Raw genomic sequence first — 230686 nt, forward strand, 5'->3', positions numbered from 1 at the left:
GCATCACCGTGATGGTGGTTTCGGAAATGTTCGCCTCCATTGAAGGCCTGGGCTTCTACATCCTGAATTCCTCGGCCACCTTCAAGGTTCCGGAGACATGGGCCGGCGCACTGCTGGTCGGTGTCATCGGCTACATCATCTCGATCCTCTTCGTGCTCGTCGAAAAACGGATCCTGCGCTGGTACCACGCCTCCGGCGCCCAGTAGCCTCCGTTTCCGTCCGACCTTCCATCTTCTGACCAAGGAGAATCCCATGACCACCCAAGCACCCGTTGAAACGACCATGGAAACCAAACCATTGCTCATGAAGGTTCGCGGCATGTCCATGAGCTATGGCGCCGGCCCGGCCGAAAACAAGATCCTGGAGAATTTGGATCTGGACGTGGAGTATGGCCAGTTCATCTCGATAGTCGGCCCTTCGGGCGTCGGCAAGACCACCTTGCTGCGATGCCTTTCCGGCTTGCTGAAGCCAAAAGCCGGAACCATCGAGGTTTCCGGCACGAAGATCAACGGCCCGCACCCCGATCTCGCCGTGGTCTTCCAGGACTACTCGCGTTCGCTGATGCCGTGGATGACCACCCGCGAAAACGTGGCCTTCCCGCTGCAGGGCAAGGGCATCGGCAAGGCCGAGCGCAACAAGCTGGCCGATGAGCATCTGGCTGCCGTGGGCCTTGAAGGCCAAGGCGGCAAGTTCCCCTGGGAAATGTCAGGAGGCATGCAGCAGCGCGTGGCCATTGCCCGCGCCTTGGCCTACAACGCGAAGGTGCTGCTCATGGATGAGCCCTTCGCCTCGGTTGATGCGCAGACCCGCTTCGACCTCGAAGACCTCGTGCTGGACTTGCAGCACAAGCTGGGTGTGACGATCCTGCTAGTCACCCACGACATCGACGAGGCGCTGTACCTGGCCGACAAGGTGGTCGTGATCGCGGAGAAGCCGGCCACCGTAGTCGACGAGATCGTCACCGGTTTCGGCGAGACCCGCGACCAGCTGGCCACCAAGGCTGACCCGCGCTTCACCGAGGCCCGTGCACGGATCCTCGTGCGCCTGCGCAAGGACTGATCCCCATGGCACTCAGCGCACGGGCAGCACTGGCAAGGCACGGCGATGGCAGCTTCAGCATTGAGGACATCCACGTTGATGCTCCGCTGGGCGCGGAATTGCTGATCGAAGTCAAAGCAGTTGGACTGTGCCAGTCCAATGCCCACCTGGCGGGCATGGATCTGGGCCTTCCCGCCCCGCTGCTGCTGGGCCATGAAGTCGCCGGGGTGGTGCTCAGCACCGGCAACCAAGCCTGCGGTTTCACTGCGGGCGACCACGTGCTGGCCGCCTTGATCCAGTACTGCGCGCAGTGTGCGCTGTGCCTTTCGGGCCAGGAATACCGTTGCGCCAACCGCCCCAGCACGCTGCGCACGGCCGGCCAAGCACCGCGCGCCAGCTGCAAGGATCAGCCGGTGATGCAGATGTTCGGCACCGGCGGATTTTCCCAGTACACCTTGGTGCATGCCAACCAGGCAGTAAGGATTCCCGAGGAGTTGCCCTTCGCCCAAGCCGCGGTGATGGCCTGCTCCACGCTGACCGGTGCCGGGGCAGTGTTCAACTCCGCCCAGGTGGCCCAGGGGCAATCCGTCGCAGTCATTGGCGCTGGAGGCATCGGGTTGAACGCGATCAATGCCGCCCAGATCGCCGGCGCTTCGAAGATCATCGCAGTGGATCTGAGCGATGAGAAGCTGGAACTGGCCCGCGAATTCGGGGCAACGCACACGATCAATGGCGGCAGTGGAGACGCTGTCGCCAAGGTCCAGGAAATCACCGGCGGCGGGGTGGATCATTCCTTCGAGATGATCAGCCTGCAGGCCACCAGCTTGCAGGCGGTGCGCATGACCCGTGTAGGCGGGGATGCCTATCTGGTCGGGTTGCATAAGCCCGGCGCGCAACTGCCGCTGGATGCCATGTCCGACATCATTGGGCCGCAGCGCAGCCTGCACGGGATCTATATGGGCTCTTCCAGCCCGCAACGTGATGTCCCCAAATACACCGAGCACTATCTTGCCGGGCGCCTCAAGCTCGACGCGCTCGTTGCCCGGGAACTTCATATCTCGCAGATCAACGAGGGCTTCGCAGCGATGAAGGCCGGGCAGGGCGTTGCCCGTTCGGTCATCACAGATTTCAGCTGATTGCCTGCCACTTCATATTCCCTTCAAGCACGACGAGGCCATCTTGAGAACTCCATCTTCCGCGCGCCGGGCCCTGCCCCTGTCCGCGGTCCTGCTCGTTTCCACCATGGCCTTGGCCTCTTGCGGCAACGCTGGGCAAGGCGCCGAAACACCGGGCGGCTTGATCCCGCTGAAGGTCTCGGTGGCCGGCATCCAGTTCGAGCCGGCTTACCTCGCCGAATCCCAAGGCTTCTTCGAAGAGCATGGCTTGGACGTTGAAATCATCAATGGCGCAGACCCCGCCGCCCAGATTGCTTCTGCTATCTCCGGCGAGGTGGACATCGCCACCGGTTCCTGGGTCAACGTCGCCACCTCCGTGGCAAAGGGCCTGCCGATCGAAGCGCTGGCTTCGAATGGCGTGGTCGACCCGGACGTCGATAACTCCGGAGTACTCGTCGCCAAGGACTCTGGGATTGCGAGGCTTGCCGATCTCAAGGGCAAGACCATCGGTGTCATCGGCGTGAAGACCGGCAGCGATCTGCCGGTCTTCCAAGCCCTGGAAGACGCAGGGGTGGGCGCCGACGAGTTCAGCGAAGCGGGCATGCCCTACGCCGGGATGCAGGCCGCGGTGGAGACCGGGACCGTTGACGCGGTCGTCCCCAGCGATGTCTTCTACCACCAGATGATTGCGGCCGGCTTCCCCTCCTTGGGCAACCCGGTCCGCGAGTACCAGGGGAATCAGCCGGGCACTTTGTGGCTAAGCACTTCCCAGTGGGCCGGTGCGAATCCAGATACTGCCAAGGCCTTCGTATCGGCCATGAAAGAGGCAGTGGAGTTCTACTCCGATGCAGCAAACCTCGAGGAAGTGCAGAAGATACACGCCGAGGTCAACCAGATTCCGGTGGAAAAAGCTCCAACGCGGTTCGCCTTGGCAGGCACCGCGTTCGATGCAGAGGCTTCCCAGTCAGGCCTGGATGCAATGGCACGCTTCGAGCTCATTGACAAGCCCGTAACAGTGGATGAAGTGCTCTGGGAGCACGCGTCTCGCAAATAACCAGCACCGGCAAATCCTTGGACAGCGACTGGCGCGATGCTAGGCTCACGGGAGCACGTTCTGCCCACGGAAGGTTCACCATGAGTTCGGCAATCAGTTACCTCACCGGAGGATTTCTGGTGTCTCTGCTTGTCACCCTGAACATGACCTGGAACCAGCACCTGCCCGGCATCACCGGGTCCGTGGCGGTTGCGCTCAGCTTCATCGGGTTGCTGGGCTGCGTCTTGTACGCCACGCGCATACAGCGCCGCGCGCAGACCGGAGAGTAGCAGCACCCCCAGAACATGAAACAAGGCCAGCAGATCAGTGAACTGCTGGCCTTGCTTCGTTCAGCGACCGGCGTCGATAAATCTAGAAGGTAATCACGCTTCGGGCTACCGCACCGCCGCGCAGCTGCTCGTATCCCTTGTCGATTTCATCCAAGCTGATATGCGCTGACACCAGTTCGTCGAGCTTGAAACGGCCCTGCAGATACAACTCGGCGTACATGGGGATGTCCACCTGGATATTGCTCGACCCCATGGCCACGCCACGGATGCCCTTCTGGCGTCCCATCAGGTCTCCAAATGGGGTGATGCTGATCTGCGCGCCGGGCTTGTGAACGCCAATCAGGTACGCGGTGCCGCCGATTTCCAGCATGGCCACCGCCTGCTCGCTGGTGGCTTGCAGGCCGATGACCTCGAAGGCATGCGTCACTCCCCCGCCAGCAATCCGCTTGACGGTTTCCACCGCATCGCCCTCCCCGCCGTTGATGACGTCGGTGGCACCGAAGACCTTGGCCAGCTCCAGCTTGGCCGGCTGCAGGTCGATAGCGATGATGCGGGTCGCGCCAGCCAGTTTCGCGCCCTGGATGACGTTCAGCCCGACACCACCGGCGCCGATCACGGCAACGGTATCGCCTGGACGGATGCGCGCGGTATTAATAGCCGCGCCAGCACCCGTGACCACTCCACAGCCAAGCAGCGCCGCGCGGTCGAACGGGATAGCGTCCGGAACCCTTACGACGGTGTTCTCATGCACCAGCACCTGTTCCGCGAAGCCGCCAACACCGATGAACTGGGTGAGCCGCTGCCCACCCAGGGACAATCGCGGATTCTGCTGCGCGGTGCGGTCGGTGTGCGAGGGCACGCGGCACTGGTAGGGTTTGCCGGTGCGGCATCCCTTGCAGACCCCGCAGCTGTGCACTGGAGAAGTCACCACGCGGTCCCCCACCGAGAGCGAGGTGACAGCCGAACCGACGCCCACGACCAGACCCGAGACTTCGTGGCCGAGCACCGCTGGCATGGGGAAGCCGATGTCCGACGTCGCCACGTGCAAATCCGAGTGGCACAGGCCGCTGGCCTTCACGTCAATGAGGACTTCATGGGCTTCAGGGTTGTCAATGCTGATGTCCAGGACATCAAAAGAGCCGGCAACTTCAGAAACGACTGCTGCTTTCATGCTTCCTCCAGAAAATAGTCGCGCAAAGGGGGTGACGCAGAACACTAATGAAAATATACTATTAGAAATAATGCATTTTTAGAAGAAGAATCTAACGAAGGATCTGCAATGCGCGCAGCGGTCATCAACTCCATCGGCGAAGGTTTCAGCATCGAGGAACTCGAAGTCGACGAGCCGCGGGGGCAAGAAGTTCTGGTGAAGGTCGAAGCCGCAGGCCTGTGCCACTCGGATCACATAGTTGCCACCGTAGACCGCGGGCGCCCCTTGCCGATGGTGGTCGGCCACGAAATGGCCGGCACCGTCATCGCGCTAGGCCCCGAAGCCACCGACTTCGAAGTGGGAGACCATGTCATCGCCACGGAAATCAGCTTCTGCGGGAGCTGCGAAGAATGCGTCAACGGAGCGACCTACCGCTGCTTGAATCCCCAGCATGCGCTGCGCGGACCGGATACCCCGGCACGCTTGACGCGCAACGGCGAGCGCGTAGAAGGCTTCGGCGTGGCCGGTTTCGCCGAGTACACGGTCCTGCACCAGAACAAGCTGGTCAGGGTGCCCAAGGAAATCCCATTCGCGCAGGCTGCTGTGCTTGGCTGCGCGACAGCCACCGGCGTGGGCGCGGTGCTCAACGCCGCCAAGGTTTCTCCCGGGGAAACCGTCGCGGTCATCGGCTTGGGCGGCATCGGCCTGAATGTCATCCAGGGAGCCAAGCTGGCCGGCGCCAAGACCATCATCGGCATTGACCTGCAGCCAGAGAAGCTGGAGCTGGCCAAGAAATTCGGAGCCACCCATGTCATCAACGGCGGCACCGAAGACGTGGTCAGCGCCATCCGCGCCATCACCGGCCGCGGAGTCCACCATTCCTTCGAAGCCATCGGCATTGCCCCCACGCAGCGCCAGGCCCTGGAAGTCGCCAAAACCGGCGGACACGTGTATTTCATCGGCATTCCCCAGGGCAAGCCGCTGGAAATGAATATCATGCTGGACCTGCTGATCCCGCAGCGCAATCTCCACGGCATCTACATGGGCTCCTCCACGGTCCGCAATGACATTCCCTACTACGCCGAGCTCTATCTGCAGGGCCGGTTGAATCTCGATGACCTGGTGGCGCAGGAGATCCAGCTCGACGAGATCAACGAAGCCTATGCAAAGCAGGAAACCGGGTCCATCGCCCGCAGCGTGATCCGCTTCTGATCCGCATGAGCAACAAGCTGCAGGCCGCGAACCAGTTTCCTGGTTCGCGGCCTGCAGCCCAGCTAGTGGCGGCCAGCCTCTATTTGCCTTCCTTGGCGGCCCGCTCCTTCTCGATGGCTTGGACCTGGGCAACCATGTCCGGAGCAAAGGCATAGAGCTTGCCCTCTGACTGATGGACCCAGAAGCGCCCGCACAGATCAGTCGTCTCGCTTTGGCCATCGGCTGGCCACCAGTCGGCATCCAAGGTGCGGGTAGCTGAGATCTCGTCAGGCTCGAGGTTCTTGGTGCGCGGGTCAGAAGCGTAGGCCTTGGCCAGTTCGGCTTCGGTCGGATTCCCAACGGTTTCCAGCGCCTTGCACTGTTCGCTGTCCAGCTTGCCGTCGTAGTTCAGCACGAAGATGCGTTCAGCGCCGGTATTGCGCTGGACCAGCTGAACGTCGGTGCCGCCGGACGGAACCCAGTCGGGCAGCACGCCATCGGCCACGGCCTTCTCTGAAGTTTTGGCAGTTCGAGTGGTGGATTCATCGTACTTGTCGACGAAGAGATCAGAACCGCTGCAGCCGGTGAGCAGGAGAGCGAAGGGAAGGGCGAGCGCGCCAGTGGCGAGGTACTTTTTCTTGAGCATGATTCCATCGTAGAAATTTCCGCGGCCCGGGGAATCAGCGATGCGAGGTAACTATCCCGTGCCCGGCTCATACCCTCGGCTGATAGTTTCCACTTCTGGGATCAACCCTGAAACTCCATCTCACCCAGTAAAAGCACTCGCTAATATCCGCACATCGCCACTGCTTATTGGTAGATTGCCTACGAACCAAACGCTACTTAGGAGCCATCACCGTTGACGACTATTGACCCTGCGGCACTTGAATCGGAACTGCGCATCGCAGAAGAACGGCGCCTTTCGGCCATGCTCGCCCGTGACCTCGAAACCTTGGGGAACCTGCTTGAGCCGGATTTGCAGTACACCCACTCCACCGGTCGTGTCGATGACCGCGACTCATTGCTGGAACTGCTCGGTTCCGGGGCCGTCGAATATTTGGCGCTCAGCCACGACTTCGAGTCCGTTACCCAGGAGGGCAACGTGGTGGTCGTCGAAGGCAGTATGAAAATGCATCTGATTTCCGGAGGCGTCGAAAAGCATCTGGCAACTGCCAACCGCACGGTGTGGGCCAAGACCGGCGGCCAGTGGAAGCTGCGCCTCTTTGTCGGGGCCACAGCGCAATAGGCCCGCACTTCGACGCTTTAAAAGCCACGGCGGCAGGCTGGATCTTCCAACCTGCCGCCTTTCCACAGTGGCTATCGCCTCAATGCCTAAACCTGGCCGCCATGGCGGGCCACTGCTTCACGAGCCAGCGCCTTGCCGAACTCGGTGTGCGCGGCAAGCGCTGCCTGGGCCGCTGGCGCGTCACCGGCAGCCAGCGCTTCGGTCAATTCTGCAACGTGGCGGTGGTCCAGCTGGCGCGACCACTGCTCTGCGGTCAGCGCTTGGCGCCAGACGGTGCCAATTCCCAAACGGCGGAAGGAATCCACCAGCTGGCTGGAGCCGGCAACGCCAACCAGAGCATCGTGGTAGGCGACATTCAGGGCCAAGAACTCTTCCAGGTCCGATTCCGAAGTCTCACGCAGGTCAGCCAGCTTCGCGGTGATCTCGCGCAGGCTGGAAATGGTCTCTTCGGAAATCTTGCCCAGGTGCGAGGCGATCACCCCGGACTCGATGGTGGCGCGCGAGTCGTAGGCCGAATCGGTCAATTCTGCGGTAATCGGCTTTGGCTGGTATTTTCCGGTTTCGGTGCGGAAGACCAGGTGCTCGCTTTCCAGCTTCACCAGCGCGTTGGCTACATGATCAGCGTCGGCCCGGGAAGCCGCGGCGATGGCATCCACGTCGAGGTCTTCGCCCAGTGGACTGGTGCGCAGCAGCACCCAGGTGCGGGTGGCCTGGTAGGCAGCCAACTCCTTGGTGGGCTCGAGGCGGCCCATGGTTCCGCGGTAGTAGGCCAGCGGTTCGCGGTCATGGGCTTCAGCGTGGCTGACCAGTCCCAGGAAAACGGTGTGGGTACCGCCGGTCGGGGTTTCGGCCACATGGCATACGATCGTGGCCAATGCGCCGTCAATCAGCGGGATGCCCTCCGCGGAGAGGGTATGCGGCACGGTAGCGAACTTGTCCTCGCCCTTGCGGCCGAAGTGGAAGGCCAGCGCGCCCTGGTCCTCGGCCAGGATGTTGATGCCGAAGACGCCTGCTTCAACTACCCGGTCATGGGTGGAGCTGGAGCGGTTCAGGCAAGCGAGCATCATTGGCGGTTCCATCGACAGGGAGGACACTGCCGAAGCGGTGGTGCCGTAGAGCTGGCCGTCCACGGCCGTGGTGATCACCGTGACACCGGAGGCGAAGTGGCCGACGACGTTGCGGAAGGTGTTCATGTCTACTGGGGCGACCGATTCAAGGTTGGTGATGCTCATGGGAGTTGCTCCTGGTAATTCGGGGTGAAGTTTCTAGCGGGGTCCAGCGCCGCCATCAGATCAGTCAGATCCGGTGCGCTGGCGAGGTGTTCGAGCTGGTGCTGCAACGCGTCCTTGCGTGCTGCCAGTTCTGGATGCGAGAACTCGAGATTCTTCGAGAACTTCTCAACTACCTGGTCATGCTCCAGGGGTGTGCGCAAGATGTTTCCGTCCGGGTGCTCCACGCGCACGTGGCGCACCTCGCCGCTGCGCAGCCGTGCAGTGATCTCCGCCGTCAGCCGCTGGCTGTTAGGCAGGGTGCCGGCTAGCTCGATGCGCCCGAGCATCTGCGCCAGCTCCGGGTCCGCCAGCGCGCTGGCGGTCAGGTGCTCGGGGCGAACCGTTCCGTGGATCAAGGCGATCGCCGCGGTGGCGTGCACCGAGAACAGGGCTGCCACGGTGCGGGTGTCCCCCGCCTCGAAGCGCGCCCCGACGAATCCGTTCAGGGTCCGCTCGCTCAGGTGGACGGTGAGGCATTCGATGTCCTTGTAGCCCACCGTGCCGTCGGCCACCAGTTCCGCGCAGGCCTGCAGCGAAGGCTGCGCGGCCCGGCAACTGGCAAAGGGCTTGATCGTGCAGTCCCCATGGAAGCTCACGCCAAGATCCGCCACCGCCAGTTCCGGCTGCGCGTCGATGCCGAACAGCTGGAAGTAGCCGTGCTTGCCGGTCAGCGGATCATCCGCCGCCTTCATGCCGGCTTTGGCCAGCTGCGCGGCGGAAATTCCGGCGCGGGCGGCGAAGGCCATGGGCAGCTTGAAGCCGTTGGCCCCATCGAAGATCGCCGCCACATTGCCCGAAGCCTGGTTGACCGCAATGCCGATGGCATGGCGTGCCTGCGCCTTGTCCAGGCCCAGCATCCGGCTGGCGATTCCAGCGGCGGCCAGGGCATTCAAGGTGCCGGTATTATCCTGCCCCGAGTACACGTCGAAGCCGCCGGCGATGGCCAGGCGGGCTGCCAGGTCATCGCCCAGCGCCAGAGCGGCCAGTGCTTCTTCTCCGGTGGCGCCGGTGGCTTCGGCCAGGGCCAGCACGACGGCCACGGTGGTTCCGGAGATGTGGGCGGCGACCTGCTTGCCGGCCGGGCCTTCGGCTTCCACCGGTTCGAAGTCGAAGGAGCGGATCAGGGCCGCGTTGACGAAGGCCGCGGAGGTGGCCGGAAGCTTGATTCCGGTACCCAGCACGGTTGCTTCATCGCCGTGGCCCCAGGCCTGCGCCGCTTCGATGAGTCCGGCAATGTCGTCGGCGCGGTGCCCTGCTAGCCCAACGCCCACCGAATCCAGCAGGCGCTGGTTCACGCGCTGGATCGTGGCCGTCGGCAGCTGGCCGTACTGGGTTTCCAGCAGGTGCTCGAGCAGCGCATCGAGCACATCGGGCGTCGGGTTAGCCATGATTTTCCTGCTTCCCTAGGCGCGCGTTGCCGCGGCGTCCAGGTCCAGTGCGGCCTGCTCGGCGATCACCGGGCTGATGCCCACCTCGGCGAACATCGCCTCGAAGGCACCGGTCTCGCCCTTCATCTGCGCCTTGCGGTGATCCAGCCCGCGGGCACGGCTGACCGACCCCAGGTAGAAGCGCTCGTACAGTTCGATGCGGCTGCCCAGGGCGGATCCGGCGAAGTCCCAAGCGGTGCGGAAGATCTTGGCGCGTTCCTCCGGCGCGATGCCGTTGGCTCCCGGCAGGTACTTCTTGAGCAGTGGGCCCAGGCGCGGGTCCTCGAAGGAGGCCGCGGTCGGGGTGGCCAGCAGGTTGTGGCTGCCCATGGACTTGATGATGTCGTTCACGCGGGCCATCCAGATGGGCATCATGGTGCGCAGCGCGGAGATGTCGTCGTGGCAGAAGAACGCCCCGCCGCCCCATTCGGACGCGTTGACCTCGGCCGAGTGGATCACGGCGCGGGCGATGCGCAGGTAGGAATAGATCTCGCCGAGCATCGATGCGGTGTCCGGCTTGTTGTCGGTGGCGGTGACCTTGGCCATCTGCACGCACAGGTCGTAGGCGAACTCCAGCTTCACCGAGGCGCGGATGGCGGTCTGCTGTTGGGTGTTGCCGGTGGCGGTGCCGGCGTTCAGGGAATTGTAGACATCGAGCTGGCCGTCGATGAACACGCGATCCCAAGGGACCAGCACGTCGTCGAAGATGATGACCGCATCCTGCTCGTCGAAGCGCGAGGAGAACGGCTTGTCCACTACCGGCTGGTCCACGCCGTAGTGGTCGCGGCAGACCGAGACCACGCCGCTGGTGGCGACCGGGATCGCGAAGGACAGCGCGTATTCCTCGTAGCCCTTCTGGATGGGCACCGCCGGGTAGACATAGAGCTCGTCGGCGATCGGGCCCAGGGTGGCGAGCATCTTCGCGCCGCGCACGATCAGGCCTTCAGCGGTGCGGTCCACCACGCGCAAGGTCAGCTCTTCATTGATGCCCTGCAGTTCGCCAACCGACTTGTCGATGGCCGCGTGCACGATGGTGTGGGTCAGCGCCAGGTCGTTTTCCTGCACATGGCGCCAGTAGTTCTCCAGACGCTCGTAGTAGACCGGGTCGCCGGACTTGGCGAAGATGTCCGGGCGCGAGGCGTGGCCGGCGAGCACCACGTTGACGTAGTCGGGGGTGCGGCCGAGCATGCCATTGGAGTAGCGGGCCAGGCGGTCGAACGCGCGGTGGCGGCGGGCGATGTCTTCTGCGTTCTTGGGACGCAGCAGGGAGACGTTGTGCTGTTCGCCAGTCTGTTCGTCGTTCATCAGGCAGTCATCGGCGTACTTGTGCTGGTAGTCGAAGTAGGCGGCCATGCCGTTGATCGAGCCGGCAAATGCCGGGTGCTCGGTAACGTCAATGCGCTGATCGCCCAGCCAGACCTCGCGGGAATCCTTGAGCCCTGCCAGGTACTGCTCTCCAGTGCGTGCACTCATCTTCGCTGCTCCTTATCGGGCGTCCCGCTGAGCGGGTTCAAAAATATATTCTGTGCATCAGTTTATATAACTCATGTGACCCAGATCAAGCTCTGGGCCGAAGAATTTTTCCAAACCCGCAAGATTACGCGGTTTTCAAGGGCCAAAGAAAATATTATCCGTCTTAAAATACGTAAAAAGTGGACAAGGTTAGTGAAATGAGCCACTATGGCTTAAGTCACATCAGCGATCAGGAAGGGTTCTCGACGTGTCCGACTCGCAACAGAACCAGCCAGTGCCGGCAATGGAGCCAAGCGACTCCCTCAACACCAAGGATTTGCGCCGCATTCTCGGATCCAGCTTCTTGGGCAGCGTCATCGAGTACTACGACTTCATCTTGTACGCCACTGCGGCGTCGCTGATTTTCGACAAGGTCTTCTTCGGCAACCTGAGCCCGGGCTTGGCACTCTTCGCCTCCTTCGGCACCTTGGCCGTCGGGTACATTGCCCGCCCGCTGGGCGGCATCGTCTTCGGCCACTTCGGCGACCGCCTTGGCCGCAAGAAGATGCTGGTGCTTTCCATGATGATGATGGGCGTAGCCACCGTTGCCATTGGCCTATTGCCGACTACCGCAACCATTGGCGCAGCTGCCCCGGTCATCCTGGTCTTGCTCCGCGTGGTCCAGGGAGTCGCAGTTGGCGGCGAATGGGGCGGCGCCACCCTGATGGCCTTGGAACATGCACCCGCTTCCAAGCGCGGTTTCGCAGCTTCCTTCGCTAACGCCGGAGCACCGGCCGGTGGCCTGCTGGCCACCTTCCTGGTTTCCTTCATCTCCTTCTCCACCGGTGATGCGTTCCTGGAATGGGGCTGGCGCATTCCGTTCATCTTCTCGGCAGTCCTGATCATCATCGGCATGGTGATCCGCCTGAAGGTCGCAGAAACTCCGGTCTTCCAGGAGCTGGATGCCAAGGCCTCCGAGCGCAAGCAGGAGCGCAAGACTCCTATCTCGCTGGTGCTGAAGAACCATTCGCGCACCGTGATCATCACCCTGATCGCTTCCCTTGGCTTCTACACCTGCCAGGGCGTGCTGACTTCGTGGGGCGTTTCCGAAGCCGCGGCCCAGGGCGTGGACCGCTCCTTTGTGCTGAACACCAAGGGCTACGCGGCAATGGTCACCATCGTGGTCTGCCTGCTGGCCGCCAAGCTCTCGGACAAGTACGGCCGGAAGATGATCCTGACCATCGGCGGCACCGCCGGCATCCTCTGGGCTTTCCCGGCAGTCTTCCTGATGAGCAACGGCACCGGCTGGGGCTTCGCAGTTGCAGTCATCGTCGGCAACGGCGTCATCCAGGGCATCCTGGCCGGACCGATCGGCGCCTACATCTCCGAGCTGTTCCCAGCTGATGTCCGCTACACCGGCGCTTCGCTGGCCTACCAGGGCTCCTCGACCCTTGGGGCCGGCTTCACCCCGATGATCTGCACCGCGCTGGCCGTCAGCTTCGGCATCACCGCCGTAGGCATCTTCTGGGTGGCAATCCTTATCGTCGGGCTGGTCGCCATCCGCATCAGCCCGGAAGGCGCCGCCCTGCCTCCCAAGGCAGCCGCGTCAGCGCCGTCCAACGCAAAGCTGAACGCCTGAACCCCGGCACTGGTCCGCGTATCAGTTGATACGCGGACCAGCTTTTAACACCTAACATCAATTTTTCTGAACCCTATGGCGCAAAAGTTCTCCATTTACGACTTTAGAGACTCTTGAAACCATGGACTCAGTGCTTCCCGTCACATCCGCAGGAAAGGATGAGTTTCAATGACTCCCAAGAACCCCCAGCACATGGTGCTCACGACCTTCATGCTCCCCGCTGGTTACCACAAGGACTCGTGGCGCATGGACGGCTCGCGCTCCGAAGAGCTGGCCAACCTGGAATTCGTCTACGACCTGACCAAGATGGCTGAAGACGCCAAGCTGGACGCCATCTTCTTCGGCGACATCGTCCATGCCAACACCGTGATGCGCGGCGATATCAAGATGAACGGCTTCTACGAGCCGATCTCGGTACTTTCCGCACTGGCAGCACGCACCAAGAACATTGGCCTGATCGGAACCGTTTCCACTTCCTTCTCGGAGCCTTACAACCTGGCCCGCCAGATGGCCGGACTGGACCACATGTCAGGTGGCCGCGCCGGGTGGAACATCGTGACCAGCTCCGATGGTTTCCAGAACTTCGGCATGGACTGCGCGCCGGATCCGGCCACCCGCTACCGCCGCGCCACCGAGTTCGTCGAGGTAGCCAACCAGTTGTGGGATTCGTGGGAAGACGACGCCGTCACCAACGACAAGGAGTCGGCATGGTACGTGGACACCGACAAGATCCACCCGATCAACCATGAGGGCGAATTCTTCAAGGTGCAGGGCCCGATCAACATGCCGCGCAGCCCGCAAGGCCGCCCGGTGCTGGTGCAGGCCGGCTCCTCGGGACCAGGCATGGAACTGGGCTCCTCGGTGGCCGATGGCATCTACACCGCGCAGCCGCTGAAGGAACCATCGGTGGAGTTTTACGCCAAGTTCAAGGCGATGGCGGCTGCCAAGGGCCGCAACCCCAACGACATCAAGATCATCCCGGGTATCCTGCCGATCCTCGGCGACACCCAGGCCGAAGCAGATGAGCTGGCCGAGGAACTGGCCAACCACATCCACTTGGAAAACGGCCGCGTGCAGGTGGGTGCCGATCTGAAGATGGATCTGTCCTCGCTGGACTTCAACGAGAAGATTCCCGCCGAGTGGTTCTCCGATGACCCCGCCCTGGGTTCGCGCTACCAGATCTACCGCCGCAAGTCGGTGGACCAGGGCATGACCCTGCGCGAGCTGATCGTTGACCTGGCCCGCTCCACCGGACACCAGTGGATGGCCGGCACCGCCTCGGCAGTGGCAGACCGCATGATCGACTGGTTCGATTCCAAGGCCTGCGACGGCTTCAACCTGAACGCCCCGTTCAACCCAGGCGGCTTCAAGCTCATCTGCGACAAGCTGATCCCTGAATTGCAGAATCGCGGCTACTTCCGCACCGAATACGAGGGCACCACCCTGCGGGATAACTTCGGATTGTCCTACCCGTCCTCGATCCGCACGCGCGTCTAGCCGCTAGCTGCGCCGGCCCGCATTCTCGAAGAGTTCCGCGGCGACTTCCACCCAGGCTTGGGCACGGGAGTTCAGCCGCGAACTGCGGGGCCAAGCCACCGAAACCGGAACCACGGCGATATTTTCGTCATCGAGTTTCAGCGGCTTGAGCACCACGTTCAGCTCTTCATAGGGTGCTTCCAGGGCCGGCTGCTGGAACAGCACAGCCACCCCGCGGCCGGTACTGACCAGCGAGCGCACGGTCGCATAGGAACGCGAGCGGTGCCGGATCATCGGTTCCAGCCCGCTGCCCTGGTACAGGCCGAGGATGCGCTGGGTGATCGGCTCGGATTCGAAGAGGACCAACGGCTCGTTCGCGATTTCACGCAATGACACCGAGGGGCTGGCCGTCAGCGGATGCCCGGAAGGCAGCAGTATCTGGGCCTCGGCCATCGCCACGGTGGCCGAACGCAAGGCTGGTGAGATCTCCGATCCGTAGAGGAAGGCGACATCGATGGAACCATCGAGCAGCGCATGCTGCATTTCCTGGTGGAACCCCTCCAGGAAATCGACCTCCACCTTCGGGCATTGCTGGGCAAAGGCACTGAGCATGGGCGGAATGATGATCGGGCCCAGGGGCATGAAGCAGCCAACGGTTAACGGGCCGGCAAGCTCTTCGCGGGTTCCCTGGCCCATGGTTTCCAGATCATGGGCCCGCTCCAGCAGTTCCCGGGCCTGGAGCAGCACGGTCTTGCCGGTCGCGGTCAACGTCAGCCCCTTGGCCCGGCGCTTGATCGCCAGCTCGGCACCGACGATGCGTTCGAGTTCCGCGATGGACATGGAAATTGACGAAGGCGCCAGATGCAGCCGGCGGGCAGCTTCGGCCATGGTTCCGGCCTCGGCCGCGACAACGAAGTGCCAAAGCTGGCGCAAGGTCAGTTGCGGGTGGGACACAAGATTCATGTCATCAAGCATGTTGATGACGGCATGAAACAAAGCAAGTTTTTTAGATTAAGACAGTGGGGCCGCGGCGTTCGCCGATGGCCAGTGGAAGGGTGAATCATGGATCGTCGTGAAGAATTTCTTGAGGCAGCCAAGGAAATCGTTGGCGCAGAAAACGTTGTTTCCTTGGGAGATTCCGAGGGCTACTTGGATCCCTACCCGCTGAACCCGGGCCGTACCCCTTGGCCCGGCATCCGCCCGGCCAGCACCGAGGAAGTGCAGGCCATCGTCAAGCTGGCCACCGAGCACGAGGTACCGTTGTGGACCTTCTCCTGCGGCAAGAACCTGGGCTATGGCGGCCCCGAACCACGCGATACCGGGATGGTGGCGCTGGATTTGAGCCGCATGAACCGCATCATCGCGGTCGATGACCGGCTGTGCTACGCCGTGGTGGAGCCCGGCGTCACCTTCTTCGATCTCTTCGAATACATCAAGGAACGCGGCCTGAAGGTCTGGATGTCGGTTCCGGCCTTGGGCTGGGGCTCGGTCATGGGCAATATGCTCGACCGCGGCTACGGCATGACCCCGCTGGGCGACCACGTGAAGTCCTTGTGCGGCATGGAAGTGGTCATGCCCGACGGCGATCTGGTCCGCACCGGCATGGGCGCGATGGACGGCACCGAGCTGGGCCCGATCTTCCAGGGCGGCTTCGGCCCGACCTTGGACGGACTGTTCACCCAGTCCAACTACGGCGTGGTTACCCAGGTCGGACTGTGGCTGATGCCGGCACCGCACACCTACGTCAATGGCGATATTTTCGTCGACGACGAGGCGCACCTGCCGCAACTGATCGACATCCTCACCACCTTGCGCCGCGAGGAAATCATCCAGAACAATGCCCTCTGCGGCAATGTGGTGCGCGCGGCAACCATGCGCGGATCGCGCGCCGACTTCTGGGATGGCGAAGGTTCCATTCCCGACTGGCGCCTGGAAGAAATGCGCCAGGAATTCGGCATTGGCCAGTGGAACTGCAAGTTCGCCTTCTACGGCGACCGCGAACTGTGCGAACGCCGCCTGCAAATCGTCAAGGACAGGATCAGCGTGATCCCCGGTGCCCGCGTTGACGCCCGGTTCTACTCGGGAGAAGAAGGCTTGGCCTTGCAGCATGAGGACATCGCCGCCCAGGACCGCACCCAGATGGCCGGCGTCCCGACCTTGAAGCCGCTGTCCACCGTGGGCTGGGCCGCTGAAAACGGCGGACACATCGACGCGGCGCCGATCATCCCGGCCCGCGGCGAACTCGTGGCCGAGTTCTACCAGGAAGCCAAGAAGCTCTACGCGAAGCACGGCTTCGACCTGTACATCGGGTACCACCTGTACCCCCGGCATATGGTTCACGTGACCATGATCTTCTTCGAGCGCGGCAACCAGGAGATGCTCGCCCGTGCGCGCGCCCTGTACTCCGAGCTGCTCGATGCGGCCCGCGCCCGCGGCTACGCACCGTACCGCAGCCACGTGGACTACATGGACCGCATTGCCGACGGCTTCGACTTCAACGACAACGCAGCACGCCGCCTGCAGGAGAAGATCAAGGATGCACTGGATCCGGCGGGGATCCTGGCCCCTGGCAAACAGGGCGTCTGGCCTGCGCGCTTCCGCGATCAGCACTCCAGCGTCTAGCCTCAAGCCCGTGCCTTGAGCCACGCATGATCCCCTCACCGCAATAGGCAGTGGGGGGATTTTCATATGGCTCTTCCCCGGAATTAGCATCGGCAGAGAATTGGGCATACGCCCCCGCCAGCTCGGAAGATGCTAGGAAAGTACAGCACATTCCATTTTTTACATGCGTTGATTTAATGAACCATTGATATAAAGTGGAGAAGATCGGGCACAACGCGCAATCGTGATCACACTGGTATTGAGCATATGCAAACCGACGAATCCCGCATGAGCGCCAGAGGAGCAGTTAAGTGTAAGACTTCTTCCAGTCCCTGTCCAAGCGTGCATTTGCGATCCTCATCGCTATCGTGGTTCTGATTCTGATCGCAGTGCCAACAGCTCTGATGTCAGGACTTCTGAGCAGTATCTTTGATTCACCGGCAGAAGGCATCCGAGTATTTTTCATCATGGTCGGCGCTGGCGCAGTTCTCCTTGTATGCGAGCTATTCATCGAAGAAGCACGCGAACGACGCCAACTGAAAAAACGAGCTCTGGCGTCGGGCAACAAGAAATAATCTCCTGCTGGTGCAACTTACGCTCCCGCCGCAATAGCTATTCCTCGGCGTGCCCCAGCGCCGTCTTGCGCGGATTATCGGATACCCCCGGGGTCCAGAGGTGGAATTAAGCCCCCAACCAGCCGTCAGCATAACTAATCCGGCCAAGCATCGCCAGGAAACTTCCGGCCAACGCTAATGCAATGATTTTCAACAACCAGATTCACGTGGCTAACCACGGGCATCGATTGCCTGAGCTGCATTCCGCCCTGCCTCGGCACCGGCAATTGCAGGATTGGTACTCCTGGCAGCCATCGAAACGCTTAATCAGCGATCTGGCATTGACCACGCCGATGCATGGTGAAAAGTGCGGTACGCGCCGAGACTCCGGCTGGGAGATTCTCCATCGGGCAATCTCTTCGCCGCCACTATGCTTGAAAAGTTAACTGCTGCGGAGACCAGGCGCTAAAGACGCCTCGTCGTAAGCCATGCCAGCGGGATCCGCCCCTGGTTCGGACCGCGACGCAGGTCCTGATCGGCAAAAGTTCACCAGACGGAACTGCGGGCGATTCGGCAGAAGAAGCAGTGGAGGCTCCGATGATCAACGACTCAACGCCGCGCGTTCAGAGTTGCTCCTAGGCCTTAGTGAATTCCTGCCCCCTGCGCATCGGCACAGAAAATCTGGCACTACGCCTCTCACAGCTCCATTTCGGCGACGAATGCTCCAAGGAAGTCGCGTCATAGGCACTGACGCGCCTTCGCCGCGAAGATCCGGTCTACTTGAGCAGCTTGACGTGCGGCAAGCAGGCCAAGCCCACCTCGCCGCCATTTTTCACCGCGCTGAGCGTGGTTTCGTAGTGGGCGCGCAACAGCTGCCCCGCCAAGTCGGCATCGCGATCCAATGCGGCGTTCAGGATGTCGCGGTGCTCCTTATCCAGATCGCGCTTGGCGTCGCGAGTTGCCGGGCCGGCCCAGCGTCCATAGAGCTGGATCAGGTCAGACAGGGTGCGAGTCACCTCGGTCAGCAGCGGAACACCACAGGCCTCAACGAGCTTGTCATGGAAGTTCTGATGCGCGTGATTCCATGCCGGGGTGTGGTTATCCGGGTCTTCGTCCGAACGGCGCGGCGTGCGCTCCAGGGTGTGGTGCGCTGCCATCAGCTCGCTCTCCCACTCCAATGGCGCACGTTCGAAGCCCAGCGAAATTGCCAGCTGCTCGTTGACGCAGCGCATCTCCACGATGTCGCTCAAGTCGGCCAACGACAGCTCCGGGACAAAGAAGCCCTTGTTGGGGCGAAGGGTGACGAGCTTGTCCCCCACCAGCCGGGTCAACGCTTCGCGAATGACCGTACTGGAGGTTTCGTAATGCTCAGAAAGATGCGTGAGCTGCAGCCGGGCACCTGGTTCCCAGCGCCCATCCAGGATATCGGTGCGCAGGGTGTCGCGGATGTGCTTTGACATCGTCTCTGAATCGGTGCGTTTCGCCATGACACAAATCATACCAAAGTCGGCAAAGAATACATTTTTAGTTGACTTATGCATAACCAAGAGGTGACACTGGTTACATCACGCGCCTGCCAGACCCTGTCGCGCACGGCCCGAAAAGACTTGCTAGGAGTAACCAATGAGCGAATCACTGATCGAGACCGCCGCCACCAAACAGGTAGATGACCTGTACTGGCGCGCAAACTACTCTGCTATCACCGAAAGCGACGAGCAGCTGCGCAAGATCGTTGCAAGCACCGACCTGCCGCCACTGATGGTGGCCCTGGCCGCGGCAACCGGCGATTACTCGATCCTTCGTGATGAGCTGCGTCCACCGCAGCCGCCGGTTGACACCGTGGGCCAGCCGCACGGTGGCATGGACGCCGCAGCTCAGGAAGCGGCCCGCGAATTGGCCTTCCAAGCACTGCGCCGGATCCGCGATGAAAAAATCACCTCGGTGGAGACCCTGGACGACGAGCAGGCCACCACGATCCTGGACTGGATCACCAACCAGGCCACCACCGATTACCACCAGATGCTCAAGCACGACATGGCATTGGTTCCCGAAGTGAGCGGCGCACCGGCCTTCACCAAGGAACAGGTTGCTCCCACCCGCGACTTCACCGTGGCAGTCATCGGCTCGGGCGTGGCCGGCATGGCCGCCGCTTACCGGCTGAAGCAGGCCGGCCTGGACTACACCGTCTTCGAGAAGGGCCACGAAGTCGGCGGTACCTGGTGGAAGAACACCTACCCGGGCGTGCGCCTCGATACCCCCAACTACGCCTAATTCATTTTCCTTCGCGCAGCGCGATGACTGGCCCCAGCAGTTCTCCGAAGGCCCCGAGATCCACAAGTACACCCGCGACGTCGCAGAACGCGGCGGCATCACGCAGAACATCCAGATGGGCACCGAGGTGCTTTCGGCCACCTGGGATGAAGAAGACGGACGCTGGGTACTGTCCATGATCGTGGACGGCGGCGAAGTCCAGGAACGCCGCTTCAATGCCGTCCTGACCGCCGTCGGCCAGCTGGACCGCCCGAAGTTCCCCGATACCCCGGGCCACGACACGTTCGCCGGCATCCACGTGCACTCGGCCGAATGGAAGCCGGGCATCGATTTGAAGGGCAAGAAGGTTGCCGTCATCGGCACCGGCGCCAGCGCCTACCAGATCGTCCCAGCCATCGTGGACGAGGTCGAAGAGCTCAAGATCTTCCAGCGCTCCTCCCCTTGGATGCTGCCTACCCCGTTCTACTACGAGGACATGCCCGAATCGGTGACTTGGCTGGTCGAGCACCTGCCGCAGTACGGCCAGTGGCTGCGCTTCTGGCAGCACTGGCTGGGCGTCGAGGGCCGCCAGCACACCACCGCCGCGGATCCTAACTGGACCAAGGAAGGTTCAGTGTCCGCGGTCAACGAGCGCGTGCGCCAGCAGCTGACCGAGATGCTCAAGGAGCAGTACGCCGATCGCCCGGACCTGCTGGCCAAGGTCATCCCGGACTACATCGTGGGCGGCAAGCGCATGCTGCGCGATAACGGCGTGTGGGCCAAGAGCCTGAAGAAGCCGCAGACCACCCTGGTCACCTCGGGCATGAGCGAAATGACCGAGGCCGGGATCATCGATGGCGACGGCACCCTGCACGAGCTGGACGTCATCATCTACGCCACCGGCTTCCAGGCCTCCGAGTTCCTCGAGCCGCTGCGCATCACCGGCCGCGAGGGCAAGGACATCCACGAATACTGGGGCGGCAACGCCACCGCCTATGCCGGGGCCACAGTGCCCGGCTTCCCGAACCTGTTCATCGTTTCCGGACCGAATACCGGGCATGTGGTCAACGGCTCGCTGTTCTCGATGATCGAGTACGGCCTGACCTACATCCTGGACGCACTGAACATCGTGCTCGACAAGGACATCAAGGCACTGGACCTGAAGCAGGAGGTGCTCGATGCGTTCGTGGCGGATCTCGATGCCGCCAACGCGCAGAAGGCCTGGGGCCACCCCGAGGTGCACACCTGGTACAAGAACAAGTTCGGCCGCGTCTCGCAGATCTGGCCTTACCCGATCGTCGAGTACTGGAACATCACCCGCGCGGTCGACCAGTCGCAGTACACGGAAATCCGCTAGGCATGGGGGTTTACAGCTACGCGCAGCGCAGCGCCGGGCGCTTCGGCAAGCTCAGTGAAGCCACCGGGCTCGCCGCAGCGCAGCCGGCAATTTTCCCGCAGACCCCAGGTTCCCTGGATTGGTTGCTAGGTCCTGCACTGCAGGAACTGCCCCAGTCCGAGGACGCTTTCCAGGTTGCGGTGTTCGCACCCGCTGGTGCCGAAGGGCTTCCGGTGATGGTTTTCCTTCCCGGCGGCGGATTCGTTTCCGGCGCCGGCACCGTGCGCTGGTACGACGCGCAGAACTTTGCCGAGAAGCAGAACTGCGTTGTTGCCGTGGTCAACTACCGCATCGGATTGCTGGCCCACAACCAGCAGGTGGGCGGCGGGAATACGCCGCCCGAAGAACTGCTCTTGGCGCTCGCATGGGTACAGCGCAATATTGCTGAACTCGGTGGCAACCCGCAGGAAGTCACCCTGGCAGGCCAGTCCGCAGGTGCCTTCTGGGCCTTCGCATTGGCCCAGCTTGAGGCAGCCCGTGGACTGTTCAACAGGCTCTACGTTGGTTCGCTGTCCTTCCAGCCGCCGATGGGTGAAACCCAGGCGCAGGAACGCAATGCGGTGATGGCCCAAGCGCTTAATGGCACCGCCTTGGCCGAGGCAAGCACCGAGCAGCTATTGGCTGCCGGCACAGCACTGGCCCAGGCTTGGGCCGGGCGCGGCTTGGGCCTCTACCCGAGTGCCGATGAGTCCGTTCCGGCGGATCTTTTTGATACCGCGCGGGCAGTCGAACGCCTGCATGTGAAGCAGCTATTGCTGTCCTACACCGCCGATGAGGCAAGTGCCTTCATTGGCATGGCCCCCGAGCAGGCATTCACCCTCGATAGTGTGCGCGGGTTTATTGCAGGGAACTTCAATGAACCGCAAGAAGTCGTCGACGCACTGATTGCCGCAGAACCGCAAGCAACGGCCAAGTCACTCATGGTTAGGGCGATGAGCCTGCACCAGATTCAACTCTATGCCGTGGAATTGGCCGATGCGGCAGCCGCTGCCGGCATCCAGGTGCAGCTCCTGGGCTTCGAAGTTCGCTCCCCGTTGCCTCACGCTGGTTCGGCCCACTGCTTAGAGCTGCCGTTCCTCTTTGGCAACCGTGAGCGCTGGCAGGATGCCCCGATGCTCGATGGCGTGGCCGATGAGCTCTTCGAGCAAACGGCGAAGGTTCTGGGTGATGCCCTAGGGTCATTTATCCGCCTGGGAACCGCAGCTACCAGCAATAATAACGCTCTTGCGGTGCACCAGAAGGGTGCTCAATCGCTGACAGCACTGGATGAAACAGGCCTGATCAAGCGAGAAATTCAGCGTCCGTTCAGCACCAGGCGACCGGTTTTGGCCTAGTCTTTGCGCGCCTGTTCTTGCGGACCAGCAGGTCGGCTCGCGCAGGCGCGCGAGTCTTTTTCCGAAAGCACTAGACAATCTAACTTAATGCAAATAATCTAATTATCTAGGTCGCAATATTTTTATCGGCTACAGAAGGGATCCACCATGGCTTGGGGATTAATCAGGGAAATGGGCCACGTGTCCATCCAGACCAATGACATCGAAGGATCCATCTTCGACGCCACGCAGCTGCTCGGCCTGCGCGTCACCGAACGCACCGGCAACGAGGCCTACCTCGCAGCGAACTCAGTGCACCACGAGCTGACCTACGTCGAGTCCGAAGTCAACGGCATCCACTCCCTGGGCCTGATCGCGCAGAACGGCGACGCGCTGCGCGAGATCCGCAAGCGCGTAGCCAACGAGAACTTCAGAATCGTCTCCGAAACCCCGGTCTCCGCCGGCGTGCAGGACGGCTTCTCGTTCATCGGCCCCGAAGGCTGGATCTTCGAGGTCTACACCGGCATGCAGCACAACGACCGCGGCCTGCTTTCCTTCGGCCCGGACCGCTACGGCCACATCAACTTCCACCCGCGCGACGTGCGCGGCATGATGGAATTTTTGCGCCGGATCTTCGACTTCCGCCTCTCGGATGTCATCGGGGATGACTTCGCCTACTTCATGCGCTGCAACCCGGATCACCACGGCATCGCGCTGATCAAGGGCCAGGGCACCTTCCACCACCACGCCTGGCAGGTCCAGTCGATCGGCGACCTCGCCAAGCTGGGCGACCGCCTGGGCGCGGCCGGCCGCGAACTGATCTGGGGCCCGGTCCGCCACGGCGCCGGCCACAACATCGCCGCCTACTACGTGGAAACCTCCGGCGCGGTCGTGGAGCTCTACACCGATTTGGAGCAGATTTACGACGATGAGCGCGATCCCATTATCTGGGGCGAAGACGAGAACTGGTGGAACATGTGGTCCAACCGCCGCACCGAGGACTTCCGCACCTTCGGCATTCCCACTGTCACCGAACTGAAAACCTTCATCTAGAACACCCGAAAGGCACCACCATGCAGTACGTATCCTTCAAGGCAGCTGACGGCACCGAAACCTGGGGCGTGTCCATCGACGGCACCGTCTACGATCTGGGCCCCACCGGCAAGAACCTGGCCGCCAATACCCGCGACGCGATCGAAAAGGGCATCTTCGGCACCCAGCTGGACCTGTCCGGCGCGCCAACCATTGCCGAGGCCGAGATCGACTTCCTGCCCTCGGTGACCAACCCGGGCAAGATCATCTGCATCGGCGTGAACTACCTGGCCCACCAGGAAGAGTCGGGCAAGACCGGGCAGACCGCACCGACCGTCTTCACCCGCTTCGCCGACTCGCAGATGGGCCACCTGGCCCCTGCGGTCAAGCCGACTTCCACCACCAAGTTCGACTACGAGGGCGAAATGGCCCTGGTCATCTCCAAGGAAGCCTTCCACGTGGAGAAGGAAGACGCCTGGGACCACATCGCCGGCTACGCCTGCTACAACGACTTCTCGGTGCGCGACTGGCAGAAGGCCGCCAGCCAGTGGATCCCGGGCAAGAACTTCCCGGGCACCGGCAGCTTCGGACCGTACCTGGTTCCCGCAGCCAATCTGGGCGACATCACCACCGCTGTACTGGAAACCCGCGTAAACGGCGAAGTGCGCCAGAACGCCCCGGTATCCAACCTGGTCTTCGACATCCCGACCCTGATCAACTACGTCACCGGCTTCACCCAGCTGAACCCGGGCGACGTGATCGTCACCGGCACCCCGGGCGGAGTGGGCCTGTTCTACGGTCCAGAGGGCCTGATCAACCACGGCGACGTCGTCGAGGTCGAGATCACCGGCCTGGGCATCCTGCGCAACACCGTGGCCGACGAGGCTACGCTGCTGGCTGGCGCACAGGCCACCGCCGGCGCCACCGCCTGACGCGCAGCCGCGCACTGTTAATACACGAAGCACAAAGGAAGTAGCGGGCAGTGGCACAGTCTCATGAAATCGACGTCCTGGTCATCGGCTCGGGTCCCACCGGCCTGACCGCCGCCAACCTGCTGGCAGATGCCGGCCTGCAGGTTGCATTGATCGAAAAGAACCCGGGCAGTGGCGATGAGCCACGTGCCATCAGCGCCACCGATGAAACCCTGCGCGTCATGGCGCACCTGGGAATCATGGATGAGCTGGGACCGCAGATGCTCATGGACACCGGTGCCCGCTACTTCGGCCTGGGCGGCAAGGTCATTGCCGACGTTCGCCCCGGCAAACCCCGCCTAGGTCAGCCCGGCAAGAGCCAGTTCGACCAGCCAATCATGGAAGGCCTGCTCTACGAGGCCGCCACACTGCGCCAGAACCTGGGCCTGCACTACGCCACCGCGGCCACCAGGATCGAACAGCATGCCGACCACGTGATCGTGCACGCCACCCGCACCGGCGAAGCCACCACCGGATTCAACGGCTCCAAGGCAACAGACACCGGGCAGAACCCCTACGCAGTAGCAGAAGGCGAAGAAACCGCCCTCGAGTTCAAAGCCAAATGGGTACTTGCCTGCGACGGCGGTCGCTCCTTCACCCGACGCGAACTGGGCATCGGCCTGCAGGGTTCCACCCAAACCGAACGCTGGATCGTGGTGGATCTGCTGGATGTGCCGGGCAACCCCGAACCTTTCGCGTCCTTCCACTGCAACGGGCAGCGCCCGGCCGTAGTGGTCCCCGGGGTCGGTGGCCGCCGCCGCTATGAATTCATGCTCTTCGATCACGAAGATGGCGACGCGATGATCACCCCCGAATCCATCACCGCCCTGGTCGCACCATTCCAGGACACCAACGTGGTCTCCGTACGCCGCGCCGCGGTCTACACCGCACACCAGCGCATCGCCGACACCTACCGCAAGGGACGCATCCTGTTGGCCGGCGACGCCGCGCACCTGATGCCGCCCTTCGCAGGGCAGGGGCTGAACGCCGGCATCCGCGACGCCGTGGGTGCTGCTTGGCGCCTGGCCGCGGTCATCAAGGGTGACGCAAGCGAAGTGCTCATCGATGACTACGAAACCGAGCGTCGCCCGCATGCCGAGGAAATGGTCAAGCTTTCCAAGCGCATCGGCTGGGTAGTGATGAACACCAACCCCGTGATCACCCGCGTGCGCGATGCCGTGGTCACCAGCACCCGCATCATCCCACCGCTGAACCGCTGGCTAACCGGCATGCGCTTCCTCAAGCAGCCTCACTACACCACCGGCACCGTCGCCGCACCGGTTTCCGGGGTTCCGCACCTGGCCCAGAACTTTGCCGGTCGCATGCTTCCGCAGCCAAACCTTGAGGTCAATGGCGCCACTGTGATGCTCGACGAGCTGCTGTCGGCCGGCTGGAACACCATTGAGGTGGCTGCCGGATCCCAGCTGGTCTTCACCAATCAGGACGGCGATAGCGTGAGGGCCAAGGACATCAACCGGGTCTTCGATACCGCCACCGGTACCGTACTGCTGGTGCGTCCAGACTACTATGTAGCAGGCATTGCACCAGCACGCGAGGTCGACCAACTTCTGGAAGCGCTCAGCGCCAAGGCCACCGTGCTGCGCACCTTCGGTGCCGCCAAACAAGGAACTCGTGGCTAGGCCAGCAGAAGCTGCCCTGTCCGGCATCCGCGAAGCCATCCTTGATGGCGCGTGGATGCCCGGCGAGCGCCTTGCTCCCCCGCATCTGGCCCAGCGTTTTTCCACCAGCACCACCGTTATCCGCGAATCCCTCACCCGGCTTTCCGGTGAGGGTTTGGTGGCGGCGATCCCCAACCGCGGATTTTTCGTACCGGAGCTGAACCTGCAGCAGTTGCAGGATCAGACTGAGCTGCGCTGTGTCACCGAGGAATTGGCGGTCAATCTGGCCATCACCCGCGGGGATCTGGAGTGGGAGTCCGCGCTGATTGCCACGCATTACAGGCTGTCCAAGGCACCGCGCCGGCAACAAGATAACCCGGAGCAGTTCACCCCTGAATGGGGTAAGGCGCACCGCGATTTCCATCAGCTGCTGCTGGCTCCATGCGCCTGCCCGCCGATCCTTGAGCTGTCGGCCAACCTGGCCAATTCCACCTTGCTCTACCGGCGTTGGGCGGCCGCTTCGCAGGGTGCCACGCACCGAAATGTTGAGGCCGAGCATGAGGCCATGCTGCAGGCGGCACTTGATCGGGATGCACCTGCCTTGGCTGCGCGCTTGCGAACCCACTATGAGGCTTCGGCCAAGATTATTCTGGATGCCGGCCTGCTCAAGCTGGATATTTTCTAGCGCCTAGCGCAGGAAGGTTCGGGCCACGCTGAAAGCTGTGCGCTCGGCTAGCTCCATGGTGTCTGCTGAAAGTTCTGCCAGCGTGGCCGGACCTGGCGCAATCGAGTACGCGGCCAGGATTCCCGAGGCCTCCAGCTGCTCATCGGACAGCTGCACCGAACCGGCCACCACGATCACCTCGGCCTGTTCACCGGCAGCCTGCAACACCCCGGAAACTACCTTGCCGTCCAAGGATTGCGCATCCAGCCGGCCTTCACCGGTGATCACCAGGTCAGCGTCGGCCAGAATTTCATGGGCACCAAGTACCTTGGCCACCAAATCCCAGCCCGGCACCAGCTCCACCTCGAAGTAGGACCCTAGGCTCACCGCAATCCCGCCGGCAGCCCCCATGCCCGGCTGCTCACGCAGTGCCCGGCCGGTATTGGCTTCCAAAACATCGGCCAGTTGCGCCAACCCCTTATCCAGAATCTGGACATCATTTTCACTGGCGCCCTTTTGCGGACCGAAGATCGCAGCCGCACCCTTGGCGCCCAGTAGCGGGTTGGTGACATCGCAGGCGATTTGCCAGTTAACCTGCCCGGCCCGGGCATCCAGCTGCGAAACGTCGATCCGCGACAGCTGGTTCAGTGCCCCGCCCCCTGCGGGAAGCTGCTCCCCGTTGGCGTCCAAGAATTTTGCGCCCAGTGCGCTGAGCAAACCCGTTCCGCCATCGGTGGTTGCTGAACCGCCTAGGCACAGGATGATCCGGGCGACCCCTAGGTCCAGCGCGTGAGATACCAGTGTGCCCAACCCATAGGTAGTGGCATCCAGTGGTTGCCGTGGCACGTCGCTCACCTGCGGCAACCCGGCTGCTTCGGCCGCTTCCACCACCGCGATTTTCCCGTCGGCCGAAAGCCCCAGCCGGGAGGTGACCGGGCGCCCCAAGGCGTCGGTGGTCTCCAGTGCGATCGCCTCGGTCCCCCAGGTGTCGATCAACGCTTCAAGGGTTCCCTCGCCGCCGTCGGCGAAGGGCACCGCGGTAATCTCGACCGCCCGCGACCGGCTAGCCGCACCCTTGCTGAAGCCTCGTGCCAAGGCCGCAGCTACCCCGCTGGCGCGGGCACTTCCCTTGAAGGAGTCGGGCACAATGGCCACCTTGCAGGGCATCGAATGCTGGGTTGAAGTCATACCCATCAGCCTAGGCACTCTTGAGACCTGCACCTATGGTCTTTTGACTGTAGTTCGAGCGAAGTTCGGGGCCTGCTTATGTGCATTTGTCTGGCTCGCAGATGCTTTTCAAGTGCATCGCTAATAGCTAGCTCTGCCAAAGGAATGGCACAGAAAGCGGCATTAGAGTTTAAAACACCTCTTGTAGGTGCGAGTGATGATCGTAAGGATTCCCGTCGGATATTGCCCGGCGGGAATCTTTCTTTAACCAAGTTCGTGATTAGTCCCGCTGGGAGTCGCGGTACTCCTCGATGGAAGCGTTGAAGCGCTGCAGGTAGCCGGCGAACTGCTCAACGTCCTCAGCCTCCCACTCATTCAGGATTCGATCCAGGGCATGGAGGGTTACTTCGCGGGCATGCTCCAGCTTCGCCAACCCCAGGTCGGTCAGCGTGATCTTACGCGCAATATGGCCATCGGGATCTGCGATGCGTTCTAGGTAGCCATCGTCGATTCCATGGGTTACCTGGCGTTGCAGGGTGGAGTTGTCCAGCCTCAGCCCGTGGCTTAGTTCCGCGATACTCAGCGGACCCTGGGCCTGAATGCGACTCATCAGCAGGTACACGCTGCGATCGACACCACCGAACTGGCGCTGCTGCGCGATGGTGTAGCGGCTGAGCATGAGCTGCTCGTATTCGATCTGTTCCAGATGGCGCTTCATTCCGAACTTCTCCAATGTGTAAAATACATACAGTATGTAGCTTACACATTTATCCCGGAAGGCTCTTGTGCCCAACCCCACCCCCACCGGACATCCGAAATCCGGACTCGCCGTCGGCATCCTCGCCACGGCAGGCATCGCCTCATCGCTCACCCAGACGATGGTTGCCCCACTGATCCCCCAGCTGCCTGGAATCTTCAGCACCTCACCGGATAACACCGCATGGATCATCACCGCGACCCTGCTGGCAGCTGCCGTAGTGATGCCGATTTCCGGTCGTCTCGGTGATATGTTCGGCCAACGCCGAATGATCCTGATCCTGGCCATCCCGCTGATCCTCGGTGGAATCATCTGTGCCCTGGCACCAAATGTCACCGTCATGATCATCGGCCGGGCCTTGCAAGGCTTTGGTTCAGGCATGATCCCTCTGGGTATCGCAATGTTGCGCGACCTCGTGGATAAGGCGCATCTGCCGGCAGCCATCGCCACGGTTTCAGCCACCCTTGGTGTGGGCGGTGCGATCGGCCTGCCGCTCTCCGCAGCGCTGATCGAGTTCTCTTCCTGGCGCGTGCTGTTCTTCTTCGGTTCGGCGATTACCGTTGTGGTGGCCGCACTGATCTTGAAGTTCATTCCGGCAATTCCAACCATCGGCGCGAAAACCCGCTTCGATTGGCTTGGTGCCATCGGCCTGGCCATCGGCTTGATCGCCCTGATGCTCGGCGTTTCCAAGGGCTCCACCTGGGGCTGGGCTTCCCCGCTGGTACTGAGCCTGCTGATCGGCGCGGTCATCGTCTTCCTGCTGTGGGGAGTATGGGAACTACGCACCAGTGCACCGCTGGTGGACCTGCGCACCGCCGCAATACCCCGGGTGCTGTTGACCAATATCGCCTCGATCTTCGTGGGCTTCGGCATGTATTCCAGCTCGCTGGTGATGCCGCAGATCCTGCAGATGCCTACCGAGGCAGGCTACGGACTGGGGCAGGGCGTACTGGCCGCCGGCCTCTGGATGGCTCCAGCCGGCCTGATGATGCTCTTCCTCTCCCCTGTGGGCGGTCGACTGACCAGCGCCAAGGGCCCAAAGTTCACCCTGGTGCTGGGTATTTTCATCATGTCCGCAGGCTACGCGGTAGGCCAGATTGGCATGGGCAGCCTCTGGGGCCTGCTGATCACCAGCCTGGTCATCAACTCTGGCGTGGCCCTGGCCTACGGCGCAATGCCAGCCATCATCATGGGCGCAGTGCCACGCAGCGAAACCGGTGCCGCCAACGGCTTCAACACCCTGATGCGTTCGCTGGGTACCACCTCGGGTGCGGCAGTGATTGGCCTGGTTTTGGCCCAGATGACCACCGACTTCCACGGCACGGTGCTGCCCTCCGAAGCCGGGTTCCACATGACCCTGTGGCTCGGTGCGGGAATCTCCTTGCTGGCGGGGTTGATCGCCCTGTGCATCCCGGCACTGGCCAAGCCCGCCCCGGAGAAGATCTAGTTCACCTCCAGGGATCCATGGCCTACGCGCAGTGCATGCTTACCGCATCCACAGAATGCCAACTTAGAGTATTAAGTACCTCATGAAGGTGCGAGTGATGACGTAGAAACTGGCACTGTCGGTCTTGCGACAGTGCCAGTTTCTGTATCCAAAACCTTTTTGCTCGTGTCCAGCAGTCCGCCGGCCCTGCGGCCCGCCCTCATGGAGTTGAAGCAATTCCCCAAACCTGCAGTTGGCGCTCAGCGCCGGCATAGCCTTGCACCCTACAGTGGTAAATACCTCATGAAGGTGCGAGTGATGATCGAGTAACCCCGGCAAAGCAATTCGCCGGGGTTACGATTTTAACCGGCCGGCGGATAGTCGGGTAGTTGGGTGCCCACTTTAAGTGAGCTGCCCTACAGAGCCACTCGCCCTTTATTGAACAGATTGGATCAACGACCCGCCCTCTGGCCTCAATAGCGCCTTGCCCTTGTTCCACCTCGGAGGCACTACTTACCATGACGATACCCCACGTTCGGCAAACACTTGTTCCGGTCGATCGCAGCTCGCTCACCTGCAACTTTTGGCTCCGCTCACACACGCTTTCATGGATGGACATATCGAAAAGGGTATACATTTTGGCATTGAAAGTCGTTCGTGAATCTAACCCCGATTCGCCCCCCGGGGCTATCATGTCCTGAATTTCTCAATACTTTTATCCGCGGTCCTCGGCAACAGCCTGGTCCGTCCACAAGTCTTACGATCTAGGTGCCATCTGCGACCTGATTTAGTGACCCCGATGTGAATCGGTCGGCTGAGGGGCTAAGTCGAGCCTGTCCTATATGCGTTAACGTCGGGCTTAAAACATCCGGAGTGACTGAATTGTGACTATTAATTTCGCTTGACTCCTATATCGCAGCTCCGGCTGACGGTTATGGGCTCCTTGTAAGCAGAACCTTATGTCTAACCATCGAGAAATACGAAGGCGCGGCCCAAGATCTCGTAACCAACGGCATCGACCGTGCGAAGGAGAATTTGGGCATCATGATTACGGCATGGAAGGAGAGTTGCGATCAGGGCTACCAGGGGTATCAGAATGGCCAAAGTTCCTAATAACCGCACCCCGCGGCCGTGGAACCTAAATTCCATGTGCGGACTTGGACCAATGGTAGATTCTCGAAAATCGGTTACACTACTATCGATAATAAAAACGTCCCATTTATATCTAAATGTTTAATATTCAACTTAGACCATAATGATGAAATTTTCCTTTGTCGCATTACCCCTTGCATTGTCTTTGGTGACTGTATCGCCAGGGACGGCGCAAGCTGTTGAAACTCCGGTTGGCGAAACCTACACGTTGCAGCAGTCCTCGGAATACGCCCTTTCAACGAAAGATTTTTTCTCCGAAAAGACCTCTGCAGAATCCAACTACATTGAAGCGGCATCACCTGCCGAAGCAGTAGCCAAAATGAACATGATGGATGAACTGCGTCAAGCGGGATTCAACGTGGGGACCATGGCAAAGGTTAACTATGGGCCTTGCAAGATCGTGGCCGAAGGTTTTCACACCAGAAAATCCGGGAAGTACGAGACGGGTGGCTTCAAATCCACTACCTATTGCACCAAGAAAGTCACTGCGATCCACCATTCTTCCCAGGCACGTTTTAAGCGGCTTGCGTGGTGGGTCAAGGGTGGTCGCGCGATTGGCCAGCCAGCCCAAAAGATGAAAGCTGGTAAACATAATGGCACCTACTACCCGACTGTCTTCCAGCAGACAAATCACGCGCTGACATGTAAATCTGCAAAAACGACCACTTGGTCAGGTCGCACCCTCGGAACAATTGTCTACAATGGCAAGACTTACTATGCTGATGCTTATGCTCCTGTGCAGAAGGGGGTTCGATGCCGCCTCTAAGCAATATCCTGACAAAAATCAAGAATCGTCTTAGATCGAAATATTCAGAGGAACTGATGGTTTTCGTTGTCTACGGTAAACAACCCAGCCCGTTTCCAGATCTAGAACACATAGAGCCAATAATTGCGATCGTGGCCAGTGAGCGTGAATGCTATGAGATTCAGGAAAAGTACCCAGAAACTCAAGTCAGCTGGGAAGCTCGGAAGGTCCAGAATACTGAAGGCATGGAACTAACAGGGGGCGGCATTCTGTATCTCACGCATACTACTTTATTGCCGTACGACGAGGATGGCGATGGGAATCCAATCTTCGGAATCATGGAGTCCCCACAGCCTACAGGCCTATATTGCAGTCGGGACACCGCTGAGCAAGAAGCACCGGGTCAATATCTGCACAGAGTCAGCCTCGGTGAAATAAACCTTCGCGGTGTCGGCGAGCTTTTGTGATAAGCATCCAGTTCCTTACGCCAGTATGTGAAGTTGCCGAACGTGAAAAGGGGGCAAACCAGGCGTGGCTTCTCAGCGTGATGATGGCCGCACCAAAGGAGACAGGTTGACCCGTACCGAACATCGCTGAAATTTTCAGCATTGCTCATGCAACCGACTGTCAGACCAGCAGACGAGCCATCGAGCCTACAATTCAATATTGTGATTCAGACACTGCATTTGGCCTCCGGTCATGTGGCATGCCGATGGAGGCCATACGATCTGGTTCAGCAGTTAAATAAGTCGGCTGTGCCTACCGTGCGCTTCAATTTCTCCGACTTAGACCCACAGCAGGGTTGTGACGGCAGTTTTGATATTCACCCCTCACCGGCACCAAAGTAACGATTCGCAGGACCGCGCAGCACTGATGAAATCCGTGCGAATAAAGTACCGACCTTCCTCCATGTGGATTCGAGCATGCACCGCTCGTCACCACGAAACTTCGACAGCGGAATGGAAATCTCGTCGATAGGAACATTCAGTAGTCGTAACCACAACCCACCGTGGATTGATTGGCTCCGCAGCGTAATTTGGCAGGAAACGGTGCTTTCTCAGTAAAGACCTCGTGGAGAGTACCAGGCCTGGGCTCTGACTGTTGAGCAATCTGTTCATTCTCCCAACCGGCGAGCGCGTGCCTCCCGAATGACGGTCAGCGCCTGCGTCCGATCTGCAGCCCTGAGCCCAATCGGGCATAGGTGCGATAACGTAGACGGGTTCCCAATTTCCCTTCCCTGGGACATCTGACGAAACGGAGCCCCGGTGAGTACCGCGACCGCTGAACTGACGCCCCTGCAACGACAGTCGGTGCTGCGCACCCTGAAATCCCCGCGATTGCTCAAGACAGAGCTGCTCGCCGGCCTGGTAGTCTCCCTGGCACTGATCCCCGAGGTCATCGCCTTCACCGTGATCGCCGGAGTCGACCCGCGCGTGGGCATCTTCGCGTCCTTCACGATGTCGGTGGTCATCGCGATCACCGGCGGGCGCCCGGCGATGATTTCGGCAGCTGCCGGCGCGGTGGCTCTGGTGGTCGCACCGCTGGTTCGCACCCACGGGGTGGAATACCTCTTCGCCACGGTGGTCCTGGCCGGCATCATCCAGGTATCCCTGGCGCTGCTGGGCGTGGCCAAGCTGCTGCGCTTCATCCCGCGCCAGGTGATGATCGGCTTCGTCAACGGCCTGGCCATCTCGATTTTCTGGGCGCAGATGCCCGAGCTGCGCAATGTCCCGTGGATGGTCTACCCGCTGGTGATCCTGGGCGTGGCCATCGTGTGCTTCTTCCCGAAGATCACCAAGGCGGTTCCGGCTCCGCTGATCGCCATCGTGGTGCTCACCGCGATCACCATCTTTGCCAAGGTCGCCGTTCCGACCGTGGGCGGCAAGGGCGACCTGCCTGATTCGCTGCCGATCTTCCACCTGCCCGGGGTGCCGCTGGACCTGGAGACCCTGCAGATCATCGCGCCCTACGCGATCGCGGTGGCCTTCGTAGGGCTGCTCGAATCGCTGCTGACCGCCAAGCTGGTCGATGACATCACCGATACCCCGTCGAGCAAGACCCGCGAGTCCTGGGCACAGGGCACCGCGAATATCGTCACCGGCTTCTTCGGCGGCATCTGCGGCTGCGCGATGATCGGCCAGACCATGGTGGGCGTGAAGGTCTCCGGCGGGCGCACCCGCATCTCCACCGCCTTCGCCGGCATCTTCATGCTGCTGCTCGCGGTGCTGCTCGGCGACATTGTCGCGGAGATTCCGATGGCGGCCCTGGTGGCGGTGATGATCGTGGTTTCGGCGACCACCTTCGACTGGCATTCCATCCGACCGAGCACGCTGAAGATGATGCCCAAGAGCGAAACCTTCGTCATGGCCATCACCGTGTCGCTCACCGTGATCACCAGCAACCTGGCCATCGGCGTAGGGGCGGGCATCCTCTCGGCGATGGTGCTTTTCGCCAATCGCGTGGCGCATATGGTCACCGTGGATCGCAGCGCAACCCCGGATGCCGCCGTGTACAAGGTCAACGGCGAACTGTTCTTCGCCTCCTCGAACGACCTGTACACCCAGTTCGACTACGCGCAGGACCCCGAGAAGGTCATCATCGACATGTCCGATTCGCACCTGTGGGACGCCTCGACCATCGCCGCCCTGGACTCGATCCGCACCAAGTACCAGAACTACGGGAAAACCGTGGAAATCCGCGGCCTGAACGAGGCCAGCCAGAAGATGCAGGACCGCCTGGGCGGGAAGCTGAACTAGGGCACGGAGCTCAGCTTCCCTCCGCGCTCTTCCCGCGTTCGGCCGTCCGCAGGCGCTTGGAGGAGTACATGTCCCGGTCGGCACGGAGAATCATCGTGCTCAAGTTGTCATCCGTGCGGGCTTCTGCCGTTCCGAAACTCCACGCCAGCGGCGATGAACACTCGATGCGCTCCATCAGCACCTGAGCCTGGCCACGGGTCGTATTAGGGAAAACCAGCACGAATTCATCGCCGCCCAAGCGGCAGACCAGGTCCCCTGCCCGCGTGGCACTGCGCAGATGCCGTACCAGTTGCTTCAAGGCAAGATCCCCGGCTTCGTGGCCGCCCTGGTCGTTGATCTCCTTGAATCCGTCCAGGTCCAGCAGCGCCACAGCCAGGGGCCTGCGGTATTTCCGGGAGGAGAGCAAGGCGGCATCGCCGCGCACGGCCAGCCCGACGCGGTTCAAGGCCCCGGTCAATGCGTCGATCTGGGTTTGCTGGCGGAACCGGCGCTTGACGTAGAGGCCGACGAACATCCCGGCGACGGTGAAGAAGACCAAGCTCAGCACGTTCAACAGCCCGCTTTGGTGCTCGGTGCCCACAGCAGGGCCGGAGAACACCGAGTAGGGAATCGTGAAAGCCATGATCGGGTAGATGGTCCACCGGGTGACGGCCGGGGGAAAGAGCCACGACATGTACAGTGCGATGAGCGGAAATTCCTGGAGCCTGAAGACGATCTGCTCATGGTTGAGCGAAAAACCCACGAAGACCACGAAGGCCGAGAGTTCGGCCAAGGCCCCGAGATAGGCGATCCACAACGGAAAACGATCCAGCATCCACCACACGGCGATCACCAGCCCCAGCGCCCCGGCAACCCTGGCTACCGCCAGCTTCTGGAAGAGCGGAGAGCTGAAATCATTGCCCAGGTTGAGCACATAGAAAAGCAGCAGGAAAACTGCCACCATCCCTGTGACAGCCACTTCCAATCGCTTGATGCGGCGGAGCCTGGCTGGCAGGAACCGGCTCCACCAAATTCCGTCGTCGTTTGACCGCCGATCCATTGTCCTCGGCATGCCATCACCCGCTTTCTCTTAAATTCATCTTAACCGCGTGATCCCGGCCAGTGGCGCGGTAAGATCTCATTCGTAGCAACAGCCTAATCAGCAATCAAGTTGCCAGCCCACACCGCCAGGTTAGGTAGTCCATGAAGTTCGTATTCCAGCCACTGATCAACCTGCGTTCCACAACGCTGCTGGGTTTCGAGGCACTGGCGCGCTTCAGCGACGGGCGCAGCCCTGACGAGCATTTCTCCGCGGCCCGGGCCGAAGGCAACCTGGTTGAACTGGAGCTTCGCGCCCTGGAGCGCATCGTCGAATCCAGCCAAGGCCTGCCCGACGGGCTGCTGCTCACCATGAATGCTTCGGGTCCAGCGATCAGGGCGTTCGCGCACTCAGAGCCGGCACTCGATCCCCGGCTGCTCTGGGGCCTGGAACTGCACGAGCAGTCCGCGCCGGAAGTTTGCGATGCCGCCCGCATCCATGCAGATGAGCTCGGCTGCCTGCTGCTGGTTGACGATGCCGGCATCGGCTATGCAACGCGGGGGCGCATCCTCCGGCTGAAGCCGCACATTGTGAAGCTGGACCGTTCGCTTTTCATCCACTACCTGGCATCTACGCAGGCTCGCGAACACGTTGGCATCCTGCTGGCCGCTGCCCGCGAGATCGGTGCCAGAACTCTGGTCGAGGGGATCGAAACCGGTGAACATCTGGATCTGGCCCGGAAGCTGGACTTCGACTATGCGCAGGGCTTCTATTTCAGCCCGGGCATAGAGCTTGCGGGCTTGCCAGCTGCGATGCATGAGCTACACGGACGCCTCGGGATCGATATTCCGGGTTTCTGAGCGCCGTTCCCGTCCCCGCGAGCTGCGGATCCGGATCACCGGCAGCAGCTTGGCCAGTCCCAGAACCAGATAGAGCACGGTGTTGATCGCGACGAACGAAGCGAGCACCGCGAACCAATCACTGAGCAGAACGCTCTCGGGAAGAATGATTCCACGTGGAATCTGGACGAGGTGGTTCATCATGAGGTGCTTTCCTTACGTGCGGCGCCCGCGTGGTCGACGTGCTTCCAATCCGCGCTCCGGGCAAACGCGATATCCCCTACGCCCTTGAGGAACGCAAGGTCCAGGAAGGCGTCATAGACCAATTCCGGAATCACCAGCGCGGCAATGATCCTGGCTTTCCAGCCGCCGTGCCAGACCGTGACCACGCGCTCGACAGCGAAGAGCGCTCCAAGCAGCATCCAGAAGGGGAACCACACCCAGTTGTCCATGGAGACCAGCATGATGATCATCAGCGCGAAATAGCTGAACAGCGCGATCACGCCGTAGCCGATGCCGATCTGCTGGGCCCAGTACCGCGTGGTCTGCGGGGTGACTCCGTACGCGCCCAGGTTCTCCAAGGCTCCGCGCTGCCAGCGCAGCCGCTGCGCCCACAGCATCTTCCAGTTGGGCATCAGCTCGGTGACCACCGTGCAGTCCTGCGGCGATGTGGTCAGCGCACCGAGGGTTTTCAGCGCGATGGTCAGTTCGTTGTCTTCGGTCAGAGCCGCCGTGTCGTAGACCTCGCCGCAGGTGCCCGGCAGCATGCTCCCGCGCGCCGCAGCCACTTCGCGCAGGGCCGTCGCGCGGAATACCGAGGCCGTACCGGTCAGCACGAAGACCCGGCCGTCGCGACGGCCGATTTCGCGTTGGTAGCGGGTGTACTCATTGCGCTGGAACTGGCCGATCAGCCCATGGCCCTCTTCTCCGTGGAACAGCCCGCCCACGGACATCAGCGCGCGGTCCCAGGTGAAGCGGTCCCGGGCGGTTGCCAGGAAGTCCGCGCCGATCTGGCTGTCGGCATCCATCACCATGACGCAGTCGTTATCGCCCATCCCGGGCAGGATGGAGTGCAGCGCCTGGTTCAGCGCGCCGCCCTTCTTGTGCTTGTTCTCCACCGATTCGAACACCTCGACCCCGTGCTCGCGGGCAACTTGCACGGTCCGGTCGGTGCAGTTGTCGGCAACCACGATAATGCGCGAGGGGGCAAAGCTCTGCTCTTCCAGTGCTTTCAGGGTGTACGGCAGGGAGGCTTCTTCATTGTGCGCCGGGATCAGCACGGTCACGGTCACCGGCCCGGCGTAGATGCCCCGCGTCCGGGCCATCACCGCTTTGGGCGCCAGCGGCCGGCTCGATTTCTGGATCGGCGTCCGGCGATAGCGCCAGGTGACAAAGCGTTCGCCCAGGACCACCAGCAGCACCAGGAAGACTGCTGCGGCGACGGCGAAAGCGAGGATGGACAGATCCGGCAGCTCGGTGCTGTAGAAAGTAGTCCAGAGTTTTCCGATATGGACCTCGATCGGGTTCCACATCAGCGCAGGCTTCCCGCTCATGCTCAACGCCCAGGCCAAGAGCGAGGCCGCGAGAACGACGATCAAAATGACAGCGATGCCCACTAAGCGGCTGAAATGTTTCTGCAAGTACGCGCCCCATTCACGTTCGGATTCCTTGGCAACCCCTGGCCTGGACCTGATCTGGATCAGCGAATCATGCCAGGCTTGCCCAAGGCAAGCTACTTGGAAAACTAGCAGTCGGAAAAATCATCGACGCAGTATTTATGTCCAAGGTCACCTCCACCCAAAGCAACGCTGTGCCTTGCGCCCCTGCCTGGTGGCATTTGGCTACAGTTCGAGCACTTTCGCCGCATCCTCGCGCAGCTGGTTCTTGCGGATCTTCCCGGTGACGGTGGTCGGGAAATCCTGCAGGATCTGCACGTAGGCGGGGATCTTGTAATGCGCCAGATGCCCGGTGCAGTATTCGCCGATGGCCGCAACGTCCAGGGGTTCGCGGCCGTCCCTCATGCGGATGCAGGCGCAGACCGCCTCGCCGTACTTCTCATCGGGCACCCCGATCACCTGCACGTCCTCGATATCCGGATGCTTGTAGAGGAATTCCTCGATTTCCGCCGGGTAGATGTTCTCCCCGCCGCGGATCACCATGTCCTTGATGCGGCCCACGATGGTGCAGTACCCGTCCTCGCACATCACCGCCAAGTCGCCGGTGTGCATCCAGCCCTCGTCGTCGATGGCCGCCCGGGTCTTGTCTTCGTCGTTCCAGTAGCCGAGCATCACCGAGTAGCCGCGGGTGCAGTATTCGCCGGTTTCCCCGCGCTGCAGGGTTTCGCCGCTCACCGGGTCCACCACCTTGATTTCCACATGCGGGTGCACCCGGCCGATGGTGGAGGTGCGGCGCTCGATATCGTCGTCGCTGCGGGTCTGGCAGGAGACCGGCGAGGTCTCGGTCATGCCGTAGGCGATGGACACCCCGTCCATGCCCATCTCGTCGATGCAGCGGCGCATCACCTCGACCGGGCAGATGGATCCGGCCATGATGCCGGTGCGCAGCGACGAGAGGTCGTAGTCCTTGAAATTGGGCAGGTTCTGCATGGCGATGAACATCGTGGGCACCCCGTACAGGCCCGTGCACTTCTCCTCCGCCACTACCCTCAGCGTGGTGTCGGCATCGAAGCCCGGGGCCGGGATGACGATGGTCGCGCCCCGGGAGGTGCAGCCCAGGTTGCCCATCACCATGCCGAAGCAGTGGTAGAACGGCACCGGGATGCACAGCCGGTCGTGCTCGTCCAGGTCGATCATGCCGGTGACCTGGTAGCCGTTATTCAGGATATTGCGGTGGCTGAGCACCGCGCCCTTGGGGTAGCCGGTGGTGCCCGAGGTGTACTGGATGTTGATCGGGTCCCCGGGCTTGGTGGCCGCCAGATGCCCGGCCAGCTCCTCGTCGCTGACCTGCTCGCCCTCGGCCAGCAATTGCGCGAAGTCCCCGGTGTCCACGTAGACCACGCGTTCGAGGCTCGGGGTGTCGGCGCGGGTCGCCTCCACCATCGAACGGTAGTTGCTGGTCTTGAATTCGGAGACCGCCAGCAGCAGGCGCACCCCGGAGTGGTTGACCGCGTAGGCGTATTCGTGGGTGCGGTAGGCAGGGTTGACGTTGACCAGGATGACGCCGATCTTCGCGGTGGCGTATTGCGCGAATACCCATTCCGCGCAGTTAGGCGCCCAGATGCCCACCCGGTCTCCCGCCTCCAGGCCGGCGGCCAGCAGGCCCTTGGCCAGGGCGTTGATCTGCGCATCCAGGTCATTCCATGACCAACGCCGTCCGCTGGCCGCTTCGACCAGTGCTTCTGCCGGGCCGAAGCGGGCTGCGGTGCGTTCGAAGCTGGCTCCGATCGTCTCTTCGATCAGCTGCGGTCCGCTCTCGCCCTGGGCATAAGCCTTCATCTGCGTACCCCTTCATGGATCGCCTCGTCGGAATCTGCGCGGACACGAAACATGTGCCCAGCGTCACATTCACACCCTAGCCGCGAGCTGTCCCGCTGCCAAGCACCAGGAAGGAGCCGTGCTGGTGGCCAAGTGGCGACATGGGGCCGTGGCGGTCCATGGCAGTCCAGTGCCTCCCGGCGTGATTCCGGTCTGGAAATCAATCGTTGAATACAGTGCGACCCAAGAATTCATACTTGTAGACTCTCAATCGACCCAGAATAAGTATTTCACCCTCTTGGACTGCCGCGTTAGAGTTGCCAGCAAGCGTCTTCTGCGCATTCGACGCGCGGTCCGACGATCGGAGCACCATGGACACGAGACTACTTCGCTACTTTGTCGCCGTCGCCGAAGAACGCCATTTCGGCCGCGCAGCGGCGCGCCTGCATATCGCGCAGCCCCCGCTCTCCCAGCAGATCAAGCAGCTCGAAGAGACCCTGGATACCCAGCTGCTGATCCGCACCACGCGCAAGGTGGAACTGACCAACGCCGGCGAGCTGCTGCTGCTCCGCGGACGCATCCTGCTTGCAGAGCTCGACCAGCTCTCCCGCGATGTGCGCACCGTGGGCCAAGGCGCGCTGGGCGTGCTGCGACTGGGTTCCACCGGCAGCGCCACCTCGCGCATCATGCCCAAGCTCATCGAAGCCAGCTCCCAGCAGATGCCGGGCCTGCAGCTGAATGTGCAGGGCGAAATGCTCACCCCGCAGATGGTCGAGGGACTGGTCGAGGGACGCCTGGACCTGGCTATCCTGCGCCCGCCGGTGCGCGGCACCGAGGTGGACTACATGCTGCTGGACCGCGACCACCTGGCCGTGGCGCTGCCGCTGGGCCACCCGCTCGCCGCCCACGATGAGCTGGACCTGGAACAGCTGGCTGGCGAGAAGTTCATCTGCTACCCGCCATCCTCCGCGGTGAACAACATCATCATGGACTCCTGCCGCCGCGTGGGCTTCGCCCCGCAGATCGCGCAGGTGGCCAGCGAGACTTCCACCCTGCTCACCTTCGTCGCCGCGGGCCTGGGCATCGGGCTGCTGCCCACCACCCACTACCTGCCGCACAGCACCCGGATCACCTTCCGGCCGCTGCGCAACGCACCGGCCGTCGACCTGGCGATCGCCTGGAAGGCCGGCAACGAGTCTGCGCTGGTGCGCAACTTCCTGGAACTTTGCACATTGCTCAACCCCCTAGAAAGGCTGGACCCCGATGCGAATCCAGCGGATTGAAACAATCCCCTACGCCATCCCCTACAACCACCCGCTGCGCTTTGCCAGCGGCGAGGTGCACACCGCGGAGCACGTGCTCATCCGCGTGCACACCGACGAAGGCGTGATCGGCACCGCCGACGCCCCGCCGCGCCCGTACACCTACGGCGAGACGCAGAAGTCCATCGTCGCGATCGTGCAGGATGTCTTCGCCCCGCAGCTGATCGGCCTGGAGATCATGGACCGCGCCAAGATCCGCCAGGTGCTGGATAGGACCATCCACAACCAGGTGGCCAAGGGCGCGATCGACATCGCCATCTGGGACGCCCTCGGCCAGGCGCTGGGCACGCCGGTGCACAAGCTGCTTGGCGGCTTCACCGACTCGATGCGCGTGAGCCACATGCTCGGCTTCAAGCCCGCCCAGGCGCTGCTCGACGAGGCCCTGCGCTTCGGCGAGCAGTACAGCATCACCACCTTCAAGCTCAAGGTCGGCCGCCGCCCGCTCGCCCTGGACATCGAGGCCTGCCGCGTGCTGCGCGAAGGGCTGGGCGAGGACGTGGAGCTCTACCTGGACGCCAACCGCGGCTGGAGCGCGAACGAGTCCATGGAGGTGCTGCGCCAGACCGAGGGCCTGGGTCTGACCATGCTCGAAGAGCCGTGCGATGCCAAGGAAGCGATGAGCCGACGCCGCCTGGTCGAACGCTCCCCGATCCCGATCGTCGCCGACGAGTCCGCGCCCACCGCGGGCGATGCCTCGCGCGAGCTGCTCTCCGGCGGAGCGAACGCGATCTGCATCAAGACCGCCCGCTCGGGCTTCACCGAAGCCACCGAAATCCTGGGCCTGTGCACCGGGCTGGGCGTGGATGTCACCATGGGCAACCAGATCGACACCCAGGTCGGCTCGCTGGCCACGGTGACCTTCGGCGCGGCCTTCGAAGCCACCAGCCGCCGCGCCGGCGAACTGTCCAATTTCCTGGACATGGCCGATGACCTGCTCGCCGAGCCGCTGCAGATCGTCAACGGCCGCATTCCGGTGCGCACCGTGCCCGGCGTGGGCGCCGCCATCGACGAATCCAAGCTGGCGCGCTACCGCCAGGACCACGTGCTTTCCACCTCGAACTAAAGGAGATCCCCATGTTGTTCCTCGCCCGTATGGACGTTGTTTTCCCGGACCACCTGACCAATGAGCAAGTCGCTGACTTCCAGGCCCGGGAAAAGGAGTACTCCGCAAGCCTGCAGCGCAGCGGCAAGATGCAGGGCATCTGGCGCGTGGTCGGCGAGTACGCGAACCACTCGCTGTACAACGTCGAATCCAACGACGAACTGCACGAAATCCTCAGCGGCTTCCCGATGTACCCGTACATGAAGATCAAGGTCACCGCGCTGGCCAAGCATCCGAATTCGCTGGCCTAGGACTTTTCCGGACCGGCGGATTCCCTCCGTGTCCCAGCCCACAAGCATTGATATTCAAAACGTTCCAATGACCACCAAATGAGTATTTCACTTGGCATAGACGCTGCACTACATTGAATATCAATCACCCGGGATGATGGGGGTCACAGTATGGATCCGCATCCGCCACACCACATAATTTAGGGGAGTCACCATGACCACTGAAACTCCAGCAGACGCAACTGCAGCCAAGTCCGGCAACGCCGCCACCGACAGCTTCCGCAACTCCGGCAAGCTCGGCAGCATCGCGACCTCCACCGAGCGCGTGAACATGCTTGCTTCCAAGCTCGTCAAGGCCGCCAACGACATCATCCTCGAAGAACGCGTGAGCTACGACGAGTTCAATGCCCTGAAGGCATGGTTGATCAAGGTTGGCGACGACGGCGAATGGCCATTGTTCCTGGACGTGTGGCTGGAGCACTCGGTGGAAGAGGTCGCCACCGACCACCGCGAAGGCAACAAGGGCTCGATCGAAGGCCCTTACTACGTGCCCGAAGCGCCTTCGCAGAACACCCCTGCCACCATCTCGATGCGCGAGGACGAGAAGGGCACCAACCTGCTCTTCCAGGGACAGGTCCGCTCAACCGACGGCTCGGCGCTGAAGAACGCCAAGATCGAGCTGTGGCACGCAGACGAAGAGGGCTTCTACTCGCAGTTCGCTCCTGGCATCCCCGAGTGGAACCTGCGCGGCACCTTCATTGCTGACGAGGAAGGCAACTTCCAGATCAACACCATGCAGCCAGCCCCGTACCAGATCCCGACCGACGGTGCCTGCGGCCAGCTGATCGCCGCCGCCGGCTGGCACGCGTGGCGCCCAGCGCACCTGCACCTGAAGGTCTCCGCCGAGGGCCACGAGCTGCTCACCGCCCAGCTGTACTTCCCGGGCGATGCGCACAACGACGACGACATCGCCACCGCGGTGAAGCCGGAACTGATGCTCGACGTGCAGCCAGCAGCATCGGGCAACGGCAAGCAGGTCACCTACGACTTCGTGCTCGACCCTGTGAAGTAAGCCCCAGCGCGCCTCAACACGGCGGGGGACCAGTCCACATTGGCCGGACCCCCGCCGTTGCCGTACCCGGAACCTCGCCGAACGGGCCAACACCCGCCAATCCAATGGGAGTGCAGCATGAATGCTTCAACACTGAACGATCCAGCCGGGAAGTTCCAACCCCAATCCATCGCGCACCGAGCTGCCGATGCCAACGAACCCCAGAACCACTGGGCCTGGACCGGATGGATGCCAGAAGAGGAGCACGGCATCTCGATGCTTGCCGCCTAGGCTTCTGTTCCCAGCGCTACCGACGCGAAGTGGAAGGTCCCGACAGCAATGGCGCTGCCGGGACCTTCGGCGCACTTGAGGACGGACTCCAGGCAATGCGGCTGCCTGCAGCGGGCGCACTGTTCATCTTGCGGCCAGCTAGCTTGCTCGGGATCAGCCCGCGGCCTTCGTCACCAGTTCCCGGATCCTGTCTTCCGTTGCAGAATCCAGCGAGGTGATAGTCCATGCAACTGGATGCATGCGGGAGCCTTCCTCGTAGGCTGGATTCACGACTTCTCCAAAACCGAAACCTACGAAGTCCTTGTCAGGCTTGATGTAGCAGACGTCTTTGCCATCCCGGACGTAAAACGGAAGTCCCCAGCGGACGATCGGCTCCAGCGATGGTGCACTCTGCATGATTATGGCGTGAAGCCGTTCGGCAATCTCGCGATAGGGTGCTGGAGCTGTGCTGAGCTTGGCCAGAACTGCGGCGTCGCCTTTTTTGGTGAAGATCATCCCTAGTCTCCTTCTAACGGTTGGCGCTGCATTGCGGCGCTGGGTGATGTCGCTCGCGCGATCGCTTTGGGCTCCCGATCGGCCCATAATGCACCTTACCGACTAAGGGCATCTGATTCACGGATTCTTGCACTGGAATACAGGCAGCTGGCCTCAGGACAGCTTGATCGTGCAAGGACGTAGCATGGGCGCCCAACTCATACGCCTATTGATTTTACCGCTGAGTTGACTAGTGCACTGTTAGGCTACTGACATGCGTAAACTTCTAGCTATCTCCGGGTTCGCCATGATCATGGCTTACGCGGCTTACGGCTCACTGCTCATGAACAATTGGGCCGTGACCGCAGCAAGTGGACTCTCCCTCGATGAAACCATTTCCGAGATGGCCTCAATGGACCAGAATTACGACTCGCTTGGAGGGTGGGTCTTCGCAGCCATTGGAACCGCCCTCGCCATCTCTTGGCTCGTTACGGTAGTTTCCGCCGGACGCAAGCTGCCCGCCTGGGCGGCTATCGGAGCTTGGAGCCTGATCATTGCCTTAGGCGCACCAGCCTATTTCTTCGCTTCCTTCGCCAATATGAACTCGGTGGGCGACACCTTTGCCGATTGGAACGCCGATGCCGCCGCGGATCTAGCCGCACCCCTGTACATGGCCAGCGTCCTCGCCTTTGCCATACTCGCAGCCATGGCAGCCCTTGGCATCCGAACTGCCTTCACCCGTCCGCCGCGCCCCCTGCATCCAACTAGCAACTAGCACGGCACCCATTACTGCCTTCCCTGGTCCAGCGATTTTCGCGCCGGAATCACGCTTAATCGCATTCGTATAAACTTTCTAGAACTTATCCACAATTGGTTTCGAACCAGAAGATACTGTCGATAATCTGCGCGAACGTTAACTATGACTATTCCCGCATATCTAGACGATCACGACGATGAACATCGCCTTCCACTGCGCCCGCCGGGCACCCGCATGGAGTCGCACAGAGCGTCAGCGCTCGACGCCCATCGCGAGCATCAGTTGTTCTTCGGACCCATCAAGCAGGTTGCCGACGAACTATTCAATGCGGGCCCCGTGGATGGGCCCGGAGACGCATTGGAGCGCCTGAAGAAACTCCAACGCCTGATGAGCAGCGCTGAAGCCGCTATCTGCGTTTTGCTGGCAGACGGAGTCGAGCAGGTCAGCGCGTCTTTCAATGACCTGATTGCCACCGAGCATGCCCACACTCCAGACGAAGAAGCCGAAGCCAGCAAGAGTGCCGAATACTATGGCATAGACCGTGGCAGCGAGCAGGTCATCAACTCCAATTTCGTAGCTGAGTCAGCTGTCGCATTGCGCGAATCCGTCCGTAAAGCCAGCAAACGGATGTTCCATGCCAAGGGCTTGCGCCACGCCTGCAAAGCCACCCTTGCCGCGCTCGCTGCAGGTGAGATTACCGTTAAGGCCGCCCACGACATCGTCAAATACTCGCAAGACCTTTCCCCGGAGCAGGTCGGCCGCATGGAGGAAAATTTGCTGCCTCTGGCAAGAACAGCCTGCGACGAAACCGTCTACCAGCGGGCCCGTCGCTTTCACGACCGGATGAATCCCAATTCGGCAGAGAACCGGCAGAAGAACGCATTCGCAGCCCGTAATCTCAAGGTGTGGAATGAGGAGAATGGCATGGCTACCTTGCAGCTGCATCACCGAGCTGATGTCATCCATTCGATTCGCAACTCGATAAAGCAGGCAGCCGCCCAGATCACTGATTCCAAGGATCTGCGCACGCAAACGCAGGTTGAAGCCGATGTGCTTGCGGACGTGTATCTGCATGGCTGGCCCGGAACGGAAGGCATGCCGCTGAAGCCACGGGTTGCCATCACGATCCCAGCCATTGAAATGCTCGTGAATCCCGCTCGCGCCCTCGCTGATTTGGAAGGTTACGGGCCGATCCCAATCGGCGTAGCGTTGGAAATCGCCGCGGATGCTCCGTCGTTCCAGCGCGTTCTGACCGACCCGTGGACGGGAGCCGCAATTGATGTGGAGCCCAAGAAATATCGGCCTTCCCAGGGGTTGCGCGATTTGCTGCGTTACCGCGACCAGCATTGCGGTTTCCCTGGTTGCCGCCGCCTGCCCGATCGTTCGGAAATTGATCACATCGAAGCGTATGGACAGGGCGGCCACACTACCCGGCAGAACACCCATCTCTTGTGCAAGCAGCATCAGATGTACAAGCACGCGCTTGGCTGGAAGGTCTTCGCTTGCCCGGATGGCTCCAAGACGTGGGTATCTCCGCACGGGCTGCGGTCAATCACGGTTCCCGAGAGCGTGGACAACGTGGAGAAATTTGATCATGTCAACGATCATTGTCCTCAACGTCCCCAGGAGGCTGCGGCCTGCAAGGTGCAATTGACCCCCGAAGTGCGGCGAGTACTGGGGCTCGGCCAAGATGAGGGCCTGCCCGGAACCGGAACCAGTTAGAGCCAGTACCTGATTTGGGTTTCGAGTGACAAATTTTTTCAGTCACTAGCACCACCACACCACCCATACTTCGCAGGAGCAACGGCTTTGAGTCCGGTTGCATTGCTGGCCGCGGCCTGAATCAAGAATCCCGGCCGCGTTCGATTCAAGCGATTCGTGCTGAATGAAAAAAATCTACAGTCACAGGGCGCAGGTCAACTCGAACTCCGCATGGTTTCGCTGCCCTCGGGAATGAAAATTTTTCTCAGTCGAAAGGCACTATCCTTCAAGGTCGAAACGCGCCAGCGCAGCAAGCTCAGTACGGTTTGAGACCGCCAGCTTCGTGTAGATCTTGGTCAGGTGGTACTGCACTGTCTTGGTGCCTATATACAGCTCTTCAGCGACACGTCGATTGCTTGCACCTTCGCAAACCAGCTTGGCCACGGCTTGTTCCTGCGCCGTCAGCGTCGACCAGTCAGCACTCTCCCTGCGCAGCATCCCGGTTCCGCTTGCCTGGAGCTCACGAGTGCAGCGGTCGATGTACACGGATGCATCGAAGTGCGTGAAAATCGCCAGCGCGCGGGTCAACGGCGCAACGCATTCGGCTCGCTTGCCGGCTCGGCGCAGGCATTGCCCGTAGTAGAAATCAATTTTTGCCCGGTGGTAGACCGACCCGATGCCTTCCAAACGGCGGATGGCATCTTCAAAGGCCAAACGGGCTGCGTCGATATCACCGCGGGCTGCCAGCAAGGTGCCTTGCACGCTCAGGAATCGAGCGGCTCCGCTCTGGTGGCCTGAAGCGAGAGCACTCTCCAGCAACGGCTGTACGAATTTTTCTGCTTCATCCAGGCGTTCGCAACGGATTAGCGCCATGGCGTATGTATCCTGCCAGGTCCAGAAACCTGCTTGGTCGATGCCCTGCGTACGGTCCAGCCGAAGCAATGGTTCCAGCGTCCGCACAACCTCTTCATGGTTTGCCTGCGCCCGGGCAATCTCGGCCCGCGCCATCCGGTAAGGCATCTCCATAATGGCATAGCTGCCGGTGCGTGCCCACGACTTGCGTAGGTGCAGATCCGCCTGCTCCCAATTGCCGCGCAATGCGTGAATCTGCACCGCGGTCAGCTGGATCAGCGGACGCAGGATCTGGATTTCAGAACGCTCCTGCAGGGACTGCGCGGATCGAACCGTCTCCAGCGCTTGGTCCCAGTCGCCCATGAGGAATTCAGCGCGCGCCGACCAGGCTTTGGCCCACAGCGAGATGCGCAGGGAACCATCGCTGAAGTCCGTGGAGCTGGCTGCGGAGAGCTCGTGCCGGGCTAGCTCCACGCGATCGGTCGCGAGGTAGACCCAGCCCAGTGACATTTCCGCGCGCTGGCGCTGTGCTCCCGCCGGAAGGGTGGCCAGCAGGTCCATCAAGACCTGTTCCCCCTCATCAGCCCGGCCCATCATTGCCAGGCCGAGCCCTTGGATGGCTGCGTTCTCAATGGCCAGCGGGCTGCCCACCTGGGCAAGGCGCAGCGATTGCTCAGCCCAGTCAATGATCTTCTGCCCGTTCAAACGGCACAGCGAATCGAGGACTTGGCGTTGGGCGATCGCGGCCATCACATCGTTGTCCTGATGCTGGACCGCGTTCTGCCAGGCACTGGACAGCCAGCGCTGCGCGGTGTTGGCGCGGCCTTGCAGGATCGAGATGTATCCGGAAAGCACGTCCCGTTCCGGACTGCTTTCCAAGCTCGAAAGCTGATGCGCGAAGGTTTGCGCCCGCGGCAGCTCGCCGGCGGCGACAATCGCATCCACTGCGTTGAGCAGCAGGGAGTCGCGGCGCATCGGTTCCGGGGACAAGTGCATGGCCCTGAAGTACGCGGTAGCCGCCGAAGACCACTCGCCCCGCTTGCCTTGGGACCGCGCGTAGTCTTGCAGTTCCATCGACAAGCTGCCATCGGGCAGGATGCTCGCATCGGCCCGATGGCCCAGCTTGGCCCCCTGGTCCTCGACGATGTCCGCGGCGCAAGCATGCAACCGGATGCGGGTGCTCAGCGGGATCTGATGGTAGACAGCCATTTGGGTCAATGCGTTCTCGAACCCGAGCCGCACCTTCCCGCTATGGCCGTGGGTTTGCGCCAGCGAGGAGTCGAGAATCTGCTGGATCGGCAGCAGCGGATCATCCTCGCCCACCAGCTTGGCGATATTGTCGATCCGGGCCTGCGCGCCGAGCACCGCGGCCGCTTCCAGCAGCGCCCGCGCCCGCGGTTCCAACCCCTCCAATAGCTCGATGACGTGCAAGGACAGGGCGCGAGGGGCAGGCGGCCAGCGGTCGAACTGCTCCCAGCTGTGCTCCGGATTCTCCTGGGCCAGCTCGATGACCACCTGCAGGTTGCCCTCGGTGTAGTCCACCAGCTGCTCGACGGCCATGGGCGGCAGGTCGATCCCCGTCCTGGCGCAGATAATCTCGCGCGCATGCGTTGGATCGGGCACTTGAAGCTGCAGGATCTGCAATTGGCTGTCGGCCAGGAATTCACGGGTTTCCGGTGAAAGCCTGGCCAGGTTCTGGTCGCGCATCACCAGCACGATGAGTACCGGTTCATTGCGCAAGCGGCGCCAGGCGTAGTGCAGCGCCTGGAAGCTCAGGTCATCGACCCATTGTGCATTTTCCAGCACCAGCACACGGGGTTGCGGCGCCTCCCTGCGCAGGTATTCCAGCAAGGCCTCGCCCAGCGCCCCGGCCGAGCCTGCGTGGCTGCGTTGCAGCAACGGGCCCAAGGCGGCTCCGGGCTGCGCGGTTTCCCAGCGCGAAGCGGTCACCAGCTGCACCGATTGGCTGGCCAACCGGGTTAGCAGCGCCTTGATGATCGTGCTCTTGCCGCTGCCGCGCGGACCCTTCAGCACGGCCAGGGTACTGCCAGTTTGCTGGACTTCGCGGGAAAGGCCGATGAGCGCATCCTGGCCCTGCTGGGCACTGAGCATGGCGTTCACCAGCCTTCCTGCGTCGCCGCGTTGCGTTTCGATGTGCTGCTACTTCCCTGCTCCCGCGGCAGCCAGCTCTTCTTGCGCGCTGCGCTGCGCGGCCGAACGGGTCATCGGGACGCAGGTGGTGACCAGCGTTCCAACGATAGCAACTGCGGCGAAGACATAGAATGCGGTTCCCGGGGAAACTCCCGCCGAAAGCAGCACTCCGCCCAGCAGCGGGCCGAAGATCCCGCCCAGCCTGCCGAATCCGGCGCACCAGGCCACCCCGGCCCCGCGGGCGGCACTGTGGTAGTAGTTCGACACAAATCCGTAGATCAGCACCTGCGTGCCGATGGTTCCCACACCTGCCACTGCCACCAGGGACAGCAGCAAGCCCAGCGGGAGCTTGAGGGGCAGCAGCACCATTGCCAGCGCGGCCAGGAAGAAGGTCAGCGCCACGACCTGCTTGGGGCCGACGCGGTCGGCGGCCACCGAAGCCAGCAGCCCGCCGAAGACCGCGGCGAGGTTCAGCACCAGCAAGAAGAGCAGCGAATGGGACTTGCCGTAGCCTGCCTGCTGCATGATTTCCGGCATCCAGGTGTTCAGCCCATAGGTCAGCAGCAGTCCGGCGAAGCTCATCATGCCCAGCAGTGCGGTAGGCAGCGCGTAGCGCCTGGTGGCCAGCGCGGCGAAGCCGACACGTTCGGCCTTCAGCTGCCCGGCATCGGCGTCGCTGGGAAGTTCCAGCAGCATTCCGGTGCGCGCAGCCACCTCGCGGGCTTCGGCCACGCGGCCGCGGGAGAGCAGCCACTGCGGGGATTCGGGCAGCTTGAACCAGGCCATCGGCAGCAGGAACAGCAGCGGCAGCGCGCCGATGAGGAACAGCCCGCGCCAGCCGATCACGTCGCTGAGCACCATGGCCAGCAGCGAGGCGAGCACGCCTCCGGCCGGCACGCCCGAGTAGACGATCGCGTTGTAGTAGTTGCGGCGGTTCTTCGGGGCGAACTCGGCCACCACCGCGCCAGCGGTGGCCACGATCGCACCCACGCCCATGCCGGTGAGGAAGCGCAGGATGCCGAACCACAGGGTGTCGGGGGCCAGCGCGGTCAGGCCCATGCCGACGGAGAACCAGATGATGCCGGTGATCATCGCCTTGCGCCGGCCGATGTAGTCGCCGATCGCGCCGGTGGACAGCGCACCGACCATCACGCCGAGCAGCGCGTAGCTGCCCAGCAATCCGGCGGCGGCTTCATCGAGCTGGCCGAGCTGGCTGGGGTCCGCCAGCAGCGTGGAGACGATGGTTCCGAAAACCACCAGGTCGTAGCCGTCGAAGATCAGGGCGATGGCGGCGATCACCACCACCCAGCGCACGGCGCCATTGGCGGCGTTGCTGGATGTCATTGGGCTGGTATTCACGTGTTTTTCCGTTCGTTTGCGGTGACCGGGGAACCTCGTTGTTCCCCGGAAAATACGTGCCCGGCGCTGGAAGCACGGCCGGGATGGTGCTGGATGGAACAAACGGCCCGTGATCACGAGCCGTTTGTTCCATGGTGGTGCGTTTGCGGTGCCGGGACTGCCGCTAGCCGAGGTCTCCTCCGGCCACCGCGAGGGTGGAACCGGTGATGTAGGAGGCCTCATCCGAGGCCAGGAACACGATGGGCGCCGACTGCTCGTCCAAGGTGCCGTAGCGCTTGAGCAAGGTTGAGTCCACGGTCTGGTCCACGATGGCCTGGTACCAGGCTTTTTCCTGCTCGCCGGTGGGCGCCGGCCCGCGCTTGACTACCCGTTCAGGGGCTTCGGTGCCGCCCGGCGCGGTGGCGACCACGCGGATGCCCAACTCGGCGCCCTCCATGGCCAGCGCCGAGGTGATGGCCTTGACCCCGCCCTTGGCCGCCGCGTACGGGACGCGGTTCATGCCGCGGGTGGCGACCGAGGAGACGTTCACGATGGTTCCGGATCGGGCCTGGACCATTTCCTCGAAGACCGCACGGCACATCCACAAGGTCGGGAACAGCGATCGCCGGATTTCCTTTTCGATCTCCTCGGGCGCGTAGTGCTCGTAGGGCTTGGCCCAAATGGTTCCGCCCACGTTGTTGACCAGCACATCGATGCGTCCGAACTGGTCCTTCGCGGCGGTGACCGCAGCCAGCGCGCCCTCGTAGGTTTCCAGGTCGGCGGTCACGCTCAGCGCGGTGGCGCCGTCGGCGCGCAGGGCCCCGGCCACCTCGTGGATCAGCGCCGCGCGGTCCACGAGCACCATTTCCCCGCCCTCGGCGGCGATGCGCCGGGCCACGGACCAGCCGATGCCCTGGGCGGCGCCGGTGACCATGACGACCTTGCCGGCAAAGCGGCCCGGATGGAAGGACTCGGGCAGCCCGGCGCTCACTGGGCCGCTGCCTTGGAAGCGGCGGCCATGGTGGCCTTGGCGTGCTGGTTGTGCGCGGTGATCGCTGCGCGGGCAGCGGCGATGTCCTGCTTCTCGAAAGCGGCGACGATGCCCAGGTGGTCGGCGTCCACGGCCCCGTCGATCCAGTGCTCCTGGCGCAGCACGGCGGCCATCAGCGCCGGCACGTCCAGGCGGCGGTAGGCCTGCAGCAGGTGCTCGTTGCCCACGGCCTTGAACAGGAATTCGTGGAAGGCGTCATTGGTGACGGTGAATTCCTCGGCGTTGATGAACTTCTCGCCGTCCAGGGTCTTGCCGGCCAGTTCGGCCAGGACCTTGAATTCGCCCAGCTGGCCCTCGGCCAGCTTGCCCATGGTCAGCTCGACGACGGCCAGTTCCAAGGCCATGCGCGCATCGAACTGGGCCTCGAAGCTGGCGTGCTCCTCGCCGATTTCGTAGCCCTGGTCGGCGGCGGCTTGCGCGGCGGGCGCCTCGGCAGCCGGGGCGGCAGGCTCGGCGTCCGGAACGACGGCCAGCGCGAACTTCTCGTAGTAGAAATTCTGCGGCTTGAGGCCTTCGGCTTCCAGGTGGTGGCGCACGCCCTCCACCATCGGAGGCGGGCCGCACAGGTAGATGTCCACGTCGCCCTCGGCCAGGTGCTGCGGCTCGAAGTGGTTGGTGACGTAGCCCTTCTTCTGTGAAGCGCTGTCCGGGTCACCCACCACGGTGTCGAAGCTGAAGCCCGCGATGCGCTGGGTGTAGTCCTGCAGCACGTCGAGTTCGACCAGGTCGATGTCGGTGTTCACGCCGTAGATCAGGTGCACCGGGTGCGGGTTGTCCATGCCGGCCAGCTTCTCCAGGATGGCCAGCAGCGGGGCCAGGCCGGTGCCGCCGGCGAGCAGCAGCGATTGGCGCTTGGGTTCGCGCAGGAAGAAGCTGCCCATCGGACCGGTGAAGGTGATGCGGTCGCCCACCTGCGCGGTATCGCGCATGTAGGTGGACATCAGACCGCCGTCGGTGATGCGGATCAGGAAGGAGACGATGTCCACTTCCGGGCCCGAGCTGAAGGAGTAGGAACGGGTTTGCCCACCGGAGCCGGGGACCTCGATGTTCACGTACTGGCCCGGCAGGAAGGAGAGGTCTTCGCGCTTGTCCACCTCGAGGCTGAAGGCGTAGGTGGTTTCGGAGATGCGGCGGATCTCGCTCAGCGTGGATTCGAAGGAGGCGGCCGAGGTCTTGGCGACATCCGACGTGGTCGGGATCTGCAGCACGAGGTCGGATTCGGGGACCATCTGGCAGGGCAAGCAGTATCCGGCCTCTGCCTCGTCGTCGGTCAAGGCTTCTTCGATGTAGTCGCCGCCGTCGTACTTGCCCGACTCGCAGAAGGCCTTGCAGGTGCCGCAGGCGCCGTCGCGGCAGTCCAGCGGGATGTTGATGAGGGCTTTGTAGGAGGCATCGGCGACGGTTTCGTTCGCGCCGACCTTGATGAAGCGGGTGATTCCGTCTTCAAAGGCGAGGGCTACCTGGTGGGACATGGCATGCTCATTTCACAGGATTCGGGGATGGGCGATTCGGCGGGGCCTGCACTGGCCCCGCCGCCCAATGGGTGTCGCTTAAATGTGGTAGATGTCCACGACGTGGTGGATGTAGTCGTTCTTCAGGACGACCTTCTTCGCGGTGATCACCGGCGCAGTGCCGGAGTAGTCGATCGTGTAGAACGAGGTGCCGAAGTAGGTGTCCACGTTCTGGTAGCGGTAGTACAGGGTGAACCAGTTGAAGCGGATGTCCACCTTGTCGCCGTCCACTGCAACGATCTCCACGTTGGTGATGTTGTGCCCGGTGCGCGGCTCGGGCAGCGAGGTGGCCGAGGAGCGGTCGGTCTTGATGCGGAAGACGCGGTCTTCCAGGCCGCCGCGGTTAGCGTAGTAGATCAGCGAGATCTCGCGCTGCGGGTCTTCGGTCAGCTGCTCGTCATCGGCCCAGGCCGGCATCCAGAAGGTGGCTTCCGGGTGGTAGCAGTCCAGCCAGCGGTCGAAGTCCCGGTCATCGAGGAAGCGGGCTTCCTGGTAGAGGAACTGCGCGATATCCGCGGTGGTGACTGCGCCGTTGGAAGTCGGCGCCTCGGTCAGTGCGATGGTGCTCATCTGTCTTGTCCCTTCGACCTTAGTTCTGTGCTTCGCGTTCGTTATCCACGGCTTGGCGCATGGTCTGCAGCCAGTAGCCGTGCTGGATCGGGTACAAGCCCTCGTCCTCGGTGCGCGCTCCGGAGGAGATGGGCTTCAGGCCCACCTTGTCCGCGTTCTCATCCGGGCCGGTGATCTGGTGGGCCTGGCCGCGCGAGAGGTCATTCCACTGCGCCGAGGTGGCCAGGTAGGTCTTCTGGCAGGAGCGGAATTCTTCCAGGTCATCCGGGGTGGCCATGCCCGAGGCGTTGAAGAAGTCCTCGTACTGGCGGATGCGGGCCGCGCGCGCGGTGTCCGATTCGCCCACCGGGGCGAAGCAGTAGATGGTCACCTCGGTCTTGTCCACGGAGATCGGCCGGAAGACGCGGATCTGCGAGCCGAACTGGTCCATCAGGTACACGTTCGGGTACAGGCACAGGTTGCGCGAAATGCCGATCATCCAGTCGGCCTTGGCTTCGCCGAACTTGGCGACCAGCTCGTCGCGCTTCTCGGCCAGCGGGCGGTTGGCCGGGTCCAGCCATTCGGTCCACAGCAGCAGGTGGCCGTGCTCGAAGGAGTAGTAGCCGCCCTTCTGCTTGTCCCAGCCGCCGGCGTCCATGGTCTTGGTGTCGTTGGAGGATTCGCCGTTGGCGCGGCGGGCCTGGGTGGCGGCGTAGTTCCAGTGGGTGGCCGAGACGTGGTAGCCGTCGGCGCCGTTCTCCGCCTGCAGCTTCCAGTTGCCGTCATAGGTGTAGGTCGAGGCGCCGCGCAGCACTTCCAGGCCTTCTTCGGACTGGTCAACCATCATGTCGATGATCTTCGTGGCCTCGCCCAGGTGCTCTTCCAGCGGCAGGACATCGGCGTTCAGCGAGCCGAAGAGGAAACCGCGGTAGTTCTCGAAACGGGCGACCTTGGTCAAATCGTGGGAGCCGTCCTTGTTGAACTGCTCCGGGTAGCCAGCTCCCCGCGAATCCTTGACCTTGAGCAGCTTGCCGGAGTTGTTGAAGGTCCAGCCATGGAACGGGCAGGTGAAGGTGGTGCGGTTATCGGTCTTGCGCCGGCAGAGCATGGCTCCGCGGTGGCTGCAGGCGTTGATCAGCGCGTTGAGTTCGCCCTGCTTGTTGCGCGAGATGATGATGGGCTGGCGGCCGATGTTGGTGGTGTAGTAGTCGCCGATGTTCGGGATCTGGGACTCGTGGGCCAAGTACACCCAGTTGCCTTCCCAGATGTGCTTCATTTCCATCTCGAAAATCTCTTCGTCGGTGAAGATATTTCGGTTGGCGCGGAACTCTCCGGTTTCCGGGCTGTCAACCAGCGCGTTATCCAGCAGGCTGGATACCTCGTTCAGGGTCTCTGTCATGGCGTGGTGTGCTCCGTCCATTCAATGCTCGTTTAAAGGGGAAACCGCTGCAGCCGGTTTGCATGGATTCAACCTTGGCAGAAAGTGCGGGCGGTCACACTAGGGTTATGCCTAGGCTTGGGCTAGGCATCTGACTACTATGTTTTCGATCGTCTGAATTCACACCTGTTGCCTATCAATGCATCGGCGTATTCTTTTGCTACGACCACCAGCCACTTTTTCGAAGCAGGCTTGCCCATGCGCGATGAAGGACCCCCTGATCTCCCGCCGGCCCACGGCCAGAACCCCGAAGTTCCGCCGCAGGGCCAGCGCTCTTTCATGCACATCCTGGTCAACACCGCCGTCGCGAACCTCACCACCAGCTACCTGTGGTTCGCGCTGACCTTCTGGGTGTACCTGGAGACCGAGAACGTCATGGCCACCGGCATCATCGGCGGCGCATTCATGCTGCTGATCTCCGTGTTCTCCATGGTTTTCGGGACGATCGTGGACAACCACCGTAAGAAATCGGTCTTCGTCTTCTCCGCGATGATCACCGCTGTGGCCTTTTCCCTGGCTGGGCTGATCTACCTCTGGCTGCCCACGAAGGACATCCTGGATATCGGCGGATGGCAGTTCTGGATCTTCTGCCTGGTCATCCTGTTCGGCGCGATCGTGGAGCAGATGCGAGGCATCGCGCTGTCCACGACGGTCACCTTGCTGATCCCGGTCGAGCGCCATGCCAACGCCAACGGGCTGGTGGGCACGGTGCAGGGCATCGCCTTCATCATCACCAGCGTGTTCTCCGGGCTGTCCATCGGACTGCTGGGGATGGGATGGACGCTGGCCATTGCCATCGTGATGGTCGTGGTCACGATGCTGCACCTTTTGGGCATCTCCATCCCGGAGGAGGAACCGGAAAAGGAGGAAGGGCGGACCAAGACCAGCGACCTGCGCCTGGGCTTCACTACAGTGATGGCCATCCCTGGCCTATTCGCGCTGATCATCTTCTCGATGTTCAACAACTTCATCGGCGGCACCTACATGGCGCTGATGGATCCCTACGGGCTGACCATCATGCCGGTCGAAGCCTGGGGCATCACCTTCGGGCTGGCATCCACCGGCTTCATCATCGGCGGCTTGGCCATCGCCAAGTTCGGCCTGGGGGCCAACCCGATCCGCACCATGCTCCTGCTGGTTGCCGTCATGGGATTCCTCGGCGCGATCTTCACCATCCGCGAATGGACGTGGCTCTATGTGCTGGGCATCTGGCTCTACATGATGCTGATCCCGGCGGTGGAAGCCTCGGAGCAAACGGTGATCCAGAAGGTGGTCACCTTCCGCCGCCAGGGCCGGGTGTTCGGCTTCGCCCAGATGATGGAAGCCGCCGCGGCGCCGATTACCGCTTTCCTGATCGCGCCGATAGCCCAGTACCTGGTCATCCCCTTCATGCGCTCGCCAGCGGGCGACGACCGATTCGGCTGGCTGGTGGGGCAAGGCCAGGCGCGCGGCATCGCCTTGATATTCCTGGCCGGCGGGCTGATCATGATTGTGGTGGCGCTGCTGGCCATGGGCACCAGCCAGTACCGCAAGCTGTCGACAATTTTCCAGGCCGAATCACCTGGAGCACCCGAGGAGGCATCACTTGCCAACAAGTCAGAAGACCCTTCCAACTGAGGCCAGCGTGGAGGAATTCATTGAGGCGGCAACCCCGGCCAAGCGCCGGGTTGACGGCCACGAACTGGACCGCATCTTCCGCGAAGCCACCGGCGAGCAGCCGGTGATGTGGGGACCGAGCATGGTGGGCTACGGAAGCTACACCTACATCTCCCCTGCCAATGCGCGCACCACGGGCATCTGGCCTAAGACCGGTTTCTCGCCGCGCAAGGCCCAGCTCTCGCTCTACGGGCTGAAGGACCTTCCCGAGGGCGCCCAGCTCTTGCCGCAGCTGGGCAAATACACCGAGGGAGCCGGTTGCGTGTACGTGAAAAAGCTGGAGGACATCGACCTGGAGGTGCTGCGGAAACTGATCTCCATCGCTGCCTCGCGGCAGGACGACCAGGCTCGATAGCCTCCAGGGGCTTCGCTCCGCCGCCTAGTTCGCCACTGCGGCCAGCCGGGCCTTCCTGAAACGCCTGAAAATTGCCCGCCCGCCTGCAACTGCACCCAGCACAATTGCCACCGCACCCGAGAATAGCGAGACGGCCATGGGAAGCTGCGGGCTGGCGGAATCCGGGAAAGCGTCAAAGAGCAGTAGCGTCCAGAAAAGGCCGGGAATCACCCCGGCGGCCAGGGCGCTGAAGCTGAACACCAGAACGTGCAGCCAGCGCTCGGTTGCGCTTCCCAGCCATGCCATCACGCCGGCAACTGCCAGCCATGGAAGCAGCGGGAACGCCAAGGGCACCCACAGGTCGGGTTCGGACCACCATGGGGCATCCGCGATCAGCGGATCCACGATCAGCAGCAGCACCGCAAAGAGGATCCCGCTGGCTGCAGCCAGCCAGCTCATTGGCCAACTGATTTTCTTGCCCATTAGCGATTGCCTGCTTGCTACTAGCGAATATCTTCCTAGGTTGGATGATACCCGCAGACTGGTGCCTCTGCGGGTATCATCCCCTGCCTTATTCGGCTTCTTCGAAGAAGGCCTCGACCTCTGAGATGCCGGCGGAGATGACCGGAACCAGGCGCTCGTCGATGCTGTAGTGCTCGCCGTCCTTGGAAATCAGACCGTAGCCGACCAAGGAATCCATGGCGATGCGGGCTTCTGGAAGCACGGCATCGTAGATCTTCGGACCGCAGTTGCGGCGCAGGCCCTCCAAGTCCCCTTCGCGGCCGGTGGATGCGGTGACCAGCAGGTTACGCAGCACCAGGTAATGGGCTTCATCCCGCAAGGTGACATCGAAGGTCGGGTTCAGGTGCGCCTGGACGCAGCCGACAGCCATCTCGAAGAGCAGCTGCGCGCTGCCCGCTTCCTCGCCGGCAACCAGCAATTCGTAGGCGTCCGGATCCGTGCGCAACACCGATCCTTCCGACTCCACGACGGACATCCGGCCGGCGCTCCAGATGTAGTTGAAGGCTAGTGGCGCCGGGCCTTCCGGGTCGAAGGTTTCGGCATCCAGGCCAACGGCAGTCAATACCTTGGCGCGCGGCGCTTCGGCTGCTGCACTGAAGTCCTCCATGTCCACGCCTTCGGCCACTGCCTGGGCATAGGCCTTGACCTGGCTGAACAACCAGGTTTCGCGCAGCAATCCGCATAGCTCCGCGTCGCCCTCGGCAAAACCATTGAGCGTATCTTCCAGCATCTCGCGCAGGGCTTCGAGGTTCTCCGCAGGGCCCTGCCAGAGCATGCGCTGCTCGATGAAGCTGAAGTATTCCAGCCATGTGGTGAAGATCGGCTCCGGAGCCAAGGATTCCGGCAGGTTGCCCAGGTGCTCGGCCAGAGTCTCGCCGAAGACATCGATGTCCAGGTCGAACAGGTTCGAGCTGCGGGCGTTCTCGGCGTACTGGCCGGCGATCTGCCCGATGACGTCCAGCTGCATGCCCGCTGCCTGCGCCGCCTGTTCAGGCGAAAAGGCAGGAACCTGCTGCGCTACCCAAGTTGTGTAGTCCTGGCGAAGCGCATTGATCTGCTGTTCAGCCTGGATCAGGAACACGCTGCGGCCGCGCGCTGCCGCCTTGGCAGGATTTCCTACGCCCGAGTTCTTCTTGCCTTGACGCTTTTTGCTGGCCATGAGCCGTCCTTTGGTTCCGAAATTGGTCTCTGGTTAAAGCCTACGGTGCCCGCCCGAAGCCGGGCGAATAGCGCGATGTGGCTCACCTGCGTGGAAGCATGCCCGGATGACCCCGCCGGACCGTGGACCTTTGGTGTTCAAGGTGCTCACTTGCTGTTTTCTTGTCCACTTTCATTGACCAATGGCGCTGAATCCGACAAGATGAACAGCAAAGACAGACGTAGCCTGCGACACAATGCTTTCAGCTCTGCAGAAAATCTGCGCCGTGGCCTATTAATGAACTTGGATTTCCTAGTAGTTTCGGCGGGGGCCGCTTCAGTGGTCCGCGAAGCCCCGGATCATTGGTGATTTCCAGCCATCGGATGTCCTGGCAGATGCTACTGCGATAAGAGGGAGAAAATAATGAAGATCGCGGTTTTGATCAAAGAAGTCCCAGATACCGGAGAGGACCGCCTGCTGGATCTGGAGACCGGCCTGGCCGACCGTGCCGCTTCAGAAGTGGTGCTCGATGAAATCGGCGAGCGGACCCTGGAAGTTGCGCTGAAGCATGCTGATGCGAACCCTGGGACTGAAATCACCGTGCTGACCATGGGCCCGGATTCAGCTCAGGCCACCCTGCGCAAGGGCTTGGCCATGGGCGCTGCCAGCGCCGTGCATATCAGCGACGAGGAGCTTCTCGGCGCCGATCTGGTCCTCACCGCGCAGGTCCTGGCGGCGGCTTTGCGCCGAGGCAGCTACGATCTGGTCCTCACCGGCAACATGTCCACCGACGGCTCCGCGGGCATGCTCCCGGTCATGCTGGCCGAGCTGCTTGATCTTCCGGCGGCGACCTCGTTGTCCTCGGTAGAAATTGCCGACGGCGCGATCAGCGGATTGCGCGAGCTGGATGGCGCTGCCGCCCAGATCAGCGCTCCATTGCCAGCGGTCGCTTCGATCACCGAGGCATTGCCAGATGCCCGCTTCCCGAATTTCAAGGGCATCATGGCCGCGAAGAAGAAACCGGTCGAGTCCCTGTCCCTGGCCGATTTGGGCGTCGAGTCCCTGCCTGCGGATACTGCGCGTTCCATCATGGTTTCGGTGGCCCAGCGCCCGCCCCGCACCGCTGGAACTGTCATTGCCGATGACGGCGAGGCCGGTAACGCAGTGGCCGAATTCCTCATCAAGAACAACCTGGTGTGAGCGGAAAGAAAACCATGACTTCCTTTGCTTCTGATTCAATTCTTGTTTTCCTCGAGACCACGGCCACTGGAACGCTGGCCAAGAACCACGCGGAACTGCTCGGCGCCGCCTCTGCCGTGGGCACCCCGGTAGCGCTTCTCGCCGCTCCGGCCGGATCCCTTGATACCCTGGCGGCGCAAGCCAGCGAGTCTGGCGCCGCGCAGGTACTCACCGCCGCCGTCGATTCTCCGGTGCTGACCGCGCCGATGGCTGACGCGCTGCAGCAGGCCTTCGCGCAAATCCAGCCACAAGCCGTGCTGCTGGGGCATACCCTGGCTTCGCGCGAAGTGGCCGCACGCTTCGCGGTGCGCCGCCGCTTGGCGCTGAGCGTCGATGCGCTCGGTGTTTCGCGTGATGACCAGGGAATCATCGCAGCCCACTCGATCTACGGCGGCGCGTATTCGACCCACAGTGCCCCGACCTTCGGCGCGCCGGTGATCACCGTGCGCGTGGGCAGCATCGAAGAGCGTGCCCAGGCCCAACCGGCGAGCGCGATCCCGCTGGAGGTAGCCGCCAGCGGCAAGCCGGAGGTAGAGGTCAAGGAACTGAGAACGGCCGAAACGGCATCCACCCGTCCCGAGCTGCGTTCCGCGGCACGCGTGGTCTCCGGTGGCCGCGGGTTGGGCAGCGCGGAGCAGTTCGACCTGGTGCACCAGCTGGCCGATGCCTTGGGTGCTGCCGTGGGCGCGTCGCGTGCGGCGGTGGATGCCGGATACGTCGAGCATGCCGCCCAGGTGGGCCAGACCGGCGTGGCAGTCTCTCCCCAGCTGTACGTGGCACTGGGCATTTCCGGAGCCATCCAGCACAAGGCGGGCATGCAGACCGCCAAGACCATCGTCGCCATCAACAAGGATGCCGATGCGCCGATCTTCGAGATCGCCGACTTCGGCGTGGTGGGGGATGTCTTCAAGGTCGTGCCCCAGCTGATTTCCGCCTTGGAAGCACGCAAGGCCTGATCGCCATGAACGCACCAAACCAATCCATCCGCCAGGGGCTGCCGCGCGTGGCCGGCGGCGATCCCTGGCCGCCAGCCGAGCTGTTCGCTCCCGCTGCAGGCGCCGCGGTCCCGGCAGGGCCTAGCGCGGTCGAGGATGCTGCAGAACCAGTTCTCGACCAGCCCGTTGGCCCGTCGGTGCCTGCGGAACCAACGCCTGGCCAAGCATCTGCTAGTTCCGCAGCCAGCGCACCGGCCGCGGAACCTGTTGCAGATCAGGGCGCGGTTGCCGGGCTTCTTCGCCAGGGCCTGCCACGGGTTGCCGGCGGCGGGCCGTGGCCGCCTGCGGGAACGCCGGTCGCCGCGAACGCTCCAGCCGCATCGCAGAACGCTTCCGCTGCACCAGCACCCGAGCCGGTTGCCGAGCTAGTTGGCGAACCGGTTGCCGAACCGGTAGCTGAATCAGCGCCGGCGGCCCCCGAACCAGTTGCCACCGCGGGTACCGCCCCGGCCACAGCGGTTTCCAGTGCCGGGGCACCAGCAGTTCGCCGTGGCCTGCCGCGCACCGCCGGTGCAGAACCGTGGCCGCCAAGTTCATTCGTGGCAGCTCCCGTTGTTGCCGCAGCTCCAGCGGCTCCAGCGCCTGCGCTCCCGCCGGCACCGGTTGCGGAAGCTGCCCAGGCCCAGGCCGCACCGGCCATCCCGCCGAGGGCAGAGGCAGCACCCGCGGATCCGGTGGGCCAGGCATCCGGCGCCGCGCTGGTCTCGGAGCCTGCGGCCGCCGAGGTGCAGGCTGCTCCTGCCCGTACCCGCATGGGTGCGCAGGAACCTGCCGCGCCAGCAGCCGCGGCAAGTAACGCGCTGACCCCCGGGCGCGCGAGCAAGCCGGCACCCCAGGCAGCGGCGAAGAGCAAGAAAGAAGCGGCCAAGCATGGCCCGCTGACGACCAAGCAGTGGGTGCTGGCTGGAATCCTTGGCGCATTCTGCGCCTTGGGCATCGCCACTGCCGTGGTGCTCGTTGCCCGCGGCATTGCCGGCATCGATGCCGTGGAGTCATTCATGGAACGCTACCCGGGTGAGTACCACCTGCCGGACTCGGCACCTCTCGGGTTCCCTGGCTGGCTGGCATGGAACCACTTCTTCAACTTCTTCCTGATGGTCCTGATCATCCGTTCTGGCATGCTGGTCAGGCACCAGAAGAAGCCGCCTGCCTATTGGTCGTCGAAGCGCAGCCCGAAGGTGAGCATCAACCTCTGGCTGCATCAGGGTCTTGACCTGCTGTGGATCATCAATGGCCTGGTGTTCCTCGTGCTGCTGTTCGCCACAGGCCACTGGATGCGCATCGTCCCGACGTCTTGGGAGGTCTTCCCCAACGCGATTTCGGCGGCCTTGCAGTACCTGACGCTGGATTGGCCCACCGAAAACGGCTGGGTGAATTACAACTCGCTGCAGCAGCTGGCCTACTTCACCACCGTGTTCATCGCGGCCCCGGTCGCGGCGATCACCGGCTTCCGGCTCAGCGCCTTCTGGCCGAAGAACATGCCAGCACTGACCGCGAAGTACCCGATCGAGGTTGCCCGCGCGCTGCACTTCCCAACCATGCTGTACTTCGCTGTGTTCATCCTCGTGCACGTGATCCTGGTGTTCTCCACCGGGGCGCTGCGCAACCTGAACCACATGTACGCGGCCCAGGGTTCCACGGATCCAGCCGCGTACGCGGATAACTGGACCGGACTGCTCTTCTTCGCGCTCTCGCTGCTCGTAATCGCCGGCGCCTGGCTGGCCTGCCGGCCAATGATCCTCGCATCCATTGCCCGGCTCTTCGGCAAGGTCAGTGCAAGGTAGGAGCAGCGATTCTTGCCTCTGGCGCAAAACTGATCGCGCATGGGGTCGATCGTCAGTAGGGTCGATAACAACGGCCTTACTGACGAATGGGGAACAACGAAAATGAGCCAACACCACGAACACCACACCAAAGAACATGATGATGTCGCCTTCTGGGAGAACCACTACGGCCAGTCCGAGCGGGTCTGGTCAGGCAAGGTCAACCAGGTCATCGAGAACCTTGTCGCCCCGCTGGCCCCCGGCACGTCGCTGGATATCGGCTGCGGGGAGGGAGGCGATGCGCTGTGGCTGGCCACCCATGGCTGGAAGGCTACCGGGGTCGACATCTCGCCCACCGCGGTGAAGCGCGCGCAGGAAGAAGCGGCCAAGCACGGTCTGGACGCGGGGCAGACCCGCTTCATCGCCTCGGATCTGGCTGCGTGGAATACCGGGGAAACCTTCGACCTGGTGACCTTGAGCTTCTTCCAGGCACCCTTTGAATTCCCTCGCGCCAGCTTCCTGCGCAAGGCAGCGACCCTGGTCGCACCCGGCGGCCACCTGCTGGCCCTGTCCCATGCATCGATGCCGTCCTTCGCCAGCAAGCCCGATCACCAGATGCCCGTGTTCCCCAGCCCCGAAAAGGAACTGGAAGCTTTGGCTCTGGATCCGGCGCAGTGGGAGGTGCTGTGCGCCGAGGTCCGCGAACGCACCATCATCGGTCCCGATGGCAATCCGGCGACCCTGGAGGATGCCGTGGTATTCGTGCAGCGCAAGGTGTAAAAAGTTCGACCCTCCAGCCCCATCGGGCTGGAGGGTCAACGACGGCCTAGATATCCCACACGGATCTAGGCCAGCTTCAGGGCCTGCGACGGGGCGTAGGCGCCTAGCGGCACCGAGTCGCGCACCACGTCGCGCAGGTTCAATGCATCACCGCCCGCAGGCATAGCCGCTTGCAACTGCACGAGCACGTTGCCCAGGGCGGTGCATTCCACGGGTCCGGAAATGACCGGCACGCGCGCATGGTCTGCAGTGCGCTGGCACAGCAGCTGGCCTTGCGAGCCGCCTCCGACAATATGGATGTTCTCCAGCTCGAATCCACCCAACCGCGCGGCTTCTGCAGCTTGGCGGGCGAAACTCTGAGCCAGCGACTCGACGACCACCCTGATCACTTCGGCAGGTGAGCACGGGCGCTGCCCGCCGGCGGCTTCCACCGCATCGCAGATGCGCTGGGCCATCTGGCCAGGAGCCAGGAACCGCTCGCTTTGAGGATCGATCAGCACCTGCGGAACAGGCAATTCCGCGGCCTCGGCAAGGAGCTGCTCCAAGCTGGTTTCTTCCCTTCCGGCGGCTTCCGCGTCGTCGTTCCATTGGCGGATCGACTCGCTGAGCAGAAAGGTTCCGGCGACGTTCTTCAGGAACCGGACACTGGAATCCAGCCCCAGCTCGTTGGTGAATCCCGCTTGATGCGCTTGCTCGGTGAGTACCGGGCGGTCCAGCTCCACACCAACCAATCCCCACGTTCCGCAAGAGATATAGGCGGATTGCCCGCTGGAGAGCGGGGTCGCGACCACTGCGCTGGCCGTGTCATGGGAAGCGACCGCCACTACCTGGACTTCGTGGCTGGCTCCGAATTCCGCAGCCAGCTCGGGCAGCAGTGCGCCCACCGGCTGGCCAGGGTGCACTAGCTGCGCGAGCTTTCCCGAAAGCCCCAGTTCAGCAACCAGATCCTCGTCCCATGTACCGGTGCTGTGGTTCAGCAACCCGGTAGTGGAAGCGTTCGTCCACTCGCTGCGCCGATGCCCTGTGAGCATCCAGTTGAAATAGTCGGGAACCAGCAGCAGCGCCTCGGCGTCCGCCAACCGGTTTTCCAACTTCTCGGCTTGCAACTGGTACACGGTGTTGAACGGAAGGAATTGCAGCCCATTGCGTGCAAACAACTCGCGCCGGCTGAATTTCTGTTCCAGCGCAGCAACCGCGCGCTCATTGCGCGGATCCCGGTAATGCCGCACTTCTCCCAGGCGCTTGCCGTCCTTGAGCAACGCATAGTCCACCGCCCAGGAGTCCACCCCGATGCTGGCGATATCCCCGCGCTGCGCGAAAGCCAGCGAGAGGCCGTGGCGAATTTGCGCCCAGAGCTCATCGATATCCCAGGCCAGCGCTTCTTGCCGCGCCCCTGGTTCCAGGCTCGACAGCGGAACCGGTCCGTTGGCGAAACGGTGGACGGCAGTGAGCTGGAGCTTCCCGTCCACCATCTGGCCGATCATGACACGTCCGCTGGTGGCGCCGAGGTCGATAGCTGCGACCGGCGCGCTCTCTGCTTGCTTGCTCATCGCAGGAAGGCTGCCGCCACTCCGGAATCCACCGGAATGTGCAATCCGGTGGTCCGGGTCAGTTCCGGCCCGGTCAGCACGAACACGGCATCGGCAATGTTCTCCGGGATGACCTCGCGCTTCAGGATCGTGCGGTTTGCGTAGAACTGCCCCAGATCCTCCTCTGCCACGCCATAGGTCGCCGCACGCTGGGCACCCCAGCCGGAGGCGAAGATCCCGGAGCCGCGCACTACGCCATCGGGGTTGATGCCGTTCACGCGCACGCCATGCTCGCCCAATTCTACGGCCAGCAAGCGCACCTGATGCGCCTGGTCGGCCTTCGTGGCCGAGTAGGCAATATTGTTCGGACCTGCGAAGACCGAGTTCTTGGAGGAAATGTAGATGATATCGCCGCCGAGCTTCTGCTCGATCAGCACCTTGGCCGCGGCCTTGGAAACCAGGAACGATCCCTTGGCCATCACATCATGCTGCAGGTCCCAGTCGGCCTCGGTGGTTTCCAGCAAGGGCTTTGAAAGCGAGAGGCCCGCGTTGTTCACCACCAGGTCCAATCCGCCAAATGCCAGCACCGCCTCATCGATGGCACGTTGCACGGCGTGCGCATCGGCCACGTTGGCGGCGACGCCAACGGCCACATCTGCTGTACCCAGCTCCGCCGCGGCGGCCTGCGCCTTGTCCAGGTCCAGGTCTGCGATGACCACGCAGGCTCCCTCGGCTGCCAGCCGCTGCGCCACGGCCTTGCCGATGCCCGACGCGGCACCGGTGACCAGGGCGATGCGCCCGGCATGGGATTTGGGCTTGGGCATGCGCTGCAGCTTGGCTTCCTCCAGCGCCCAGTATTCAATGCGGAACTTCTCGGCATCGGAAATCGGCGTATAGCTGGAGACCGCTTCGGCGCCGCGCATGACGTTGATGGCATTGAGGTAGAACTCGCCAGCGACCCGTGCGGTCTGCTTATTCGCCCCATAGGAGAACATGCCGACGCCCGGGACCAGCACGATCAGCGGGTCGGCCCCGCGCATCGCCGGAGAGTCCAGGTCCTTGTGGGCCTCGTAGTAGGCCTGGTAGTCAGCACGGTACTGCGCATGCAGTTCTTCCAGGCGAGCGATCTGCTCCGATACGCCTGCGGTAGCGGGAAGATCCAGCACCATCGGCTTGATCTTGGTGCGCAGGAAGTGGTCCGGGCAGCTGGTGCCCAGGGCCGCCAGCTGCGCCAGCTTCTGGCGCGAGAGGAAATCCAGGACTCGCTGATCATCGCTGAAGTGCCCCACCATGGGCTTGTCGGTGCTGGCCAGGCCGCGGATGCTCGGGGCCAATGCGGCGGCGCGGGTCCGGCGCTCCTCCTCGTCCAGCGGCTCGAATCCGGGAACCACAGGACCGAAGGGCTCCGGTGCGCCGTGCTCGTCAAGGTAGGCAGCGGCGGTGTCGATGATCCACAGCGAGTTGGACTCGGATTCCTGGGAGGTATCTCCCCAGGCGGTGATGCCATGGCCGCCGAGGATGCAGCCCACGGCCTGCGGATTGGCGTCCTTGATCGCGGCAATATCCAGTCCCAGCTGGAATCCGGGGCGGCGCCAGTCAACCCAAGCCACCTTGTCGCCGAAGATCCTTGCGGTCAGCTCCCGGCCGTCCTTGGCAGTGGCAATGGCAATGCCGGAGTCCGGGTGCAAGTGGTCGACGTGGTTTGCGTTGACCAGCCCATGCATTGCGGTATCAATGGATGGCGCGGCGCCTCCCTTGCCGTGCAGGCAGTAATCGAAGGCCGCGACCATCTCGTCTTCGCGCTCCACGCCCGGGTAGGCGTCCACCAGCGAGCGCATGCGGTCCAGGCGCAGGGTCGACAGCCCCTTTTCGGTCAACGTGCCGAGGTCCCCGCCCGATCCCTTGACCCAGAGCAGCTCAATTTGCTCACCGGTGACCGGGTCTTTCGCGGTGCCCTTGGCCGAGGTGTTTCCACCGGCGTAGTTGGTGTTCTTCTTGTCTGCACCCAACCGGTTGGATCGTTGAATCAGTTCCTGTGCGGTGGTGCGTGTCGCGATGGTGTTGCTCATGGTGTTCTTGTCTTCCGACTCGTTAGTGTGCATGGGGGCAGTGGTTCTCAGGCGTCGACTTTGGTGGCCCTGGTTTCATATCCATAGCGCTCCAGTTCGATCTCTTCCAGCGACTTGCCGCGCGTTTCCGGCGCCCAAATGGTGCCGATCAGCAACGCGACGACCAGCAGGCCGATGATCAGCAGGCCAAGCTTTTCCAAGCCCAGGTTGGTGAGCAGTACCGGGAACACCAACGAGAGCAGGCCGACAAGCACCCGGGCAAGCATGAACAGCACGCCCTGTGCACTGGCGCGGTAGCGCGTGGCGAAGAGCTCCGCGGTCCATAGCCCGTAGAAAGCCTGCGCGCCGATACCCGCCGAGATGCCCCAGGCCACTGCGTAGAACAGCAGGGAGAAGGCACCTGGAGGAGCGAAGATCAGCACGGTCCAGGCCGCAACACCCAGCAGGGCGCCACCGAAGTAGAGCCAACGCCGCGAGACCTGGTCTCCGTATTTCATGAATCCGAAATAGGTTGCGGCGGCGGTCAGCACCCAGACCAGCACCTGGAGCAGGTTCTGCTGGGTAGCGGATTCAACGCCAGCGGCAGCATAGACGCGAGGCTGGAAAATGCCAGCCTGCCCTGCCACGGTATTCCATAGCCCATAGACGCCGAGCAGGAAGAAGAGCGCGCTCCAGTTGCGGCGGTCGGCCAGCAGCCCGCGCATGCCGGAGAAGAACGAGGCTTTCACGCCAGCAGCCGTTTCCGCGGCACGTTGCTCCTTCCACCTCCTGGACTCGGGCAATCCGCGGCGGACCCACCAAGTGACAGCGGCGATCAGGAAAAGATGGAAGAAGATTGCCCGGGAGCCGTTCACGCCCCAAGGCTCAACCAGGATCGCCAGCGCGAAACCGATGGCTGGGCCAATCGACCACGCCAGCTGAGCGGTGCCCACGTGCGCAGCACGCGATTCCTGCGGAGCCTCCTCGGCAATGTAGGTCCAGGAGGCTGGAACGCCTGCGCCCACGGCAATGCCCATGAGGACCACGCCGATGATCAGCAGGCTCGTACCGGAGGAGAAGGTGATCATCAGGGCGCCGACCATGAACACGATCAGGTCGTAGGTATAGATGAACTTGCGGCCCAGACGGTCGCAGAGCGGTCCGCCGATCAGTGCACCCAGGGCCGCGCCGAACGCGTTGGCCGACACGGCAGCGATGACACCGACCAGCGCGTCGTCGAATCCGAACGCGCCCTGCCACAGGCTGAGGCTGGTGGCCAGCGCAATGATGGCTCCGGCTTCTATGTAATTGCTCATGGCTACGGCAATGGTGGCTTTCCACCCGGAGATGCCGCGCTTCTTTGCTGCGGTGCTCATGATCAGGCTCCCCATCCTGCTTGCACGCCACCAGCGCGCGATGCTTCGATTCGGCTCTGGTAATCGGAGGCGCGGAAGGCCTGCATCGGATCGGCTGGCAGGCCGCGCGTTGCGCGCCATGCTTCCAGGTCGGCCCGCACGTCGGTGTAGAAGGCATCCATGAAGATCTCGTTGGCGGCCAGGACATCACCGGAAATCTGTGCTTCAGTCAGCGCTACGCGGTCGATCAGCAACGCCCGGGCCGTCATTTCCTGCACGTTCTGGACGCTTCTGATCTGGCCCAGGATCTTGTTCTCCACGTTGTGGCACTGATCGAGCATGAAGGCCACAGGCGTGTCCTGGTCCAGTCCGCCACCGCGGATCACCTCGGCCATGATGCGGAACAGCTGATACGGGTCTGCCGAGCCAACGATCAAGTCGTCATCCGCGTAGAAGCGGGAATTGAAGTCGAAGGATCCGAGCTTGCCAAGCCGCAGCAGCTGCATCACGATGAACTCGATATTGGTGCCTGGCGCATGGTGCCCGGTGTCCAGGCAAACCATGGCCCGATCCCCCAAGGCCGCAACCTGGGCATAGGACGTTCCCCAGTCGGGCACGTCGGTGTGGTAGAAGGACGGTTCGAAGAACTTGTACTCCAGCACCAGGCGCTGGTCTCCGGAAAGCCGCGCATATATTTCGGCCAGCGAATCGCCTAGCCGGTCCTGGCGCCCTCGCATATCCGCTTGGCCTGGATAGTTCGAGCCCTCTGCCAGCCAGATTTTCAGATCCTGGCTTCCGGTGGCATCCATTACGTCGATGCATTCGAGGTGGTGGTCGATTGCCTTGCGGCGGATCTTCGGATCCTCATGGGTCAAGGCGCCGAACTTGTAATCGTCATCCTGGAAGGTATTCGAATTGATGGTTCCGAGGCTGACGCCCAGGCCTTCTGCATGCTCGCGCAGCACGGTGAAGTCCTCGACCTTGTCCCACGGAATGTGCAGGGCCACCGAGGGAGCCAGTCCGGTCAATCGGTTGACTTCAGCCGCATCGGCGATTTTTTCGAAGGGATCGCGCGGGGTCCCGGGGGTCGAATAGACCTTGAAGCGGGTGCCCGAATTTCCATAGGCCCAGGAAGGGACTTCGATGGCAAGGCGGTCAAGGATTTGCAGGTGCTCAGGGCTCAGCTTCGAGCTCATGGAACTCTCCATTTCTAGTAATTCTGCGGGCTTCTACTGCTGGGATGCGGCAAGTGCGGCCAGCTGGTTTTCGAGATTGAAGACCTCGCGCAGACGCGGCGCTTGCTGATCTGGCCGGCCGCCCAGGCTGAGGAAGAATCGGCTCATTTCCGCTTCCCACGCTGCGGTGCGCGGGTCGGAGTCCAAGGCGGCCTGGGCAGCGCTGTCGTCATCGGTTTCGTAATAGCCGATCAGCAACCCGTCCTCGCGCAGAAAGAGTGAGTAGTTGCGACGCCCGGCTTCTTCGATGGCTTGGAGCATCTGCGGCCACACTTCCCGGTGGCGCGACACATACTCGTCGATCAGGTCGGGATTGACCTGCAATTGAAAGCAAACTCGCATCGTACTACTCTTCCGGACCGCTGGAACTGGGTGGGCAAAACTGTGCGATCCGATTCGTTTTGCACAAAAATGAATCGTTTCAATCACTTCGAAATCGAGTGTAGAGCAGGTCACACTTGAATTGCAAGCGGTCGGTCGAGCGAATGCCGCATTCTTTTGAATCCTTTCAAAAAGCTGTCGGGATTCCAGTTCCCATCCGTGCGCCAGTTATACTCGCAGAAGAACAACTCACCGAAGAACAGGAAAGCTCTGTGGCCGTCAGCGTCAAGGAAGTTGCCGCCGAGGCGGGCGTTTCCGTAGGCACCGTCTCCAACGTGCTCAACCGGCCCCAGGTTGTTTCCGAACACACCGTTTCCAAGGTCACCGCAGCCATCGAGAAGCTCGGCTTTGTCCGCAACCATGCGGCCAGGCAACTGCGTGCCGGCCGCAGCCGGAGCTTCGGGCTCGTCGTCCTCGATGCACGCAACCCGTTCTTCATGGACGTCACCCAGGGCGCCCAGCATCGTGCCCTGGACAACGGCTACACCGTGCTGATGGGAGCCAGCGACAATTCCCTGAGCACCGAACAGCAACTGCTGGATCTCTTCGAAGAGCAACGCGTCGCCGGAGTACTCATCTCCCCCTTGCACAGCGACTTGAGCCGGCTCTGGCGGATCCGCGAAGCGGGCACGCCAGTGGTGCTGGTGGACCGCGGAAGTGGCGACCGCAGCTTTTCATCGGTCTCCGTGGACGATGTGGAAGGCGGAAGAATTGCCGTACGGCACCTGCTGGACATTGGCAGAAAGCGGATCACCTTCGTCGGCGGACCGCAGAGCATCGAACAGGTCCAGCACCGCTTAACGGGAGCCCTATCGGTATTGGCGCAAGCCCCGGATGCCGTGCTGGAGCATATGCCTACCAAGAACCTGACTGTGCTGGAAGGACGGGCGGCCGGAGAGCGTATTCTTGCCATGGATCCTGCACAGCGCCCCGACGGGATCTTTGCGGCCAACGACCTGCTCGCGTTGGGCATCCTGCAGGCTCTGGTGATGTCCGGGGAACTCAGCGTTCCCGAAGATATTGCTCTGGTGGGATACGACAATATCGACTTCGCCGAGTCGGCCGTCATCCCGATTACCACCGTGCGCCAGCCAGCAGAAGAAATCGGGCGAACCGCTGTCGACGTCTTGCTGCGCGAAGCAGAAGCGGGCGATCAAGCGGTCCGCGAGCAATTCGTTTTCACTCCCAAGCTCGTTATCCGTGCATCGACTGTGGCCCCGAGCCAAGCGCGCTGACGATTACCTTAGGGGTTCCTGAAAAGCGGGTTCTGCAGCTTCTGATGCCCGCCGGTTCTTGCTAGGTTGGCATTCCAAGCAACGAGAGGGATGGATTTATGAGCGAGAACAACCCTGAAGCCCGACTGCACAAGGCAGAGGCCGAAGAGCCCGATACCATTTCCGACCCTGCTTTGAATGATGAAGTTGGCCAGGACTGGACCGATGAAGGCGGAGCGACACCGCATGGAGCCGCGCTAGACGACGACTAGGCCAGAGGGCCAACCAGCCGAAAACCAAAAATGCCGGTGGGTTGCCAAGCTTGAAGGCTTGGCAACCCACCGGCATTTTCACTGGCTTGAATCAGCCGCCTAGAACTCGAACTCCAGGTGGGCATTGACTTCGTCCTTGTTGAAATGCCCCGGATCGATCTCGTATTCCTCTTCGTAACCGAGGTTCGAAAGCCAGTCTTGCACTTCCTCGTATTCCGGGGCCGTCGGATCATCGAGAATATCCAGCTTGGCTTCCCAGCCACCGATCCCGCCGCTGTCCTCCATCGGAGCCATGCGCCGGCCGCCGGTGCATCGCGGCAGCTGGCCGCCATCGGCATCCAGGATCTTCTCGACGTCGATGCCCACTTCCCAGTTGTCCCCGAAGTCGTACAGGTAATCCAGGCGGTCTTTTTCCTTCTGCAGCAATGAGGAAACCAGGGTTTCCGCTTCGTTTTTCTGGTAGTCCATGTCGTCAATCTCTGGACCATATGAAGTGCCGCCGAAGCCACCCTCGTAGAAGCTGTGCAGATGCCCGTCGTACCAGTCGAAGCTCGCTTGGATGATGTCGTGCAGGTCGCCAAGGTTCAGGTCCATGGGCACCAGCACGCGACGCCAGATCGGCGGCTTGGCATCCTTGAGGGTCAGCTTCAGCTGCAGCACCTTGCCGGTATACGGTGTTTCGCGCTTCAGGCGTTTCGGCTCGTCATCGTCCGGCCCGAACATCGCGTCGAGATCGGTGTCGTCGAATTCATCCTCATCGAGCAGGTCCTGTTCAACGTCGGTAATCGCCAGGCGGACGATAGTGGGCACCGAGTACGCTTCGCCATCTTCGATAAGGCCAAGTACGCGCAGTTCATGCATGCGCACATGCGCGGTTTCCCATACCTTTGGCGACCATTGATCATCTCGCGGGTCAGCCACGCGATGCGGGTTGCCTTCGATTCCCTCGACGATCCAGAACGCTGCCAGCCCCCAGGCTTCAAGGCTGGCGTCATCGCCGCCTTCCGGCTTTTCCAGCAACGAGTCCAGGCAGGCCTGGATGAAGTAGAAGTTCGGCTCGAAGGAGTCGGCGTCTTCATGCTGCATGATGTCTTCGTACGTCACTCCGCGCTCCGGCTTGCCCTGTTCGGGCAGCTTGATGGCGTTGACCGATTCCAGTGCCGAGAGCACGACCGCAACCATCAGGCCCCTGCGCGATTCGTGGACTTCCGGAGGCAGCTGGTCGGCGAGCGCTATTGCGGCCGTTTCCATGAATTCAGGCGCCGGCAAGCTGGCCCACAGATTCTTGCCCTCGGTGAGGGTCCAAGACAAGGAGGCACGACCCAGCTTGCTGACCGGCATGGCGGCTATTTCTGCCAGGGCCGCTTGAGAGGCCTCGTCAGATGCCATGATCTCGTCAATTTCATCGTTTTCATCGATGCCGTCATCACCGGCGAATGGATCCTGGGCTTCCAGCGACTTCCGGAACCACTCCAGGCTTTCGGCCTCGCGCTCCCACAGACCGGCATCGCGCAAGAACTCGACGTAATCCGCCCAGGCCATATAGATCATGGTTCCCAGCCCATTATCGGCGGCATCGGGATTCTCGGCCTCTTCGAATTCAATCATCGAGCTGAGCACTGCCAGCAGTTTGGGCGGATCAAAATCGGTAACCTTGTCCAGGCCGACGACTTCGGCGTAGATGCCCAGGGTTTCGCGCACTGCGGCAAGGACCATCAGGGCCAGTTCTGGGTCATCGCGGTTCTCGGAGAACCAGCGTACGAACTGCGGCGTGAGCGCGTCCAGGCCGCGCCCCACCTTCACCCGGTCCAGGGAGACGACGCCCTCTTGCAGGCGTGCCGGATGCCCCTGCTTGGGCTTCTGCTTCTTCTTTTTCTTCGCCATCGGACTGCTTTCCTGGTCGTTTGCTTCTCCCCCTAGGCTACGTGGCTGCTGGTTCCTGAAGAAGCATGCCCGGCACGTGTTCTGCTGGACAGCTTCCTGCCGTCGCAGCCAGGCACCGCCAGGGCCCGCACGGCGCGGATATGAATCGAGTCGCTTTCGATATCTATGGCGTAACCCGTACTGCTGGAGCGCCCGCGTTGGTAGGGTGACTTCATGATCAATACTGCTCGTTTGCACTCGGACCTGTCACGACTCAACCGCGAAACCGCGATGATGTCGGCCACGATCGAAACCCTGTCCACCGAAGAAATGGCCGCCGCCTCGCTGTGCGAAGGCTGGAGCCGGGCGCAGGTCATTGCGCACTTGGCCTCCAACGGCCGGAGCCTGGTCAAGCTCATCGACTGGGCCACCAGCGGAGAACCGCAGGAGCTCTACGCCTCGCGCGAGGCCCGCGACGCGGAGATCGACGAGCTGGCGGCCCTGCCGCGCGAGGAACTGGTCAAGAAGTTCCAGGACGCCGCCACATACTTCGCCGAGCAGTGCGAACGGCTCAGCGGCGAACTGGCCGTGGAAGAGGTGGACCTTCACGGCAAGATCATTCCGGCGACCTCCATCGTGGCCCTGCGCATCTCAGAGGTGGTCATCCACCACCATGATCTGGATACCGCGTGGACCATCGAGGAAGCCGATCCGGATTCCCAGGAGAACGCCGTCGAGGCCGCCGTGCGGACCATGCGCGTGAAGAACGCTCCGGGCATGACGCTGGTGACCGAAGAGGGCGACGAATGGGTCATCGGCGATGGCGCGCTGAAGGTGCGCTCGGACCGCGAAGGCTTGATCGAATGGCTGGCCCGCGGCCAGGCCCGGCATATCGAGGCCGATGGCCCGATTCCGGTTTTGCCTTCCTGGTAACCATCTTCTGGCAGGCGTGTCAGCACGCGGCAACGGTTGGCCCTGCAAGGAGAATGGATTCGGCCCGCTTGTCGAAGTGAAAAGGAGCCGGCATTGATCCCTGTCATCGTGCTCACCGGATATCTGGGTGCAGGCAAGACCAGCCTACTCAACCGCTTGCTGACCCGCCCGGGTACCCGCGTCGGGGTCATCATCAACGACATCGGCAAGGTCAACGTGGATACCGGGCTGATCACCGGCCAGATCGATGCGGCCGAATCCATTGCCGGCGGCTGCGTTTGCTGCCTGTCCGATAGCAGCGGCCTGGACGAGCTGCTGGAGAAGCTGGGCCAGCCGAAGCTGCGCCTGGATGCCATCATCGTGGAGGCCAGCGGCGCGGCCGACCCGCTGAACGTGGATCGGCTGCTGCGTTTCGGCAAGGCCCACGGGGTACGCTTCGGCGGCATCATCGACGTGATCGATGCGGTGGAGCATGAGCACACCGTGGATACCGCGGCGATGGCCCCGGCCCGCTTCAGCGCCACCAGCATGGCGGTGGTCAACAAGCTGGACCGCATTGCCCCGGAACACCGCGACGCGGTCCTGGCCAGGATCAGCGGACGGATCCGCGAAATCAACCCGCACGTTGCCATCATCCCGGCGTCGCACGCCGCCATAGACCCCGAGCTGGTCTTCGACATCGCCCTGAACGAAGACCCGATCGACGAGTTGCCGTTGGCGGCTGCCTCCCGCCCGCACCACGACCACGAGCATGCTCCGCACGCCAACGCGGTGACGGTGCGCTGCCCCGAAGCGGCGGATCCGGGTGCCCTCTTGGACCTGCTGGAGCACCCGCCGGTTGCGGCCTACCGGCTCAAGGGGCATGTAAAACTGCGCACCGATCGCGGCACGCAGCGTTTCCTGGTCAATATGGTGGGCCGGCAGATCCATTTCGCGAAAGCAACGGCCCACAGCGATCCGGCCAATGACGCGCTGGTCGCCGTGGGAATGAACTTGGACGAGGAAGCGGTTGGCGCGGCATTAGCGGCCGCCTTGGAACCAGCACGACTTGATCCTTCGCCGGGAAATCTCACCCGTTTGGAACGGCGGTTGATTTTGAGCAGCGATGCAGCAGATGCTCCGGCCAAGGTTGACGCTGAAGAGTTCTAGCTGCTGCGGCACTGATGCCTGCGAGTTGGCAACGAGGGCATCCGCTGCCCCGTCTCGACCTGCAACATCGAGCTGCGTTCGCATCCAGTTCGCGCCCGGTGCATAGGGGCACGTCCCAAACAGGCCAAGCCTTCGGAAATAACTCAAGTACTGCCCGCGACTCCAGTGATGAGTCCCAATTCCAACCCGTCCAACGTTGGACGATTCCGTGCTCCCCGCGATTGCCGGGATGACGCCCGGTATTGCCGATGGTTTCGATGAGCGGTTCCAAGTGATCCTTGGATCTTCACGAAACAGCCCCGGGTCGCCAAAACCGAAGGCCGCATCCCGCGCGACCCTGCCGTCAGCCCACCATGTCCGAGCAAAAGAAACATCACTGGAACATGAAATGGACACGGTGCGCCGATGGCCGGCGGGTCAGCGCGGGGTGCGGCCCCGGCAGTCTCTGGAAATGAACGCTTACAACGCGATCTGGCGGTTCTGGTCCTTGTAGAGCAGGTACCGGAAGTTCTCCGGGCCGCCGGCGTAGCAAGCCTGCGGGCAGAAGGCGCGCAGTGACATGTAGTCCCCGGCTTCGACCTCGACCCAGTCGCCATTCATCCGGTACACGCCCTTGCCTTCAAGCACGTACAGGCCATGCTCCATGACGTGGGTTTCGGCGAACGGGATGGATGCGCCCGGTTCGAAGGTCACGATATTCACGCCGAAGTCGAAGGCCACGTCGTTGGGATCGAGCATGCGGGTGGTGCGCCACTTGCCATCGGTGCCCGGCATCGGGCCAGGTTCGATGTCGCGCTCATTGCCCACCACGGGAGCCGGTGCGGCGACGCCTTCAAGCACTTCGTAGCGCTTGCGCAGCCAGTGGAAGCTGGTGGTCTCGGTGCCGTCATTGCGGGCGGACCACGTAGCGCCGGCTGGCAGGTAGGCGAAGCCGCCGTCCACCAGCACATGTTCGGTGCCCTCGATGAGAAGGGTCAGCTGCCCGGTGAGCACGAAGATGAATCCCTGCACCTGGGCCTGCGGCTCCGGCTTGGTGGCGCCGCCGCCCGGGGCAACTTCCACGATGGCTTGGGAGAAGGTGGTGGCCCCGCCGGCGACCGGGCGGTTGAGCACCCAGGCACGGGTGTTGGTCCACTCGGGGAAGACGCTGGTGACGATGTCGCGCAGCACGCCCTTGGGGATCACGGTATAGGCCTCGGTGACGATGGCCCGGTCGGTGAGCAGATCGCTCTGCGGCGGGTGGCCGCCGAAGTCCGAGTAGTACGACGAGGAGTTCTGGATGGCTGGAACAGTCATGGTGTTGTCCTTAGGCGTGGGAGCGGTTCAAGGCGATCGCCTCGAGTTCGGGCAGGGTGATCTGGGCTAGTTCGGTGACCTCGTCGGCGCTGACCGCACCGCAGGCCACCCCGCGGTGGATGTAGCGGGCCAGGGCCCGTGCGGTGGCCGGCTCGTCCATGATGGCCGAGTTGATCTGGTGGACGTAGTTGCGCAACCGGGTTCCGGCTGCCTGCAGGCCTTCGCGGAAGAAGGCGAAGGTGGCCAGGTAGCGGGTGACCAGCTGATTCTCGTGCATGTCCCAGCCCTGGTAGATGCCGCGGGACAGGTGGCGGGAGACCAGGCGGGCGTGCAGTTCCCAGGCGGCCGCAATGTTCTCCGGGTCGCCAGCCGGGATGATGTTGGTGGAGCCGTCGGACAGTTCCACCCCGGTGCCGGCTACGGCCACCTGCATGACGTCCTTGGCGAAGTCCGCTACCGGGTGCTCCATGGACTGGTATCCGGCGGCCACGCCCAGCGACGCGGAGTAGTCGTAGGTTCCGTAGTGCAGCGAGGATACCCGGCCCTTGCCCGAGGCGATCAGCTGGGCCACCGGATGGGTTCCGTTGGCGGCCAGGATGACCTGCGGGGTTTCCACCTGCACTTCGAAGCGGATGCGTCCGGCTTCCAGCCCGTGGGCTTCTTCCAGCTTCTCGGCCAGGTAGACCATGGACTCGACCTGGGCCACGGTGGTCACCTTGGGCAGGGTCAGGCGCAGGCCCTCGGGCAGCGGACCGTTGGCCAGAAGCCGGGTGATGAACAGGTCCAGGGTGCGGATCCCGCGGGCCCGGGTGGGTGCTTCGAAGCATTTGAAGCGGATGCCGATGCAGGCCGGGGCTTTGCCGGCGGCCACCGCGGCGGATACCGAGTCGGCCGCGGCAAGCACTGCGGCGTCCTCCTCGGCATCCGTGCGGTTGCCGTAGCCGTCCTCGAAATCGAGGCGCAGATCTTCGATGGGTTCGCTTGCCAGCTTCGCGCCAACCAGTTCCGCCAAGCGCTCTGGTTCGGCCAGCTTGAGCTTGGCCGCCAAGGCGGATAGGCCAATCAGTCCTCCGGCAGTGGCTACTGCGTTGTGGCCCCAACGTTCTGGGAGGTCCACGGTGTACTTGTCCCCGGGGACGTACACGGTATGGATCGGCTGGCGGGCTCCGGTATCCCCCGGGTAGGAGGTTTCCAGCAGCCGGTCGGTGGCGGCCAGCTTTGCTTCTACGCTGGCAAGCGTGGACTCATCGAAGGTGTTGCTCATGGCTTGGTCACGTATTCCTTTTCCAAGAGTTCGTAGGCTGGGGTGGTGAGGAAGTCCGCGAAATCCTCGTCCTTGCCGCTCGTCAGTTTCGCGATCAGTTCCGCTGCCGGCTGGTAGTAGGCGTTGAAGTGCTCTTCATTGTCGACCTCCGCGCGCAGGCGTTCAACCTCTTCGGCGAGAATGCCAGCAACCAGTTCGGCGGTGATGGTGTTGCCGGTGTCGGCGGCGACCACCTGGTTGCGGATCTGCTGCCAGATCTGCGAGCGCGAGATCTCCGCGGTGGCGGCGTCTTCCATCAGGTTGTGGATGGCGACCGCGCCGTTGCCCGAGAGCCACACGGCCACGTAGTTCACGGCCACGTAGAGGTTGGCGCGCACGCCGGCCTCGGTGACATCGCCAGGAGCGCTGGCCACGTCCAGCAGCTGGGCCGCGGTGACCTCGACCTCCGGGCGCTGGCGGTCGATCTGGTTCGGCTTCTCGCCGAGCTTCGCGTCGAAAATCTCCTTGCACAGCTCAACCAGGTCCGGGTGGGCGACCCAGGAGCCGTCGAATCCGTCGTTGGCCTCACGGGACTTGTCCTCGCGGACCTTGTCGAAGGCGGCGGCGGTAACTTCTGGTTCGCGGCGGTTCGGGATGAACGCCGCCATGCCGCCCATGGCGAAAGCCCCGCGCTTGTGGCAGGTCTTGACCAGCAGCTCGGTGTAGGCGCGCATCATCGGCGCGGTCATCGATACGGCCGAGCGGTCGGGCATGATGAACGCTTCGCCGGCTTCGCGGAAGGTCTTGATGATGGAGAACAGGTAGTCCCAGCGGCCCGCGTTCAGGCCAGAGGCGTGCTCGCGCAGCTCGTAGAGGAATTCCTCCATCTGGAAGGCGGCCGGGATGGTCTCGATGAGCATGGTGGCGCGCACGGTTCCGTGGGCGATGCCCAGCTCGGCCTGGGCGAAGGTGAAGACCTCGTTCCACAGGCGCGATTCCAGGTAGTGCTCCATCTTCGGCAGGTAGTAGAACGGGCCCTGTCCCGATTCGGCGAGCACCTTGGCATTGTGGAAGAAGTGCAGGCCGAAGTCGACCAGTGCACCGACCGCCGGCTTGCCGTCGATGAGCACATTGTTCTCCGGCAGGTGCCAGCCGCGGGGGCGGACCACCACGACCGCGCGCGGGGCGTCGGTGCGCAGCGCGTAGGACTTGCCGGTTTTCGCATCGGTGAAGGCCAAGGTGCCCCGGGCGGCGGCCGAGAGGTTGGAGATCGCGTCGATGACATTGAACCAGCTCGGGGTGGAAGCATCTTCCAGGTCGGCCAGCCAGACCTTGGCGCCGGAGTTCAGCGCGTTGATGGCCATCTTGGCCGGGGAGGCCGGGCCGGTGATCTCCACGCGGCGGTCGCGCAGCGCCTCTGGGGCTTCGGCGACCTTCCAGTCGCCAGTGCGCACGGATTCGGTCTGCGGATCGAAGTCGATGGACTTGGCATCGGAGAACTGCTGGCGGCGCACGCCGCGTGCGGCCAGCAGCTGATCGCGGGTGCCAGCGAATTTCTGGTGCAGCTTCTCGATGAAGGCCAGCGCTTCGCCCGAGAGGATCTGCTGGGCATCGGCGGCGTCGGGGATGCTGGTGATTTCAATACTCATGGGTTGTTCCTTAACCTCTTGTGCTCTGTTCCAATGAAGGGTGCGTTGACATGCACCCTAAGGTCTTGCTGCGCAGCGCCTACTTGGCGGCGGCTGCGTCCTGCACTGCCATGGCCACATCGGAGGCGACCTGTGGGTCGAATACCGACGGGATGATGAATCCGGGGTTCAGCTCTGATTCGCTGACCCGCGCGGCAATAGCGTCCGCGGCGGCCAGGAGCATGGCGTCGGTGATCTCGGTGACGCCTGCATCCAGCAGCCCGCGGAAGAAACCTGGGAATGCCAGGACGTTGTTGATCTGGTTGGGGAAGTCGCTGCGTCCGGTGGCGACCACCGCCGCGTGGCGGCCGGCCAGTTCCGGGTCCACCTCGGGATCCGGGTTGGCCATGGCGAAGACGATGGCGCGCTCGTTCATGGCGGCGATATCGGCTTCGTCCAGCACGTTCGGGGCCGAGACGCCGATGAAGACATCGGCGCCGGCGATGGCTTCCTTCAGGGTGCCGGTGAAGTTCTGCGGATTGGTGTTTTCCGCCAGCCAGGTGCGGTGCGCATCGGCGTAGGCTTCGTTGCGGGTGATCGCGCCATTGCGTCCGCAGGCGATGATGTTCTGCGCGCCGCGGGCCATGAGCAGCTGGATGATCGCGTTGCCGGCCGCGCCGACCCCGGAGACCACGATGCGCAGGTCCTCGATCTTCTTGTCCACGACCTTCACCGCGTTGAGCAGCGCGGCCAGGGTGACAATTGCGGTGCCGTGCTGGTCGTCGTGGAAGACCGGGATGTCCAGTTCTTCGCGCAGCCGGGCCTCGATTTCGAAGCAGCGCGGGGCGGCGATGTCTTCGAGGTTCACCCCGCCGTAGACCGGTGCCAGCGCCTTGACGATCATGATGATCTCCTCGGTGTCCTGGGTGTCCAGGCAGACCGGCCAGGCATCGACATCGGCGAACTGCTTGAACAGCGCCGCCTTGCCTTCCATGACCGGCAGGGCTGCGGCCGGGCCGATATTGCCCAGCCCCAGCACGGCCGAGCCGTCGGTGACCACGGCGATGGTGTTGCGCTTGACCGTCAGGTTGCGCGCATCGGCAGGGTTCTCGGCGATGGCCATGCAGACGCGGGCGACACCCGGGGTGTAGGCGCGGGAGAGGTCATCGCGGTTGCGCAGGGCGACCTTGGGGGTCACCGAGAGCTTGCCGCCAAGGTGCATCAGGAAGGTGCGGTCCGAGACGTTGCGCACGCTTACGCCATCGAGGTTATCCAGCGCCGCGCGCACGGTCTCGCCGTGGGCCACGTCGGTGGTGTTGCAGGAAACGTCCACCACCATGTGGGTGTGGTTGGACTCGGTGACATCCAGGGCGGTGATGTGCGCGCCGGCCGAACCGACCGCGCCGGCCAGCTCGCTGGTAGCGGTAATCGACGCAGGTGTCTGGACGCGAAGCGTGAGTGAATATCCCGGGCTTGGTGCTGCCATCTGATCCTCCTGTAAAAGTTTCCGTATAGTGGATACTATTATCCTCAAAATGAAAATGCAAGAGTGTTTTGTGGCGCCCGGCACGATTTTTTGCCGAGTTAATATCGGATCGTGGAAGAAAAGCCTGATTCTGCGCTATTCTTGGGACTAGGATTTCGCATCGTAGAAGTAATGCGTAGCCCTCTTCCGAAACCAGTGCCTTTATTAGGAGCAAAGATGACGCAGACTTCCAGCAAGTCCACCACCGGCGGCGTCCAGTCCGTCGAACGTGCTTTCGAGCTCCTGGAAGTCATCGCCCGTGCCGGCGGAGAAGCCGCGCTCAGCGAGCTTGCCGCCGATACTCCCCTGCCATTGCCGACCATCCACCGCCTGCTGCGCACCCTGGTCGGAGTGGGCTACGTGCGCCAGCTGCCCAACCGCCGCTATTCACTGGGCCCGCGGCTGATCCGGCTGGGCGAGGTAGCCAACCGCCAGCTGGGCGCCTTGGCCTCCCCTGCGCTGAAGGATCTGGTCGCGAAGCTGGGCGAATCGGCGAATATCGCGGTGCTCGACGGAGACATGGTCACCTACATCGCCCAGGTGCAGTCAGCCCACTCGATGCGCATGATCACCGAAGTCGGACGCCGCGCCATGCTGCACAATTCCGGGGTCGGCAAGGCCGTGCTCTCGGTACTGGATGACGAGCGCGTGCAGCGTTTGGTCTCGCAGGCGGGCATGCCCCCGAAGACCGCGAACACCATCACCACCCTGGGCAAGCTGTTCACCGATGTCGAGGCCACCCGCGAACGCGGCTACGCCATCGACGAGGAAGAGCAGGAACTAGGGGTTCGCTGCATCGCCGTGCCAGTACCGGGCGCGCCAACGCCGATGGCCATCTCGGTTTCCGGGCCGGTGACCCGCGTTGACGAGGCCTTCATCGACAGCGCGGTGCCGGTATTGCAGGAGGCGGCCCGCGAGCTGGGACGCCAGCTGGTGGCCGCGGCGGACTAGCCGCGCTTGGCGATTCCGGCACGCAAGCAAAGATGCCCGCCTGGGCAGTCGATGGCATCGACCGCCCAGGCGGGCATCTCAGTTCGCGCTGGTGCCGGAACACCTATGGAGCCGGCGAACAGGCGTGCTACTGCGCGAACTGGGTTTCGTGCAGCTCGCTATAGCGTCCGCCAAAGGCCAGCAGCTCGCTGTGGGTTCCGCGCTCGACGATGTGCCCGCCCTCCACGACCAGGATCTGGTCCGCCGAGCGGATGGTCGACAGGCGGTGGGCAATGATCAGCGCCGTGCGGTCTGCCAGCGCCTCGCCCAGCGCCGCCTGCACCGCCGCTTCATTCGACGAGTCCAGGGCCGCCGTCGCCTCATCCAGGATGACTACCTGGGGTGCTGCCAGCAGCAGACGGGCAATGGTCATGCGCTGGCGTTCGCCACCGGAAAGCCGGTAGCCCCGCTCGCCCACCACGGTATCCAGGCCATCGGGCAAGGAAGCGATCACCGGCTTCAGCCGGGCACGCTCCAGCGCCTCCCAGATCTGCTCTTCGGTCGCTTCGGGCCGGGCCAGCGTCAGGTTGGAGCGGATGCTCTCGTGGAAGAGGTGCCCGTCCTGGGTCACCATGGACACCGTCGAACGCAGCGAATCGAGCTCAAGCTGACGGATATCCTCGCCGGCCAGTTCAACACTGCCCGAATCCACGTCGTACAGGCGCGCCAGCAGCGAGGCGATGGTGGACTTGCCCGCACCCGAGGAGCCGACCAGCGCGTAGGTTTGGCCCGCGGGGATCTCGAAGTCGATATCGTGCAGGACCTCTTCGCCGCCGCGGGTGTCCAGGATGGCGACTTCTTCCAGCGAAGCCAGCGAGACCTTGTCGGCGCTCGGGTAGGAGAAGCTCACGTGGTTGAATCTCACCGGCACCGCCCCGGCCTCGAGGCGGCGGGCGTTCGGGGCATCGGCAATCAGCGGCTCCAAGTCCAGCACCTCGAAGACCCGGTCGAAGCTGACCAGCGCGCTGGTGATTTCCACGCGCGCGTTGGCCAGTGCGGTCAGCGGCGTGTAGAGGCGGGTGAGCAGCATGCCCAGGACCACCACGTCGCCGGCGGCCAGATCGCCACGTACCGCGTACATGCCGCCCAGACCGTAGACCAGGGCGAGTGCCAGGGCCGCAACCAGGGTCAGTGCGGCGACGAAGTAGAACTGGCGCATGGCCATCTTGACGCCGATATCCCGCACCTTGCCGGCACGCAGCGCGAACTGCTCGGACTCGTCCTTGGGACGGCCGAAAAGCTTGATCAAGGTGGCGCCGGGGGCGGAGAAGCGCTCGGTCATCTGGTTGCCCATGGTCGCGTTCAGGTCCGCGGATTCACGGCGCAGCAGGGCCACGGACCTGCCGAAATGGCGGGCGGGCAAGAGGAAAATCGGCAGCAGCACCAGAGCGATCAGCGTGACCTGCCACGAGGTGGTGAACATGACCGCAGCGGTGAGCACCAGCGCCACGGTATTGGAGACCAGCCCGGAAAGGGTTCCGGCGAAGGCGGATTGCGCGCCGATGACATCGTTGTTCAAGCGGCTGACCAGCGCACCGGTCCTGGTGCGCGAGAAGAATGCCACCGGCATCTTCTGCACATGGTCGAAGACTGCGGTGCGCAGGTCATAGATGATGCCCTCGCCCAAGCGCGAGGAGAACCAGCGGACCACTACGGACACCACCGCATCCAGGATCGCGATCCCCGCCATGACCAGAGCCAAGTTGATGATCGTCCGCACCCCGGATTGCGCGACGACTTCGTCGACCACCCGTCCAGCGAGCACCGGGGTGATCACGGCCAGGACTGCGGCGAAGATGGAGAAGACGACGAAGACCAGCAGCCGGGACTTGTAGCTGGCTGCGAACTTCAGCACTCGCTTAGGCGTGGTTGGAGCGTAGGCCTTGCCCTTGTCTCCTGACAGCTTCCATAGCGAATGCCAGGCGGCGCTTTCCATGCTCATAAGTGAGTGCTCTCAATCCTGCTGGAAGTAATCGGTGGGTTCCACCTTTGTTCATGATCCCAGTAAGCCATCCGCGACTTCCAGGTAGGGTCAGCTTACGGCGGCCAGCCCGGGCGACACAGCCCGATTGCCCGACGCGCAATAAGCGGGATCCCTGCATCAAGAACAGCGGTACCCCCGGGTTCATTCCTCGCCGGCCCCGCGCGGCACAGCACGAGTCCCCGATGGCGCGTGACACGCCCAACGCTGCCGCCATCGGCACAGCGGTACTCGGAGCTAGATAAATGCCTATCAAACACGGATTAATTCCATAATCCAGAAGGAATCCATTCCGCATAACGAAATTATCTTTTTTCATTGCGGAATATTGTGACGTGCCTTACAGTTGACACCATCCAAGCCACGGGCACATACCTCGGAGCGAGTCCATCCTCAGGAGCAGCCATGAAAACCAAATCCGCAGACGACTTCCGGGTCGCTGAGCCAACCCCCAAGAAACCTTTCTACACTTCCCTGTTCTTCCAGCTTGGCGTCGCAATCGTCGCCGGCGTCTTGATCGGCCACTTCCTGCCGAAGGTCGGATCCGAGTTGCGCCCGCTGGGCGACGGATTCATCATGCTGATCAAGATGATCATCGCCCCGCTGATCTTCCTGGTGATTGTCACCGGCATTGCGGCGGTGGGCGATGTCAAGGCAGTGGGACGCGTTGGCGTCAAGGCATTGGTCTACTTCACCTGCGCCACACTCTTCGCCCTGGTCTTCGGCCTGATCATTGCCAACCTCTTCCAGCCAGGCGCCGGGTTGAACATCGACCCGTCATCCCTCGACGCCGGGGCCATCGAAGAGAAATCCGGAGAGGCCAAGGGGGCCGCCGACTTCATCCTGGGAATCATCCCGGTCAGCGTCATCGGCGCCTTCGCGGATAATAACTTGCTGCAGGTGTTGTTCTTCTCGGTCTTCTTCGGCGCAGCCATCGTGGTGGTCGGCCAGGAACGCTGCGCACCACTGCTCGCGGTGTTCGAGAACGTCCTGGAGCTGATCTTCAAGGTCATGAGCTGGGTCATGCGGGTCGCACCCCTGGGTGCCTTCGGCGCCATGGGCTTCATCATCGGCCAATACGGCATCGAGACACTGGGCACCTATGCGAAATTGATTCTCGCCTGCTACGCCGCGGCCCTGCTGTTCATCGGCATCCTCTTCCTGATCGCCTGGGGATTTGCCCGGGTTCCGCTGTGGCAATTCATCAAGTACACCCGCGAGGAATTCCTGCTGGCCCTGGGCACCGCATCAACCGAGTCGGTGATGCCTCGCATCATGACCAAGCTGACCAACGCCGGATGCTCCCGCGCCACCACCGGCTTGGTGGTCCCGACCGGATATTCCTTCAACCTCGACGGTGCGGCCATCTACTTGTCCATCTCGCTGCTGTTCCTGGCCCAGGCGTTCGGCCACAATCTCAGCTTTGGCCAGCAGCTTGCCGCCCTGGGCATCCTGCTGCTGACTTCCAAGGGCATGGCCGGCGTCCCTGGATCCTCGTTCTTGGCCCTATCGGCGACGGCAGCCGCCCTGGGCATCTTCCCGGTGGCCGGCGTGGCCCTGTTGCTGGGCGCGGACCGCATCATGGATTCGATGCGCGTTGCCGTGAACCTGCTGGGCAACTGCGTGGCCACCTTCGTGGTCGCCAAATGGGAAGGGCAGTTCGACCGCGAGGCAATGAAGCGCGCCTTCGCCGGGGAAATCACCAATGAGGACTCGGCCCGCATGCTCGGACGCGATGAGGAATGGGAAGCCATGGAGGCCGAACGCGTAGCCAACGGCGGCCAGCCTTCACCGAAGTTCGGCGGCGGCCCCACCCCGGAAGCCCTGCTCAAGTTCGACATGAGCCCGGCAACCGAAGCCGAAGCAGCTGCGGCCACGCAGAAAAGCTACCCCGATGAGGAACGCGCACAAGCGCGCAGCTGAGGTAGGCGGTTGCCTCAAAGGCAACTGCGGGGATCCTGAGCGCTGATCGGCCGGGGTGCGCTGGAAGACACCAGCTCACCCCGGCCGATCGCCGTTTCGCCTGCCAGCAGGGAAATTCGCCTCCAGCCGGGTCTGGCTAGATGGCGCTCCAGCCGGTATCCGAAGCCAGGACCACGCCGTTGATGTTGGTGCTGTCCTCGCTGAGCAGGAAGGTGATCGAGGCAGCGAGCTGGCTTGCGGTAGCCATGCCCGGGATGATGCCCATCAGCGGAGGGATCACCTGCTGGGCGAATTCGGAGGCCATTGGAGCCTCGATATTGGTCTGCACCGCACCCGGTGCCACTGCGTTGAAACGCAGCCCCTTCTTGCCATACATGACAGCCGAGTTCTTGGTCATGCCGATGACCGCGTGCTTCGAGGCGGTGTATGCGATGCCGGCGGCCGAGCCGCGCAGGCCAGCTTCCGAAGCCACATTGACCACGTTGCCCTGGCCGGCCTCGAGCATCAGCGGGACCACCGAACGGGTCAGCTTCAGAACGGAATTGACGTTCACATTCATGACCCGTTCCCAGGTCGAGTCCTCGATCTCGTGGATCGGCTCGAACTTGTCCATAATGCCGGCGACGTTGGCCAGCGCATCGATCCGCCCCTCGCCAGCTGCCACTACCTGGCCCACTACCTCTTGGTCGGTGATGTCGCCGGCCACGACGGCAAAGTCCAGGTCCGGGTTCTCGGCAACAAGCTCATCGAGCCGTCCGCGGCTGATGTCCGCGGCGATCACCTTGCCGCCTTCCTTGGCCACGCGCAGCGCGGTGGCCTTGCCGATGCCCGAACCAGCGCCGGTAACCACCACTGTCTTGCCGGCAAAACGTTCTGCGGTGACCTTTTCCTGCCATACGTTTTCCATGCCCATAACCGTTCCTTCTGGTTGCCGATGAATTGGTAGTTTCATGTTATGACACACTGTGTCTTAACTCAATGGGCCATAATTGGGATATGCCTGACACCCAAGATTCCGTTGCCACGCACCTGCCCGGGCGCCCGCAGTCCATTGATCCCGACTCCGTGGCCCGCACCGCCCTGGCGCTCTTCGCCAAGCATGGCTATGGCGAAGTCTCGATGGCGCAAATTGCCGAAGAAGCGGGAATCGGACGCAAGAGCCTCTATCGGTATTTCGCTTCCAAGGCGGATTTGGTGTGGGGCGGCCTGCTGGAAGCTTCGGCCATTTCAGACGGCGCCTTCGCCTCGGCGAAGCAGGAGGGCCACGACCTGGTGGGTGCCATGCACGCTGCTGCGGTGGCAGCTTTCGATTCGCTGCCGGATCCGGAGGTCACGCGAGGACGCTTGCGGCTTATCGCGGACCAGCCCGAGCTCCTGGCCCAGGCGTCGATGCGTATGGGCAAGGACAACGAGCGGGTGCTGCGGCACTTCTCAGAAGGCGGGGTCAGCGCGCAGGCGGCGCCCTATCTGGCGCTGGCCTTCGGCACGGTGACTTTTGCAGCATGGATCAGCTGGGCACAATCTGCTGATCCCACCCCGGAACCGTACTTGGCCGAGGCGATCAAGGTGCTGCGCTTGCCGTAGCCTGTAGCGGTTGCTAGCGCTTGTCCGCCCAGTTGTCATCGATCATGGCCGCGAAGTCGAAGGCTTCGTCGAGGATCTCGCGTAGCGTACTGCCCGCCGTCCCAACCCAACGGGCCAGTGCATGGTCGTAAAGGGCCAGACCCAGCAACGCGGCGGTTTCAGCCAGCCGCTGGTTCGCGCAGAACGGCGACAGCGCCTGGGCCAGCGCTACCTGCTGCTCACGCCGGGATTCCTGCCAGCTGGCCCGGAGCGCAGGGGTGCTCCTGACCAGCTCAATGCGGCCCTGCATCGCCACCGGATCCTGCTCAGCGAATACTACTGCCGATTCAAAGCTGCGGCGCAAAAGCTCCAGCAAGCTCTCGCCCGGATGCGAAGACATGGAGCTGGCCATGTCGGAGAAGTGCGCGGTCATGGAACGCAACGCAGTAACTACCGCGTCCTCTTTTGACGAGAAGTACCGGAAGAACGTGGCACGGGATATTCCAATTGCCCGGGCTGCCTGCTGGGCGGTGACGTTCTCCATGCCGCGTTCGGCGAACACGGCATAAACCTGTTCCGCCAACTCGACTTTCATCTTTTCGCGCACTCGATCGCGAACCACGCTTCCCATGGCAAGAATTTTACTCTGAGATTCAATGGCGGAAGTGAGACACAGTCTCTTTATACTGGTCATTACCACTTTTGCTACGGTGTGTCGTTTCGGTAGCAGTTCACGGAACTCAATAAACCACGGAACATGATGACCGCTGAATCCTGCTTCGCTAGGCTCAAGAAGAGAGAAACTGACTACTCGAAGGACCACCATGGCACAGCAGATCGCAAACAGCATCGACCTCGGCCAGGGGTTGGAAGCCACCTCGCAGGGTTTTGGCTGCATGTCCCTGAGCGGCCCCTACGGATCGGCCGACGATGCCGAATCCCTGCGCACCTTGAACCATGTTCTTGATCGCGGCGTCACGTTCCTGGATACCGCCAACATCTACGGCGAAGGGCACAACGAAACCCTGCTCTCGCAGGTGCTCAAAACCCGTCGCGGCGAAGTCACCCTGGCAACCAAGGCGGGCATCGTGCGTCCGAAGAATCCGGGAGACCCACGCGCTAATGGCGACCCGGACTTCATCAAGAAATGCATGGATGCGAGCCTGCAGCGGCTGGGCGTAGACCACGTTGACCTGTACTACTACCACCGGGTGGATTCCCGGGTGCCAATCGAGGAGACTGTCGGAGCCTACAAGGAGCTAGTCGAAGCAGGGAAGGCCCGGCACATCGGCTTGTCCGAAGTGACTTCCGAGGAGCTGCGCCGAGCCCACAAGGTGCATCCAATTTCCGCGATCCAGATGGAGTACTCGATTTTCAGCCGGGACATCGAAAGATGGCTCTTGCCAGCCGCCAGTGAACTCGGCGTGGGCCTGGTGACCTACGCGTCGCTGGGTCGCGGGTACTTCACCGGGGAAGTTGATTCCCTGCAGCAGCTTGAAGCCAACGACATCCGCCATAACTTCCCGCGCTTCGAAGCGGCCCGCATGCAGCACAACCATCCATTGCGGCAAGTCATCGCGGAGGTGGCCCAGCGCGAAGGTGTTTCAACCGCCCAGGTGTCACTGGCGTGGGTTTATGAAAAAGCACGCGCATTCAATGTGGCCGTCTCCCCGATTCCGGGGACCCGCTTCAGCGCGCACTTCGAGGATAATCTGGGGGCGCTGGATGTCCGCTTGTCCCTGGAATCAATGTCGCAGCTGGATGCCTTGGCTGCCCAGGTGGACGGTGAGCGCCAAAAGGACGTGATGTCGGTGTCCAAGGGCCGTGAAGAGGTGCAGATGGCCCGGATGTAGCTTCGCTGATCGCTACTGCGTAGAGTCGTGAAGGTAGCGCATAGCCAGCAGCTGGCAGCAGGAAAGGGCTATCCCATGAGAATCGCTTTGGCGCAGGTTCTGAGCACCGCTGATCCGCAGCGCAATCTGGTAACAGTGCGCGATCATGCGCGCCGGGCAAAGGAAGCAGGCGCCTCGCTGGTGGTCTTCCCCGAGGCCATGCAGGTTTCCTTCGGCCACGATCTCGCCAAGTACGCGCAACCCCTGGATGGGCCCTGGGCTACACTGATCCGCCAGCAGGCGCGGGATATAGGCATCACCATTGCCGTGGGCATGTTCACCCCCGGTGAAGGCGGCCGGGTACGCAACACCTTGCTGGTCGCCGGTGAAGGCGTAGATACCCACTATGACAAGATCCACCTCTACGATGCCTTCGGCTATGCCGAGTCGGATTCGGTGACGCCCGGAACTTCTCCGGTGCAGTTCGAGCATGAGGGAACGACGATCGGTTTGGCCACCTGCTACGACTTGCGGTTCCCGCGCTTGTTCACCCGCCATGCGAAGGCTGGTGCAGCGGTCAATATCGTCAGCGCTTCGTGGGGCCAGGGCGAGGGCAAGGCCGAGCAGTGGACCACCCTTGCGCAGGCCCGCGCCTTGGACGCGACGACGTTCGTGGTGGCAGTGGACCAGGCTGATCCTGAAAGCATTGGACGCAAGATCACCGGTACCGCGCCTTTGGGCGTCGGGCATTCGGTGGTGGTTGATCCGCTAGGACGCATTATTGCCCGGGCCGGTGCAGAACCCGAGCTGCTGGTAGTCGATCTGGATCTCAGCCAGGTCGAGTCCGCTCGCCAGCAGCTGCCGGTGCTGGCCAACGCGGTCGACCTGTAGCCAAGCGGTTGGCTCAGCAGTTGAGGCTTGCCAGCCAGCCCATCGCTGGCGCCGGCGGCGAGGATGGGATCCCGGATAGCACTGCGCGCTTCCAGCAGGACCCTTGAGGGGATGTGCTCGCCCAATCCGAGTTTCCGCCCGTGCGCTTTTCGATGCCAGGGATATCCCGCTGGATCGGGTCGCGAATTCAGCGAAGGCGCGATAGAAGCGCTGCGGTGTTGCGGTCGCCAGATGAATCGCCAGCACTACTCGCAGCCCGCCTGCCGGCCTGCCAACCGTGGCCCGGACGCTGCCCTTGGCGGTCACGAGGATGCACACTGATTAACCGAGGATGCCCTGGGGCCGCATACCGCTAACCCCAGATGCTGCTGATCGGTGAATAGTCGTTGGAATACTGCTCTTCCCCCGCCTAGCGCCTTCCACTAGTCTGATTAGGATCCACCATGAATTTTGCCTGCCATCGGAGCCTTCAGTGCCACTAGCCTTACCCGAATCCACGCTGCCCCATCCCTCCTCGGCTCCTGCGCTGAATTGGGGCATCCTCGGGCCGGGGTGGATCGCCTCGCAGTTTGCCGCATCGCTGAACGACTTGACCGCCAGCCGGCTCGCAGCAGTCGGCTCGCGCACCTTGGCCCGCTCCGAGCAGTTCGCACGCACCTACGGAGACGCCGGAACCCGGGCCTTCGGCTCCTATGCCGAGGTGCTCGGGGACCCTGGGGTGGACGTCGTCTACATCGCCGTCCCGCACAGCGGCCACGCAGAACTTGCGCTCGAGGCGATCGCCGCGGGCAAGCATGTCCTGGTGGAGAAGCCAATGAGCCTGGACGCCGGGCAAACTTCCCGGATCATCGAGGCGGCCAAGGCTGCCGGAGTTTTCGCCATGGAAGCCATGTGGTCACGATTCCTGCCCATCGGCAATGTGGTTTCACAGGTCGTCAAGTCCGGAATCCTGGGGCAGATCATCACCGTTCAGGCTGATTTCGGCGCCAAGTTCGAGGTCGACTACGACTCGCGCATCTACGACCCGGCGCTCGGCGGCGGGGCCCTGCTGGATGTCGGCGTCTACCCTATTGCCTTCAGCGCCATGGTCTCCCCTGCCAAGCAGCTCCTGCACGCTTCGGGACGCATGGCCAAGACCGGGGTTGACGCTACCTTCACCGCGGTACTCTCCAATGAAGACGGTTCCACGGCAACGGTCTTCAGCAGCATCGAAACCGATTCGCCGCAGGGCGCATGGATTGCCGGCACGCAGGGCACCTTGGAACTCCAGCGCCCGATGTGCTGCGGTTCCGGGCTGGTGCTGCGCAGCGCCGACGGCAAGATCGCCGACAGCCGCGAGTTCACGGAAACCTCGCCTACTGCCGGTTTGGGCTGGGAAGCGGCCCACGTGGCCCAGTGCATTGCCCTGGGCCTGGCCGAATCCCCGGTCATGCCGCTGGCTGAATCGCTGGCGATTGCGCAGACCATGGATCAGATCGCGGCCACGCTGCGCACCAGCTAGTTTCCCAGGCCGCTGCGCTTCAGCTTGGCGCAATCAGCCGCGCTGGGCCGAAGCCTTCCAGGCGCTGTGGACCATCTGCTGCAGGCTATGGCGCATCTGCCAATCAAGGTCGCGGGCGGCCAGCTTCCCGTCGGCGACAATGCGCGCCGGGTCGCCCGGGCGGCGCGCTTCTTCCACCGCGGTGAAACCGATGCCGGTGGCCTTCGCTACCGCATCCATGATCTGGCGCACCGAGACGCCATCGCCGGAGCCCAAATTGTAGACCGGCTCCAATACCTCGCCGGCTTCCAGTTTCCTGGCCGCCTCCACGTGCGCCAGCGCCAGGTCGGCGACGTGCACGTAGTCGCGCACGCAGGTGCCGTCCTCGGTGTCGTAGTCGGTGCCGAAGATCTTCGGCGTCTTTCCGGCATTCAGCGCCTGGAACACCAGCGGGAACAGGTTGTGCGGGCTGGCATCGTAGAGTTCTTCGCTGCCCGAGCCGACCACGTTGAAGTAGCGCAGCGAGGTGTGCTTCAGCCCGGTAGCCACCGCCTGGTCGCGGATCAGCCATTCCCCCACGAGCTTGCTCTGTCCGTACGGGGATTCGGGGAAGGTGCCGGTGGATTCGGTCACCACATCTTCGTCCGGGGTGCCGTAGACGGCTGCCGAGGAGGAGAAGACCATGTTGTGCACGCGGGAGGACGCCATGGCTTCGAGCAGGTGCGCGGTGCCGGTGACATTCTGCTCGAAGGCCAGCAGCGGGTGCTTCACCGATTCGCCGGCATACTTGTAGCCGGCCAAGTGGATGACCCCGGTGACCTCGTGGCGCTTCATGATTTCCACGAGCTTTTCGGTCTGCAGGATGTTCAGCTGGTAGAACGGCACCTGTTCGGGAACGAAGCCGTGCACCCCGCTGGACATCGAGTCCACGACGACCGGCTCAAGGCCTGCCGCGGACAGCGAACGCACCACGTGGGATCCGATATATCCGGCTCCGCCGGTCACTAGCCAACTCATGCCCGGCCTGCTCCTTCGTCTGCAATTACGGTGAAAATGGCCGGCTCGACATAGCCGGCCTGGTCAAAGGCTTCGCGGACGGCCTGGCTGACCGGTTCGATCTGCTCGCGCTTGACCAAGGCAATGGCGCTGCCGCCAAAACCGCCACCGGTCATCCGGGCTCCGATCGCCCCGGCCGCCATGGCCGCTTCCACGGCGGCGTCCAGTTCCTCGCTGGAAATCTCGTAGTCGTCGCGCATGGATTCGTGCGACTGGCAAAGCAGCTTGCCCACCGCGGGCAGGTCGCCTTCGCGCAGCGCCAGGACGGTATCAAGGACGCGGCGGTTCTCGGTCACGATGTGCTTGGCGCGGCGCTTGGCTACCGGGTCCCCGATGGCCTCCAGCTCTTCGATGCTGTGCACCTCGCGCAGCGATGCTACCTCCAGCACCGCGGCGGCCTGCTCGCAGCTAGTGCGGCGGGCGGCGTAGCCGCCATCCACGTGCGAATGCTCTACGCGGGTGTCCATGACCAGGACCACCGCGTCATGCTGCGCCAGCGGCAGCGGCACGGATTGGGATTCCATCGAACGGCAATCCAGGAACAGCGCATGCTGGGCATGGGACATCAGCGAGGCGCTCTGGTCCATGATCCCGGTCGGAGCGCCCACGAATTCGTTCTCGGCGCGCTGGGTCAGTTGGGCCATCTGCACCTTGGACAGGCCCAGGCCGTAGAGATCGTCCAGCGCCACGATGGTCGCCACTTCCAGGGCATGCGAGGAGGACAAGCCCGAGCCCACCGGGACATCGGAGTCCACCATCAGCTCCAGCCCGCCAATCTGCACGCCATCGAGCTGGCTCAGCGCCCACAGCACGGCGGCCGGGTAGGCGGCCCAGCCGGGCACCGCGCGGGGCACCAGCTCATCGAGGGTAATGGAGGTGACCGGCGGTTCGCCGCCCACCCCGTAGGTGGAGGCGAAATCCAGCACCTGGCTGCCCGGCTCCAGCTGCGACTTGCGGCGCACGGCCACCAGCGCGTTCTTGTCGATGGCGAAGGGCAGCACATAGCCCATGTTGTAGTCGGTGTGCTCGCCGATCAGGTTCACCCGTCCCGGGGCCCGCCAGATGCCTTCCGGGTGGTGGCCGTAGGCCTTGGTGAACTTCTCGCGCAGGGCGTTGACGCGCACCGCGGTTTCCTTCGTTCCGCTGCGGCTCATGGCATGACCTCGCGCAGCCGTGCAGCAGTCTGCTCGGCCGGGACGTCGTTGATGAAAGCGCCCATGGCAGCTTCCGATCCGGCCAGGAACTTCAATTTGTCAGCGGCCCGGCGCGGGCTGGTCAGCTGCAGGTGCAGCCGTGAGGCCTTGCGGGCCACGGGCTCCAGCGGAGCCTGGTGCCAGGCGGCGATGTACGGGGTGGGCGTCGGGTACAGCGCGTCGAATCCGCGCAGCAGGTCCCGGTACATCACGGCCAGCTCGGCTTTTTCGTCCGCATTGAGCGCGGCGAAGTCCGGCACGTGGCGGTGCGGCACCAGGTGCGCTTCCAGCGGCCAGCGGGCCGCGTAGGGCACGAACACGGAGAAGTGCTCGCCCTCGGCGACCATGCGCGTGCCCTCCTTGCGCTCGAAGTCCAGGATGTCGCCCATCAGGGTGCGCCCGGTCTTCTCCAGGTGCGCGATGCCCTGGCCGGCCATCTTGGCGGCGGTTGGCGCGAGGTACGGGTAGGCGTAGATCTGCCCATGCGGGTGGTGCAGGGTCACGCCGATATCCTGGCCGCGGTTCTCGAACACGAACACCTGCGCAATGCCCTCCATGGCGGACAGGGCGGCGGTGCGCTGCGCCCAGGCCTCGATGACGGTGCGCGCCCGGGCATCATCCAGCGATGCGAAGGAACCGGTGTGCTCGGGGGTGAACACCACGACCTCGCAGCGCCCGTAGGCCGGGGCCGGCTGCTGCACCGGTGCGGCCGCTGGAATCCGGCCCAGTGCCGGGCCCAGGGACGGGAAGCGGTTCTCGAAAACCACCACGTTGAAGTCCTCGGCAGGGATTTCGCTCTGCCGCCCGTGGACGCTGGGGCACAGCGGGCATTCTTCCTTGGGCGGGAGGTAGGTGCGCGACTGGCGGTGGGCCGCTACGGCCACCCAGTCCCCGGTCAGCCGGTCGTAGCGCAGTTCGCCAGGCTCCCCGCGCGGATCCAGCGGCCGGGTGTCGGCCACCGGTTCGGGCACGGCGGCATTGGCGTCGGCGAAGAAGATCGCCTCGCGGCCATCGGCCAGGTGATGGACCCGGTGGGTCGGTTCATGTGCTGCGGAGCCCTGCGGCATTGCAATCTCTCCAGTTGACTCGTGGTGGTTCCAAAGGTGGGTGGCGCCTGCGGTGCTAGCGCGGCTGGACCGGGCCGATCAGCCAGCTGGCTTCGTGGCTGGCGCCCGGTGCCAGGGCGATGACGTCCTGGCCGGAGTTGTAGCCGCCCGGCGGGCAGGTCATCGGCTCGATGGCCAGGCCGGTGCGGTCCAGGGCCGGATCATCGCGGTCGGCGGTGTGTATCTGGACCCACGGGCAGGCTTCGTCCCAGGTGATGTGCGATCCGACGCCCCCGGCGTCGGTGATCTCCGCGCGGAAAGAACCGTCCGCGCGGGCAGCCAGGCCAGTGTAGGCATGGTCGATGAAGAGATCCCCGATGGGCTTCGGGGTGCGGAAATCCAGCTCGGTGCCGGCGGCCTGAACCGTGTCGCGCGGCAGCAGGCGCGGGCCTTCGGTCAGCTGCACCTTGCCAGCTGGCAGGGTGAAGGTCCATTCATCCGCCTTCTTGCCCGGGGCGACCAGGTAGGCGTGCGAACCCCAGCCGAAGGGCGCGGTGCCCGTCCCGAGGTTGGTGGCGGCAGCGACGGTGCGCAGCCCGCCGGCCTCCAGCCGGTAGCCGATCACCAGCTGCACCTCGTACGGATAGCCGGCGCTCGGGGCGATGACGGTGCGCAGCTGGGCGAAGTCGGCACGGTGCTCGATGATCTCGAAGCCGGTATCGATCACCAGGCCGTGCAGGGCATGGCCGCGCTCCGGCTCGGTGACCGGCAGCTGCAGCTCTTGGCCTTCCCAGCTGTAGGCCCCGTCGATCACCCGGTTGGGCCACGGGGCCAGGATGGCGCCGGCGAAAACCGGGCGCGGCCCGTGCGGGTCGAAAGCGCGCACCAGCGGGCGGGAGCCGTACTGGAGGGAAACCAGGGTGGCGCCCACCGTGGCCACTTGCGCGGTGAAGCCATGGGCTTGCAGCGTCAGCACCGTTCCATTGGCGGTGTCCTTCAGGGGCAGTGCGAGGCGGTCCATGTCTTCTTCCTTCTTGCTGGGCCATCAAAAACGTCGGGCACGCATGGGCCCTCCCACAATCGCGTGCGGGAGGGCCCATGGCACCAGCGGCAGGCTAGTTGCCAGCGCCCGCGCGGCGCTTGTTGTAGATGTCGAAGGCGACTGCCAGAAGCAGCACAACGCCCTTGACGATCTGCTGGGTGGAGGCGCCCACGCCCATCAGCTGCATGCCGTTGGAGAGCACCGCCATCACCAGGCCGCCGACGATCGCGCCGGTCACCCGGCCCACGCCGCCGGTGGTCGAAGCGCCGCCGATGAAGCAGGCCGCGATGGCGTCCAGCTCGAACATGTTGCCGGCACCCGGCTGGGCGCCGTTGGAACGCGAGGAGAAGACCACGCCGGCCACGCCCGAAAGCAGGCCCATGTTGATGAAGATCCACATGTTGATCTTCTTCACGTTCACGCCCGAAAGCTTCGCGGCGGACAGGTTGCCGCCGATGGCGTAGACGTGGCGGCCGAAAACGGTCTTGGTGGTCAGCACGTGGTAGCCCAGGATCAGGGCAGCCAGGATGATCAGCACGATCGGCATGCCGCGGCTGGTGGCGATCTGCCAGAAGAACCAGAGGATGATGATGCCCGAGATGATGTTCTTGGCCAGGAACATGGCCATGGATTCAACGCTCTGGCCGTACTTGGCGCGTCCAGCGCGGTTGCGCCACTGCGAAACGAACAGTCCGGCCACGGCGATCACGCCGATGATGACGGTGAACAGGTCGAATCCGTTGCCGCCCAGCAGCCCGTTGAGGAAGCCGCCGGCGATCTGGCCGTATTCGCCGGGGAACGGCGAGAGCGACACGTTGCTCAGCACTTCGTAGGTCAGGCCGCGGAAGAGCAGCATGCCGGCCAGGGTCACGATGAACGCGGGAATGCCCACGTACGCCACCCAGAAGCCCTGCCACAGGCCGCACAGGGCGCCCACGGCGATGCCGGCGAGCATGCCGACCCACCAGGGCAGATCCCCCTTGATGACGATGACCGCGGAGACCGCACCGGTCAGCGCCACGAGGGAGCCGACCGACAGGTCGATGTGCCCGGCGACGATCACCAGGATCATGCCCAGGGCGAGGATCAGCACGTAGGAGTACTGCAAGATGATGTTGGTGATGTTGATCGGGCTGAGCAGCAGCCCGTTGGTCAGGATGGTGAACAGCACCACGATGAGCACGAAGGCAATGTAAATGCCCGAGGTGCGCAGGTTCTTGGTGAAGATATCCTTCAGCTCGCTTGTGATGGTCATCGGGTGCTTTCCTTCTCGATGGTCATGAGTTCCATGAGGCGTTCCTGGGTGGCTTCGCTGCTGGGCAGCTGGCCGGTCATTCGGCCGTAGGCCAGGGTGTAGATGCGGTCGCAGATGCCCAAGAGCTCTGGCAGTTCGGAGGAGATCACCAGCACGGCCTTGCCGGCAGCCGCCAGCTCGTTGATGATGGTGTAGATCTCGTATTTGGCGCCGACGTCGATGCCGCGGGTGGGCTCGTCGAGGATCAGCAGCTCGGGTGCGGTGTGCAGCCATTTGCCCAGCACGACCTTCTGCTGGTTGCCGCCCGAGAGGTTCCCGACCTTCGCCATCACGTTCGGGGTCTTGATGCGCATGGACTTGCGGTAGTGCTCGGCAATCTGGATCTCCTTGTTGCCGTCCACGAAGCCCTTGGAGGAGATCTTGTCCAGGCCGGCCGCGGTGGTGTTCACGCGGATGTCCTCGATCAGGTTCAGCCCGAACTTCTTGCGGTCCTCGGAAACGTAGGCGATGCCGGCCTTGATGGCCTTGCCCACGGTGGAGGTGTCCACCGGCTTGCCGTCCATCTTGACCGTGCCGGTGATGTTCCGGCCATAGCTGTGGCCGAAGATGCTCATCGCCAATTCGGTGCGCCCGGCGCCCATCAGTCCTGCAATGCCGACGATTTCGCCGGCGCGGACCTCCAGGTTGGCGCTTTCCACCACGGTGCGGTCCTGCTGGACCGGGTGCTGGACCGACCAGTCCTGGACCTCGAAGACCACGTCGCCGATCTGCGGTACGCGTTCCGGGTAGCGGGAGGACAGTTCGCGGCCCACCATGCCGCGGATGATGCGGTTCTGGTTGGACTCGGGATCGGCCATGTCCAGCGCCTCGATGGACTGGCCATCGCGGATGATCGTGGTGGTGTTGGCAATGTCCTCGATCTCGCCGAGCTTGTGCGAAATGATGATCGAGGTGATGCCCTGTTCGCGCAGTCCGCGCAGCAGGTTCAGCAGGTGCTCGGAGTCGTCGTCATTCAGCGCGGCGGTCGGTTCGTCCAGGATCAGCAGCTTGACGTTCTTGCTCAGCGCCTTGGCGATTTCCACCAGCTGCTGCTTGCCCACGCCCAGCTGGCCTACCGGGGTGACCGGCAGTTCGTCCAGGCCCACGCGGGCCAGCAGGTCCGCGGCGCGGTGGTTGGTCTCGTTCCAGTCGATGAAGCCGCCGCGCGCGGTTTCGTTGCCGAGGAAGATGTTCTCGGCCACCGACAGGTACGGCACCAGCGCCAGCTCCTGGTGGATGATCACGATGCCCTGGGCTTCGGAGTCCTTGATGTTCGAGGCCTTGAGCTCTTCGCCTTCGAAAATGATCTGGCCCTCGTAGCTGCCGTGCGGGTAGACCCCGGAGAGCACCTTCATGAGGGTGGATTTTCCGGCGCCGTTCTCTCCGCAGATAGCGTGGATCTCGCCCTTGCTAACCGAAAGGTTGACGCCGTCCAGCGCCTTGACTCCGGGAAAAGTCTTGGTGATGTCCTGCATGTGCAGGATCGTGGTGTCCATAGTGCAGACGTCCTTGGTGTGTGCTGTGAGCGGTGCATCCGGTGGGCGGGAGGGCGGCTTGCCCTCCCGCCCACCGGATTGCGGCCTGGGAGACTACTTGGTCTGGCCGGCCTTGACTTCCTCGGCCGTGTAGTACTCGGAGTCGACCAGCAGGGAGGTGATGTTGTCCTTGACGACGATGTCCGAATCCAGCAGGTAGGAAGGAACAACCTTCTTGCCGTTGTCGTAGGTTTCGGTGTCATTGGCTTCCGGCTCGCCGCCGCCTGCGTAGGACTTCACTGCCTCGACAGCCTGGGTAGCCAGCTTGCGGGTGTCCTTGAAGATGGTTGCGTACTGCACGCCATCGTCGATCAGCTTCACCGAAGCGATTTCTGCATCCTGGCCCGAGATGATCGGCAGGCCGGCCTCGATGGTCTTGCCGTAGCCGGCGTTGGACAGTGCGGTGATGATGCCGCGGGAGATGCCGTCGAATGGCGAGAGGATGCCGTCGATCTTGGTCTTGCCGCCCTGGTAGTGGGCGGTGATCAGGTCTTCCATGCGCGACTGGGCTTCTTCCTGGCTCCAGCGCAGGGTAGCTGCCTGCTCGATCTTGGTCTGCCCGGACTTGACCGTCAGGGTGCCGTCATCCAGGTAGGGCTTGAGGGTATCCATGGCGCCCTTCCAGAAGAAGTGCGCGTTGTTGTCGTCGATCGAACCGGCGAAGAGCTCGACGTTGAACTTGCCCTCCTTGCTGGTGCGCTTGCCTTCCTCATCGGCCAGGCCCATGCCGGTCAGCAGCGAGGTTGCCTGCTGGACGCCGACGTTGTAGTTGTCGAAGGTGACGTAGAAGTCGACGTTCTCGGTGCCGTTGATCAAGCGGTCGTAGGAGATGATCGGGATGTCCTGGTCCGCTGCGGCCTGCAGCTGGGTGGACAGCGCGGTGCCGTCGATGGAGGCGACTACCAGGATGTCGCTGCCCTTGGTGATCATCTGGTCGATCTGCTGCTGCTGGGTGGGGATGTCGTCATTCGCGAACTGCAGGTCGACTTCGAAGCCAGCGGCTTCCAGCTGGGACTTGACGGCTTCGCCGTCGGCAATCCAGCGCTCGGAAGTCTCGGTTGGCATTGCCACGCCCACCTGGATGTCCTCAGGTGCAGTCGACTCGCCTTCGCCGGCTCCTGCTCCGCCGCCAGCGCCACCGCCGCTGCACGCTGCCAATGCGCCGACCAGTGCCAGCGATCCCATGGTCGCCGCGGCCTTGCGGGTCCAATTATTCCATGCCATCTTTTCCTCCTTGAAAGGTTGCCATATCTGCGAGTGAGACTGGACTCACACTATGTTAGCGCTAACACAGTGATTTCAGCCACCCTCTATGTAAATAAATTAAGATTCCTTACTCATTGGTAATGCACGCCCCGCAACGGGGCGCGCATTACCTGGGCAGGTGTCCTTCGAACCGCTAGAAACCCTGCGCCAAGCGGTAGTAGCTCTGGTTCACGCGAATCTGCTGCGCGAAGTTCCGGCGGGTGGTTTCCTCATCGATAACCAGCAGCTCGGTGCCTGCGATTTCGGCGAAGATCTCGAAAGCCTCGATCCCCGCGGCCGTGGACATCACCGTGTGGTGCGCACCGCCGGCAGCCAGCCAGGACTCGGCGGAAATATTGAAGTCCGGCCGCGGGCTCCACACCGCGCGCGCCACCGGCAGGTTCGGCAGGTCCGCCGGCGGGGTGACCACATCCACCACATTGGCAGTCAGGCGGAAGCGCTCGCGCATATCGGCCATGGACACGACCACCGCACCTTCGGCAACGTCCGCGTTGAAGACCATGCGCACCGGATCCTCGCGGCCGCCGATGCCCAGCGGGTGGATTTCAACCCGCGGCTTGGAGGTGGTCAGCGACGGGCAGACCTCGAGCATGTGGGCGCCGAGGATCAGCTCCTTGCCGGGAGTCAGGTCGTAGGTGTAGTCCTCCATCAGCGAGGCGCCGCCCGGCAGGCCCTCGCCCATGACCTTGGCGGCACGCACCAGTACCGCGGTCTTCCAGTCGCCTTCGGCGCCGAAGCCGTAGCCCTTGCCCATCAGGCGCTGCACAGCCAGGCCCGGCAGCTGCTTGAGCCCGCCCAGGTCCTCGAAGTTGGTCGTGAACGCCATGGCGCCGGCCTTGGACAGGAAGGCTTCCAGCGCAATTTCCTGGGATGCGGCATAGCGCAGCGACTCGTGGCGGGCACCGCCGGCGCGCAGTTCGGGCACGACTTCGTATTCGCGCTCGTACTCGGCGACCAGCGCATCGATGTCGGCCTCGGCCACGGCCTGGACCGCTTCGACCAGGTCGTTGACGGCCCAGGTGTTCACCGAGACGCCGAAGCGGATCTCCGCCTCGGTCTTGTCCCCCTCGGTCACCGCGACGTTGCGCATGTTGTCGCCGAAGCGGACCAGGTTCAGGTTTTGCACGGCGTTGAAGCCGGCAGCGCCGCGGATCCAGGTGCCCACGCGGCGGGATACGGCCGGGTTGGAGGCATGGCCGACCACGGTGGTGCGGGCCGCGCCCAGGCGGGTGGCCAGGTAGGCGTACTCGCGGTCGCCGTGGGCGGCCTGGTTCAGGTTCATGAAGTCGAAGTCGATCGAATCCCAGGGCAGTTCGACATTGGCCTGGGTGTGAAGGTGCAGCAGCGGCTTCTGCAGGGCCTTCAGGCCGTTGATCCACATCTTGGCCGGGCTGAAGGTGTGCATCCAGGTGATGACGCCCAGCACCTTGTCATCCGAGTTTGCTTCCAGCATTGCGCGGCGGATGGATTCGGAGTCCTTCAGAACCGGCTTCCACACGATCCTTGCCGGAACGTCGGCGGACGCATCCAGCGCCTGCGCGACCTCGGTGGACTGCTGCGCCACCTGGCGCAGCGTCTCTTCGCCGTACAGGTCCTGGCTGCCGGTGAAGAACCAGATTTCTTGGGTGTTATATGCCTTGGCCATGATGTCCTTACTGTCCGTAGACGTTCTGGTAGCGCTCGTAGAGCGAGTCGATATGCTTCTGGTCGATCGCGACCGGGTTGCCCAGCTGGCGCGAGATGTGCACGGTTCGAGCCACTTCCTCGCACATCACCGCGGCTTTGACTGCGGCCTTGGCGTCCTTTCCGATAGTGAAAGGACCGTGGTTGCGCATCAGCACGGCCGGGCTGCGGGACTCGCTCAGCGTGGACACGATGCCGCGGCCAATCGAATCATCGCCAATGATGGCGAAGGGGCCTACCGGGATCGGGCCGCCGAATTCGTCGGCCATCATGGTCAGCACGCAGGGAATTTCCTCGCCGCGCGCCGCCCATGCGGTGGCGTAGGTGGAGTGGGTATGCACCACGCCGCCCACCTGCGGCATGTGCTCGTAGGTGTAGGCATGGGCCGCGGTGTCCGAGGACGGGGCGCGGGTGCCATCGAGCAGCTTGCCGTCCAAGGTGCAGACCACCATGGACTGCGCGGTCAGCTCGTCGTAGGCGACGCCCGATGGCTTGATCACGAACAGGTCCGCGGAGCCGTCGGCGATTTCCGGGTGGCGCACGCGCTGCGACACGTTGCCGGCAGTCCATACCACCAGCTCATAGCGCGGCAATTCGGCGTGCAGGTCGGCAACAATCTGGCGGACCGTGGCCACCTCGTCCTGCATTGACTGCGGGTAATCCGCCAGGATTCGTGGTTGATTCATCGGTTTCTCTTTTCGTCCGAAACTGTGTGCGATGCCTAGATGGCGGTAATGGCGGTGCGCTGAATGGCCAGGCCGGCTTCATAGGTTTCCAGGTAGGCCTCGAAGCCGGCACGGTCATCGGCCTGCGGCTCCGCGAGGCTCAAAGCGGCACCGGCGAAGACTTCGGAATCCAGGAATTCAGGCAGGGACTGCTGCAGGCCATCGAGGACTCGGCGCCGGTACGCTGCCAGGACGGCGATGCCCCATGCACCTCCGTGTCCGGCGCTGTCCCCGACAAGGACGGGAGTGTTGATCGCAGCGGCCAGCAGCCGTTGGGCCACCCCGGCGGTGCGGAAGATGCCGCCATGGGCAAACATCTGCTTGACCTCGACGCCTTCGGCGGCCAGCACGCGCAGTCCGAGGCTCAGCGTGGCGAACATGGCGTACACCTGAACACGCACGAAGTTGGGCAGGTTCAGCGTGGAGTCCGGGGTGCGCAGGATGGCCGGACGGCCTTCGGCAAGACCCGCTACCGGTTCGCCGGAAAGATTGTTGTAGGCCAGGAGCCCCGCACCATCGGCAGCACCCTGAAGGGCCGAACGCAGCAGGGTTTCGAAGACCGCGTTGTCGTCGGCGTCGCTGCCCAGCGCCCGGGCGAACTGCCCGAAGACCTGGGCCCAGGCGGCAAATTCGCTGGCGCCGTTATTGCAGTGGACCATGGCTACCGGATGCCCATCGGGCGTGGTGACCACGTCGATTTCGTGGTGCACTTCCTTGAGCGGCGCGTCGAGGACCACCATCGCGAAAATGGAGGTTCCGGCGGAGATGTTGCCGGTGCGCTGGGCTACCGAATTGGTGGCCACCATGCCGGTTCCGGCGTCTCCTTCCGGTGGGCACAGCGGGCTGCCAGGCTGGAGCTGGCCGGTGGGGTCCAGGAGCAAGGCCCCGGCTTCGCTAAGCGTGCCAGCATCTGCACCGGCGGGCAGTGCCGCGGGCAGCATTGAGGAAAGCCCTGCGGTCGCGCCATGCCGGGCAGCCACCGCGTCAAAGGCGGAAAGCATCCGTGCATCGTAGCTGCCGGTGGCTGAATCGATGGGGAACATTCCCGCGGCATCGCCCACGCCAAGCACAAAATTTCCGGTGAGAAGCTCATGCACGAATCCGGCCAGCGTGTTCAGGCGGGAAACTTTCGACACGTGCTCTTCGCCGTTGAGCAGCGCTTGGAAGTAGTGCGCTACGGACCAGCGCTGCGGGATATTGAAGTCCAGTTCCTCGCTGAGCATCGCCGCCGCTTTTGCCGTGGAGGTGTTGCGCCAGGTGCGGAAGGGAACCAGCAGTTCCCGGTCGGCGTCGAAGGCGAGGTAGCCATGCATCATCGCGGAGATTCCAACGGCTCCTAGCTGCGTTGGGCGTACTCCGTGGCGCTCTTGGGCATCTGCCAGCACCTGGGCCATAGAGTCCTGCAGGCCGGCGACGATGGCTTCGCGGGAGTAGGTCCAATTCCTGTTTTCGTACTGGTTCTCCCAGGCGTGGCTGCCGCTGGCAAGCTGCTGGTGGCCGGGGCCGATCAGGCTGGCTTTGATATTCGTTGAACCGAACTCGATGCCCAGCACGGCTTCGCCGTTGCTGATGATCTCGCGGGCGGTTGGCCCGTTGAGCTGTGTTGCCATGAAATCTCCGTTCGCACAGCTCGGTGAGCAGCGCCATAGCCATCGTTTCCTGCTCCACTCGCGAAAAATGCGCTGGAAGAACAAAACCTCGATCCAATGTTAGCGCTAACAATTTGTGATCCGCAATACCGGATCCCGGACTCGGGGAATGAAGCGCTTGGCTAGCGGGCGTTGGGCGGTGCTGTACTCGCCCGGATTACCAGCGTTGGCGCAATCACTTTCGGGACCCTGTCAGCCGTGGCGCCTTCCAGCAATTCCATCAGCGCAGCATGGCCGACATCGCGGAAAGGCTGGCGAACCGTGGTCAGCGAAGGGATCAGGAAATTGGAGATTTGCAGGTCGTCGAAACCGATAACCGAAACGTCATTGGGTACTTCCAGCCCGGCTTCCCAGAAAGCACGCAGAACACCGGTGGCAAGGTAATCATTCGCTGCGAATACTGCCGTAACTTCGCCGGCGCGTATCGGGTCAACCAGACGCTGGCCTGCCTCATAGCCGCTCTGGGCCTGCCAGGATTCAGCTGGCACCTCAACAATCGGGGCCTTGGCTTCCAGCATTTTTTCCCGCCAGCCGATCTGCCGTTCGGTGGCGTCGAACCAGCCGGTCGGCCCGGACACGTGGACGATCTTGCGGTGCCCCAGGGCCAGAAGATGACCAGTGGCCAAGCGCGCGCCTTCACGCTGGTCGATGTACACGTAATGCGCCGGATCCGCGTCGGGAACCTCGGTGCGAGCGGCCACGACCACCACTGGAATCGTCAGGGCAGCATCATCCAGGGCATCGATCACCTTTTCGAAGGGCGCAACCATCACCACGCCATCAACGCCCTGGTCCACCAGGTGGCTGAGGGCTTCGCTCGCGCTGTGCGCGTCATAGCGATCCAGTGCGGTAACGGTCACGAAATATCCCTGCGCACGGGCAGCGGCCTCGATGGCCAGCACGGTGGATTGCGGTCCGAAGAGTTCGCTGCCGATGGTCAGAATGCCGATAGTGCTCGAGTGCGATGTGGCCAGTGCCCGCGCGGCTCGGTTGCGGCGATAACCCAGCTGGCGGATGGCATCCAGCACCTGGTCGCGGGTTCCCGCCCTGACGTTTGGATGGTCGTTGAGCACGCGGGAAACCGTCTGATGGGACACCCCGGCCAAGGCCGCCACATCCGCCATCGACGGGGGCCGGTTTCCTGGGCGCCCTTCACCGGGCTGAGCAATGTTCACAACGGTCATTATTGCAAACACCTTCGAAACAGCCACTGTCGCGGGCGAATATCCAGTCAATCAGCGAGCCGGATTACTGCATTCCCTTGAAGGTATATAACGCACTTTCGCCTTGAACCATTGAAAAACTGGTGATGAACAGACGTATCCTGCACTCGCAGACCAGCCTAGCGGCGGCTCGGAAAAAATTCATGGAGAATATGCCCGAGCGTATTACTTTCCGGGGAGCAGTGGGCATATGATCTTGGAAGCACCTTTGTACTGACAACTGTACATTTCGTTTCCACGCATGCATTCCACACGCCAAGGAGGACCAATGGCAAAACTGTCCATGAATGTCACAACAAGTTTTTACGGGAATGTTGCCACCGATATTGCAACGGCACGGTCGGCCGGATTCGGAGGCATCGAGTTGCAAAGCCCGAAACTCTATCGCTATCTTGATGCCGGCTTTTCTGTGCACACGCTTCCAGAAATGCTCACGGGCCTTGAAGTGACAGGAATCGGCGCAGTCCTTGACCTTGAACGCCAAGGCACCGCACGTGATGACATGCTCCGGGAAGTCAGGCGGATGGCCGAAATCGCCACAGTGGTCGGCGCACCGATCCTGCAAATGTGCACCGGGCCAGTGGACTGGAATGTGGTCAAGGATTTCAAGTCCGGAAAACTCGCAGCATCTGATGATCGCTACCGCGGGACACTCGGTCTTTCGGAACCGGAGGCCATGGCCATTGCCGCCGATAATGTATCTGCTGCCGCCGGGATCGCCGCAGAGCACGGGCTGGAGATCTACTTGGAACCGCTGGCTTGGTCGAATATCAATCGGTGTCGACAAGCCCTGGAAATTATTGAGCGTTGCGGTCGCGAGAACGTCGGCATCGCCTTGGACACCTGGCATTTCTGGACCGTCGGGGACACCTTGGAAGAAGTGGCCGCGTTGCCCAAGGAACTGATCAAGGAGGCCCATATTTCCGACGGGTTGGATCTGGATCGGCGCCATGAGGTTCCGGCCCAGGACGTGCACCGCAATGTCGTCATCGGCGGTGGCGCCATCCCATTGCAGCAGTGGGTGGACGCGATCAAGTCCACCGGCTATGACGGCTGGTGGGTTTCCGAGATGTTCTCTGACCGCGCCAATGAGCACGACTTCCACAAGGTTGCCAGCACCATGCGCAATCTTCTGGACATCATGGTCTCCTGACTTCAACCAACTTCACGAGGTGCCTTCAATGCAAAGATTCGCCCTGATCGGCGCCGGCTTCATCGGCTCGGTGCATGCACACAACTTGGCCGCACACCCGGAGATCGACTTTAAACTGGTCTACGACATTGACCCTCAGCGAGCTGCTGCTCTGGCCTCGCGACATGGCGCCAAGGCAGCAGCAACGCTCGACCAGATTTTCGGCAATGACGGCCTGGACGCAGTGTTCATCGCGTCATCAACGGATTCCCACGCCCAGAACCTCCGCCTTGCAGCCGATGCGCGCCTGGCGGCTCTCGTCGAAAAGCCAATCGACCTCGACTTGGAAACGGCAAAGGCGACGGTAGCCTACGTTGAACGTTCAGGAATCAAGGCCATGGTCAATTTCAACCGGCGCTTCGATCGCGCTCACGCAGAGCTCAAGGAGCTCGTGCACTCCGGGCGAATCGGCGATCTGGCTTTGCTCCAGTTGACTTCGCGTGGCCCAGCATTGCCACCACTGGATTACCTGAAAAATTCTGGCGGCCAGTTCCTCGATCAGGCCGTGCACTTCTATGATTTGGCACGCTGGATATCAGGCCAGGATCCCCTGCAGGTGCACGCCTTCGGCTCGGCCCTGTCCGCCCCGGAGATTGCGGAATTTGGCGATGTGGACACTTCGATCAGTTCGCTGCAGTTCCCTAGTGGAGCGATGGCCCAAATAGATTGTGTGCGCCATACGAATTATGGCTATGACGAACGCATCGAAGCGCTGGGGTCTGAAGCCATGGCCGCATCTGAACGGCAACCCTCGGGGCACGTCAGCCTGTTCCAGGGGCAGCACGCGCAATCCCACGGGCTGCACGGCAACTGGTTCGACAGGGTCCAGCCAACCTATGCCGCCAGCTTGGGAGCCTTCGTTCAGGCACTGGACGAAGACCGGGAAGTACCTGTCACGTTGCGTGAGGGGCTCAAATCCCAGGCCATCGCCCAGGCCGCGGTGCGTTCCATCGCTACTGGCCATAGTGAAATGATTGACTACTCGCTCTAAGCACTGGGACAGCTAAGGCCTGGGCTTCTTCACCATCTCGAAGAAGCCCAGGCCTTAGCTGCGGTTGGGTCAGGCTGTTGCTTGAGAGTTCGCGCCCGCCTCTGCCTCTGCCAGCTCTTCATCATGTCCACCAAGCTGTTCAAGCTCATGAGCCAGTTCAGCGAGTTCAGCGCCACCGGCCATCTGGGCGGTCAGCTCTTCGACGGTGATTTCCGACTTCGAGTAGTACCCGATGGAGCGGCCGCGTTTCAGCAACAGGAACGAGTCCCCTACCGGATACGCGTGATGCGGGTTGTGCGTAATGAAGATGACACCCAACCCGCGGTCGCGCGCCTGGAGGATGTAGCGCAGCACCACGCCGGACTGCTTGACGCCCAAGGCCGCGGTGGGCTCATCGAGGATCAGGACCTTGGCTCCGAAATATACCGCGCGAGCGATGGCTACGCATTGGCGTTCACCGCCGGACAGCTGGCCGATCGGCTGCTCGACGTCACGCAGATCAATGCCCATGTCGGAGAGCTCCTGCTTGGTGATGTCCTTCATTTTCTGCACATCAAGCTTCTTGAACGGCCCAACCCCGGTGGTCAGTTCCGAGCCGAGGAAGAAGTTGCGCCAGATCGGCATCAAAGGAACGACCGCCAGGTCCTGGTACACCGCGGCGATGCCGGCATCCAGTGCGACGCGGGGACTCTTGAGCTTGATGGCCGAGCCATGCAAACTGAACTCTCCTTCATCGTGCTGGTGCAAGCCGGCGATGATCTTGATCAGCGTGGACTTGCCGGCGCCGTTATCCCCGAGAACGCAGGTGACCTTGCCCGGATCCACCACCATGTCGACACCGCGCAGGGCGATGATGCTTCCGTAGTGCTTGCCAACTCCCTTGAGGGTCAGCAGGTTGTCGCTGATCTTGGGCTCGAGCTTCTCGAGCAGGTCTTCGGTCTTCTTATTCTTGCGAGTCTTCATGATTTTTGTCCTTGGCTTCCTACTTGCTGGATTCCGCACGCTTTTTCACCACGATGTTGACCACCGTAGCCAAGAGCAGCATCAGGCCAAGGAAGAACTTGAACCAGTCCGGATTCCATTCCGCGTACACGATGCCCTTGTTCGCCATGCCGAAAATGAACGCCCCTATAGCGCCGCCAATGGCTGAACCGTAACCGCCGGTGAGCAGGCAGCCGCCGATGACCGCGGCAATGATGTAGAGGAATTCATTGCCGATGCCTTCGCCGGACTGCACCGAGTCAAAGGCGAAGAGGTTGTGCATGCCCAGCACCCAGCCGCAGAATCCAACGGCCATGAAGAGTCCGATCTTGGTGCGGACCACTGGAACGCCGACGGCGCGAGCGGCCTTCTCATCCCCGCCTACGGCGAAGATCCAGTTCCCGATCTTGGTTCGGAGCAAGATCCAGGAAGCGATGATCACCATGGCGATCCAGATGAACACGGTGATCTTGACGTCGATCCCGGCGATATTGACTGAAGAGGCAAAGACCGCCTTTGCGCTCTGGAATCCTTCAATATCCGCAATAGATGGAGAGGACACCGAGCCGCCAATGGCTCGCGTCAGGCCCAGATTCAGGCCGGTGAGCATCAAGAAACTGGCCAGCGTCACGATGAAGGATGGCAGCTTGGTCTTGATCAGGATGATTCCGTTGATGAAACCGATCAGCAGCGAGACGACCAGGGCCAAGGCAATGCCGACCCAGACGTTGAGACCGAAGTACCAGGAGATCATCGATGCACTGAGCGCCGAAGAAATGACGGCCACACCGGTGGATAGGTCGAACTCGCCACCGATCATCAGCAGTGACACGCCAACGGCCATGATGCCGATGGTCGAAGCCCCATAGAGGACGGTGGCCAAGGATGCGGGAGCCAGGAAGACCGGAGCGACGACGGCGAAGAATACGAAAAGGGCGATGGCGCCCACGAGAGCACCGATCTCCGGACGGCCCAGAAGGATAGACAATGCGCTTTTCTTGCCGACGCGCTCGTCCAGAGCCGGAGATTTTCTCTTTTGAGAGGGTGAAGCTGTTATAGATGACATGGGATTTCCTCCGTGTCCAGGCTGCGCGCCGGATCGCCGCTACCGGCAGATCAGGCGCGCGCCGAGGGGATGTGGCTAGCGGACGCCTTCTTGGGCGAAACTGGTAATTTGCTCAGCGACGGCTTTGTCTACAACAGCCGGGCCGGTCAACGTCGCCTGTCCACCGCCGATGGTGAAGCCGCCACGGTTGTTCTGCCACAGCGCATCAACTGCCATGTAGCCCTGCAACCAAGGCTGCTGGTCAACGGTGAACATCACATTGCCCTTGGTGATTTCTTCAACCAACTGCGAGTTCATGTCGAAGGAAGCTACCTCGACCTCGGACTTCGCCGTGGCTTTAGCCTTGAGCAGTGTCATCGTGATGGGTGCGCCCAGGCCGATGATCGCGTCGGCTTGCTTATCGGCTTGGAGCTTTGCGGTTGCCGTTGATTCAACCTGGGTCATGTCAGTGCCCTGCACGTAGAGTATTTCGGTGTCTGGGACGATTTTCTTCACGCCGGCGCAACGTGCTTCAAGCCCAACGTGCCCCTGTTCCTGGATGACGCATATCGGCTTCTTGATTCCCGCCTCCTTCAGCTTTTCGCCAGCGGCCTGGCCTGCAAGCTGCTCATTGGAACCGAAGTGGGCAAATGCTCCGAGATCCTTGAATCGGGCTTCACCGGCATTCAAGCTGACAATGGGGATCCCGGCATCGGCAGCCTTGCCTAGCGCTCCAGCCATGGCGTCGGGCTTGGCCAGGGTCACGGCGATGCCGTCGACGCCCTGGTCAATAGCCTGCTCGATCAGCTGGGACTGGCGTCCGCCATCAGGATCACTCAGATACTGGAGTTCTACGTTGTCCTTGGCCGAAGCTTCTTCAGCGCCCTTTCTAAGAATGTCCCAGAAGGTATCTCCTGGAGCCGCGTGGGTGATGACCGCGATTTTGATGCGGTCAGTAGCCGCCACCGCACCGCCACCGGCATTGCTTTCCGGTTCCGGTGCACGCCCGCCAGTGGACGAGCAAGCCGCCAGCCCCAATGCTGGAATGATGGCGAGCGTGATTGCGAGTTTGCGCCAAATTGGCTTTCCCATATTCGTTTCCCCTTCAGGAATCCCCGGCGCACCCCGATTGTCCCCTGGGGCGGGCCGCCTTAACAAGATGTTCCGTGACTTGAATCACAAGATGCCTAAAGTGTGCGTGACGAAAAGCAATCCGTCAAGACTTTGTTAAGACATAAGGATGTGAAGACGAGTAATTTGCCGACCTCGACAAGCACGGCGAAACGCCGCTTTCACAGGGTTCAACGGTGCAGCTGCGACGAGGAGCGCACGATAAGCCGCGGTGGAATCATCAACTGACGTGCAAATTTTCCTTCCGGATTCCGCATCAATTGGAGCAGCAGCCGCACGCTGCTGCGACCGAGATCTTCCGAATCCGAGCCGATGCTGGTCAGCGAAATTCTTCCCAGCGACGATAGGGAAATATTGTCGTAGCCAGTCACCGCCGCAGACACGCCAGCCTCATCCAGAGCCTGCAGCGCCCCAATGGCGGAAAGATCATTGAAACAAGCCAGCGATTCAGGCCGTGCCCCCGAGGCCAGCAGTCGCGCTACGGCTTCATGCCCGGCCTGAATCGTTGGCCCGGCTTCCACCACCTGTACGTGCTGGCGCAAGCCATGGCGCAGCATCGCCCGATGATAGGCGGCTTCGCGCATCGCAGAAACCGGACCAGCGCCACCGGCTATATGGGTAATCCACGCATTTCCGCAATCGACCAAGTGGTCAATCACCATGCCGAAGCCCTGCTCATCATCAACCGAAACCGCGCCAGCGCTTGATTGGGCCTGGCGCCCGCCGCCAACAAATACCGCGGGAGTCTCACCCAAGGCGGCTTCGAAACTGACGGCGTCATCGGCTGATCCAACGACGAGAATTCCACTGACCCGCAAATCGCGCAAGGTCTGCAATTCCGCGGGCCCAACGCCCTGCCCGTCATGAATCGCGGCCGCACTGAACAGCACGTCAAGCCCTGCTGCTTGCAACTGTTCGCGAACCACTTCCGCGACGCTCAGAACCCAGGGATTATGCAGTTCCCCCAAGACAACGCCAATGGCATGCCGGTTCTCGGCCGAAAGCGAGCGCGCTGCCAGGTTGGGCTGATAGCCCAACTCGCGGATGGAGTCCTCGACCAGCGAACGCCGCATCGAACTGACCTTGCTAGGATCCGAGAGCACCAGGGAGACCAAGGATTTTGAGACCCCGGCATGCTTGGCGACGTCCCGGATCGTGGGGCGGCGGCGCGACGAGTCAGGCATGGCGGTCAGTATTGCACACTCGCAGCGCGCACAGGCTCATCCAGCGCCTGCCACGTGCCGCTTGCGGCAGATGCTTCGGCCGCTTCGACCACTGCGGCTGCGGCCACCGCATCGGCGATGGTGGAGTTCGTTTTCTCTCCACCGGCGATAGCCAGCAGGAACTTCTTGGCCTCGATGGTCTTGAGGTCGTCAAAGCCCATCGCGTTCCCTGGGCCTGGCTGGAACCGGGAGTATTCGCCATGCTTTGGCGAGCCGATCACCGTCGTGAATCCCTGCTCTTCATTGTCTCGACCGAGCACGACTTCCAGTTCATTCATGCGTTCAAAATCCCACTTGACCGAACCTTCCGTGCCGTAGATTTCCAGTCGGTAACCGCACTGCGGTCCCACAGCCACCCGGGATGCCTCGATAGTTCCGATCGCGCGGTCCGCCACTCCTTCTGGGCTGAAACGCACCAACGCTGCGGCGTAGTCCTCATTCTCGACCTCACCTTGCTCACCGCCTTCGATCAGGTCGAAATGCGTGCCCTGGCCCATGGATAGTTTCGGCCGGGACGGGATCATGACATTGGTGGATGCGGAAATGCCCTGGATGGGGCCGACAACATGGCTGCATAGATCAGCTGCATGGCTGAACAGGTCAGCAAGCACCCCGCTGCCGGCCAGCTCCCGGTTGAAGCGCCATGATAAAGCGGCCCGGGGGTCTGCCGCATATCCGGCAAGGAAGCTGGCGCGGACATTCGTGATGGATCCCAGCCGGCCTTCTTGCACCAGCTGGCGGGCGCGTGCGATAGCTGGCGCATGCCGGTAGTTGAACCCGACCGAGGTGACCACGCCATTACGGATGGCGGCTTGCTCGATAGCCTGCGTTTCGGCCAGGCTTCGGCCGGCGGGCTTTTCGATCCAGAAGTGCTTGCCGGCCTCCGCTGCGGCGATCGCCATGTCGGCGTGCAGGAAGTTCGGAGCGCAAATCGAGACGACATCCACCTCGGGATCGGCTAGCACCTGGTGGTAGTCCAGTGTTCCGCGCTCGAAGCCCAGTGTTGAGATCGCGAAGTCGACTCGCGACTGCTCGGTGTCCGCGGCTATGACCAGTCTTGGCTTGATGCCCAGCTCTGGATAAGCATAGGGCACCGAACTGTAGGCGCGAGCGTGCAGCTTGCCCATCCATCCCACCGAGATCAGCCCCACGCCGATGCTGCGCTGTTCATTCATGATGTTCTCCTGTCTGCGGCGTTTAACGCCGTGATTCCCTGTGGCCGCCGCGGCTCGCCTCAAGTCTTGGACCGTTCCAAAAAACCATATGTGCCACTGGAATCCTCGGGCAATGGAATCTGCCGAGTTTCTTATCTGGACGATTGGACAATCCAAACTGTTGTCCAATTCCCCTTGTCGGACCTCATGTCTGACTCGAACCCCGCGGCTGGCAACGCCGCTGGGGATCACCAACTTGCGTGGAGAATGCTTTGGAATGATTGGATTTCCAGCCAAAGGATGCCCAAATCGTGAACTTTCATATATAGTTTGTCCTGTCAAAGCGACATATCATGACAAAGTCGCCGGCAAGGAGCAACTGTGAGCACACCACTGAGCATCAAGATCGACCGATCTTCGCCCATTCCCCTTTACCACCAGGTAGCGCAAGGCATCGAAGGCGCGATCCGCGACGGTTCGCTGGCCTCGGGCACTCGACTGGAAAATGAAATCGAGCTGGCCCAGCGGCTGCGGCTTTCACGGCCCACCATTCGCAAGGCCATGGATGACCTAGTCCAGTCCGGCCTGCTGGTGCGCAAGCGCGGTGTGGGAACGCAGGTTGTTTCCAGCCAGATCCGCCGGCATCTTGAGCTGTCCAGCCTGAATGACGACCTTGAGCGCGCCGGGAAGAAGCCTTCTACCACCCTGCTCAGCTTCGAGCACATTCCCGCTCCGCCGGAGATCCAGGATCTTCTCTCGTTGCCCAAGGACGTCTCTGTCTACCACTTCACCCGGCTGCGTTCTGCCGGAGGCAGCCCGCTGGCCCTCATGGAGAACTGGGTTCGCGACGACATTGTCGAGCTGGACGAAAAGTCCTTGCAGGCCCATGGCCTCTACGAGCTCCTGCGCGAAGCAGGGGTGAACTTCCGCCTGGCCCAGCAGCGCATCGGGGCCACGACCGCAGATGAAGCCCAGGCCAAGACCTTGGACGCAGCGGCCGGTTCGGCCCTGGTGACCATGCAGCGCACCGCGGTGGATGACACTGGGCGCAACGTGGAAACCGGCTCCCATGTTTATCGAGCAGACGCCTACAGTTTTGAAATGACCTTGGTGCAACGCTAGGCACCTGTCCCCCGCCGTCGAAAGGATCGACTGATGACCGATTGGATTTACCCTGCAGGTTCGGCCGCTAACGGAGAATGGAGCATCTCGCTCGGTGCCCATGACTCAGCCGTTTCCATAGACGGCTGGGCACACACCGGACTCAAGGTAGCTGAGCTGGCCCCTGGCCAAACAGTTGAACTGGAGGCCTGCGGCGAAGAACGGATCGTGGTCCCGCTCAGCGGCGAATCATTCACTGTCGCCATGGCAGGAACCGAACATGTTCTCAAGGGTCGCGAATCAGTCTTTGCTGGACCTGCTGATGTCCTCTACACCGGCATCAACACGGCGTTGTCCATCAGCTCCGCCAAAGGGGGCCGGGTCGCCGTCGCACTGGCCCCGGCCAAGCAGTCCTACCCGACCCGGCTGATCAGGGCAGAAGAGACCCCTGTGGAGCTGCGCGGCGCAGGCAACTGCTCCCGCCAGGTCCACAACTTCGGCACCCCGGCCGCCCTGGAAGCGGACCGATTCATCGTCTGCGAAGTCATCACTCCGGCGGGCAACTGGTCTTCCTACCCTCCGCATAAGCATGATCAGGAGAAGGAAGGCGAAACCAGCCTCGAGGAAATCTACTACTTCGAGACGCAGCTAGCCCAGGGCATGCCCGCCGAGGCGGCAAGCGATCCCATCGGCTACGCGCGCGTTTATGCCTCGGATGAACGCCCCATCGATGTAAATGCCGAGGTCCGCACCGGGGACGTTGTCCTGGTCCCCTACGGCTGGCATGGTCCGGCCATGGCCGGGCCGGGATACGACCTCTACTACCTGAACGTCATGGCCGGCCCGGGGCGGGTGCGCGATTGGCTGATCAGCGATGATCCCCACCACGGCTGGATCCGCCAGACTTGGGATTCGCAGAGCATGGATTCGCGCTTGCCTTTCGGCGCTGGCGCGTAGCTTCTCGGAACGCACGCCAAGTGGCGGCAGCAGGTTTTCCTGCTGCCGCCACTTGGCTTTAGACTCTCATTCCGATGCTCGGTGCATGATGGCTAGCGCGCCACGGGCTTGGACAGCGGTGAAAACGCCTGGGCAAAGGCCGCGATGGCTCCTTCGGAATCTGCGCTGGCGTAGGCCTCCATGCCGATCGGGCCAGAATAACCCAGCTCGGCCAGCACACGGGCGACGGCCAGATAGTTGATCTCCCCGGTGCCCGGCTCGCACCGTCCGGGTACGTCTGCGACCTGGATTTCCCCAATGTGCGGAAGCGCCGAGCGCACCAGTTCGATGAGGTTCCCCTCGCCAATTTGGGCGTGGTACAGGTCCAGCATCATCTTCACGTTCGGGTGCCCGACGGCCTTGACCAGGGACATCGTGTCCTTGGCGCGTCCCAGCGGGATACCAGGGTGATCCAGGATCGTGTTCAGGTTCTCCAGCATGAAGGTGACCTGGTGCTCTTCGCCGATGCGGCCCAGTGCTTCCAGCGTTCGCGCTGCGGTGAGCCACATCTCTCCGGTAGCCCGGAATTGCGGGCTGGCCGCCTGCCCGTCAACGAGCTGGGCCGGATGCACAACTAGCCGGTGGATGCCCAGCTGCTGGGCTGCCGGGATCAATTCCTTGGCGGTGCGAACAACTTCGCCCGCGCTGTCCGGATCGCAGAGGCTGCCTGCGCTGTAGCCTGTCATGGAGCCGAAACGGGCGCCGGTGGCCGCCAATGCCGGCAGGTCCTTGCCCCGGATATCCCAGAGTTCTATTTCAAAGCCGGCCTCGTCCAGGCGCTTCACCCGGTCGATCAGCGGAAGGTCCAGGAAGACCATTTCGGCACAGACCGCCAGTTGCCCGTTCACGGGTTCACCGCAAGGCGGGTGGCGGATTCCAACTTGACCGGCAGCCCGGATTCTGCGGATTCCAAGGCCGCCAGTGCGATGCGCAGGGCTGCGCGGGCGTCGGCGCCGGTGGGGACCGCCAGGGCCGCATCAGCCGTATCCTCGCGCAAGCCCCGGATCTTGCGGGCGAAGACCGAGAGCTGCTCGCGGTAGGCCTGGGCGAATAGCTCGATGTTCAACCGTTCGGTTGGCGCATGCGCTCCCTGGCTGTCGAAGCTGGCCGCGGCCAGCTGCACCGGATTGCCTGCCTGCACCATGCCCTTTGAACCGAAGACTTCTCCGCGCACGTCATAGCCGTAGCTGGCCGAGAAGTTCGCCTCGGCCACGGCGATTGCCCCATTGGAGTAGCGCAGGCTCACCACGGCGGTATCCAGCAAACCGGAGCCCCGGTGCTCAGGGGCCACCAGCGCATCGGACATGACGTGGACTTCCACTGCTTCGGCTCCCGGGTTCAACCAGTTCAGGGTGTCAAAATCGTGGATCAGGGTTTCAGTGAAAATGACGTGGGAACGGATCTTTGCCGCGTTGGGCAGCCCGCCGGCCACTTCTGGATCCCGGGTCAGCGAGCGCAGCAGTTGCGGGGTGCCAATAACTCCGGAATGCACCTGTTCCGCCACAACGGCGAAGTCCCGGGAGAAGCGCCGGTTGAAACCGATCTGCAGCAGCACCCCGGAAGCCTCTACGGCGTCAAGCGCGGCGTCCAAGTCCGACAACGCGTGCGCTGCCGGCTTTTCGCAGAAGATGTGCTTTCCGGCTGCGGCGGTTTGGGCGATCAAGCCGGCATGGAAGCTCGAAGGCGCCCCGATAACCACGGCGTCCACGCTGTCGTCGGCCAGCACGTCGGCGATGTCTTCGGTGTAGTTCGGGCAACCAAGCTCAGCGGCCAGTTCAGCGGCCCGGCCCGGCGCCGGGTCCGCTATGACATGCAATTGCGCATCCCGCAGATGCTGCGCCACAGTGCGGGCGTGGAATGCTCCGATCCACCCGGTACCGATAACGGCCAGGCGCAGCGGCTTTACTGAAGTTTCTGGCAGGGTCTGGTAAGCCATGAAGTCTCTCCTAGAACGTTCTAGATTTAGTGTTCAGGAAAATCATGGCACACTGGATAGCAACTGTCTATAACGTTCTAGAAGAAAGTTCCGCCCATGCCGACACCCCCTGCAAAACGCCCCACACTGGCCGACGTCGCCCGCGCCTCTGGGGTCTCGGTAGCGCTGGCCTCGATTGTCATGCGCGATGCCGAGGGTGCCAGCGAAGAATCCCGGTCCCGAGTCAAGCAGGCGGCCGCGGAGTTGGGCTACCGCCCGGATTCGCGCGCGCGGTCGCTGCGCAGCAGCCGCAGCCGGACCATCGGTCTGGCCCTGGCGCTGGGAGAACCGTTGCATGCAGAATTGGCCGATGCCCTGTACGAGCAGGCAGACCAGAACGGCTTCGAGATCATCCTGGGCGCTACCGGCAGGCACCGCGATGAACGCCGAGTGCTCAATACGCTGATCGATGCGGGAGTCGAAGCGGTGATTGGCCTGTTCCCGGAACTTCCGCCGGCTCAACTGGTCCACGCCTCCAAGCAGCTTCCCATAATCAGCCTGCTGCGCACGATTGACGGCATCCCATCCGTCATTACCAACGAAGCTGCCGGCGTTGAACAAGCCGTCAGCCATGTGACCCAGCTCGGCCACACACGGCTGCTGCATCTGGATGGCGGATCTGCCATCGCGGCGCAACAGCGGCGCGATGCCTTTGCCGAGTCCGCCGCCCGCGCCAACGCGCACGGCCAAGTGCTCCCAGCTGGCCCCGATGACGCCACCGCTTTCACGGTCCTGCGCGAATACCTGGAAGCAACTGCCCCAGCCGAACGCGCCACAGCGGTACTGGCCTTCAATGACCGTGCGGCGCTCGGCGCCCGCCAAGCAATCGACCTTGCCGGCCTGCATGTTCCCGAGCAGATCTGCCTGGTCGGCTATGACGACAGTGAATTCGCCAGGCTGGCGCACGCCGATCTGACCAGCGTTCGGCAAGATGTCGCGGCACTGGCCCAAGCCGCCATGCACGCGGCCCTGAACGCCCCGGGCGCTTCCAGCACCCATGCCCCGCAGCTGGTAGTGCGAGGCAGCACGGCAAGGCCCCGGGCATAGCAGCGAGCCCAGCCCCCTGCCACGTGGCGGGGGCTGGGCTTGCCAGCTCAGCGATGCGCCGCGATTCAGGCGTTGACCGCAGGCTTGACGTGGTAGATCGCTCCGGTGGAAACGTCCTCTTCCAGCGCTTCCAGCGAGCGTCCACGGGTTTCAGGCACCTGCGTGGCTACGAAGAACAGTGCCAGCACACCGATGCCAGCGAAGATGAAGAAGGATCCGGTAATCCCTATCCCGGAGACCAGCGATGGGAAGAACAGTGCCAGCACGCCGTTGGTCGTCCAGCCGAAGAACACCGAGATGCCAATGCCCAGTCCGCGCATATGCAGCGGGAAGATTTCAGCCAGCCATACCCAGACGGCCACGTTCAGGAATGTCTGCATGGACATCACGAAGGCAACCACCAGGATCAGGATCACCACTGGCCGGATCGGGCTGCCAACTGGCAGCAGCATGCCCGCGATAGCCACCAGCAGGTGGCAGGTGGTGGTCAGCGACAGGCCAATCAGGAACGTCTTGCGGCGGTCCATGCGGTCCATGTTGCGCAGGGCGATAATTCCGCCAATGACAGCAACCACGCCAAAGGCGATATTCGCCGGTACTGCCTGCTGCTCTGACATCCCGGATTCTTCCAGCACGCGCGTGCCGTAGTACATGATCGAGTTGATGCCCGTGAGCTGCTGAGTCATGGAAACGCCGATGCCGATGGCGATGATGCGCATCAGCCATTTGTTCTTCAGCACCGCTTTGATGCCCACCGGCTTGTTAGCCAGCTTTTCCTCGTCGGCGACAATCTCGATCTCGTGGACTTCGGCCAGTGCGCGTTCAGGCGAGCGCACGGTCTTGAGCACCCGCAACGCCTCGGCATAGCGGCGCTTTTCCACGAGCCAGCGAGGGGATTCAGGCATGCGCAGCATGCCGAAGAACAACGCCAATGCCGGCAAGGCGCAAATCGCGAACATGATACGCCAGATGCCATCCACGGTCCCGCCCAGAACGGTTCCAATGATCGCGTTCATGACGAAGGCGGCCAGCTGGCCCGAGACGATGGCCAACTCATTGCGGCCGGTGATCGAGCCGCGAATTTCATACGGTGCCAGTTCAGCCAGGTATACCGGTACGACCGTAGATGCGCCGCCGACGGCCAATCCGAGCATGATGCGTCCGGCAATCAGCACGCTGTAGCCAAAGGGCGAGAACGTTCCCAGTTCCGGTCCAGCAGGCGAAAAGACAACCAGCAGGCTTCCCGCGAAGAAGAGGACTGCCAGCATGATGATGGTTTTCCGCCGGCCCCACACGTCAGCGATCTGCCCACCGACCAGTGCGCCAATTGCGGCGGCGAAGACCAGCGAGCTGATCACCACGCCAATCTGCAGGAGATTCAGGCCCAGCTCGGCGGCCATCGGGCCTTCAGCACCGTTGGCAACACCTGTGTCATAGCCGAAAAGCAGACCGCCGAAACAGGCAACGATGGAGATTAAACCGAGACGTTTTGCATGGGGGCCCGGACTAAGGGGCGGCAGACTCGACTCTGCAGAAGCACTCTGCGCACTGGACATGGGGACTCCTTTGGATTGCCCGGGTGGAAGCGTGGCTGGCCTGCGGCCATCCATCGGATCAACTGCGATCCGGCTTCCTCCACTCGGTGCGGCGGGGGCCATTGAGCATTATTCCGGCCCCGTCGATAATTGAAAGTGATGGGCTTCACAGCCCTTATGTAAGGACAATACGTCATCAGTGTTTTCTGGGCAAGTATTCTTGGACATTTTGTCCTGGCGGATACTGCTTTTTGGACTGCCGCAGCCTCCCGGTCCGCCACTTCCCGGGACCATGCCCACAGATCATCACGGCATTTTGCGGCTCTTGCTGGATCCGCCTTCTGCGCAGGATGGCCCCTGGCAGGACGACGAAAGCCGAACCCTTGCGGATTCGGCTTTCGTCATGTTGCAATTCGGCTCGGGAAGCCGGTTTGGCTAGGCGCGCACGGCACGGGCAGCGTCAACGCGGCTGCGCATCTGCTCCAACTGGTACTTGGCGACTGCTACGGCGTTCTCGTTCTCGGCAAAAACGCAGGAGACCATCACGCTGTCCTGGCGGTCGGCAAATCCGTTGGCCACGAGGCCGGAGAAGAATTCGTCCCAGTTCACGTCGCCATCGCCAAGCTTCAGATGCTGGTGCACGCGCACCGCATTGCCCGGCGGGTTGGTGATGTAGCGCAACCCGTGCGAGGCATGATGGTTCATGGTGTCCGCCACGTGCACCACGCGCAGCCGCTCTCCCACTGCCTGCATGATATCCAGCGGCTTGTCCTTCATGTGGAAGGAATGCGAAGCAACGTAGACGAAGGACAGATTCGGCGAGTTCACCCCGCGGATCACCCGCCAAGCGGCCAGGCCTTCTTCGACAAAATCATCCGGATGCGGGTCAATGGCCACATTGATGCCCTCGCGCTCAATGATTGGCACGAGCTCTTCCATGGAGCGGTAGAACGCCGCCTCGGACTCCTCGGCGCGTTCCGGCCGCCCGGAGAATTCAGTGTTCATCTGGTTCACGCCGAGATCCACGGCAATCTGGATGGCGCGCTTCCAGTAGCGCACCGCGGCCTGGCGCAAATTCTCATCGGGCGAGGCCCAGCGCAGTACCGGCAGCACCGAAGCGATCTCCACCCCGGAAGCCCGGCAACGGGCCGCGAGCTGCGCGACCAGGTCATCGTCGGCCTTGGGGTGGGTGAAGAACGGAATCATGTCCGCATGCGGTGTCAGCTGGATGCTGTCATAGCCCAGCTCCGCTGCCAGTTCCGGGAACTGGAGCAGCGAATGGGTGGAATGGAACGGGGTCGGGTCCAGTGCGTATTTCATGATGCCCTTAGCTGTAGAGATCCGGCTTGCTGTTCAGCTTGACTGCCACCTTTTCGCCGGTGCGCTGGGCTTCGACTCCCGCCTCGCAGCAGGCCGCGGTGGCGTAGCCGTCCCAGGCGCTGGGCCCGCCCAATTCGCCTCGCAGCGCGGCGTCCACCCATGACTGGATTTCGGTATCGTAGGCGGCGCCGAAACGCTCCTCGAAGCCCGGGGTGACCTTGCCGCCCCACTGCCCGGCGGTACGCACATACGGTCCAGCGTCATTGCCGATGGACACGATGCCCTCCTCGAAGGAAGCCTGGGTCGCCACCTCGTAGCCGAACTTCGCGTTGACGTAGATCTCCACGTCGGCGAGCACTCCGGTCGAGGTTTCCAGCAGCACGTGCTGGGGGTCGTGCTGGCCGTTGGGAGCATTGCGGGTGGCCTTGCCCAAGCGCACCTGCACCGAGGTGATCTCGTCACCGGTGAAGTAGCGGATGGCGTCGAATTCGTGGACCACCGAGTCGTTGATCAGCATCTCATTGGTGAAGCCCTCCGGGGTGGAGGGATTGCGGTGCTGGTGGTGCAGCACCAGCAATTCGCCCAGGCTCTCGTCCTCGATCAGCTGGCGCAGCTGCCGGTACTCGGCGTCGAAACGCCGCATGAAGCCCACTTGGATGCGCTTGCGGCCCAGCTTGGCCTCGGCCTCGACGATCTCCCAGGAGGAAGCGGCATCGGGGGTCAGCGGCTTTTCGCACAGCACCGGAATATCGGCCTCGAGCACCGCCAGCAACGCATCGTGGTGAAGGAAGCCGGGGGTCGCCAGCAGTACCGCGTTGACCTCTCCGCCGGCGAGCGCCGCGGACAGGTCGGCGTAGCCCTTGGCACCCGGGATCCCGTCGATGGCCGCATCGACCCGGTCGGTGTCGATATCGATAACGGCCGCGACTTCGGCTCCGGAAATACGGTGGTGGATCCGCTGTATGTGGTCGGCGCCCATGCGCCCGGCTCCAACGACGGCGACGCGCAGGTTATCTGGCACGATATGTCCTTTCAAGAATTCTTGGCTAGGTGGGGATTGCTTAGACGCGGCTGCGCGAGCCGCAGCTGAGCAGGTAGTCGCGGGTGCGGGTGGCGATGGGCAGCGGCACCGAGAAGTCGGCCACCGGGTACATGTCCTGTTCGACAATTCCGAAAATCGGACGGCCCAGCTTCTCCACTTCCTTCAAGACCTCGTTGAGGTCAGGCAACCCGGAAGGCGGTTCGCACATCACCCCGGCCAAGTTGGCCGCGGCCCAGGTCATGTCCTGTGCGCGGACCGTGGCCAGGATGTCCGGGTTGATCTGCTTCAGGTGCAGGTACCCGATGCGCTCCGGGAAGCGGCGGATCAAATCCACGCTGGAAGCTCCACCGTATTCGGCATGTCCGGTATCCAGGCACAGGGTGGTGAATTGCGGGTCGGTGAGCTCAAGGAACTTCTCGATGTCGCCCTGGCCGCAGACATGGGAGTCGGCATGGGAATGGAACTGCTGCTTGAGGCCGAATTCCTCCTGCAGGATCCTTCCCAGCCGGTCATGGCCCTTGGCCAGCGAATCCCAGGCCGACCCGTCCAGGGTGCCCGATTCGATGGCCTGGCCGGTGACGTCGTCGCGCCACATGGCAGGGATCACCACAATATGCTCGCCTCCCATGGCGGCGGTCAGCTCGGCCACCTTGCGGGCTGGCTCCCAGGCTTCTTCCCAGGCGCTGGCGCTGCCGTCGATACCGCGGTGGAAGGCGGTGAAGACGGTGCCGGCGCAGACCTTCAGGTCGCGGGCGGCCAGCTCGTCGGCCAGCTGCGCGGGGTCGGTGGGCAGGTACCCGTAGGGACCCAGTTCGATGGTCTTGTAGCCGGCTTCAGCCACTTCGTCGAGGAAGCGCTGCCAGGGTGTCTGCTGGGGATCATCGGGAAACCAGACTCCCCAGGAGTCGGGGGCAGTCCCAATGGTGATGTTCTGTGCCATGGTGCGTACCTTATCTTCTGTTCAAGGTGCCTAGTTGGAGGGGAAGTTGAAGGTGGCGGCCGTGCCCTGGGCCGGCTCCGGCCAGCGCTGCGTGATGGCCTTGCCCCGGGTGTAGAAGCGCACGCCGTCCGGGCCGTAGATGTGGTGCTCGCCGAACAGCGAGTCCTTCCAGCCTCCGAAGGAGTGCCAGGCAACCGGCACCGGCAGCGGCACGTTGACCCCGACCATGCCTACCTGGATGCGGCGGGTGTAGGTGCGGGCGTGGGCGCCAGAGGAGGTGAAGATGGCCGTGCCGTTGCCGTAGGGGTTCGCGTTGACCACTTCGATGGCTTCTTCCAGGCTGTCTACGCGCAGCACCACCAGTACCGGGCCGAAGATCTCCTCGGTGTAGGCGCTCATCTCGCGGCTGACCTTGTCGATGATGGTCGGGCCGACAAAGAACCCGTTCTCGTGGTCCTTGACCACCAGGTCGCGTCCGTCGATGACCAGCGCGGCGCCAGCTTCCTGCGCCTCGCCAACGATCTTCTGCAGGCGGGACTTCGAGGCCGGGGTGATCACCGGTCCCATATCCGCCGTCTCATCGAAGCCGTTCGAGACGTTGACGTTGCGGGCATGCTCGGCGAGCTTGTCCACCAGGCCATCGGCGGCATCGCCCACGGCGACGGCCACGGAGATGGCCATGCAGCGCTGGCCCGCGGAGCCGAAAGCGGCGGCGTTGATGTGGTCGGCGGCCAAGTCCATATCGGCATCGGGCATGATCACCGCGTGGTTCTTCGCTCCGCCCAGGGCCTGCACGCGTTTGCCGTGCTTGGTGGCGGTTTCGTGCACGTACTTGGCGATCGGAGTGGAACCGACAAAGGAGATGCCATCCACATCCGGGTGGGTGAGCAGCCCGTCCACGGTTTCCTTGCCGCCGTGCAGCACCTGGAAAACGCCGTCGGGCAGGCCGGCTTCCTTGAACAGCTCGGCGATCAGCAAGGCGGCCGAAGGGTCGCGCTCGGAAGGCTTGAGGATGAAGGCGTTGCCGGTGGCAATGGCCACCGGTGCCATCCACAGCGGCACCATCACCGGGAAGTTGAACGGGGTGATGCCGGCGACCACGCCCAGCGGCTGGCGGAAGGAGAACACGTCGATGCCGGTGGAGACCTGGTCGGAGTATTCGCCCTTCAGCGACTGGGAGATGCCGCAGGCATACTCCACCACTTCGATGCCGCGGCTGATCTCGCCGGCGGCGTCGGAGAGGACCTTGCCGTGCTCGGAGGTGACGATGCGGGCCAGCTCGCCGGTGTGCTCGGTGAGCAGCTGCTGGAAGCGGAAGAGGATCTTGCTGCGCTTGGCGATCGATACTTCGCCCCAGGTTTCGGAGGCGGCCTTGGCCACGGCCACAGCCTGCTGCAGGTCCTCGCCGCTGGCCAGGTGCAGCTGGCCGGTGATTTCTCCGGTTGCCGGGTTGTAGACCGGCTGGGTGGCGGTGCCGGTGCCGGCGCTGGGCTTGCCGTTGATGTAGTGCAGGATTTCGGTGACTTCGGTAGCGGTAGCAGTCATGGGTTCACGTCTTTCGGTATTCGAGTTGGTCTGGTGCGGTGCGCCTAGCCCAGCAGGGGCTTCTGGCGGGATTTGTGCTCGGCGTAGGTCTTGCGGGCCTGGGTGGTGGAGTCCAGCTCGGCGACCTCGCTGACCGGCACATCCCACCAGGACTCGCTGGAGGGAGCATCGGCGTAGAGGTCGGATTCGATGTGGATCAGGATCGGCCCCGAACCCTCGGGCGCGGCCTTGGCCTGGGCGATGGCCGCCGAGAGCTCATCGATGGCTTGGGGCCCGGGCTCGATCCGGATGACCTTCACGCCCAGCGACTCGGCGTTGGCAGCCAGGTCCACTGGCAAGGTCGCACCATCATCGAAGCTGTGGCGCTGGGCATCGAGCGTGCGGTACTTGGTGCCGAAACGCTGGGAGCCCAGTGATTCGGACAGGGCTCCGATGGAGGCGTAGCCATGGTTCTGTATCAGCACGGTGATCAGCTTCAGGCCTTCGGCCACGGCGGTGACCAGCTCGGTGTGCATCATCAGGTAGGAGCCGTCACCCACCATCACCACGACGTCGCGGGGCTCTTCGGAGCCTCGCGCGGTTTCAGCAAGGGCGGCGCGCTTGATGCCCAGCCCGCCGGCGATCTCGTATCCCATGCAGGAGAAGCCGTATTCCACGTGGTAGCCGAACGGGTCGGAGACCCGCCACATCTTGTGCAGGTCCCCGGGCAGCGAGCCGGCGGCGCAGACCACCACATCGCGCGGATCCATGGCCTGGTTCACCGCTCCGATGATGGCGTTCTGGCTGACCAGCGGGCTCAGCCGCTCGGCGAAGGCCGCATCAACGGTCGCGTCCCAGCGCTGCTTCTCGGTGGCGGCCTGGACTTCCAGGGCTCCCTCGACCCGGTATCCGGTCAGCGCCTCGCGCAGCGCGATCAGCGCCTTGCGGGCATCGGCGACCACCGGCAGCACGGTGCCGTGCTTGTAGGCGTCCAGCGCGGCGACGTTGATGTTCACGAACTTCACGTCCGGGTTCTGGAATGCGGTGCGGCTGGCGGTGGTGAAGTCCTCATAGCGGGTGCCGATGCCGATGACCAGATCCGCCTGCTCGGCCAGCGCATTGGCCGCGGTGGTGCCGGTGGAGCCGATGGCGCCCAGGGAGTACTTGGAATCCCACGGCAGCACGCCCACCCCGGCCTGGGTATTGCCCACGGGGATGCCGGTGGCTTCGCAGAAGGCGGCCAGCTCCTCGGTGGCGTAGGCGTACAGCACGCCGCCGCCTGCGACGATCAATGGGCGCTTGGCTTCGCGGATCATGGCCGCGGCCGCCGCGATGTCCTCGGATTCCGGTGCCGGGCGGCGGATCTTCCACTCGCGCTCGGCAAAGAGCTCTTCCGGGAAGTCGAAGGCCTCGGCCTGCACGTCCTGCGGCAAGGAGATGGTCACCGCTCCGGTTTCGGCGGGGTCGGTGAGCACCCGCAACCCGTGGTGCAAGGCACTGGCCAGCTGCTCGGGTCGCGTGACCCGGTCGAAGTACTTGGACAGCGGGCGGAAGGCGTCGTTGACGGTGATGTCGTAGCCGTGCGGCATTTCCAGCTGCTGGAGCACCGGGTCCGCGGCGCGGGTGGCGAAGGTGTCCGAAGGCAGCAGCAGCACCGGCAGGCGGTTGGCGGTGGCCAGCGCCGCACCGGTGAGCAAGTTGGAGGACCCGGGGCCGATGGAGGTGGAGACCGCGTAGGTGGCGCGCCGGCGGGTGTGCCGCGCGTAGGCAACGGCCTGGTGCGACTGCGCCTGCTCATTGCGGCCCTGGTAGTACGGCATGAGGCTCGGGTCCTTGGCCTGCCACTGCTTCAGCGCCTGGCCCACCCCGGCAACATTCCCGTGGCCGAAAATCCCGAACATGCCCGGAATCAGCCGTTCGCGGTAGTGCGTGCCGCCGATGGTATCCACCGTGTACTGGCGGCCCAGGAATTCCACGACCGCCTGGGCAACGGTCATTGTGCGTGTAGTCATCGAGCTTCGTCCTTCTCAGCTGCGTACGGTTGCGGTGGTGTCCAGTAGCGATGCGGCGGTTGCCACGGCGGCGGCCACATCCCCGTCCTCGGGATACAGCAGGGTCCGGCCTACGGTCAGCCCCTGCACCGAAGGCAGGGCCAGCGCCGCCTGCCACGAGGCGAAGACCTCGTCGGGACTGCCCGATGGATCCCCGCCGAGCAGGACCGTGGGCAGGGTGGTCGCGGCCATGACCCGTTCCATCTCCTGGACCACGGGAATCTTCAGCCAGGTGTAGGCGCTGGTTTCGCCCAGTCCCGAGGCGATGCCCATGGACTTGATCACTGCCTCCGGGCGCAGGTCGTTGACTACCTTGCCCTCGGCCCGCTTGGAGATGAACGGCTCGACCATGGCCACCAGCTGGTGCCGGGCCAGATCCGACACGGCGTCGGCGGTAGCGGCCAGGGTTTTCACGGTGTCCGGATCCTCGTAGCTGATCCGGGTGAGCATCTTGCCGCCGTCGGCGCCCAGGGCAGCCAGGGCGGCCGCGCTGTGCCCGGTAAAGCGGTCGTCGATCTCGTTGACCAAGCCGGTGAGCCCGCCGCGGTTCATCGATCCGAAGACCAGCTTGCCTTCCAGCGCGCCCAGCAGCAGCAGGTCATCGAGGATATCGGGTGAGGCCAGCACCCCGTCGCAGGCGGGGTTCTGCAAGGCGATCTGCAGCCGGTCCAGCAGCTGGCGGCGATCGGCCATGGCCGTGGCGCGCTTGCCCACGGACAGGGCGCCGCGGGCCGGGTGGTCGGCGGCGATGATGAAGTTCTGCCGTCCCAGCACCGGGCCGGCGTGCTTCCGGCGCAGCGAAGCGGCGCGCTGCACCGAGGCCGGGTCTTCCAGCCGCTGGCGGGTGATGGATTCGTAGCGGCGCGGGTCTTCCCGGTCCACTGGCAGCTCTGATGCCTGTTTCATTTCTAGACCAGGTCTTTCTGGGAGTCGGGGACGGTGCGGCCGCGCTCGGCCAGCAGGGCATTGACTTCTTCCGGGTCCGGCATGGCGTCGGAGCAGGCAACCTTCGAGGCCACAATGGCTCCGGCGGCATTGGCGTAGTCAAGCACCTGTTCCAGCGGCCAGCCGGAGAGCAGTCCGTGGCAGAAGGCGCCGCCGAAGGAATCTCCGGCACCCAGTCCGTTAGCGGTCTGCACCGGGACCGGCGCGGAAACCACGCGCTCGGTGCGGGTTTTGGCCATGACCCCTTCGGGGCCGAGCTTGACCACGGCAATCTGCACTCCGGCCTCCAGCAGGCGGTCGGCCTGCTCATCCGGGGTGCCTTCGCCGACGGCTACCGAGCATTCGGTGTCGTTGCCGATGGCCACGGTGGCCGATGGCAGGGCACGCGCTACCTGTTCGCGGGCCTGTTCCACGGAGTCCCAGAACATCGGGCGGTAGTCCAAATCCAGAATGGTGAACTGACCCTGGGCCAGGGAATCTGCTGGGCGGGCGGCATAGGCCGCCAATTGCGCGGTGCGCGAAGGTTCGCGGCTCAAGCCGGTGACGGTGCTCCAGAAGATCCTGGAGTCCTTGACGGCTTGGAGGTCGATGTCGCTGCTGTCGATGTTCCAGTCCGGCGCCATCGGGAAGCGTCCGTAGAAGTACAGCGGGAAGTCGTCCGGCGGCATGATGGCGCAGAAGGTGACTGGCGTCTGCAACGTGGCGTCGCGGGCTACCTGGGTGCGGTCCACGCCGAAGCGGTCCAATTCGCGTTCCAGGAATGTGCCGAAGTCGTCGTCGCCGATTTTGGTGATCACACCGGCTGCTCGGCCGTGCCGGGCGGCCGCCACGGCGACGTTGGTGGCGGAGCCGCCGAGGTACTTGCTGAATGTGTTCACATCCGCGAGGGAAACGCCGATGTCATTCGGATACACGTCGACGCTGATGCGTCCGAGGGTGAGTACGTCGTAAGTCACGCAGATCGACGTCCTTTCGAGTCAGAAGTTCAGGGATCGGCCAACTGCCGAAGATGTGAACGGTGCCACAAGAAATACTTTGCACCATGAATTCGGCACTGTCAAAGGTTTGTACTGACATATTTACAACATGAGTAACATGGTGTGGACAAATCCGCGGAATTCCGGGGTATTCCATCTGTTTCGGACGTTGAAAATAAAAAAATTTCCACATGCCATGTCTTGGCTTCATGGCGTGGCCCGCGAAGTTCGACGAGCAGAATCCACCCCCTAACGGCCGTGCGCTCGAGCAAAACGCTAGGCTCTTAACGAGAACAACCGACACCCCCAGGAGGAACTGTGGCCGCAGCACGCCGTCGAGCGACCATCTACGACGTTGCCCAGGCCGCAGGTGTTTCCAAGTCGCTGGTGTCCCTGGTGCTGCGCGGCTCCCCCAGCGTCTCGGAAGCACGTCGCGCGGCAGTACTGGCCGCCATCAAGGAACTGGATTACCGCCCCAGCCAGGCCGCCACGGCACTTGCCGGCGGCACGAGCCAGACAGTCGGCGTAGTCATCGACGACTACACCAACGTCTGGTTCGTGGAACTTCTTCGCGGGCTCCAAGAAGGACTGGCAAGCGCAGGATTGCGCATCGCAGTTTCCGACCGGGCACTCAACACCCACGTCGAGTCGGACCCGCTCGATGGATTCCTCAGCACCCGGGTAGAGGCTTTGGTACTGGCCACCGAACCGACTCCTGCCATGCGCTTTTCAGCGCAGGTTCCGGTCATTGTGGCCGGCAATCGCGCCACCCAGGTTCGCGGCGCGGACATTTCTTCCAGTGACGACAGGCTCGGGGCACGCCAAGCCATCGAGTACCTGGTTTCGCTGGGCCACCGGAATATTGGCCACATCGCCGGTGGCGGCGGAGCCTCGATGCTGCGCCTGGCCGGGTACCAGGAGGCAATGAAGGCCGTGGGACTCGAAGAGCGCATAGTTTCGGTCAGCGAATTGACCACCGAAGACACCGGCTACCAGTGCGCACGGCAGCTTTTGGGCGAAGCCCCGGAAACAACGGCCATCTTGGCCGGCAACGACTCAATGGCCATGGGAGCCATGGCAGCCGCCCGGGAAGCCGGCCTGTCGACACCTGGGGATTTGTCAATCATCGGCTACGACAACTCGCCGCTCTCCGGCACCCACCTGCTGCGCCTGACAACCGTGGATAGCCGCAACCACGAGCTTGGATTGCACGCGGCCCAGCAGGTGCTCTCCCGGCTCGCCAATCCCGAACGCGAAGCCCAGCGCGTGCTGATGGAGCCGATGCTCATCGAGCGCGGCACCTGCGCGGCACCACGCCGGCCCTGATTCCTTCCGCTTCCAAACCTTCTCCTGCAGACCCCTTGACCGCGATCTGAAATAGGTTCTAGACTCTTTTGGAGCGCTCCAAAATATTCCATGAACAGCTTTCATCCAGGAGAATTCCATGACAAAAACCATCGGCATTGCCGTCATTGGCGCCGGCATGGCCGGGCTGTCCCACATCGCTGGGTACCGCACGGCACCCACCCTCTACAGCTCCGACTTGCCACCGCTTCGCTACGTTGCCGTGGCTGACGTGAACACCGAGCTCGCAGCCAAGGTCGCCAAGCGCTACGGCTACGAAAAGGCGCTCGGTTCCTGGCAAGAGGTGGCCGCAGATCCAGATATCGACGTGGTCTCGGTAGTTATTGCCAACCGTTTCCACCGTGAAGCAGTCGAGGGCCTGCTGGCTGCCGGCAAGCACGTTTTGTGCGAAAAGCCGCTGGCTGACACCCTTCAAGAAGCTGAAGCGATGGCCACCGCGGCCCGCAACGCCGACTCCGTGGCCCGCGTTGGCTTCACCTTCCGCCGCACCCCGGGCATCGCCACGATCCAGAACCTGATCGCCGATGGCACCCTGGGCAAGGTGCTGCATTTCTCCGGACGCTACTGGACCGACTACGGCCACAACCCGCAGGCACCGATGAGTTGGCGCTTCAAGGGCCAGCCAGGCTCGGGCGCACTGGCCGATGTGGGAAGCCACCTGGCCTACGTTGCCGAATTCCTGGCCGGCGAGATTCTTTCGGTCAGCGGCGGCCAGCTGAGCACCAGCATCACCGAACGCTTCCTGCCAGCCGGCGCCGTCACCGGCCACGATCTCGTGGAACTGAGCGACACGTCCGAGCCGGTAGAAAACGACGACTACGCGGCGTTCAACGTACAGTTCGCCGGGGCCGCAGGCAGCCTGGAAGTTTCCCGCGTGGCAGCCGGCCACCCCAATACGCTGACCTTCGAGGTCTTTTGCGAGAAGGGCGCCGCACGCTTCAGCCAGCTGCGTCCAGCGGAAATCGAAATCATGCTCACCGAGGGGCCTTCGGCAACCAATGGCTACCGCACGGTGAATCTCGGCTCGGAACACGCCTACCTCAGTGGCGGACTGCCCATGGATGCGCCAGGTGTCGGCTTCGGCCAGAATGATGCCTTCGGCTACCAGGCGCGCGCCTTCCTCGACGAGGTCTGCGGCCTGGGCACTGCACTTCCCATCAACGCAACATTCGACGAGGGCGTGCACAATATGCAGGTCCTCCAGGCGGTCGTGCAGTCCGCTGCCAATGACGGAAAGAAGGTTTCACTGTGAAACTCGGAGTCTACAACGCAATCCTCCACAACCGCCCGCTGGCCGAAGCCCTGGAGGTCATTGCCGCCCAGGGACTGACCGGCATCGAGTTGAATACCGGTGGCTTCTTGCCCCCAGTGCACGTGCCGAACATCGATGAAATCCTGGAATCGGACATCGCTCGCGATGCTTTCCTCGCCCAATTCGAAGGCACCGGCGTGGAAATCTATGGGCTGAACTGCAACGGCAACCCGTTGCACCCCAATCGCGAAATCGGCCAGAAGCACGCCGAGGACATTCGCCGCTCCATCAAGCTGGCCGCGCGCCTAGGCCAGACCCGCGTGGTCACCATGTCCGGCCTGCCCGATGGAGACCCCAAAGCTTCGACCCCGAATTGGGTAGTCAATGCCTGGAATTCGGCAGCTCTGGACCAGCTGGACTATCAATTCGGGATTGCCGCGGAATTCTGGAAAGAAATCGATGAGCTGGCTGTCGAACACGGAGTCAAGGTCGCTCTGGAGCTGCACCCGCAGAACTTGGTCTTCAACCCTGCAAGCTTTCGAGAGCTGTTGAAGCGGGCCGGTACCAGCAACATCGGAGTTGAACTGGATGCTTCGCACCTCTTCTGGCAGCAGATGGATCCGGTGGCCGTTGTCCGCGACCTGGGCCCATGGCTCTTCCACGCAGCAGCCAAGGATGTGCGCGTCAATCCGAATGCGGCCATCCAGGGCGTATTGGATAACAGCTTCCGCAAACTGGGCGAAGACGAACCACGCACCAACCTCGGCGGGGATGAATGGGCGAACGAGTGGCCGAAGAATTCAGCCTGGGACTTCGTGGCTTTGGGCAAGGGACATGGCACCGCATTCTGGACCGAGTTCTTGCGCGCATTGCACGAGGTGGATCCGGAAATGATGGTGAACATCGAACACGAGGACACCGAGCTAGGTGCCGTTGAGGGCCTGGAAGTCGCCGCCAAGGTACTCATTGAGGCCGACGCGGCCCTGCAAGCTTCATTGGCCGCAACCTCCTAGGATCCTCCCGCTGGCGTGCAGAAGCCCGGAATTCACCGTGTGAATTCCGGGCTTCTGGCGCATGCCGTTTTCGAAGTACTCGATGCACCTAGACGGTGCGGACAACTGCTTCGTAGTCGAAGCGTGCTTTTGGCGAGCCGATCTCGCTTGCGGCTGGCTGGCCGATATTCACGACCAGGAAGCTCTTCTGCTCGCCTTCCGGGAAGAACGATGCGTCGATGGCGGAGAAGTCTGCGCCGGTCATTGGACCTACCGCGAAGCCCAAGCTGCGCGCGGCGAGCATGAAGTAGCCTGCCTGCAGGTGTGCGTTGTTGTTGCCGGTGGATGCGGTGAAGTCCGCATCAGCATCGTACATGGCCTTGGGCGCGTTGTAGCCGGGCAGGAAGTTGTCCCACTGTTCGTGCCATGCCGTGTCATAGCTGAGGATCGCTACCAGCGGAGCTGCTGCGGTCTTGGCTTTGTTGCCGTTGGAGAGCGCGTCGACCAGGGTGGCGCGGGCTTCGTCCGACCGCACGTAGGTGACGCGCAGCGGCTGGGAATTGAACGCGGTTGGACCGAACTTGGCCAGTTCGTAGATTTCCTGGGCCTGCTCCTCGGTAACCTCTCCGGTGAACGCGTTAGCGGTGCGTGCCTCGCCAAAAATGGCGTTGAGCGTTGCTGTGTCGGCCTGGATTTCCTGGGATGCAACTGTCATTGATTGCCTTTCAGATCTGTCCGAGGCCACTGGTTCGGGCCATTGCCGGATACGGTTTTCCTCTATCAATGCCCAACGAGGATCGACTGCACCTCATTCCGGCAAACCACGTGTTCTCTGCCACACGCAGACCGGGGCCCACTGGAGCTCGGCTGTGTTGCCAGCAATGCCCGCCGCACGCAGGCCTAGGGTCCGGCAGGGATTCGCGAGTTTGCAGAATCGTCCCAGCGGCGATGAAGCCTGGCGCACCCGATTGCGCACAGTGCGATGATTGCGCCGAAGCAGGTCACTGCCATCGATTCGCCGCTGATCTGCCCTACCCAGCCCAGCCCCAGCGCCCCAAGTGCGGTCAGGGCGTAGCCCAGTACCCAGAAGGCGGAGCTGGCGCTGCCTCGATGCCGCAGCTCGATGCGCCGCAGTACGATGCCCAGTCCCACCGGGAACAGCGCACCATGGCTCAGTCCAGCAACCACCAGGCCAACCAGGTACACCGTGACCGCCAGGCCCCCGCCCAACCTCGGGGCAATAGCTATCAGCACCGCGCCCACCGCCAGCCCGGCATAGCCCAGCTGCACTTTTTCGCTGACCAGCTTCCCGCCCGCTTTCTGGCCCACGGTAGTAGCGCCGAAAATCAGCGAACCGATGAGCCCCAGCAGGCGCAGGTCGGTAATCCCAAAGGCGCGGACCACCAGGATGGACGTCATGGCTGTACAGCCGCCCATGACCGCAAAGCCCAGGGTCATCAGTCCGCCCACGCAGAAGTCCCGTCGTGCCAAACGCGGCACCAGCGGAAGGCTGAGTTTCCATCCGCCCCGGCGGTGCGCAACACTGTCGGGGATCATGGCCAGCAGCACGATGCATAGGCCCGAAAGCACCGCGTGCACGCTGAAGGCGATCATGGGGGTAGCCGGGAAGAAGAAAGTCAGAAATGCCGCCAAGGCCGGACCGCTGCCTAGTCCCGCCATATTCGCCAGGCTGGAAATGGCGGCACCGCGTCCGGAGCTGGAGACCAGATCCGCCAAATAGGCTGTGGCCGTTCCGGTGACCAGCCCGGCGCACACCCCGGACAGGGTCCGGGCAATGAACAGCATGGGCGCGTCGGTGGCCACGGCATAAAGCACCCCGCTGGCGGCCGAGGCGAGCAGCCCGAGAATCATGACGGGTTTGCGGCCAATGGCGTCAGAGAGGGAACCGAAGATGCACAGCACCGTGAGCACCACCAGGGCGTAGATCGCAAAAAGCTGGGTCGAGTCGGCGGTGCTCAGGCCGTATTCATCCTGGAGCATTGGATACAGCGCGGTCGGCATGGTGGTACCGCACATGGCGACCGCGTAGGTTCCCAAAACGACTGCTAGCGGCCAGCCACGGGTCTGCGGCGGCTTCTCTGGCAGGACCATGCCGGAACCTCGCTCTCGTGTTGAATAACAACCTGAGCCTAGATAAGACCTAATGTCCTGTCAATGTTTATTGCTGTTGATTGAACCTCGCCAAATCAGCAGCCCCGATCAGGCCTGCCACCGGACCCAATTCGGCTTGGCTGATCTTCGCAAAGGGACGGTAGCCCCTGCCGGAGAGGGTGCGGCGGTAAGTCTCCTCCGCGGTGGCCACCAGTTGCTTCGACGCCGCGCCCAAGCCGCCGCCGATAACGATGGTCCCCGGATCCAGAACCGAGACCAGATTCGAAATGCCCAACCCGAGCCATTCGCCCATATCCGCAATGAGGTCGGCGCACGCCGGGTCGCCCTCTGCGGCAAGTCGAGTTACCTCCGCCCCGGTAACGGCGTCCGGATCATCGCCCACGGCCTCGCGCAGGCGGAAGGCCACCGGTGATTTGCTGCGCACAAGTTCGGCTCCTTCCCGGCCCAGGGCATTGCCAGAGGCGTACTGCTCCCAGCAACCGCGGTTTCCGCAGGCGCACCGATGGCCGCCGGGAACGATCACCTGGTGCCCGAATTCGCCAGCAATCCCGGACTTGCCACGGTGGATTTGCCCTCCGAGGATGACCGCCCCGCCGATCCCCGTTCCGAGGGTCAGGCACACCATGTCGCTTTCGCCCCGGCCCGCGCCAAAACGATGCTCGGCCCAGCCGGCCGCATCAGCGTCGTTGACCAGAGTCACTTCATGTCCTACCAGCTGCATCAGACGGTCGCGCACCGGTTCATTGCGCCAAGACAGGTGGGGGCTGAACAGCACGTTCTGCCCCTTGCGGTCCATCCATCCCGCGGCTCCAATGCCCACCGGAAGACCTTCGTTGCCCTTCGAGAGCTCGCGGATCATCTCAGCCAGGGCACGTTCGGTCCCCGCCACGTCATGGTCAGGTGTCTCGCGGCGGATTTGCCCGAAGGCGTTCCCCTCTTGATCCACAAGGGCTGCAAGGATTTTGGTGCCACCGATGTCAACGCCGATGGAAAGATTTGCTGAACTCACAGTCATCTAGCTTAGACCCTCGCAAAACGCCGATGCTCCCGCTGCCGCACAGGAGCCCCTGACTGGTCCGGTGCCTGCACGGAACTTCCAACGCAGTCCAGCACTTGGGCCAGCCCTGCGCAAGGTGCCCGGAAAACTCGTCCGGCGGTGCTCCCTGGCTGTTCGCGCTGTGAAGTGCAACTGCTCGAACTCGCGCAAAATGCCCGCAAACCGGAGTTTGCGAGCATTTCGCGCTAGCTGCTACTTCTCGTCATCGTGCAATTCCTCGGCCTCGGGTTCGGATGGGGCCGATTCCTCAGTGCCCTGATGTCTCGGCAGGCCTGGGTACAGGCATCTGGATGGCTCCGGTCTGGATCTGCTCGAATTCATCGGGTGTGACCACCGGAATTTCGTAGCCTTCCTTGTCGATGAGCTTGCCGCCCACGTAGTGGTCGCCATCGAGCAATCCGCAGATCTCCTCGGTCTTGACCATGCGCGGCGGAGCCGCCGAGAAGACCGATGCATCCTTTGTATTCCCGAACTTGAGTTCGTTGAACAGCAGGTTCAGCAGCACGGCCATCACGGCCGCCGAGGAAATCCCGGAGTGGAAGATCGTCTCGAACCACGTGGGGAATCCAGCGTAGAAGTCCGGCTTCACAATCGGGATGCAGCCAAAGGCAATCGATGCCGCGACGATCACCAGGTTCATGCCGTCGTACTTCACCTTGGACAGGGTCCGGATCCCGGAAGCGGCGACGGTGCCGAAGAGCACGATGCCTGCGCCGCCGAGCACCGGAGTCGGGATGGCAGCGACCACTCGTCCGAGGATCGGCAGCAAGCCGAGCACGACGAGGATGCCGCCACCGGCCGCGACAACGAAGCGGCTGGTGATGCCCGTGATGGCCACCAGGCCGACATTCTGCGCAAAGGCCGACTGGGTGAAGGTATTGAAAATCGGCGCCACTGCGGAAGAGGCCATGTCGGCACGCAGGCCGTCGGCAATGCGCTTGGAATCCACCTTCGATCCGGCGATCTCGCCCACAGCGAGGATGTCTGCGGTGGTTTCGGTGAGGATCACCAGCACCACGATGGTCATCGAGATGATGCCGCCGATTTCGAAGACCGGCATGCCGAAGGCCAGTGGCTGCGGGAAGGCGAAGATCGCGCCGTGCCCGACCTGCGAGAAATCGGCCATGCCCAGCAGCGCTGCGGCGACGGTGCCCAGCACGATGGCCAGCAGGATCGACATGCGGGAAATCGCTGCATTGCCGACCTTGGACAGCAGCAGGACCACCAGCAGTGTTCCGGCGGCCAGGCCGATGTTGGCCAGCGACCCGTAGTCATCGGCCTTCGCGTCCCCGCCCATGGCCCAGTTGGCCGCGACCGGGGTCAGCGAGATGCCGATCATGGTAATGACCACGCCGGTGACCACCGGCGGGAAGTACCTGACAATGCGGGCGAAGAACGGCGCTATGAGGAAGCCGATCAGCGCTGCGACGAGCACGGCCCCGAAGACCGCCTGGATTCCGCCTCCCCCGTTGACGATGGCCACCATGGTAGCCACGGATGCGAAGGACGTGCCCTGGACCAGCGGCAGCTGCGCCCCGAAGAACGGGATGCCCACGGTTTGCAGGATGGTGGCCAGCCCGCCGACAAACAGGCAGCAGGCGACCAGCAGGCCCACCTCGTCCGGGGCCAAGCCGGCAGCGTTTCCGATGATCAGCGGCGGGGCGATAATGCCGCCGTACATCGTCAGGACATGCTGCAGGCCATAGGCAAAGGACTTCCCCAGAGGGAGCTTCGCGTCCTCGGGACGATTGCCTTTGATAGATTCATCTTGTGTAGCGCTCAAGGCTGACCTCCTACGTCAGTCGCTGCCAAAGGTGTGCCGGCGTGCCAGCGCCGGCCCACCTTCAACGCCGTTCAGTTAGATAAATGCCGGAATATTGGCCCAGATGGGGTGATTCGCCTCGGTGCCTTCGCGGGTGATCGTCGCTTCGATCAGGCCGTAGGGGCGATCCGCGGCGAAGAAGACCTCATTGGGGTTGTCTTGGCCGAAGACTTCCAGGTCAACCAGGAAGTGGTGCTTGTTCGGCAGGGACATCTTGATTTCGGCGATTTCCGGATGCGCTTCGAGCACTGCCTGCCCCATCTGGAACATGGTCTGCTGCAACGCGTACGAGTGGGTGTCGGCGAAGCGGGTCAGCAGCAGGTGGCGCACCGAGGTGTAGACCGCGTCGAAGTCGATGCCCTGGGCGATGGCCTGGCCGGTGTAGCGCCAGCGCGCAGTCACGTCGGTGGCCAGGATGCGGTCGGTGGTTTCCTTCAGGGTCGTGTACTTGTCCACCGGGAAACCGTGGAACTCGCTGCCCGTGGACTTCAGGACGGTGAGGTCCTCCAGGCCGGCAACGATGGACTTCTTGCCTTCGGCGTCGATTTCCAGCACGGCGGTGCGCACTTCGGACTTGTTCTGCGAGAAGGCGTGGTCATGGTCGTTGATGCGGTCCCAGAAGAACTGCTGGGCTGCCCAGCGGCCGCCGGTGATCCACTCGAATTCGCCAGTGAAGTGGTTTCCCAGCTGCACCAGGAACTCCTCGATGGCGCCCACGCCGTTGCGGGCCAGGCCATAGACGGTGTTCTTCTGGGTGTCAGTGGCGACGACGCGGCCGTTGTCGCCGTCCTGGTGCGCGGCGGTGAAGTCGCCGTGCAGCTGGCTGGTGACGTTCAGGTCCTGGATCTGGTGGCGCACGGTGTCGCGGGTGATCTTGACCAGGCGGACTTCGGCCTTGCCGTACTGGTTGGAGCCCAGCACGATCTTGGTATCTGCTGGGGCGGTGATTTCGGTAGTCATTGTTCTAACTCCCTCGGTACGTGGAATATGCAAACGGGCTGATAAGAAGAGGTACGTGGTAGTGCTCGTCGACGTCGTTGACGAAGAAATCGATGCTTACCGCGGGGAAGAAGCTTTCCGTTCCCTGCTTCCCGAAGTAGCCGCCGGTTTCAAAGGAAATCCGGTAGCGGCCGGCTTCAACCTGTATCGGTCCGAGGTTCTTGATGCGGCCATCGGCATCCGTGGAACCCGAGCCGATTTCTTGCCAGCCGGATGCCGTCTTGGCTTCCAGCGTGGCCTTGACACCGGAGGCAGGCCTCCCGGTCCCGGTGTCGAGTATGTGGGTGGTGATGTGGCTGCGTTCGCCATTTCCATCTGCCATGTTCATCTCCTGGCTGTCGGAGGGATTGGTATCGATAAATGCGCAGGGGTTCACCCCGGGCATGGGCTTAGTTGTCCACCGAGTTCTCCAGCCGCAGCAGCGCAATCTGGCGCAGCTGCTCGGCTACTTCAAGCAGTTCAGCCTGTTCTGCGTTGGCCAGCCGGCGTTCGCATTCGGCAAGGATTTCTTCGGTGCTGCGGCCGGCGGCGCGGATGAGGAATACCCTGTTGAAGCGCTGCTCATAGGCCCGGTTGGCTGCTGCCAGGCGGCCGGCGACATCGTCATCAAGGTCCAGGCCTGCCTGTTCGCCGCGGGAGAGGTCCGCTTCCTTGCTGCTTCCCTGCGCCTGTTCGCCAATGCGCGGATGGTGGGCCAGGGCGGCGGCAATTTCCTCGCGGCTGAAGGGAGCGACGTCCTGCAGCGCAAAGCTGGAAAGCGCATCGAAGCTGCTGAAAGGACGGGCGGAAACAAGGGCATCGATCCAGCGGTCGACATCGACGCAGGGGCGCAGGAAATCAGCGGCCTCGGCTGCGGGCAATTGGTTGAATACGTCTAAACGCATCGGGTGATCAGCTCTTTTCAAACGGTCGTTCTTTCCACGGACCTTGGCTGAACACCCTTACCACCGAAGGAGACTTCGGCTTCGACTCGATGCTGGTTTCGTGGAACCTTGTGTCACCACTGTAATCCACCTCACAGCGTCGCAGTCAAGCGAAAGCTGGAAAAACTTTAACAAGTGTGACTTTTTGCCGGTTTCCATATCGTGGATAGATAATTTTGCGCCCAGCTATTGCAAACGCTCCAACCTAGCCCACATAATGGTTTCACAACACAGAAGATAATTTCCATATTGTGGAAATGCGAAATCGTGAAGGAGGGTCGCAATGACCGCTATCAACCCAAGCAAGATCAACTGCACACCGGAGGACCAGCGCCTCATTGCCACCACCGACGCCTTGCGCACCGGACTGTTCCAGCCCATCGAGAACCTGGATCCGGATATTGCCCGCCAGCCGCGGATCACCCGCGAGGCTCCCTCGCTGTGGAGCCGCCTGTTCGGCCAGCACCCGGGACGCTAGGCGTCCACCCAAGACCACGCAGAGGCCAACCCCTGAGGCGTCGGGACCTGGCCTCTGCGTTTTTTTAATTCCAGCTGCAGCGCCTCGCGCCAGCCCGGCTAGTCCTCGCCGAATCCCATGAAGTCGGCCGCAGCGGTGCTTGGCGCCGCCAGCATGCCGACCATGGAATCGACCAGGAAGTAGCCCAGCGATTCCCAGTTGCCCTGCTGCTTGCCTTCATTGACCGTGCGCTCGTACTGCGCGCACAGCCCCAGGAACATCGGACCGAGAATCAGCGCACGCGACCTGACCACGACCTCCGGAATGCCCTCGAATTCCTTGCGAGCACGTCCTGGGCCCGCCACGCTCAGCACCTCGTTGCGCAGGCTGTCGCCCACAATCGCCGGCAGTCCTGGATGCAGCCGTGCCTGGTAGAGGAATTGCGCCCGCCAGGAGGGCCGCGGCAGCGCGTCAAAGGAATAGATCCAGGGAAGGGTCCGCACGGTGACCACCTCGCGCAGGCTCGCCTCCGGTCCGCCAGCAAGGGATGGCAGGCGGTTGCGGCAGCTGCGCATGTCGCCCAGTGCCCGCTGGAGCATGGCCTGCAACAGGTCCTCGCGGCTCCCGAAATGGTATTTGATCGCCGAATGGTTGGCAGTACCGGCATGCTCGGCAATTTTCCGATTCGATACGGCGTCTATGCCGTGGCTCGCGAAGAGCTCTTCTGCCGCATCGAGCAAGACCTCCCGCGCCTTATCGCCGTGTCGGCTCACCATTCCCGCCTTTCCTCGCATCATCTCGTCCCGGCGTCCAGGAAGTGAACCTCGGCACAGTTGCTGACAATTTTACGCCATGTGGCGTAAATTAGTTGTCAGTATTCAACTAAAGACCTTGGCGGGTTGCCTCGCACCCCGCTGCAGACCGAGAATCCAAGGAGCATGCGCAGTTGAGCAACGACGCCGCAGTCACTGAAAACCCGCCGCCCTCCCGCAGGGCCAAGCACGAGAAGCAGCCTCTTTCCGAGCAGGAAGCGGCCGCCAAACGCGCCAAGGCCGAAAAGATCGGCAGGACTGTCGCAGTGTTCATCATGCCATTGATGATCGTGGGCATGATGATCTGGGGCTACCTGGGGGCCATGCACCACCAGTCAGCCGCGAACATGCCGGTGGCCATTTCGGCCACCAGCAGCGCAGCGGCCGGTGACTTTGCCAGGGCGCTGGAGGACAGCAATGCTGAGGCCGTGGACCTGCGCATCGTGGACTCGGCCCGCGAAGCCCGCGAGCTGGTCTACGACCGCGAAGTCACCGCTGCGGTGGACCTCGATGGCGATACGGCCACGCTGTACACCGCCAGCGGCGCCGGCATGTCAGCTACCTCGGCCATCACGGCCGTGCTCACGCCGGTCATCATGGAGCAGTCGCTGGAACTGGCTTCCCAGGATCTGGTGCCGCTTCCGGAGAACGACTCCATGGGCATGGGCGCCATGCTGCTGGCCACCGCGATGATCACTGCCGGCTACATGCCTTGGTCGATGGCCTTCTCGAACTCCCCGGAACTGCTCAAGCGCCGCCGCGCGCTGCCGCTGCTGGGCGGATGGTCGATCCTGCTCTCCGGGCTGGGCATCCTCGTCGGCGGCCCGATCCTGGGCGTCATTCCTGCCGCGAGCATCCTGCCCGCGTGGTCGACCCTGGCCTTGGGCGTCTTCGCCGTGGGCGCCGGGCAGCTGCTGCTGACCCGCATATTCGGCGCCATGGCCGTCATCCCCGGAATGTTCCTGTTCATGGTTCTGGGCCAGCCGGCCTCCAATATGGGCATGTCGGTCTACACCCTGCCGAAGATCTTCCCGTTCCTGCACCAGTTCCTGCCGATGCCGGCCCTGGGCGAAGCCATGCGCTCGGTGCTGTACTTCAACGGCGACGGAGCGGCCCGGCATATCCTGATTCTCGCCGGCGGTGCCGTCGCGGCGCTGCTGCTGGTCGCCCTGCTCGATGCCCTGCGCATCGCCAAGGGCAAGAGCGATATCCCCACCCAGATCAATGTCGCTTCCCTGCATGGCGGCCCGCGCCCCAAGAACAAGGCGTGGCGCTACATCACCTTGGCCGCGCTGCCCTTCGGCATGATCGCCATCATGCTCAGCTCGATGCTCGGCGCCATGCAGACCCCGGTGCCACGCGACATGCCGGTAGCCGTCGTGGGCTCCTCCGTGGAGCAGGCCCAGCAGACCGTGGATTCGCTGAACGAATCCATGGAGGGCATGTTCGAGTTAACCGCCATGGACAATGCCGCTGACGCCCGGTACCTGGTCGAGTCCCAGGAGCTGACAGGGGCCTTCGTGCTGCCTTCGGAGCAGAGCCCGGAAGCTGCCGTCTATACCGCCCAGGCTTCCGGCAACGCCGCATCGCAGCTGGTGGTCCAGGTGTTCACGCAGATCGGCCAAGCGCAGCAGATGGACGTGGACCACCAGGAGCTGGCCCCGCTTCCGGAGCACGACAATATGGGCACCGTGGCCATGTACCTGGGCATGGGCTGGGTGATGGCAGGCTTCATGGTCATCATGGTCGGCGCCACCGCGGCACCGCACATGGCCCCGCTGCAGAAACTGGTCCCGCTGGTGGCCGTGTACTCGGCCTTCATGTCCGCCGTGCTCTGCCTGATCGCCGGCCCGTTCACCGGGGCAGTGGAGGGCCACTTCGGGCAGCTGTTCAGCGTCGGCATGCTCGCGATTTTCGCGGTGGCCATGCTCACCACGGTATTCAACCGCCTGCTGGGCATGGTCTGCCTGGTCCCGACCATGCTGATCGTGATGTTCCTGGGCGTCCCCGCCTCCAATGGCGGGCTGTCCATCTACATGGAACCGCGCATCTTCACCATCCTGCACGACATCCTGCCGATGCCGGCTGCCGTCGAAGCCATCCGCGCGATCGTCTACTTCGACGGGGTCGGGCTCGGCTCCCACCTGGTGGTCCTGGCCATTTGGGCCTTGGCCTGCCTGGCCGTGACCATGGTCATCGACCAGCTCAAGCCGGTGCAGACCTCCAGCCACCCGGTTTCCGCCGAGGAGCTCGCCGCGCTGCAAGGCCGGGCGCTTGAAGCCAAGGCGAGCGAAGCCGCGGCATCCGCCGACGCCATCGACGCTGAAGCCGGGGACTTGGCAGACGCCGAAGCCGCGGCCGGCGAAAGCGGCACTGGAGACCGGGAGAAGGACGCGGTCAGCGTCTAATCAGTCCTTCTCCCCTGCAGATGCGGGCCGGTTCATGGATGTGAACTGGCCCGCATTTTGGTGTCCCCTAGCGATCGATCTTGGCTACGGTGAGCAGCACGCTGGAATCCTGCGTGGCGCTGATTTTCAGCCTCCCCTCGGGAAGCACAATGAGATCCTGGCTGCGCCCCTCCCACTGGTTGCCCATGGATGAAACGGTGACCCTGCCCTGGAGGACCAGCAGTGTCGCTTCGCCGGGATTCACATGTTCTTGCAGCTCGGTGCCGGCCGTGAGCCCAATGACGGTTTGGCGCAGGGTGTGCTCATGTCCGCCGAAAACCGTGCTGGCAGCTCGGCCATTGGTTGCATCCGCGGCTTCCCTCAGCTGGGTTCGGGCGATGGCGGCCAGCGAAAACTTCTTCATCAAATCCCTGCATCTCATCTCTCGGGCTGGATACTCCGGGCTGATTAGCCTGTGCTGCTACAAGACTGTCCCCGCACCGGGGCAAAGGTCAAGGAAAGCGCGGGGACTACTTCAGTACCAATTGAGCCAGCACCGGCAAGGCAATGACCGACAGGACGCAGGTGATCACGATGGCCACCGCGGTCGGCTCGCCATCCCCGGTGTCGTTCTGGGCCATGATGTAGGCGGTCGCGCTGACCGGCATGGCCGCCATGAGCACCGCGGCATTGAACCAGATGCGCTCCAGATCCGGGGCGAAAACGAGCAGCATGGCCACCGTCAGCAATGGCATTGCCACGAGTTTGCCCAGCACCATGGCCGCGATGGAGGTTCTCGCCCGACTGGCGGCAGCCGCAGTGCCATCCGGAGCAACCGGTGCATGCCTCCTGGCACGTGAACGGTCCATGGTCCGCTTCAGCGACATGCCGATGACGAAGAGCGCTCCCGGGGCGGCCGCGGCGGATATCAGGTCGACGGTGTCGTCCACCGGCCGCGGCACGGGCACACCGAGGATTGCTACCGTGCCGCCAAGGGCCATGGCCCAGGTGACCGGGCTGCAAGCCAGGGCATTGCGGATGGTCCGGGCGATGCGCGCGGCGCTTGCCGGATGCTGGCCTCCTTTGCCGTTGGGCAAGAGAATTTGGGCGAGGATGGGGAATCCGACCATGAAGATGATGTTGTGGACCAGTTGCCCCATGCCCGCGGCGAACCCGGCTTCTGTGCCCATGACGCCGAGGATAATCGGGATTCCCAAGTACGACACGTTGCCGAAGCTGGTGGTCAGCATGCCGGCGAGCGCCCGCGCCCGGTTTGCGCGCAGCAGATAGCGGAAAGCCAGCCAGCTGAGCAGGGCGAAAAGCAGCGCGGAGACGATACTGATCCACAGGAATGCGAGCGGCACGCCTTCGCTGATATCCGCCCGGGCTACCACCTTGTAGAGCAGCGCCGGCAAGGCGACATAGAAGACGAACACATTCAGTGCCGGTTCCACGCTGGCCGGGAATTTGGGTGCATGGCTGGCGCCGTAGCCGATGAGCATGACGAAGAACAGCGGCAGCACGCCATAGAGCACGTCGAGGAACACAAGCCTCCTTAGGGAATGTTCGGCCGGGGTCGCGGGGACCGAGCACTTCAAGGTTAGTTGCTTGCCAGGCTGATCCGGGAAATGCGCTCGGGGGCGCTTCGCAACATGCAGGCGAAAACTGGGGTTTGGCGGCGCAAATTCCTAGGATGAGACCACGCGCCTCGTCCGATCACTGTTGAGCTTTCCGCAAGGAGAATTAATGTCCCACGCATCTGGAGTCCCGCAGGCCCCGCGCACGATTGCCATCACCGGCGCAGGATCAGGCATTGGCCGCGCCACCGCACGCCTGCTGCTGGCGCAGGGATGGAATGTGGTGCTCGCTGGGCGCACCGCGGCTAACCTGCATGAGACGGCGCAAGGCCACGGTTCCGCCTTGGTGGTTCCCACGGATGTTAGTGATCCGCAGGCTGTGGAACACCTGTTTGCCGAAGCGGCGCAACGTTTCGGCACGGTCAATGCGCTGTTCAATAATGCCGGGATTTTCGGTCCCTCGGCAGCCATCGATGAGCTGAGTCCGGCCCAGTGGGATGAGGTTTGCCGGATCAACCTCACCGGGGCCATCAACGCGGCCCGCACGGCCTTTGCCCATTTCAAGGCCAACGACGGCGGACGCATCATCAACAATGGATCGATTTCAGCGCAGGTTCCGCGGGTGAACTCCGTTGCCTATACCGTCACCAAGCACGGCATCGCCGGCTTGACCAAATGCCTTGAACTTGATGGACGGGAGCACCGGATCAGGGCCACGCAGCTCGATATCGGCAACACCGCCAGTGACCTGCTCGATGATTTCGGGGCCACCCAGGGTGCCCTGCAACCGGGCGGCCAACGGCTCGTCGAGCCGACATTCCCGCTGGCCCAAGCCGCTGAGGCCGTTGCGTACATCGCCGGGGTTCCGCTCGGTACCTCCATCAACCAATTCACCATCACTGCTGGCGGAATGCCCTACATCGGGCGAGGCTAGGGCGCAGGCAACCGGAGGAAGAAATTGGCGTGCAAGTCGATGCTCCGGTTGCGTGCGGCAATGCTCCGCGCCATCAGATCATCATGGGATTCTGGTTGCGCTACACGGCATGAACCTGCCAGAACTGCGCCAGTGGCCGCAGCGAAACGCCTTTCAGCCACGTGCTGCGCTTTGACTCCGCCGGCAAGAGCGCGAAACTGGCAGGCGTTCGCAGCTGCTGTGCTGGTTCTTCCCCTGCCGTACTAAAGGCCTAGAAGAATTCCGCCAGCAGCGCTTCGAGCTTCGCAAAAGCGGAATCCCATGCCTTGGTGCTGGATTCGAGAACCTCATAAGGCAATGGGGTTTGGGTCAGCGTCAGCATCGTCTGCCCGGCGAATTCCTTGAATTCGATACGGGTTTCGATCACGAGGTCCAAGGTCATTTCGTGCGGGCCGTCGGCACTGACCAGGCATTCGTACTCGTCGAAAGACGTCAGGACCGCCTTGAGCGGCACCTTGGCATCCGGGTTATCAGCCTGCACCATATTCAGCTCATGCCGGCCGCCGACCTTGGCTTCGAATACGACGGAATCTTCCTCGACAAGCCAGCCATCGGGACCCCACCACTGGGCGATGATTTCCGGCTCGACGAAGGCAGCCCAAACGGCGTTCTTCGGTGCGGAAAATTGCCGGGCGACTACGAGTTCAGTCATCGATTCCATAAGGTCAATATTATCGCGGCCCGCCATCAGGTTCACCCGCAGGGGCAACTACCCCTGCGGACGGCGAGGCTCCATGCGGCTCGCGGTGTACAGCGTTTGCTCATCCGGCGAGGTTCCGGCAGCTTCATGGGCGCGCATGACCTTCATTGCGCGGTCCCATTTGATGCGTTCGCGAGGGCTGGCGAGGACACGGCGCTCGGCCGGACCGAAGATGGACAATCCCAAGTACTTCAGACGCCAGAATATGCGGTAGCCGACGCTTAGTCCGGTGGTATCGGAAATGATCGGCAGGGGTGATTCATCCATGATCGTCGTCCTCTTCGGTCATTGGGTTTGCGAGTACTGGCACTTCAATCATACGTCATTAGTTGGTGCACCAACTAAATGGGGTTCTAGCTTTTCGGAGCGTTCGAACCTGCAGCAATAATGCGGTCCAGGATGCCGCGCAGCTCCAGCACATCCTTGTCGGTCAGGGCAAGCCGGGACATCATTTCGCGCGGCACCTCCACCGCTTCAGCACGCAGCGCGGCACCCTTCTCGGTGGGCTGAATGATGACGGCCCGCTCATCGTCCGGGTTCTTCGTCTTTGCCACCAAACCGGCAGTTTCGAGGCGCTTGACCAACGGGGAAAGCGTTCCCGGATCCAGGTGCAGATGCCCGCTGAGGGCACGGGCGCTGATCGGCCCCAAGTCCCAAAGGGCCAGCATCACCAGGTACTGGGGATGCGTCAGCCCCAGCGGATCCAGCACGGGCTTGTATGCCGAGATCACCGAGCGCGAGGCTACGGCCAGGCCGAAGCACACCTGCTTTTCCAGCTTGAGAAGATCTTCGTCGCGAAGAATAGCACTGTCCACGTTGTCGCAAGCTCCTTGAAAGATGCCTAATACCACTGCATTGATCGTACCGCGGTCGAGAATACCGTGCCCGGGCCGAAAGCTGCCCCGGGTCGCAGCGCCAATTCCAGTTGCGTTCGAATCGGTGGCGCAAGTAGTCAAAGCGGGCCACAGTGAATAGCCTTGGCATATGAGCAATCTTGAGCACCGGCCTGAGGAGATCGGCTGCAGTGCAGTGCGTTCCCAGGCAGAGGTTGAAATCCTGGAACCACGCGAAGTGCCCTTGGGCGGTCCGCGGGCAATGACGGTCTTCCGGACACTGCCGCAAAAGCAGCGAAGCCTGATCGGCGCTTGGTGCTTCCTGGACCATTACGGTCCTGACGATGTCGCAGTCACCGGCGGGATGAACGTGCCTCGTCACCCGCACACCGGACTGCAGACTGTCTCTTGGCTCTTCACCGGAGAGATCAACCATATGGATTCGGCCGGGTTCAAGGCGACCGTGCGACCCGGCGAGGTCAATCTGATGACCGCCGGGCACGGAATCAGCCATTCGGAGATCCTCACCGAAGACACCACCATCCTTCACGGCGCCCAGTTATGGACCGCGCTGCCGGATCATGCACGGGATATGGAACATACTTTTGAGAACTACCGCCCGGAAGCGCTCACCGCTCCCGGCTGGTCGCTGTCGGTCTTCCTTGGCACCTACGGGGTGTCGGGCAAGTCGTCCACCTCCCCGGTGAAGACGCACACCGAGCTCGGTGGCGCCGAACTGCGCCTTGAACCGAACACCGAGATCGAAGTGGTTGTCCCCGGGCACCATGAGCACGGGATCCTCCTGGACTCCGGCAATCTTGAAGTCAACGGCCATGAACTCGCTCCACGCGATCTCGGGTTCGTGCGTGCGGGATGCACGACCCTGCGCCTGAAGTCCGGGGACCAGCCGGTTCTGGCGCTGCTCATCGGCGGAGAGCCGCTGAAGGAAGACATCCTGATGTGGTGGAACTTCGTAGGCCGCACCCATGAGGAAGTCCTCGCGTTCCGCGCGCAATGGCAGGCCGAGATCGGGGCCGAGCCCGGGGATGCCTCCGAGGATCGCTTCGGGCCTTTCCCGCCTAATACTCCGGCAACCTTGCCGGCTCCAGCACTTCCCACCGTTCGCCTGCGCCCGCGCGTGAACCCCGCCTAACCAGTAAGGAACTCCCAATGAGCGACATCAAACCAGTATTCCTGCCCGAGCGCCAGCGCTTCGCCCTCGACGATGACGGCAAGATCATCGGAGCGGCGCACTACCGCGATTTTGATGGGGCCCAAGGCGTCGAGCGGATCTTCTTCCACACCACCGTGGATGAGGAATACGGCGGACAGGGCCTAGCCAGCGTCATGGTGAAATTCGCGCTGGAGAACACCATCGCCAGCGGTGCCAGGATCGTTCCGGTCTGCCCGTACGTGAAGGCCTACGTTGCCAAGCACACCGAGTATGCGCAGCATATCGTGGAACAGGACAAGGACCACCTGGGCATCCTGCCGCGCGGCTAAACCGGAGATCTCAGGGGTTCATCTTGAGGCCGCGTGCGGCCAGCTCGTCGCGGAGGATGCGGATGGCTTTCGGGCCGACGCCGTGCAGCGCGAGCAGCGCCGCGGTGCCGGCTTGCCCCGCCTGCTCGAGACTGGTGATGCCGGCCTGCTCGAAAGCCCTGGCGGCGGGGTTGCTCGTCTTGGGAAGCTCTGTGTCCATGATCCCAGCGTAGTCAAGCTGCTGGCTGCGCAACAGGTTTGGTGCGCGGCGAGATCGCGATCAGGACCAGAATCAGCAAGAGGCTGAAGCTGAAGACCGAGATGAACTCCATCCCGGTGGCGGCCATCGCGAAGATGACGCCACCGATGGCGGTGGTTCCGGCGTTGCCCAGGGAGTCGGCCACGGTCATTGCCGATGAGTTGAATCCCTGTTCATCCTTGGCAGACAGGGCCAGCATGTTCACGTTTTGCCGCGGGAAGATCATCCCCATGCCGAAGCCGCCCACGGCCCATCCGCAGACCAGCACGAGGACCGGCGGATGGAAGATCGCGGTGGCCAATGCGGTTGAAATCGCTACGCTGCCGGCGATCGCACCCACGGTGATGCAGGTGGAGGATTCCACCTTATCCCCCAGCTTTCCTTGCAGCCATGAACCCACCGACCAGCACAATGCCGAGGCCGTCAGGATCAGGCCCGCCCGGTCGGGACCCAGCTGGTAATCCTCGCGCAGCAGGTACGGCAGATAGACTTCCACGCCGAAGAAGGCCCCGGCCACGAAGATGCGGGTCATGATGGTGGACGGCAGCCCCTTGGCCAAGCTGAACGTGCCCTTGGGCAGCAACGGGCGAATTGCTGCAAGGGCTACCGCCAATGCCAAGACCAGTCCCAGAAGGGACCAGCTGCCCTGCGCATTGCCGAGCAAGTTCATGCAGATGACAGCCAGTCCAGCCAGGCCGGCCAGCATCAGCCGCTTCTTGGAAATCGGCCCCAGGTCCGGATTGCGCTGGGAGCTCAGCGACTTCAACGCCGGCACGATCCCGCAGAACGCGAGAACCACCAGCACCGCCACGCCGGAGAACACCCAGCGCCAACCGAGGTGCACGGCCATCAAGCCGGCCAGCCAGGGGCCGATCATCGCCGGGACCACCCAGGCGGTAGCGAACAGGGCGAAGATCTTGGAATGCAGATGCGCAGGATACGCGCGGGCAATGAGCACGTAGATGGCGACGGTGATCGCGCCACCGCCAATTCCCTGCAAGATGCGCCCGGCAATCAGGACCTGCATGTTCTCGGCTGAACCGCAGATCAGCAGCCCAATGCAGAAAACGGCCACGGCGATGGACAGCGGGTGCTTCGGCCCCCACCGGTCGGTGACTTCTCCGGCGGCAACCATCCCCAGCATCCCGCTGGCGATTGGCGCGGCAAAGGCCAGGGCGAAGTAGCGTTCGCCCTCCAGCAGCTCGCTGACCAGTGGCATTACCGTGGTCACGGCCATGGATTCGAAAGCGACCAGGAAGACGAGCACGAACATGCCAAGGGTGGTGGCAAGATACTGCGGAGCATAGATCGTTGACTCGGCGCGCTCGGCTGATTGGCTGCTGCGGTTCAGGGGCATGCATCCATGATCTCAGGTTTCCCCTAGCCGCCGATCACGTGCAGGCTGAAGGCCGCCAGGAAGCCCGAGGTCACCAGCAACCCTGTGTAGTCGAGCTCCACCTTGTAGGCTTCCGGAATCATGGTGTCGGCGATCATCGTCAAGATGCCTCCGGCAGCGACCGCGGTGGCGAAGGCCAGCACTTCACCGGGCATGGATTCCAGCAGCAGCGCTCCGAGGAAGGCAGCGATGCCGCAGGAAATGGCTATCGATCCCCAGAGCAAAACGATCGAGGACCCCTTGCGCCCGGACGCTTTCATCTGTGCGGTACTCGCCAGTCCCTCGGGGACATTGGAGATGAATATGGCGATGAGCATCGCCGGATTAATGCTCGCGGTGGCGACCACGGAAAGTCCAAGCGCCACGGACTCGGGAATGCCGTCGATGAGTGCACCGACCGCGAGCGCGGTTCCCGATGACTCCTGCTCTCCTGCGCGCTGCGCCTGCCGCTTTGAGGTTCTCCAGGCCAGCAGCCGGTTCGCGCCGAAATACAAGGCAGCGCCCACGATCACGCCGCCCAGCGTCGCAACGAGGCCGCCGGTTTCATAGGCTTCGAGCACCAGCTCGAAGGCCAGTGCGCTGACCAGGACCCCGGCACCGAAGGCCATGATGGCGCTGACCCAGACCTTGGGGATCTTCAGCCACCAGGCCGCGCCAGATCCCAGCAGCAGGGCCGAGCCGGCCACAGTGCCCCACAGCAAAGCCTGCATCGAAGCGAACATGGCACCCACTATAGCCAGCAATTCGCTGGCTTAGTAGGTGCCATATGAGTTCTGACTGGGACTAACCCTCGGTGGACATGTTATTGAAGCGCGAGTAGTGGCCCTGGAAGGCCACGGTGATGGTCTTGGTCGGACCGGCACGGTGCTTCGCGATAATCACGTCAGCTTCGCCCGGACGGTTTTCCTTGTCGTAGACGTCATCACGGTGCAGCAAAATCACCATGTCGGCGTCCTGCTCAATCGAGCCCGATTCGCGCAGGTCCGAAACCATTGGCTTCTTGTCGGTACGCTGCTCGGAACCACGGTTCAGCTGCGACAGCGCAATCAACGGAACGTCGAGTTCCTTGGCGAGCAGCTTGAGGTTACGCGAGAACTCGGAAACTTCCTGCTGGCGCGATTCCACGCGCTTGCCCGAGCTCATCAGCTGCAGGTAGTCCAGGATGATCATGCGCAGCTCATTGCGCTGCTTGAGGCGACGGCACTTGGCACGGATTTCCATCATGGACATGTTCGGCGAATCATCAATGAACAACGGGGCTTCGTTCAGCCGGCCCATGGTCGTGGCGATCTTGGTCCACTGTGCGTCTTCCACCGAGCCCTTGCGCAGATCCTGGAGCTGGATGGATGCTTCGGCCGAGAGCAGGCGCATCGCAATTTCATTGCGGCCCATTTCCAAGGAGAAGAACACGGTGGCCATATTGTGCTTGATGGCAGCAGAACGGGCGAAGTCCAGCGCGAAGGTTGACTTGCCCACCGCAGGACGGGCGGCGATGATGATCATCTGGCCGCCCTTCAGGCCCTGGGTCAGCTCGTCGAATTCATAGAATCCGGTGGGCACACCGGTAATGCCATCGCCCGCGTTGGCCGCGTTCTCGATTTCATCAACGGTGTCTTCGATGATGTCCGAAAGTCGCACATAGTCTTCACTGCTGCGGTTCTCGGCCACCTTGTAGACCTCTGCCTGGGCTTCGTTGACGATTGCGTCAACTTCACCATCTGGCGAGTAGCCCATCTGGACAATACGCGTTCCAGCGTCAACCAATCGGCGCAGCACGGCGCGTTCGCGCACGATTTCTGCGTAGTACCCGGCGTTGGCTGCAGTTGGAACCTGCTGGATGAGATTGTGAAGGTAGGCGGCGCCACCAATGCGCGAGATTTCGCCGCGCTTGGTCAGCAAGTCGGCTACGGTGACCGCATCGGCTGGTTCGCCACGACCGTAGAGGTCGACAATCGCCTCGTAAATTGATTCGTGGGAGGGACGGTAGAAGTCGGTGCCGCGAATGGATTCAACGACGTCAGCAATGGCGTCCTTGGAGAGCATCATGCCACCGAGGACCGACATCTCGGCCTCGATATCCTGTGGCGGCTTGCGCCCTGCGTCGGAATCTCGTCCTTCGTAAACCGGCTCAGCACTCATTGCAGACACTTCCATCCCCTATTGACCCGCTGGGAAAAATTATCCTTGCCTCATGGCAACGCTTCATCGTGTCAGTCGATACGGACATTTGGATGTCAGGCGCCTGTGGATATTTCTCTCCCGAACCCAACACTAGGGCTGTTATTAACAGGCGTAAACCTCATTATCCACAGAATATGTGGATAACACTCCTCTACCTGTGGAGTTCCCTGTTCACAGTCTGGGGAGAACTCTGTGGATTACCCCACTCTACGTATCATTAATATCTATTGACTTGGTTGTTTGTATTCGCACACCTGTGGACAGAAACTTAATTCATTGAAGCTCACGCCAACCGACCCAAGGTTATCAACACCCTTAATCGCCCAGTTCCCGGGGTTTTTCACCCTTTGTACACATTTGCCCACGTCTTGTCCACAGTTTTGTGGATAACCTTGTGGATACTGGTGAATTTACAAAACCCTAAGTCACCGTGGATTAAATTCGCCAGCAAGGCCGGATCTTCCAGTAGTCCACAATCGGCTAGGGTTTCTGCGTTCGGGGGCGGTGGATAACTTAATGTGTGCAACGACTCGGCGGGCGAACCTGGATCAGCGACTGGGCTGCCGGCGCACTCTCGCCACTTCGCGTCCGCGACGCGCGCCAGTGAAGACCCCATAAAGCGCCGGTTTCATTTGTGATGCGCAGCCTTTGCATGGCTCGGAAACCCCATCCGAGGGTTGCCGGCAATTCGCTGCCACTCTGGTCCAGCGTGCAGCGAGGATCCATGAGCTACCTGCGCGGTTCTGTTCGACGGCCCAGGCGGGTGGCGGATATGGCGAGTTCAAGGTTTCTCGCGACAGATACTTTGATGACGAGGTTATCGCCAAATGCCTGGGGCAGCTGGCCCAAGATGGCAGGCCATGAGATTGCCAGCCATCTTGCCACGTCTTCAGGGTGGCGAGAGAGAACGGGCATTGCCGGTGTCGAGGGCTGCGGGGAACGGCTCAACCCGCCTAACCGGAATTCAAAAAGCTCCGGCCAGATCGATGATTTGATCTGGCCGGAGCTTTGGAAGATGCGAAGCGCTTATACGAGCTCAGGAATCGGCAGCGAATGGAACCGCGAATCATGGAAGATCTGTGGCGAGTGCTCGGAGGTGCGGTGCCCGTGGACTTCCATCAGGACTACCCAGTGATCCCCCGCTTCGACCTCGTTGTAGATCGAAGTCTCCAGCCACAACGTGGAGTCGTTGACGAAGAGCGCGCCCTGGTCCGAGGAATAGGTATCGATTCCGCGGAACCGGTCGCCATTTTTCGACGCAATCTGAGCGCAGACACCATCATTGCGTTCGCTCAGCACTGAGACGCCAATGCGGCCAGCTTCGCGCAGCTTTGGCCAAGTGTTCGAGGACTTCTGCACGGCGAACATCACCAGTGCAGGTTCGAGGGAAACTCCCACGGTAAACGATGAAGCGACAATTCCGGTCTTCACGCCATCCAGTTCTGCACAGAGGGCGGCTACCCCTGATGGATGCTGAGCGAAAACCTTGCGCAGGGTCAACGGGTCAAGTTCAAGATTCAATGACATGGCTCGATTCCTTTGGGTCTTGCCCACCGCGCAGTAGCCTGCAAGCATTGGCTTCTCGTTACTCGAAGCCGCTTGGGCTGAAGTTCCGCGCCGTGTGCGGTACTTGTTCCAGCACATTTTGCGTGGAACCGAATCCTCACCTGGAGCACCCCACTACCGTTGAGAGGGTTGCCGATCAGCAAGCCAGGGCTTATAGCTGATGCTCTTGATTCTGTTTAAAACGATATGGCTCATGACGAACAGCCGTCAAACATTTCACTTCGCAAATCGCAATATTCGACGCAATATTCGATCCAAGGCCCCGCCAGAAGTCCTTGGGCAGTCTTTTATTCGCCATACGCCGCGCTTCTTGAACGCTTCGGCCCCATGATCGCAGCAGGCTTCCGCCGCTCTTGATTCGGCAGAACACTAACTCCTCCCCTGGGCTCGGGGCCCTGGCGCGAATTCCCTACCGCCCACCGTAATGAAACTTGGTTTCCCGGCATGACGCTGAGGTTCATGCCACTATTGGTCATGGAGTGCATTGAGTCACACTCCTGCTTATTGTTCTCCGTAACCATCGATGACGATTGAGGAATAGCCACACCATGGTAGAGATTCAGGCAAACCATTCAGAATTGACCCCACTGCGTTTCTTGGAACGCACAGCCGAGGCCTATCCGAAGAAGACCGCCGTCATCCATGGAACTCGCAGCTTCTCCTATGAAGAATTCGAAGCACGGGTGCACCGCTTTGCCCAGGCGCTGAAGGCTCGCATTGAGCCGGGCGACCGCGTGGCCGTGCTGGCACCGAATACTCCCGAAATGCTCATGGCGCATTACGCCGTACCGCTGGCAGGCGCAGTCCTCGTTGCCCTGAACACCCGACTCTCGGCCCACGAGCTGCAATACATCATTGATCATTCTGCTGCCAAGCTGATGCTTGCCGACACAGAGCTGCTGGAAAACACGAAGACCCTGCGCCGCGATAACCCAACGCTGGAGGCGCTCATCGAGATCACCGATGACCAGTACGCCGGAGAACGTCCGGACGTGCCCGTGGACGCCACCTTGGACGAGCTAATCGCACAAGCCTCGGATGAAAGACTTCCCTACGCCATCGCCGATGAGCGGGCTCCGATCACTCTCAATTACACGTCGGGCACCACCGGCAAGCCGAAGGGCGTGCTCTACTCGCACCGCGGCAGCTACCTGAACTCGTTGGGCGAAGCGCACCACCAGGGCTTCACCGCCAAGACCCGCTACTTGTGGACCCTGCCGATGTTCCACTGCAACGGCTGGTGCACTCCATGGGCCGTCACCGCAGCGGGAGGAACGCACCTGTGCCTGCGCGGCGTGCGCGAAGATTCCGTTTGGGATGCCATCGAGGATCTTGGAACCACCCACTTGTGCGGCGCTCCGACCGTCTGCTCCATCATCGCCGACTCCACCCGCGCCCACCAGCTCGATGCGCCACTGCGCATCACCACCGCAGGTGCTCCCCCGTCCCCGGCAATCATCTCCAAGCTGCAGAAGCTGGGTATCGAGGTAGTCCATGTATATGGCCTCACCGAGGTCTACGGACCGTACACGGTGTGCGAGTACCAGGATGAGTGGGATGCCCTCGATGGCCCGGACCGGGCCGCGAAGCTCGCCCGCCAAGGCGTTGGCATGATTACCGCCGAGTCCGCACGCATTGTTGACGAGAACATGAACGATGTACCGGCGGATGGACAGACCATGGGCGAAATCGTGCTGCGCGGCAATAACGTCATGATCGGCTACTACCGCGATGAAGCGGCCACTACCCAAGCTTTCCATGGCGGCTGGTTCCACACCGGCGATCTGGGTGTCATGCACCCGGATGGCTACATCCAGGTGCGCGACCGGGCCAAGGACATCATCATTTCCGGCGGCGAGAACATCTCCACCATCGAGGTGGAGCAAGCCCTCGCCTCGCACCCAGAGGTGCTGGACCTGGCCGTCATCGGCATCGCGGACGAGAAATGGGGCGAGCGTCCGGTGGCATATGTCATCCGCGCCAGCGGATCCTCCCTGGACGCGCAAACGCTGATTGAATTCGCCCGCGAAAAGCTTGCCGGTTTCAAGGTGCCGCGCACCATCGTCTTCCCGCAGGATCTGCCGCGCACCTCCACTGGTAAGGTGCAGAAGAATGTCCTGCGCGCCCAGGCGCTCGAAGCCAGCACACCGAACTAGCCTGAGGATCACCAATTGGAAAACACTGCACCGCGGATTCCCAACAAGACCAGCCGCTTCACCGAAAGCATCGGACTGGAATTCGACGAAATCACGGCCACGGAAGTACGCGGCCACGCGCAGCTGGACGAGAACCACCACACCCCTTGGGGCGTGGTGCATGGCGGCGTTTACACCTCGATCATCGAGAGCGCAGGATCAGTGGGCGCCAGCTACGCGGTGGCCGAACGCGGGCAATTCGCCGTGGGCGTGCACAACGCCACCGACTTCCTGCGCCCTTCCACCGGAGCACGGGTCCAGGTGATCGCCACCGCGCTATTCCAAGGGCGCACCCAGCAGCTCTGGGAGGTCATCATCACCGATGAATCCACCGGCAAGCAGCTATCCCGCGGCCAGTTGCGCACCCAGAATGTGGATTTGCCTGAGAATCCGGCCTAGCTGGTTTTCACACCGCGAGCACGGGCGTACGGTAGGTGGCATCTAACGCTCAAGCTCCAGGAGATTCGCCATGAGTGCGACCTATACCTTCGATGTGTTCAGCAGCCTCGATGGCTTCGGCAGCGCCGCCGGCGATTGGGGCGGCTACTGGGGAAAACAGGGGCCAGAGCTGTTAGCTCACCGCCTCGCGCTCTACACTCCGGCTTGCCGCATGGTTTTCGGGGCCAACACCTTCCGTCTCTTCAGCCGCTTCTGGGCAGAAATCGAGGCGAATCCCGAGGTTGAAGACGCGTGGGGTGTGGCCCTGCACGACAAGCCCGCCACCGTCATCTCCACCACCCTGGAAGAGCCGCTGTCCTGGCCAAACCCCACGCTGGAGCGCGCTGATGCACTGGAAGTCGTCGCACAGCTCAAGGAAGCTTCAGATGTGCCGCTGCGCTCCCACGGCTGCTTAGCGATGAACCATTCCCTGCTGGCGGCAGGTCTTGTGGACTTCATCCAGGTGACCATCTTCCCGGTACTGACCGGGCATAGCGGTTCTGCCCCGGTACTTGGCGGGGTCGATGACTACGATCTGGAACTTGTCGAGTCCAAGCTGCTGGACGGACGGATCCAGGAACTGACTTATCGCCCGACGCGCCATCAACCAGCCCATGCATAGCAGCTCGATGAAGCGCATTCTGGGTACCTGCCTAGTGCTCGGCGCAGTGTTCCTCGCCGGATGCTCCGCGCCAACCCCGCCTTCAGCTCCAGCTACCGAATCGCAAGCTGTTCCAGCACCACTGGCCACCGGACTCGAAGCCCCCTGGTCCATGGTCTACGCGCAGGGCAAGTTGCTGGTCAGCGAACGTGATTCCGGGCGGATCGTGGAGGTTTTGGAGTCCGGAGAACTGCGCGAATTAGCCCGGCTCGATGATCTGGTGGCGACCGGAGAAGGCGGACTGCTGGGCTTGGCCTTCCTCTCCCCAGACCAGCTTTTTGCGTATTCCACCGCTGAATCCGGCAACCGCATCCAGCGGTTCACGGTGCAAGGCAGCGCCAGGAATCTTTCACTGTCGGCCCCGCGCACCTTGATTGACGGGTTGCCCTCGGCCAGCATCCACAACGGCGGGCGGTTGGCCATCGGTCAGGACGGGATGCTCTATGCCACCGTGGGCGATGCGGGCAATCCCCAGCAAGCCCAGGACCTGCAGCAGCTGGGCGGAAAGATCCTGCGCATGGCACCTGACGGCAGCGTCCCGGACGACAACCCGTTCGAGAATTCCCTCGTCTACAGCTACGGGCACCGCAATGTGCAGGGCTTGGCGTGGGGTGCTGATGGCACCATGTTCGCCAGCGAGTTCGGGCAGAACACCTTCGACGAGCTGAACATCATCGAAGCCGGGGGAAACTACGGCTGGCCCGAAGCCGAGGGAAAAAGCGGCGGAAATCCGTCGTACACCGATCCGATTGCGCAGTGGTCCCCGTCCGAAGCCAGCCCCAGCGGCATCGCGATCCTCGATGGCACCCTCTACCTGGCGAATCTGCGCGGAGAAGTGCTGCGCGCGGTGGAACTGGACGAGCCGGCCACCGAGCATGAACTGCTCGATGGCCGGCTCGGCCGGCTACGCGACGTGCTAGTGGATCCTGACGGCGCACTGCTGGTGCTGACCAACAATACCGACGGGCGCGGCCAGCCAAGGGCGGGCGATGACCGCATCCTGCGCATCGATCCCCGCCTGGCCGGCGACTAGCTGGCCGGGCGCATGTCTCCGGTCTCCTGGAAGCGCTGGTGCCAGGACAGGGCCTCGCCTAGCAGATGCGGGGTGTGCTTGCCGTAGCTGTCCTTGCACGCACGGTCGAAGTAGTCCTGCAGCATCGGGCGGTACTCCGGGTGGGCGCAGTTATCGATGACCAGCTGCGCACGCTGCTTTGGCGAGTGGCCGCGCAGGTCGGCCAGGCCCTGTTCGGTAATCAGGATCATGGTGTCGTGCTCGGTGTGGTCCACATGCGAAGCAAAAGGAACGATGCCCGAGATCTTGCCGCCCTTGGCGGTCGACGGGGACATGAACACCGACAGGTAGCCGTTGCGGGCGAAGTCGCCCGAGCCGCCGATGCCGTTCATCACGTGCGATCCCAGCACGTTGGTGGAATTCACGTTGCCGTAGATGTCGGCTTCGATCATGCCGTTCAGCGCAATGCAGCCCAGCCGGCGGATGATCTCCGGGTGGTTCGAGATCTCCTGGGCGCGCAGCAGGATGCGCTCGCGGTAGTGGTCGACGTTGCGGTTGAATTCCTCGATGCCCTCCGAAGACAGCGAGAAGCTGGTGGCAGAGGCGAACTCGATGGTCCCGTCCTTGATCAGCTCCAGCATTCCGTCCTGGATGACCTCGGTATAGGCGGTCAGGCCCTTGTAGCCGCCACGGGCTAGGCCAGCGAGCACCGCGTTGGCGATATTGCCCACGCCCGACTGCAGCGGGAGCAGCTTCTCGGACAGGCGTCCGGCACGGATCTCGGAATCCAGGAAGGTCAGCAGGTGATCGGCGATCTTCTCGCTGGTCTCGTCCACCGGGGCGAAGGGGCTCAGGCGGTCTGGCGCGTCGGTTTCCACGACGGCGACGATCTTGTTGACGTCGACGTCAATGTACTGCTGGCCGATGCGGTCACGCACGGTTCTCAGGTCGATTGGCTTGCGGTGCGGAGGCAGTGCGGTGCCGTAGTAGACATCGTGCATGCCCTCCATGGCCGCAGACTGCTGGGAATTGACCTCGATGATGATCTTGTCGGCCATCTCCAGCCAGGTCTTGTTGTTGCCCACCGAGCTGGAAGGGATCAAGTCGCCCTCGGCGGTGACGCCGACAACTTCGACGATGGCCAAGTCGATCTTTCCGTAGAAGCCGAACCAGGCGTGCTGGGCGACATGGGACAGGTGGATGTCCATGTATTCCATGTTGCCCTCGTTGATGCGGCGGCGCAGCTCGGGGTCGGACATGTACGGCAGGCGCAGGTTCATGCCTTCGGCCTTGGCCAGCACGCCATCAAGCTCAGGGGCGGTGGAAGCGCCGGTAAGCACGTTGATCTTGAAGTCCTTGCCCGCAGCGTGCTGGCGCTCCATCTGCGCTGCCAGTGCCCCGGGCACGGCCTTCGGGTATCCTGCACCGGTAAAGCCGCTCATGGCGACAGTCATGCCTGGCTTAATGAACTCTGCAGCTTGCTCGGCGCTCATCAAGCGATCAGCAAAGGCCCGGTGGTGAATACGTTCGTGCAAAATAACCCCTTCAGAACTTCCTTGTGACACAGGTCTATAACCCGCGTCTCACCGGAATACTTTAGCTGGTCGGCACAGTGATTCAGGCCTCGCTGTGCGCTCCTGAGCGATGGGTGGCATATTTATCGATGAGGTGCGCTCTATTTGCGCTGACCGGTCGGTCAGGAATGGCAGCTTGGCAGCGACCGCCGGGAGCTCGATCGCTAGCCAAGTTCGGCGTGCGTGCCCTCGCGGATCGCTTTCACTTGCAGGCGGGCGCCCATGGCTTCTGCGTAGCGGCGCAGGGTGGCCAGCTGGACTCGATCAAGGTCCCCGGTCTCCATGCGGGCGATGCGGTCCACGCTCAGCTTCAGCACGGTGGCAAGTTCTACTTGGCTCAGTTCTGCCTCTTCGCGCAGCGCACGCAACGACAGGCGCCGGGACTCGCTTTGCACACGGCGCTGATGCTCTGCCACAGCTTCGCGTTGCGCCTCGGTCAATACTTCAGGATCCGCATACGCAAAACCCATTTGTTCCACCGCTTCTCTCGATCGTGCTGGCTTTGGACGTACTCATCTTCGAGGCTATTGCTGCAAATTGGCCAAGCCAATGATTATGACGCATTGGACGCAAGACGATCTGGTGAAATGTTAGCCACTTCTAAGTGACCATGACCAGTTCCGGCTCGGAATTGAATCGCCGGATGCTGCTAAGCCAAGATCATCCGAACGAAGGATAGAAATGCACCTATGTAGGATTCATACTTAAGTCATGTCACAGAGCAGAGTACTTCCACAGGTGAAGCGTTCCATGCTTCCGGTCGTTCTTCTAAGCTTCCTGGCAGAAAAACCCGAACACGGATACTCCATGCTGGCTAAGCTCGAAGAGCTCGGAGTGCCTGGCATCAAGAGCGGGACTTTATACCCACTGCTTCGAACCATGGAAGAGTCCGGGGACATCGTCTCCGACTGGCAAATCACCGCTCGCGGACCCGCACGCAAAATCTTCGAAATCACCAAGCAGGGTCATCAGACCCTGAAATCAGTCAAAAACTGGTTAGAACAGTTCAATTAGGAGCCTTCCATGGAAAGTAACCTCAAAACCTACATCGACGAACTGCGCTACAGCCTTTCACTACGAAACGTGGATACGGCCACCATCCGCGATATAGCCAGAGAGGTCGAGTCCGAAGCCACCAGCTACGAAGACGCGACAGCCAACTTTGGATCTCCTGCAGAATATGCGGAGTCCTTTCCCGCAACAGCATCTCCAAAGAGCCACTCTGCCTTCATTCTCGTAGGCGTGGCCTTAGGTTTTCTTTGGCCTTTGCTGGCGATATTCCTACGGGATCGCGAAACAATGGTTTTCTCCGGATGGGCGATCACCTGGTTACCTGCATTCGGATTTATCGTGGCAGGAATCATCACAGATTTCTCTCGTTCGCTGATTCGGTCTCGCGCCAGCCGGTAAGCGCCGAAAGCCTGAACGAACTCAAGATTCTGAATTGGCTTTGAGCCTATTCGAAGGTGGAACTTGCTATTCGTTGACCCGGAGGCCCAAAAGAAATCCGGTTAACGCCAAGAGGTGGCGTGCTCTCCTTGCGGAGTGCACGCCACCTCTTGAACAGAAGCTGAGTCTAGAAGACTTACTTCTTGGCAGCAGCTACAACCTGCAGGCGCAGGTTTGCAAGAACGTCAGCGTGAACGCGAACGGTTGCGGTGTAGTTGCCAGTCGACTTGATCTGGTCGTTGACCTCGATGTTGCGCTTGTCGATCTTACCCAGACCGGCAGCCTCTACGGCAGCAGCAATTTCGGTGGTCTTAACGGTGCCGAACAGGCGACCGTTCGAGCCAGCCTTCATGGTGATCTTCACCGGCTGGGACTTCAGCTTAGCTGCAAGTGCCTGAGCATCCTCAAGGTTTGCAACGGCGCGAGCAGCACGTGCAGCCTTGATCGACTCCACCTGCTTCTCACCGCCCTGGGTCCAGACGATTGCGAAGCCGCGTGGCAGCAGGTAGTTACGGGCGTAGCCGTTCTTTACCTCGACAATATCGCCAGCAGCACCGAGACCGGATACTTCGTGAGTCAGAATGATCTTTGCCATTTTGCTATCCCTCTTCCTTAGCCGCGGCCAGCGCCGGAGTAAGGCAACAGGGCTACTTCACGTGCGTTCTTGATTGCCTGTGCGATCTTGCGCTGTTCCTGAACGGAAACGCCAGTTACACGACGAGCGCGGATCTTACCGCGGTCGGAGATGAACTTGCGCAGCAGTGCGGTGTCCTTGTAGTCGATGACAGTGATGTCAGCGGCCTTCAATGGGTTGGACTTTGGTTTGGGCTTACGGATTTCAGCCTTAGCCATCGTGGAGCTCCTTAGCTTTGGAGCCCGCAGAGTGATCTGCGGGATGGTGAATAAATATTGTTTAGAAAGGCGGTTCGTCTGCGCCCGGGTTGCCCCAGCCGCCACCGTTGTTTCCGCCGGTGCTCCATGGGTCTGCGGCTGGAGCATTCCATCCGCCACCCTGCTGAGGCTGCTGCTGACGCGGCGCCTGAGCTGGTGCACTTTGCTGCGGTGCGTTGGAGAAACCTCCACCACCGTTGCCGAAGCCACCGTTGCCACCGCCGGAGCGCTGGGTACGGGTGACCTTGGCGGACGCGAAACGGAGCGATGGGCCGATTTCATCGACTTCAAGCTCCATGACGGTGCGACGTTCGCCTTCCTTGGTGTCGTAAGAACGTGAACGCAACCGGCCCTGGGCGATGACACGCATGCCCTTGGTCAGCGTTTCAGCAACGTTCTCTGCAGCTTCGCGCCACACCGATGCGCGCAAGAACAGGGCTTCCCCGTCCTTCCACTCATTGGACTGGCGGTCAAAGGTGCGAGGAGTCGAAGCGATCGTAAAGTTCGCTACGGCTGAACCGGACGGCGTGAAACGCAGCTCCGGGTCGGCAGTCAGGTTTCCGATAACGGTAATAACAGTCTCGCCTGCCATTGACTCTCCTTAAAAAGATTGAACGTTAATTCCTACGACGGAAGGTTGCGCGTAATTAAACGCGTGCCTCTTCCGGACGGGTGACCTTGTGGCGCAGGATCAGTTCGTTGATCTTGAGCTGGCGCTCAAGCTCAGCGGAAGCTGCTGGCTCTGCGGTGTAGTTCACCACTACGTAAGTGGCTTCTGCCTTCTTCTTGATCTCGTAGGACATCTTGCGACGACCCCAGACATCAACCTTTTCGATAGTGCCACCGTTGGAGCGGACAACCTCGAGGTACTTCTCGATGGTTGGCTCTACGGTGCGGTCATCGACCTCTGGATCAATGAGGACCATAAGTTCATAAGCACGCATGTGAACCCACCTCCTTTGGGCTAAACGGTCGCGGTATTTCCGCAACAGGAGGTTCTTGCGTTATCTGTGCACCAGACGCCCAACTTTCGGGCATGCAGTGGCACAGACCTTCCAATCCTACCCGAGAGACCCGAACTTGCATAAGCCTTGGTGTCCTAAATCATGCTGGGCTACTCGGAATCCAAGGCAGCCTCGATCCTTTCGCCAAAGATCGGGGCCAAGGTGCGCATGTAGGTATCGCTGATGTGGTGCTTGTCCCGGTAGACCAAGACATTCCCCACCACTGCCGGGCAGGTTCCATCCATGCAGAAGTAATCGCTGAAGTCGAGCACTTCGACGCGCGGCTCCAGTTCGGCGGCCTGCTTGGTGGCATCGCCCACTTCATAGGCTCCCTTTTCCGGGAAGGCGCACTTATCCGGGTCCTGCACGTTTTCTTCCACGCAGTCGCGCGCATAGGAATCCTGTGGCGGCCGCGGGGTGTCCACAATGGCGTAGACCGGCAGGCCCGCGTCTTCAAGGGCGGACCACGTCGAAGCCAGCCCCTGTGCCGCGTCAGTGGTAAAGGTGGCCCCTCCCCAATTCGAGGTGATCACCGCGTTGATGTCATCGCGCGCAGCCAGAGCTTCCATGGTCTGATCGATGGCTTCTTCGCAGTTGATGCTGCCATCCCGATCCGCCTTGCGCTGGGCCTCGGAGAACGGGCAGGAATTCTTCAGATAGGTCACCACTTTCCAGCCCTTGCTTTGGGCGTATCGGCTGACGGCCTGGAACCAGTGGGCTGCATGGGAATCACCCACCAGGGCCACGGTGTAGCTGGCGTCCTCGCTGCCAAATTCGCATTCCTTGATCTGGGTGGATTTCGGTTCTTGGACGCAATCTCCCAGTTCGGGCTGGTCCTCGGCGGCCGTCGCAGGAAGCGGGACGACCTGGCGATGGCCGGAAAGGTACGCAGGTGCGCCCTGGCCCACGGAGGCCGCGCCAAAACCAGCTGGCGGGTTTTGCATCATCGCGCCCAGCTCACGCTGCTCCTGGCCCACAAGATGCTGCTGCATGGCACCTGGCAATAGCGCGATGGACGCGGCCAGCCCGACCATCGCCGCCCCGGCAAGCAAGGAGCGGGCAGGAGAACCGGCTATGGGGCGGAAGTGGCGCATGGGAGTTTCGACCCACTTCAAGCTGGCCCAAGCCAAGAGCAGGGACCCGGCCAGCAAGGCCAGCGACTGCAATGGGTCCGGGTTGCCCCCGGCCAGTTCGATGAAGAATACGATCAGCGGCCAGTGCCACAGATACAGCGAATACGAGGCGAGGCCGACCCATTGAACGGGAGCCCAGTTCACCAGCGGGTGCAGGGAACCAGGTCCTCGCGTACTGCCTGCGGCAATCACCACGGCGCAGCCAAGAACCGGGAGTGCCGCCGCAATCCCCGGAAAGACTGTTGTGGCGTTGTAGCTGAATGCCGCGAAGCAGATCGCCGCCAAAGCCACGAGTACGACAAGGTTTCTGAACTGCCAGCTGGTTGCCCACGGTGGAAGCTTCAAGGCGCCGTTGGCGTGCGCCTGGACTGCCAAGGCCAGCAGTCCACCGACGGCCAGTTCCCAAATGCGGGTGGTGGTGATGAAGTACCCGGCGCTATTGCCTGAGTAACCGGCATAGGCCGAGTATCCCAGCGACAAAAGTGCGGTGGCTGAGAAAATGATCCAGAGCATGCGGCGCCGCGGGGCAAATCCATCGCCACTGCTAGCGTCCGCATTCGGTTTGGCCAACAGGCACACGGCCAAAACCAGCAACGGCCAGAAAAGGTAGAACTGCTCCTCCACGCCCAAGGACCAGAAGTGCTGCAACGGCCCGGGTGCTTGATCCGAAGCGAGGTAGTCGACGGAGTCGGCGGCGAGAACCCAGTTCTGCACCGAGAAGGCAGAGGCGATGGCCTGGGTGCCCAAGGCACCCCACTGGGTTTTGGGAAAGATCAGCAGGCTTGCCACGACAACTACCAGGATCACCAGCATGGCAGCCGGGAGGATTCTTCGCGCTCGGCCGGCAAAGAAGGCTGGGAGGCTGACCCGGCCGGTGCGTTCGGCTTCACGCAGCAGGTGCGAGGTAATCAGGAAGCCCGAGATGACGAAGAAGATGTCAACCCCGATATAACCGCCTGGAACTGCGGATGGCTCAAGATGATAGGCAACGACCAGCAGAACCGCCAAGGCGCGGAGCGCTTGGATCTCCGGGCGGAAATTCTTGACCTGCAGGGAATTCGAACTCATAGTCATTGATCAGACCAGCAGGGGGTAAACAGCAGGTTATCAATGGGCAACAGTCGGTCTAACGACCCGTGGGAACCTCATGGGCGGTGCCTGGGTTTGCGCTTCGCAGCATGGACCTAGCCCAGCAGTTTCCGATTTGCCGTGGACAGCGGGTATTTGGCGTCGAGTTTGGCATCCAGGCTCAGACGGAAAGCAGCCTCAAGCAGCAGCTGCCCGACGCCCCAGTACACCGGGATCAGCAACCAGATGTACCACCCAAAGTTGCCGGTGGTAGCCAAGATGACCGTGCCGAAAGTGACCAGGATGCCCAGCCCGCGGAACACGGCCAGGATCCCCTTGGTTGCCGAATCCCGACGATCTTGATCTGCTTGGGCCCGCGCTTCAAGCCCATCCACGGCCTCGGAGAACTTCGGAGTCTGGACGCTTTTGAACAGGTCTCCAACCGGCACCTCCAAGGCCTTGGCGACCAGTGAGATAGTCTCCAAGCTCGCATCATTTCCGGCTTCGAGCCGTTGGACCGTTCTGACAGTGATGCCGCTTTCGGCGGCTAGACGTTCTTGCGTCCAGCCCTTGGCACGGCGAAGCTCTGCAATCCGTGATTCATTCATGCCACTTACGCTAGCCAATGGCGCCCCGAAAGCACCACGACATCGACGTGACAGTTACCCGACTGCAACACGACAGCGGCCAAGAACCAAGGCTGGCCTGCGACGAAGAAGTATTCCTGGCGGCGACTACCTCAGCTCCGTTAAGAATTGCGCTGTTGCTTTTCACGGATCAAATCCAGTGCCAGCACCGAGCCGATCACTGCCTGGCGTTGCTGTGCGTTGAGGTTTTCCGCCAAGCGCAGGGCATAGGTTGACTTGCCGAGCAATGCGTTGCCCATCCCGGACCATTCTCGGGTCACGGTTCCCAGAACCCCGCCGGGACCGGTGATCTGGAAGTCGAAGTCCCAGATGCTGCCCAGTAATTCGAGCTCTTCGCCCAGCATCGAGATGGAGACCCTTGTTTTGAAGAAGGTGATCCTCTTGACCAGGCTGGCCAGCGGGGCAGCGTTGCCATCAAGGATTTCAAAACGATCGCGGCCCATGGTCATCGTGTCCTTGACGATGACAACCGGATTGCCTGGTCCATCGAAGACCGTGAGTTCGCGAGCCCCAACGAACATGCGGCCCAGCGCGCTTCCGCCGGTATCCACGTGGGCAATCTGCATCCCGGAAGAATCAAGAATCGCGAAGTCGTTCTTCGAGATGTTCTTCGTCTGCTGGAAGATCAACGTGTTCTGGTTGAGGATCGTCATGGTGCCGATTATGCCATCGATTAGGCACATCGGGCGAAGATCCCCCGGGGAGGCGAAAAGCCAGCCCGCAGGCCGGCTTTTCAGGTTGGACTTGCTAGGCTCCGAAGAACTCGCGAGAGACCTTGGACAGATACCAAGGGTCGTCAACGCCGCACATCTCGCGGGCCGAGTGCATGGACAGCAGCGCGACTCCCACATCCAGGGTGCGAATGCCCAGTCGGGTCGCGGTCAATGGTCCAATGGTGGATCCGCACGGTACGCGGTTATTGGACACGAACTCCTGGTAGGGAACTCCCGCCGACTCGCACCAGTTGGCGAATGCGGCAGCACCCACCGCATCGGTGGCATAACGCTGGTTCGCATTGATCTTCAGCAGCGGGCCGGCATTCAGCTGCGGACGGTTGGCTGGGTCGTGGCGCTCTGGGTAGTTCGGGTGAACCGCGTGGCCAGCATCGGCAGACAGGCATACAGAATTCGACAGGGCGCGAGCGGTGTCTTCAACTGAAGCATCCATGGATGCCTGGATGCGGTTGATCAGCTCTTCCAGGAATGGGCCGCAAGCGCCCGAGCGCGAGGAGGAACCCAGTTCTTCGTGGTCGAAGGCAGCAAGCATGGCAATGCGGTTGCCTGCTGGCTTGCGGGAATGGCCCGTCAGCGCAATCAGGCCTGCGTGCACCGAGGTGAGGTTATCCAGCCGGGCGCTGGCGAAGAAGTTCTTGCCCTCGCCAAAGACCTCGCCGCGCTGCGCGGGCGCGGTCAGGATGTCGTAGCCGGCTACCTGGGCCGGGTCGACACCTGCAGACTTCGCCAGGATCGCCAGGATGTCGGCATCCGCCAGATCGCCGGCGCCAAAGATTGGATTGGTGTGGGTCTGCTTGTCCAGGGTCAGGCCCTCATTGACCTGGCGGTCCAGATGGATCGCTAGTTGCGGGATGCGCAGGATTGGTTCGGTCTTCGCCAGGTGCTCGGAACCGTCCTTGAGTACCAATCGGCCGGCGAGCACCAGTTCGCGGTCCAGCCAGGAGTTCAGCAGCGGTCCGCCGTAGACTTCGACCCCTGCCTGCCACCAGCCGTTGGAACCGGTGGTTGGCTTCGGCTTGAGCTTGAAGCCCGGCGAGTCGGTGTGGGCGCCGAGGATATGGAATCCGCTGGTCGCAGTGGCAGCTTCTGGCTGCACCCAAGCGATGATCGCACCGTCGCGGACCACGTAGTAGGAACCCGGGACCAGGTTCCAAGCCTGCTTTTCGTCCAGACCGGTGAATCCAACAGCGTCCAAGCGCTGCGCGGCCGAGGCCGCGGCGTGGTAGCTCGATGGCGAGGTTGCGACGTATTCGGCCAGATCTGCAATGTGGGCCATTGCTGCGGCTTGTGCCATGGCTGGTTACTCACTTCTTTCTGTCAAGAGATGTTTGTCAGACGGTTCTTCAGGTTTTGGTTCCCGCCTGAAAAGTCGAGTTGCCTCCCAGCTTAGTAGCCTGAACCACATTTGCTGATGTCCTGCTGAGCCTGCCTCCGCCCTGGCAACCTGGCAGACACCCCTATCCGGGTCTTGACTTGGCACCTCGCTCTCGACGAAGCTGAAAGCAGTCCCGGAGACAAGGAAAGCGAGTTCATCATGGCTACGGCTGATCGAACACCAGAGCAAGAGAACATTCCAGCAGAATCACGCGAGGTCGAAGTGGAGACCACCGTACCGATGGATTCCAAGGTCCAACGGGCCAAACCTGCCGGTGCAGATAAGCTCCCAGCGACCAAGTTGGGTCGTATCTGGACCGCTACGATCTTCGGCTTGCTCGTGCTGATCCTGCTGATCATCTTCATTGCCCAGAACCAGGAGCAGGTGACCCTGAACTACTTCGCGTATCAGGGACAGGTCAACCTCGGGCTGGCATTGTTCTTTGCCGCTATTGGTGGCGCCCTAGTGGTCGCGATCGCCGGGGTGGCCCGCGTGATACAGCTGCGCTCTACGGCGAAGAAGCAGCGCAAGGCCAATAAGCGCTAGAAAGCTCCATGGCCGCCGGGCGGAACCCCATGGGGTTTCACCCGGCGGCCATTTTGCTGCCTCAGCGATGCCTAGTAGTCCAGGCCTTGGGATGGAATGACCAGCCCGGTCTCGTAGGCGTACACCACCGCTTGAACACGGTCGCGCAGATGCAATTTGGTCAGGATGCGCCGCACGTGGGTTTTCACCGTTGCTTCGGAAAGGAAGAAACGGTGTGCAATCTCGGCGTTGGATAGTCCCTCGGAAAGCGCACGCAGCACTTCCTGCTCACGCGGGGTGAGATCATCGAGCAGCGGGTCATGCGGAGTTTCGGCCGGCTGGTTCCGGTTCCCGGCGCCAGCGTTGCGCACATAGGTTTCCAGCAGGCGGGCAGTCACCCGGGGTGCCACCACAGCGTCGCCGGAAGCTACCAGGCGCACCGCTTGGACCAGTTCTTCCGGGGCCACGTCCTTGAGCAGGAACGCACTGGCTCCTGCCTGCAGCCCTGAGAAGGCGTACTCGTCCAGGTCAAAGGTCGTCAGGATAATGATCTTGGTTTCCGGATGGTCCTTGGCGATGCGTTCGGTCGCTTCCAAGCCGTCCATCTTGGGCATGCGCACATCCATCAGGACCACATCGGGTTTCAGTGCGGCCGTCTGGGCAAGGGCATCGAGTCCATCGACAGCTTCGCCGGCGATGACGATGTCGTCTTCACCTTCGAGGATGAGGCGGAATCCCATGCGTAAGAGGGGCTGGTCATCGACCAGCAGTACCTTGATTTTGTCTTCCACGCTTATTCCTTCACTGCCTTCTGGTTTTCGTTCTGCAAGCTGCATTCGGGTAGCTTGAGGACCGCTTTCACAATCCATCCGCCACTGGCTACCGGTCCGGCATCAACCGTTCCGCCAAAGAGCGCGGCTCGTTCGCGCATGCCGCGCAGACCGCGTCCGCTGCCGATACTCGGAACTCTCGTTGCATCTCCGTTGTCCATGATTTCCATGCGCAGTTCTTCGCGGCGCCGTTCCAGGCGAACCTGCACATCACTTACGTTACGGGCATAGCGCAAGGAATTAGTCAGGGACTCTTGAATGATACGGAAGACGGTCAGCTGGAAGGTGGTGTCCTCCGGCAGCGGATCGCCCGTATGGGTAAATGAGACCGGCAGACCTGCGGTACGGAATCCTTCGAGCAATTGCTCCACGTTCCCGCCGGTAGGCTGCGGGGCCAGCTCTCCGGATTCTTCTTGGCGAAGCACGCCCAGCATGCGGCGCATATCCGCCAGGGCGGCGCGACCGGTTCCAGAGAGCTCATTGAGCACTTCGTCGGCACGGACCTGATCGCGCTTGGCCACCACTCGTGCCCCCTCTGACAGGGCAATCATCACCGAAAGCGAATGGGCGACAACGTCGTGCATTTCGCGGGCGATGCGGTTGCGCTCTTGCACCTGGGCCAGTCCGGAGACCTGCGAGGCCCAGTGATTCAGTTCAGCTTCGTGGATGCGCGCGTTGCGCACATTCATGCCCACCGCGGCTGCGGCAATGTAGAAACCGATGACGAAGCTGCCCGAGACGGCGATGATGACGCGCGTGAAGATGGTTTCGTCGATTCCATCTTGCGGGTCGAATTCCATTCCGGCCATGTCGGGGAAGCCCATCAGCACCATCAGGACCGTCTGGAAGCTGCCGGCCAAGATGGCCAGCGGGATGGTGCGTTTGGCCGAATAGCTGGTGGCGACCGTGTACAGGGCGATAATCATGCCTACCCCGCCCAGTCCACCTTGCGGACCAGCAATCACCAGGGCCAGGCATTCGAAAATGAACACCAGGATGATCACCGTCATCGGCGCCCGGCGCCGGTACAACAAGGCAGCGCTGACGGCGAGGGTGACGACCAGCAGGCCGGTGGCGTTGGCTTCTGGCATCGCTGCCATGACCAGGACACCGGGCAGTGTGAGCAGCAGATAGATGACTACCGCACCGATGACCACCAAACGCGGGTGGGTACGCAAATAACGGCGTATCCGGCCCATGCGCTTGGCGGCCAGTTCATCGAAGGAAACCACAGTTTCCTGCAGCGTCGGTTGGCTCATGTTTCCAGTCTAGTTTTCTCGATCAATCCCTGCGCTACTTGATGTCCCGCTTGGTCAGCAGGATTGCACCCAATACCAGTGGAAGCACCACCCAACCCGCCACGCCCAGCAGTTGCTGCCAGGTCTCCAAGTCGGTGACAACACTTGCGGGCGTCGCCAACCCCATGCCCAACTGGTCAGGGGTGAACTTCGCGATATTCTGCGCCCAGTCGGTCAAGGCGGTCAGGATGGAAAGGATGATCGGCAGCACGAAGAACAGGGCAGCGAGGCTGGTGATGCCGCCGGCCGAGTTGCGCAGCAGCATCCCCAACGCCAAACCGATCAACGCCGCCATGGTCACCGCCAGCGTTCCGTACCAGAGCACCCGTTGGAAGGCATCGCTGCTGAATTCCAAGTTCATCTGGTAGTTCTCGGCAATCGGCTTGCTGATCGCGAAGGCCAAGAGCGAGCTGACGATCTGGACGACGGCAGTGAGCAGGATGATCAAGATGCCCTTGGCGGCCAGGACTCGCAGTCGCCGCGGGCTGGCCAGGAACGTGCTTACCGCTGAGCCGGTGGTGAATTCACCGCTGAAGAGCAGGACACCAAGCACGCCAAGGATCAGCTGGCTGAAGACCAGGCCCGAGCCGATGAGCTCAGCGGCGAATCCCGGGGCCGATAGGCCTTCCATGCCCGGCATCTGATCCGTGTCGCCCATGCTGGCACTGAGCGAACCAATGCCCCACGTGGCCACGGCTGCAATGCCCACATAGAACACGATGGCCAAGAGAACCAGGATGCGGGTGGAGTTCAGGGAGAAGAAACGGATGGACTCACTGCGCAGCACGCCGAAGAGGGTGACCTTGCCATGCGGTGCGGTTGCTAGATGGTTAGACATGTCCTTACTTCCCGCCGCCAGTCTCGGCAACTGTGTTCGAGTGGTATTCGACGGCATCGCGGGTCAATTCCATGTAGGCGTCTTCCAAGGTGCGTTGCAGCGGACGCAATTCGCTGAGCACCACCCCGTATTCCAAGGCACGGCGGCCAATGGATTCTGAATCGGGGCCGGTAACTTCCAGGCCATGCTCATCAATCCGGCGTAGCTGAATACCTTCACCATTCAACGCATTCATCAAGATCTCAATGTCGGCTGAACGCACAATGGTCTGGTCAAGACCGTTGTCGATGAATTCAGTGATCGGCGCATCGGCCATGATGCGGCCACGGCCAATCACGATCAGGTGATCCGCCGTCTGGGCCATTTCACTCATCAGGTGGGACGAGATGAAAACGGTTTTGCCATCGGCCGCCTGCTGGCGGGCCAGGTTGCGGACCCAAGCCACGCCTTCGGGATCCAGGCCGTTGACCGGCTCATCGAGGATCAGCACCTGCGGATCTCCAAGCAGGGCCGTGGCAATGCCCAGCCGCTGCCCCATGCCCAGCGAAAAGCCGCCGACCTTCTTGCGCTGCACGCTAGACAAGCCAGTCAGATCCAGCACTTCGTGCACTCGGGACTTCGGGATCCCCGCGGTAGCCGCCATGGCACGCAAATGCGCCAGCGGAGTCAGGGATTTGTGCACCGACTTAGCTTCCAGCAGGGTGCCGACTTCGGTCAGCGGGTGACGTGATTTCTTGAAATCGTGCCCGTTGACCAGCACTTCACCGCTGGTAGGTTTGGCCAGTCCCACGATCATGCGCATGGTGGTGGACTTGCCGGCACCATTCGGACCGAGGAACCCAGTCACCATGCCTTCTTGGACCGTGAACGACGCATTATCGACCACGGTTTTTCCACCGTATTTCTTCGTCAACTGCTCTGCCTGGATCATATTTCCAGCCTAGGGAATTCGAGCCCAGCTCTCACCGCCCCCAGTGCTGATTTATGGCTCAACCAAAAGGGTGATGGCAGGGAAGCGAAAACTGGGCCCATGCACCAGATGGTGCATGGGCCCAGGGTGCCAAGGAAGTTAGAAGGTCGTCGTGAGCACGAACATCATCCCTGCGACGGCTAATGCGAAGGGAAGGGCCAGCAAGATCATCAGCTTCTTTTGATCCCGCACGATCGCAACGCATTCCCTGAGGAAGGCACTCGGACGGTAGTAGGCCGCCGTTTTCCCGCCGAAGGCACGGGCATCCAGGCCGAGCTTGCGTGACGCCATCGCTGCACGCAGCGCATGATAGTCGCTGGTGACCAACCACAGCTGGCCATCCGGACGCTGGGCACGGACCAAGGCGTCGGAGAACTCCAGGTTCTCAAAGGTGTCCCTGGCCCGGTCTTCAACCAGAATCTGTTCATCGGCAATGCCCTGCTCACGCAGGTAGCGGGCCATGCTTACGCCCTCTGGTTCTTCCTCATCATGGCCCTGTCCCCCGGTCGGAACCATGAAGGGGCGAGGAGATGGCTGCAGTTGATGCAGGTCTATGCCCTTGTCCAAGCGGCCACGCAGCAACGGGGTGACCTTGCCGTTGATTGTGCGGGCACCAAGGACCACCACGGCGGCGGCTTCGCCCTTGGATGGGTATCTGGCGTGCACCCATGCGTACAGCAGCAGCATGGCGAACAAGCTCGCCGTGAAGACGGAGGCCATGAACAGGACGAAAGCCAGCGAATAGCTCCACCAGGATTCGATGCGAATCAGCAGCACCGCAATGACTGGCAGGACAAAGACGGATAGCCCGGCTGCCAACGACAGCAGATTCGCAGGTTTGGCTCCTTCGCGCCGGCACATCAGGATCCCGTTGTAGATCAGCGCGGCACCGAAGACAATGACCATCAGCGGGGTCAGCACCAGCACTATGGAGAAGAGGAACCCAAACCCGGGGATCACACTGGTCAACAGGTCGACGACCGCCGAAATGGTGAAGAACACCAGCGGCAAGAGAAGTGCAGCCAGACCCAAGCGGCGTGGGTCCTTGCGGTATTGCCGGATAAACAGCCACCAGAGTGCTGCCAGGAAGACCCAGCCAACGAGCTGCGCGAGCACTGATTCCATTGCCTCTCAGTTCACCGATTTCCAGTTTGCGATTCCGTATTCCCGTTTGAGCATCGATTGCGCTCCGAGGAATCCGCCCATGCCATGCACCGACGGCCCCGGAGGCGCAGCCGAGGATACCAAGTACAGTCCTTTGGACTGCAGGTACCACGGGTCGGCCGAGATCCGAGGCCGCTTGATGCTGCCCAGCAGGTCCATGGTTCCCCCGGAAAGATCGCCACCGACCAGTGCCGAGTTCTGCACTTCCAAGTCCTGGGCGGTGACAACATGGGATTCAATGATTGTCTCGCTGAAACCAGGGGCTGCCTGTTCAATCATTTCCTTCAGTTCCCTGCTCATGTCTACCGGAGAATCCAGTGGCACGTGGCAGTAGGCCCAGATGACGTGCTGGCCCTGCGGTGCCCGCGAATCATCAAATTGCGAGGGCTGGGCAACAATCATGAACGGCTTCGCCGCTCCCCCGCGCACTGCGGCGCGTTCGGCCTTCCCGACCTGCGCCGCGGTGCCGCCCAGGTGCACGGTGCCGGCCTTGCCCAGAGTCTCGTCGCGCCATGGAACCGGTGCCGAAAGGACGTAGTGCACCAGGCAGCTTCCCGGCGAGCGCCGGATGCTGCTCAACGCGTGCGAGAGCCGTTCAGGCAGGTGTCCTGTTGAAAGCTTGGCAGCGTTTTCGGCGGAGGTATCGAAGAGGATGCTCTGCGCAGAAAGCTCATCAACATGGTTGACGCGGGTGCCGGTAAGGATTTTTGCTCCATGAGCCATCGCTTCTTCGGCCAAGGCGTCGCTGATGGCTTGGGAACCTCCACGCGGGATGGCCCATCCCTTGCCGTGCGCTGTTGCTGCAAGGAACAGTCCTGCCCCGGCATTGGCCGGTCCGCGAGAGCCTCCCGCAACGTGGGCGGAACAGCCTGCGTAGAGCGCGGCGGCGCGTTCAAACTTTCCAGAAAAGAGTTCCTTGACGGCCATGCCCGCCACCGTGCTCACGGCAAAGGTCGCCAACGCTGCGGGGTTCGAGGGAACCCTCAGCAGAGGATTGAGCAGTGTCTGGCTGACCCCGTCAATCTGCTTGACCAGCGGGCCCAGGAGCCGGGTGTACATCTCGCCGTCCGCGCCTCCAAGTTCCTGCCCGGTGCGTTCCAGATCCTTGTACGCGTAGGCAGTCCGGCGATCCAGCACATGGGCGAAGGACAGCTCGGGGACGATGAACTCCACCTTGTCGTGGACGCCCAGTTCATGCATGGCTTGGGATTGCATGGCCATCGGATGCACTGCGCTGCCCAAATCGAATTTCGCTGCAGAACCATTCAGCGGCTGCGTTCTGGCGGCCCCGCCGATGGTGTCGTTGGCTTCATATACCGTGACGCTTAATCCAGCACGGGCAGCAACTGCTGCGGCTGCTAGCCCATTGGGTCCCGCACCGACAACGGCAACATCGCTCATGATTTATTTCCCGCCACTTCATTCGTTTTCTTGGATTGAGGCAGCAGTCCGCGCAGGGTCCAGCGGTCCTCCAGTCCGGCGAATGGGCCGGCCAAAGGATCATCCTGGCCCACGGCACGAATCGGGTCGTGGCGTGGATCAAGAATTGAACGTGCCACCAAGAACATCAGGTATCCCAGCATCACCATATGCGCCAGCACCAGCACCGCATAACCGGTCTCAGGGAAGGCCTTCTGCGCTTCTTCCGCAGAGAGGGAATCAAGGTAGAACCAAACAGCGTAGAAGTGCGCGATTTCCACGAGCATCCAGACAACGAATTCGCGCCAGCGCGGCAAGGCGAGGGCGAACAGCGGAATCAGCCAGACGATGAACTGTGGTGAATACACCTTATTGACCATGACAAAGGAAGCAATGATCAAGAAGGCCATGGAGGCCAGGCGCGGGGTGCGTTTAGCAGTCAAGCCCAGCACTGCGACGCCCACGCAGCACAGGAAGAAGAGGACCAGGCCGTAACGGGAAATCTGTTCGGCTTCAAAGAGCGGGACCCCTCCCCTGTTATCGGCGATGACATTCCATGCGTGCCAGAAGCTGGAGAAGCCTGCCCCGCGTTCAGAAGAGAAGTTGAAGAAGTGCATGAACGAGTCGGGGAACGCCAGCGCATAGGGAAGGTTCACCAGTGCCCATGTCGCCGCGGCGGTTCCGCCAGTCACCCAGAAGGTCTTGAGCCTGCCGGTGCGAATGGCCAATATCAGCACCGCGCCGAGGATGAAGAACGGATAGATCTTCATCGCGGCACCTAAGCCGATCAGCACCCCGGCAAGGACGGTGTGCTTTCGTGCGAATGCCAGCATGCCCAGGGCCAGCAAGGCCACAGCCCACATGTCCCAGTTGATGCTGCCGGCCAGGATGATGCCCGGGGCAATAGCCACCATTGCGGCATCCCACGGGCGGCGCCCGGTCATCCGCAGGGTGGCGATCACGGTGACCATCCACAGGATCGCAACGAGCAGCAGGTTGATGTCGAAGTACAGCAGCGAACGGTTTTCGATCCCCGTGGGGATGATCGAGGCAACGGCCGAGGCCACCGTGCTCATCAGTACCGGGTACTCGAACTGGGCGGTCGCGCTGAATGGCGCCCAGGGGTTCTCGGCGAAGCCGCGGGCGGAGAACAGCGGAACCCAGTCGCTGTAGCACGCATAGGCGTACGGGTTGTTGCCAGTCCACCCGTTGACCCGGCAGGGGTTCTTGGCAAGGAGCATCAGCAAGGCGCCCACGGTGGTCATCAGGATAATGACTCGTTCCACGCTGAAGAATCCTGGATCGACTCGGCCTGGATCGCTGTGTCGTCCCAGGCGGCCACCGATCATTGCGGTGAACTGTCGAAGGAACCCGTCAGCGCGTGATGGCACGGTAATCCGCAGGGGGCCACGCGTGGGCTGTGACTGGTTTGGCTCGTGCATACCCTCCAGCCTAAATGTTCTGTGCCTAAGCTCCGCCTTGCACACTCATGTTTCATTAGTCGCTTTGATCTTTTATGCGGTTCCGAGGGCTCAAAATCCCTCTTCCGGATTCGCCTACTGGTACGTAAAACGCTTGCTGACCTCGCATTCAGCAAACAAACAGGTGATTACACCGGCACTTCACCGTGCGTTAACCCAGATGCCCCCTCTTAGTTAACTTGTGCCCATAGCGTCTTACTCGTGAGCAAAACCAACCAGCCAAATGCCATGGCGATCATCCCCGCCAGGGGAGGATCCAAGGGCATCCGGCTTAAGAACCTGCGTGAGATCGGCGACAAATCGCTGCTGGGCCGCGCAATCGAATCAGCCAGATCCGCGGCGGCAGTCAGCGACGTCGTGGTCAGTACCGACCATGAGCAGATCAAGGCCGAAGCGCTTCGCTACGGGGCGCGAGTCATCGATCGACCGGCAGATATCGCCGGCGACACGGCCAGCAGCGAGTCAGTTCTGCTCCACGCGCTAGCGAATGCGGAATCTCAGCCAGAGATCACCGTGTTCATCCAGTGCACCAGCCCGTTCATCGATCCGGAGGATCTGGACGCAGCCATTGCGGCGGTTTCTTCGAAACGCGCCGACGTCAGCTTCGCAGCTGTAGCGGACCACGGTTTCCATTGGGGCCTGGATCCGCAGGGCGAAGCGGTCGCCGTAGGCCACGACAAGCTGCACCGTCCGCGTCGCCAGGATCGCGAACCGCGCTTCCGCGAAACCGGGGCCTTCTACGTGATGGATACCCGGGGATTCCGCGAGGCAGGGCACCGTTTCTTCGGAAAGGTCCGGGTTCACGAAGTTCCAGCAGAGCACGGCATCGACATCGATACCGAGGCAGACCTGCTGCTCGCTGGGCTGGCCGTTCCGGCCACCCGGGAACCGATCGAAGTCGACGCGGTCATCACGGATTTCGACGGGGTGCATACCCCGGACACCGCGTATGTCGATGAGCACGGAACCGAAACCGTGCGCGTCTCCCGCTCCGATGGAATGGGAGTGGCCCGGTTGCGGGCTGCCGGAGTGAAGTTCCTTATTCTCTCCAAGGAAATCAACCCTGTTGTCGCCGCCCGCGCCGCCAAGCTGAACGTCGAAGTGGCCCACGGAATCGACAACAAGGCCGAATACCTGGCCCGCTGGCTGGCTGACGAATCCATCAATCCGGCTCGTGTTGCCTACGTGGGCAACGACATCAACGATCTGGGCGCGATGGCATTGGTCGGCTGGCCGATCACCGTGGCCGATGCCCAGGAAGATGTGCACCGGGCAGCACGGTACAAACTGACCCGCAAGGGCGGGCACGGAGCGGTACGGGAACTAGCCGAACTGGTTCTCGCCGCACGCACCGCTACCAAGAGTTCTCCAAGTTTCACCCACTGAAAGGCAATACCCATGACTTCCATGACTACTGACATCAAGCCTGTTGCTATCGGCGACGTCCAGGTTGGCGCAGGCCAGCAGGTCTACGTCATCGGCGAGATCGGCATCAACCACAACGGCGACATCGAGATCGCCAAGCAGCTGATCGATATCTCTGCTGAAGCCGGTGCCAACGCAGTGAAGTTCCAGAAGCGCACCCCGGACATTTCCACCCCGATGGACATGCGCGACAAGATCCGCTCCACCCCATGGGGCGACATGACCTACCTGGACTACCGCTACCGCGTCGAGTTCGACCAGGCGCAGTACAAGGAACTCATCTCCTACGCAGCCTCCAAGGGCCTGCACGCCTTCGCCTCGCCATGGGATGTTCCATCGGTCGAATTCATGGAAGAGCAGGGTGCAGTCACCCACAAGGTCGCCTCCGCATCGGTCACCGACATCGAGCTGCTCAAGGCCCTGGCGCAGACCGGCAAGCCGATCATCCTGTCCACCGGCATGTCCACCATCGAGCAGATCGACAAGGCCGTCGAGACCCTGGGTACCTCGAACCTGGTCATGATGCACGCTACCTCCACCTACCCGCTGCCTCCTGAAGAGGCCAACCTGCGCATGATCGAGACCCTGCGCGACCGCTACCAGGTCCCAGTGGGCTACTCGGGCCACGAGCGCGGCCTGCAGATCTCGCTGGCTGCTGTTGCCCTGGGCGCAGTGACCGTCGAGCGCCACATCACCCTGGACCGCACCATGTGGGGTTCGGACCAGGCCTCGTCGCTGGAGCCAAAGGGCTTCGAGTCGCTGATCCGCGACATCCGCATCCTGGAGCAGGCCATGGGTGACGGCGTGAAGAAGGTCTTCCCAGGCGAGCTGGCACCGCTCTCGCGCCTGCGCCGCGTCGACGCCTAAGCACGCCAACGTATCCGGCGGTTGGACTCACCGACGGGTCCAACCGCCGTTTATTTTTGTCTGCATGAGGAAGGCCTTGAAGCACAGATGAGTTTGATCCCCGGGCGCATTTCCGTGGTTATCCCCGCCTATAACCAAGAAGCATATATTTGCGATGCCTTGTCATCGCTGGTCCGGCAGAAGCTGGGACGCTGGGAGCTGGAAGTGCTCGTGGTTGATGACGCTTCCGATGACCAGACTGCTGCCCTGGTTCGCAGCTACCAAGACCAATTGCCTGGCCTGAACCTGATCTCGCTGCCTGAGAATGCCGGAGTTTCTGCCGCCCGCAATGCCGGGTTGGAACAGGTCACCGGCGAATACTTCACCTTCCTCGACCCCGACGACTGGTACTCCCCCGAGCATTTGGAAGCCCTGGCGGAATCCTTGACCGAACTGCACGTGGACTTCGTGCGTTGCGATCATGTGCGTGTCACCGGCACCAATCGCGTCATCCACCGCGCCCCGCAGGCGTTGCGCGGCATGCCGCTGAACCCGGCCGATGACATTGAACCTATCGATTCGCCGTCCATGGTGGACTACGCCTTCGTGTGGGCGGGCATGTACCGCACCGACCTGATGCGCGCCCGCGAACTGATGTACTTCGACGCGCAGTTGCACAGCGCCGAAGACCGCCTCTGGCTATGGAAGCTGCATCTGAACACCGAGCGCTATTCCGTCGTTTCCTCCCCCGGGGTGTTCTACCGCCGCGGCCTGCCCGGCTCGCTGACCCAGGTCTTCGACCACCGTCAGCTCGGCTTCATTCCGGCCTACTCGCAGATCCTCACCGAGGTGCGCTTGCACCCGGACGCGGATCGCCACCTGCCCAAGGCGATGCGGCAGTTCTTCGCCATCGTGTGCCACCACGAGAAGCGCGCGAAGAACTACCCGCCGGAAGTCCGCTTGGAGATGAAGCAGAAACTGCGCCAGGTATTCACCACTATTGATGCGCCGATGGCCCGCCAGGTTGCCCTCGAGATGGACGTTGCCCGTCGCCGCCATATTCTCTCCTTCCTCCAGCCAGGTCAGATCGGGGCCGCCAAGTGATCGCACTGATTGAAGCCAGCAGCTATTTCCAGCTTGCTTCTCTGGCCGCGATGGCCGATGCAGGACTGCTCCCCGAGGCAGATGAACGAATTCTCGTCTTGGCTAACGGCTCGCAGGTTCCGGAACTGACTACTGCGTTGGATGAAGTCCCGGGCTTCGAGAAGCTTGCCGCCCGCTTTGACCGCGTGGTGGATTTCGCTGCGCTGACCTCCCCGCGTCGCCCGGCACAGTTCAACCCGCGTGAGGACGAGCTGCATATTTTCGAACGCCTCCTGCGCAGCGCTTGGGATCTGGGCAATGAACCCTTGACCTTGGTTCTGGAATCCATCCAGGTCAATCCGGCGCGTGCGCTGGCGCGTATTTTCTTTGATGCCCAGCTGTGGATCCACTCCGACGGCTTGATGTCCTATGGCCCAACCCGTAATCGATTGCCAATGCCGCTTCGCCAGCGCGTCATGGGCACCATCCATGTGGACTTGGTTCCAGGACTGCAGCCTCACCTGCTCGCAGAGCTCGAGCCGCGGCGCGAGGTCTTGGCCACCGGCGGCCTGGCTGCAATCTTCGGCGAACTGGCCCAGGGGGCAGAATTCGATCTGCCAACCGGCAGTGCGCTGATCCTCGGCCAGTACCTGGGTTCCTTGGGCCTGATGGATGCCGAGGAAGAATTCGAGCTGCATCTGGAAATGCTCAACGAGGTGGCCCGCCGGGAGATTTCCACCGTCCTGTTCAAGGCGCACCCATCGGCCAGCGCCACCTCAGCGGCACGCTTGTCTGCAGCCGCCAGGGACATGGGGCTGGATTTCCGGTTGGTCGGCACCGATCATCTGGCGGAAACCGTCATCGCGGCGGTACGTCCAGCCGTGGTGATCTCCTGCTTCTCCACAGGCTTGGCCACCGCCAAGTACATCCTGGATACCGAGGTCTACGCAGTGGGCACCGGCAGACTGCTCCAGGCGCTGGCTCCCTACGAGAATTCCAACCGCATCCCGTTGTCCATCATCCATGCCTTGTTCGTCCAGGACGTGCCGGTTCCGGCGCACGGTGGCGGCAGCGACCGCCTCACCGAACTGCTGGCTGCCGTGGCCTACTGCATGCAGGCCGCGCAGCTGCCTCACCTGCGCGAGCAGGCCGAGTCCTTCTTGTCCGCGCACTACCCGGAGTTCTCGGCTCATTTCAAGCGCCGGCGCATCACCAGGCTGGAGCTGCCTCCACGCTGGGCGCACATCAGCTCGCGCCGCTCGCTGCCTTCCAAAGTCCGCGGGGCCTCGCGCCGTGTGCTGCGCAATGGTTCCAAGCAGCTGGACACGCTTTCCAAATCCCTGAGCCGACTGGCAAAATGACCCTCACCATGATGAAACTGACTCAACATGACACCCACGAGGTGCCACGCCCGCGTTTCGGCACCGCGCACGTTTGGGTGGAGTCGCCACTGCAGCTGCTTTCGGCGGTAGAAACGCATGCCGCAGGGCTGCTGGGCACGGACATCCGGATCATCCCCCGTCAGGGAATGCCCCTGGAAGCCACGACGCAGGCAATGCTGAATCATGCCCCTGCAGGGGTTCATTTTGAACCGGCCGCTCGTAAGCCTCCGCAGCCCAAGGGCGCTGCCGATCGGTATGTCACTGGCGACGCCTACTCGGGCAAGATCCAGCGCACGCTGCTGGCAGGCGTACGGGCCAAGGAAATCGTGATCATCGATGACGGCATGGCTACGCTGGCCCTGATCAAGCAGCTCATTTCCGATGAGCCCACCCCGTTGGTGCGCGCCCGGACCAGGAATTCCGCAGCACGCGTGGCAATGGGATTGGCGACCTGGCATCGTTTGCGCCAGCTGGCCCGTGAAGATCGCCTGTTGATTGTTTCAGCGCTGTATGTCGACCCGGCATCCCGTCAGAAGATGGCTGATCTGAGGATCAAATTCGCGCAGCACAAGTTTGAATGGCTCGCTACCCAGCCGGTAGCCGAGCAGTTCACCGAACCTACCTTGCTGATCGGTTCGGCGATGGTGGCTGATGAGCTGATTTTTGAGCAGCCGTATCTGCGCTGGATTGAGCAGATCGCTTCCGAAGGCCCGGTTGCGTACTTCCCGCATCGCCGTGAAACTCCCGAATTGCTGGAGAAGATCTCGAGGATTGATCAGGTGGTGCTCAAGGAGCACACCGTTCCCATTGAAATGCGTTTGCGTGTCCTGCGACCAGGCCAGGAGATCCGCGCCTTGCCTTCCACGGTGATTCCATCCCTGCGCCTGCTGCTGGGTCCTGATGCCCGCTGCCTCTATCCGCAAGCCGTGATTGACAGCTGGTGGACCCCTGGTACCCCATCCGAGTTGCGCGAGCACCTATCCAGTTCATTGAAGGTGTGAATCAGCCGATGAAGCCATCAATACTTGCCATCGCCGACTCGGATTCCTATCTGAAGCTGGCAACGAGCTTCCTGAACCGCCTAGGTCCCGCATGGGATCGCAAGGTGTATTTGGCGCGGACCCCGGTGATGCCGACCGCCGACCAGATCGCAGCCGCCTTTGAAGGCACGGATCTGGATCCGGATATCCTGCAGGTGATTTCCGTATCCCAATTAGAAGCCGACACCGTAGATGAAGACATTGTTTTCGCTTCGGCCACCGGGCCGGTAGTTGCCGAGATCTACTCTCGCATGCTTCGCACCGAGCCGACTGATGGCCGGTGCACCGCACTGATTTCCGCCCTGCCTGGCGTGGCATTCCCCGCCACGCAAAAGGGGTGGAACTATCGTCGAGCCGGCGATGCGTTCATTTGCCATTCGCATGCCGAAGCCCGTGATTTCTCATTCATGATCGAAGGCCAGGTAGGGCACCAGCCGACCATCATGGTCAGCAAGCTCCCGTTCTTGCACTCGGCAGGATTCCCGCCAGCGCAAAAGCAGGTGGTCGAACGCTTGGTGTTCGCGCCGCAAGCGAAGGTACCTGCCCAAGAGAGCGAACGCGAGTCGATCCTGCTGGCTCTCGAGCAGGCCAGCAAGATGAATCCCGAACTTGAGGTGATCGTCAAGCTCCGCGCCAAGGCCGGTGAGCCCCAAACGCATCTCGAGGCGTTCCCGTACGATTCGCTGTTCGAAAAGTTGCAGTCCGAACGGCGGATCGGGACCGAGTCGCGCCTTCGCTTCGATACCGGATCGATGAGTGAAGCATTGGCCGATGGCAGCGCCTTGGTAACAGTGTCTTCGACTGCTGCCTTGGAATCCATTGATCGCGGGTTGCCAACGCTGGTCCTTTCCGACTTCGGCGTCAGCGCGCAGATGATCAATACGGTCTTTGTTGCCTCCGGCGTCATCGGCACCTTGGATGACGTCGCCGGCTTGAGCTTCGGTGAACCTACCAAAGCCTGGTTGCGGGAAAACTACTTCCACAGGGTGGACCACAGTTTCGTTCAGTCCCTCGAGATTCTCGCGCAGCGAGCTCGAGCTGGAAAGCTGCACACTGATCCGGAAATGCTGGCGCATATTCGCCGCCAGCCTTTGCGCCACCGCCTCAGAACCACGTTGCCTGCACCGCTAGTCAGGGTTTTGGTGAAGTTGCGGCACCAGTTCGGGCTAGCACGCAAAAATGGCGCCAACTCATGGTCATGACCAACTAGGTCTTAGCCCATGAAGTCACTTTAATGCCTGAATTGATCGTCACTGTCAGTAGTATCCAATCCTTAGGTGCTTTACCTGCTATTGGTGCAGCTGCGCTGAGACAGTGCAGTAATCACCTCGGTTTCGCTAGCCCAGAGAGGCCGCCCCGATAGTTATTCGGTGATACCGGGCACGATTGGGAATGTTTGCGCTCCATTAAGACTTAAGATCATTATGGGTCAATTTGCGCAATGCGCTTTTGCGCGCCCTATTGCCCAAAGGTTTTATACATTTCAATAAGGAGTTCATGTGTCGGCGAACCCGATTCGCGTTGCCATCGTAGGCGTAGGCAACTGCGCCACTTCCCTTATCCAAGGTGTTGAGTACTACCGAAACGCCGATGCTGATTCCACGGTTCCAGGTCTCATGCATGTGCAGTTCGGCCAGTACCACGTGGGCGACGTTCAGTTCGTTGCCGCCTTCGATGTCGACGCCAAGAAGGTCGGGCTCGACCTCTCGGAAGCCATCTTGGCCAGCGAGAACAACACCATCAAGATTGCCGACGTTCCAACCACCGGAGTGACCGTTCAGCGCGGCCACACCTTGGATGGCCTGGGCAAGTACTACCGCGAGACCATCGAAGAGTCTGCAGCCGAGCCAGTTGACATCGTCCAGTCCCTGAAGGACAACGAAGTCGATGTCCTGGTTTGCTACCTGCCAGTTGGTTCCGAGCAGGCCGCCAAGTTCTACGCACAGTGCGCCATCGACGCAGGCGTTGCATTCGTCAATGCCCTGCCAGTATTCATCGCCGGCACCCCAGAGTGGGCGCAGAAGTTCACTGACGCCGGTGTGCCAATCGTTGGCGACGACATCAAGAGCCAGATCGGCGCAACCATCACCCACCGCGTGATGGCCAAGTTGTTCGAAGACCGCGGCGTTGTCCTGGACCGCACCTACCAGCTGAACGTTGGCGGCAACATGGACTTCAAGAACATGCTCGAGCGCGATCGCCTGGAATCCAAGAAGATCTCCAAGACCCAGGCAGTCACCTCGAACACCTCCGCCGCCCTGGGCGAAGACGACGTGCACATCGGCCCAAGCGACTACGTTGCATGGCTTGATGACCGCAAGTGGGCTTTCGTCCGCCTCGAGGGCCGCAACTTCGGCGATGCTCCGGTCAACCTGGAATACAAGCTGGAAGTTTGGGACTCGCCAAACTCGGCCGGCGTGATCATCGATGCCGTACGCGCAGCGAAGATCGCCCTGGACCGTGGCATCGGCGGTCCGATCCTGTCGGCTTCGAGCTACTTCATGAAGTCGCCACCAGAGCAGTACGACGATGAGACCGCGCGCAACAAGGTGGAAGCCTTCATTCGCGGCGACATCGAGCGCTAGCCCTCCGCGTTAGCGGAAAGGCAATGGCCAGGACCGTTCGGTCCTGGCCATTGCTGTATTCGACGGTGCTCTGGATGCGGAGAAGCCCGCCGGCTTGCAGGCCGGCGGGCCTCTTGGCGATGCCTTGCGAGTTCATCATGGGTACCTCGGATTCTTGTTAGCGGGCAACGGTAATGGCGTTGCCGGCCTTAGCGAATTCGAAGGTACATTTCTGGTGGCACGTGGTTTTTCAGCTCACGCTGACGCATGCGGCGGTTGAACTCGGTGCTATCAAGGTTGGTGAACTTGCGCTTGTCTTGACGCTTTTTCATTTGCTGTCCCTCCCTTCGGTCAAAGTAGAAGGGGAGGGAAGATCTTGGCGCGTAGTTGAAATGGCGCGAGCTTTCAGGCTTTCTGGTCCTGCGAAGATTAATTCCGAGGTGCGAACTGCCCGTTGAGCGGATGAGGAGAACAGTGGACTAGGCATGAAAAAAGTTCCTAAGGATGAGAGTCGATTACTGACCTGCAACCTCAGGAACTTATGCGGGATTTACCGTGAGTTAGGAATCCGCTTGTCCGGAGGTTGGGGAAATGAGCTTGCACAGACGAGACATGGGAGAGCCGCCAATAAATCGCGCTCCGCGATGAGTCTCTGTGTACCAATTGGTATTAATCATTTCGCCACCTCCTAAAATCTGCTCTCGGCCGGCCATGGATGCCATGGGGCCTCTTTGAAAAGTTTTCTCGATCCGCAAGTCTCATTGAGACTTCCCAATCACAGTATTCAGCATACATGGATTATCCCCGATGCGCTACAAATTTGCGCAGAAACTTTAAGCACTTTCCCGGGGACGGCAAAAGCACCCGAATCCATGCGGATTTCAGGTGCTTTTCCCTTGGTGCTCAGGTCAGAGGTTACCCCTCGGTAGCCGATTCCTGGGCTTCAGGCTGTTCTTTCCACCAGGCGCGCAAGCGCTCAGTGGCGATTTCCGCGCCCAGCGGGCCTTCGTCCAAACGCAGTTCCAAGAGGAACTTGTATGCGCGGCCAACGACCTTGCTCGGCTTGATTCCCAACAGGTGCATGATCTGCTCGCCGTCAAGATCCGGGCGGATTGACTGGAGCTCTTCTTGCTCGGCGATCTGCGCGATGCGCGCCTCGAGGTCGTCGTAGGCAAAAGCCAGGCGGTCGGCCTTCTTGCGATTGCGGGTGGTGACATCCGAACGGGTCAGGCGGTGCAGGTGCTCGAGCAGGTCTCCAGCATCGGTGACGTAACGGCGCACCGCCGAGTCGGTCCAGCCGGCCTCGCCGTAGCCATAGAAGCGCATGTGCAACTCGACCAGTCGGGCTACGGACTTGGTGGTGTCCTTGTCGAAACGCAGGGCGCGCATACGCGCCTTGACGAGCTTCGAACCCACCATGTCATGGTGGCGGAAGGATACCGCGCCGCTTGGTTCAAATTTGCGGGTCGCCGGCTTACCGATATCGTGCATCAGCGCCGCGAAGCGCAACACGAAGTTCGGGCCGGGAACAGGTCCCTCTTCGTCGGTTTCCAACGCCATGGCTTGTTCCAGCACGGTCAGCGAATGCTGGTAGACATCCTTGTGCCGGTGGTGCTCGTCAATTTCCAGACGCAGTGCCGAGACTTCGGGCAGCACCTTATCGGCCAGGCCAGTTTCCACCAGAAGGTCGATTCCCGCGCGCGGGTCTGCACCGTTGATCAGCTTGACCAGTTCATCGCGAACCCGCTCGGAGGAAATGATGTCGATCCGATCGGTCATTCCGCTCATGGCTTCGCGCACCTCTGGACTGACTTCGATCTTCAGCTGCGAAGCAAAACGGGCAGCACGCATCATGCGCAGCGGATCGTCAGAGAAGGAGATATCAGGTGCACCAGGGGTGCGGATGGACCCGTCTTCCAGCGAGCTTACGCCGTCGAAAGGATCCACCAGCTCGAGCTGCGGCAAGCGCAGAGCCATCGAGTTCATGGTGAAGTCCCGACGGAAGAGATCGTCGTGCAGGTTATCACCGAAGGCAACGATCGGCTTGCGCGACTCCTTGTCATAGGCATCAGCGCGGTAGGTCGTGACCTCTAGCGTGTGTTCGCCCTTCTTGAAGGCAATAGTTCCAAACTCGCGTCCCACATCCCAAACGTTATCGGCCCAGCCGGAAATCACCTTGATGGTTTCTTCCGGGCGAGCGCTGGTGGTGAAATCGAGGTCCGGGGATACGCGTCCCAAGTACAGATCCCGAACCGGCCCACCTACCAGCGACAATTCATGGCCCGCCCGAACAAAACGGTCGGCCAAGTCGAAAATAACCGAGGGCAGGATTTGACGCAGTGCGTCAGGCGAGGGAAGTGCATGCATAGTTACTTAAGCGTGCCAGAAATCCCGGAAGAATGCTTGAAATTCCGACGGATTTGCCTGCGAGATAACTTACTTGTCCACGTCGATCAGGCGGCGAACGGTACTTTCTCGATAGAGTGGTTCCATGAACCGACCGATCCCGTCTGCCCCAAAGCGCACCCCATTGACTGCGTCAATGGCTCGCGCGCAGGCAACTGGCGGTCACACGAGCCTGCCGACCGTGGAAGAAGTCTCTTCCGGCGGCATCGTGATCGACTTCAACGACCCCACCTTCCCAGTGGCCATCATTGCCCGGTACAACCGTGGCGGACGGCTGGAATGGTGCCTGCCCAAGGGCCACCCGGAGGGCGTGGAAACCAATGAGGAAGCGGCTATCCGCGAAATCGAGGAAGAGACCGGCATTGCCGGACGCATCCTCGCCCCGCTGGGTTCGGTCGACTACTGGTTCACCGTGACGAATTACCGTGTGCACAAGACCGTGCACCATTTCCTGCTGGAAGCTACCGGCGGGCATCTGACGATCGAGAATGATCCCGATCATGAAGCCGTCGATGTTGCCTGGGTCCCCATCGGTTCCCTGGGCAAGCGCCTGTCCTTCCCTAATGAGCGCCGGATCGCTGATCTGGCACGCGAGGTCCTTACAAAGCATGTCTCAGGTTCCTAATCCATCTGCGGGCTCCGATCAGCTACACACCGGAGCCATGGACGTAGTCGCCGGACCTCCCCCGCAGCAGGCAGCTCAGCCTGTTGGCTCGCGCTCCAGGATCTATGCCCTGATGGCCTCCGGCACGATGGTCTCCCGCTTGCTGGGCTTCGTGCGCACGGCCTTGCTGGCGATGGCCATTGGTTCGGTCACCTCGGTGGCTGACATCTTTGAAAAAGCCAATATCATCCCGACTATCATCTACATGCTGCTGGCCGGCGGCATTTTCAACGTCGTGCTGATCCCGCAGCTGATCAAGGCCTCCAAGGCGAAGGACCGCGGCGCCGCGTACACGTCGAAATTGGTGACGCTGACCGTCGTGGGCATGGGTATCCTGACGCTGATCCTCACGCTCTGCGCCAGGCCATTGATCACAGTGCTCACCAATAACTGGACCGAGCCGATGATCGCGTTGGGAACGGCCTTTGCCTACTGGTCGCTGCCGCAGATCTTCTTCTATGGGCTCTACGCAGTGCTGGGCCAGGTGCTGAACGCGAATGGCCGCTTTGCCGCATTCATGTGGGCTCCTGCGGTCAACAACATCATCCAGCTGATCGTCATTGGCGCTTTCATCCTGACTTTCGGCGCCTACTCTTCGGGCGACCCGATGCAGGATTGGAGCGGGGTCAAGACCATGTGGCTGGCTGGCGGTGCCACCTTGGGTATCGTATTGCAGTCGGTGGCGCTGTTCTGGCCACTGAAGAAGACCGGGCTGAAACTGACACTGGACTTCCAATGGCGCGGCATGGGACTGCGCCACGTGGGCAAGCTGGCGATCTGGACCCTGGCGGCCATGGTGATCGGCAATCTCTCCTCGCTGGTGTACTCCAAGATCGTGTCCGGAGCTACCGCGGCTCGAGCGCAGCTGCCTCCCGAACAGGCCGCCTCGGTAGCCGGCGAGTACGCGTTGAACACCTCGCAGTTGATCACCGTGCTGCCGCACTCCCTGTTCGCGCTGACCGTCGCCACCGTGCTGTTCAACGACTTCGCCCGGGCTTTCACCGAGAACCGCCGCAAGGATGTTGGCAAGCTGCTCAATCAGGGCATGCGCTCCACCGCAATCCCTATCGTGTTCTGCACGCTGGTCTTCATCGTGCTGGCCGGACCGCTAGGCAGGCTCTTTGCCGGCAACTCCGAGAATGCTGCGCAGGCCGCGGGCGCTCTCGGGCAGCTGCTGGTGCTCACCGCGCTTGGGCTGCCGTTCAAGTCCTTGCAGTTCTTCATGCTGCGTGTCTTCTACGCAGAGGAAGATACCCGCACCCCGATGCTGATCCAGTCGGCCACCGCCGGGCTCGGATTGATCTTGGCGTTCGCCGCTGCCGCCGTGGTCGATCCGCTGCATATCGCCGCCGCCATTGCCTTCATCTACGGCTTGACCAACGTGCTGACCTGCGTCGGCACCCACTATCTGATCAAGCGCCGCTACGGCAACTACGGTGTTTCCTCTGTCATCGACACCTACATTCGAGTCGGTTGGATGGCTACGCTCTCCTCCATCATTGGATGCATCGCGCTCTGGCTGCTGGGTGGATTCAACTTCGGATTCGCCTACGACTCCGTATTCAGCGCCCTGGTTTCGGTGGCTATTGTCGCGCTGGTGATGGGCATCGTCTTCATTGGCTTGCTGTACAAAACCAAGGTCCCGGAGCTCCAGTCGTTCCTGGGTCCGATCCTTCGCAGAATCCCGGGACTCAATCGCTGATGGTCCGCTGAAACTTGCTAGTGATTCTGGGCAAATAGGCACCAAATAGCTTGATCTGACCGGTAACATGGCAGGTGGTGGTCCGTGGACCGCCACCGAACCAAAATCAACCCCTTGGAGATGCACGTGTCGCAGCCAATCGATGTCGGCTCTGTCCTCAGCGGTCGCTACCAAGTAACCGAGAGTGTCCTTTCATCAGCTGAAGGAGACTTGGTACTCGGTGGCGTAGACCAGGTACTGAACCGCTCGGTCAGCATCATGGTGGCTTCCGTGGAGAATTCATCGCAGCTGGCAACGAGCGCACGCGAAATCGCCATGGGCGAGCGCGCTTCGAACGTTCAGGTGCTGGATCTGGGCATCACCGATGCCAACCAGACCTACCTCGTCGCCAACACCGCGCGTTCCTCGGACCTGCTGGACCTGGTATTGGAAACCGACGACGCTCCATATGTTGAGCCGTTCTTCACCGACACCCTGGGCACCGAGATCTTCGGCGAGTCCCGCCAGGCCGTCCCTGAGACCTACGAAGACGACAACGAGTACTACGACCAGCTGCAGTACGAAGACGAACCAGAGCAGCAGGGCAAGATCGGTTCCGCCTTGGCTGGTGGCTTCGCAGGACTGAAGAACCGGTTCGGCAAGAAGAACCAGGAACAGCCTGAAGAAGAACAGTTCGACCAGACTGCGCCTAATGAGCAGGTTCCCGCCACCATGGCTACCCCGGTTGCGCCAGCTGAAAAGCCAGCGGCCGAAGACAAGCCGAAGGTCTCCCGCCTGGAAGACGAAGACGAGCCTAATGTCACCGCAACTGCGGCACTGGCTGCCGCTGCGCAGTCCAAGGGCAAGACGCCGGCCAAGCCTACCCAGAAGCCTGCCGAGGAAGATGAGAAGCCGGCAAAGAAGAAGGCTGCAGCAGCTGGAGCCGTAGCCGGCGCAGGCGCCGCTGCGGGTGCCGCCGCTGCCGCTGCCCCGAAAGCCTCGACCTTCCCCGCAGCTGCCAAGAATGCTTCTGCCCAGGACCCCCAGGTCGGCGAAGAGGAAGAGGAAGAAGGCGGTTCCAAGGGAACTCGCCTGCTGGTTGGCGCCGTCTTGCTCATCGTGCTGATTGTTGCAGTCGTGTTCGCTTTCAACTTCCTTGGTGGGGACAAGAACACCACCGCCGATGGCGAGCAGCCAACTGCCGTGGAGTCCCCGGAAAAGCCATCCGAGACCGAGAAGGAAAAGGACTCAACCGAGGACGCCTTGCCTGCTCCGAAGATCGACGACGTATCCCGCCTGGTTCCCGGCAATCAGCAGCTGAACTCCGAAACCGATGGCAAGCTGGGCCAGATGATCGACGGCAACGCCTCGAGCACCTACTCAACGTACTCGTACACCACCGCTGATTTTGGCGGCTTCGCTTCCAACATGGTCTTCATCCTGGAACTGGACGAGCAGTCCAAGATCTCCGAGGTCAATCTCGAGGGCCTGAACGGCACCGGCGGCAACTACGAAATCCTCGTCGGCGAATCCGAAGACCTGGGCGATGCCAAGTCGGTAGCCAAGGGTTCATTCTCCGGTCCTTCGGTTTCGGTAACTGCCAAGGACGACGACAAGGACTACATGGAAGGAACCCACGTGTTCCTGGACATCACCGACCTGCCTCGCAAGGCATCCGGCGGCAATGATTCACGTCCATTCGGTCTCCAGATCGGTGAATTCTCCGCCAAGTAATAGAAGCGGAATTTTTTACGAAAGCAATGCGTTGAGGTGGATAGTGAGGTTAGACCTTGCTATCCACCTCGCATTATTAGAACGAAAGGGTTCTACCCCCGTGACTTCAGCACAGAACGACGAAATCCGCGACGTCATCATTGTCGGCTCCGGTCCGGCCGGTTACACCGCCGCGGTTTACACCGCCCGTGCGAATCTGAACCCACTAGTCATCGCCGGCTCAGTCACTGCCGGCGGCGAACTGATGAACACCACCGACGTGGAGAACTTCCCAGGCTTCCCCGAGGGCATCATGGGCCCAGACCTGATGGACAACATGCAGAAGCAAGCCGAACGATTCGGCGCCGAGATCCTCTTCGACGACGTCACCGAAATGAACCTCGAAGGCGAAATCAAGACACTGTCCCTGGCTGACGGCACCATCTACCGTGCTCGTGCTGTCATCGTCTCCACCGGCTCCGCCTACCGCGAGCTGGGCCTGCAGGACGAAAAGCGCCTCTCTGGCCATGGCGTCTCCTGGTGCGCCACTTGCGACGGGTTCTTCTTCCGCGATCAGAGAATCGCCGTGATCGGCGGTGGCGACTCCGCCATGGAAGAAGCACTGTTCCTGACCAAGTTCGCCTCCAAGGTCATCGTCGTGCACCGCCGCAACGAGCTGCGCGCTTCGAAGATCATGGCCGACCGCGCCCTGGCCCACGAGAAGATCGAGTTCATCTGGGACTCCGAAGTCATCGGCATCAACGGTGCCGATAAGGTCGAAGGCTTGGTCGTGAAGAACCGCACCAGCGGCGAAGAATCCACCGTGGATGTCACCGGTATCTTCGTGGCCATCGGCAACGACCCACGCGTGGATCTGGTCAAGGACCAGCTGCAGCTGACTTCCGAAGGCACCATCGCCGTTGAAGGCCGCACATCCAAGACCTCGCTGCCAGGTGTCTTCGCCGCCGGCGACGTCATCGATTCCACCTACCGCCAGGCCATTACCGCGGCCGGCTCGGGCTGCGCCGCGGCCCAGGACGTGGAGCACTACCTGGCCAACGTTTCCGAAACCCTCGCTACCGCCTAATAGTTTTCTCAGAAAGGGGTTGTCTCTCATGAGCAACGCAAAAGCAGTAACTGAAGCAACCTTCCAGGCCGATGTCCTGGATGCCGACAAGCCAGTGATCGTCGATTTCTGGGCTGAATGGTGCGGCCCTTGCCGCCAGCTCGGTCCAATCCTGGATCAGATCGCAGAAGAGCACGCTGCGAAGGTCGACGTCGTGAAGGTCAACGTCGATGAGAACCAGGCAATTGCCGCGAAGTACGGCATCACCAGCATCCCAGCCGTATACGTCTTCAAGGGCGGCGAGCATGTCGCTACTTCCATCGGTGCCAAGCCGAAGGCTGTCATCGAAAAGGACTTCGCAGAATACCTGTAAGCCAAGAACATGATTGAAGTGGGGATCAACCGCAAGGTTGGTCCCCACTTCTTATTTAACCGTGGCGCCGCGAGAAGTTCACTTGCTTTCGTTTTCTGGCCGTTTCCGAGCCTTACCCCAGCTCAGGTTGAGCCGGTTCTTCATCTGAAGGCCCTTTTGACATGCTGTTGCGAATATCCAAGTTAAAATATTTGTTTTTATTATTCTGGCTCTGTTCTATGACGCTTTGCACAGTTCTTTGGCACCCGTCAGCCAAGATGCGCATTTCATGCTCAGCAATGGACCCGGCAAGTTCGGGTTCGCATTTGATCGTTTCTCTGGCCACCTAGACAGGTTCCCGAATTCTGAATCTTGATGTCCTATGCAAAATTCAGCGATCCGCAATCGCCGTATTTCTAGCCCTTCAACTTCGGCCCACAATTCCAGACTGCACTGTGAAGGGCCGCGGAAACGCATCCGGATACGCCGCACATGCTAGCTGATTGGATGTGCTTTCTGAGAGGCAGCCAAAACCAATTCCTCATGGGACTATCCGCTTCCGGTCGAAATTGCGTCAAATTCTGTCCATGGATAATCCAGGCCATGCCGACTGCCGCATCCCCGTGTCGCCGCGACACTCAGTTTTCATGGGCGTCTTTAGCTGGAACAGCATCTCTTGGTCTTGATTATTGGGGAGGGTTCAACGCGCATTGAGAACTGCCAGGGCTAACGGAGTTCCAGGGAATTAGCGGAGCACTCCCCTTCCGCGTATCCACTGGTTGCTCACTGAGCCTACTGTTTCGCCGTCAATCGTCAGAATCCATGATGCTATCTCCTCCAAAGTCCGAACGGTTCAGCAACGAGTTCCTGAGGACGTTCTCTGGCTAAACTGGCACGCAGTAAGCAGAACAGAATCTTTCGGCTTGTGAGTTGTTGTCGTAAGTCAGTTGCTGCGGCCCAAACCATGTTTCGTGCCGATACGTCATCACCCACTGCGCAACTGTCACATGGGCCGCTGGGTAATGATGAGGTGCGACCTGTCGAAGATTGAATGAATCTGAGGTCGATTGCCGTGGAGCGAACGAGCCATATCATCGCTGAATAGCTGTTCATACCCATCGGGGCGAAGCTTGCCGGTAGAACCTGCATCAGGGACAAAGGCCATAGACTCATGCTCGTTGCCCTACTGTCGACTCGCGAAGAGAAGGCCTGAATCTCCAATCTGCTAGTGATCGGAGGGGTTTCTCTCTGATCAGGTCATTGCAATTCTGCACTAGGTCCTAGTGCAATCAACTAACTCTGAACAGCGCGCTACCTATCTTTCGGGAAGTCGGTTTCCCCGAGGGCCAGTACTAACCCCACATATAAGTTCTTTCATTCACACGCTTCCCTCCTTCAGGTTCTCTTGCCTTTCAATTAATGGAGGTCTTCGCCCAGTTCTCCAACCCTGAGAAATTTAGGTTGATCACTACTACGGGCTTCGGCACCTGGGGCTTCGCACTCCACGGCATCATGCCTACCTATTGCGCGGCTGGTGCATGGACAGCTTGGTCCGAATTCCCGCGCTATTTACCTTGGGGCTTTTTTTCTAGTGAATAGTTCCTTCGAACCGGGACAAAAGCAGGAGCGGGTTGAGCCGGGTTTGCGGAGACTCTAGTGAACCTATTTCACCGCTAATCCTCCTACTCTCTTGGATTGAAGGTTGTGATCCTTCTGGATTTCCCTTCGCTCACCTTGCTCATGAGCGGGATCTGGAGCGCTGCCGGGCCGCTCATGCCCGACAGGGCTCCCGGAGACCCATACATCCGCCTAGGACGCGCTTCTGCAGCCTCATAAGTCACTCCTAAGGCTTTCTGGCCATCTGTTGCTCGACCCCTCCCTAGGGCCTTGGCGTCATTTCCTCCTGTCAGCTGCTGGCGTTGAAGTGGTTGGACGATCGTATCCAGGCTTCACCTTCCGCGCGTATGGGACCAAGGGTCAAGTTATCCCTCGGCATCTCGCGACGCTCTTACTTTCCTGCACGCCGTGCGTGCTCGCCGGGTTTTTGGCGCTGGAACGAACTTCCTCATGTCCGCGCCGCAAGCCGCAGGCTGATCACTGTCCTCTCACGTAGGCACCGGCCAGACAGGTCCTCTCCGGCGCTCGTACAGGCCTACGCATGTATTCAGCAAGCTTCTTATGCCTCATCTCAGCAAAGGCTGTCAGCCTGCGGGTAGTGGGTATAGCATCATTAGCTATTCATCTCGGGGGCGGGGTGCCCAGGTCGTGCGTGGCCGCTCCATTCTGTGCAACGTCAACCCTGCATGTGCTTTCAGGTCGTTCTGGTTGTTTCACGTGAAACACCAAGCGCATCGTTGAGTTCAGGACAATCAAAGGGCGGTCAGGTTAATGTTTCACCTGAAACACGTTTCGCTTCGCAGACGTCAGCAGGTTCGAAGGGTGGTCTGGATCATGTTTCACGTGAAACGTTGCTTCAAGGCAGCTGCTCTCAGTGTTCATGTTGCGGTTCCGCCCCCCACCAGTCGCAGTCGCCGATTCAAGAAATTCGAGAGACGGTGACACGATTTCATGACAGCTCGAACTCGGATTTCTAGAGATCTGGATGTCGGTTCGGCAAGGGTGCGCACCAATGTTAATCCCACACCTGCGTCAGGAATCTTAATGGAGTCGTTGCTTCTCATCAGCGTGCCCTGGCTCAGGGTGCGCGTAATGGCTTCGGGAAGGGCTAGTACCACTCCCCCATCGCACGGCATGGCGCATTCGACATAAGAAGTTCCGGTCATGCCCGCAACACCAACTGAAAATCGCCTTCTTATCGTCAAACGGAATCGGACCTGTACCGTCCAATTCTCCCTACGCCAGCTCGACATTGGTCAGCAAACCGGACGGTTCTTCGCCCGATATGGATGGTTAGGCGAAGACAGCCTCTCCTCAGGGTGAACCAAGCAATCAGTATTCGCCGAGGCATCAACCTCGTCACCATTGGCCTCACCCCAGCGGACAATCGGCGGATTGGACCTGGTTAGCACCGACTTCTGTTAATAACGATCAGCTGCATCAACGGCCGCAGTACCGAATGGAATGTAATCCACCTTGACGATGATCAACAGTTTGTATTGCATAAGACGCAGCAACTCATGAGTCGATTTCCCTCCGTGATGCGCCGCCACCAACCTTTACGCGCAGCCAGAGCTGTTCATCGAAGAGCATTGGATACCACTGCCGGCAGGCTTTGACACCCAGCGCAATACGCGAGTTAGTATTCACGGCCCATGGCGGTCCTCTACAGGTCACGAGCATAGCTGTCGGGATGATCGCCGTCCTGGCCCGGCAGGTTCACGAGTCCATCCCTCATCATGTGCTGGATCAACATGCTACTTGCACGTCCGACAGATTGATGGCATTTTCATGGCTCTCGCCAACTGCTCAATCGTTTCTTCCGAAGTACGCATTACTGGACATCATGAAAGTCGTGGATGTCCAGGCAAGGGATTCTATTGCCGGCCGATACCTGGCGTGACGCGACCACGCAGCCGTGGTCGTGGCCAAATAACGGTTGTGCGTCGAATCTTGCTCAACGCACAACGCAGTAATCTGCACATGTGCCGGATCGGTAATCATCTGGTGCTTGTGAATATTCGGTGGTTTGAGAGCCACCCAATATTGCGCTTCTGGGCCAGTCGTTATTGTGGTTCAGATCCACCCAATAGTCTCCCTTAGAACCACCTGCCGGATCATCAGTCCGGCAGGCAGTCCTGAACGAGGATTCCATCGAATCAACGCCCCGTGGCTAATGCTCCGGCCGAGAGTACACCTCACACATGTTGCGCCCACCGGTCTCAACCCAAATCGTATCGTGCACGACATGATCCATGATCGCGTCGGCCAACGCATCAGCGTCCAGCCGGGCACGCCAATCCGATTGCTTGTACTGCGTACAGAAAATGGTGGATGCAGCGTCATACCGCCGCCCTATGAGCTCGAAGATGATTCTCAGCAACCCGCCGGCTGGAGGATCCAAAAGCCACTCATCCATCAGCAAGACGCAACCACCGGCGCGCGCGGACAGAATACTGGGTGGCTCAGAACCGCAATATTGGCGGCTCTCGAAAAGTCCAATATTCAGCTTGTCCAGCACCGCGGAGGATCAGCCACCACCGGCTGGCCGCAGACCCTCTATCCATGGTCACCGTGGAATCAACAATCCGGCCAATGTCTGAAGGATGCACCAATTAATTATTGCGGCCCAGACTCATGCTATAGGTCCTTCTCCATCGTGCCCGATGGCTGAGCCCGGTACTGATGGCATCGAAGGCGAGATGATCATTGTGCCTAGAGCCTACGGCGACCGGTCGATGCTCCGGACCTGGATCGGGCTGAACGGTGTACATTGGCTTTCGGTAGACACCCGTCGAGCTGTTTGCTGAGATTCTGAAGGAAAGAGGATTCAAGCAACTGGTTGCATTCGGTTTGCTCTTTGAACTCAGAATCTCTCGGTGGAGCCAGAATGCTCCTGCTAGCCAGCGGCTCGGCAAGCACTGAATTGACTTCCGTGTCTTTCCTTTTGCTTCCGAATCGCGGATTCACGGTCCCAGATTCTGCTCTTGAGGACCGCGTCATCATCGTCGTTCTAGCTCCACATCCCAACGCTCAGATCCGGGCATTGCCAACTAGGAATCATCAGCGCTTTGAACACCCTCAAATGCGACAGCCTCATCATCAGCTCCGGCAGCATCAGAGCCTGGTCGGATCCGACAGATGTCCGTGGCTTGGGGAACCACAGATCCACTTGCGCGGCTTGCCCTGATTCGTGGAACATCCGGTCCGCAGGGCCCACGTTCGTGTATTCCGGACATGTCAGTGCGACCCGGTTCTTCAACGTGGAGATGGAATTCGTTCATTCGATTCGTTCGTCGATGGCCGTCGCCGGCATGCGCGGATACTCGCAGACCAGCCTGCGGGTTTCTGGTTCGAAAGCGTCAGCGATGGAACCACGCTTCGTCTGCAGGTCATTTGCAGACTCGGTGACTGCCAATGCTGAACATACGGTGTTACGTGCGATGCCAAGTCGCCGCGAGATCGCCGTTATTGGCACGCCTTCTGCTCAATGCAGTCGACGGATCTCTGCGTACTGCTCCACATTGATCCTTCCCTCAGAATGTCTGTTGAATGGATCAGGTGGGGTGAATATTCAAAAGTCGTTCAATGGTTAGCATTCAGTTAGCGTTGGCACCCCTCCGAACTTGCCCCCGGTTGGTCCTGCCATAAGTCCATAGCGGCCTTCCTTGGCCCTTCACGGCCTTCGTGCGAGCCTTCCTCTCCCCTACCCGACTCCCGGCTCTCGTGGCGTCGCTATACGCCCACCTTGCTGCTCAGAGAGTCATCACGGTATGCCTGACTATCTGATCTTGCTGTTCCAGAACATGCTGTATGCAGTCCTTACTCAACGCCGTTGCATATCTGCCCTAAGCAAGAACGATGAAACGTACCCTTGGAATCGCCCGATACGGCTTCTCGGTCCAAGGTTTTCGGAGTTGTGCTCAGTTGCGGACAGCATCCTGGCTCCCTTGCACATCACTCCTCGAACAATCTAAGAAGCATGGCTGACACATGCCACTGCGCATTAGATGGAGTAGAGCCAGGCAGGGATAGACCGCGAAAACCATCAGTGCCTCTACTGATCGCACCTTGTGTTCTCCTTCGCACTGGAAGGTAGCCGGAATGCTGTGCACCAAATGCGGCACCTATCGCCCCGGATGTCCTACCAAGCAGAATACTGGCGGCCCAAATCCGTATCCGCTGGGGTAGTTCCCGCAGCCAGGCGGGTCGAATCATGCGTTCTATCCTCTTCCCGTTCTCCGTAGAATTCATTAAGTGGAGGCATTTCGGTGACCTAAACTGAATGGCTCGCTGATCCTCAGGAGCAGGCATCGGAGAATGGTTACGAAGCAAGGTGAAGGGCTCGGCTCAGCGATGCGGTGCCAATCCCGAACCTGGTACGGTGTGTCCTGCTTTCTCTACATTTCTGGACAGCGTCGTGGCTACTTCGTGCTCATCCCATCGGCATGTACGTTCCCTCTTTGATAAGCCAACGGCGGATGCCAACAATCAGTTTTATGCTTGCTGTGGTTCATGATCCATTTGATGCGAAAGCTATGCGGGCACACCTAAGTATCCGTTTATGGGCAGCAGCGGTTTCCTACCCACCAACGATTCGTCTCCATGTGCCGCCCTCATACTTGGTTGGCAGTAACCTCGCATGGAGTATTTGTTTCACGTGAAACACAGGCTCTAGATACAAGAAAGGCGCATGTTTCACGTGAAACATGCGCCAGTTCATGAAATTACGAGTTCATAGTCGGATCAATAACCTGCATGATGCGGTTCAGATCATCCACCGAAGCGAACTCGATGCTGACTTTGCCCTTGCGGCTGCCAAGCTGAATCTTGACGTTAGTGTCCAAGCGGTCCGCGAGCGAAGTTGCCAGGAAGTCCAGGCGTTCATTGCGCTGGGTCTCTCGCGCCTTCTTTGCTGGCTTTCGTGGCTTGTCGTCACTCAGTGCCACTGCTTCTTCGGTCGCGCGCACGGACAAGCCCTCATTGATGATTCGCTGAGCCAGCTGCTCGATGACTTCGTTGTTCGACAGTCCTAGCAACGCGCGCGCATGACCGGCAGAAAGAACGCCAGCCGCAACACGACGCTGAACGAGTGGAGGTAGTTTCATCAAGCGAATCGTATTGGAAATCTGCGAACGGGATCGTCCGATTCGTTCCGAAAGCACTTCCTGGGTGCAATTGAACTCTTCTAGAAGCTGCTGATAAGCAGCGGCCTCTTCCAGTGGATTCAGTTGTGAGCGATGCAGGTTCTCGAGCAAGGCGTCGCGCAACAGATCGGTGTCATGCGTGTCGCGGATAATGGCCGGGATAGTCGCTAGGCCAGCCGCCTGTGTCGCGCGCCAACGGCGTTCACCCATGACCAGCTCATACGGAGCGTCATCTTTCTCGCGGGAAGGGCGGACCACGATAGGTTGAAGCAATCCAATTTCGCGGATCGAATGGATGAGTTCATCCATGTGCTCCTGATCGAAGTTGGTACGCGGCTGCTTGCGATTTGGGTGAATCAGCTGTACGTCGAGTTCAGCGAACTGTGCGCCAGGAACTTCGACAAGATCGGGAGAGTCTGATTTTACAGGTTGCGGCTCGGTCTTCTTAGGTGCTGGTTTCTCAGCTGATGCGTCTTCCTGAGGTGCAGAGGTATTCTTTCCCCCAAGAGTTGTATTCAAGCCAGGCATAGTTGCGCGAGCGCGCTTTGCCGGCTTTGCGGGAGTGGTTGGCGCCTTAGGTGCCGAGGACTTGCGTCCCGGTTCGAAGAACATATCGACAGGACGTGTAGCGCGCGACTTCGACGCTTCCGCGGCCGGATCTACAGGAGCTGTTTCACGTGAAACATTCTGGTTTTCCTCAGGAGCCGCCGTCGCCGGTGAGCTGGAAATAAGGGCACCCAGTCCCCTGCCCAATCCCCGCTTCTTATCTGCCATGTTCTTCGCACGCCCTTTCATCCGAAATTTCAGCCCGAGACTAGTCTACTGTTTTTTGGCTTTGAACCGGGGATGCGCACAGTGCGTCAGCCGTGGCTCTCACCGTACGAATCTCGCATCCGCATCAGATAGATCTGGAAAAACAAACGAAAATCTAAGGGGATGATCTTTTCCAGCGTGAAACGTATTTATAAGGTCTTACGCGCCTCGTTCAGCCATCTCTACGGCTGCTTCGGAGTACGACAATGCACCAGTCGAATTTGGATCATAAGTAATGACGGTCTGCTGGTAGCTCGGCGCTTCAGAGATTCGTACCGAACGAGGGATGACGGCCTTGAGCACCTGCTCTGGGAAGTGCTCACGGACTTCGTTGGCGACCTGCGCGGCCAAATTCGTGCGACCGTCGTACATGGTCAGCAGTATCGTCGAAACCGTCAGCTTGGAGTTCAAATGCTTCTGGATCATTTCAATGTTCTTCAGTAGCTGGCTCAGGCCCTCGAGCGCATAGTACTCGCACTGGATTGGGATGAGAACTTCACGAGCGGCAACGAAGGCGTTAACGGTCAGCAGGCCTAGGCTTGGCGGGCAGTCGATGAAGACGTAGTCCAAGCGAGGCAGCCCCTTGCGCTGGCGGGTACGCGCGTAGTCATCCAGGGCGCGCTGCAGGCGCTGTTCGCGGGCTACTAATGAAACCAACTCGATTTCAGCGCCTGCCAGGTGAATGGTTGCAGGAGCGACCTGCAGGGTTGGCAAGTCTGGGCATGTAGCTACTACGTCAGCCAATGGAAGATCATTGATTAACACGTCATAAATGCTGTCTACTTCAGCGTGGTGTTCAATGCCCAGCGCGGTAGAAGCGTTGCCCTGCGGGTCGATATCAATGACCAGGACGTTTAGCCCGCCCTTGGCTAGGGCGGCGGCAAGGTTGACCGTGGTCGTCGTCTTGCCTACGCCACCCTTCTGGTTGGAAATGGTGAAATAGCGGGTCTTCTCAGGCATTGGCACCTTGCGGGCCTCCAAAGCTTCGCGACGACGATGTTCACTAGCTATCTGAGTAGCCAAAGGCGAGGACGAGTCGTTGAAATCAAACGCGCTATCCGATGAATCCTTAGTCTTAGACAAAGGTAAAACTCCTCCTCGTGAATTGATGCACCTAATGCTCATGGCGTGCACCGATAATGTTTCACGTGAAACATTCAAAACAAGTCATGCAGATTGCGAAATGGCTTCATCCTCGAAAACTATGAGGATGAAAGCCATTTCGCTTCTATAACTATTTAACAGACTATCGCGTCAACCTTAGCCAACCTTGATGCGAACCACCGTGCTTGGCTCTGCAAGGATGCTTTCGCCCACAGTGAGCACTTCGGTTTCCCTGCCGCCAAGCTTGCGGATCGCCTTGGTAGCCTTAGCGATCTCTTCGACAGCGGAGCGGCCCTTGATGGCGATGAGCTCGCCCTGTCCGTGTAGCAATGGAATAGTCAGTCCAGCCAAGTTGGTCAGAGCAGATACGGCACGGGCCGTGACATAGCGTGCGTTGACGACGTCGACCATCTGCTCTGCACGGCCACGCATCACGGTGACGTTGTCCAGACCCAGATCATCGATAACCTCGGAGAGCCAGATGCAGCGGCGCTCCAGAGGCTCAATAAGCGTCAATTTGAGGTCCGCGCGGGCAATTGCCAAGCAGAGCCCTGGAAGGCCAGCACCGGAGCCTACGTCGGCTACCTCGGCGTCCTTCTCCATGACCTCTTCGATCACGGCGCAGTTGAGCACGTGACGGGACCACAGACGGGGTACTTCCCGTGGGCCAAGAAGCCCGCGCTCAATGCCCGAGGTCGCCAGATGCTCCACATAGCGCTTGGCAAGATCCAGGCGGTCACCGAAGATCTTCTCGGCAGCCAGGGTCTCTTCTGCAGTAAGGCTGAGGTCCTCAGTCATGGTCGTTGGTCCTTAGGTCGATCAGCACGCTCTCGCGTGATGGTTCTTAGCTGTCCAGTACCGAAATAACGATATGGCGTCGGGTCGATTCACCCTCGGATTCCGAGTGCAGTCCTGCATCGGCGATCACGTCGTGCACGAGCTTGCGCTCGTAGGCGCTCATTGGATCCAAGTGGGTCTTCTCGCCGGTTTCGCGTACCGACGCAATAGCATCTTCAGCGATCTTGCGGAGCAGTTCTGCGCGCTCTGCGCGGTAGCCGGCAATATCCAGGATCAAGCGCGAACGTTCACCGGTAGCAGTGAGCACTGCCAGCCGGGTGAGTTCCTGGAGGGCATCGAGGACTTCTCCATCCTTGCCTACGAGGCTCTCCAACGAGGCGTCTGCGTCCTCGGCAAGGATCGAGATGTAGGTGCGGCCACCGCGGATCTCGATGTCGATATCGCCGTCCAGATCTGCAATGTCCAGAAGCTCTTCGAGGTAGTCGGCGGCGACGTCGCCCTCGTCCAGAACTTCCTGGTCGTCTTCGATCTGGTTTTCCAGTTCTGGTGCGTCGATGTTCTCAGTTGCAGTCATGGCTACTTCTTCTTTCGACGGTTCTTGCGCTGCGGCTGTTCACGCTGGCCCTTGGCCTGTTGCTCCGCCGCGGCGGCGGCAGCGGCGTCAGCGTCTTCCTTCTTCACGCCTACTGGAGGCAGGCCCTTGGCGGCGCGGCGAACGTTAAGTTCGCGCTCTGCTTCCGAACCAGGGGTCGGGTTGTTGCGGATAACCCAGAACTGCTGGCCCAGGGTCCACAGGTTCGAAGCGGTCCAGTAAATCAGCACACCGATTGGGAAGTTGATACCACCGATACCGAAGACCAGGGGCAGGATGTACAGCATCATTTTCTGCTGCTGCATGAACGGGCCCTCGAGGGCCTCCTTGCTCATGTTCTTGGTCATCAGCTGTCGCTGGGTGAAGAACTGCGATGCGGTCATTGCAAGGATCATGACAACCGCAACGATGATCACTGCCCAGTTGATGGCACCGGAATTGATGGTGCCCAAGAAGGTCTCCGACAGCGGAGCGCCCAGGATCGAGGAATTGTCGAAGCTGCGGATGTGCTCAGCGGACAGAGCGCCGATCGAACGTCCATCATCGCTGGCGCGGGAGGCTTCGTTCAGAACGCGGAACAGCGCGAAGAAGAACGGCATCTGCACGAGCAGGGGCAAGCAGGAAGACAGCGGGTTGGTCTTATGCTTCTTGAACAGCGCCTGCTGCTCCTGAACCATAGCCTGGCGCGACATCTGGTCGGTCTTGCCCTTGTACTTGGCCTGCAGCTTGCGCAGATCAGGCTGCAGTGCCTGCATCGCGCGCTGGGACTTGATCTGCTTGACGAACACTGGGATCAGCAAAGTACGGATCAGCAGCACGAGGAAGATGATCGACAAGGTCCAGGTAACACCCGAATCCCCGTTCATTCCAATCGCGGTGAACAGTTCGTGGAATGCCCACAGAACCCACGAGACTACGTACGTAAACGGAGTCAGTATCGTGTCTAGGAAGTTGTTCATCAGTGGTCGAGCTCCTTGCGGCCGCTTTCCGCGGCGTCTTCATCGTCGGGAATCACAGGATGATTCAGAACTATGATCCTCGGCAGTTTGCCTTCTGGCCAAATCCTCGGTCCCTCAGGAACGTGGTCGACGCCTCCGTGGGACCACGGATTGCATCGGAGAATCCGCCAAGTGGTCAATCCGGCGCCTTTGACAACGCCGTGCTGAGTCACTGCTTCGAGCCCATAGGCAGAACAGCTAGGAAAGTATCGGCATACATCGCCATATAGTGGCGAGATGAGTTTTCGGTAAGTCTTGAGCAGCCCGATAACGATGTTGCGTGGGATATCGATGATGAACCACAGCAAACCGGTACGCGGAGCTAAGTCCTTACGCATCAGCGCGCCTCAATCTTGCGCAAAACAGCGGAGAAGGCTGAATTGACCTGGGAGTTGAGTTCTTCCCAAGAGAGTTCGGCGGCGCCAGGAAGTGCACGGAAGACGAAATCGACGTCGCCGTCCACGCGCCGCAGCTCGTGGGCGATTTCCCGCATTCGTCGTTTGGTGAGGTTCCTTTTAACGGCAATACCTACAGCCTTGGAAACAATGAATCCAAACCTGTCACCAAGGAACTCTTCGGTTTCTCGGTGCCGTGCATATAGCACGACGTTCCGGCGTCCGCTTCGGACGCCGGAACGTACAGTGGCTGTAAGGTCTTGCGCTAGGCGCAGTCGCTGATTCTTAGGCAACATCGGCTTCGGGTTGCTCTTTAGCTGAGCTCGTTGAAGTCATGCTGCCAAGAGCTGTTTCGCAAATTTATGCGGACAGCTCGGTGCGACCCTTGCCGCGACGTGCCGAAAGGATGGCACGACCTGCACGGGTACGCATACGAAGGCGGAAGCCATGCTTCTTCGAACGACGACGGTTGTTAGGCTGAAAAGTCCGCTTGCTCACGGTGACACTCCAAAACGTTTTAGATGATGCGTACTACCCGTTACTAGCTAGCTGGATAACAACAGGATGACGCTCGTGCTTTTTATAAAATGCGCTTTTTTCGCGGGCTCTTCCAAAAATGAGCAAGTCGCAAAAAGATGCGCATAGGACTGAATAACAATAGAAAACTATGCGCGCAAGGTCAAATTGGCGCAAGAGTTCTGCCCATGCTCCCTGCTTCGAGAGTCGGCCTGTGAATAATCTACCCCAGACTTGTGGATTAAGGCTGTGCATAACGAAAGAAAATTCACAGTTTTCCGCAAAACAGCTAGTCATCTCGCAGCGAAAAACGCTTGATTTCAAGGGAAAACCCGTTTTCCACAGTAATAACACCCGGTTTTTCCACGGAGCTGTGCATAACTGTGTGGATGATGGATAGAATCAATGCAGACGTGGTCCAGAAAACGACGTTTTAGAAGCCTGGAAACAGGATTCTTGTGACCAAGATTGCATTTAAACGGAAGCGGGGCGCCCTTAGTGAGCAGCGACGAAACCAATAGCATTGGTAGCTCTTGGCGCCAAGTCATCCGGAAGATCGAGGATGATGATCGCGTCAAGGCGCGTTACCGTGCCTTCGTATCGCTGGCTAAACCTCAGGGACTAATCGGTACGACGCTCTTAGTTGCGGTACCCAATGACCTCACCCGCGATATTCTGCAGACTCAGCTGCGCGAGCCGCTGGATGAAGCACTGCGAGAAGTCTTCCAGGACGAGATCCGTTGCGCCGTCAGCGTTGATCTCTCGCTCTCGGATGAGCTCGAAGAAGATGAGCCTGAAGCCAAAGCCGCCGCGCCGTCAGCTCCAGCAGTCGTTGAGACTCCTGGTCCGCGCCCCCAGCCAGCACCGCAGCCAACTCCCCCATCGAATTCGCAGGAGTTCGGCCGGCTGAACCCGAAGTACATTTTCGACACCTTCGTGATCGGCTCATCGAACCGCTTTGCCCACGCCGCAGCCGTTGCTGTTGCCGAAGCGCCGGCCAAGGCCTACAACCCGCTGTTCATCTATGGTGATTCAGGTCTGGGCAAGACTCACTTGCTGCATGCCATTGGCCACTACGCACGCCATCTCTACAAGGGCATCCGCGTGCGCTACGTGAACTCCGAAGAGTTCACCAATGATTTCATCAACTCGATCCGCGACGACGAGGGCGCAAGTTTCAAGCAGACTTACCGCAATGTCGACATTCTGCTCATTGACGACATTCAGTTCTTGGCCAACAAGGACGCTACCCAGGAAGAGTTCTTCCATACCTTCAATGCGCTGCACAACCACAACAAGCAGGTTGTCATCACCTCTGATCTGCCTCCCAAGCAGCTGCAGGGATTCGAAGACCGCATGCGTTCGCGCTTCGAGTGGGGCCTGCTGACCGATATTCAGCCACCAGAGCTGGAGACGCGTATTGCGATTTTGCGTAAGAAGGCCGACGCCGAAAATCTTTCAGCTCCAAGTGATGTCATGGAGTACATTGCTTCGCGTATTTCCACGAATATCCGGGAACTCGAAGGTGCTTTGATCCGTGTCACCGCTTTCGCGTCGCTGAATAACCAGCCCGTGGACCTTGCATTGGCCGAAACCGTGCTCAAGGACTTGATCAGCGAAGACGGGGCCCAGGAAATCACGCCGTCGACCATCATCAAGCAGACCGCAGAGTACTTCGGACTGAGTATTGATGAGCTGAACAGCAAATCGCGAACTCGTACTTTGGTCACCGCGCGCCAGATCGCAATGTACTTGCTGCGTGAGCTTACCGACATGTCGTTGCCGAAGATTGGTGCAGAACTTGGCGGCCGCGACCACACCACCGTGATTCACGCAGATCGTAAGATCCGTGAGCTCATGGCTGAGCGTCGAGCGATCTTTAATCAGGTCACCGAGCTAACCAACCGGATTAAGCAGAGCCAGCGGGAGCACTAGCGGCGAGAAATCACAGGTGTGGATAAGACTGTGGATGATTTGGTGAAGACCTGCGGATAAGTGCGCAAACCATGTGGACGTTAAAAATCGTGGAACTGAGTATCAACAGGATGGTGGAACTGAGTCTCACGTTCAACCACAGATTGTTCACATGCACAATCGTGGGCGGGTCTGGGGTTACAGGCCTTATCCACAGTATCCACAAGGGTTATTAACACTTCTCCTTTAAACCCTTAATCATCCAAATAACGAGTCCACTCCACACCCTCGAGCCAAATCCTGTGCAGAACAATTTTTTTGTTGCATCGTCCACACTTCGTTCATTGAGCAGACGTTGCGCTATCAGGGCGTGGCAAGATTAGATGGATAAAACGTGCAATTACCTGCTCTATGCTTAAGAACTTGGCGAGGGAACAACCTTCTTGGCCTGACTTAAGACTTATGGGTTCCGAAAGGCGGATTTTTCGTGAAGTTCAGCGTTGAAAAGGATGTATTGGCAGACGCCGTATCCTGGACTGCCCGGTCCCTGGCACAGCGACCACCATCACCTGTTTTGGCTGGCATTCTCATCACCACCCATGAAGGCCTGGTTCGGCTCGAGGGATTCGACTATGAGATTTCCTCGCATATTGAGATTCCCGCGGACATTTCTGAGCAGGGTTCGATCTTGGTTTCCGGCAAGCTCTTGGCTGAGATCACCCGATCGCTGCCTAACTCGACGGTCACCTTGGAGACCGAAGGCTCGAAGATCTCGCTGACCTGTGGCCGTTCACGATTCCACCTGGCCACCATGCCAGTTGATGAATACCCAACCCTGCCTGAACTTCCAGCTATCGCCGGCACTATCGATGGCCAAGCATTCTCCGAAGCTGTATCGCAGGTTATCGTTGCGGCGTCCAAGGACGACACCTTGCCAGTTCTCACCGGCATCAAGGTTGAAATTGAAAACGACCTGATCACGTTCTTGGCCACGGACCGCTACCGTCTGGCTCTGCGTGAACTCAATTGGACTCCTAACCAGGCGGAAATCTCGACCTCCTTCCTGATCAAGGCCAAGACCCTCAACGAAGTTGCCAAGACTCTCTCGAGCTCTGGCGAGCTGAAGCTTGCAATGAGCGAGAACGGCGAAATGGTTGGCTTCGAAAGCTCCAACCGCCGGACCACTTCGTTGCTGATCAATGGCGAATACCCGAAGATCCGCTCGCTGTTCCCAAGCGACACCCCAATCCATGCCACCGTTCGCACCAGCGAGCTGATGGAAGCTGTTCGTCGTGTATCGGTGGTTGCCGAACGCAATACCCCAGTTCGCATGGCTTTTACCGATGGTCAGCTGACCTTGGATGCCGGCACCGGCGAAGACGCGCAGGCTGAAGAAGCTATTGTTGCGTCTCTTCGCGGCGAAGACATCGTCGTGGCCTTCAACCCGACCTTCTTGTCCGAAGGCCTGAACTCCTTCAATACCGATTTCGTGCGCTTCTCCTTCACCAGTGCGCCCAAGCCGGCCATGCTGACCGGCCAGAAGAAGCTGGATGAGGATGACCAGGACCAGTATCGCTACCTCGTGATGCCGGTTCGGTTGCCCAACTCGAACTAAGCCAATTTCGTGGTGGATGGCTTTAGCCATCCACCACCTTCTTTCTGTCAGGACCTCGGTGTATATCTCGCAGCTTTCACTCACGGGCTTCCGCTCGTATGCGCAGGCCGACGTGCACCTGGCCCCTGGGATCAACGTTCTGATCGGCCCCAACGGCGTCGGCAAAACCAATATCGTTGAGTCCGTTGGCTATTTGGCCAATCTCTCTTCGCATCGCGTGAGCAATGACGCCCCGTTGCTGCATTTCGGTTCTGAGCGCGCGCTGATCCGCGGCACCGTGCATCGCGGCCCGCAAACCACGGTGATCGAGGTCGAAATCACCAGTGGCAAGATCAATCGTGCCCGCATCAACCGGGCCAACCCGGTTCGCGCTCGGGAGATCCTGGGCATGGTGCGCACCGTGCTCTTCGCCCCGGAGGACATGGCACTGATCAAGGGCGACCCGTCCAACCGCCGCAAGTTCTTGGACGAGCTCCTGGTAGCCCTGCGCCCGGTAGAAGCCGGCACCAAGAACGACTACGACCGCATCGTGAAGCAACGCAATGCCCTGCTCAAATCCATCCGCGGCAAGTCCAAGCTGAGCACCTCGCAGGAAAACACCCTCAAGGCCTGGGATCTGCAGTTGGCCTTGACGGGCGCTCGATTGATCCGCGGACGCCTTGACGTCCTGGCCTTGATTCGCCCGTACATGCAGGCCGCCTACGCGGATTTGGCCGATGGCGCGAAGGAAGCGCGCGCCGTCTACCGGTCCTCGCTCGAGGGCGAACTCGATGAAAACAGCCTGCCGGCAGAGGACCTTGAATCCTTGGACCAAGAAGAAATCCAGGAACTGCTGCTGAACGCCATTGAAGTTAATCGCGGTCGGGAAGTCGACCGCGGAATTTCGCTCTTTGGACCGCACCGGGACGATCTGACCCTGATCCTGGGACCGACCCCTGCCAAGGGCTATGCCTCGCACGGGGAAACCTGGTCCTTTGCCCTGGCCCTGCGCCTTGCCGCCTACCGTGTTTTCGGCGATGACGATCCGCGCCCAGGTTCCGGACCCATCCTGATCCTTGATGATGTCTTTGCCGAACTGGACACCACCCGTCGTGATCGTCTGGCGCATATCGTTGCCGGAGCCGAGCAGGTTCTGGTGACCGCCGCCGTTGTCGAAGATGTTCCAGAAGCACTGAAGGGACATTTCTTCCAGGTCTCCCCTGGCCAGGTTGTCGATGCATGAGCCATCAGAACGGGATGAACACCGCTTCGATCCAGAGATCGATGCGGCCAAAGCACTGCTCAACCGCATGCGGAAGCTCGCCGAAGAACGTGGCGAGAAGCGCATAGATGCGGCGCGCATGGACAAAGTGCGCAAGCGAAAAGCCGCCCGCCGCGGATTCGCCGCTGAAAAGCCGGAATCCGCCGAGGGGGCGATCCGCGATCCGCGCGCCATCGGCGAAGTAGTCTCCCGCTTGTCCAAGTCCCGCGGCTGGAACACCCAGGTCGCGGTCGGATCGGTACTCGGCCGCTGGCCCGACATCATTGGCGTGGAGAACGCGAAGCACTGCAAGCCGGAATCCTTTGAAGACACGGTGGTGGTGATGCGCTGCGATACAACAGCGAGAGCTGCGCAAATGCGCCTGCTCAGCCACGATATTCTGAAGAAATTCGATGCCGAGTTGGGTCCCGGGATCGTCACCGTGATCAAGGTGCTCGGGCCTAATGCTCCCTCCTGGCGCCATGGCATGCGTTCGGTGGCCGGCCGGGGTCCACGCGACACCTACGGGTAGAAATTGCTGGCACGGCATATGGCGCACTCACGGACCCGGAGGGTGGATCCCCCCACACTTGATCGCCCCAACTGCCTCAGAACGTCAATTAGCAGCTTTTGGTGGGCGATTTAGGCCTCAAAGTCACCGTTTATTTTGGTCTACGCGGTAGAATTAGAGGTAGTGAAATGACTCCGCTGCGGGCTTGCCCGGCGGCGGTGTCCCTCCAGACCATGATTGCCTGACGCGCTGAATCCATCGCAGCGGGCAATCGCGCGCCAAATCCGAGGAGTTCGTAGCACCCGTGTCTACCGAAAATGCTTCACCGCAGGAACCGGCTGAAAGCCAAGCCCCCGCGGAATCGATGACTTCCAAAGTCGAACACACTTACGGCGCCCAGGATATTACCGTCCTCGAAGGACTCGAAGCGGTACGCAAACGCCCGGGCATGTACATCGGTTCCACCGGCCCTCGAGGCCTGCACCACTTGGTCTACGAAGTCGTCGACAACTCCGTCGATGAGGCGCTGGCTGGCTACTGCGACACCATCAACGTCACGCTGCAGGCCGATGGCGGCGTGCGCTGTGAGGATAACGGCCGCGGCATCCCAGTAGACATCCACCCAACCGAGGGCAAGCCAACCGTAGAGGTTGTCATGACCATCCTGCACGCAGGCGGCAAGTTCGGCGGCGGCGGCTACGCGGTCTCCGGCGGCCTGCACGGTGTGGGCATCTCCGTGGTGAACGCCCTGTCCGAGAAGGTCAACACCATCGTGCGCCGCCAGGGCCACGCTTGGCGCATCGGCTTCGGCAACGGCGGCCACACCGTCCAGGAGCTGACCAAGGGCGAAGAAACCGAGCTGACCGGCACCAGCCAGACCTTCTACCCGGATCCGGAAATCTTCGAGACCACCGAATTCGATTTCGAGACGCTTCGCGCCCGTTTCCAGCAGATGGCCTTCCTGAACAAGGGCCTGCGCATCACCCTCACCGATGAGCGAGTGCAGGACAACGAAGAGCCCGAGGCCGAGGTCGAGGAGGAAATCGAGAACCAGGTAGTCAAGCCGCGCACGGTGGACTACCTGTACAAGGACGGCCTGCTGGACTACGTCAAGCACCTGAACGCCGCCAAGAAGATCGAACTGGTCCACGACGAGGTCATCGCCTTCGAATCCGAAGATGCTGCCCGCGGCATCAGCCTGGAAATCGCGATGCAGTGGACCAGCGCCTACGCCGAATCCGTGCACACCTACGCGAACACCATCAACACCCATGAAGGCGGCACCCACGAAGAGGGCTTCCGCGCGGCCCTGACCGGCCTGCTCAACCGCTACGCACGCGATAACAAGATCCTGCGCGAAAAGGACGACAACCTCACCGGCGAGGACGCCCGCGAAGGGTTGACCGCCGTGATTTCGGTCAAGCTCTCCGAGCCCCAGTTCGAGGGCCAGACCAAGACCAAGCTGGGCAACTCGATGGCCCGAGGCTTCGTCCAGGGCGTGGTCAACGAGGAACTGGGCGACTGGTTCGAGCGCAACCCGAACGTGGCCCGCGACATCATCCGCAAGGCCCAACTGGCTTCGCAGGCCCGCATGGCCGCCCGCAAGGCCCGCGACAACGCCCGCCGCAAGTCGCCGATGGAATCCTTCGGCATGCCGGGCAAGCTCTCGGACTGCTCCTCGAAGAACCCTGCCGAGTGCGAAGTGTTCATCGTGGAGGGCGACTCCGCAGGCGGCTCCGCCAAGCGCGGACGCGACCCGCACACCCAGGCCATCCTGCCACTGCGCGGCAAGATCCTGAACGTGGAACGTGCCCGCCTGGACCGCGCGCTGGGCAATGCCGAAGTGCAGGCGATGATCACCGCCTTCGGCACCGGCATCGGCGAAGAGTTCGACATGGCCAAGCTGCGCTACCACAAGATCGTGCTGATGGCCGATGCCGACGTGGACGGCCAGCACATCACCACGCTGCTGCTGACCTTGATCTTCCGCTTCATGCGCCCGCTGATCGAGCACGGCTACGTCTACCTGGCAGCCCCGCCGCTGTACCGCATCAAGTGGTCCAATGCGCCGCATGACTACGTGTTCACCGACAAGGAACGCGACCAGGAGCTGCTTGCCGGCCAGGCCGCCAACAAGCGCCTGCCCAAGGACAACGGCATCCAGCGCTACAAGGGCCTGGGCGAGATGGACTACTCGGAACTGTGGGACACCACCATGGATCCGGAGCACCGTACGCTGCGCCAGGTCACCATGGATGACGCGGCCGCCGCGGACGAGGTGTTCTCCGTGCTGATGGGCGAGGACGTCGAGTCCCGCCGTAACTTCATCCAGCAGAACGCCAAGGACGTGCGCTTCCTGGATATCTAGCCGGCCGCCGCCACCACAGATATCCACCGAAGACTTTTTTGACTTGTAAGGGAAGAAATTGAGCGACGAGCAAACCCCTGAGAACGCACCAATGGACGGCGAGATCATCGAGCCGGTCCCAGAAGGCGGTCGCATCGACCAGATCGACCTGCAGACCGAAATGCAGCGTTCGTACCTCGACTACGCCATGGCCGTTATTGTCGGCCGCGCGCTGCCGGATGTGCGCGATGGCCTGAAGCCGGTGCACCGCCGCGTGCTGTACGCAATGTACGACGGCGGCTACCGCCCTGAGCGCTCGTACAACAAGTGCGCCCGCGTGGTCGGCGAAGTCATGGGCCAGTACCACCCGCACGGCGACACCGCGATCTACGATGCGCTGGTCCGCCTGATCCAGGACTGGGTCATGCGCTACCCGCTGGCCCTGGGCCAGGGCAACTTCGGCTCCCCGGGCAACGACGGCGCCGCCGCCCAGCGTTACACCGAAACCAAGATGGCCCCGCTGGCCATGGAAATGGTCCGCGACATCAACGAGAACACCGTTGATTTCCAGGACAACTACGACGGCAAGAACCAGGAACCAACGGTTCTTCCGGCGCGTTTCCCCAACCTTTTGGTCAACGGCTCCTCCGGCATCGCCGTGGGCATGGCCACCAACATCCCGCCGCACAACCTGCGCGAAGTCGCCGAGGGCGTGCAGTGGTACTTGAAGAACCCGGAAGTTTCGCGCGAGGAGCTGCTCGCCGAGCTGATGCTGCGCGTGAAGGGCCCGGACTTCCCATCCGGCGCCATGATCCTGGGCACCAAGGGCATCGCCGATGCCTACCGCACCGGCCGCGGCTCGATCACCATGCGCGCAGTGGTCAACGTGGAGGAAATCCAGGGACGCACCTGCCTGGTGGTCACCGAACTGCCGTACATGGCCAACCCGGATAACCTCGCGGTGAAGATCGCCGAACTGGTCCGCGACGGCAAGATCGCCGGCATCGCCGACATGCGCGACGAGACCTCGGGCCGCACCGGCCAGCGCCTGGTCATCGTGCTCAAGCGCGATGCCGTGGCCAAGGTAGTGCTGAACAACCTGTACAAGCACACCGAGCTGCAGTCCAACTTCTCGGCCAACATGCTCGCGATCGTCGACGGGGTGCCGCGCACCCTGCCGCTGGATGGATTCATCCGCCACTGGGTCACCCACCAGATCGAAGTGATCGTCCGCCGTACCGAATACCGTCTGAAGAAGGCCGAGGAAGAAGCCCACATCCTGCGCGGCCTGCTCAAGGCCCTGGATGCCCTGGACGAGGTCATCGCCTTGATTCGCCGTTCGGCTACCACCGAGGCGGCGCGTGACGGGCTGATGGAGCTGCTGGACATCGACGAGAACCAGGCCCGCGCCATCCTCGATATGCAGCTGCGCCGCCTGGCCGCCCTCGAGCGCCAGAAGATCCAGGACCGCCACGCCGAGCTCGAGCGCATGATCGCTGAATTCGAGGCGATCATCGCCGATCCGGCACGCCAGCGCCAGATCGTCTCCGAAGAACTGCAGGAAATCGTCGACAAGCACGGGGACGAGCGCCGTACCAAGGTGCTGATGGGCTACGACGGCGACATGAGCGTCGAAGACCTGATTCCCGAAGAGGAAATGGTCGTCACCATCACCCGCGGCGGCTACGTCAAGCGCACCCGCATCGACAACTACCGTTCGCAGGCACGTGGCGGCAAGGGCATCAAGGGCGCGAACCTGCGCGGGGACGACGTCGTGGAGCACTTCTTCGTCACCTCGACCCACAACTGGCTGCTGTTCTTCACCAACCACGGCCGGGTTTACCGCACCAAGTGCTACGAGCTGGCCGAGGCCGGCCGCGATGCCAAGGGCCAGCACGTAGCCAACGTGATGGCCTTCCAGCCGGACGAGCACATTGCCCAGGTGCTGGACCTGCGCACCTACCAGGATGCGGCCTACCTGATGCTGGCTACCCGCAACGGCTTGGTCAAGAAGACCCGACTGGAGGATTACGACACTAACCGCACCGCCGGCGTGATCGCGATCAACCTGCGCGAGGACGATGAACTGGTCTCCGCGCAGCTGGTCAGCGAATCCGATGACGTGATGCTCGTCTCACGCAAGGGCCAGTCGGTCCGCTTCACCGCCACCGATACCGCGCTGCGCCCCATGGGCCGTGCAACCTCGGGCGTGACCGGTATGAAGTTCCGCGAAGACGATGAACTGCTGGCAGCCGATGTGGTCCGCGAAGGCTCCTATGTCTTCACCGTGACCAACGAGGGCTACGCCAAGCGCACCACCGTCGAGGAATACCGTGTGCAATCCCGCGGTGGTTTGGGCATTAAGGTGGCCAAGCTCAACGAGGAACGCGGTGAGCTGGTTGGCGCGCTGATCGTCGACGAGACCGATGAGGTCTTGGTGGTGATGGGCTCGGGCAAGGTGGTCCGCTCGGCCGTTTCGCAGGTTCCTTCCAAGGGCCGCGACACGATGGGCGTCATCTTCGCCAAGCCGGACAAGAAGGACCGGATCCTTGCGGTTGCCAAGAACTCTGAGACTGAGCTCGAAGAGAACTTGGAGGAAGATGCCGTAACGTTGGACGCAGAAAACACGATCGATGAGTCATCGGCTGTGCCAGAAAACGAATCCGGCGCGGAAAATGATGACAATACTAACGGAGGTAACGCATGAGCACGCCCTCGACGCCACGCCCCAGCGGCGGTGCCCCGAAGAGCGCAGCGCCGCGACCTACCCAGGTAAAGCGTCCAGCTCCGACCGGTACTGGCGCCCGTCCGGCTAGCGCCGGCGCACGACCAGCAGCAGGCCAGGCACGTCCAGCGGGCCAGCGCCCGACAGGAGCGCCGCAGCGCCCAACCAGCCAGCAGCGTCCGGCCAATGGCCAGGATCGCCTGGTTCGTCCAGCGCCCAAGGCGAAGGTCCGCAAGGCCCGCCTGCTGGTTTCCAAGGTGGAGCCCTTCTCGGTTCTGAAGCTGGCCTTCCTGCTCTCGGTAGCTTTCGGTGTGATCACCGTGGTTGCCGCCGTGGGCATCTGGGCTGTCTTGGATCTGACCGGAACCTTTGATGCGTTCAACCAGCTGATGCGCGAGGCCATTGGCGCCGACGGCAACTTCGACCTGCGCGACACCATGTCGCTGGGCCAGGTGGCTTCCTACGCGACGATCATCGCAGTGGTGAACGTAGTGGTAATTTCCGTGGTCTCCATGCTTGGCGCGGTGCTGTACAACATTGCTGCTTCACTGGTCGGCGGAGCCGGAGTGACCCTCACCGACGACTAGGAACACCCCAAGTCGAGCCCGGGATTCATGCTGTGATGCATGACACCCGGGCTCGATTTGTATCTTTGGGAGAACACCGGTAAAGTTTTATTTCGTTCCGAAGGGAACAAAAACAAAAGCAAGGGCGTATAGCTCAGGCGGTTAGAGCGCTTCGCTGATAACGAAGAGGTCCCAAGTTCAAGTCTTGGTACGCCCACGGAAACCTTGCTGGAGAGAAAGAGGGAGTAATGAAAAAGTTCCTGGTTCTCGCATCGATCGCGGCTGCTGCAGTAGTCTTGGTCAAGAAAGCGAAGGCTTCGTCGGAAACGAAGGAAACCTGGCATCAGGTAGCCGATAAAGTTTCCTAAAGCTTTTGGGGCCTTAGCTCAGTTGGTAGAGCGTCTGCTTTGCAAGCAGAATGTCAGGAGTTCGATTCTCCTAGGCTCCACAAAAGAAAGTGGCGGAAAGTGAAAACTTTCCGCTAATTCTTTTTGATTGATCCGGTTGGATTGGTCTTGGAGTGGAAACTTCAAAATTGAATACGGGGCCTTAGCTCAGTTGGTAGAGCGTCTGCTTTGCAAGCAGAATGTCAGGAGTTCGATTCTCCTAGGCTCCACATTTGCCAAAAGGCGGAAAGTGAAAACTTTCCGCCTTTTGCGTATCCAGAAGAAAATTCTATTTCGCTAGTGCGGGATCCGGGCCATCCGGACATGCTCATAGTGTCCAATAAGCTGCTCGCCAATGCTGTGCCAGGACCGATCCTGGACACTGCTAAGCGCAGCGCTGGCAAAAGCCAGCCGTTTCGCATCGTCATAGGCCAAGTCGCTGACCCGACTGCGCAGCTCACTAAGGTTTCCTGGCTGATAGAGCCAGCCCGTGCGCGAGGAATCCACCAGATCCAGCGGTCCCCCACGGCCTACGGCCACGACAGGCACACCACAGGCCATGGCTTCCTGAATGGTCTGGCAAAAGGTCTCTGAGGCGCCAGGATGCACAAAGATGTCCATCGAAGCCATGACCTCGGCCAAGCGTTCCCCGGAAAGGAAACCGGTGAAGTGGGCGTTGGGCAAAAGGCTGCGCAGTTCGTCCTCGAGTGGGCCGGAACCGACGATCACCAGCCGAGTATTCTCAAGACTCGCCAGGGCCTGCAGGTCCGCGACCTGCTTCTCTGCTGCCAGCCGGCCGACGTAGCCAATGACTACCTCGTCATTCGGGGCAACCGCCTGCCTGAACTGCTCGCTTCGCCGTCTTGGCGTGAACTGCGCTGTATCTACTCCCCTGCCTGAAATGGCAAGCCGCGGAACGCCCAGAGATTCGAGCTGGTGGTAGGAAAACGTGCTTGGAACCAGAGTGAGGTCCGCACCCGTGTGGATCGCTCTGACGTGCTCCCAGAGCCTCTGCGTCAGCCACGGCATTTTGTAGCGTGCCGCGTAGCTGGGAACCTCGGTCTGATACAGCGCCACGGTGGGCAATTCGAGTTCCTGTGCAGCGCGCAGAGCCTGCCATCCAAGGATGAACGGGCTAGCCAGATGAACTACGTCGACGCGCTCTCGAGCCAGCATCTTGCGCAGGCGCGCCACACTGGTGGTAGCGACCCGAACCTCGGGATAGCTTGCCAAAGGCATCGACGGAACTGTGAGGATCTTGAAGCCCTGATAGAGCTTTGGCACGCCATGGCCCGACAGCTCCCCTGCCAGCGAGCCTGCAGGGGTAATGACCACGGCCTCCTGGCCAGTCTGCCTGAGGTGATCCAGCGTCTTGAGGATTGAGTTGGTGACCCCATTGAAATGGGGAAGGAACGATTCAGCGACGATTGCTACCTTCACATCTTCAGCATGCTTTTCGTCAATTACACGCAAGTGAATATGACAAGGGTAGTGGATTAACTTCAGCTGTCTCGTTGTGGCCGCAACTCTTTAGTGGCAAAATACCTAGGTGCCCTATGAACAGTCCAGCCCTTCCGCCGTGGCGGTAAATGCCAATAAGAACGAAAAAGACTCCCGCATCGCGGTGTTGCTCTTCCCTGTGCTGATTTTGCTGGGCGGACTGTGCGGAATGCTCGTTCCCCAAGCGTTCGTGGGGTTTTCCGGATGGATAAATCCCCTGCTGATGGTGATCATGTTCTGCATGGGGCTGACGCTGACCTTGCCAGACTTCGCCCTGGTGTTCAAGAACCCGTTGCCGGTGCTCGGTGGTGTCGCAGCGCAGTTCATCGTGATGCCATCCATGGGCTGGCTGGTCGCCACGCTGCTGCAGCTTGAACCTGCCTTGGCCGCCGGCCTGATCCTGGTTGGCTGCGCACCAGGTGGCACGGCATCGAATGTGGTTTCCTACCTGGCTCGAGGCAATGTCGCCTTGTCCGTTGCCATGACGTCCGTGTCGACCTTGCTCGCACCGCTGCTGACCCCGGCGCTGGCCTTGTGGCTAGCTGGCCAGTACATGCCGGTCGATGCTGGATCCATGGCCGTCAGCGTCATCAAGATCGTACTGATCCCTGTGGTCCTAGGCATCGTCCTGCGCATGCTGTTCAACCGGTTCGTGGCGAAGATCGGTGGTGTGCTGCCATGGCTGTCGGTGCTAGCCATCACCTTCGTGGTGACGGTCATCGTCGCGGGCAGTGCACAGACGATTTTGACTGCTGGCCTGCTGGTCCTGGTTGCGGTCATTTTGCATAATGCCCTGGGCCTGGCTTTGGGGTATGCCATGGGTGTCCTGTTGCGCGTTCCCGAAGCTTCCCGGCGCACAATTGCCATCGAAGTCGGCATGCAGAATTCAGGCCTCGCCGGTGGGCTAGCGAAGCAATACTTCTCGCCTGAAGCCGCTCTGCCAGGTGCCGTATTCTCTGTTTGGCATAACTTGTCCGGCGCATTGATCGCAGCTTATTGGCGGAGAAAAGACGCTAAATAGCTCGAGAGTGCGGGCACGGATAAAAGTATTCCATCATAAGAATATCTTGATCTGTCCAAGTATTCGCCGGATCCGGCACGTTCCGAGTTCGAATGAAGCCCATGCGCTGGGAAACTGTAATCTTGGTTGGTGACCATCTTGCTTGCCTTGGTCGGAATTCTCGGGATTTCGGCATCCGGCCCCATTATTGCCGCCTTCCCTGGTGTCCCGGTTCTCTCCATGGCCTTTTGGCGCAATGGAGCTGCGGCGGCCGCGCTCAGCGCACCGGCACTGCGAAAGAACTCCAAAGCTTATTTGCAGATGACCGGGCGAGAATGGTTCTTCACCGGGGTAGCAGGTGTAGCTCTCGCACTGCATTTCGTGTGCTTCATGTATTCGATGCGACTAACCAGCGTGGCTGCTGGAACGGCACTGGTGTGCATCCAAGGTGTCTGGATCGCGATTTACCAGGTTCTTCGCGGAACCAAATATCGAACGCAGGTTTTCCTTGGCATGGGCATTGCGCTGCTTGGTGCAATCATCATCACGGGATTCGACATGGGGCTGGGACGTGATGCCATCATTGGCGACCTCTTGGCACTAGCCGGTGGCGTCTTGGCCGCTGTGTACACGCTGGCCGGATCCGTGGCTCGCAGGACCTTGGGAACTACAACGTATGCCTCGAGCTGCTATGCCATTACCGCCGCAGTGCTGCTAATCCTGTGTTTCCTGACTGGAACGCCGATTTGGGGTTTCGACGCCCGAGGATGGATGGCGATCATTCTGCTGACGCTTTGCGCGCAGATCTTTGGCCATACCGCCATGAATCATTTGCTCAGCGTGCTCGGTCCGCTCACGGTCTCGACGCTGATTCTGCTCGAGATTCCTGGCGCGGCAATCCTGGCGGCAATGTTCTTGGGGCAGGTAGTTCCTATCGCTACCTATGCCGGGTTGGCCGTGATACTTGTTGGGCTTGCCCTCGTGATTCGAGGGCAAGCCCAACCAAAAGCAGCCTAGACGGCTTTATTTGTCATCTTCGAGGATTTCGCGGATTTCTTCCACGCTGGCTTCACGCGATTCAACAGGCTCGTGCGGTTGTGCAGGAAGTGGTTCGTTTTCCCATGGATCCTCAATTGGTTTCGAGGCCTTCCACACAGCTACCAGCACTGCGACAAGTCCCGCAATCAAGCCAACGGCTAGTACTTTTCCTGCTTTGCTCTTCTTGCTCATGCATTGCTCCCGATCCGAAAAAATTCACGCTAACCGACAGTTCAAGACTAGGCAGTTCTATGCCCAGTGGCCAGCAGTATCGGACAAGCAACCTAAGAATGGTCCAAATTTTCTCTCAACGCGTACGTCAGTATTTAGCGGGTCGAGCATAGATCATGGAAGAATGAAGGCATGACCGCAAACGCAACTCATAAAGCCACGATTCACACTACTTTGGGCGATATCGTTGTCGATCTCTTCGGCAACCACGCACCAAAGACCGTAAAGAACTTCGTTGGCCTCTCGACCGGTGAGCAGGAGTGGGTACACCCAGAATCCGGTGACAAGAAGACCAACACCCCGCTGTACAGCGGAACCATCTTCCACCGCATCATTTCTGATTTCATGATTCAGGGTGGCGACCCACTGGGCCAGGGCTTCGGCGGCCCAGGCTACCAGTTCGATGATGAGATCCACCCAGAACTGAACTTCAACGAGCCTTACAAGCTGGCCATGGCCAACGCGGGCATCCGCATGGGCCGTGGAACCAACGGTTCGCAGTTCTTCATCACCACCGTTCCTACCACCTGGCTGCAGGGCAAGCACACCATCTTCGGTGAAGTCCTTGACGCTGACTCGCGCAAGATCGTTGACGCGCTGAACGCCGTTGCTACCGATGGCCGTGACAAGCCACTGGAAGACGTCGTTATCAACTCGGTCGACATCGAGACCCTGTAACAACACAGGCGCACCAACCCGAGGCTCCGACGATTCCCTAGCGGCATTGTCGGGGCCTCGAGTATTTAATCCTTCTCCCCCAACTCAAGGCAGGTACTGATGTCCTTTGGACAGGTTTTCCCAGAGGGCCAAGCAACTCCGACGTGCTATCGACACCCGCAGACGGTGTCCTATGTTTCGTGCCACCGGTGCGGACGTCCGGTCTGCCCGCAGTGCCAGGTCTCTGCGCCTGTAGGTGTGCAATGCGTAGACTGCGTCGCGCAAGCCAATAAGAACCTGCCGCGGCAGAAGACCCAATTCGGTGGCCGGGCTCGATCCGGTGCTCCTGTTATCACCTACACTTTCATCGGCCTGAACGTGCTGGTGTATCTGCTGCAGTGGATCATCCCTGGATTCACCAATCAGCTTGTACTTGCGCCGGCTCTGGCCGCCTATGAGCCATGGCGCCTGATCACCAGCGCCTTTGCCCACTCGACGAGCTCCTTCTTGCACCTTGCCATGAACATGTACGGCGTCTACATCTTCGGCACCATGCTCGAACCAAGGATGGGACGGCTGCGCTTCACCTGGCTATACCTGCTCAGCGCTTTTGGCGGTTCACTGGGCGTTCTCCTGCTGAGCAACCCGATCAGCGCCACGCTCGGCGCTTCGGGCGCACTGGCAGGCTTGTTCCTCGCAACTTTCGTAGTGTTCCGTTCCAACAAGCAGGCACTTCGCTCCATGGGAATTATCCTGGCGCTGAATGTCGTTCTCGGCTTCGTTATTCCCAGTATTTCGTGGCAGGGGCATCTGGGCGGAGCGATATTGGGTATCCTCGCAGCCTGCTGCATTGTGCTGATCCCGCGAAGTAATCCACAGCGTGCGCGTAACCAGATACTTTTACTCACGGCCTTGTCGATTGCGTTGCTGGCAGCCCTTTACCTCTCCACGGAAGCAGTGAAGTGGCCCTTGGGATAGTTCGAAAAGAAGCAATGCAGTTATCCACACTGCTTATCCACACTGTTAATAACTTACAAGCGTGTAACTCTCGAGGCCTAGTGGTTATTAACAGCCCCAAGACCCCGTGATATCAGGGATATTCGCCTTGGAGTACCCAATACTCACAACCTTGTCCCCAGTTGTGGATAACTTTTTAACAACCCCTGTAGATAGTGCATATACGAATCCACCGACTGTTAATAACTTCGGGTTCGAAAGTTTAAACGAATCATGAGAATCACGGTTCAATAAGCGGAATTACGCCTTATCCACAGCCGGAATCCACAGTGTTAATAACTTACAAGCATGTCATTTCAGTTTCCAATATCCCCGTTGACCTGTACTTTATCCGAAAAATCGTGAACTCTACCCAAGTTCTCCCCAGCTGTGGATAACTTTGTGAACAACTGTTTATAAAAGTTGTTCACAGTCACTGTGGATAAGCGTGTTTGCCTGTGGATTACTTGGTGAGAACTGGCAGGATCAGCATGCTGGCAAAGATGAGCATGACGATTCCGATAAGTACATCAAGTACCTGCCACGCCTTGGGGTTGGCAAAGAGCGGGGCAAGGAAACGTGCGGCGTAGGCAAGTGCGAAGAACCAAGTGAAGCTGGCAATGATCGCACCAGTGGCGAAATAGGGTGCGCCTGCGGCTTGGGAAGTAGCAATTGAACCAAGAAGCAGTACCGTGTCGATATAGACATGTGGATTCAGCCAGGTGAGGGCCAACGTCGTTCCGATGATCGAGACGGCTGTTGTTGCACCGGGGAGCCCTGAGACTTTCAGCGCCTCGGGCTTCAGTGCTCGGCGGAAAGCGAAAATCGCGTAGCTTGCCAGGAAGATGAAACCGCCTATTCGCGCAATCACCAATATCCAGGGCGCTCGGTCGACAAGCGCTCCCATGCCGCTGGCTCCGGCGGCAATCAGGATCGCATCTGATAATGAGCACACCAAAGCGGTGATGAAAACTTGCTCTTTCCTGATTCCCTGGCGCAGCACAAACGCATTTTGCGCACCGATGGCGACGATGAGGGACAGGCCAGTGGTAAAGCCGAAGAACAAGGATCCAGAGAGCATGTAGAAACTGTAAGAGATTAGCTGATCTGCGTCGAACTTAAGTTTCTGATTCTAGATTAGAGTTCCTAATGTGAACATGGATGTGGAACACCTCGAAACCCTGCTTGCGGTAGTTGATGCGGGAAGCTTCGATGATGCCTCGATTGATCTGGGAGTGACCGCTTCGGCCGTCAGCCAGCGCATCAAGGCCTTGGAGAACCGCCTGGGCGCAGTCCTGCTCGTCCGCAGTCGCCCGGTTAGGCCTACCGAGCATGGACTGAAAGTTCTGCGCTATGCGCGACAGATGACGCTGCTCAGTGCAGAGTTCTCCAAAGAGATAGCCTCCGAAAATCCGATCCCGATCGCCATTGGAGTCAACGCGGATTCGCTCTCCACTTGGTTCGGTCCGGTATTCTACGAGCTCGCGAAGTTCGAAGACCTCTCCTGTGAAATAGTGCGTACCGATGAAAACAGGGGACTGGAGCTACTTCGAACCGGTCGCGTCAGCGCCGTGGTCACCAATGCGGAGGAGAATATCCAGGGTTGCATCAGTGACAAACTGGGTGCACTGCGCTATCGCGCAGCCGCGCAAGCTTCGGTGGTCCAACGCCATGTACCTACTGGGGCCGTGGAAGAGCTCATTCGCACTCCGATGGTGGTCTTCGATCGTGAGGATCCCTTGCAGCATGAGATGCTCCAGCGGGTTGCCGGGGCTAAAGCGCGACCGGAAGGCCAAGTCCACCATGTTCCCGATTCCATGCAGTTCGTTGCGGCCATAGAAGCGGGGATGGGGTGGGGGATGATTCCAGAAACGCAGCTGCAGAAAGCCAGCGGGCTGCAGGTACTCAACGAGCAATGGTTTATCGATGTGCCACTGTATTTTCAGCGCTGGGCTGTGGACTCGCAGATCCTCGCGAGGATAGGTGGCATTTTGGTCACAGCCGCGAGACAGCAAGGCCTGCATTTGCTAGCCTGAGGTGGTCACCAGCAATCATTGCTTGGACCCGGACGAGGGAGCCGTACCCGGAGCGCGACAAGACGGCCAGAAAGTATCTGGCATGCATTGGGTAATTTTGATCGTTTCCGGACTATTCGAAGCGGTATGGGCCATCGCTCTTGGCATGAGCGAGGGGTTCTCCAAACTCGTTCCGACCATCGTCTTCTTCGCGGCGCTGGTTGTGTCCATGGGTGGACTGGCCTACGCCATGAAGGAAATTCCCGTCGGCACTGCATATGCCATCTGGGTAGGCATCGGAGCCTCGCTTGCCGTCATTTACTCGATGGCCACCGGACAGGAAGCCTTCAGCGTACTGAAGATGGTCTTCATTCTCGGATTGGTTGGTTGCATCATCGGCTTGAAAGCCGTCAGCCACTAATATCAAAAGCCGCCATTAAACAACTTCGCCGGCCCCCTCAGCAGGGGGCCGGCGATACGGCTATTTCCAGCCCGTTGTCATGAAAAAGCCGACCATCGCAATACCGAAGCCGACAACGATGTTCCAACCGCCGATATTCGGAATCGGGTACAGGGTCTGCGAAACGTAATAAACGATGATCCACAGCAAGCCCAGAAGCATCAGTCCGAACATGACTGGCTTGTACCAGCCCGGCATCGGCTTATCGATGGCATGGGCGCTCTGGCGCGTCTCCTGCGGCTGTGAATTCTTCTTGCGTCGTGGCTTTGACTCCGGCACTCGAATGCTCCCTCGGCTTCATCTGCTTAATGTAGTAAATGTGGGTGACCTTCAGGTCTTCCCGGTAGGCTTGGGTGCAAGAATGCTGAGAACTGCTTAGTGCATTCCTACGTAGCTTCCATACTAGCCGTTACCCGCTGGAACTCTGGGTTTTGGCCAGTATCGACCCATCTTAGTTGACCTATTTCGCGCATTTCTTTCCCTTAAGGAGCCAGACCGCCGTGAACCGATCAGCCACTGCGCAGGGACGTCGCATGCAGCACCGACGACCGTCGGCAGGAAACCGTATTGCCGGATTCTTTGGCGAACTGCTGATCACCCTTGGCATCTTGCTGATGCTCTACGTGGTGTGGGAACTGTGGTGGACGAATATCGACTCGGCCCAGGCCCAGAAGGAAGTCACCGCAAACCTCGTGCAAGAACTTGGCGAGGTCGTGGTGCCGGAAGGCAACGAGGAGGAAGAGGAGAAGGACTACGGTCCGGCTCCGGTCACGGAATTGGCTCCCGGAGAAACTTTCGGGATCATGTATTTCCCGCGCTTTGGCGCTAGCGGATCGCACCACCCGGTGACCTACGGAGTGGAAGACCACGTGATCGATAACCTCGGCATTGGCTATTACCCGACCACGCAGCAACCGGGGGAGCTGGGCAACTTCGCCGTAGCGGCCCACCGCCAGACCCATGGCCAGGTCTTCTGGGATATTGACAAGCTGCAAGACGGCGACAAGATCTATCTGCAGACTGCACAGGGGTATTACACCTACACCTGGTACGCCACCGAGATTGTGGCTCCATCCAATGGCGATGTCCTGTTGCCTACCCCGCACCAGTGGGGAGTGGAACCAACGAAGTCCATCTTGACCATGACCACCTGCCATCCGAAGTACTCGACCCAGCAACGCATGATCGCGTATTCGGAACTCACCGATTGGCGTCCACTGGATGCAGGTCCGCCGAAGGAAATCCGTGACATGGTCATCGACGCAACGAGCTAGGAGAAGAGATGTACGCCTGGATATTTAGAAATCTGCCCGGCCCTTTGTGGCTTCGTATTTTTGAAGCATTGATTCTCATTGCCGCGATCGTGCTATTACTGATGATGTACGTTTTCCCATGGCTGAACCAGTACATCAGCCCATTCACCGATTCAACGATTGGCCAGAGCACCCCGTGAGCAGCACCAGGATCCTCGTGATCGATAATTACGACAGCTTTGTGTACACCCTCGTGGGTTACCTGCAGGAGCTGGGCGCGGAAACCACCGTATACCGCAACGACGATTTGAGCGTTGGGGAAGCAACTAAGTTGGCTGCGGAATACGACGGTGTGCTGATCTCCCCGGGCCCGGGCGAGCCTGCAGGAGCGGGTGTCAGCATCGATCTGATCAAGTGGTGCGGGCAGCAGCGCAAGCCAATGCTCGGTGTCTGCCTTGGGCATCAGGCGCTCGCTGAAGCCTATGGCGGCACGGTCACGCACGCCGAAGAACTAATGCACGGCAAGACCTCGCTGGTGAGCCACGAAAACCACCCGGTCTTCAACCAGGTAGCCAACCCCTTCACCGCAACGCGCTACCACTCCCTGGCAGCCGTACGCGAGAGCATCCCTGCTGAGCTTGAGATCATCGCTGCTACCGCCGGGGGAGTCATCATGGGGCTGGCGCACCGGGAAGCACCACTATGGGGCCTGCAGTACCACCCAGAGTCGGTGCTGACCGAGCAGGGATACCAGATGCTGGGCAATTGGCTGGAATTCGTAGGACTTCAGGGGGCAGCCAAGAAGGCCACGACCCTGAGCCCGCTCTTCAGCGGAGAGTAGCCTAGCAGCCTATCGGTCGCGCCCGTTTTCCCGTGGCGGGTTAGTCCGATCTGGCGGGCCGTTCCCATTGGAAGGAGCCGGAGCGTCACTGGTAGGCGAAGCACTGTCGGACGGATCATCGGATTCTTCTGAATCTGGAGATTCGGTCTCGCTGGGCGATGGTTCTTCACTTGGTTCTGGTGCCGGCGGAGCCTTGGCCACAGAAATCTTCACCAGGCTTCCCTGAGCCACGTCCTCGGAGGCCTCGGGGGACTGCTTGAACAAGGTTCCCTCAGGGTAGTCGTCGGTTGCCACCTCATCGAACTGAACTTCCAACCCGATGTCGTCCGCAGAGAGCTTCTCTTCAGCTTCCTCACGGCTCATCTCGGTAACGACCGGAACGGTCACCATGCCGGTAGAAAGGATCAGGTCGACTTCGCTGCCGGCCTTCACCTTGGAGCCCAGCTCCGGGCTGGTGCCAATAACCCAGTCGGTTGGAATGGTTGCAGAGTTCTCCCGGCTGACGTCACCCACTTCGAGGCCAGCTTCACGCAGGGCATCGCGGGCAGCCGTCTCGGACTGGTTCGCCAGATCCTTGGGAATCGTGCGCTGTTCCGAACCATCGGAAATGAACAGCGCAACCGTGGATTCCTTGGAAACCATGGACCCTTCTGCCGGGTCGGTTCGGGTCGCCTTGCCCTGCTCTACTTCATCACTGAATTCCCGCTCTACACGCACCTGGAAGGTGGAATCGCGCAGCAATTCACGTGCGTCGTCTTCGGACATCTCCAGGACCTTGGGCACAGTAACTGGGGCACGCTTTTCAGTCTCGGCCTGGATCGAACGGATCACCAGGAAACTGGCGATACCCACAGCAATCAGGGCAATGATGGTCAGCAGGATGATCAGGCCGCGGTTGGACTTGTGCCGTGCAGGAGCTTCGGGAGCCTCATCTTCGACGAAGACCGGGTGCTGGCTGGTGCCTAGCGCTGACTGCGCGATGAACCCGGTTTCAGTCTCGCCGTGCATGCCGTATATCGGCAAGGTGTGGGTTGATGGTGCCGGTTCGTCATCATGGAATTCAATGCCGTTCAGTGCATCTTCCAACGCTGCCGCGAAAGCGCCTGCGCTCTGGAAACGGTCATCGCGTTCCTTGGAGAGAACCTTGGAAACGATCGGGTCGAAGATCGGGTCAACGTCGTGCTTGACCTCGCTGGGCGCCGACGGAATCTCGCCAACGTGCTGGTACGCGACCGAAACCGGCGAATCACCGGTGAACGGAGGGCGCTGGGTCATCAGCTCGTAGAACAGGCAGCCAACAGAGTAGATATCCGAACGGAAATCGACCTGTTCGCCGCGTGCCTGCTCAGGAGAGAAGTACTGGGCGGTTCCCACCACAGCGGCGGTCTGCGTCATTGTCGCCGAAGTGTCCAAGGCACGGGCTATGCCGAAGTCCATCAGCTTCACGTGGCCGGCATCGGTCACCATCACGTTGGCCGGCTTGATGTCGCGGTGGACGACATTGTTATTGTGCGAATGATCCAGGGCATCGCATACGCCGCGGGTGACGTGCACAGCGAAGGAAGCGTCGACATCGCCCGAAGCGATCACCTGCTTCAGAGTCCGGCCGGTCACGTATTCCATGACCATGAAGGGCAAGCGCTCACGGCTATGATCGGTAGCAGGCAGCTCACCGGTGTCGTAGACGGCAACGATATTCGGATGGCTCAGGCCCGCGACGGCCTTGGCTTCACGGCGGAATCGATTGACCACCATGGGGTTGCTTGCGGTATCCGGGCGCAGCACCTTGACCGCGACCTTGCGCGAAAGCACATGGTCGGTGGCAAGATAGACATCCGCCATGCCGCCGCGGCCTACCAGCGATTCGATCTCGTAGCGATCGTTGATCAACCGTGGCAAGCCGGGGGGCAAGGCTTCGACTTCACTCATGGCGCTTCGCTTTGGTCCGGCTCTGCAGCTTCTGGGGATTCAGATGCCGACGGGGTAGCGGACTCGGATGCTTCGGGTTCTTCTGGGCCCATGGAAATATCCAGGGTCACCGTGGTGCCCGGCTCTACTTCGCTGCCGGCTGGAACGTCCTGCGCAAGCACCGTGCCAGCGACCGAAGAGTCATGGCGTTCCTCGCCCTTGGCCACGGCCAGCCCAGCGTCCTGGATGCGCTTCTGCGCGGCTTCGTAGCCCATGCCGGTTACCGAAGGAACGCCAACGGTTTCGGGAGCCATGGCGTAGGTAATCGAAATGGTTTCGCCCTTTTCGACGCTGCCGGTCGGGTTCAGCGAAATGACTTCGCGTGGGTCGTACTCATTGGTTTCCTGCGGGGTCGCGTCAACGACCAGGCCCTTGCCCTCAAGCTCTGCCGTCACGGTGTCGATATCCTGGCCCACCAGCGAGGCCGGAACCTCTACGTAGGTCACGGTTTCACTCGGGGTCGGGGAAGAGGACTCGGAGGTCTCCGATGCTTCGGTGGTTTCCTCCGAAGGATCGGTGGATTCCTCGGTCGGAGAAGGGGATTGGGAAACATCGGTGCTCTGCGTGACCGAAGCCGTCGGCTGATTGTCCTTGTCGCTGCTCATGGCAGGGATCAGCCACGCCAGCAAGGCAATCACGGCGGCCAGCGCGATGATCACGATCAGCGGGATCAGCCAAGGGCTGCGTTTGGCCCCGGCCTCGCCAGCCGGATCCTGGGTATCCACGTCCTCGTCATCGAATCCGCCGGCTGCGGCACTGGACCCGGATAAACCGCTGGTAGCGCCGGCAGGTTCCACCACGGTTGGCATCGCATTGGTCATTGTCGGCGCGGAATCAGCACGCGGCACCACCTGGGTGGCGTCGTTACCCATGTTGACCACTTGGGTTGCGTCGGTGGCGATACCGGTGGCCAGCATGCCGGGAACGGCCAAGGTCGCGGTATTGGTATCACCGGAGCGCAGTGCATCGGCGGCCTTCGCCAGCGCCGTTGCGTCCTTCGGGCGATCCGACGGGTTCTTGGCCAGCATCGACATGATCAGCTGGCGTACCGGTGCCGGGATGGTGTCCGGCAGCGCCGGGGGAGCATCGTTGACCTGTGCGAGGGCGATGGCGATCTGCGATTCGCCGGTGAACGGGCGGCGTCCTGCCAGGCACTCGTAGCCGATCACGCCCAAGGCGTAGATGTCAGAGCTGCCGGTGGCGATCTGCCCGGTGGCCTGTTCCGGGGCCAAGTACTGGGCGGTTCCCATTACCTGCCCGGTGGCGGTCAGCGGAACCTGGTCAGCAAGCCGGGCAATGCCGAAGTCGGTGATCTTCACGACGCCCGAAGGCATCACCAGGATGTTACCCGGCTTCACATCGCGGTGCACCAGGCCGTGCTCGTGGGCTGCTGCCAGCGCGCGGGCGGTCTGCGCGATCAGCGAGAGCGTACGGTCCACGTCGAGCTTGCGCTCGCGCTCGATAATGGTGGACAGCGGCGGGCCGGGAACCAGTTCCATCACCAGATAGGCGGAGCCCTGTTCCTCGCCGTAGTCGAAGACGCCAGCGATTCCAGGGTGGTTCAGCAGCGCGGTGTGGCGTGCTTCCACGCGGAAACGCGTCAGGAAGCTCTCATTATCGGTGTATTCCTCTTTGAGGATCTTGATCGCTACCAGACGTCCTAGGACCTGGTCTCGTGCCTTCCAAACTTCGCCCATGCCACCGATCGCAATGCGGTCGGTCAGCTTGTAACGACCGCCCAAGGTGGTGCCGGTTACTGGCCTCACTTGTTGAACACCGCCTCTAACATCGTCTTCATAAGTGCACCTGCCGTGTTGTGGCCGGTGTTGTAATCTACGTCTTGAATATTGACCGTGATGGCAACCTGCG

The 230686-nt window shown here is 61.4% G+C and carries 212 protein-coding genes, 3 tRNA genes and 2 riboswitches (2 of these 217 running past the window's edge); of the genes, 99 read left to right on the top strand and 116 right to left on the bottom strand.

Annotated features, from left to right (window positions below; all coding sequences use genetic code 11):
* The 5 genes from ACIOTL_RS02935 to ACIOTL_RS02955 form a co-directional block, all read left to right on the top strand.
* Positions 1–206: the final stretch of an ABC transporter permease gene (locus ACIOTL_RS02935; protein ID WP_105656450.1), read on the top strand. It extends 628 nt beyond the left edge of the window; 206 of the gene's 834 nt are visible here — the last part of the coding sequence; its start codon lies beyond the left edge, outside the window; it ends in the stop codon at positions 204–206.
* Positions 207–252: 46 nt separating this feature from the next.
* Positions 253–1059: an ABC transporter ATP-binding protein gene (locus ACIOTL_RS02940; RefSeq protein WP_332486486.1), complete on the top strand. Its 807-nt coding sequence runs from the start codon at positions 253–255 to the stop codon at positions 1057–1059.
* Between the two features lie 5 nt (positions 1060–1064).
* Complete coding sequence (locus ACIOTL_RS02945) at positions 1065–2174, top strand: zinc-binding dehydrogenase (protein WP_400341722.1); 1110 nt, start codon at positions 1065–1067, stop codon at positions 2172–2174.
* A gap of 43 nt (positions 2175–2217) precedes the next feature.
* Complete coding sequence (locus tag ACIOTL_RS02950; protein ID WP_400341723.1) at positions 2218–3207, top strand: ABC transporter substrate-binding protein; 990 nt, start codon at positions 2218–2220, stop codon at positions 3205–3207.
* Between the two features lie 119 nt (positions 3208–3326).
* Positions 3327–3476 (top strand): hypothetical protein, encoded by a 150-nt coding sequence (locus ACIOTL_RS02955; RefSeq protein ID WP_166650762.1) that lies wholly within the window; start codon positions 3327–3329, stop codon positions 3474–3476.
* Between the two features lie 82 nt (positions 3477–3558).
* On the opposite strand, the gene ACIOTL_RS02960 is transcribed toward ACIOTL_RS02955, so the two are convergent.
* Positions 3559–4647 (bottom strand): alcohol dehydrogenase catalytic domain-containing protein, encoded by a 1089-nt coding sequence (locus ACIOTL_RS02960; RefSeq protein ID WP_105656455.1) that lies wholly within the window; start codon positions 4645–4647, stop codon positions 3559–3561.
* Positions 4648–4755: 108 nt separating this feature from the next.
* Between ACIOTL_RS02960 and ACIOTL_RS02965 the strand changes: the two genes are divergently transcribed.
* Positions 4756–5838: a zinc-binding dehydrogenase gene (locus tag ACIOTL_RS02965; RefSeq protein ID WP_105656456.1), complete on the top strand. Its 1083-nt coding sequence runs from the start codon at positions 4756–4758 to the stop codon at positions 5836–5838.
* Positions 5839–5917: 79 nt separating this feature from the next.
* On the opposite strand, the gene ACIOTL_RS02970 is transcribed toward ACIOTL_RS02965, so the two are convergent.
* Complete coding sequence (locus tag ACIOTL_RS02970) at positions 5918–6463, bottom strand: hypothetical protein (RefSeq protein ID WP_332498767.1); 546 nt, start codon at positions 6461–6463, stop codon at positions 5918–5920.
* Positions 6464–6676: 213 nt separating this feature from the next.
* Here ACIOTL_RS02970 and ACIOTL_RS02975 point away from each other — a divergent pair, with 213 nt between their 5' ends.
* Entirely contained in the window at positions 6677–7063 is a 387-nt protein-coding gene (locus ACIOTL_RS02975; RefSeq protein ID WP_105656458.1) for a nuclear transport factor 2 family protein, read from the top strand.
* 86 nt (positions 7064–7149) lie between these two features.
* Here the strand turns inward: ACIOTL_RS02975 and ACIOTL_RS02980 are convergent, their stop codons facing one another.
* The 3 genes from ACIOTL_RS02980 to ACIOTL_RS02990 are packed head-to-tail and all read right to left on the bottom strand — an operon-like array spanning position 7150 to position 11234.
* The gene (locus ACIOTL_RS02980; RefSeq protein WP_400341726.1) at positions 7150–8295 is read right to left on the bottom strand and encodes a flavin reductase; all 1146 of its coding nucleotides are present in this window, start codon (positions 8293–8295) and stop codon (positions 7150–7152) included.
* Entirely contained in the window at positions 8292–9722 is a 1431-nt protein-coding gene (locus tag ACIOTL_RS02985) for an MmgE/PrpD family protein (RefSeq protein ID WP_105656460.1), read from the bottom strand. The genes ACIOTL_RS02980 and ACIOTL_RS02985 overlap by 4 nt, the downstream gene beginning before the upstream one ends.
* Before the next feature lie 15 nt (positions 9723–9737).
* Positions 9738–11234 carry a 4-hydroxyphenylacetate 3-hydroxylase family protein gene (locus ACIOTL_RS02990; protein WP_133833894.1) on the bottom strand — a complete coding sequence of 499 codons (1497 nt, stop codon included), beginning with the start codon at positions 11232–11234 and terminating at the stop codon, positions 9738–9740.
* A 247-nt stretch (positions 11235–11481) separates the two neighbouring features.
* Here ACIOTL_RS02990 and ACIOTL_RS02995 point away from each other — a divergent pair, with 247 nt between their 5' ends.
* Both ACIOTL_RS02995 and ACIOTL_RS03000 read left to right on the top strand, forming a co-directional pair.
* Complete coding sequence (locus tag ACIOTL_RS02995; protein WP_388024837.1) at positions 11482–12852, top strand: MFS transporter; 1371 nt, start codon at positions 11482–11484, stop codon at positions 12850–12852.
* A 168-nt stretch (positions 12853–13020) separates the two neighbouring features.
* Entirely contained in the window at positions 13021–14349 is a 1329-nt protein-coding gene (locus ACIOTL_RS03000) for an NtaA/DmoA family FMN-dependent monooxygenase (protein ID WP_105662287.1), read from the top strand.
* Between the two features lie 3 nt (positions 14350–14352).
* Here the strand turns inward: ACIOTL_RS03000 and ACIOTL_RS03005 are convergent, their stop codons facing one another.
* On the bottom strand, positions 14353–15291 hold the full coding sequence (locus tag ACIOTL_RS03005; protein WP_400341729.1) for a LysR substrate-binding domain-containing protein: 939 nt from the start codon (positions 15289–15291) through the stop codon (positions 14353–14355).
* A gap of 99 nt (positions 15292–15390) precedes the next feature.
* On the opposite strand from ACIOTL_RS03005, the gene ACIOTL_RS03010 reads away from it, so the two are divergent.
* Both ACIOTL_RS03010 and ACIOTL_RS03015 read left to right on the top strand, forming a co-directional pair.
* Entirely contained in the window at positions 15391–16950 is a 1560-nt protein-coding gene (locus tag ACIOTL_RS03010; RefSeq protein WP_400341730.1) for an FAD-binding oxidoreductase, read from the top strand.
* A 347-nt stretch (positions 16951–17297) separates the two neighbouring features.
* Positions 17298–17504, top strand: a complete 207-nt coding sequence (locus ACIOTL_RS03015; protein WP_400341731.1) for a hypothetical protein — start codon at positions 17298–17300, stop codon at positions 17502–17504.
* A gap of 755 nt (positions 17505–18259) precedes the next feature.
* Here the strand turns inward: ACIOTL_RS03015 and ACIOTL_RS03020 are convergent.
* A complete protein-coding gene (locus ACIOTL_RS03020; RefSeq protein ID WP_332486463.1) occupies positions 18260–18970 on the bottom strand; it encodes a GntR family transcriptional regulator in 711 nt (236 codons plus the stop codon).
* A gap of 136 nt (positions 18971–19106) precedes the next feature.
* On the opposite strand from ACIOTL_RS03020, the gene ACIOTL_RS03025 reads away from it, so the two are divergent.
* From ACIOTL_RS03025 to ACIOTL_RS03055, 7 genes are all read left to right on the top strand, one after another.
* Positions 19107–19754, top strand: coding sequence for an FAD-dependent oxidoreductase (locus ACIOTL_RS03025; protein ID WP_400341732.1), 648 nt, complete (start codon positions 19107–19109; stop codon positions 19752–19754).
* Positions 19735–21090, top strand: coding sequence for a flavin-containing monooxygenase (locus tag ACIOTL_RS03030; RefSeq protein ID WP_400341910.1), 1356 nt, complete (start codon positions 19735–19737; stop codon positions 21088–21090). Before ACIOTL_RS03025 ends, ACIOTL_RS03030 begins: the two co-directional genes overlap by 20 nt.
* Before the next feature lie 2 nt (positions 21091–21092).
* Complete coding sequence (locus ACIOTL_RS03035) at positions 21093–22463, top strand: carboxylesterase family protein (RefSeq protein WP_400341733.1); 1371 nt, start codon at positions 21093–21095, stop codon at positions 22461–22463.
* A 147-nt stretch (positions 22464–22610) separates the two neighbouring features.
* On the top strand, positions 22611–23495 hold the full coding sequence (locus tag ACIOTL_RS03040) for a VOC family protein (RefSeq protein ID WP_400341735.1): 885 nt from the start codon (positions 22611–22613) through the stop codon (positions 23493–23495).
* A gap of 20 nt (positions 23496–23515) precedes the next feature.
* Positions 23516–24406: a fumarylacetoacetate hydrolase family protein gene (locus ACIOTL_RS03045; RefSeq protein WP_400341737.1), complete on the top strand. Its 891-nt coding sequence runs from the start codon at positions 23516–23518 to the stop codon at positions 24404–24406.
* A 50-nt stretch (positions 24407–24456) separates the two neighbouring features.
* Positions 24457–26085 (top strand): FAD-dependent monooxygenase, encoded by a 1629-nt coding sequence (locus ACIOTL_RS03050; protein ID WP_400341739.1) that lies wholly within the window; start codon positions 24457–24459, stop codon positions 26083–26085.
* Positions 26078–26749, top strand: a complete 672-nt coding sequence (locus tag ACIOTL_RS03055; RefSeq protein ID WP_105662279.1) for a GntR family transcriptional regulator — start codon at positions 26078–26080, stop codon at positions 26747–26749. The genes ACIOTL_RS03050 and ACIOTL_RS03055 overlap by 8 nt, the downstream gene beginning before the upstream one ends.
* 3 nt (positions 26750–26752) lie before the next feature.
* Here the strand turns inward: ACIOTL_RS03055 and ACIOTL_RS03060 are convergent, their stop codons facing one another.
* Both ACIOTL_RS03060 and ACIOTL_RS03065 read right to left on the bottom strand, forming a co-directional pair.
* The gene (locus ACIOTL_RS03060) at positions 26753–27916 is read right to left on the bottom strand and encodes a glycerate kinase (protein WP_400341741.1); all 1164 of its coding nucleotides are present in this window, start codon (positions 27914–27916) and stop codon (positions 26753–26755) included.
* 259 nt (positions 27917–28175) lie between these two features.
* Positions 28176–28613: a MarR family winged helix-turn-helix transcriptional regulator gene (locus ACIOTL_RS03065; protein ID WP_105656474.1), complete on the bottom strand. Its 438-nt coding sequence runs from the start codon at positions 28611–28613 to the stop codon at positions 28176–28178.
* A gap of 67 nt (positions 28614–28680) precedes the next feature.
* Between ACIOTL_RS03065 and ACIOTL_RS03070 the strand changes: the two genes are divergently transcribed.
* The 4 genes from ACIOTL_RS03070 to ACIOTL_RS03085 all read left to right on the top strand — a co-directional run bounded on the left by ACIOTL_RS03070 (position 28681) and on the right by ACIOTL_RS03085 (position 34731).
* On the top strand, positions 28681–30099 hold the full coding sequence (locus tag ACIOTL_RS03070; protein ID WP_400341743.1) for an MFS transporter: 1419 nt from the start codon (positions 28681–28683) through the stop codon (positions 30097–30099).
* A gap of 1234 nt (positions 30100–31333) precedes the next feature.
* Entirely contained in the window at positions 31334–31996 is a 663-nt protein-coding gene (locus tag ACIOTL_RS03075; protein WP_400341745.1) for a hypothetical protein, read from the top strand.
* Entirely contained in the window at positions 31984–32442 is a 459-nt protein-coding gene (locus tag ACIOTL_RS03080) for a hypothetical protein (RefSeq protein WP_133833883.1), read from the top strand. Before ACIOTL_RS03075 ends, ACIOTL_RS03080 begins: the two co-directional genes overlap by 13 nt.
* A 798-nt stretch (positions 32443–33240) precedes the next feature.
* A complete protein-coding gene (locus ACIOTL_RS03085) occupies positions 33241–34731 on the top strand; it encodes a SulP family inorganic anion transporter (protein ID WP_400341747.1) in 1491 nt (496 codons plus the stop codon).
* A 10-nt stretch (positions 34732–34741) separates the two neighbouring features.
* Here ACIOTL_RS03085 and ACIOTL_RS03090 read toward each other — a convergent pair whose 3' ends face one another.
* Complete coding sequence (locus tag ACIOTL_RS03090; protein ID WP_400341749.1) at positions 34742–35689, bottom strand: GGDEF domain-containing protein; 948 nt, start codon at positions 35687–35689, stop codon at positions 34742–34744.
* A gap of 224 nt (positions 35690–35913) precedes the next feature.
* Between ACIOTL_RS03090 and ACIOTL_RS03095 the strand changes: the two genes are divergently transcribed.
* Entirely contained in the window at positions 35914–36609 is a 696-nt protein-coding gene (locus tag ACIOTL_RS03095; protein WP_400341751.1) for an EAL domain-containing protein, read from the top strand.
* On the opposite strand, the gene ACIOTL_RS03100 is transcribed toward ACIOTL_RS03095, so the two are convergent.
* From ACIOTL_RS03100 to ACIOTL_RS03110, 3 genes are all read right to left on the bottom strand, one after another.
* Entirely contained in the window at positions 36571–36792 is a 222-nt protein-coding gene (locus ACIOTL_RS03100; protein WP_286172179.1) for a hypothetical protein, read from the bottom strand. The genes ACIOTL_RS03095 and ACIOTL_RS03100 overlap by 39 nt on opposite strands.
* Complete coding sequence (locus ACIOTL_RS03105; protein WP_332498165.1) at positions 36789–38204, bottom strand: glycosyltransferase family 2 protein; 1416 nt, start codon at positions 38202–38204, stop codon at positions 36789–36791. The genes ACIOTL_RS03100 and ACIOTL_RS03105 overlap by 4 nt, the downstream gene beginning before the upstream one ends.
* A gap of 225 nt (positions 38205–38429) precedes the next feature.
* On the bottom strand, positions 38430–40043 hold the full coding sequence (locus tag ACIOTL_RS03110) for an AMP-binding protein (protein WP_400341753.1): 1614 nt from the start codon (positions 40041–40043) through the stop codon (positions 38430–38432).
* 350 nt (positions 40044–40393) lie between these two features.
* Here ACIOTL_RS03110 and ACIOTL_RS03115 point away from each other — a divergent pair, with 350 nt between their 5' ends.
* From ACIOTL_RS03115 to ACIOTL_RS03135, 5 genes are all read left to right on the top strand, one after another.
* Entirely contained in the window at positions 40394–41305 is a 912-nt protein-coding gene (locus ACIOTL_RS03115; RefSeq protein ID WP_400341755.1) for a LysR substrate-binding domain-containing protein, read from the top strand.
* On the top strand, positions 41286–42407 hold the full coding sequence (locus ACIOTL_RS03120; RefSeq protein WP_400341757.1) for an enolase C-terminal domain-like protein: 1122 nt from the start codon (positions 41286–41288) through the stop codon (positions 42405–42407). Before ACIOTL_RS03115 ends, ACIOTL_RS03120 begins: the two co-directional genes overlap by 20 nt.
* 11 nt (positions 42408–42418) lie before the next feature.
* Positions 42419–42697: a muconolactone Delta-isomerase gene (gene catC / locus ACIOTL_RS03125; RefSeq protein ID WP_105656482.1), complete on the top strand. Its 279-nt coding sequence runs from the start codon at positions 42419–42421 to the stop codon at positions 42695–42697.
* Between the two features lie 193 nt (positions 42698–42890).
* Positions 42891–43748 (top strand): catechol 1,2-dioxygenase, encoded by an 858-nt coding sequence (gene catA, locus ACIOTL_RS03130; RefSeq protein WP_388024814.1) that lies wholly within the window; start codon positions 42891–42893, stop codon positions 43746–43748.
* A gap of 117 nt (positions 43749–43865) precedes the next feature.
* Complete coding sequence (locus ACIOTL_RS03135; protein WP_400341759.1) at positions 43866–44018, top strand: hypothetical protein; 153 nt, start codon at positions 43866–43868, stop codon at positions 44016–44018.
* A 153-nt stretch (positions 44019–44171) separates the two neighbouring features.
* Here ACIOTL_RS03135 and ACIOTL_RS03140 read toward each other — a convergent pair whose 3' ends face one another.
* Entirely contained in the window at positions 44172–44513 is a 342-nt protein-coding gene (locus tag ACIOTL_RS03140; protein ID WP_400341761.1) for a DUF1801 domain-containing protein, read from the bottom strand.
* Positions 44514–44766: 253 nt separating this feature from the next.
* Here ACIOTL_RS03140 and ACIOTL_RS03145 point away from each other — a divergent pair, with 253 nt between their 5' ends.
* Both ACIOTL_RS03145 and ACIOTL_RS03150 read left to right on the top strand, forming a co-directional pair.
* Entirely contained in the window at positions 44767–45267 is a 501-nt protein-coding gene (locus ACIOTL_RS03145; RefSeq protein WP_400341763.1) for a hypothetical protein, read from the top strand.
* A gap of 144 nt (positions 45268–45411) precedes the next feature.
* Complete coding sequence (locus tag ACIOTL_RS03150; protein WP_400341765.1) at positions 45412–46971, top strand: DUF222 domain-containing protein; 1560 nt, start codon at positions 45412–45414, stop codon at positions 46969–46971.
* A 258-nt stretch (positions 46972–47229) separates the two neighbouring features.
* Here ACIOTL_RS03150 and ACIOTL_RS03155 read toward each other — a convergent pair whose 3' ends face one another.
* From ACIOTL_RS03155 to benA, 6 genes are all read right to left on the bottom strand, one after another.
* The gene (locus tag ACIOTL_RS03155) at positions 47230–49914 is read right to left on the bottom strand and encodes a LuxR C-terminal-related transcriptional regulator (RefSeq protein ID WP_400341912.1); all 2685 of its coding nucleotides are present in this window, start codon (positions 49912–49914) and stop codon (positions 47230–47232) included.
* A 48-nt stretch (positions 49915–49962) separates the two neighbouring features.
* Complete coding sequence (locus ACIOTL_RS03160; RefSeq protein ID WP_400341767.1) at positions 49963–51297, bottom strand: MFS transporter; 1335 nt, start codon at positions 51295–51297, stop codon at positions 49963–49965.
* A 178-nt stretch (positions 51298–51475) separates the two neighbouring features.
* Positions 51476–52282: a 1,6-dihydroxycyclohexa-2,4-diene-1-carboxylate dehydrogenase gene (locus ACIOTL_RS03165; protein WP_286134080.1), complete on the bottom strand. Its 807-nt coding sequence runs from the start codon at positions 52280–52282 to the stop codon at positions 51476–51478.
* Positions 52279–53814, bottom strand: coding sequence for a benzoate 1,2-dioxygenase electron transfer component BenC (benC, locus tag ACIOTL_RS03170; RefSeq protein ID WP_400341768.1), 1536 nt, complete (start codon positions 53812–53814; stop codon positions 52279–52281). The genes ACIOTL_RS03165 and benC overlap by 4 nt, the downstream gene beginning before the upstream one ends.
* Positions 53815–53892: 78 nt before the next feature.
* A complete protein-coding gene (gene benB / locus ACIOTL_RS03175) occupies positions 53893–54423 on the bottom strand; it encodes a benzoate 1,2-dioxygenase small subunit (protein ID WP_105656489.1) in 531 nt (176 codons plus the stop codon).
* A 19-nt stretch (positions 54424–54442) separates the two neighbouring features.
* On the bottom strand, positions 54443–55801 hold the full coding sequence (gene benA, locus ACIOTL_RS03180; RefSeq protein WP_133833874.1) for a benzoate 1,2-dioxygenase large subunit: 1359 nt from the start codon (positions 55799–55801) through the stop codon (positions 54443–54445).
* 237 nt (positions 55802–56038) lie between these two features.
* On the opposite strand from benA, the gene ACIOTL_RS03185 reads away from it, so the two are divergent.
* Both ACIOTL_RS03185 and ACIOTL_RS03190 read left to right on the top strand, forming a co-directional pair.
* Positions 56039–57457, top strand: coding sequence for an MFS transporter (locus tag ACIOTL_RS03185; RefSeq protein WP_105656491.1), 1419 nt, complete (start codon positions 56039–56041; stop codon positions 57455–57457).
* A complete protein-coding gene (locus tag ACIOTL_RS03190) occupies positions 57426–57851 on the top strand; it encodes a DUF1801 domain-containing protein (protein WP_105656492.1) in 426 nt (141 codons plus the stop codon). The genes ACIOTL_RS03185 and ACIOTL_RS03190 overlap by 32 nt, the downstream gene beginning before the upstream one ends.
* Before the next feature lie 24 nt (positions 57852–57875).
* Here ACIOTL_RS03190 and ACIOTL_RS03195 read toward each other — a convergent pair whose 3' ends face one another.
* Together ACIOTL_RS03195 and ACIOTL_RS03200 are read right to left on the bottom strand one after the other, a co-directional pair.
* Positions 57876–58313, bottom strand: a complete 438-nt coding sequence (locus ACIOTL_RS03195; RefSeq protein ID WP_400341769.1) for a hypothetical protein — start codon at positions 58311–58313, stop codon at positions 57876–57878.
* Between the two features lie 88 nt (positions 58314–58401).
* On the bottom strand, positions 58402–59511 hold the full coding sequence (locus ACIOTL_RS03200; RefSeq protein WP_400341770.1) for a hypothetical protein: 1110 nt from the start codon (positions 59509–59511) through the stop codon (positions 58402–58404).
* A 402-nt stretch (positions 59512–59913) separates the two neighbouring features.
* Here ACIOTL_RS03200 and ACIOTL_RS03205 point away from each other — a divergent pair, with 402 nt between their 5' ends.
* The 4 genes from ACIOTL_RS03205 to ACIOTL_RS03220 all read left to right on the top strand — a co-directional run bounded on the left by ACIOTL_RS03205 (position 59914) and on the right by ACIOTL_RS03220 (position 64267).
* Complete coding sequence (locus tag ACIOTL_RS03205) at positions 59914–60690, top strand: electron transfer flavoprotein subunit beta/FixA family protein (RefSeq protein ID WP_400341771.1); 777 nt, start codon at positions 59914–59916, stop codon at positions 60688–60690.
* A 14-nt stretch (positions 60691–60704) separates the two neighbouring features.
* Positions 60705–61685 (top strand): electron transfer flavoprotein subunit alpha/FixB family protein, encoded by a 981-nt coding sequence (locus ACIOTL_RS03210; protein WP_400341913.1) that lies wholly within the window; start codon positions 60705–60707, stop codon positions 61683–61685.
* Positions 61686–61690: 5 nt separating this feature from the next.
* The gene (locus ACIOTL_RS03215) at positions 61691–63508 is read left to right on the top strand and encodes a cytochrome b/b6 domain-containing protein (protein ID WP_400341772.1); all 1818 of its coding nucleotides are present in this window, start codon (positions 61691–61693) and stop codon (positions 63506–63508) included.
* Between the two features lie 102 nt (positions 63509–63610).
* Positions 63611–64267, top strand: a complete 657-nt coding sequence (locus tag ACIOTL_RS03220; RefSeq protein WP_400341773.1) for a class I SAM-dependent methyltransferase — start codon at positions 63611–63613, stop codon at positions 64265–64267.
* 65 nt (positions 64268–64332) lie between these two features.
* Here the strand turns inward: ACIOTL_RS03220 and ACIOTL_RS03225 are convergent, their stop codons facing one another.
* The 5 genes from ACIOTL_RS03225 to ACIOTL_RS03245 are packed head-to-tail and all read right to left on the bottom strand — an operon-like array spanning position 64333 to position 70776.
* Positions 64333–65817 carry a rhamnulokinase family protein gene (locus ACIOTL_RS03225; RefSeq protein ID WP_332730803.1) on the bottom strand — a complete coding sequence of 495 codons (1485 nt, stop codon included), beginning with the start codon at positions 65815–65817 and terminating at the stop codon, positions 64333–64335.
* The gene (locus tag ACIOTL_RS03230; protein ID WP_133833975.1) at positions 65814–67865 is read right to left on the bottom strand and encodes a bifunctional aldolase/short-chain dehydrogenase; all 2052 of its coding nucleotides are present in this window, start codon (positions 67863–67865) and stop codon (positions 65814–65816) included. The genes ACIOTL_RS03225 and ACIOTL_RS03230 overlap by 4 nt, the downstream gene beginning before the upstream one ends.
* A 47-nt stretch (positions 67866–67912) precedes the next feature.
* Complete coding sequence (locus ACIOTL_RS03235) at positions 67913–69220, bottom strand: MFS transporter (RefSeq protein ID WP_332730802.1); 1308 nt, start codon at positions 69218–69220, stop codon at positions 67913–67915.
* A gap of 2 nt (positions 69221–69222) precedes the next feature.
* Positions 69223–70395: an L-rhamnose isomerase gene (rhaI, locus tag ACIOTL_RS03240; protein WP_400341774.1), complete on the bottom strand. Its 1173-nt coding sequence runs from the start codon at positions 70393–70395 to the stop codon at positions 69223–69225.
* 33 nt (positions 70396–70428) lie between these two features.
* On the bottom strand, positions 70429–70776 hold the full coding sequence (locus ACIOTL_RS03245) for an L-rhamnose mutarotase (RefSeq protein ID WP_105656501.1): 348 nt from the start codon (positions 70774–70776) through the stop codon (positions 70429–70431).
* A gap of 251 nt (positions 70777–71027) precedes the next feature.
* On the opposite strand from ACIOTL_RS03245, the gene ACIOTL_RS03250 reads away from it, so the two are divergent.
* Both ACIOTL_RS03250 and ACIOTL_RS03255 read left to right on the top strand, forming a co-directional pair.
* On the top strand, positions 71028–72050 hold the full coding sequence (locus tag ACIOTL_RS03250) for a LacI family DNA-binding transcriptional regulator (protein WP_400341775.1): 1023 nt from the start codon (positions 71028–71030) through the stop codon (positions 72048–72050).
* Positions 72051–72148: 98 nt separating this feature from the next.
* Positions 72149–72301, top strand: a complete 153-nt coding sequence (locus ACIOTL_RS03255) for a hypothetical protein (protein ID WP_166650735.1) — start codon at positions 72149–72151, stop codon at positions 72299–72301.
* Positions 72302–72400: 99 nt separating this feature from the next.
* Here ACIOTL_RS03255 and ACIOTL_RS03260 read toward each other — a convergent pair whose 3' ends face one another.
* Both ACIOTL_RS03260 and ACIOTL_RS03265 read right to left on the bottom strand, forming a co-directional pair.
* Positions 72401–74185, bottom strand: coding sequence for a plasmid pRiA4b ORF-3 family protein (locus ACIOTL_RS03260; RefSeq protein ID WP_400341776.1), 1785 nt, complete (start codon positions 74183–74185; stop codon positions 72401–72403).
* 32 nt (positions 74186–74217) lie between these two features.
* Complete coding sequence (locus ACIOTL_RS03265) at positions 74218–74400, bottom strand: hypothetical protein (protein WP_400341778.1); 183 nt, start codon at positions 74398–74400, stop codon at positions 74218–74220.
* On the opposite strand from ACIOTL_RS03265, the gene ACIOTL_RS03270 reads away from it, so the two are divergent.
* Complete coding sequence (locus ACIOTL_RS03270; RefSeq protein ID WP_134779050.1) at positions 74399–75097, top strand: maleylpyruvate isomerase family mycothiol-dependent enzyme; 699 nt, start codon at positions 74399–74401, stop codon at positions 75095–75097. The genes ACIOTL_RS03265 and ACIOTL_RS03270 overlap by 2 nt on opposite strands.
* A gap of 93 nt (positions 75098–75190) precedes the next feature.
* Positions 75191–76246, top strand: coding sequence for a CobW family GTP-binding protein (locus ACIOTL_RS03275; RefSeq protein ID WP_400341779.1), 1056 nt, complete (start codon positions 75191–75193; stop codon positions 76244–76246).
* Between the two features lie 459 nt (positions 76247–76705).
* On the opposite strand, the gene ACIOTL_RS03280 is transcribed toward ACIOTL_RS03275, so the two are convergent.
* The 4 genes from ACIOTL_RS03280 to ACIOTL_RS03295 form a co-directional block, all read right to left on the bottom strand.
* Positions 76706–77542 (bottom strand): bifunctional allantoicase/(S)-ureidoglycine aminohydrolase, encoded by an 837-nt coding sequence (locus tag ACIOTL_RS03280; protein WP_105656506.1) that lies wholly within the window; start codon positions 77540–77542, stop codon positions 76706–76708.
* Between the two features lie 10 nt (positions 77543–77552).
* On the bottom strand, positions 77553–78806 hold the full coding sequence (locus ACIOTL_RS03285) for a DUF6986 family protein (protein ID WP_105656507.1): 1254 nt from the start codon (positions 78804–78806) through the stop codon (positions 77553–77555).
* Positions 78803–80434 carry a malate synthase A gene (gene aceB, locus ACIOTL_RS03290; RefSeq protein WP_400289798.1) on the bottom strand — a complete coding sequence of 544 codons (1632 nt, stop codon included), beginning with the start codon at positions 80432–80434 and terminating at the stop codon, positions 78803–78805. The genes ACIOTL_RS03285 and aceB overlap by 4 nt, the downstream gene beginning before the upstream one ends.
* A 79-nt stretch (positions 80435–80513) precedes the next feature.
* Positions 80514–81899, bottom strand: a complete 1386-nt coding sequence (locus ACIOTL_RS03295) for an NAD-dependent malic enzyme (protein ID WP_332486400.1) — start codon at positions 81897–81899, stop codon at positions 80514–80516.
* A 216-nt stretch (positions 81900–82115) separates the two neighbouring features.
* On the opposite strand from ACIOTL_RS03295, the gene ACIOTL_RS03300 reads away from it, so the two are divergent.
* Positions 82116–82889, top strand: coding sequence for an IclR family transcriptional regulator (locus ACIOTL_RS03300; RefSeq protein WP_105656510.1), 774 nt, complete (start codon positions 82116–82118; stop codon positions 82887–82889).
* Positions 82890–83016: 127 nt separating this feature from the next.
* Here ACIOTL_RS03300 and ACIOTL_RS03305 read toward each other — a convergent pair whose 3' ends face one another.
* Positions 83017–84870: an ABC transporter ATP-binding protein gene (locus ACIOTL_RS03305; protein WP_400341781.1), complete on the bottom strand. Its 1854-nt coding sequence runs from the start codon at positions 84868–84870 to the stop codon at positions 83017–83019.
* A gap of 444 nt (positions 84871–85314) precedes the next feature.
* Here ACIOTL_RS03305 and ACIOTL_RS03310 point away from each other — a divergent pair, with 444 nt between their 5' ends.
* Positions 85315–86832: a cation:dicarboxylate symporter family transporter gene (locus ACIOTL_RS03310; RefSeq protein WP_400341783.1), complete on the top strand. Its 1518-nt coding sequence runs from the start codon at positions 85315–85317 to the stop codon at positions 86830–86832.
* 136 nt (positions 86833–86968) lie between these two features.
* Here ACIOTL_RS03310 and ACIOTL_RS03315 read toward each other — a convergent pair whose 3' ends face one another.
* Entirely contained in the window at positions 86969–87745 is a 777-nt protein-coding gene (locus ACIOTL_RS03315; protein ID WP_400341784.1) for an SDR family NAD(P)-dependent oxidoreductase, read from the bottom strand.
* Between the two features lie 83 nt (positions 87746–87828).
* Here ACIOTL_RS03315 and ACIOTL_RS03320 point away from each other — a divergent pair, with 83 nt between their 5' ends.
* Positions 87829–88416 carry a TetR family transcriptional regulator gene (locus ACIOTL_RS03320; RefSeq protein ID WP_400341786.1) on the top strand — a complete coding sequence of 196 codons (588 nt, stop codon included), beginning with the start codon at positions 87829–87831 and terminating at the stop codon, positions 88414–88416.
* A gap of 13 nt (positions 88417–88429) precedes the next feature.
* Here ACIOTL_RS03320 and ACIOTL_RS03325 read toward each other — a convergent pair whose 3' ends face one another.
* Positions 88430–89026: a TetR family transcriptional regulator gene (locus ACIOTL_RS03325; RefSeq protein WP_400341788.1), complete on the bottom strand. Its 597-nt coding sequence runs from the start codon at positions 89024–89026 to the stop codon at positions 88430–88432.
* A gap of 193 nt (positions 89027–89219) precedes the next feature.
* Between ACIOTL_RS03325 and ACIOTL_RS03330 the strand changes: the two genes are divergently transcribed.
* The 3 genes from ACIOTL_RS03330 to ACIOTL_RS03340 all read left to right on the top strand — a co-directional run bounded on the left by ACIOTL_RS03330 (position 89220) and on the right by ACIOTL_RS03340 (position 92619).
* Positions 89220–90248, top strand: coding sequence for an aldo/keto reductase (locus tag ACIOTL_RS03330; protein ID WP_105656516.1), 1029 nt, complete (start codon positions 89220–89222; stop codon positions 90246–90248).
* 75 nt (positions 90249–90323) lie between these two features.
* Positions 90324–91118 carry a carbon-nitrogen hydrolase family protein gene (locus tag ACIOTL_RS03335; protein WP_332594575.1) on the top strand — a complete coding sequence of 265 codons (795 nt, stop codon included), beginning with the start codon at positions 90324–90326 and terminating at the stop codon, positions 91116–91118.
* Between the two features lie 472 nt (positions 91119–91590).
* Positions 91591–92619, top strand: coding sequence for a Gfo/Idh/MocA family protein (locus ACIOTL_RS03340; protein WP_400341791.1), 1029 nt, complete (start codon positions 91591–91593; stop codon positions 92617–92619).
* Between the two features lie 33 nt (positions 92620–92652).
* On the opposite strand, the gene galE is transcribed toward ACIOTL_RS03340, so the two are convergent.
* From galE to ACIOTL_RS03395, 11 genes are all read right to left on the bottom strand, one after another.
* Positions 92653–93615 (bottom strand): UDP-glucose 4-epimerase GalE, encoded by a 963-nt coding sequence (gene galE, locus ACIOTL_RS03345; protein ID WP_105656519.1) that lies wholly within the window; start codon positions 93613–93615, stop codon positions 92653–92655.
* The gene (gene galK, locus ACIOTL_RS03350; RefSeq protein WP_400341793.1) at positions 93612–94808 is read right to left on the bottom strand and encodes a galactokinase; all 1197 of its coding nucleotides are present in this window, start codon (positions 94806–94808) and stop codon (positions 93612–93614) included. The genes galE and galK overlap by 4 nt, the downstream gene beginning before the upstream one ends.
* Positions 94805–95914 (bottom strand): galactose-1-phosphate uridylyltransferase, encoded by a 1110-nt coding sequence (gene galT / locus ACIOTL_RS03355; protein ID WP_105656521.1) that lies wholly within the window; start codon positions 95912–95914, stop codon positions 94805–94807. Before galT ends, galK begins: the two co-directional genes overlap by 4 nt.
* A gap of 55 nt (positions 95915–95969) precedes the next feature.
* The gene (locus ACIOTL_RS03360; protein WP_105662253.1) at positions 95970–96914 is read right to left on the bottom strand and encodes an aldose 1-epimerase family protein; all 945 of its coding nucleotides are present in this window, start codon (positions 96912–96914) and stop codon (positions 95970–95972) included.
* Positions 96915–97008: 94 nt separating this feature from the next.
* The gene (gene mmsB / locus ACIOTL_RS03365; RefSeq protein WP_105656523.1) at positions 97009–98190 is read right to left on the bottom strand and encodes a multiple monosaccharide ABC transporter permease; all 1182 of its coding nucleotides are present in this window, start codon (positions 98188–98190) and stop codon (positions 97009–97011) included.
* On the bottom strand, positions 98187–99725 hold the full coding sequence (gene mmsA, locus ACIOTL_RS03370) for a multiple monosaccharide ABC transporter ATP-binding protein (RefSeq protein WP_400341795.1): 1539 nt from the start codon (positions 99723–99725) through the stop codon (positions 98187–98189). The genes mmsB and mmsA overlap by 4 nt, the downstream gene beginning before the upstream one ends.
* A gap of 93 nt (positions 99726–99818) precedes the next feature.
* On the bottom strand, positions 99819–100988 hold the full coding sequence (chvE, locus tag ACIOTL_RS03375; RefSeq protein WP_332502731.1) for a multiple monosaccharide ABC transporter substrate-binding protein: 1170 nt from the start codon (positions 100986–100988) through the stop codon (positions 99819–99821).
* A 175-nt stretch (positions 100989–101163) separates the two neighbouring features.
* On the bottom strand, positions 101164–102675 hold the full coding sequence (gene araA, locus ACIOTL_RS03380; protein WP_400341797.1) for an L-arabinose isomerase: 1512 nt from the start codon (positions 102673–102675) through the stop codon (positions 101164–101166).
* A 7-nt stretch (positions 102676–102682) separates the two neighbouring features.
* On the bottom strand, positions 102683–103399 hold the full coding sequence (locus ACIOTL_RS03385; protein ID WP_105662251.1) for an L-ribulose-5-phosphate 4-epimerase: 717 nt from the start codon (positions 103397–103399) through the stop codon (positions 102683–102685).
* A 35-nt stretch (positions 103400–103434) separates the two neighbouring features.
* Positions 103435–105048 carry an FGGY-family carbohydrate kinase gene (locus ACIOTL_RS03390; protein WP_332594577.1) on the bottom strand — a complete coding sequence of 538 codons (1614 nt, stop codon included), beginning with the start codon at positions 105046–105048 and terminating at the stop codon, positions 103435–103437.
* A 161-nt stretch (positions 105049–105209) separates the two neighbouring features.
* Positions 105210–106271, bottom strand: coding sequence for a substrate-binding domain-containing protein (locus ACIOTL_RS03395; protein ID WP_400341799.1), 1062 nt, complete (start codon positions 106269–106271; stop codon positions 105210–105212).
* 307 nt (positions 106272–106578) lie between these two features.
* On the opposite strand from ACIOTL_RS03395, the gene ACIOTL_RS03400 reads away from it, so the two are divergent.
* Together ACIOTL_RS03400 and ACIOTL_RS03405 are read left to right on the top strand one after the other, a co-directional pair.
* A complete protein-coding gene (locus ACIOTL_RS03400) occupies positions 106579–107463 on the top strand; it encodes a sugar phosphate isomerase/epimerase family protein (protein WP_400341801.1) in 885 nt (294 codons plus the stop codon).
* 28 nt (positions 107464–107491) lie between these two features.
* Positions 107492–108493 carry a Gfo/Idh/MocA family oxidoreductase gene (locus tag ACIOTL_RS03405; RefSeq protein WP_400341802.1) on the top strand — a complete coding sequence of 334 codons (1002 nt, stop codon included), beginning with the start codon at positions 107492–107494 and terminating at the stop codon, positions 108491–108493.
* 69 nt (positions 108494–108562) lie between these two features.
* Here the strand turns inward: ACIOTL_RS03405 and ACIOTL_RS03410 are convergent, their stop codons facing one another.
* The 5 genes from ACIOTL_RS03410 to ACIOTL_RS03430 form a co-directional block, all read right to left on the bottom strand.
* The gene (locus tag ACIOTL_RS03410; protein WP_105656532.1) at positions 108563–109456 is read right to left on the bottom strand and encodes an ATP-binding cassette domain-containing protein; all 894 of its coding nucleotides are present in this window, start codon (positions 109454–109456) and stop codon (positions 108563–108565) included.
* Between the two features lie 19 nt (positions 109457–109475).
* Complete coding sequence (locus tag ACIOTL_RS03415) at positions 109476–110540, bottom strand: ABC transporter permease (RefSeq protein WP_105656533.1); 1065 nt, start codon at positions 110538–110540, stop codon at positions 109476–109478.
* Between the two features lie 75 nt (positions 110541–110615).
* The gene (locus ACIOTL_RS03420; protein ID WP_105662246.1) at positions 110616–111611 is read right to left on the bottom strand and encodes a substrate-binding domain-containing protein; all 996 of its coding nucleotides are present in this window, start codon (positions 111609–111611) and stop codon (positions 110616–110618) included.
* A 209-nt stretch (positions 111612–111820) separates the two neighbouring features.
* Positions 111821–112834: a LacI family DNA-binding transcriptional regulator gene (locus tag ACIOTL_RS03425; protein WP_133833852.1), complete on the bottom strand. Its 1014-nt coding sequence runs from the start codon at positions 112832–112834 to the stop codon at positions 111821–111823.
* A gap of 5 nt (positions 112835–112839) precedes the next feature.
* Positions 112840–114048 carry a Gfo/Idh/MocA family protein gene (locus ACIOTL_RS03430; protein ID WP_400341804.1) on the bottom strand — a complete coding sequence of 403 codons (1209 nt, stop codon included), beginning with the start codon at positions 114046–114048 and terminating at the stop codon, positions 112840–112842.
* Between the two features lie 360 nt (positions 114049–114408).
* Here ACIOTL_RS03430 and ACIOTL_RS03435 point away from each other — a divergent pair, with 360 nt between their 5' ends.
* Together ACIOTL_RS03435 and iolB are read left to right on the top strand one after the other, a co-directional pair.
* On the top strand, positions 114409–115149 hold the full coding sequence (locus ACIOTL_RS03435) for a GntR family transcriptional regulator (RefSeq protein WP_332486354.1): 741 nt from the start codon (positions 114409–114411) through the stop codon (positions 115147–115149).
* A 33-nt stretch (positions 115150–115182) separates the two neighbouring features.
* Positions 115183–116085, top strand: a complete 903-nt coding sequence (gene iolB / locus ACIOTL_RS03440) for a 5-deoxy-glucuronate isomerase (RefSeq protein ID WP_332594580.1) — start codon at positions 115183–115185, stop codon at positions 116083–116085.
* 92 nt (positions 116086–116177) lie between these two features.
* Here iolB and ACIOTL_RS03445 read toward each other — a convergent pair whose 3' ends face one another.
* On the bottom strand, positions 116178–116942 hold the full coding sequence (locus tag ACIOTL_RS03445) for a TIM barrel protein (protein WP_400341915.1): 765 nt from the start codon (positions 116940–116942) through the stop codon (positions 116178–116180).
* A gap of 26 nt (positions 116943–116968) precedes the next feature.
* The gene (locus ACIOTL_RS03450) at positions 116969–118060 is read right to left on the bottom strand and encodes a Gfo/Idh/MocA family oxidoreductase (RefSeq protein WP_400341806.1); all 1092 of its coding nucleotides are present in this window, start codon (positions 118058–118060) and stop codon (positions 116969–116971) included.
* Positions 118061–118156: 96 nt separating this feature from the next.
* On the opposite strand from ACIOTL_RS03450, the gene ACIOTL_RS03455 reads away from it, so the two are divergent.
* Positions 118157–119146, top strand: a complete 990-nt coding sequence (locus ACIOTL_RS03455) for a LacI family DNA-binding transcriptional regulator (protein ID WP_400341808.1) — start codon at positions 118157–118159, stop codon at positions 119144–119146.
* 65 nt (positions 119147–119211) lie between these two features.
* Here ACIOTL_RS03455 and ACIOTL_RS03460 read toward each other — a convergent pair whose 3' ends face one another.
* The 8 genes from ACIOTL_RS03460 to iolC all read right to left on the bottom strand — a co-directional run bounded on the left by ACIOTL_RS03460 (position 119212) and on the right by iolC (position 129459).
* On the bottom strand, positions 119212–120702 hold the full coding sequence (locus ACIOTL_RS03460) for a sugar porter family MFS transporter (protein ID WP_400341810.1): 1491 nt from the start codon (positions 120700–120702) through the stop codon (positions 119212–119214).
* Between the two features lie 414 nt (positions 120703–121116).
* Entirely contained in the window at positions 121117–122001 is an 885-nt protein-coding gene (locus tag ACIOTL_RS03465) for a sugar phosphate isomerase/epimerase (RefSeq protein WP_105656543.1), read from the bottom strand.
* 7 nt (positions 122002–122008) lie between these two features.
* A complete protein-coding gene (locus ACIOTL_RS03470; protein ID WP_400341811.1) occupies positions 122009–123022 on the bottom strand; it encodes a Gfo/Idh/MocA family protein in 1014 nt (337 codons plus the stop codon).
* A 40-nt stretch (positions 123023–123062) separates the two neighbouring features.
* Positions 123063–123983, bottom strand: a complete 921-nt coding sequence (locus tag ACIOTL_RS03475) for a sugar phosphate isomerase/epimerase (RefSeq protein WP_105662240.1) — start codon at positions 123981–123983, stop codon at positions 123063–123065.
* Between the two features lie 30 nt (positions 123984–124013).
* Positions 124014–125528 carry a CoA-acylating methylmalonate-semialdehyde dehydrogenase gene (locus ACIOTL_RS03480; RefSeq protein WP_105656546.1) on the bottom strand — a complete coding sequence of 505 codons (1515 nt, stop codon included), beginning with the start codon at positions 125526–125528 and terminating at the stop codon, positions 124014–124016.
* Positions 125529–125572: 44 nt separating this feature from the next.
* A complete protein-coding gene (gene iolD, locus ACIOTL_RS03485; RefSeq protein WP_400341917.1) occupies positions 125573–127504 on the bottom strand; it encodes a 3D-(3,5/4)-trihydroxycyclohexane-1,2-dione acylhydrolase (decyclizing) in 1932 nt (643 codons plus the stop codon).
* A gap of 30 nt (positions 127505–127534) precedes the next feature.
* Positions 127535–128464: a deoxyribose-phosphate aldolase gene (locus tag ACIOTL_RS03490; protein WP_105656548.1), complete on the bottom strand. Its 930-nt coding sequence runs from the start codon at positions 128462–128464 to the stop codon at positions 127535–127537.
* Positions 128465–128466: 2 nt separating this feature from the next.
* Positions 128467–129459, bottom strand: a complete 993-nt coding sequence (iolC, locus tag ACIOTL_RS03495; protein ID WP_105656549.1) for a 5-dehydro-2-deoxygluconokinase — start codon at positions 129457–129459, stop codon at positions 128467–128469.
* A 339-nt stretch (positions 129460–129798) separates the two neighbouring features.
* On the opposite strand from iolC, the gene ACIOTL_RS03500 reads away from it, so the two are divergent.
* The 3 genes from ACIOTL_RS03500 (at position 129799) to ACIOTL_RS03510 (ending at position 133110) form a co-directional block, all read left to right on the top strand.
* Positions 129799–130806 (top strand): LacI family DNA-binding transcriptional regulator, encoded by a 1008-nt coding sequence (locus tag ACIOTL_RS03500; RefSeq protein ID WP_400341813.1) that lies wholly within the window; start codon positions 129799–129801, stop codon positions 130804–130806.
* A gap of 118 nt (positions 130807–130924) precedes the next feature.
* Positions 130925–132097, top strand: coding sequence for a Gfo/Idh/MocA family protein (locus ACIOTL_RS03505; RefSeq protein WP_105656551.1), 1173 nt, complete (start codon positions 130925–130927; stop codon positions 132095–132097).
* Complete coding sequence (locus tag ACIOTL_RS03510; RefSeq protein ID WP_400341814.1) at positions 132094–133110, top strand: sugar phosphate isomerase/epimerase family protein; 1017 nt, start codon at positions 132094–132096, stop codon at positions 133108–133110. Before ACIOTL_RS03505 ends, ACIOTL_RS03510 begins: the two co-directional genes overlap by 4 nt.
* Positions 133111–133198: 88 nt before the next feature.
* On the opposite strand, the gene ACIOTL_RS03515 is transcribed toward ACIOTL_RS03510, so the two are convergent.
* The 7 genes from ACIOTL_RS03515 to uraD all read right to left on the bottom strand — a co-directional run bounded on the left by ACIOTL_RS03515 (position 133199) and on the right by uraD (position 139984).
* Positions 133199–133804 (bottom strand): malonic semialdehyde reductase, encoded by a 606-nt coding sequence (locus ACIOTL_RS03515; protein ID WP_400341815.1) that lies wholly within the window; start codon positions 133802–133804, stop codon positions 133199–133201.
* A 185-nt stretch (positions 133805–133989) separates the two neighbouring features.
* Positions 133990–135201 carry an MFS transporter gene (locus tag ACIOTL_RS03520; protein WP_400341817.1) on the bottom strand — a complete coding sequence of 404 codons (1212 nt, stop codon included), beginning with the start codon at positions 135199–135201 and terminating at the stop codon, positions 133990–133992.
* A 67-nt stretch (positions 135202–135268) separates the two neighbouring features.
* On the bottom strand, positions 135269–136231 hold the full coding sequence (locus ACIOTL_RS03525; RefSeq protein ID WP_286134082.1) for an ROK family protein: 963 nt from the start codon (positions 136229–136231) through the stop codon (positions 135269–135271).
* A 295-nt stretch (positions 136232–136526) separates the two neighbouring features.
* Positions 136527–138062 carry a nucleobase:cation symporter-2 family protein gene (locus tag ACIOTL_RS03530; RefSeq protein ID WP_105656556.1) on the bottom strand — a complete coding sequence of 512 codons (1536 nt, stop codon included), beginning with the start codon at positions 138060–138062 and terminating at the stop codon, positions 136527–136529.
* A gap of 75 nt (positions 138063–138137) precedes the next feature.
* Positions 138138–139061, bottom strand: coding sequence for a factor-independent urate hydroxylase (gene pucL / locus ACIOTL_RS03535; RefSeq protein WP_105656557.1), 924 nt, complete (start codon positions 139059–139061; stop codon positions 138138–138140).
* A gap of 4 nt (positions 139062–139065) precedes the next feature.
* On the bottom strand, positions 139066–139422 hold the full coding sequence (gene uraH, locus ACIOTL_RS03540) for a hydroxyisourate hydrolase (RefSeq protein WP_105656558.1): 357 nt from the start codon (positions 139420–139422) through the stop codon (positions 139066–139068).
* A 67-nt stretch (positions 139423–139489) separates the two neighbouring features.
* On the bottom strand, positions 139490–139984 hold the full coding sequence (uraD, locus tag ACIOTL_RS03545) for a 2-oxo-4-hydroxy-4-carboxy-5-ureidoimidazoline decarboxylase (protein ID WP_105656559.1): 495 nt from the start codon (positions 139982–139984) through the stop codon (positions 139490–139492).
* Between the two features lie 322 nt (positions 139985–140306).
* Between uraD and ACIOTL_RS03550 the strand changes: the two genes are divergently transcribed.
* Positions 140307–140501: a hypothetical protein gene (locus ACIOTL_RS03550; protein WP_133833838.1), complete on the top strand. Its 195-nt coding sequence runs from the start codon at positions 140307–140309 to the stop codon at positions 140499–140501.
* A 98-nt stretch (positions 140502–140599) separates the two neighbouring features.
* On the opposite strand, the gene ACIOTL_RS03555 is transcribed toward ACIOTL_RS03550, so the two are convergent.
* Entirely contained in the window at positions 140600–141256 is a 657-nt protein-coding gene (locus tag ACIOTL_RS03555) for a TetR/AcrR family transcriptional regulator (protein WP_400341818.1), read from the bottom strand.
* 170 nt (positions 141257–141426) lie between these two features.
* Here ACIOTL_RS03555 and ACIOTL_RS03560 point away from each other — a divergent pair, with 170 nt between their 5' ends.
* A complete protein-coding gene (locus ACIOTL_RS03560; RefSeq protein WP_332594587.1) occupies positions 141427–143700 on the top strand; it encodes an ABC transporter permease in 2274 nt (757 codons plus the stop codon).
* Between the two features lie 67 nt (positions 143701–143767).
* Here ACIOTL_RS03560 and ACIOTL_RS03565 read toward each other — a convergent pair whose 3' ends face one another.
* Positions 143768–144103, bottom strand: a complete 336-nt coding sequence (locus ACIOTL_RS03565; protein WP_133833835.1) for a LuxR family transcriptional regulator — start codon at positions 144101–144103, stop codon at positions 143768–143770.
* A gap of 106 nt (positions 144104–144209) precedes the next feature.
* Positions 144210–145226 carry an AEC family transporter gene (locus tag ACIOTL_RS03570; protein WP_400341819.1) on the bottom strand — a complete coding sequence of 339 codons (1017 nt, stop codon included), beginning with the start codon at positions 145224–145226 and terminating at the stop codon, positions 144210–144212.
* Positions 145227–145425: 199 nt separating this feature from the next.
* Between ACIOTL_RS03570 and ACIOTL_RS03575 the strand changes: the two genes are divergently transcribed.
* Complete coding sequence (locus ACIOTL_RS03575) at positions 145426–146190, top strand: SDR family oxidoreductase (RefSeq protein WP_133833833.1); 765 nt, start codon at positions 145426–145428, stop codon at positions 146188–146190.
* A 250-nt stretch (positions 146191–146440) separates the two neighbouring features.
* On the opposite strand, the gene ACIOTL_RS03580 is transcribed toward ACIOTL_RS03575, so the two are convergent.
* The 3 genes from ACIOTL_RS03580 to ACIOTL_RS03590 all read right to left on the bottom strand — a co-directional run bounded on the left by ACIOTL_RS03580 (position 146441) and on the right by ACIOTL_RS03590 (position 147744).
* The gene (locus ACIOTL_RS03580) at positions 146441–146881 is read right to left on the bottom strand and encodes an SRPBCC domain-containing protein (RefSeq protein WP_400341821.1); all 441 of its coding nucleotides are present in this window, start codon (positions 146879–146881) and stop codon (positions 146441–146443) included.
* 57 nt (positions 146882–146938) lie between these two features.
* Positions 146939–147196 carry a hypothetical protein gene (locus ACIOTL_RS03585; protein ID WP_286134083.1) on the bottom strand — a complete coding sequence of 86 codons (258 nt, stop codon included), beginning with the start codon at positions 147194–147196 and terminating at the stop codon, positions 146939–146941.
* An 86-nt stretch (positions 147197–147282) separates the two neighbouring features.
* On the bottom strand, positions 147283–147744 hold the full coding sequence (locus ACIOTL_RS03590; protein WP_400341822.1) for a MarR family winged helix-turn-helix transcriptional regulator: 462 nt from the start codon (positions 147742–147744) through the stop codon (positions 147283–147285).
* 169 nt (positions 147745–147913) lie between these two features.
* Between ACIOTL_RS03590 and ACIOTL_RS03595 the strand changes: the two genes are divergently transcribed.
* Both ACIOTL_RS03595 and ACIOTL_RS03600 read left to right on the top strand, forming a co-directional pair.
* Positions 147914–148915: a pirin family protein gene (locus tag ACIOTL_RS03595; protein WP_400341823.1), complete on the top strand. Its 1002-nt coding sequence runs from the start codon at positions 147914–147916 to the stop codon at positions 148913–148915.
* A 17-nt stretch (positions 148916–148932) separates the two neighbouring features.
* Positions 148933–149265: a GNAT family N-acetyltransferase gene (locus tag ACIOTL_RS03600; protein WP_400341824.1), complete on the top strand. Its 333-nt coding sequence runs from the start codon at positions 148933–148935 to the stop codon at positions 149263–149265.
* A gap of 10 nt (positions 149266–149275) precedes the next feature.
* On the opposite strand, the gene ACIOTL_RS03605 is transcribed toward ACIOTL_RS03600, so the two are convergent.
* The 5 genes from ACIOTL_RS03605 to ACIOTL_RS03625 form a co-directional block, all read right to left on the bottom strand.
* A complete protein-coding gene (locus ACIOTL_RS03605; protein WP_105656632.1) occupies positions 149276–149464 on the bottom strand; it encodes a hypothetical protein in 189 nt (62 codons plus the stop codon).
* Between the two features lie 13 nt (positions 149465–149477).
* Positions 149478–150860 (bottom strand): MFS transporter, encoded by a 1383-nt coding sequence (locus ACIOTL_RS03610; protein WP_133833832.1) that lies wholly within the window; start codon positions 150858–150860, stop codon positions 149478–149480.
* Between the two features lie 23 nt (positions 150861–150883).
* Positions 150884–151621, bottom strand: a complete 738-nt coding sequence (locus tag ACIOTL_RS03615) for a ZIP family metal transporter (RefSeq protein ID WP_105656633.1) — start codon at positions 151619–151621, stop codon at positions 150884–150886.
* A 61-nt stretch (positions 151622–151682) separates the two neighbouring features.
* On the bottom strand, positions 151683–153038 hold the full coding sequence (dnaB, locus tag ACIOTL_RS03620; RefSeq protein ID WP_105656572.1) for a replicative DNA helicase: 1356 nt from the start codon (positions 153036–153038) through the stop codon (positions 151683–151685).
* Positions 153039–154106: 1068 nt separating this feature from the next.
* Positions 154107–154607, bottom strand: a complete 501-nt coding sequence (locus ACIOTL_RS03625) for a flavin reductase family protein (protein ID WP_105656581.1) — start codon at positions 154605–154607, stop codon at positions 154107–154109.
* A gap of 94 nt (positions 154608–154701) precedes the next feature.
* Positions 154702–154818: riboswitch (SAM riboswitch) on the bottom strand.
* 376 nt (positions 154819–155194) lie between these two features.
* Here ACIOTL_RS03625 and ACIOTL_RS03630 point away from each other — a divergent pair.
* The 4 genes from ACIOTL_RS03630 (at position 155195) to ACIOTL_RS03645 (ending at position 158973) form a co-directional block, all read left to right on the top strand.
* Positions 155195–156802, top strand: coding sequence for a long-chain-fatty-acid--CoA ligase (locus ACIOTL_RS03630; RefSeq protein WP_400341825.1), 1608 nt, complete (start codon positions 155195–155197; stop codon positions 156800–156802).
* A gap of 15 nt (positions 156803–156817) precedes the next feature.
* Positions 156818–157240 carry a PaaI family thioesterase gene (locus ACIOTL_RS03635; protein WP_105656583.1) on the top strand — a complete coding sequence of 141 codons (423 nt, stop codon included), beginning with the start codon at positions 156818–156820 and terminating at the stop codon, positions 157238–157240.
* A gap of 70 nt (positions 157241–157310) precedes the next feature.
* On the top strand, positions 157311–157901 hold the full coding sequence (locus ACIOTL_RS03640; protein WP_105656584.1) for a dihydrofolate reductase family protein: 591 nt from the start codon (positions 157311–157313) through the stop codon (positions 157899–157901).
* A 7-nt stretch (positions 157902–157908) separates the two neighbouring features.
* On the top strand, positions 157909–158973 hold the full coding sequence (locus ACIOTL_RS03645) for a PQQ-dependent sugar dehydrogenase (RefSeq protein ID WP_400341828.1): 1065 nt from the start codon (positions 157909–157911) through the stop codon (positions 158971–158973).
* On the opposite strand, the gene ACIOTL_RS03650 is transcribed toward ACIOTL_RS03645, so the two are convergent.
* The gene (locus tag ACIOTL_RS03650; protein ID WP_400341829.1) at positions 158970–160487 is read right to left on the bottom strand and encodes an acetyl-CoA hydrolase/transferase family protein; all 1518 of its coding nucleotides are present in this window, start codon (positions 160485–160487) and stop codon (positions 158970–158972) included. The genes ACIOTL_RS03645 and ACIOTL_RS03650 overlap by 4 nt on opposite strands.
* A gap of 203 nt (positions 160488–160690) precedes the next feature.
* Positions 160691–160996, bottom strand: a complete 306-nt coding sequence (locus ACIOTL_RS03655) for a helix-turn-helix domain-containing protein (RefSeq protein ID WP_105656585.1) — start codon at positions 160994–160996, stop codon at positions 160691–160693.
* A 241-nt stretch (positions 160997–161237) separates the two neighbouring features.
* Here ACIOTL_RS03655 and ACIOTL_RS03660 point away from each other — a divergent pair, with 241 nt between their 5' ends.
* Positions 161238–161540, top strand: a complete 303-nt coding sequence (locus ACIOTL_RS03660) for a PadR family transcriptional regulator (RefSeq protein ID WP_105656586.1) — start codon at positions 161238–161240, stop codon at positions 161538–161540.
* A 9-nt stretch (positions 161541–161549) separates the two neighbouring features.
* Positions 161550–161936 carry a hypothetical protein gene (locus ACIOTL_RS03665; protein ID WP_105656587.1) on the top strand — a complete coding sequence of 129 codons (387 nt, stop codon included), beginning with the start codon at positions 161550–161552 and terminating at the stop codon, positions 161934–161936.
* A gap of 175 nt (positions 161937–162111) precedes the next feature.
* Here the strand turns inward: ACIOTL_RS03665 and rplI are convergent, their stop codons facing one another.
* From rplI to ACIOTL_RS03705, 8 genes are all read right to left on the bottom strand, one after another.
* Positions 162112–162570 (bottom strand): 50S ribosomal protein L9, encoded by a 459-nt coding sequence (rplI, locus tag ACIOTL_RS03670; RefSeq protein WP_105656588.1) that lies wholly within the window; start codon positions 162568–162570, stop codon positions 162112–162114.
* Between the two features lie 17 nt (positions 162571–162587).
* A complete protein-coding gene (rpsR, locus tag ACIOTL_RS03675) occupies positions 162588–162827 on the bottom strand; it encodes a 30S ribosomal protein S18 (RefSeq protein ID WP_013350683.1) in 240 nt (79 codons plus the stop codon).
* A 61-nt stretch (positions 162828–162888) separates the two neighbouring features.
* Complete coding sequence (locus ACIOTL_RS03680; RefSeq protein WP_013350684.1) at positions 162889–163458, bottom strand: single-stranded DNA-binding protein; 570 nt, start codon at positions 163456–163458, stop codon at positions 162889–162891.
* A gap of 55 nt (positions 163459–163513) precedes the next feature.
* Entirely contained in the window at positions 163514–163810 is a 297-nt protein-coding gene (rpsF, locus tag ACIOTL_RS03685) for a 30S ribosomal protein S6 (protein WP_060703203.1), read from the bottom strand.
* Positions 163811–163980: 170 nt separating this feature from the next.
* A complete protein-coding gene (locus tag ACIOTL_RS03690; RefSeq protein ID WP_400341831.1) occupies positions 163981–166077 on the bottom strand; it encodes an acyltransferase family protein in 2097 nt (698 codons plus the stop codon).
* 110 nt (positions 166078–166187) lie between these two features.
* A complete protein-coding gene (locus ACIOTL_RS03695) occupies positions 166188–166679 on the bottom strand; it encodes a helix-turn-helix domain-containing protein (protein WP_105656590.1) in 492 nt (163 codons plus the stop codon).
* Positions 166680–166819: 140 nt separating this feature from the next.
* Complete coding sequence (locus ACIOTL_RS03700) at positions 166820–167371, bottom strand: LURP-one-related/scramblase family protein (protein ID WP_166650745.1); 552 nt, start codon at positions 167369–167371, stop codon at positions 166820–166822.
* Between the two features lie 94 nt (positions 167372–167465).
* Positions 167466–168746 carry a M18 family aminopeptidase gene (locus ACIOTL_RS03705; RefSeq protein ID WP_105656592.1) on the bottom strand — a complete coding sequence of 427 codons (1281 nt, stop codon included), beginning with the start codon at positions 168744–168746 and terminating at the stop codon, positions 167466–167468.
* Positions 168747–168920: 174 nt separating this feature from the next.
* Between ACIOTL_RS03705 and ACIOTL_RS03710 the strand changes: the two genes are divergently transcribed.
* Complete coding sequence (locus ACIOTL_RS03710; protein WP_359189195.1) at positions 168921–169373, top strand: LapA family protein; 453 nt, start codon at positions 168921–168923, stop codon at positions 169371–169373.
* 71 nt (positions 169374–169444) lie between these two features.
* On the opposite strand, the gene ACIOTL_RS03715 is transcribed toward ACIOTL_RS03710, so the two are convergent.
* From ACIOTL_RS03715 to ACIOTL_RS03745, 7 genes are all read right to left on the bottom strand, one after another.
* Positions 169445–170188 carry a response regulator transcription factor gene (locus ACIOTL_RS03715; RefSeq protein WP_105656594.1) on the bottom strand — a complete coding sequence of 248 codons (744 nt, stop codon included), beginning with the start codon at positions 170186–170188 and terminating at the stop codon, positions 169445–169447.
* Complete coding sequence (locus tag ACIOTL_RS03720; RefSeq protein WP_105656595.1) at positions 170146–171441, bottom strand: sensor histidine kinase; 1296 nt, start codon at positions 171439–171441, stop codon at positions 170146–170148. The genes ACIOTL_RS03715 and ACIOTL_RS03720 overlap by 43 nt, the downstream gene beginning before the upstream one ends.
* Before the next feature lie 34 nt (positions 171442–171475).
* Positions 171476–172318 (bottom strand): ABC transporter permease, encoded by an 843-nt coding sequence (locus ACIOTL_RS03725; RefSeq protein ID WP_133833775.1) that lies wholly within the window; start codon positions 172316–172318, stop codon positions 171476–171478.
* A 4-nt stretch (positions 172319–172322) separates the two neighbouring features.
* Positions 172323–173249 (bottom strand): ABC transporter ATP-binding protein, encoded by a 927-nt coding sequence (locus ACIOTL_RS03730; protein ID WP_133833774.1) that lies wholly within the window; start codon positions 173247–173249, stop codon positions 172323–172325.
* A gap of 138 nt (positions 173250–173387) precedes the next feature.
* Positions 173388–174413 carry a YdcF family protein gene (locus ACIOTL_RS03735; protein ID WP_400341833.1) on the bottom strand — a complete coding sequence of 342 codons (1026 nt, stop codon included), beginning with the start codon at positions 174411–174413 and terminating at the stop codon, positions 173388–173390.
* A 6-nt stretch (positions 174414–174419) separates the two neighbouring features.
* Entirely contained in the window at positions 174420–175853 is a 1434-nt protein-coding gene (locus ACIOTL_RS03740) for an NAD(P)/FAD-dependent oxidoreductase (RefSeq protein ID WP_105656599.1), read from the bottom strand.
* Complete coding sequence (locus ACIOTL_RS03745) at positions 175850–177313, bottom strand: glycosyltransferase family 87 protein (RefSeq protein WP_105656600.1); 1464 nt, start codon at positions 177311–177313, stop codon at positions 175850–175852. The genes ACIOTL_RS03740 and ACIOTL_RS03745 overlap by 4 nt, the downstream gene beginning before the upstream one ends.
* A gap of 240 nt (positions 177314–177553) precedes the next feature.
* Between ACIOTL_RS03745 and ACIOTL_RS03750 the strand changes: the two genes are divergently transcribed.
* The 7 genes from ACIOTL_RS03750 to ACIOTL_RS03780 all read left to right on the top strand — a co-directional run bounded on the left by ACIOTL_RS03750 (position 177554) and on the right by ACIOTL_RS03780 (position 185713).
* A complete protein-coding gene (locus ACIOTL_RS03750) occupies positions 177554–178738 on the top strand; it encodes a cytidylyltransferase domain-containing protein (protein ID WP_400341835.1) in 1185 nt (394 codons plus the stop codon).
* Positions 178739–178750: 12 nt separating this feature from the next.
* The gene (locus ACIOTL_RS03755) at positions 178751–179644 is read left to right on the top strand and encodes an N-acetylneuraminate synthase family protein (RefSeq protein WP_105656602.1); all 894 of its coding nucleotides are present in this window, start codon (positions 178751–178753) and stop codon (positions 179642–179644) included.
* Between the two features lie 87 nt (positions 179645–179731).
* Positions 179732–180727: a glycosyltransferase family 2 protein gene (locus tag ACIOTL_RS03760; RefSeq protein ID WP_105656603.1), complete on the top strand. Its 996-nt coding sequence runs from the start codon at positions 179732–179734 to the stop codon at positions 180725–180727.
* A complete protein-coding gene (locus ACIOTL_RS03765) occupies positions 180724–182067 on the top strand; it encodes a polysialyltransferase family glycosyltransferase (protein WP_105656604.1) in 1344 nt (447 codons plus the stop codon). The genes ACIOTL_RS03760 and ACIOTL_RS03765 overlap by 4 nt, the downstream gene beginning before the upstream one ends.
* 8 nt (positions 182068–182075) lie before the next feature.
* A complete protein-coding gene (locus ACIOTL_RS03770; protein WP_400341837.1) occupies positions 182076–183089 on the top strand; it encodes a hypothetical protein in 1014 nt (337 codons plus the stop codon).
* A gap of 8 nt (positions 183090–183097) precedes the next feature.
* A complete protein-coding gene (locus tag ACIOTL_RS03775; protein WP_400341838.1) occupies positions 183098–184330 on the top strand; it encodes a DUF6716 putative glycosyltransferase in 1233 nt (410 codons plus the stop codon).
* A 297-nt stretch (positions 184331–184627) separates the two neighbouring features.
* Positions 184628–185713, top strand: a complete 1086-nt coding sequence (locus ACIOTL_RS03780) for an inositol-3-phosphate synthase (protein WP_105656607.1) — start codon at positions 184628–184630, stop codon at positions 185711–185713.
* A 188-nt stretch (positions 185714–185901) separates the two neighbouring features.
* Here the strand turns inward: ACIOTL_RS03780 and ACIOTL_RS03785 are convergent, their stop codons facing one another.
* Together ACIOTL_RS03785 and ACIOTL_RS03790 are read right to left on the bottom strand one after the other, a co-directional pair.
* Positions 185902–186024, bottom strand: a complete 123-nt coding sequence (locus ACIOTL_RS03785; protein WP_255209577.1) for a hypothetical protein — start codon at positions 186022–186024, stop codon at positions 185902–185904.
* A 583-nt stretch (positions 186025–186607) separates the two neighbouring features.
* Complete coding sequence (locus ACIOTL_RS03790) at positions 186608–188059, bottom strand: CCA tRNA nucleotidyltransferase (protein WP_105656608.1); 1452 nt, start codon at positions 188057–188059, stop codon at positions 186608–186610.
* A 124-nt stretch (positions 188060–188183) separates the two neighbouring features.
* Between ACIOTL_RS03790 and ACIOTL_RS03795 the strand changes: the two genes are divergently transcribed.
* From ACIOTL_RS03795 to trxA, 5 genes are all read left to right on the top strand, one after another.
* Entirely contained in the window at positions 188184–188723 is a 540-nt protein-coding gene (locus tag ACIOTL_RS03795) for an NUDIX domain-containing protein (protein ID WP_105656609.1), read from the top strand.
* A 37-nt stretch (positions 188724–188760) separates the two neighbouring features.
* A complete protein-coding gene (gene murJ / locus ACIOTL_RS03800) occupies positions 188761–190464 on the top strand; it encodes a lipid II flippase MurJ (RefSeq protein ID WP_332595065.1) in 1704 nt (567 codons plus the stop codon).
* A gap of 126 nt (positions 190465–190590) precedes the next feature.
* Positions 190591–192177, top strand: coding sequence for a hypothetical protein (locus ACIOTL_RS03805; protein ID WP_400341840.1), 1587 nt, complete (start codon positions 190591–190593; stop codon positions 192175–192177).
* A gap of 100 nt (positions 192178–192277) precedes the next feature.
* Positions 192278–193243: a thioredoxin-disulfide reductase gene (gene trxB, locus ACIOTL_RS03810; RefSeq protein ID WP_105656612.1), complete on the top strand. Its 966-nt coding sequence runs from the start codon at positions 192278–192280 to the stop codon at positions 193241–193243.
* Between the two features lie 28 nt (positions 193244–193271).
* Positions 193272–193595, top strand: a complete 324-nt coding sequence (trxA, locus tag ACIOTL_RS03815) for a thioredoxin (RefSeq protein WP_105656613.1) — start codon at positions 193272–193274, stop codon at positions 193593–193595.
* Positions 193596–193707: 112 nt separating this feature from the next.
* Here trxA and ACIOTL_RS03820 read toward each other — a convergent pair whose 3' ends face one another.
* Both ACIOTL_RS03820 and ACIOTL_RS03825 read right to left on the bottom strand, forming a co-directional pair.
* Positions 193708–193920 carry a hypothetical protein gene (locus tag ACIOTL_RS03820; protein ID WP_400341842.1) on the bottom strand — a complete coding sequence of 71 codons (213 nt, stop codon included), beginning with the start codon at positions 193918–193920 and terminating at the stop codon, positions 193708–193710.
* A 3444-nt stretch (positions 193921–197364) separates the two neighbouring features.
* Positions 197365–197712, bottom strand: a complete 348-nt coding sequence (locus ACIOTL_RS03825) for an ATP-binding protein (RefSeq protein WP_400341844.1) — start codon at positions 197710–197712, stop codon at positions 197365–197367.
* Between the two features lie 703 nt (positions 197713–198415).
* Between ACIOTL_RS03825 and ACIOTL_RS03830 the strand changes: the two genes are divergently transcribed.
* Positions 198416–198787, top strand: a complete 372-nt coding sequence (locus ACIOTL_RS03830; RefSeq protein ID WP_400341845.1) for a hypothetical protein — start codon at positions 198416–198418, stop codon at positions 198785–198787.
* A 1131-nt stretch (positions 198788–199918) separates the two neighbouring features.
* Here the strand turns inward: ACIOTL_RS03830 and ACIOTL_RS03835 are convergent.
* The 8 genes from ACIOTL_RS03835 to rpmH form a co-directional block, all read right to left on the bottom strand.
* Complete coding sequence (locus ACIOTL_RS03835; RefSeq protein ID WP_332486933.1) at positions 199919–201112, bottom strand: ParB/RepB/Spo0J family partition protein; 1194 nt, start codon at positions 201110–201112, stop codon at positions 199919–199921.
* A gap of 198 nt (positions 201113–201310) precedes the next feature.
* Positions 201311–202234: a ParA family protein gene (locus ACIOTL_RS03840; RefSeq protein WP_105658699.1), complete on the bottom strand. Its 924-nt coding sequence runs from the start codon at positions 202232–202234 to the stop codon at positions 201311–201313.
* Positions 202235–202411: 177 nt separating this feature from the next.
* Positions 202412–203053 carry a 16S rRNA (guanine(527)-N(7))-methyltransferase RsmG gene (gene rsmG, locus ACIOTL_RS03845; RefSeq protein WP_400341847.1) on the bottom strand — a complete coding sequence of 214 codons (642 nt, stop codon included), beginning with the start codon at positions 203051–203053 and terminating at the stop codon, positions 202412–202414.
* A gap of 46 nt (positions 203054–203099) precedes the next feature.
* Positions 203100–203627, bottom strand: a complete 528-nt coding sequence (locus ACIOTL_RS03850; protein ID WP_133833763.1) for a R3H domain-containing nucleic acid-binding protein — start codon at positions 203625–203627, stop codon at positions 203100–203102.
* A 2-nt stretch (positions 203628–203629) separates the two neighbouring features.
* Entirely contained in the window at positions 203630–204604 is a 975-nt protein-coding gene (yidC, locus tag ACIOTL_RS03855; RefSeq protein ID WP_400289703.1) for a membrane protein insertase YidC, read from the bottom strand.
* Positions 204604–204981 (bottom strand): membrane protein insertion efficiency factor YidD, encoded by a 378-nt coding sequence (gene yidD, locus ACIOTL_RS03860; RefSeq protein WP_105662201.1) that lies wholly within the window; start codon positions 204979–204981, stop codon positions 204604–204606. The genes yidC and yidD overlap by 1 nt, the downstream gene beginning before the upstream one ends.
* Positions 204981–205334 carry a ribonuclease P protein component gene (gene rnpA / locus ACIOTL_RS03865; RefSeq protein WP_105658694.1) on the bottom strand — a complete coding sequence of 118 codons (354 nt, stop codon included), beginning with the start codon at positions 205332–205334 and terminating at the stop codon, positions 204981–204983. Before rnpA ends, yidD begins: the two co-directional genes overlap by 1 nt.
* A 64-nt stretch (positions 205335–205398) precedes the next feature.
* Positions 205399–205536 carry a 50S ribosomal protein L34 gene (gene rpmH / locus ACIOTL_RS03870; protein WP_075972541.1) on the bottom strand — a complete coding sequence of 46 codons (138 nt, stop codon included), beginning with the start codon at positions 205534–205536 and terminating at the stop codon, positions 205399–205401.
* A 516-nt stretch (positions 205537–206052) separates the two neighbouring features.
* On the opposite strand from rpmH, the gene dnaA reads away from it, so the two are divergent.
* The 11 genes from dnaA to ACIOTL_RS03925 all read left to right on the top strand — a co-directional run bounded on the left by dnaA (position 206053) and on the right by ACIOTL_RS03925 (position 217088).
* Positions 206053–207489 carry a chromosomal replication initiator protein DnaA gene (gene dnaA / locus ACIOTL_RS03875; RefSeq protein WP_105658693.1) on the top strand — a complete coding sequence of 479 codons (1437 nt, stop codon included), beginning with the start codon at positions 206053–206055 and terminating at the stop codon, positions 207487–207489.
* A 466-nt stretch (positions 207490–207955) separates the two neighbouring features.
* Positions 207956–209083 carry a DNA polymerase III subunit beta gene (dnaN, locus tag ACIOTL_RS03880; protein ID WP_105658692.1) on the top strand — a complete coding sequence of 376 codons (1128 nt, stop codon included), beginning with the start codon at positions 207956–207958 and terminating at the stop codon, positions 209081–209083.
* A 58-nt stretch (positions 209084–209141) separates the two neighbouring features.
* The gene (gene recF / locus ACIOTL_RS03885) at positions 209142–210305 is read left to right on the top strand and encodes a DNA replication/repair protein RecF (protein WP_332726980.1); all 1164 of its coding nucleotides are present in this window, start codon (positions 209142–209144) and stop codon (positions 210303–210305) included.
* Positions 210298–210855 carry a DUF721 domain-containing protein gene (locus ACIOTL_RS03890; RefSeq protein ID WP_105658690.1) on the top strand — a complete coding sequence of 186 codons (558 nt, stop codon included), beginning with the start codon at positions 210298–210300 and terminating at the stop codon, positions 210853–210855. Before recF ends, ACIOTL_RS03890 begins: the two co-directional genes overlap by 8 nt.
* A 343-nt stretch (positions 210856–211198) precedes the next feature.
* Positions 211199–213202, top strand: coding sequence for a DNA topoisomerase (ATP-hydrolyzing) subunit B (gene gyrB / locus ACIOTL_RS03895; RefSeq protein WP_208294252.1), 2004 nt, complete (start codon positions 211199–211201; stop codon positions 213200–213202).
* A 58-nt stretch (positions 213203–213260) separates the two neighbouring features.
* The gene (gene gyrA, locus ACIOTL_RS03900; protein ID WP_400341849.1) at positions 213261–215888 is read left to right on the top strand and encodes a DNA gyrase subunit A; all 2628 of its coding nucleotides are present in this window, start codon (positions 213261–213263) and stop codon (positions 215886–215888) included.
* Complete coding sequence (locus tag ACIOTL_RS03905) at positions 215885–216493, top strand: DUF3566 domain-containing protein (RefSeq protein ID WP_105658687.1); 609 nt, start codon at positions 215885–215887, stop codon at positions 216491–216493. The genes gyrA and ACIOTL_RS03905 overlap by 4 nt, the downstream gene beginning before the upstream one ends.
* Positions 216494–216615: 122 nt before the next feature.
* Positions 216616–216689: transfer RNA gene (locus ACIOTL_RS03910), tRNA-Ile, on the top strand.
* Positions 216690–216720: 31 nt separating this feature from the next.
* Entirely contained in the window at positions 216721–216840 is a 120-nt protein-coding gene (locus ACIOTL_RS03915) for a DLW-39 family protein (protein WP_219844366.1), read from the top strand.
* 7 nt (positions 216841–216847) lie between these two features.
* Positions 216848–216920 (top strand) — tRNA-Ala (locus tag ACIOTL_RS03920).
* 95 nt (positions 216921–217015) lie between these two features.
* Positions 217016–217088, top strand: a tRNA-Ala gene (locus ACIOTL_RS03925).
* Positions 217089–217155: 67 nt separating this feature from the next.
* Here the strand turns inward: ACIOTL_RS03925 and ACIOTL_RS03930 are convergent.
* A complete protein-coding gene (locus ACIOTL_RS03930) occupies positions 217156–218298 on the bottom strand; it encodes a glycosyltransferase family 4 protein (protein ID WP_400341851.1) in 1143 nt (380 codons plus the stop codon).
* 109 nt (positions 218299–218407) lie between these two features.
* Here ACIOTL_RS03930 and ACIOTL_RS03935 point away from each other — a divergent pair, with 109 nt between their 5' ends.
* Together ACIOTL_RS03935 and ACIOTL_RS03940 are read left to right on the top strand one after the other, a co-directional pair.
* Complete coding sequence (locus tag ACIOTL_RS03935) at positions 218408–219379, top strand: bile acid:sodium symporter family protein (protein ID WP_332594769.1); 972 nt, start codon at positions 218408–218410, stop codon at positions 219377–219379.
* Between the two features lie 129 nt (positions 219380–219508).
* Positions 219509–220375 (top strand): DMT family transporter, encoded by an 867-nt coding sequence (locus ACIOTL_RS03940; protein WP_105658702.1) that lies wholly within the window; start codon positions 219509–219511, stop codon positions 220373–220375.
* A 6-nt stretch (positions 220376–220381) separates the two neighbouring features.
* On the opposite strand, the gene ACIOTL_RS03945 is transcribed toward ACIOTL_RS03940, so the two are convergent.
* Positions 220382–220588 (bottom strand): hypothetical protein, encoded by a 207-nt coding sequence (locus ACIOTL_RS03945; protein WP_105658684.1) that lies wholly within the window; start codon positions 220586–220588, stop codon positions 220382–220384.
* 171 nt (positions 220589–220759) lie between these two features.
* On the opposite strand from ACIOTL_RS03945, the gene ACIOTL_RS03950 reads away from it, so the two are divergent.
* Together ACIOTL_RS03950 and ACIOTL_RS03955 are read left to right on the top strand one after the other, a co-directional pair.
* Positions 220760–221305 (top strand): peptidylprolyl isomerase, encoded by a 546-nt coding sequence (locus ACIOTL_RS03950; protein ID WP_105658683.1) that lies wholly within the window; start codon positions 220760–220762, stop codon positions 221303–221305.
* A 237-nt stretch (positions 221306–221542) separates the two neighbouring features.
* Complete coding sequence (locus ACIOTL_RS03955) at positions 221543–222262, top strand: rhomboid family intramembrane serine protease (RefSeq protein WP_166650743.1); 720 nt, start codon at positions 221543–221545, stop codon at positions 222260–222262.
* A gap of 481 nt (positions 222263–222743) precedes the next feature.
* Here the strand turns inward: ACIOTL_RS03955 and ACIOTL_RS03960 are convergent, their stop codons facing one another.
* Positions 222744–223361 (bottom strand): LysE/ArgO family amino acid transporter, encoded by a 618-nt coding sequence (locus tag ACIOTL_RS03960; protein ID WP_400341853.1) that lies wholly within the window; start codon positions 223359–223361, stop codon positions 222744–222746.
* A 76-nt stretch (positions 223362–223437) separates the two neighbouring features.
* Here ACIOTL_RS03960 and ACIOTL_RS03965 point away from each other — a divergent pair, with 76 nt between their 5' ends.
* Complete coding sequence (locus ACIOTL_RS03965) at positions 223438–224316, top strand: ArgP/LysG family DNA-binding transcriptional regulator (RefSeq protein ID WP_105658680.1); 879 nt, start codon at positions 223438–223440, stop codon at positions 224314–224316.
* A gap of 5 nt (positions 224317–224321) precedes the next feature.
* A riboswitch (guanidine-III (ykkC-III) riboswitch) is annotated at positions 224322–224387 on the top strand.
* A gap of 11 nt (positions 224388–224398) precedes the next feature.
* Entirely contained in the window at positions 224399–224716 is a 318-nt protein-coding gene (locus tag ACIOTL_RS03970; RefSeq protein ID WP_105658679.1) for a multidrug efflux SMR transporter, read from the top strand.
* Between the two features lie 60 nt (positions 224717–224776).
* On the opposite strand, the gene ACIOTL_RS03975 is transcribed toward ACIOTL_RS03970, so the two are convergent.
* A complete protein-coding gene (locus ACIOTL_RS03975) occupies positions 224777–225034 on the bottom strand; it encodes a cell division protein CrgA (protein ID WP_105658678.1) in 258 nt (85 codons plus the stop codon).
* 221 nt (positions 225035–225255) lie between these two features.
* Here ACIOTL_RS03975 and ACIOTL_RS03980 point away from each other — a divergent pair, with 221 nt between their 5' ends.
* From ACIOTL_RS03980 to ACIOTL_RS03990, 3 genes are read left to right on the top strand one after another with little or no spacing between them, the layout of a single operon-like run.
* A complete protein-coding gene (locus tag ACIOTL_RS03980; RefSeq protein WP_105658677.1) occupies positions 225256–226029 on the top strand; it encodes a class E sortase in 774 nt (257 codons plus the stop codon).
* A gap of 8 nt (positions 226030–226037) precedes the next feature.
* Positions 226038–226208: a hypothetical protein gene (locus ACIOTL_RS03985; protein WP_013347422.1), complete on the top strand. Its 171-nt coding sequence runs from the start codon at positions 226038–226040 to the stop codon at positions 226206–226208.
* The gene (locus ACIOTL_RS03990) at positions 226205–226849 is read left to right on the top strand and encodes an aminodeoxychorismate/anthranilate synthase component II (RefSeq protein WP_105658676.1); all 645 of its coding nucleotides are present in this window, start codon (positions 226205–226207) and stop codon (positions 226847–226849) included. The genes ACIOTL_RS03985 and ACIOTL_RS03990 overlap by 4 nt, the downstream gene beginning before the upstream one ends.
* 9 nt (positions 226850–226858) lie before the next feature.
* Here the strand turns inward: ACIOTL_RS03990 and pknB are convergent, their stop codons facing one another.
* The 3 genes in view from pknB to ACIOTL_RS04005 are tightly spaced (each overlapping or abutting the next) and all read right to left on the bottom strand, a layout consistent with a single transcriptional unit that may run on beyond the window.
* Positions 226859–228778, bottom strand: coding sequence for a Stk1 family PASTA domain-containing Ser/Thr kinase (pknB, locus tag ACIOTL_RS03995; protein WP_400341855.1), 1920 nt, complete (start codon positions 228776–228778; stop codon positions 226859–226861).
* Positions 228775–230583, bottom strand: a complete 1809-nt coding sequence (locus ACIOTL_RS04000) for a protein kinase domain-containing protein (RefSeq protein ID WP_388024714.1) — start codon at positions 230581–230583, stop codon at positions 228775–228777. The genes pknB and ACIOTL_RS04000 overlap by 4 nt, the downstream gene beginning before the upstream one ends.
* Positions 230580–230686 carry the final stretch of a penicillin-binding protein 2 gene (locus tag ACIOTL_RS04005; RefSeq protein WP_133833750.1) on the bottom strand. The gene runs 1354 nt beyond the window's last position, so only the last 107 of its 1461 coding nucleotides appear in the window; its start codon lies off the right edge, out of view; the stop codon is at positions 230580–230582. The genes ACIOTL_RS04000 and ACIOTL_RS04005 overlap by 4 nt, the downstream gene beginning before the upstream one ends.

The sequence above is a fragment of the Glutamicibacter sp. NPDC087673 genome, from assembly GCF_044743255.1.
Taxonomy (GTDB): Bacteria; Actinomycetota; Actinomycetes; order Actinomycetales; family Micrococcaceae; genus Glutamicibacter.

Coding starts and splice junctions, on each gene's coding strand:
- aceB (WP_400289798.1), bottom strand. CDS start 80,434: ATGAGTATTGAAATCACCAGCATCCCCGACGCCGCCGATGCCCAGCAG.
- ACIOTL_RS03950 (WP_105658683.1), top strand. CDS start 220,760: ATGACCGCAAACGCAACTCATAAAGCCACGATTCACACTACTTTGGGC.
- ACIOTL_RS03680 (WP_013350684.1), bottom strand. CDS start 163,458: ATGGCAGGCGAGACTGTTATTACCGTTATCGGAAACCTGACTGCCGAC.
- ACIOTL_RS03430 (WP_400341804.1), bottom strand. CDS start 114,048: ATGAATGAACAGCGCAGCATCGGCGTGGGGCTGATCTCGGTGGGATGG.
- ACIOTL_RS03270 (WP_134779050.1), top strand. CDS start 74,399: ATGATCAATACTGCTCGTTTGCACTCGGACCTGTCACGACTCAACCGC.
- ACIOTL_RS02960 (WP_105656455.1), bottom strand. CDS start 4,647: ATGAAAGCAGCAGTCGTTTCTGAAGTTGCCGGCTCTTTTGATGTCCTG.
- ACIOTL_RS03360 (WP_105662253.1), bottom strand. CDS start 96,914: ATGGACCGCCTCGCACTGCCCCTGAAGGACACCGCCAATGGAACGGTG.
- ACIOTL_RS03575 (WP_133833833.1), top strand. CDS start 145,426: ATGTCCCACGCATCTGGAGTCCCGCAGGCCCCGCGCACGATTGCCATC.
- ACIOTL_RS03480 (WP_105656546.1), bottom strand. CDS start 125,528: ATGACTGCTACCGCTACCGAAGTCACCGAAATCCTGCACTACATCAAC.
- ACIOTL_RS03195 (WP_400341769.1), bottom strand. CDS start 58,313: ATGGGCAAGAAAATCAGTTGGCCAATGAGCTGGCTGGCTGCAGCCAGC.
- ACIOTL_RS03075 (WP_400341745.1), top strand. CDS start 31,334: ATGATGAAATTTTCCTTTGTCGCATTACCCCTTGCATTGTCTTTGGTG.
- benB (WP_105656489.1), bottom strand. CDS start 54,423: ATGAGCACCATCGCACTGACCGAGGCGCCGACTTCCAACGGCGCAGTC.
- ACIOTL_RS03325 (WP_400341788.1), bottom strand. CDS start 89,026: ATGGGAAGCGTGGTTCGCGATCGAGTGCGCGAAAAGATGAAAGTCGAG.
- ACIOTL_RS03775 (WP_400341838.1), top strand. CDS start 183,098: ATGAAGCCATCAATACTTGCCATCGCCGACTCGGATTCCTATCTGAAG.
- ACIOTL_RS02980 (WP_400341726.1), bottom strand. CDS start 8,295: ATGAGCATCACCAACCTTGAATCGGTCGCCCCAGTAGACATGAACACC.
- ACIOTL_RS03405 (WP_400341802.1), top strand. CDS start 107,492: ATGCAAAGATTCGCCCTGATCGGCGCCGGCTTCATCGGCTCGGTGCAT.
- ACIOTL_RS03060 (WP_400341741.1), bottom strand. CDS start 27,916: ATGACTTCAACCCAGCATTCGATGCCCTGCAAGGTGGCCATTGTGCCC.
- ACIOTL_RS03445 (WP_400341915.1), bottom strand. CDS start 116,942: ATGGTCTTCCTGGACCTTCCGCTGATCGACCGGGTGAAGCGCCTGGAC.
- ACIOTL_RS03695 (WP_105656590.1), bottom strand. CDS start 166,679: ATGAATGAATCACGGATTGCAGAGCTTCGCCGTGCCAAGGGCTGGACG.
- ACIOTL_RS03020 (WP_332486463.1), bottom strand. CDS start 18,970: ATGGCGAAACGCACCGATTCAGAGACGATGTCAAAGCACATCCGCGAC.
- ACIOTL_RS03395 (WP_400341799.1), bottom strand. CDS start 106,271: ATGACCGTTGTGAACATTGCTCAGCCCGGTGAAGGGCGCCCAGGAAAC.
- ACIOTL_RS03520 (WP_400341817.1), bottom strand. CDS start 135,201: ATGGTCCTGCCAGAGAAGCCGCCGCAGACCCGTGGCTGGCCGCTAGCA.
- rplI (WP_105656588.1), bottom strand. CDS start 162,570: ATGGCAAAGATCATTCTGACTCACGAAGTATCCGGTCTCGGTGCTGCT.
- ACIOTL_RS03580 (WP_400341821.1), bottom strand. CDS start 146,881: ATGACTGAACTCGTAGTCGCCCGGCAATTTTCCGCACCGAAGAACGCC.
- ACIOTL_RS03625 (WP_105656581.1), bottom strand. CDS start 154,607: ATGTCATTGAATCTTGAACTTGACCCGTTGACCCTGCGCAAGGTTTTC.
- galE (WP_105656519.1), bottom strand. CDS start 93,615: ATGAGTTGGCTAGTGACCGGCGGAGCCGGATATATCGGATCCCACGTG.
- ACIOTL_RS02940 (WP_332486486.1), top strand. CDS start 253: ATGACCACCCAAGCACCCGTTGAAACGACCATGGAAACCAAACCATTG.
- ACIOTL_RS03835 (WP_332486933.1), bottom strand. CDS start 201,112: ATGGCAGATAAGAAGCGGGGATTGGGCAGGGGACTGGGTGCCCTTATT.
- ACIOTL_RS03760 (WP_105656603.1), top strand. CDS start 179,732: ATGAGTTTGATCCCCGGGCGCATTTCCGTGGTTATCCCCGCCTATAAC.
- ACIOTL_RS03615 (WP_105656633.1), bottom strand. CDS start 151,621: ATGTTCGCTTCGATGCAGGCTTTGCTGTGGGGCACTGTGGCCGGCTCG.
- ACIOTL_RS03465 (WP_105656543.1), bottom strand. CDS start 122,001: ATGAAATACGCACTGGACCCGACCCCGTTCCATTCCACCCATTCGCTG.
- uraD (WP_105656559.1), bottom strand. CDS start 139,984: ATGCGTTTAGACGTATTCAACCAATTGCCCGCAGCCGAGGCCGCTGAT.
- galK (WP_400341793.1), bottom strand. CDS start 94,808: ATGAGCCGCAGCGGAACGAAGGAAACCGCGGTGCGCGTCAACGCCCTG.
- ACIOTL_RS03795 (WP_105656609.1), top strand. CDS start 188,184: ATGAACCGACCGATCCCGTCTGCCCCAAAGCGCACCCCATTGACTGCG.
- ACIOTL_RS03255 (WP_166650735.1), top strand. CDS start 72,149: ATGAGCGAGAACAACCCTGAAGCCCGACTGCACAAGGCAGAGGCCGAA.
- ACIOTL_RS03155 (WP_400341912.1), bottom strand. CDS start 49,914: ATGCTCAGTGCCCAGCAGGGCCAGGATGCGCTCATCGGCCTTTCCCGC.
- ACIOTL_RS03100 (WP_286172179.1), bottom strand. CDS start 36,792: ATGATGAACCACCTCGTCCAGATTCCACGTGGAATCATTCTTCCCGAG.
- ACIOTL_RS02990 (WP_133833894.1), bottom strand. CDS start 11,234: ATGAGTGCACGCACTGGAGAGCAGTACCTGGCAGGGCTCAAGGATTCC.
- araA (WP_400341797.1), bottom strand. CDS start 102,675: ATGGCCAAGGCATATAACACCCAAGAAATCTGGTTCTTCACCGGCAGC.
- ACIOTL_RS03705 (WP_105656592.1), bottom strand. CDS start 168,746: ATGGCACAAGCCGCAGCAATGGCCCACATTGCAGATCTGGCCGAATAC.
- ACIOTL_RS03150 (WP_400341765.1), top strand. CDS start 45,412: ATGACTATTCCCGCATATCTAGACGATCACGACGATGAACATCGCCTT.
- ACIOTL_RS03025 (WP_400341732.1), top strand. CDS start 19,107: ATGAGCGAATCACTGATCGAGACCGCCGCCACCAAACAGGTAGATGAC.
- mmsB (WP_105656523.1), bottom strand. CDS start 98,190: ATGACCATCACAAGCGAGCTGAAGGATATCTTCACCAAGAACCTGCGC.
- pknB (WP_400341855.1), bottom strand. CDS start 228,778: ATGAGTGAAGTCGAAGCCTTGCCCCCCGGCTTGCCACGGTTGATCAAC.
- murJ (WP_332595065.1), top strand. CDS start 188,761: ATGGACGTAGTCGCCGGACCTCCCCCGCAGCAGGCAGCTCAGCCTGTT.
- ACIOTL_RS03970 (WP_105658679.1), top strand. CDS start 224,399: ATGCATTGGGTAATTTTGATCGTTTCCGGACTATTCGAAGCGGTATGG.
- ACIOTL_RS03410 (WP_105656532.1), bottom strand. CDS start 109,456: ATGAAGACTCGCAAGAATAAGAAGACCGAAGACCTGCTCGAGAAGCTC.
- ACIOTL_RS03460 (WP_400341810.1), bottom strand. CDS start 120,702: ATGTCCAGTGCGCAGAGTGCTTCTGCAGAGTCGAGTCTGCCGCCCCTT.
- ACIOTL_RS03120 (WP_400341757.1), top strand. CDS start 41,286: ATGCGAATCCAGCGGATTGAAACAATCCCCTACGCCATCCCCTACAAC.
- rsmG (WP_400341847.1), bottom strand. CDS start 203,053: ATGACTGAGGACCTCAGCCTTACTGCAGAAGAGACCCTGGCTGCCGAG.
- ACIOTL_RS03610 (WP_133833832.1), bottom strand. CDS start 150,860: ATGCCCCTGAACCGCAGCAGCCAATCAGCCGAGCGCGCCGAGTCAACG.
- ACIOTL_RS03770 (WP_400341837.1), top strand. CDS start 182,076: ATGATGAAACTGACTCAACATGACACCCACGAGGTGCCACGCCCGCGT.
- galT (WP_105656521.1), bottom strand. CDS start 95,914: ATGCCGCAGGGCTCCGCAGCACATGAACCGACCCACCGGGTCCATCAC.
- ACIOTL_RS03305 (WP_400341781.1), bottom strand. CDS start 84,870: ATGAGCATGGAAAGCGCCGCCTGGCATTCGCTATGGAAGCTGTCAGGA.
- ACIOTL_RS03260 (WP_400341776.1), bottom strand. CDS start 74,185: ATGGCGAAGAAAAAGAAGAAGCAGAAGCCCAAGCAGGGGCATCCGGCA.
- rpsF (WP_060703203.1), bottom strand. CDS start 163,810: ATGCGTGCTTATGAACTTATGGTCCTCATTGATCCAGAGGTCGATGAC.
- ACIOTL_RS03420 (WP_105662246.1), bottom strand. CDS start 111,611: ATGGGAAAGCCAATTTGGCGCAAACTCGCAATCACGCTCGCCATCATT.
- ACIOTL_RS03225 (WP_332730803.1), bottom strand. CDS start 65,817: ATGAGCAAGCAAGCAGAGAGCGCGCCGGTCGCAGCTATCGACCTCGGC.
- ACIOTL_RS03890 (WP_105658690.1), top strand. CDS start 210,298: ATGCATGAGCCATCAGAACGGGATGAACACCGCTTCGATCCAGAGATC.
- ACIOTL_RS03220 (WP_400341773.1), top strand. CDS start 63,611: ATGAGCCAACACCACGAACACCACACCAAAGAACATGATGATGTCGCC.
- ACIOTL_RS03745 (WP_105656600.1), bottom strand. CDS start 177,313: ATGCACGAGCCAAACCAGTCACAGCCCACGCGTGGCCCCCTGCGGATT.
- ACIOTL_RS03450 (WP_400341806.1), bottom strand. CDS start 118,060: ATGGCTTACCAGACCCTGCCAGAAACTTCAGTAAAGCCGCTGCGCCTG.
- ACIOTL_RS03735 (WP_400341833.1), bottom strand. CDS start 174,413: ATGGAATCAGTGCTCGCGCAGCTCGTTGGCTGGGTCTTCCTGGCAGCA.
- ACIOTL_RS03740 (WP_105656599.1), bottom strand. CDS start 175,853: ATGAGCGATGTTGCCGTTGTCGGTGCGGGACCCAATGGGCTAGCAGCC.
- yidC (WP_400289703.1), bottom strand. CDS start 204,604: ATGAACAACTTCCTAGACACGATACTGACTCCGTTTACGTACGTAGTC.
- ACIOTL_RS03715 (WP_105656594.1), bottom strand. CDS start 170,188: ATGCAGCTTGCAGAACGAAAACCAGAAGGCAGTGAAGGAATAAGCGTG.
- ACIOTL_RS03040 (WP_400341735.1), top strand. CDS start 22,611: ATGGCTTGGGGATTAATCAGGGAAATGGGCCACGTGTCCATCCAGACC.
- ACIOTL_RS03585 (WP_286134083.1), bottom strand. CDS start 147,196: ATGGATGAATCACCCCTGCCGATCATTTCCGATACCACCGGACTAAGC.
- gyrB (WP_208294252.1), top strand. CDS start 211,199: ATGACTTCCAAAGTCGAACACACTTACGGCGCCCAGGATATTACCGTC.
- ACIOTL_RS03960 (WP_400341853.1), bottom strand. CDS start 223,361: ATGCTCTCTGGATCCTTGTTCTTCGGCTTTACCACTGGCCTGTCCCTC.
- ACIOTL_RS03785 (WP_255209577.1), bottom strand. CDS start 186,024: ATGAAAAAGCGTCAAGACAAGCGCAAGTTCACCAACCTTGATAGCACC.
- ACIOTL_RS03110 (WP_400341753.1), bottom strand. CDS start 40,043: ATGAAGGCTTATGCCCAGGGCGAGAGCGGACCGCAGCTGATCGAAGAG.
- ACIOTL_RS03425 (WP_133833852.1), bottom strand. CDS start 112,834: ATGCCTGACTCGTCGCGCCGCCGCCCCACGATCCGGGACGTCGCCAAG.
- ACIOTL_RS03790 (WP_105656608.1), bottom strand. CDS start 188,059: ATGCATGCACTTCCCTCGCCTGACGCACTGCGTCAAATCCTGCCCTCG.
- ACIOTL_RS03850 (WP_133833763.1), bottom strand. CDS start 203,627: ATGACTGCAACTGAGAACATCGACGCACCAGAACTGGAAAACCAGATC.
- ACIOTL_RS03655 (WP_105656585.1), bottom strand. CDS start 160,996: ATGGGTTTTGCGTATGCGGATCCTGAAGTATTGACCGAGGCGCAACGC.
- ACIOTL_RS03200 (WP_400341770.1), bottom strand. CDS start 59,511: ATGGCCAGCAAAAAGCGTCAAGGCAAGAAGAACTCGGGCGTAGGAAAT.
- ACIOTL_RS03595 (WP_400341823.1), top strand. CDS start 147,914: ATGAGCAATCTTGAGCACCGGCCTGAGGAGATCGGCTGCAGTGCAGTG.
- rnpA (WP_105658694.1), bottom strand. CDS start 205,334: ATGTTGCCTAAGAATCAGCGACTGCGCCTAGCGCAAGACCTTACAGCC.
- ACIOTL_RS03135 (WP_400341759.1), top strand. CDS start 43,866: ATGAATGCTTCAACACTGAACGATCCAGCCGGGAAGTTCCAACCCCAA.
- ACIOTL_RS03320 (WP_400341786.1), top strand. CDS start 87,829: ATGCCTGACACCCAAGATTCCGTTGCCACGCACCTGCCCGGGCGCCCG.
- mmsA (WP_400341795.1), bottom strand. CDS start 99,725: ATGGACACCACGATCCTGCACATGCAGGACATCACCAAGACTTTTCCC.
- ACIOTL_RS03330 (WP_105656516.1), top strand. CDS start 89,220: ATGGCACAGCAGATCGCAAACAGCATCGACCTCGGCCAGGGGTTGGAA.
- ACIOTL_RS03265 (WP_400341778.1), bottom strand. CDS start 74,400: ATGAAGTCACCCTACCAACGCGGGCGCTCCAGCAGTACGGGTTACGCC.
- pucL (WP_105656557.1), bottom strand. CDS start 139,061: ATGACTACCGAAATCACCGCCCCAGCAGATACCAAGATCGTGCTGGGC.
- yidD (WP_105662201.1), bottom strand. CDS start 204,981: ATGCGTAAGGACTTAGCTCCGCGTACCGGTTTGCTGTGGTTCATCATC.
- ACIOTL_RS03300 (WP_105656510.1), top strand. CDS start 82,116: ATGACGCAGACTTCCAGCAAGTCCACCACCGGCGGCGTCCAGTCCGTC.
- ACIOTL_RS03230 (WP_133833975.1), bottom strand. CDS start 67,865: ATGAGCAACACCATCGCGACACGCACCACCGCACAGGAACTGATTCAA.
- ACIOTL_RS03985 (WP_013347422.1), top strand. CDS start 226,038: ATGTACGCCTGGATATTTAGAAATCTGCCCGGCCCTTTGTGGCTTCGT.
- ACIOTL_RS03095 (WP_400341751.1), top strand. CDS start 35,914: ATGAAGTTCGTATTCCAGCCACTGATCAACCTGCGTTCCACAACGCTG.
- ACIOTL_RS03215 (WP_400341772.1), top strand. CDS start 61,691: ATGAACGCACCAAACCAATCCATCCGCCAGGGGCTGCCGCGCGTGGCC.
- ACIOTL_RS03455 (WP_400341808.1), top strand. CDS start 118,157: ATGCCGACACCCCCTGCAAAACGCCCCACACTGGCCGACGTCGCCCGC.
- ACIOTL_RS03550 (WP_133833838.1), top strand. CDS start 140,307: ATGACCGCTATCAACCCAAGCAAGATCAACTGCACACCGGAGGACCAG.
- ACIOTL_RS03285 (WP_105656507.1), bottom strand. CDS start 78,806: ATGAGCAACACCTTCGATGAGTCCACGCTTGCCAGCGTAGAAGCAAAG.
- dnaB (WP_105656572.1), bottom strand. CDS start 153,038: ATGAGTGCTGAGCCGGTTTACGAAGGACGAGATTCCGACGCAGGGCGC.
- ACIOTL_RS03295 (WP_332486400.1), bottom strand. CDS start 81,899: ATGGCAGCACCAAGCCCGGGATATTCACTCACGCTTCGCGTCCAGACA.
- ACIOTL_RS03185 (WP_105656491.1), top strand. CDS start 56,039: ATGCGCGATGAAGGACCCCCTGATCTCCCGCCGGCCCACGGCCAGAAC.
- rpsR (WP_013350683.1), bottom strand. CDS start 162,827: ATGGCTAAGGCTGAAATCCGTAAGCCCAAACCAAAGTCCAACCCATTG.
- ACIOTL_RS03205 (WP_400341771.1), top strand. CDS start 59,914: ATGAAGATCGCGGTTTTGATCAAAGAAGTCCCAGATACCGGAGAGGAC.
- ACIOTL_RS03390 (WP_332594577.1), bottom strand. CDS start 105,048: ATGGCAACACAGCTCAACGGGCCAACCGCCCGCGAGATCATCAGCAAC.
- trxA (WP_105656613.1), top strand. CDS start 193,272: ATGAGCAACGCAAAAGCAGTAACTGAAGCAACCTTCCAGGCCGATGTC.
- ACIOTL_RS03335 (WP_332594575.1), top strand. CDS start 90,324: ATGAGAATCGCTTTGGCGCAGGTTCTGAGCACCGCTGATCCGCAGCGC.
- ACIOTL_RS03915 (WP_219844366.1), top strand. CDS start 216,721: ATGAAAAAGTTCCTGGTTCTCGCATCGATCGCGGCTGCTGCAGTAGTC.
- ACIOTL_RS03035 (WP_400341733.1), top strand. CDS start 21,093: ATGGGGGTTTACAGCTACGCGCAGCGCAGCGCCGGGCGCTTCGGCAAG.
- ACIOTL_RS03665 (WP_105656587.1), top strand. CDS start 161,550: ATGGAAAGTAACCTCAAAACCTACATCGACGAACTGCGCTACAGCCTT.
- ACIOTL_RS03280 (WP_105656506.1), bottom strand. CDS start 77,542: ATGACTGTTCCAGCCATCCAGAACTCCTCGTCGTACTACTCGGACTTC.
- ACIOTL_RS03490 (WP_105656548.1), bottom strand. CDS start 128,464: ATGAAACAGGCATCAGAGCTGCCAGTGGACCGGGAAGACCCGCGCCGC.
- ACIOTL_RS03945 (WP_105658684.1), bottom strand. CDS start 220,588: ATGAGCAAGAAGAGCAAAGCAGGAAAAGTACTAGCCGTTGGCTTGATT.
- ACIOTL_RS03965 (WP_105658680.1), top strand. CDS start 223,438: ATGGATGTGGAACACCTCGAAACCCTGCTTGCGGTAGTTGATGCGGGA.
- ACIOTL_RS03010 (WP_400341730.1), top strand. CDS start 15,391: ATGGATCGTCGTGAAGAATTTCTTGAGGCAGCCAAGGAAATCGTTGGC.
- ACIOTL_RS03235 (WP_332730802.1), bottom strand. CDS start 69,220: ATGAGCACCGCAGCAAAGAAGCGCGGCATCTCCGGGTGGAAAGCCACC.
- ACIOTL_RS03700 (WP_166650745.1), bottom strand. CDS start 167,371: ATGACGATCCTCAACCAGAACACGTTGATCTTCCAGCAGACGAAGAAC.
- ACIOTL_RS03905 (WP_105658687.1), top strand. CDS start 215,885: ATGAGCACGCCCTCGACGCCACGCCCCAGCGGCGGTGCCCCGAAGAGC.
- ACIOTL_RS03315 (WP_400341784.1), bottom strand. CDS start 87,745: ATGGGCATGGAAAACGTATGGCAGGAAAAGGTCACCGCAGAACGTTTT.
- ACIOTL_RS03065 (WP_105656474.1), bottom strand. CDS start 28,613: ATGAAGCGCCATCTGGAACAGATCGAATACGAGCAGCTCATGCTCAGC.
- ACIOTL_RS03725 (WP_133833775.1), bottom strand. CDS start 172,318: ATGTCTAACCATCTAGCAACCGCACCGCATGGCAAGGTCACCCTCTTC.
- rhaI (WP_400341774.1), bottom strand. CDS start 70,395: ATGAGCTCGAAGCTGAGCCCTGAGCACCTGCAAATCCTTGACCGCCTT.
- ACIOTL_RS02985 (WP_105656460.1), bottom strand. CDS start 9,722: ATGGCTAACCCGACGCCCGATGTGCTCGATGCGCTGCTCGAGCACCTG.
- ACIOTL_RS03605 (WP_105656632.1), bottom strand. CDS start 149,464: ATGGACACAGAGCTTCCCAAGACGAGCAACCCCGCCGCCAGGGCTTTC.
- uraH (WP_105656558.1), bottom strand. CDS start 139,422: ATGGCAGATGGAAATGGCGAACGCAGCCACATCACCACCCACATACTC.
- ACIOTL_RS03755 (WP_105656602.1), top strand. CDS start 178,751: ATGACTTCCATGACTACTGACATCAAGCCTGTTGCTATCGGCGACGTC.
- ACIOTL_RS03140 (WP_400341761.1), bottom strand. CDS start 44,513: ATGATCTTCACCAAAAAAGGCGACGCCGCAGTTCTGGCCAAGCTCAGC.
- iolB (WP_332594580.1), top strand. CDS start 115,183: ATGACCGATTGGATTTACCCTGCAGGTTCGGCCGCTAACGGAGAATGG.
- ACIOTL_RS03000 (WP_105662287.1), top strand. CDS start 13,021: ATGACTCCCAAGAACCCCCAGCACATGGTGCTCACGACCTTCATGCTC.
- ACIOTL_RS03415 (WP_105656533.1), bottom strand. CDS start 110,540: ATGTCATCTATAACAGCTTCACCCTCTCAAAAGAGAAAATCTCCGGCT.
- ACIOTL_RS02945 (WP_400341722.1), top strand. CDS start 1,065: ATGGCACTCAGCGCACGGGCAGCACTGGCAAGGCACGGCGATGGCAGC.
- ACIOTL_RS03475 (WP_105662240.1), bottom strand. CDS start 123,983: ATGGCACAGAACATCACCATTGGGACTGCCCCCGACTCCTGGGGAGTC.
- ACIOTL_RS03115 (WP_400341755.1), top strand. CDS start 40,394: ATGGACACGAGACTACTTCGCTACTTTGTCGCCGTCGCCGAAGAACGC.
- ACIOTL_RS03565 (WP_133833835.1), bottom strand. CDS start 144,103: ATGAAGAAGTTTTCGCTGGCCGCCATCGCCCGAACCCAGCTGAGGGAA.
- ACIOTL_RS03645 (WP_400341828.1), top strand. CDS start 157,909: ATGAAGCGCATTCTGGGTACCTGCCTAGTGCTCGGCGCAGTGTTCCTC.
- ACIOTL_RS03730 (WP_133833774.1), bottom strand. CDS start 173,249: ATGATCCAGGCAGAGCAGTTGACGAAGAAATACGGTGGAAAAACCGTG.
- ACIOTL_RS03005 (WP_400341729.1), bottom strand. CDS start 15,291: ATGAATCTTGTGTCCCACCCGCAACTGACCTTGCGCCAGCTTTGGCAC.
- benC (WP_400341768.1), bottom strand. CDS start 53,814: ATGTCCCACCAGGTAGCCCTCGCCTTTGAAGACGGAATCACCCGCTTC.
- ACIOTL_RS03245 (WP_105656501.1), bottom strand. CDS start 70,776: ATGCGAGTTTGCTTTCAATTGCAGGTCAATCCCGACCTGATCGACGAG.
- ACIOTL_RS03660 (WP_105656586.1), top strand. CDS start 161,238: ATGTCACAGAGCAGAGTACTTCCACAGGTGAAGCGTTCCATGCTTCCG.
- ACIOTL_RS03045 (WP_400341737.1), top strand. CDS start 23,516: ATGCAGTACGTATCCTTCAAGGCAGCTGACGGCACCGAAACCTGGGGC.
- ACIOTL_RS03210 (WP_400341913.1), top strand. CDS start 60,705: ATGACTTCCTTTGCTTCTGATTCAATTCTTGTTTTCCTCGAGACCACG.
- ACIOTL_RS03720 (WP_105656595.1), bottom strand. CDS start 171,441: ATGAGCCAACCGACGCTGCAGGAAACTGTGGTTTCCTTCGATGAACTG.
- ACIOTL_RS03310 (WP_400341783.1), top strand. CDS start 85,315: ATGAAAACCAAATCCGCAGACGACTTCCGGGTCGCTGAGCCAACCCCC.
- ACIOTL_RS03640 (WP_105656584.1), top strand. CDS start 157,311: ATGAGTGCGACCTATACCTTCGATGTGTTCAGCAGCCTCGATGGCTTC.
- catC (WP_105656482.1), top strand. CDS start 42,419: ATGTTGTTCCTCGCCCGTATGGACGTTGTTTTCCCGGACCACCTGACC.
- benA (WP_133833874.1), bottom strand. CDS start 55,801: ATGACAGAGACCCTGAACGAGGTATCCAGCCTGCTGGATAACGCGCTG.
- ACIOTL_RS03690 (WP_400341831.1), bottom strand. CDS start 166,077: ATGACTATGAGTTCGAATTCCCTGCAGGTCAAGAATTTCCGCCCGGAG.
- ACIOTL_RS03080 (WP_133833883.1), top strand. CDS start 31,984: ATGCCGCCTCTAAGCAATATCCTGACAAAAATCAAGAATCGTCTTAGA.
- ACIOTL_RS03400 (WP_400341801.1), top strand. CDS start 106,579: ATGGCAAAACTGTCCATGAATGTCACAACAAGTTTTTACGGGAATGTT.
- ACIOTL_RS02965 (WP_105656456.1), top strand. CDS start 4,756: ATGCGCGCAGCGGTCATCAACTCCATCGGCGAAGGTTTCAGCATCGAG.
- ACIOTL_RS03515 (WP_400341815.1), bottom strand. CDS start 133,804: ATGACAGTTGCATCCCAGGAAATCCAGGCCGACACAGCAACGCTCAAC.
- ACIOTL_RS02970 (WP_332498767.1), bottom strand. CDS start 6,463: ATGCTCAAGAAAAAGTACCTCGCCACTGGCGCGCTCGCCCTTCCCTTC.
- ACIOTL_RS03385 (WP_105662251.1), bottom strand. CDS start 103,399: ATGAATCAACCACGAATCCTGGCGGATTACCCGCAGTCAATGCAGGAC.
- ACIOTL_RS03145 (WP_400341763.1), top strand. CDS start 44,767: ATGCGTAAACTTCTAGCTATCTCCGGGTTCGCCATGATCATGGCTTAC.
- ACIOTL_RS03555 (WP_400341818.1), bottom strand. CDS start 141,256: ATGGTGAGCCGACACGGCGATAAGGCGCGGGAGGTCTTGCTCGATGCG.
- ACIOTL_RS03160 (WP_400341767.1), bottom strand. CDS start 51,297: ATGACATCCAGCAACGCCGCCAATGGCGCCGTGCGCTGGGTGGTGGTG.
- ACIOTL_RS03600 (WP_400341824.1), top strand. CDS start 148,933: ATGAGCGACATCAAACCAGTATTCCTGCCCGAGCGCCAGCGCTTCGCC.
- catA (WP_388024814.1), top strand. CDS start 42,891: ATGACCACTGAAACTCCAGCAGACGCAACTGCAGCCAAGTCCGGCAAC.
- chvE (WP_332502731.1), bottom strand. CDS start 100,988: ATGGCATGGAATAATTGGACCCGCAAGGCCGCGGCGACCATGGGATCG.
- iolD (WP_400341917.1), bottom strand. CDS start 127,504: ATGACCGTTGCCCAGGCGGTCGTGGAATTCCTGGGCCGCCAGTACACG.
- ACIOTL_RS03505 (WP_105656551.1), top strand. CDS start 130,925: ATGACAAAAACCATCGGCATTGCCGTCATTGGCGCCGGCATGGCCGGG.
- ACIOTL_RS03630 (WP_400341825.1), top strand. CDS start 155,195: ATGGTAGAGATTCAGGCAAACCATTCAGAATTGACCCCACTGCGTTTC.